The organism is Allobranchiibius huperziae, assembly GCF_013410455.1.
GTDB classification, from domain to species: domain Bacteria; phylum Actinomycetota; class Actinomycetes; order Actinomycetales; family Dermatophilaceae; genus Allobranchiibius; species Allobranchiibius huperziae.
Genome location: NZ_JACCFW010000001.1, coordinates 1,705,953 through 1,936,638 on the forward strand (window position 1 = coordinate 1,705,953; position 230,686 = coordinate 1,936,638).

212 protein-coding genes, 1 tRNA gene and 1 pseudogene (2 of these 214 only partly in view) are annotated in these 230,686 nt (G+C 70.0%); 88 read left to right on the forward strand and 126 right to left on the reverse strand.

The window, feature by feature from the left end:
* The 5 genes from HNR15_RS08105 to HNR15_RS08125 all read left to right on the forward strand — a co-directional run.
* Positions 1-916 carry the 3' portion of an ABC transporter ATP-binding protein gene (locus HNR15_RS08105; protein WP_246305903.1) on the forward strand. Its footprint begins 815 nt before the window's first position, so 916 of the gene's 1,731 nt are visible here — the last part of the coding sequence; the start codon falls outside the window, past its left edge; it ends in the stop codon at positions 914-916.
* Positions 913-2,790: an ABC transporter ATP-binding protein gene (locus HNR15_RS08110; protein WP_179480677.1), complete on the forward strand. Its 1,878-nt coding sequence runs from the start codon at positions 913-915 to the stop codon at positions 2,788-2,790. Before HNR15_RS08105 ends, HNR15_RS08110 begins: the two co-directional genes overlap by 4 nt.
* Before the next feature lie 43 nt (positions 2,791-2,833).
* The gene (gene pafA, locus HNR15_RS08115) at positions 2,834-4,195 is read left to right on the forward strand and encodes a Pup--protein ligase (RefSeq protein ID WP_179480679.1); all 1,362 of its coding nucleotides are present in this window, start codon (positions 2,834-2,836) and stop codon (positions 4,193-4,195) included.
* Positions 4,196-4,268: 73 nt separating this feature from the next.
* Positions 4,269-5,249, forward strand: coding sequence for an FKBP-type peptidyl-prolyl cis-trans isomerase (locus tag HNR15_RS17935; protein WP_218883602.1), 981 nt, complete (start codon positions 4,269-4,271; stop codon positions 5,247-5,249).
* Positions 5,250-5,294: 45 nt separating this feature from the next.
* Complete coding sequence (locus HNR15_RS08125; protein WP_179480681.1) at positions 5,295-5,714, forward strand: FKBP-type peptidyl-prolyl cis-trans isomerase; 420 nt, start codon at positions 5,295-5,297, stop codon at positions 5,712-5,714.
* A 99-nt stretch (positions 5,715-5,813) separates the two neighbouring features.
* Here the strand turns inward: HNR15_RS08125 and HNR15_RS08130 are convergent, their stop codons facing one another.
* A complete protein-coding gene (locus HNR15_RS08130; protein WP_179480683.1) occupies positions 5,814-6,059 on the reverse strand; it encodes a hypothetical protein in 246 nt (81 codons plus the stop codon).
* Between the two features lie 180 nt (positions 6,060-6,239).
* Here HNR15_RS08130 and HNR15_RS08135 point away from each other — a divergent pair, with 180 nt between their 5' ends.
* From HNR15_RS08135 to HNR15_RS08160, 6 genes are all read left to right on the forward strand, one after another.
* Positions 6,240-7,220 (forward strand): helix-turn-helix transcriptional regulator, encoded by a 981-nt coding sequence (locus HNR15_RS08135; protein ID WP_179480685.1) that lies wholly within the window; start codon positions 6,240-6,242, stop codon positions 7,218-7,220.
* The gene (locus HNR15_RS08140; RefSeq protein ID WP_179480687.1) at positions 7,220-8,188 is read left to right on the forward strand and encodes a helix-turn-helix transcriptional regulator; all 969 of its coding nucleotides are present in this window, start codon (positions 7,220-7,222) and stop codon (positions 8,186-8,188) included. Before HNR15_RS08135 ends, HNR15_RS08140 begins: the two co-directional genes overlap by 1 nt.
* A gap of 99 nt (positions 8,189-8,287) precedes the next feature.
* The gene (gene tatA / locus HNR15_RS08145) at positions 8,288-8,617 is read left to right on the forward strand and encodes a Sec-independent protein translocase subunit TatA (protein WP_179480689.1); all 330 of its coding nucleotides are present in this window, start codon (positions 8,288-8,290) and stop codon (positions 8,615-8,617) included.
* A gap of 69 nt (positions 8,618-8,686) precedes the next feature.
* A complete protein-coding gene (tatC, locus tag HNR15_RS08150; protein ID WP_179480691.1) occupies positions 8,687-9,469 on the forward strand; it encodes a twin-arginine translocase subunit TatC in 783 nt (260 codons plus the stop codon).
* 27 nt (positions 9,470-9,496) lie between these two features.
* Entirely contained in the window at positions 9,497-12,289 is a 2,793-nt protein-coding gene (locus tag HNR15_RS08155; RefSeq protein WP_179480693.1) for a DEAD/DEAH box helicase, read from the forward strand.
* Between the two features lie 93 nt (positions 12,290-12,382).
* The gene (locus tag HNR15_RS08160; protein ID WP_179480695.1) at positions 12,383-12,925 is read left to right on the forward strand and encodes a PH domain-containing protein; all 543 of its coding nucleotides are present in this window, start codon (positions 12,383-12,385) and stop codon (positions 12,923-12,925) included.
* Positions 12,926-12,998: 73 nt separating this feature from the next.
* On the opposite strand, the gene HNR15_RS08165 is transcribed toward HNR15_RS08160, so the two are convergent.
* Positions 12,999-13,931: a 5'-3' exonuclease gene (locus HNR15_RS08165; RefSeq protein ID WP_179480697.1), complete on the reverse strand. Its 933-nt coding sequence runs from the start codon at positions 13,929-13,931 to the stop codon at positions 12,999-13,001.
* Positions 13,932-13,959: 28 nt separating this feature from the next.
* Between HNR15_RS08165 and HNR15_RS08170 the strand changes: the two genes are divergently transcribed.
* From HNR15_RS08170 to HNR15_RS08185, 4 genes are all read left to right on the forward strand, one after another.
* Entirely contained in the window at positions 13,960-14,403 is a 444-nt protein-coding gene (locus HNR15_RS08170; protein ID WP_179480699.1) for an Lrp/AsnC family transcriptional regulator, read from the forward strand.
* A 321-nt stretch (positions 14,404-14,724) separates the two neighbouring features.
* Positions 14,725-16,362, forward strand: coding sequence for an apolipoprotein N-acyltransferase (gene lnt, locus HNR15_RS08175; protein WP_179480701.1), 1,638 nt, complete (start codon positions 14,725-14,727; stop codon positions 16,360-16,362).
* Positions 16,355-17,113: a polyprenol monophosphomannose synthase gene (locus tag HNR15_RS08180; RefSeq protein ID WP_218883604.1), complete on the forward strand. Its 759-nt coding sequence runs from the start codon at positions 16,355-16,357 to the stop codon at positions 17,111-17,113. Before lnt ends, HNR15_RS08180 begins: the two co-directional genes overlap by 8 nt.
* Positions 17,110-17,667, forward strand: coding sequence for an FxsA family protein (locus HNR15_RS08185; RefSeq protein WP_179480703.1), 558 nt, complete (start codon positions 17,110-17,112; stop codon positions 17,665-17,667). The genes HNR15_RS08180 and HNR15_RS08185 overlap by 4 nt, the downstream gene beginning before the upstream one ends.
* A 13-nt stretch (positions 17,668-17,680) precedes the next feature.
* On the opposite strand, the gene HNR15_RS08190 is transcribed toward HNR15_RS08185, so the two are convergent.
* The 3 genes from HNR15_RS08190 to HNR15_RS08200 form a co-directional block, all read right to left on the reverse strand.
* On the reverse strand, positions 17,681-18,040 hold the full coding sequence (locus HNR15_RS08190; protein WP_179480705.1) for an RNA polymerase-binding protein RbpA: 360 nt from the start codon (positions 18,038-18,040) through the stop codon (positions 17,681-17,683).
* Positions 18,041-18,291: 251 nt separating this feature from the next.
* The gene (locus tag HNR15_RS08195) at positions 18,292-19,659 is read right to left on the reverse strand and encodes an MFS transporter (protein WP_179480707.1); all 1,368 of its coding nucleotides are present in this window, start codon (positions 19,657-19,659) and stop codon (positions 18,292-18,294) included.
* Positions 19,660-19,661: 2 nt separating this feature from the next.
* Positions 19,662-21,173, reverse strand: a complete 1,512-nt coding sequence (locus HNR15_RS08200; RefSeq protein WP_179480709.1) for an FAD-dependent oxidoreductase — start codon at positions 21,171-21,173, stop codon at positions 19,662-19,664.
* A 154-nt stretch (positions 21,174-21,327) separates the two neighbouring features.
* Between HNR15_RS08200 and HNR15_RS08205 the strand changes: the two genes are divergently transcribed.
* A complete protein-coding gene (locus HNR15_RS08205) occupies positions 21,328-21,753 on the forward strand; it encodes a VOC family protein (protein ID WP_179480711.1) in 426 nt (141 codons plus the stop codon).
* 9 nt (positions 21,754-21,762) lie between these two features.
* Here the strand turns inward: HNR15_RS08205 and HNR15_RS08210 are convergent, their stop codons facing one another.
* The gene (locus HNR15_RS08210; RefSeq protein WP_343048470.1) at positions 21,763-22,656 is read right to left on the reverse strand and encodes a LysR family transcriptional regulator; all 894 of its coding nucleotides are present in this window, start codon (positions 22,654-22,656) and stop codon (positions 21,763-21,765) included.
* 92 nt (positions 22,657-22,748) lie between these two features.
* Here HNR15_RS08210 and HNR15_RS08215 point away from each other — a divergent pair, with 92 nt between their 5' ends.
* Positions 22,749-23,891 (forward strand): TDT family transporter, encoded by a 1,143-nt coding sequence (locus HNR15_RS08215; protein ID WP_179480713.1) that lies wholly within the window; start codon positions 22,749-22,751, stop codon positions 23,889-23,891.
* A gap of 67 nt (positions 23,892-23,958) precedes the next feature.
* On the forward strand, positions 23,959-24,525 hold the full coding sequence (locus tag HNR15_RS08220; protein ID WP_179480715.1) for an isochorismatase family protein: 567 nt from the start codon (positions 23,959-23,961) through the stop codon (positions 24,523-24,525).
* 10 nt (positions 24,526-24,535) lie between these two features.
* Here HNR15_RS08220 and HNR15_RS08225 read toward each other — a convergent pair whose 3' ends face one another.
* Both HNR15_RS08225 and HNR15_RS08230 read right to left on the reverse strand, forming a co-directional pair.
* The gene (locus HNR15_RS08225) at positions 24,536-25,090 is read right to left on the reverse strand and encodes a TIGR03086 family metal-binding protein (RefSeq protein ID WP_179480717.1); all 555 of its coding nucleotides are present in this window, start codon (positions 25,088-25,090) and stop codon (positions 24,536-24,538) included.
* A gap of 138 nt (positions 25,091-25,228) precedes the next feature.
* Positions 25,229-27,586, reverse strand: a complete 2,358-nt coding sequence (locus HNR15_RS08230) for an outer membrane protein assembly factor BamB family protein (RefSeq protein WP_179480719.1) — start codon at positions 27,584-27,586, stop codon at positions 25,229-25,231.
* A 554-nt stretch (positions 27,587-28,140) separates the two neighbouring features.
* On the opposite strand from HNR15_RS08230, the gene HNR15_RS08235 reads away from it, so the two are divergent.
* From HNR15_RS08235 to HNR15_RS08250, 4 genes are all read left to right on the forward strand, one after another.
* On the forward strand, positions 28,141-28,980 hold the full coding sequence (locus HNR15_RS08235) for a hypothetical protein (protein WP_179480721.1): 840 nt from the start codon (positions 28,141-28,143) through the stop codon (positions 28,978-28,980).
* Between the two features lie 761 nt (positions 28,981-29,741).
* Entirely contained in the window at positions 29,742-30,269 is a 528-nt protein-coding gene (locus HNR15_RS08240) for a hypothetical protein (RefSeq protein WP_179480723.1), read from the forward strand.
* Between the two features lie 493 nt (positions 30,270-30,762).
* Entirely contained in the window at positions 30,763-31,827 is a 1,065-nt protein-coding gene (locus HNR15_RS08245) for a phosphotransferase (RefSeq protein WP_179480725.1), read from the forward strand.
* Between the two features lie 203 nt (positions 31,828-32,030).
* Positions 32,031-33,167, forward strand: coding sequence for a serine hydrolase (locus HNR15_RS08250; RefSeq protein ID WP_179480727.1), 1,137 nt, complete (start codon positions 32,031-32,033; stop codon positions 33,165-33,167).
* Between the two features lie 239 nt (positions 33,168-33,406).
* On the opposite strand, the gene HNR15_RS08255 is transcribed toward HNR15_RS08250, so the two are convergent.
* Positions 33,407-34,108, reverse strand: a complete 702-nt coding sequence (locus tag HNR15_RS08255) for a nucleoside/nucleotide kinase family protein (protein WP_179480729.1) — start codon at positions 34,106-34,108, stop codon at positions 33,407-33,409.
* A 113-nt stretch (positions 34,109-34,221) separates the two neighbouring features.
* Here HNR15_RS08255 and HNR15_RS08260 point away from each other — a divergent pair, with 113 nt between their 5' ends.
* A complete protein-coding gene (locus HNR15_RS08260) occupies positions 34,222-35,463 on the forward strand; it encodes a phosphotransferase (RefSeq protein WP_179480731.1) in 1,242 nt (413 codons plus the stop codon).
* Between the two features lie 623 nt (positions 35,464-36,086).
* On the opposite strand, the gene HNR15_RS08265 is transcribed toward HNR15_RS08260, so the two are convergent.
* Positions 36,087-36,593 carry a hypothetical protein gene (locus HNR15_RS08265; protein WP_179480733.1) on the reverse strand — a complete coding sequence of 169 codons (507 nt, stop codon included), beginning with the start codon at positions 36,591-36,593 and terminating at the stop codon, positions 36,087-36,089.
* Positions 36,594-36,949: 356 nt separating this feature from the next.
* A complete protein-coding gene (locus tag HNR15_RS08270; RefSeq protein WP_179480735.1) occupies positions 36,950-37,546 on the reverse strand; it encodes a TMEM165/GDT1 family protein in 597 nt (198 codons plus the stop codon).
* A gap of 407 nt (positions 37,547-37,953) precedes the next feature.
* On the opposite strand from HNR15_RS08270, the gene HNR15_RS08275 reads away from it, so the two are divergent.
* Positions 37,954-39,192 carry an MFS transporter gene (locus HNR15_RS08275; RefSeq protein WP_179480737.1) on the forward strand — a complete coding sequence of 413 codons (1,239 nt, stop codon included), beginning with the start codon at positions 37,954-37,956 and terminating at the stop codon, positions 39,190-39,192.
* Positions 39,193-39,256: 64 nt separating this feature from the next.
* On the opposite strand, the gene HNR15_RS08280 is transcribed toward HNR15_RS08275, so the two are convergent.
* Positions 39,257-39,661 carry a VOC family protein gene (locus HNR15_RS08280; protein WP_179480739.1) on the reverse strand — a complete coding sequence of 135 codons (405 nt, stop codon included), beginning with the start codon at positions 39,659-39,661 and terminating at the stop codon, positions 39,257-39,259.
* A gap of 81 nt (positions 39,662-39,742) precedes the next feature.
* Between HNR15_RS08280 and HNR15_RS08285 the strand changes: the two genes are divergently transcribed.
* On the forward strand, positions 39,743-40,192 hold the full coding sequence (locus tag HNR15_RS08285; protein WP_218883612.1) for a YunG family protein: 450 nt from the start codon (positions 39,743-39,745) through the stop codon (positions 40,190-40,192).
* 64 nt (positions 40,193-40,256) lie between these two features.
* On the opposite strand, the gene HNR15_RS08290 is transcribed toward HNR15_RS08285, so the two are convergent.
* Positions 40,257-40,892, reverse strand: coding sequence for a hypothetical protein (locus tag HNR15_RS08290; protein ID WP_179480741.1), 636 nt, complete (start codon positions 40,890-40,892; stop codon positions 40,257-40,259).
* Between the two features lie 31 nt (positions 40,893-40,923).
* Here HNR15_RS08290 and HNR15_RS08295 point away from each other — a divergent pair, with 31 nt between their 5' ends.
* Positions 40,924-41,724, forward strand: coding sequence for a methyltransferase domain-containing protein (locus HNR15_RS08295; protein ID WP_179480743.1), 801 nt, complete (start codon positions 40,924-40,926; stop codon positions 41,722-41,724).
* Positions 41,725-41,744: 20 nt separating this feature from the next.
* Here HNR15_RS08295 and mraY read toward each other — a convergent pair whose 3' ends face one another.
* From mraY to HNR15_RS08320, 5 genes are all read right to left on the reverse strand, one after another.
* On the reverse strand, positions 41,745-42,848 hold the full coding sequence (mraY, locus tag HNR15_RS08300; protein ID WP_179480745.1) for a phospho-N-acetylmuramoyl-pentapeptide-transferase: 1,104 nt from the start codon (positions 42,846-42,848) through the stop codon (positions 41,745-41,747).
* 302 nt (positions 42,849-43,150) lie between these two features.
* Positions 43,151-43,780 (reverse strand): copper resistance CopC family protein, encoded by a 630-nt coding sequence (locus HNR15_RS08305; RefSeq protein ID WP_343048471.1) that lies wholly within the window; start codon positions 43,778-43,780, stop codon positions 43,151-43,153.
* Positions 43,777-44,541, reverse strand: a complete 765-nt coding sequence (locus HNR15_RS08310; RefSeq protein ID WP_179480749.1) for a YcnI family copper-binding membrane protein — start codon at positions 44,539-44,541, stop codon at positions 43,777-43,779. The genes HNR15_RS08305 and HNR15_RS08310 overlap by 4 nt, the downstream gene beginning before the upstream one ends.
* 232 nt (positions 44,542-44,773) lie before the next feature.
* Complete coding sequence (locus tag HNR15_RS08315; RefSeq protein WP_179480752.1) at positions 44,774-45,364, reverse strand: hypothetical protein; 591 nt, start codon at positions 45,362-45,364, stop codon at positions 44,774-44,776.
* Positions 45,365-45,501: 137 nt separating this feature from the next.
* Entirely contained in the window at positions 45,502-46,323 is an 822-nt protein-coding gene (locus tag HNR15_RS08320; protein ID WP_179480754.1) for a DinB family protein, read from the reverse strand.
* A gap of 112 nt (positions 46,324-46,435) precedes the next feature.
* On the opposite strand from HNR15_RS08320, the gene HNR15_RS08325 reads away from it, so the two are divergent.
* Together HNR15_RS08325 and HNR15_RS08330 are read left to right on the forward strand one after the other, a co-directional pair.
* Complete coding sequence (locus HNR15_RS08325; protein ID WP_179480756.1) at positions 46,436-46,714, forward strand: hypothetical protein; 279 nt, start codon at positions 46,436-46,438, stop codon at positions 46,712-46,714.
* A gap of 32 nt (positions 46,715-46,746) precedes the next feature.
* The gene (locus tag HNR15_RS08330; RefSeq protein ID WP_179480758.1) at positions 46,747-47,313 is read left to right on the forward strand and encodes a GNAT family N-acetyltransferase; all 567 of its coding nucleotides are present in this window, start codon (positions 46,747-46,749) and stop codon (positions 47,311-47,313) included.
* 20 nt (positions 47,314-47,333) lie between these two features.
* Here HNR15_RS08330 and HNR15_RS08335 read toward each other — a convergent pair whose 3' ends face one another.
* From HNR15_RS08335 to HNR15_RS08345, 3 genes are all read right to left on the reverse strand, one after another.
* Positions 47,334-48,533: an MFS transporter gene (locus HNR15_RS08335; protein WP_218883613.1), complete on the reverse strand. Its 1,200-nt coding sequence runs from the start codon at positions 48,531-48,533 to the stop codon at positions 47,334-47,336.
* A 338-nt stretch (positions 48,534-48,871) separates the two neighbouring features.
* On the reverse strand, positions 48,872-49,753 hold the full coding sequence (locus HNR15_RS08340; RefSeq protein ID WP_343048472.1) for a GNAT family N-acetyltransferase: 882 nt from the start codon (positions 49,751-49,753) through the stop codon (positions 48,872-48,874).
* 100 nt (positions 49,754-49,853) lie between these two features.
* Positions 49,854-50,318: a hypothetical protein gene (locus HNR15_RS08345; RefSeq protein WP_179480762.1), complete on the reverse strand. Its 465-nt coding sequence runs from the start codon at positions 50,316-50,318 to the stop codon at positions 49,854-49,856.
* Here HNR15_RS08345 and HNR15_RS08350 point away from each other — a divergent pair.
* The gene (locus tag HNR15_RS08350) at positions 50,293-50,610 is read left to right on the forward strand and encodes a hypothetical protein (RefSeq protein ID WP_179480764.1); all 318 of its coding nucleotides are present in this window, start codon (positions 50,293-50,295) and stop codon (positions 50,608-50,610) included. The genes HNR15_RS08345 and HNR15_RS08350 overlap by 26 nt on opposite strands.
* 129 nt (positions 50,611-50,739) lie before the next feature.
* On the opposite strand, the gene HNR15_RS08355 is transcribed toward HNR15_RS08350, so the two are convergent.
* The 6 genes from HNR15_RS08355 to HNR15_RS08380 all read right to left on the reverse strand — a co-directional run bounded on the left by HNR15_RS08355 (position 50,740) and on the right by HNR15_RS08380 (position 56,217).
* Positions 50,740-51,480, reverse strand: coding sequence for a dienelactone hydrolase family protein (locus HNR15_RS08355; protein WP_179480766.1), 741 nt, complete (start codon positions 51,478-51,480; stop codon positions 50,740-50,742).
* A 257-nt stretch (positions 51,481-51,737) separates the two neighbouring features.
* Complete coding sequence (mshC, locus tag HNR15_RS08360) at positions 51,738-52,988, reverse strand: cysteine--1-D-myo-inosityl 2-amino-2-deoxy-alpha-D-glucopyranoside ligase (protein ID WP_179480768.1); 1,251 nt, start codon at positions 52,986-52,988, stop codon at positions 51,738-51,740.
* A gap of 19 nt (positions 52,989-53,007) precedes the next feature.
* Positions 53,008-53,811, reverse strand: coding sequence for an SCO1664 family protein (locus tag HNR15_RS08365; protein ID WP_218883615.1), 804 nt, complete (start codon positions 53,809-53,811; stop codon positions 53,008-53,010).
* Positions 53,789-54,328 carry a DUF3090 domain-containing protein gene (locus tag HNR15_RS08370; RefSeq protein WP_179480772.1) on the reverse strand — a complete coding sequence of 180 codons (540 nt, stop codon included), beginning with the start codon at positions 54,326-54,328 and terminating at the stop codon, positions 53,789-53,791. The genes HNR15_RS08365 and HNR15_RS08370 overlap by 23 nt, the downstream gene beginning before the upstream one ends.
* A 9-nt stretch (positions 54,329-54,337) precedes the next feature.
* Positions 54,338-55,156 carry a histidine phosphatase family protein gene (locus tag HNR15_RS08375; protein ID WP_179480774.1) on the reverse strand — a complete coding sequence of 273 codons (819 nt, stop codon included), beginning with the start codon at positions 55,154-55,156 and terminating at the stop codon, positions 54,338-54,340.
* Positions 55,156-56,217 (reverse strand): LLM class F420-dependent oxidoreductase, encoded by a 1,062-nt coding sequence (locus HNR15_RS08380; RefSeq protein ID WP_179480776.1) that lies wholly within the window; start codon positions 56,215-56,217, stop codon positions 55,156-55,158. Before HNR15_RS08380 ends, HNR15_RS08375 begins: the two co-directional genes overlap by 1 nt.
* A gap of 51 nt (positions 56,218-56,268) precedes the next feature.
* Between HNR15_RS08380 and HNR15_RS08385 the strand changes: the two genes are divergently transcribed.
* A complete protein-coding gene (locus HNR15_RS08385) occupies positions 56,269-57,204 on the forward strand; it encodes an aldo/keto reductase (protein ID WP_218884149.1) in 936 nt (311 codons plus the stop codon).
* A gap of 42 nt (positions 57,205-57,246) precedes the next feature.
* Here the strand turns inward: HNR15_RS08385 and HNR15_RS08390 are convergent, their stop codons facing one another.
* A complete protein-coding gene (locus tag HNR15_RS08390; protein ID WP_179480780.1) occupies positions 57,247-57,615 on the reverse strand; it encodes a primosomal protein in 369 nt (122 codons plus the stop codon).
* A gap of 39 nt (positions 57,616-57,654) precedes the next feature.
* Between HNR15_RS08390 and HNR15_RS08395 the strand changes: the two genes are divergently transcribed.
* Entirely contained in the window at positions 57,655-57,840 is a 186-nt protein-coding gene (locus HNR15_RS08395; RefSeq protein WP_179480782.1) for a DUF5703 family protein, read from the forward strand.
* A gap of 24 nt (positions 57,841-57,864) precedes the next feature.
* Here HNR15_RS08395 and HNR15_RS08400 read toward each other — a convergent pair whose 3' ends face one another.
* The 3 genes from HNR15_RS08400 to HNR15_RS08410 are packed head-to-tail and all read right to left on the reverse strand — an operon-like array spanning position 57,865 to position 61,165.
* Positions 57,865-59,184 (reverse strand): M20/M25/M40 family metallo-hydrolase, encoded by a 1,320-nt coding sequence (locus HNR15_RS08400; protein WP_179480785.1) that lies wholly within the window; start codon positions 59,182-59,184, stop codon positions 57,865-57,867.
* Entirely contained in the window at positions 59,181-60,731 is a 1,551-nt protein-coding gene (locus HNR15_RS08405; RefSeq protein ID WP_179480787.1) for an ATP-dependent DNA ligase, read from the reverse strand. The genes HNR15_RS08400 and HNR15_RS08405 overlap by 4 nt, the downstream gene beginning before the upstream one ends.
* Positions 60,732-60,766: 35 nt before the next feature.
* A complete protein-coding gene (locus tag HNR15_RS08410; protein WP_179480790.1) occupies positions 60,767-61,165 on the reverse strand; it encodes a hypothetical protein in 399 nt (132 codons plus the stop codon).
* 119 nt (positions 61,166-61,284) lie between these two features.
* Here HNR15_RS08410 and HNR15_RS08415 point away from each other — a divergent pair, with 119 nt between their 5' ends.
* Complete coding sequence (locus tag HNR15_RS08415) at positions 61,285-62,481, forward strand: PQQ-dependent sugar dehydrogenase (RefSeq protein WP_179480792.1); 1,197 nt, start codon at positions 61,285-61,287, stop codon at positions 62,479-62,481.
* A 122-nt stretch (positions 62,482-62,603) separates the two neighbouring features.
* Positions 62,604-62,692: transfer RNA gene (locus HNR15_RS08420), tRNA-Leu, on the forward strand.
* Positions 62,693-63,021: 329 nt separating this feature from the next.
* Here HNR15_RS08420 and HNR15_RS08425 read toward each other — a convergent pair.
* Positions 63,022-64,209 carry a glycoside hydrolase 5 family protein gene (locus tag HNR15_RS08425; RefSeq protein WP_179480795.1) on the reverse strand — a complete coding sequence of 396 codons (1,188 nt, stop codon included), beginning with the start codon at positions 64,207-64,209 and terminating at the stop codon, positions 63,022-63,024.
* 490 nt (positions 64,210-64,699) lie between these two features.
* Between HNR15_RS08425 and gad the strand changes: the two genes are divergently transcribed.
* A complete protein-coding gene (gene gad / locus HNR15_RS08430) occupies positions 64,700-66,103 on the forward strand; it encodes a glutamate decarboxylase (protein ID WP_179480797.1) in 1,404 nt (467 codons plus the stop codon).
* A gap of 140 nt (positions 66,104-66,243) precedes the next feature.
* Here the strand turns inward: gad and HNR15_RS08435 are convergent, their stop codons facing one another.
* The 3 genes from HNR15_RS08435 to HNR15_RS08445 are packed head-to-tail and all read right to left on the reverse strand — an operon-like array spanning position 66,244 to position 73,239.
* Entirely contained in the window at positions 66,244-67,188 is a 945-nt protein-coding gene (locus HNR15_RS08435; protein WP_179480799.1) for a transglutaminase N-terminal domain-containing protein, read from the reverse strand.
* A complete protein-coding gene (locus tag HNR15_RS08440) occupies positions 67,185-69,836 on the reverse strand; it encodes a circularly permuted type 2 ATP-grasp protein (protein WP_179480801.1) in 2,652 nt (883 codons plus the stop codon). Before HNR15_RS08440 ends, HNR15_RS08435 begins: the two co-directional genes overlap by 4 nt.
* A gap of 13 nt (positions 69,837-69,849) precedes the next feature.
* On the reverse strand, positions 69,850-73,239 hold the full coding sequence (locus tag HNR15_RS08445; RefSeq protein WP_179480803.1) for a transglutaminase family protein: 3,390 nt from the start codon (positions 73,237-73,239) through the stop codon (positions 69,850-69,852).
* Between the two features lie 299 nt (positions 73,240-73,538).
* On the opposite strand from HNR15_RS08445, the gene HNR15_RS08450 reads away from it, so the two are divergent.
* The gene (locus HNR15_RS08450; protein WP_179480805.1) at positions 73,539-74,327 is read left to right on the forward strand and encodes a hypothetical protein; all 789 of its coding nucleotides are present in this window, start codon (positions 73,539-73,541) and stop codon (positions 74,325-74,327) included.
* A 16-nt stretch (positions 74,328-74,343) separates the two neighbouring features.
* Here HNR15_RS08450 and HNR15_RS08455 read toward each other — a convergent pair whose 3' ends face one another.
* The 5 genes from HNR15_RS08455 to HNR15_RS08475 form a co-directional block, all read right to left on the reverse strand.
* Complete coding sequence (locus HNR15_RS08455) at positions 74,344-75,669, reverse strand: DNA polymerase IV (protein ID WP_179480807.1); 1,326 nt, start codon at positions 75,667-75,669, stop codon at positions 74,344-74,346.
* Between the two features lie 55 nt (positions 75,670-75,724).
* Positions 75,725-76,264 carry a hypothetical protein gene (locus HNR15_RS08460; protein WP_179480809.1) on the reverse strand — a complete coding sequence of 180 codons (540 nt, stop codon included), beginning with the start codon at positions 76,262-76,264 and terminating at the stop codon, positions 75,725-75,727.
* A gap of 38 nt (positions 76,265-76,302) precedes the next feature.
* Positions 76,303-78,435, reverse strand: a complete 2,133-nt coding sequence (locus tag HNR15_RS08465; RefSeq protein ID WP_179480811.1) for a RecQ family ATP-dependent DNA helicase — start codon at positions 78,433-78,435, stop codon at positions 76,303-76,305.
* Positions 78,436-78,511: 76 nt separating this feature from the next.
* Positions 78,512-79,300, reverse strand: coding sequence for a lysophospholipid acyltransferase family protein (locus HNR15_RS08470; RefSeq protein WP_179480813.1), 789 nt, complete (start codon positions 79,298-79,300; stop codon positions 78,512-78,514).
* 9 nt (positions 79,301-79,309) lie between these two features.
* Positions 79,310-79,624 carry a hypothetical protein gene (locus HNR15_RS08475; protein WP_179480815.1) on the reverse strand — a complete coding sequence of 105 codons (315 nt, stop codon included), beginning with the start codon at positions 79,622-79,624 and terminating at the stop codon, positions 79,310-79,312.
* Positions 79,625-79,688: 64 nt separating this feature from the next.
* On the opposite strand from HNR15_RS08475, the gene HNR15_RS08480 reads away from it, so the two are divergent.
* Positions 79,689-80,702, forward strand: coding sequence for an LLM class flavin-dependent oxidoreductase (locus HNR15_RS08480; protein ID WP_343048474.1), 1,014 nt, complete (start codon positions 79,689-79,691; stop codon positions 80,700-80,702).
* Between the two features lie 66 nt (positions 80,703-80,768).
* On the opposite strand, the gene HNR15_RS08485 is transcribed toward HNR15_RS08480, so the two are convergent.
* The 4 genes from HNR15_RS08485 to HNR15_RS08500 are packed head-to-tail and all read right to left on the reverse strand — an operon-like array spanning position 80,769 to position 83,889.
* Positions 80,769-81,581 (reverse strand): TrmH family RNA methyltransferase, encoded by an 813-nt coding sequence (locus HNR15_RS08485; protein ID WP_179480819.1) that lies wholly within the window; start codon positions 81,579-81,581, stop codon positions 80,769-80,771.
* On the reverse strand, positions 81,578-82,300 hold the full coding sequence (locus HNR15_RS08490) for a TSUP family transporter (protein ID WP_179480821.1): 723 nt from the start codon (positions 82,298-82,300) through the stop codon (positions 81,578-81,580). The genes HNR15_RS08485 and HNR15_RS08490 overlap by 4 nt, the downstream gene beginning before the upstream one ends.
* The gene (locus HNR15_RS08495; protein ID WP_179480822.1) at positions 82,297-83,061 is read right to left on the reverse strand and encodes a TSUP family transporter; all 765 of its coding nucleotides are present in this window, start codon (positions 83,059-83,061) and stop codon (positions 82,297-82,299) included. Before HNR15_RS08495 ends, HNR15_RS08490 begins: the two co-directional genes overlap by 4 nt.
* 42 nt (positions 83,062-83,103) lie before the next feature.
* Positions 83,104-83,889, reverse strand: coding sequence for an ABC transporter ATP-binding protein (locus HNR15_RS08500; protein WP_179480824.1), 786 nt, complete (start codon positions 83,887-83,889; stop codon positions 83,104-83,106).
* A gap of 34 nt (positions 83,890-83,923) precedes the next feature.
* On the opposite strand from HNR15_RS08500, the gene HNR15_RS08505 reads away from it, so the two are divergent.
* Positions 83,924-84,682 (forward strand): hypothetical protein, encoded by a 759-nt coding sequence (locus tag HNR15_RS08505; protein ID WP_179480826.1) that lies wholly within the window; start codon positions 83,924-83,926, stop codon positions 84,680-84,682.
* A 127-nt stretch (positions 84,683-84,809) separates the two neighbouring features.
* On the opposite strand, the gene glgA is transcribed toward HNR15_RS08505, so the two are convergent.
* Positions 84,810-86,021 carry a glycogen synthase gene (gene glgA / locus HNR15_RS08510; RefSeq protein WP_179480828.1) on the reverse strand — a complete coding sequence of 404 codons (1,212 nt, stop codon included), beginning with the start codon at positions 86,019-86,021 and terminating at the stop codon, positions 84,810-84,812.
* Positions 86,022-86,110: 89 nt separating this feature from the next.
* Here glgA and glgC point away from each other — a divergent pair, with 89 nt between their 5' ends.
* From glgC to cphA, 4 genes are read left to right on the forward strand one after another with little or no spacing between them, the layout of a single operon-like run.
* Positions 86,111-87,358: a glucose-1-phosphate adenylyltransferase gene (glgC, locus tag HNR15_RS08515; RefSeq protein ID WP_179480830.1), complete on the forward strand. Its 1,248-nt coding sequence runs from the start codon at positions 86,111-86,113 to the stop codon at positions 87,356-87,358.
* A gap of 21 nt (positions 87,359-87,379) precedes the next feature.
* Complete coding sequence (gene serB / locus HNR15_RS08520; protein WP_179480832.1) at positions 87,380-88,585, forward strand: phosphoserine phosphatase SerB; 1,206 nt, start codon at positions 87,380-87,382, stop codon at positions 88,583-88,585.
* Positions 88,578-89,462, forward strand: coding sequence for a cyanophycinase (locus HNR15_RS08525; RefSeq protein ID WP_179480834.1), 885 nt, complete (start codon positions 88,578-88,580; stop codon positions 89,460-89,462). The genes serB and HNR15_RS08525 overlap by 8 nt, the downstream gene beginning before the upstream one ends.
* A 43-nt stretch (positions 89,463-89,505) precedes the next feature.
* A complete protein-coding gene (gene cphA / locus HNR15_RS08530) occupies positions 89,506-92,367 on the forward strand; it encodes a cyanophycin synthetase (protein ID WP_179480836.1) in 2,862 nt (953 codons plus the stop codon).
* A 61-nt stretch (positions 92,368-92,428) separates the two neighbouring features.
* Here the strand turns inward: cphA and HNR15_RS08535 are convergent, their stop codons facing one another.
* From HNR15_RS08535 to HNR15_RS08545, 3 genes are all read right to left on the reverse strand, one after another.
* Positions 92,429-94,645: a tetratricopeptide repeat protein gene (locus HNR15_RS08535; RefSeq protein ID WP_179480838.1), complete on the reverse strand. Its 2,217-nt coding sequence runs from the start codon at positions 94,643-94,645 to the stop codon at positions 92,429-92,431.
* A 112-nt stretch (positions 94,646-94,757) separates the two neighbouring features.
* Positions 94,758-95,519: an enoyl-ACP reductase FabI gene (fabI, locus tag HNR15_RS08540; protein ID WP_179480840.1), complete on the reverse strand. Its 762-nt coding sequence runs from the start codon at positions 95,517-95,519 to the stop codon at positions 94,758-94,760.
* 106 nt (positions 95,520-95,625) lie between these two features.
* Complete coding sequence (locus tag HNR15_RS08545) at positions 95,626-96,339, reverse strand: beta-ketoacyl-ACP reductase (RefSeq protein WP_179480842.1); 714 nt, start codon at positions 96,337-96,339, stop codon at positions 95,626-95,628.
* 102 nt (positions 96,340-96,441) lie between these two features.
* Between HNR15_RS08545 and HNR15_RS08550 the strand changes: the two genes are divergently transcribed.
* Positions 96,442-96,750: a DUF3099 domain-containing protein gene (locus HNR15_RS08550; RefSeq protein ID WP_179480844.1), complete on the forward strand. Its 309-nt coding sequence runs from the start codon at positions 96,442-96,444 to the stop codon at positions 96,748-96,750.
* Complete coding sequence (locus HNR15_RS08555; RefSeq protein WP_343048475.1) at positions 96,747-96,989, forward strand: hypothetical protein; 243 nt, start codon at positions 96,747-96,749, stop codon at positions 96,987-96,989. The genes HNR15_RS08550 and HNR15_RS08555 overlap by 4 nt, the downstream gene beginning before the upstream one ends.
* A gap of 82 nt (positions 96,990-97,071) precedes the next feature.
* Here the strand turns inward: HNR15_RS08555 and moaA are convergent, their stop codons facing one another.
* Complete coding sequence (gene moaA / locus HNR15_RS08560; RefSeq protein WP_179480846.1) at positions 97,072-98,085, reverse strand: GTP 3',8-cyclase MoaA; 1,014 nt, start codon at positions 98,083-98,085, stop codon at positions 97,072-97,074.
* Positions 98,086-98,118: 33 nt separating this feature from the next.
* On the opposite strand from moaA, the gene HNR15_RS08565 reads away from it, so the two are divergent.
* On the forward strand, positions 98,119-98,937 hold the full coding sequence (locus HNR15_RS08565; protein ID WP_179480848.1) for an SURF1 family cytochrome oxidase biogenesis protein: 819 nt from the start codon (positions 98,119-98,121) through the stop codon (positions 98,935-98,937).
* A gap of 138 nt (positions 98,938-99,075) precedes the next feature.
* Here the strand turns inward: HNR15_RS08565 and HNR15_RS08570 are convergent, their stop codons facing one another.
* Both HNR15_RS08570 and HNR15_RS08575 read right to left on the reverse strand, forming a co-directional pair.
* Complete coding sequence (locus tag HNR15_RS08570) at positions 99,076-100,944, reverse strand: ABC transporter ATP-binding protein (RefSeq protein ID WP_179483668.1); 1,869 nt, start codon at positions 100,942-100,944, stop codon at positions 99,076-99,078.
* A 220-nt stretch (positions 100,945-101,164) separates the two neighbouring features.
* Positions 101,165-102,763 carry an ATP-binding cassette domain-containing protein gene (locus HNR15_RS08575; RefSeq protein ID WP_179480850.1) on the reverse strand — a complete coding sequence of 533 codons (1,599 nt, stop codon included), beginning with the start codon at positions 102,761-102,763 and terminating at the stop codon, positions 101,165-101,167.
* 222 nt (positions 102,764-102,985) lie between these two features.
* On the opposite strand from HNR15_RS08575, the gene ypfJ reads away from it, so the two are divergent.
* Positions 102,986-103,954 (forward strand): KPN_02809 family neutral zinc metallopeptidase, encoded by a 969-nt coding sequence (gene ypfJ, locus HNR15_RS08580; protein WP_179480853.1) that lies wholly within the window; start codon positions 102,986-102,988, stop codon positions 103,952-103,954.
* 75 nt (positions 103,955-104,029) lie between these two features.
* Complete coding sequence (locus HNR15_RS08585) at positions 104,030-105,220, forward strand: MFS transporter (RefSeq protein WP_218883618.1); 1,191 nt, start codon at positions 104,030-104,032, stop codon at positions 105,218-105,220.
* Positions 105,221-105,226: 6 nt separating this feature from the next.
* On the opposite strand, the gene HNR15_RS08590 is transcribed toward HNR15_RS08585, so the two are convergent.
* The 7 genes from HNR15_RS08590 to HNR15_RS17940 form a co-directional block, all read right to left on the reverse strand.
* Positions 105,227-105,901, reverse strand: a complete 675-nt coding sequence (locus HNR15_RS08590) for a class F sortase (RefSeq protein ID WP_179480855.1) — start codon at positions 105,899-105,901, stop codon at positions 105,227-105,229.
* Between the two features lie 35 nt (positions 105,902-105,936).
* Positions 105,937-106,710 carry a hypothetical protein gene (locus tag HNR15_RS08595; RefSeq protein ID WP_179480857.1) on the reverse strand — a complete coding sequence of 258 codons (774 nt, stop codon included), beginning with the start codon at positions 106,708-106,710 and terminating at the stop codon, positions 105,937-105,939.
* Positions 106,711-106,869: 159 nt separating this feature from the next.
* On the reverse strand, positions 106,870-107,307 hold the full coding sequence (locus HNR15_RS08600) for a hypothetical protein (RefSeq protein ID WP_179480859.1): 438 nt from the start codon (positions 107,305-107,307) through the stop codon (positions 106,870-106,872).
* Positions 107,308-107,372: 65 nt separating this feature from the next.
* Complete coding sequence (locus HNR15_RS08605; RefSeq protein WP_179483670.1) at positions 107,373-108,062, reverse strand: zf-HC2 domain-containing protein; 690 nt, start codon at positions 108,060-108,062, stop codon at positions 107,373-107,375.
* Complete coding sequence (locus tag HNR15_RS08610) at positions 108,059-108,598, reverse strand: sigma-70 family RNA polymerase sigma factor (protein WP_343048476.1); 540 nt, start codon at positions 108,596-108,598, stop codon at positions 108,059-108,061. Before HNR15_RS08610 ends, HNR15_RS08605 begins: the two co-directional genes overlap by 4 nt.
* Positions 108,592-109,074, reverse strand: coding sequence for a hypothetical protein (locus HNR15_RS08615; RefSeq protein WP_179480861.1), 483 nt, complete (start codon positions 109,072-109,074; stop codon positions 108,592-108,594). Before HNR15_RS08615 ends, HNR15_RS08610 begins: the two co-directional genes overlap by 7 nt.
* Before the next feature lies 1 nt (position 109,075).
* Positions 109,076-109,300: a plastocyanin/azurin family copper-binding protein gene (locus tag HNR15_RS17940; RefSeq protein WP_208051982.1), complete on the reverse strand. Its 225-nt coding sequence runs from the start codon at positions 109,298-109,300 to the stop codon at positions 109,076-109,078.
* On the opposite strand from HNR15_RS17940, the gene HNR15_RS17945 reads away from it, so the two are divergent.
* On the forward strand, positions 109,290-109,586 hold the full coding sequence (locus HNR15_RS17945) for a hypothetical protein (RefSeq protein WP_218883620.1): 297 nt from the start codon (positions 109,290-109,292) through the stop codon (positions 109,584-109,586). The two genes, HNR15_RS17940 and HNR15_RS17945, sit on opposite strands and share 11 nt — an antisense overlap.
* A gap of 260 nt (positions 109,587-109,846) precedes the next feature.
* A complete protein-coding gene (locus HNR15_RS08625) occupies positions 109,847-110,788 on the forward strand; it encodes a hypothetical protein (protein ID WP_179480863.1) in 942 nt (313 codons plus the stop codon).
* A gap of 60 nt (positions 110,789-110,848) precedes the next feature.
* On the opposite strand, the gene HNR15_RS08630 is transcribed toward HNR15_RS08625, so the two are convergent.
* From HNR15_RS08630 to HNR15_RS08670, 9 genes are read right to left on the reverse strand one after another with little or no spacing between them, the layout of a single operon-like run.
* Positions 110,849-111,187 (reverse strand): metal-sulfur cluster assembly factor, encoded by a 339-nt coding sequence (locus HNR15_RS08630; protein WP_179480865.1) that lies wholly within the window; start codon positions 111,185-111,187, stop codon positions 110,849-110,851.
* Positions 111,184-111,660 (reverse strand): Fe-S cluster assembly sulfur transfer protein SufU, encoded by a 477-nt coding sequence (gene sufU, locus HNR15_RS08635; RefSeq protein ID WP_179480867.1) that lies wholly within the window; start codon positions 111,658-111,660, stop codon positions 111,184-111,186. The genes HNR15_RS08630 and sufU overlap by 4 nt, the downstream gene beginning before the upstream one ends.
* Positions 111,660-112,955, reverse strand: a complete 1,296-nt coding sequence (locus HNR15_RS08640; protein ID WP_179480869.1) for a cysteine desulfurase — start codon at positions 112,953-112,955, stop codon at positions 111,660-111,662. The genes sufU and HNR15_RS08640 overlap by 1 nt, the downstream gene beginning before the upstream one ends.
* Positions 112,956-112,960: 5 nt before the next feature.
* Positions 112,961-113,722, reverse strand: coding sequence for a Fe-S cluster assembly ATPase SufC (gene sufC / locus HNR15_RS08645; RefSeq protein WP_179480871.1), 762 nt, complete (start codon positions 113,720-113,722; stop codon positions 112,961-112,963).
* A gap of 23 nt (positions 113,723-113,745) precedes the next feature.
* A complete protein-coding gene (locus HNR15_RS08650) occupies positions 113,746-114,084 on the reverse strand; it encodes a non-heme iron oxygenase ferredoxin subunit (RefSeq protein WP_179480873.1) in 339 nt (112 codons plus the stop codon).
* The gene (gene sufD / locus HNR15_RS08655) at positions 114,081-115,268 is read right to left on the reverse strand and encodes a Fe-S cluster assembly protein SufD (protein ID WP_179480876.1); all 1,188 of its coding nucleotides are present in this window, start codon (positions 115,266-115,268) and stop codon (positions 114,081-114,083) included. The genes HNR15_RS08650 and sufD overlap by 4 nt, the downstream gene beginning before the upstream one ends.
* Complete coding sequence (gene sufB, locus HNR15_RS08660) at positions 115,268-116,686, reverse strand: Fe-S cluster assembly protein SufB (protein WP_179480878.1); 1,419 nt, start codon at positions 116,684-116,686, stop codon at positions 115,268-115,270. Before sufB ends, sufD begins: the two co-directional genes overlap by 1 nt.
* A gap of 2 nt (positions 116,687-116,688) precedes the next feature.
* Entirely contained in the window at positions 116,689-117,540 is an 852-nt protein-coding gene (locus tag HNR15_RS08665) for a helix-turn-helix transcriptional regulator (RefSeq protein WP_343048477.1), read from the reverse strand.
* A gap of 57 nt (positions 117,541-117,597) precedes the next feature.
* Positions 117,598-118,770: a glycoside hydrolase family 3 N-terminal domain-containing protein gene (locus tag HNR15_RS08670; RefSeq protein WP_179480880.1), complete on the reverse strand. Its 1,173-nt coding sequence runs from the start codon at positions 118,768-118,770 to the stop codon at positions 117,598-117,600.
* A 173-nt stretch (positions 118,771-118,943) separates the two neighbouring features.
* Here HNR15_RS08670 and HNR15_RS08675 point away from each other — a divergent pair, with 173 nt between their 5' ends.
* The 3 genes from HNR15_RS08675 to HNR15_RS08685 are packed head-to-tail and all read left to right on the forward strand — an operon-like array spanning position 118,944 to position 121,329.
* Entirely contained in the window at positions 118,944-119,606 is a 663-nt protein-coding gene (locus HNR15_RS08675) for an ABC transporter ATP-binding protein (protein WP_179483674.1), read from the forward strand.
* A complete protein-coding gene (locus tag HNR15_RS08680; RefSeq protein WP_179480898.1) occupies positions 119,603-120,352 on the forward strand; it encodes an ABC transporter permease in 750 nt (249 codons plus the stop codon). The genes HNR15_RS08675 and HNR15_RS08680 overlap by 4 nt, the downstream gene beginning before the upstream one ends.
* Positions 120,352-121,329 carry a COX15/CtaA family protein gene (locus HNR15_RS08685; RefSeq protein ID WP_179480900.1) on the forward strand — a complete coding sequence of 326 codons (978 nt, stop codon included), beginning with the start codon at positions 120,352-120,354 and terminating at the stop codon, positions 121,327-121,329. The genes HNR15_RS08680 and HNR15_RS08685 overlap by 1 nt, the downstream gene beginning before the upstream one ends.
* A 348-nt stretch (positions 121,330-121,677) precedes the next feature.
* On the opposite strand, the gene HNR15_RS08690 is transcribed toward HNR15_RS08685, so the two are convergent.
* A complete protein-coding gene (locus HNR15_RS08690) occupies positions 121,678-122,679 on the reverse strand; it encodes a heme o synthase (protein ID WP_343048478.1) in 1,002 nt (333 codons plus the stop codon).
* Positions 122,680-123,006: 327 nt separating this feature from the next.
* Between HNR15_RS08690 and tkt the strand changes: the two genes are divergently transcribed.
* From tkt to HNR15_RS08725, 7 genes are all read left to right on the forward strand, one after another.
* On the forward strand, positions 123,007-125,148 hold the full coding sequence (gene tkt / locus HNR15_RS08695) for a transketolase (RefSeq protein ID WP_179480904.1): 2,142 nt from the start codon (positions 123,007-123,009) through the stop codon (positions 125,146-125,148).
* Positions 125,149-125,172: 24 nt separating this feature from the next.
* Positions 125,173-126,306, forward strand: a complete 1,134-nt coding sequence (gene tal, locus HNR15_RS08700) for a transaldolase (protein ID WP_179480906.1) — start codon at positions 125,173-125,175, stop codon at positions 126,304-126,306.
* Positions 126,306-127,952 (forward strand): glucose-6-phosphate isomerase, encoded by a 1,647-nt coding sequence (locus tag HNR15_RS08705; RefSeq protein WP_179480908.1) that lies wholly within the window; start codon positions 126,306-126,308, stop codon positions 127,950-127,952. The genes tal and HNR15_RS08705 overlap by 1 nt, the downstream gene beginning before the upstream one ends.
* Positions 127,949-129,493, forward strand: a complete 1,545-nt coding sequence (gene zwf / locus HNR15_RS08710; protein WP_179480910.1) for a glucose-6-phosphate dehydrogenase — start codon at positions 127,949-127,951, stop codon at positions 129,491-129,493. The genes HNR15_RS08705 and zwf overlap by 4 nt, the downstream gene beginning before the upstream one ends.
* Entirely contained in the window at positions 129,490-130,443 is a 954-nt protein-coding gene (locus tag HNR15_RS08715; protein ID WP_179480912.1) for a glucose-6-phosphate dehydrogenase assembly protein OpcA, read from the forward strand. The genes zwf and HNR15_RS08715 overlap by 4 nt, the downstream gene beginning before the upstream one ends.
* Before the next feature lie 3 nt (positions 130,444-130,446).
* Positions 130,447-131,199 carry a 6-phosphogluconolactonase gene (gene pgl, locus HNR15_RS08720; protein WP_179480914.1) on the forward strand — a complete coding sequence of 251 codons (753 nt, stop codon included), beginning with the start codon at positions 130,447-130,449 and terminating at the stop codon, positions 131,197-131,199.
* Positions 131,200-131,310: 111 nt separating this feature from the next.
* Positions 131,311-132,462 carry a DNA glycosylase AlkZ-like family protein gene (locus tag HNR15_RS08725; protein ID WP_179480916.1) on the forward strand — a complete coding sequence of 384 codons (1,152 nt, stop codon included), beginning with the start codon at positions 131,311-131,313 and terminating at the stop codon, positions 132,460-132,462.
* Between the two features lie 66 nt (positions 132,463-132,528).
* Here the strand turns inward: HNR15_RS08725 and HNR15_RS08730 are convergent, their stop codons facing one another.
* From HNR15_RS08730 to uvrA, 11 genes are all read right to left on the reverse strand, one after another.
* Positions 132,529-132,879, reverse strand: coding sequence for an RNA polymerase-binding protein RbpA (locus HNR15_RS08730; protein ID WP_179480918.1), 351 nt, complete (start codon positions 132,877-132,879; stop codon positions 132,529-132,531).
* Between the two features lie 11 nt (positions 132,880-132,890).
* Entirely contained in the window at positions 132,891-133,133 is a 243-nt protein-coding gene (secG, locus tag HNR15_RS08735) for a preprotein translocase subunit SecG (protein ID WP_179480920.1), read from the reverse strand.
* A 112-nt stretch (positions 133,134-133,245) separates the two neighbouring features.
* The gene (gene tpiA / locus HNR15_RS08740) at positions 133,246-134,049 is read right to left on the reverse strand and encodes a triose-phosphate isomerase (protein ID WP_179480922.1); all 804 of its coding nucleotides are present in this window, start codon (positions 134,047-134,049) and stop codon (positions 133,246-133,248) included.
* Between the two features lie 3 nt (positions 134,050-134,052).
* Positions 134,053-135,252, reverse strand: coding sequence for a phosphoglycerate kinase (locus tag HNR15_RS08745; RefSeq protein WP_179480924.1), 1,200 nt, complete (start codon positions 135,250-135,252; stop codon positions 134,053-134,055).
* 5 nt (positions 135,253-135,257) lie between these two features.
* Positions 135,258-136,253 carry a type I glyceraldehyde-3-phosphate dehydrogenase gene (gene gap / locus HNR15_RS08750; RefSeq protein WP_179480926.1) on the reverse strand — a complete coding sequence of 332 codons (996 nt, stop codon included), beginning with the start codon at positions 136,251-136,253 and terminating at the stop codon, positions 135,258-135,260.
* Between the two features lie 121 nt (positions 136,254-136,374).
* Positions 136,375-137,358 (reverse strand): DNA-binding protein WhiA, encoded by a 984-nt coding sequence (gene whiA / locus HNR15_RS08755; RefSeq protein WP_179480928.1) that lies wholly within the window; start codon positions 137,356-137,358, stop codon positions 136,375-136,377.
* A 112-nt stretch (positions 137,359-137,470) separates the two neighbouring features.
* On the reverse strand, positions 137,471-138,433 hold the full coding sequence (locus HNR15_RS08760) for a gluconeogenesis factor YvcK family protein (protein WP_343048479.1): 963 nt from the start codon (positions 138,431-138,433) through the stop codon (positions 137,471-137,473).
* 11 nt (positions 138,434-138,444) lie between these two features.
* The gene (gene rapZ, locus HNR15_RS08765; protein ID WP_179480933.1) at positions 138,445-139,356 is read right to left on the reverse strand and encodes an RNase adapter RapZ; all 912 of its coding nucleotides are present in this window, start codon (positions 139,354-139,356) and stop codon (positions 138,445-138,447) included.
* A 28-nt stretch (positions 139,357-139,384) separates the two neighbouring features.
* The gene (gene uvrC, locus HNR15_RS08770) at positions 139,385-141,427 is read right to left on the reverse strand and encodes an excinuclease ABC subunit UvrC (protein ID WP_179480935.1); all 2,043 of its coding nucleotides are present in this window, start codon (positions 141,425-141,427) and stop codon (positions 139,385-139,387) included.
* Positions 141,428-141,577: 150 nt separating this feature from the next.
* The gene (locus HNR15_RS08775; protein WP_218883625.1) at positions 141,578-142,048 is read right to left on the reverse strand and encodes a Rieske (2Fe-2S) protein; all 471 of its coding nucleotides are present in this window, start codon (positions 142,046-142,048) and stop codon (positions 141,578-141,580) included.
* Positions 142,049-142,250: 202 nt separating this feature from the next.
* Positions 142,251-145,187 (reverse strand): excinuclease ABC subunit UvrA, encoded by a 2,937-nt coding sequence (gene uvrA, locus HNR15_RS08780; protein ID WP_343048607.1) that lies wholly within the window; start codon positions 145,185-145,187, stop codon positions 142,251-142,253.
* Positions 145,188-145,353: 166 nt separating this feature from the next.
* Between uvrA and HNR15_RS08785 the strand changes: the two genes are divergently transcribed.
* From HNR15_RS08785 to HNR15_RS08795, 3 genes are read left to right on the forward strand one after another with little or no spacing between them, the layout of a single operon-like run.
* On the forward strand, positions 145,354-146,019 hold the full coding sequence (locus HNR15_RS08785; protein WP_179480941.1) for an MBL fold metallo-hydrolase: 666 nt from the start codon (positions 145,354-145,356) through the stop codon (positions 146,017-146,019).
* A 59-nt stretch (positions 146,020-146,078) separates the two neighbouring features.
* Complete coding sequence (locus tag HNR15_RS08790) at positions 146,079-146,801, forward strand: NlpC/P60 family protein (protein WP_179480943.1); 723 nt, start codon at positions 146,079-146,081, stop codon at positions 146,799-146,801.
* Entirely contained in the window at positions 146,798-147,712 is a 915-nt protein-coding gene (locus tag HNR15_RS08795) for an EamA family transporter (RefSeq protein ID WP_179480945.1), read from the forward strand. The genes HNR15_RS08790 and HNR15_RS08795 overlap by 4 nt, the downstream gene beginning before the upstream one ends.
* Before the next feature lie 15 nt (positions 147,713-147,727).
* Here the strand turns inward: HNR15_RS08795 and HNR15_RS08800 are convergent, their stop codons facing one another.
* The gene (locus tag HNR15_RS08800) at positions 147,728-148,072 is read right to left on the reverse strand and encodes a DUF3817 domain-containing protein (protein WP_179480947.1); all 345 of its coding nucleotides are present in this window, start codon (positions 148,070-148,072) and stop codon (positions 147,728-147,730) included.
* Between the two features lie 141 nt (positions 148,073-148,213).
* Between HNR15_RS08800 and HNR15_RS08805 the strand changes: the two genes are divergently transcribed.
* From HNR15_RS08805 to HNR15_RS08815, 3 genes are read left to right on the forward strand one after another with little or no spacing between them, the layout of a single operon-like run.
* On the forward strand, positions 148,214-149,704 hold the full coding sequence (locus tag HNR15_RS08805; protein ID WP_179480948.1) for a CoA-acylating methylmalonate-semialdehyde dehydrogenase: 1,491 nt from the start codon (positions 148,214-148,216) through the stop codon (positions 149,702-149,704).
* On the forward strand, positions 149,701-151,110 hold the full coding sequence (locus HNR15_RS08810; protein ID WP_179480950.1) for an aspartate aminotransferase family protein: 1,410 nt from the start codon (positions 149,701-149,703) through the stop codon (positions 151,108-151,110). Before HNR15_RS08805 ends, HNR15_RS08810 begins: the two co-directional genes overlap by 4 nt.
* 3 nt (positions 151,111-151,113) lie before the next feature.
* The gene (locus HNR15_RS08815; protein WP_179480952.1) at positions 151,114-152,484 is read left to right on the forward strand and encodes an FAD-dependent oxidoreductase; all 1,371 of its coding nucleotides are present in this window, start codon (positions 151,114-151,116) and stop codon (positions 152,482-152,484) included.
* A gap of 63 nt (positions 152,485-152,547) precedes the next feature.
* Here HNR15_RS08815 and uvrB read toward each other — a convergent pair whose 3' ends face one another.
* Positions 152,548-154,662 carry an excinuclease ABC subunit UvrB gene (gene uvrB / locus HNR15_RS08820; protein WP_179480954.1) on the reverse strand — a complete coding sequence of 705 codons (2,115 nt, stop codon included), beginning with the start codon at positions 154,660-154,662 and terminating at the stop codon, positions 152,548-152,550.
* A gap of 64 nt (positions 154,663-154,726) precedes the next feature.
* Between uvrB and HNR15_RS08825 the strand changes: the two genes are divergently transcribed.
* On the forward strand, positions 154,727-156,055 hold the full coding sequence (locus HNR15_RS08825; protein WP_343048480.1) for a cation:proton antiporter: 1,329 nt from the start codon (positions 154,727-154,729) through the stop codon (positions 156,053-156,055).
* Between the two features lie 61 nt (positions 156,056-156,116).
* Positions 156,117-156,704, forward strand: coding sequence for a CHAP domain-containing protein (locus HNR15_RS08830; protein ID WP_179480958.1), 588 nt, complete (start codon positions 156,117-156,119; stop codon positions 156,702-156,704).
* Positions 156,705-156,736: 32 nt separating this feature from the next.
* Here HNR15_RS08830 and HNR15_RS18805 read toward each other — a convergent pair whose 3' ends face one another.
* The 3 genes from HNR15_RS18805 to coaE all read right to left on the reverse strand — a co-directional run bounded on the left by HNR15_RS18805 (position 156,737) and on the right by coaE (position 159,978).
* Complete coding sequence (locus tag HNR15_RS18805) at positions 156,737-157,267, reverse strand: SHOCT domain-containing protein (RefSeq protein WP_179480960.1); 531 nt, start codon at positions 157,265-157,267, stop codon at positions 156,737-156,739.
* Positions 157,268-157,329: 62 nt separating this feature from the next.
* Complete coding sequence (locus HNR15_RS08840; protein WP_179483675.1) at positions 157,330-158,727, reverse strand: MFS transporter; 1,398 nt, start codon at positions 158,725-158,727, stop codon at positions 157,330-157,332.
* Between the two features lie 48 nt (positions 158,728-158,775).
* The gene (gene coaE / locus HNR15_RS08845; protein ID WP_179480962.1) at positions 158,776-159,978 is read right to left on the reverse strand and encodes a dephospho-CoA kinase; all 1,203 of its coding nucleotides are present in this window, start codon (positions 159,976-159,978) and stop codon (positions 158,776-158,778) included.
* Positions 159,979-160,024: 46 nt separating this feature from the next.
* On the opposite strand from coaE, the gene HNR15_RS08850 reads away from it, so the two are divergent.
* Positions 160,025-160,774 carry an SDR family NAD(P)-dependent oxidoreductase gene (locus HNR15_RS08850; RefSeq protein WP_179480964.1) on the forward strand — a complete coding sequence of 250 codons (750 nt, stop codon included), beginning with the start codon at positions 160,025-160,027 and terminating at the stop codon, positions 160,772-160,774.
* A 4-nt stretch (positions 160,775-160,778) separates the two neighbouring features.
* Here the strand turns inward: HNR15_RS08850 and HNR15_RS08855 are convergent, their stop codons facing one another.
* The 5 genes from HNR15_RS08855 to rpsA all read right to left on the reverse strand — a co-directional run bounded on the left by HNR15_RS08855 (position 160,779) and on the right by rpsA (position 166,803).
* Positions 160,779-161,969 carry an ABC transporter ATP-binding protein gene (locus HNR15_RS08855; RefSeq protein ID WP_179480966.1) on the reverse strand — a complete coding sequence of 397 codons (1,191 nt, stop codon included), beginning with the start codon at positions 161,967-161,969 and terminating at the stop codon, positions 160,779-160,781.
* Positions 161,970-161,973: 4 nt separating this feature from the next.
* A complete protein-coding gene (locus HNR15_RS08860) occupies positions 161,974-163,302 on the reverse strand; it encodes an ABC transporter substrate-binding protein (RefSeq protein WP_179480968.1) in 1,329 nt (442 codons plus the stop codon).
* A gap of 31 nt (positions 163,303-163,333) precedes the next feature.
* Positions 163,334-164,224 carry a carbohydrate ABC transporter permease gene (locus tag HNR15_RS08865; RefSeq protein WP_218883628.1) on the reverse strand — a complete coding sequence of 297 codons (891 nt, stop codon included), beginning with the start codon at positions 164,222-164,224 and terminating at the stop codon, positions 163,334-163,336.
* Positions 164,221-165,150: a carbohydrate ABC transporter permease gene (locus HNR15_RS08870; protein ID WP_179480970.1), complete on the reverse strand. Its 930-nt coding sequence runs from the start codon at positions 165,148-165,150 to the stop codon at positions 164,221-164,223. The genes HNR15_RS08865 and HNR15_RS08870 overlap by 4 nt, the downstream gene beginning before the upstream one ends.
* Positions 165,151-165,303: 153 nt before the next feature.
* The gene (gene rpsA / locus HNR15_RS08875) at positions 165,304-166,803 is read right to left on the reverse strand and encodes a 30S ribosomal protein S1 (protein ID WP_179480972.1); all 1,500 of its coding nucleotides are present in this window, start codon (positions 166,801-166,803) and stop codon (positions 165,304-165,306) included.
* Positions 166,804-167,034: 231 nt separating this feature from the next.
* On the opposite strand from rpsA, the gene HNR15_RS08880 reads away from it, so the two are divergent.
* Positions 167,035-167,814 (forward strand): class I SAM-dependent methyltransferase, encoded by a 780-nt coding sequence (locus HNR15_RS08880; RefSeq protein WP_246305905.1) that lies wholly within the window; start codon positions 167,035-167,037, stop codon positions 167,812-167,814.
* A gap of 436 nt (positions 167,815-168,250) precedes the next feature.
* Here the strand turns inward: HNR15_RS08880 and HNR15_RS08885 are convergent, their stop codons facing one another.
* The 4 genes from HNR15_RS08885 to HNR15_RS08900 all read right to left on the reverse strand — a co-directional run bounded on the left by HNR15_RS08885 (position 168,251) and on the right by HNR15_RS08900 (position 172,090).
* Positions 168,251-169,249: a UDP-glucuronic acid decarboxylase family protein gene (locus tag HNR15_RS08885; RefSeq protein WP_179480974.1), complete on the reverse strand. Its 999-nt coding sequence runs from the start codon at positions 169,247-169,249 to the stop codon at positions 168,251-168,253.
* Between the two features lie 8 nt (positions 169,250-169,257).
* Complete coding sequence (pgfA, locus tag HNR15_RS08890) at positions 169,258-170,268, reverse strand: cell envelope lipid trafficking protein PgfA (RefSeq protein ID WP_179480976.1); 1,011 nt, start codon at positions 170,266-170,268, stop codon at positions 169,258-169,260.
* Positions 170,269-170,369: 101 nt separating this feature from the next.
* Positions 170,370-171,026, reverse strand: a complete 657-nt coding sequence (locus tag HNR15_RS08895) for a D-sedoheptulose-7-phosphate isomerase (protein ID WP_179480978.1) — start codon at positions 171,024-171,026, stop codon at positions 170,370-170,372.
* On the reverse strand, positions 171,008-172,090 hold the full coding sequence (locus HNR15_RS08900; RefSeq protein ID WP_179480980.1) for a GHMP family kinase ATP-binding protein: 1,083 nt from the start codon (positions 172,088-172,090) through the stop codon (positions 171,008-171,010). Before HNR15_RS08900 ends, HNR15_RS08895 begins: the two co-directional genes overlap by 19 nt.
* Positions 172,091-172,247: 157 nt before the next feature.
* On the opposite strand from HNR15_RS08900, the pseudogene HNR15_RS18215 reads away from it, so the two are divergent.
* Positions 172,248-173,249 (forward strand): annotated as a pseudogene (locus HNR15_RS18215) (acyltransferase family protein); the annotation flags it as partial.
* Positions 173,250-173,265: 16 nt separating this feature from the next.
* On the opposite strand, the gene HNR15_RS08905 reads toward HNR15_RS18215, so the two are convergent.
* The 3 genes from HNR15_RS08905 to HNR15_RS08915 are packed head-to-tail and all read right to left on the reverse strand — an operon-like array spanning position 173,266 to position 178,540.
* Positions 173,266-176,976, reverse strand: a complete 3,711-nt coding sequence (locus HNR15_RS08905; RefSeq protein WP_179480982.1) for an alpha-(1->3)-arabinofuranosyltransferase domain-containing protein — start codon at positions 176,974-176,976, stop codon at positions 173,266-173,268.
* Positions 176,943-177,659 (reverse strand): class I SAM-dependent methyltransferase, encoded by a 717-nt coding sequence (locus HNR15_RS08910; protein WP_179480984.1) that lies wholly within the window; start codon positions 177,657-177,659, stop codon positions 176,943-176,945. The genes HNR15_RS08905 and HNR15_RS08910 overlap by 34 nt, the downstream gene beginning before the upstream one ends.
* Positions 177,656-178,540 (reverse strand): class I SAM-dependent methyltransferase, encoded by an 885-nt coding sequence (locus tag HNR15_RS08915; RefSeq protein ID WP_179480986.1) that lies wholly within the window; start codon positions 178,538-178,540, stop codon positions 177,656-177,658. Before HNR15_RS08915 ends, HNR15_RS08910 begins: the two co-directional genes overlap by 4 nt.
* 147 nt (positions 178,541-178,687) lie before the next feature.
* Between HNR15_RS08915 and HNR15_RS08920 the strand changes: the two genes are divergently transcribed.
* Entirely contained in the window at positions 178,688-180,046 is a 1,359-nt protein-coding gene (locus HNR15_RS08920; RefSeq protein WP_343048481.1) for a glycosyltransferase family 4 protein, read from the forward strand.
* A gap of 175 nt (positions 180,047-180,221) precedes the next feature.
* On the opposite strand, the gene HNR15_RS08925 is transcribed toward HNR15_RS08920, so the two are convergent.
* The 5 genes from HNR15_RS08925 to HNR15_RS08945 form a co-directional block, all read right to left on the reverse strand.
* Entirely contained in the window at positions 180,222-180,380 is a 159-nt protein-coding gene (locus tag HNR15_RS08925; protein ID WP_179480988.1) for a hypothetical protein, read from the reverse strand.
* An 81-nt stretch (positions 180,381-180,461) separates the two neighbouring features.
* Entirely contained in the window at positions 180,462-182,249 is a 1,788-nt protein-coding gene (locus HNR15_RS08930; protein ID WP_179480990.1) for an MmpA family trehalose lipid delivery protein, read from the reverse strand.
* The gene (locus tag HNR15_RS08935; protein ID WP_343048482.1) at positions 182,246-183,331 is read right to left on the reverse strand and encodes a glycosyltransferase family 4 protein; all 1,086 of its coding nucleotides are present in this window, start codon (positions 183,329-183,331) and stop codon (positions 182,246-182,248) included. Before HNR15_RS08935 ends, HNR15_RS08930 begins: the two co-directional genes overlap by 4 nt.
* Positions 183,328-184,188, reverse strand: a complete 861-nt coding sequence (locus tag HNR15_RS08940) for a glycosyltransferase (protein WP_179480992.1) — start codon at positions 184,186-184,188, stop codon at positions 183,328-183,330. Before HNR15_RS08940 ends, HNR15_RS08935 begins: the two co-directional genes overlap by 4 nt.
* Entirely contained in the window at positions 184,172-188,551 is a 4,380-nt protein-coding gene (locus tag HNR15_RS08945; RefSeq protein ID WP_179480994.1) for an alpha-(1->3)-arabinofuranosyltransferase domain-containing protein, read from the reverse strand. Before HNR15_RS08945 ends, HNR15_RS08940 begins: the two co-directional genes overlap by 17 nt.
* 202 nt (positions 188,552-188,753) lie before the next feature.
* On the opposite strand from HNR15_RS08945, the gene HNR15_RS08950 reads away from it, so the two are divergent.
* On the forward strand, positions 188,754-190,052 hold the full coding sequence (locus HNR15_RS08950; RefSeq protein WP_179480996.1) for an oligosaccharide flippase family protein: 1,299 nt from the start codon (positions 188,754-188,756) through the stop codon (positions 190,050-190,052).
* A gap of 50 nt (positions 190,053-190,102) precedes the next feature.
* Here the strand turns inward: HNR15_RS08950 and HNR15_RS08955 are convergent, their stop codons facing one another.
* The 5 genes from HNR15_RS08955 to HNR15_RS08975 form a co-directional block, all read right to left on the reverse strand.
* The gene (locus HNR15_RS08955) at positions 190,103-190,942 is read right to left on the reverse strand and encodes a class I SAM-dependent methyltransferase (protein WP_179480997.1); all 840 of its coding nucleotides are present in this window, start codon (positions 190,940-190,942) and stop codon (positions 190,103-190,105) included.
* Between the two features lie 145 nt (positions 190,943-191,087).
* Positions 191,088-192,752, reverse strand: a complete 1,665-nt coding sequence (locus HNR15_RS08960) for a hypothetical protein (protein ID WP_179480998.1) — start codon at positions 192,750-192,752, stop codon at positions 191,088-191,090.
* Between the two features lie 203 nt (positions 192,753-192,955).
* Entirely contained in the window at positions 192,956-194,953 is a 1,998-nt protein-coding gene (locus HNR15_RS08965; protein WP_179481000.1) for an acyltransferase family protein, read from the reverse strand.
* A gap of 2 nt (positions 194,954-194,955) precedes the next feature.
* Positions 194,956-196,905, reverse strand: coding sequence for an acyltransferase family protein (locus HNR15_RS08970; RefSeq protein WP_179481002.1), 1,950 nt, complete (start codon positions 196,903-196,905; stop codon positions 194,956-194,958).
* A gap of 57 nt (positions 196,906-196,962) precedes the next feature.
* Positions 196,963-197,664: a hypothetical protein gene (locus HNR15_RS08975; protein ID WP_179481004.1), complete on the reverse strand. Its 702-nt coding sequence runs from the start codon at positions 197,662-197,664 to the stop codon at positions 196,963-196,965.
* Positions 197,665-197,787: 123 nt separating this feature from the next.
* Between HNR15_RS08975 and HNR15_RS08980 the strand changes: the two genes are divergently transcribed.
* Positions 197,788-198,903, forward strand: coding sequence for a sugar phosphate nucleotidyltransferase (locus tag HNR15_RS08980; RefSeq protein WP_179481006.1), 1,116 nt, complete (start codon positions 197,788-197,790; stop codon positions 198,901-198,903).
* 96 nt (positions 198,904-198,999) lie between these two features.
* Here the strand turns inward: HNR15_RS08980 and pdxS are convergent, their stop codons facing one another.
* The 6 genes from pdxS to HNR15_RS09010 form a co-directional block, all read right to left on the reverse strand.
* Positions 199,000-199,920, reverse strand: a complete 921-nt coding sequence (gene pdxS, locus HNR15_RS08985) for a pyridoxal 5'-phosphate synthase lyase subunit PdxS (RefSeq protein WP_179481008.1) — start codon at positions 199,918-199,920, stop codon at positions 199,000-199,002.
* 188 nt (positions 199,921-200,108) lie between these two features.
* Positions 200,109-200,669 (reverse strand): hypothetical protein, encoded by a 561-nt coding sequence (locus tag HNR15_RS08990; RefSeq protein WP_179481010.1) that lies wholly within the window; start codon positions 200,667-200,669, stop codon positions 200,109-200,111.
* Positions 200,669-201,832 (reverse strand): glycosyltransferase, encoded by a 1,164-nt coding sequence (locus HNR15_RS08995; protein ID WP_179481012.1) that lies wholly within the window; start codon positions 201,830-201,832, stop codon positions 200,669-200,671. Before HNR15_RS08995 ends, HNR15_RS08990 begins: the two co-directional genes overlap by 1 nt.
* Positions 201,829-202,761, reverse strand: a complete 933-nt coding sequence (locus HNR15_RS09000; protein ID WP_179481014.1) for a phosphatidylinositol mannoside acyltransferase — start codon at positions 202,759-202,761, stop codon at positions 201,829-201,831. The genes HNR15_RS08995 and HNR15_RS09000 overlap by 4 nt, the downstream gene beginning before the upstream one ends.
* The gene (gene pgsA, locus HNR15_RS09005) at positions 202,758-203,450 is read right to left on the reverse strand and encodes a phosphatidylinositol phosphate synthase (RefSeq protein WP_179481016.1); all 693 of its coding nucleotides are present in this window, start codon (positions 203,448-203,450) and stop codon (positions 202,758-202,760) included. The genes HNR15_RS09000 and pgsA overlap by 4 nt, the downstream gene beginning before the upstream one ends.
* 13 nt (positions 203,451-203,463) lie before the next feature.
* Positions 203,464-204,024, reverse strand: coding sequence for an HIT family protein (locus HNR15_RS09010; RefSeq protein WP_179481018.1), 561 nt, complete (start codon positions 204,022-204,024; stop codon positions 203,464-203,466).
* A gap of 115 nt (positions 204,025-204,139) precedes the next feature.
* On the opposite strand from HNR15_RS09010, the gene HNR15_RS09015 reads away from it, so the two are divergent.
* Genes HNR15_RS09015 through HNR15_RS09030 form a run of 4 tightly spaced genes read left to right on the forward strand, consistent with a single transcriptional unit; the run spans position 204,140 to position 206,319 of the window.
* Entirely contained in the window at positions 204,140-204,907 is a 768-nt protein-coding gene (locus HNR15_RS09015) for a HipA family kinase (RefSeq protein WP_179481020.1), read from the forward strand.
* A complete protein-coding gene (locus HNR15_RS09020; protein ID WP_179481023.1) occupies positions 204,904-205,290 on the forward strand; it encodes a DUF3037 domain-containing protein in 387 nt (128 codons plus the stop codon). The genes HNR15_RS09015 and HNR15_RS09020 overlap by 4 nt, the downstream gene beginning before the upstream one ends.
* Positions 205,287-205,829, forward strand: coding sequence for a YbaK/EbsC family protein (locus tag HNR15_RS09025; RefSeq protein ID WP_179481025.1), 543 nt, complete (start codon positions 205,287-205,289; stop codon positions 205,827-205,829). Before HNR15_RS09020 ends, HNR15_RS09025 begins: the two co-directional genes overlap by 4 nt.
* Before the next feature lie 55 nt (positions 205,830-205,884).
* Positions 205,885-206,319, forward strand: coding sequence for a nitroreductase family deazaflavin-dependent oxidoreductase (locus HNR15_RS09030; RefSeq protein WP_179481027.1), 435 nt, complete (start codon positions 205,885-205,887; stop codon positions 206,317-206,319).
* Between the two features lie 56 nt (positions 206,320-206,375).
* On the opposite strand, the gene HNR15_RS09035 is transcribed toward HNR15_RS09030, so the two are convergent.
* The gene (locus tag HNR15_RS09035) at positions 206,376-207,053 is read right to left on the reverse strand and encodes a hypothetical protein (protein ID WP_179481029.1); all 678 of its coding nucleotides are present in this window, start codon (positions 207,051-207,053) and stop codon (positions 206,376-206,378) included.
* A 436-nt stretch (positions 207,054-207,489) separates the two neighbouring features.
* On the reverse strand, positions 207,490-209,472 hold the full coding sequence (thrS, locus tag HNR15_RS09040) for a threonine--tRNA ligase (protein WP_179481031.1): 1,983 nt from the start codon (positions 209,470-209,472) through the stop codon (positions 207,490-207,492).
* Between the two features lie 151 nt (positions 209,473-209,623).
* Here thrS and pcaDC point away from each other — a divergent pair, with 151 nt between their 5' ends.
* The 5 genes from pcaDC to HNR15_RS09065 all read left to right on the forward strand — a co-directional run bounded on the left by pcaDC (position 209,624) and on the right by HNR15_RS09065 (position 213,928).
* Positions 209,624-210,802, forward strand: coding sequence for a bifunctional 3-oxoadipate enol-lactonase/4-carboxymuconolactone decarboxylase PcaDC (pcaDC, locus tag HNR15_RS18810; protein ID WP_179481033.1), 1,179 nt, complete (start codon positions 209,624-209,626; stop codon positions 210,800-210,802).
* A gap of 89 nt (positions 210,803-210,891) precedes the next feature.
* Positions 210,892-211,260 (forward strand): hypothetical protein, encoded by a 369-nt coding sequence (locus HNR15_RS09050; protein WP_179481035.1) that lies wholly within the window; start codon positions 210,892-210,894, stop codon positions 211,258-211,260.
* A 110-nt stretch (positions 211,261-211,370) separates the two neighbouring features.
* Positions 211,371-212,549 carry a xylose isomerase gene (gene xylA / locus HNR15_RS09055; protein WP_179481037.1) on the forward strand — a complete coding sequence of 393 codons (1,179 nt, stop codon included), beginning with the start codon at positions 211,371-211,373 and terminating at the stop codon, positions 212,547-212,549.
* A 78-nt stretch (positions 212,550-212,627) separates the two neighbouring features.
* On the forward strand, positions 212,628-212,996 hold the full coding sequence (locus HNR15_RS09060) for a hypothetical protein (protein ID WP_179481039.1): 369 nt from the start codon (positions 212,628-212,630) through the stop codon (positions 212,994-212,996).
* A 101-nt stretch (positions 212,997-213,097) separates the two neighbouring features.
* Positions 213,098-213,928: an oxidoreductase gene (locus HNR15_RS09065; protein WP_179481041.1), complete on the forward strand. Its 831-nt coding sequence runs from the start codon at positions 213,098-213,100 to the stop codon at positions 213,926-213,928.
* Between the two features lie 69 nt (positions 213,929-213,997).
* On the opposite strand, the gene HNR15_RS09070 is transcribed toward HNR15_RS09065, so the two are convergent.
* The gene (locus tag HNR15_RS09070) at positions 213,998-214,363 is read right to left on the reverse strand and encodes an antitoxin (RefSeq protein ID WP_179481043.1); all 366 of its coding nucleotides are present in this window, start codon (positions 214,361-214,363) and stop codon (positions 213,998-214,000) included.
* 161 nt (positions 214,364-214,524) lie between these two features.
* On the opposite strand from HNR15_RS09070, the gene HNR15_RS09075 reads away from it, so the two are divergent.
* The 4 genes from HNR15_RS09075 (at position 214,525) to HNR15_RS09090 (ending at position 217,273) form a co-directional block, all read left to right on the forward strand.
* Positions 214,525-214,797, forward strand: coding sequence for a DUF7218 family protein (locus HNR15_RS09075; protein ID WP_179481046.1), 273 nt, complete (start codon positions 214,525-214,527; stop codon positions 214,795-214,797).
* 3 nt (positions 214,798-214,800) lie between these two features.
* Positions 214,801-215,415 (forward strand): endonuclease, encoded by a 615-nt coding sequence (locus HNR15_RS09080; protein ID WP_179481048.1) that lies wholly within the window; start codon positions 214,801-214,803, stop codon positions 215,413-215,415.
* A 41-nt stretch (positions 215,416-215,456) separates the two neighbouring features.
* Positions 215,457-216,254 (forward strand): polysaccharide deacetylase family protein, encoded by a 798-nt coding sequence (locus HNR15_RS09085; RefSeq protein WP_179481050.1) that lies wholly within the window; start codon positions 215,457-215,459, stop codon positions 216,252-216,254.
* A gap of 71 nt (positions 216,255-216,325) precedes the next feature.
* Positions 216,326-217,273: an NYN domain-containing protein gene (locus HNR15_RS09090; RefSeq protein ID WP_179481052.1), complete on the forward strand. Its 948-nt coding sequence runs from the start codon at positions 216,326-216,328 to the stop codon at positions 217,271-217,273.
* A gap of 15 nt (positions 217,274-217,288) precedes the next feature.
* Here the strand turns inward: HNR15_RS09090 and HNR15_RS09095 are convergent, their stop codons facing one another.
* From HNR15_RS09095 to HNR15_RS09110, 4 genes are all read right to left on the reverse strand, one after another.
* Entirely contained in the window at positions 217,289-217,771 is a 483-nt protein-coding gene (locus HNR15_RS09095) for an SRPBCC domain-containing protein (protein WP_179481054.1), read from the reverse strand.
* Positions 217,768-218,094 (reverse strand): ArsR/SmtB family transcription factor, encoded by a 327-nt coding sequence (locus HNR15_RS09100; protein ID WP_179481056.1) that lies wholly within the window; start codon positions 218,092-218,094, stop codon positions 217,768-217,770. The genes HNR15_RS09095 and HNR15_RS09100 overlap by 4 nt, the downstream gene beginning before the upstream one ends.
* Before the next feature lie 109 nt (positions 218,095-218,203).
* The gene (locus HNR15_RS09105) at positions 218,204-219,061 is read right to left on the reverse strand and encodes an endo alpha-1,4 polygalactosaminidase (protein ID WP_179481058.1); all 858 of its coding nucleotides are present in this window, start codon (positions 219,059-219,061) and stop codon (positions 218,204-218,206) included.
* 10 nt (positions 219,062-219,071) lie between these two features.
* Complete coding sequence (locus HNR15_RS09110) at positions 219,072-219,857, reverse strand: YqjF family protein (RefSeq protein WP_179481060.1); 786 nt, start codon at positions 219,855-219,857, stop codon at positions 219,072-219,074.
* A 69-nt stretch (positions 219,858-219,926) separates the two neighbouring features.
* Between HNR15_RS09110 and HNR15_RS09115 the strand changes: the two genes are divergently transcribed.
* Entirely contained in the window at positions 219,927-220,379 is a 453-nt protein-coding gene (locus tag HNR15_RS09115) for a TspO/MBR family protein (RefSeq protein WP_179481062.1), read from the forward strand.
* 48 nt (positions 220,380-220,427) lie between these two features.
* Here the strand turns inward: HNR15_RS09115 and ygiD are convergent, their stop codons facing one another.
* The 3 genes from ygiD to HNR15_RS09130 form a co-directional block, all read right to left on the reverse strand.
* Positions 220,428-221,306, reverse strand: coding sequence for a 4,5-DOPA-extradiol-dioxygenase (ygiD, locus tag HNR15_RS09120; protein WP_179481064.1), 879 nt, complete (start codon positions 221,304-221,306; stop codon positions 220,428-220,430).
* A gap of 99 nt (positions 221,307-221,405) precedes the next feature.
* Positions 221,406-222,866: an aldehyde dehydrogenase family protein gene (locus HNR15_RS09125; RefSeq protein WP_179481067.1), complete on the reverse strand. Its 1,461-nt coding sequence runs from the start codon at positions 222,864-222,866 to the stop codon at positions 221,406-221,408.
* A gap of 65 nt (positions 222,867-222,931) precedes the next feature.
* Positions 222,932-223,666, reverse strand: a complete 735-nt coding sequence (locus tag HNR15_RS09130; RefSeq protein WP_179481069.1) for an SDR family oxidoreductase — start codon at positions 223,664-223,666, stop codon at positions 222,932-222,934.
* Between the two features lie 346 nt (positions 223,667-224,012).
* On the opposite strand from HNR15_RS09130, the gene HNR15_RS09135 reads away from it, so the two are divergent.
* Complete coding sequence (locus HNR15_RS09135) at positions 224,013-225,773, forward strand: hypothetical protein (RefSeq protein WP_179481071.1); 1,761 nt, start codon at positions 224,013-224,015, stop codon at positions 225,771-225,773.
* A gap of 64 nt (positions 225,774-225,837) precedes the next feature.
* On the opposite strand, the gene HNR15_RS09140 is transcribed toward HNR15_RS09135, so the two are convergent.
* The 4 genes from HNR15_RS09140 to HNR15_RS09155 all read right to left on the reverse strand — a co-directional run bounded on the left by HNR15_RS09140 (position 225,838) and on the right by HNR15_RS09155 (position 229,230).
* Complete coding sequence (locus HNR15_RS09140) at positions 225,838-226,251, reverse strand: VOC family protein (RefSeq protein WP_179481073.1); 414 nt, start codon at positions 226,249-226,251, stop codon at positions 225,838-225,840.
* A 26-nt stretch (positions 226,252-226,277) separates the two neighbouring features.
* A complete protein-coding gene (locus tag HNR15_RS09145; protein ID WP_179481075.1) occupies positions 226,278-227,183 on the reverse strand; it encodes an NAD-dependent epimerase/dehydratase family protein in 906 nt (301 codons plus the stop codon).
* Between the two features lie 89 nt (positions 227,184-227,272).
* A complete protein-coding gene (locus HNR15_RS09150; RefSeq protein WP_179481077.1) occupies positions 227,273-227,947 on the reverse strand; it encodes a response regulator in 675 nt (224 codons plus the stop codon).
* Complete coding sequence (locus HNR15_RS09155) at positions 227,935-229,230, reverse strand: sensor histidine kinase (protein WP_218883631.1); 1,296 nt, start codon at positions 229,228-229,230, stop codon at positions 227,935-227,937. The genes HNR15_RS09150 and HNR15_RS09155 overlap by 13 nt, the downstream gene beginning before the upstream one ends.
* Before the next feature lie 177 nt (positions 229,231-229,407).
* Here HNR15_RS09155 and HNR15_RS09160 point away from each other — a divergent pair, with 177 nt between their 5' ends.
* Positions 229,408-230,686, forward strand: the 5' portion of a protein-coding gene (locus HNR15_RS09160) for a serine hydrolase domain-containing protein (protein ID WP_218883632.1). It continues 47 nt past the right edge of the window; the window shows 1,279 of its 1,326 coding nt (coding positions 1-1,279); it begins with the start codon at positions 229,408-229,410; the stop codon falls past the right edge of the window.

The following is a 230,686-nucleotide window of genomic DNA, read 5'->3' on the forward strand; positions in this document are numbered from 1 at the left end:
GGTCGCCTTCATCACGATGATGCTGTCCATCGTCTGGCCGATCGCGTCGATGGGATTCTTCCTGTCGATGACGCAGGAGTCCATGACGGCTGCCGACCGGATCGTCGAGGTCTTCGACGCTCCGCGGGAGATCCTCGACGGTGCCGGACTCGTGCCGGTCCGCGGCGGTGAGTTGGAGCTGCGCGACGTCGGCTACCGCTTCCCGGACGGTGAGAAGTGGGCGCTGCGCCACCTCGACCTGACGGTCCCCGCGGGTCAGACGCTGGCGGTGGTCGGCACGACCGGCTCCGGCAAGACCGTGCTGACCGGCCTGATCTCGCGGCTGTACGACGTGAGCGAGGGGCAGGTGTGCATCGACGGGGAGGACGTGCGCGACCTGCGCCTGGACGAGCTGCGCTCGGTCGTCGCCACGGCGTTCGAGGACCCGACGCTCTTCTCGATGTCGGTGCGCGAGAACCTCACCCTCGGCCGTTCCGACGCCACCGAGGAGGAGATCCGCGAGGCGCTGCAGGTGGTGCGCGCTGACTTCGTCGACGACCTGCCCTACGGTCTCGACACTCGCATCGGAGAGCAGGGGATGAGCCTGTCCGGTGGCCAGCGCCAACGACTGGCCCTGGCCCGTGCGGTGCTGGCCCGGCCTCGGATCATCGTGCTGGACGACACCCTGTCCGCGCTCGACGTGCACACCGAGGCACTCGTGGAGGATGCGCTGCGGGAGGTGCTGGTGGGAGTGACCGCGATCGTCGTGGCCCACCGTGCGTCCACGGTGATGCTCGCCGACCGGGTGGCCTTGCTGCAGGACGGGCGGATCACTCACGTCGGCACGCACCGCGAGCTCCTGCGGACGGTGCCGGAGTACCGCTACCTGCTCGCCGCGGAGGACGAGACCGCCGTACCCGCGGGGGGTGCGCGATGAGCACGGAGGTGACGGCGCGCACCGACGCACCCGAGGGCGACCCCACGGGGGAGGAGGCTCTCGCCCCCGAGCAGTGGCGCGGCCGGATCGCGGACCCCGAGCAGGAGGCCGTCGACGACGGCACGACGTACCGCGTCGAGGCACGCGCCCTGCTACGCGACCTGCTGCATCCCTACCGTCGGGCCATCGCGCTGCTCACGCTCGTGGTGGTGCTGGAGAACCTCTCCCGACTGGCCGTGCCCTTCCTGGTGCAGCGCGGCATCGACCACGGCATCCCGCCGATCGTGGCCCATCAGGGTTCGCGCACCCTGATGGTGGTCGTGGGGATCCTGTGCGTGGCCGTGATCGTGCAGGCGATCACTCGCACGTTCTTCCTGCGCCGGTCGGGGATCATCGGCCAACAGGTGCTGCTGGAGCTGCGTCGCCGCGTGTTCCGGCACTTCCAGCGCCTCGACGTCTCCTTCCACGACCGCTACACCTCCGGTCGCGTGGTGAGCCGCTCGACCAACGACGTCGAGGCCATCCAGGAGATGCTGGAGAACGGCTTCGACAGCCTCATCACCGCGGGACTCACCCTCGTCGGCACGGCGATCGCCCTGCTGCTGCTCGACATCAAGCTGGGGCTCGTCTGCCTGGTCAGCTTCCCCTTCCTGGTCCTGCTGTCCGCGTGGTTCCGCCGGGAGTCCTCCAAGACCTACCGCGAGGTGCGCGAGAGCGCAGCCTTGGTGATCGTGCAGTTCGTCGAGACCATGACGGGCATCAAGGCCGTGCAGGCCTACCGCCGCGAACCGCGCAACCAGCAGATCTTCGAGACGCTCGCCGACCGCTACCGCAGGATCAACGAGCGCACCTTCAAGCTCGTCGCGATCTTCATGCCCGGCGTGAAGCTGATCGGCAACATCACCACCGGTGTCGTCCTGATCTACGGCGGCTGGCGGGTGCTCGAGGGGTCGATGACGATCGGCGTCCTCGCGGCGTTCCTGCTCTACCTGCGGATGTTCTTCGAGCCGATGCAGGACATCACCCAGTTCTTCAACACCTTCCAGTCCGCCTCCTCCGCCCTGGAGAAGCTGGCCGGAGTGCTGGCCGAAGAGCCCAAGATCGCCGACCCGGCCGTCCCGAAGCCGTTGGACTCGGCGCTCGGCACGGTCGACTTCGACCACGTCGACTTCGCCTACGTGCCGGGGCACCCGGTGATCGCCGACCTGGACCTGCACATCCCGGCCGGGCAGACCGTGGCGGTGGTGGGCACCACCGGCGCGGGCAAGACCACCGTCGCCAAGCTGATGGCCCGCTTCTACGACGCGAGCTCGGGCAGCGTGCGCCTCGACGGCGTCGACCTGCGCGACGTGACGCAGGAGCAGCTGCGCCGGCAGGTGGTGATGGTCACCCAGGAGAACTTCATGTTCGAGGGGAGCGTCGCGGACAACATCCGGTTCGGCGCGCCCGACGCGAGCGACGGGCAAGTGCTCGCGGCGGCCCGTGCGGTCAGCCTGGATCGGTTCATCGACACCCTGCCGGACGGGTACGACACCGACGTCGGCAAGCGCGGCGGGCGACTGTCGGCGGGCCAGCGGCAGCTCGTGGCATTCGCGCGCGCGTTCCTCGCCGACCCCGCCGTCCTCATCCTCGACGAGGCCACATCCTCTCTCGACATCCCCAGCGAGCGGCTGGTCCAGCGCGCGCTGGAGACCGTGCTCGCCGACCGGACGGCGGTGATCATCGCCCACCGGCTGTCCACGGTCGCGGTCGCCGACCGGGTGCTGGTGATGGAGCACGGCAGGATCGTGGAGGACGGCAGCCCGGCGGAGCTCATCGCCGATGCGGGGCGCTACGCCGCGTTGCACGACGCCTGGACACGCTCGCTGGCCTGACGCCGCCCGGGCAACTCCCGGGTCGCGAGACTAAAGTCAGGTCATGGAGCGTCGCATCTTCGGTATCGAGAACGAGTACGGCGTCACCTGCACCTCCGCAGGGCAGCGTCGACTCTCCCCGGACGAGGTCGCGCGCTACCTCTTCCGCAAGGTCGTCTCGTGGGGCCGCTCCTCGAATGTGTTCCTGGGCAACGGTTCCCGGCTCTATCTCGACGTCGGCAGCCACCCGGAGTACGCCACCCCCGAGTGCGATGACATCCGCGAGGCCGTCATCCACGACAAGGCCGGCGAGCGGATCCTGGAGGGCCTGGTCGAGGAGGCGCAGCTGCGCCTCGCCGAGGAGGGCGTCGAGGGTCAGATCTACGTCTTCAAGAACAACACCGACTCCGCCGGCAACTCCTACGGCTGCCACGAGAACTTCCTGATCGGCCGGCAGGGGGAGTTCCAGGCCGTCTCCGACGTGCTCATCCCGTTCCTCGTGAGCCGTCAGATCATCTGCGGGGCCGGCAAGATCTCGATGCTCGGGCACAAGCCGACGTACTGCGTCAGCCAGCGAGCGGACCACATCTGGGAGGGCGTGAGCAGCGCGACGACCCGCTCGCGGCCCATCATCAACACCCGCGATGAGCCGCACGCGGACGCCGAGCGCTACCGCCGACTGCACGTCATCGTCGGCGACAGCAACATGAGCGAGACCACCACGCTGCTCAAGCTCGGCTCGGCACACCTCGTGCTGCAGATGATCGAGGCCGGTGCGCCGATGCGCGACCTGAGCCTGGAGAACCCGATCCGCGCGATCCGGGAGATCAGCCACGACATCACCGGTCGTACGCCGGTGCGCCTTTCCAACGGCAAGGAGATGTCGGCGCTGCAGATCCAGAGCGAGTACTTCGAGCGCGCGCGGGCGTTCGCCGAGAAGGAGGGCATCAGCGACCCGGTCACCAAACAGGTGCTCGACCTGTGGCAGCGCACCCTGACCGCCATCGACACCGACGACCTGGGCATGGTCGACACCGAGATCGACTGGGTCATCAAGCACCGCCTGCTCGACCAGGTCGCGGCCAAGCACGGGCTGGGGCTGGACGACCCGCGGCTGCAGCAGATCGACCTCACCTATCACGACATCAACCGCCGCCGCGGGCTCTTCTACCTGCTGCAACGCCGCGGGAAGGCCGCCCGAGTGTGCACCGACCCGGAGGTCTTCGCGGCCAAGACCTTCCCCCCGCAGACCACCCGCGCCAAGCTGCGCGGCGACTTCATCCGGTCCGCCCAGGCGCACCGTCGTGACTTCACGGTCGACTGGGTGCACCTCAAGCTCAACGACCAGGCGCAGCGCACGGTGCTGGTCAAAGACCCGTTCTCCGCACAGGACCCCCGCGTGGAGCGGCTGATCGACGGCATGTGACCGCTGGCGAGCGGGCACAGAACACCGGGTTAGGGTGACGTGTCTCCCACACCCGACCCATGAGGTTTGCTCCGTGCGCCGCACTGCCGTCCGCCTGCTCAGCATCACCGCCGTTCCGCTCGTCCTGCTCACAGGATGCGGCAGCGACTCAAAACCCAAGACGGCGACGTCGCTCAGCGACCTCACGGTCAACACGTCGAACGCCGACAAGCCGACGGTCACCATCCCCAAGGGGGGATTCAAGGCGGGCAGCCAGACCGCGACCCAGGTGCTGACGCAGGGGACCGGCCCGACCATCGGCGCCAAGCAGATCGCGTACGTCGACTACGTGGCCTACAACGCCACGAAGAACAAGCAGCTGGTCAGCACCTTCGGGCAGCGCTTCGTGCCGATCCCGTTGGCGGACACCACCCAGCTCCCGGGCCTGGTGAAGTCGCTCGTCGGCAAGAAGGTCGGCACGACGCAGAAGGTCGCGATCCCGGCGTCGCAGGGCTTCGGGTCGGCCGGAAACAGCACGCTCGGCGTCTCGGCCACCGACACGTTGGTCTTCTACATCAAGATCGACGGCGCGGCGGACGCGCTCACCCAGCCGACAGGTACCCAGGCCACCCCGCAGGACGGCTTCAAGGTGTCGGTGCCGGCGGGCACGAACAAGCAGGCCACGATCACCGTCCCGGCCACCGCGCCGAAGACGCTTCTCATCCAGCCCCTCATCAAGGGCTCCGGCATCAAGACCGCCACCGGCGACTTCGTGACGGTCAGCTACACCGGCGTCAACCTGCGCACCAAGAAGGTCTTCGACGCCAGCGCCAAGACCGGCCAGCCCGCGACCTTCCAGCTCTCGACGGGTGCGATCGCCGGTTTCGTCAAGGGCCTCACCGGTCAGACGGTCGGCAGCCGCGTCCTCATCTCGATCCCGCCGGCCGACGGCTACGGCAGCGCCGGACAGGCCCAGGCGGGCATCAAGGGCACCGACACGATCGCGTTCGTCGTCGACATCCTGGCGATCGTCCCGCAGCCCCCGCAGCAGCAACAGCAGTCCGGCGGCAACTGACGCCCGTCGCGACCCCGCCGTCACCGAAACGCCAGAGAGGCCACCATGCCGTTCGACTCCACCACCACCAAGCCCGAGGTCGACTTCCCGGGTGACACCCCGCCGACCGACCTGGTCATCGAGGACATCACCGAGGGTGACGGCAACGAGGCCAACTCCGGCGACACCATCGAGGCGCACTACGTCGGCGTCGCGTGGTCGACCGGCGAGGAGTTCGACTCCTCCTGGGACCGCGGCGAACCCCTGCGGTTCCAGGTGGGCGTGGGTCAGGTCATCAGCGGCTGGGACGAGGGCATCGTCGGCATGCGCGCGGGCGGTCGCCGCAAGCTGACCATCCCGCCGCAGATGGGTTACGGCGAGCGTGGCGCCGGCGACGCCATCAAGCCGGGGGAGACCCTGATCTTCGTGGTCGACCTGGTCAGCACCAACCGACCCGGTGCGGGTGCGGCGTTCGGTATCGGCTGACCGACCTGCACGCCTGAGCGGCGTACGACACCGTCGAGCGGCATCCCTCCACGGATGCCGCTCGACGGTTCTTCGTTGGGCTCAGGCAGGAAGCGGTGGTCACAGGAGGATCGCGACGAGCGGCGCGAGCACCACGGCCACCGAGACCACCAGCCCGATCCAGGCGAGGACGCGGTGGAACCTGTTGTCCGCGCGCAGATTGCTCGCCAGCTGCAGCTCGGGTGCCACCCAGGGCGACAGGCCCATCCGGCGGGCGTCCGGCGGCAGCTCGTTCGCACGCCACACCGGAGTGCCGGGCGACCACGGCGGGGTCGGCTCGTCGGGCGCGGGGAAGACTCCGGGCATGACCTCAGCGTGACAGACGCGACACGCGAACCGGTCACCTTGGCGCAGATACGTCCGAAGGACACAGGTCGGCCTGTGCCTCTGGGACCCAGCTGTGTCACCGTCGAGCGGAGTTGCGGCCGCGCCGCGGGGCGAACATACGTGCGCACCTGCGGTGCGGGTGGGATAGCGTTGCCGCACATGAGCACCACCTCCCCGGCCGCCAAGACCGAGCGGCTGCTCAACCTGGTGATCTGCCTCCTCTACACGCGTCAGCCGCTGTCGAAGGCGCGGATCCGCGACGCCGTCCCGCAGTACGGGGAGACCGCGTCGACCGAGGCCTTCGACCGGATGTTCGAGCGCGACAAGGACGAGCTGCGCGACCTGGGCATCCCGTTGCGCACCGAGCCGCTGGACGCCTACTTCGACGACGAACCCGGCTACCGGATCGACCGTCGGGAGTACGCGCTGCCCGACATCGTCTTCGAGGCGGACGAGCTGGCCGTGCTCGGTCTGGCGAGCCGTACGTGGCAGCAGGCGAGCCTCGCCGGGGCCGCCTCGACCGCGATGCGCAAGCTGCAGGCGGCCGACGTCGAGCGTGACGCCGCCTCGATACTCGGCCTGGAGCCCCGCGTGCGCACGACGGAGGCATCCTTCACCCCGGTCAAGGATGCCGTCCTCGCCTGCCGACCGATCAGCTTCGACTACCGCAAATCCGATGGGGCCGTCAGCACTCGTCACCTGCAGCCCTGGGCGGTCACCAACTGGCACGGCCGTTGGTATGTCACCGGATTCGACACCGACCGCGGGGCTCCACGGGTCTTCCGGCTCGGTCGCATCGACGGCGCCGTGAAGGCCACGGGACGCCCCGGCGCCTACCAGGTGCCGGACGACCACGACCCGCTGCGGATGATCGAGGGCGTCGAGGTCGAGCGCGAGCCGCAGCCTGCGGTGCTGCGGGTGCTGGTCGGTGCGGGCAACACGCTGCGCCGTCGGGCACGCACCGTGGGCGACATCGACGACCACTGGTCGCAGCTCGACGTCGACTTCACCGACACCGAGGTCTTCGCCGAGCAGATCTCCGGGTTCGGCCCGGCCGTGCGGGTCATCCATCCACCCGAGCTGACGCAGGCCGTCGTACGCCGTCTGCGGGCTGCCCGCGACGCCCAGGAGGCACGCTGATGGCCACTCCCGAGAGCGCGACCGCTCGCCTGTCGCGGTTGCTCACGATGGTTCCGTGGCTGGTGCACCGTCAGGGGATCGACATCGACGAGGCCGCCGCCGAGCTCGGCGTGCCCCGCGCGCAGATCGAGTCCGACCTCAGCCTGCTCTTCGTCTGCGGGACGCCGGGCCACCTGCCCGACGACCTGATCGAGGCCGAGTGGGAGGAGGGCCGGGTCTATCTGCGCAACGCCGACACCATCGCCCGACCCCTGCGGCTCGGCATCGACGAGGCGACCGCCCTGATCGTCGGCCTGCGGGCCCTGGCAGCCGTGCCGGGCCTGGGGGAGCGGGAGGCCGTCGACCGGGCTCTCGCCAAGCTCACCGAGGCGACCGGCGAGAGTGCCCAGGCGACCAGCCGGGTGCAGGTGACGCTGGCGGGGTCGGTTGCCGACGAAACGCTCGCCCTGGCGCGAGAGGCGCTGCGCGGGCATCGTCGGGTGCACCTGCGCTACCTGGTGGCCGCTCGCGACGAGGCCACCGAGCGGGACGTCGATCCGATGCGGGTGTTCAACATCGACAGCCACTGGTACCTCGAGGGGTGGTGCCACCGCGCGCAGGATGTGCGGCTCTTCCGACTCGACCGGATCGAGACGATCACCCCGCTGGACGTGGACGGCACACCGCCCGCGCAGGCCCGGGCCCGCGACCTGGACACCGACATCTTCACCCCGGCACCGGACGACCTGTCGGTGACCCTGGGACTCGCGCCGCAAGCTGCGTGGGTGGCGGAGTACTACCCGGTGCAGGACCGCACCCAGGCCGCCGACGGCACCCTGACGGTCACGCTGCGCACCGCCGACAGCACATGGGTGCGCAACCTGGTCTGGCGACTCGCCGGCGGGGCCTGGGTCATCGAGCCGCACTCGCTGCGCGAGGAGGTCCGCGCGGGGGCGGACGAGGCGCTCGCGGCGTACGAGGAGAGCTGATTCCCGCCGAGACAGACCACCGGCATCTCCGAGGAGTGACCAGGCGGGTCGCGTACAGTGGAGACCGCTGCACCACCCTCGACCTGAAGGATCCTCCTGATGCGTAACTTGTTCGACGGCTGGCACATCGTGGTCCTCGCTGTCGTCATCCTCCTGCTCTTCGGGTGGAAGAAGATGCCCGACATGGCCCGCAGCTTCGGCCGCTCCGCACGCATCCTGCGCTCGGAGATGGACGAGATGAAGAACGACAAGAAGTCCGAGGCCGCCGGCCAAACGGTCAAGGGCCAGGCCACCACGCCGCCCGCCACACCTGCTGCCGCCCCGCCCCCCGCGCCTGCTGCCACTCCGCAGGCTCCGGCCGCCGGCACGACGCCGACGGTGCCGGAGACCCCCGCGCAGCACCCGGCAGACCACAACACCTCCGCCTGACACGTCGCGCAGCGGGGCATCTGAGACTTCATGGCCGTACTGGGCCGTAAGGACAATCCGGAAGGTCGGATGTCCCTGGGGGAGCACTTCCGGGAGTTCCGTCGGCGTGCGCTCATCGCGGCCGTCGCGGTCGCCATCGGTGCGGTGGTCGGTTGGCTGAAGTTCCACACCGTCTACCAGTGGATGATCGATCCGCTGCTGGACGCGGCCCGCGATCGCCACGTGCCCGCCTCCCGAGTGAGCACCAACTTCGGCCGCGGCGTCGGCGACGCCTTCAGCATCAAGTTGAAGGTGTCGCTCTGGCTCGGTTTCATCCTCGCCAGCCCCGTGTGGCTGTGGGAGATCTGGGCCTTCCTGGCACCCGGCCTCACCCGCAAGGAGAAGCGGGTCGGCGCGGCGTTCATTCTCTCGGCCGTGCCGCTCTTCCTGATCGGCTGCTGGGTCGCGACCCGCACCATTCCCAACGCCGTGGTCTTCCTCGTCGGCCAGACGCCCAAGCAGGGCACGAACTTCATCGACGCGCAGACCTACATCGCGTTCATCACCAAGTTCGTCCTGGCGTTCGGGCTGGCCTTCCTGCTCCCGGTCTTCCTGGTGGGCCTCAACGGGATTCGGGTGCTACCGGCCCGGGTGATGCTCAAGGGCTGGCGGATCGCGACGATGCTGATCTTCGTCTTCGCCGCCGTGATGAGCCCCAGTCCGGACGCCTGGTCGATGCTCGCCCTGGCCTTCCCGATGGTCGGTCTGTACTTCGCGGCCGTCGCCGTCTCGGCGTTCTTCGACCGGCGCCGCAAACAGGCCGAGCCGCGGGAATGGCTCGACGTGCCCGACGACGAGGCCTCCACGCTCTGATCCACCGGCAGGGCTAGCCTTCGAGACATGTCCAGCTCGGCAACTTCGCAGCCCTCGCGCGCCCCGCGCCGGATCGACGGTTCACACCTGCGACGGTTCGCCGACGGGTACGACTTCCCGTTCGACGACTTCCAGCGCCAGGCCCTGGTCGCCGTCCAGGAGGGCCGCCGCAGCGTGCTCGTCGCCGCGCCGACCGGGTCGGGCAAGACGCTGGTCGGCGAGTTCGCGGCGTACCTGGCGCTGCAGACCGGCACCAAGACCTTCTACACGACGCCGATCAAGGCGCTGTCGAACCAGAAGTACGCCGACCTGGTCGCCCGGCACGGCGCCGACAAGGTCGGACTGCTGACCGGCGACTCCTCCATCAACGGCGAGGCGCCGGTGGTCGTGATGACCACCGAGGTGCTGCGCAACATGATCTACGCCGGGTCGGACACCCTGCGCGGGCTCGGCTACGTCGTGATGGACGAGGTGCACTACCTCGCCGACCGCTTCCGCGGTGCCGTGTGGGAGGAGGTCATCATCCAGCTGCCGGACGACGTGCAGCTCGTGTCGCTGTCGGCGACGGTCAGCAACGCCGAGGAGTTCGGGGAGTGGCTCGGCACGGTCCGCGGCGACACCGAGCTGATCGTCGAGGAGACCCGCCCGGTGCCGCTATGGCAGCACATGATGGTCGGGCCGAGCATCCTGGACCTCTTCGTCGACGACGAGAACAGTGACCGTCTGCGACTCAATCCTGAGCTGCTGCAACGTATCTCGCAGTTCGACGCGAAGACCGACCGGCACGGACGCCGAGAGGACGCCGGGGGACCGAAGGGTCGGCGGGGCAACCAGCGTCGCGGCCGCGCCCACGACGGGCCCGTGCGCTCGGGCCGGCCCAGCCGCGGACCCAGCAGGGCCGAGGTCATCGACGCACTCGACCGCGCCGGACTGCTTCCCGCCATCACCTTCATCTTCAGCCGCGCCGGCTGCGACGCGGCGGTCACGCAACTGCTCTCCTGGGGCACCCGGCTCATCCCGGCCGCCGAGGGCGAGCGGATCCGGCAACTGGTGCAGGAGCGCGTCTCCTACCTGCCCGAGGAGGATCTGGGCGTCCTCGGCTACTGGGACTTCGTGGAGGGGCTGGGTCGCGGGTTCGCCGCGCACCACGCCGGGATGCTGCCGACGTTCCGCGAGATCGTCGAGGAGCTGTTCACCGAGGGCCGCATCAAGGCGGTCTTCGCGACCGAGACGCTCGCGCTCGGCATCAACATGCCCGCGCGCACCGTCGTCCTGGAGCGACTGGTGAAGTACAACGGCGAGACGCACGCGGACATCACGCCAGGGGAGTACACCCAGCTCACCGGCCGAGCGGGCCGCCGGGGCATCGACTACGAGGGCCACGCCGTCGTGCTCTACAACCGCGGCCTGGACCCCCACGAGGTGGGCGGCCTGGCCTCGACCCGCACCTACCCCCTGCGGTCCAGCTTCGTGCCCACCTCCAACATGGCGGTCAACCTGGTGGACCAGGTCGGCCGTCCCGCGGCGCGAGAGCTGCTGCTGCAGTCGTTCGCCCAGTTCCAGGCCGACACGTCCGTGGTCGGCGTCGGGACGGCCGTACGCCGCAACGAGGAGGCCCTGGAGGGCTACACCGAGGCGATGCGCTGCCACCTGGGCGACTTCGCGCAGTACGCCGCGTTGCGCCGCGAACTGTCGGACCTGCAGAAGGCCGCCGTACGCCGCCGCGCCGCCAGCCGCCGAGCGGAGACCGCCGTGTCGCTGGAGGCGCTCAAGCCCGGCGACGTGGTGCAGGTGCCGTCGGGCCGCCGCCAGGGCCTGGCCATCGTGATCCAGGCCAACGTCGGCGGCCGCCGCGGCAGCGCCGAGCCGATGATCCTGACCCAGGACGCTCAGGTGCGCCGTCTGGAGGACAGCGACCTCGACGGACCGATCGCGGCGTTCACCACGCTCCCGATCCCCAAGGGCTTCCACTCCCGCAACCCCAAGGCCCGTCGTGACCTGGCGGCCACGCTGCGCGCCAAGGTGCCCGAGGGGATGGCCGAGCGCGCAGCGAAGGCGAACGCCCCGGAGCCCGACGAGCAGACCCAGGCCGACGTGGAGCGCCTGCGCCGCCGGTTGCACGATCACCCCTGCGACCGGTGCGAGCACCGTGAGGAGCACGCCCGCTGGGCCGAGCGGTGGTGGCGACTGCGCCGGGAGACCGACGGCCTGCAGCGCAAGGTGTCCGGGCGCACCCAGACCGTCGCCGCCACCTTCGACCGCATCTGCGACCTGCTCGCCGAGTTGGGCTACCTGACCCCGGACGGCGAGAAGGTGACCGACGAGGGCCGGGTGCTGCAGCGCATCTACGCCGAGAAGGATCTGCTGGTCGCGGAGTGCCTGCGTCAGGACGTCTGGCGCAGGCTCGACCCGCCGTCGCTCGTCGCGGTGGTGAGCTCGCTGATCCACCAGGCCCGCCGGGAGGGGGAGGGCGGCTCGGTGAAGGTGCCCAACGACCAGGTCGCCGAGGCCCTCGAGCACATGAACCGGCTCTGGGGCGAGTTGCACGACCGGCAGCTCGGCAAGCGGCTGACACCGACCGGCGAGCCGGACTCCGGGATCGCCTGGATGATGCACCGGTGGGCCAGCGGCGGGCGCCTGGAGCTGGTGCTGCGCGACTCCGAGCTGTCGGCCGGCGACTTCGTGCGGCGCTGCAAGCAACTCGTGGACCTGATGGACCAGATCCACGACGCGAGCTCGGACCCGCAGATGCGGCGTACGACGCGTGCCGGCATCGACGCGGTGCTGCGCGGAGTGGTGGCGGCCGACCGGCTGGACTGACGCGCCGCCCCTACGTCAGCACCGTCCTGGCGTCGGCGCCGCAAATGCGCTGACAATCGGGGGAGTGGGATCGGGTCGTGGCAGGATGCGGCCATGTCCTTCTCGCCGAAGCACCTGACCCAGGGTGAGCGCGTCGAACTCGAGCTGCACACCCACATCAAGGCCATCGTCCTTCCGCTGATCATCCTGGTCGTCGCGACCGTGGCGGCTCTCGCGGGCGCGGTGTACTGGGACAACCAGTGGGGTCGCCTCGCCATCGGGGTCGTCTGGCTGCTGGTCGTGATCGTCTTCGTGCTGGCGCCGGTGTGGCGGTGGCGGGCGACGTTCTACGTCATCACCAACCGCCGGCTGATCACGCGGACCGGGATCGTGAGCAAGTCGGGCCGCGACATCCCGCTCTACCGCATCTCGGACGTTGCCTACGACAAGGGCCCGCTGGACCGCATCCTCGGCTGCGGCACCCTCATCGTCTCGGACGCCTCGGACCAGGCCGGTCTTCAACTGCACGACGTGCCCCATGTGGAGGACGTCCAGGTGCGGCTCAACGAGCTGCTCTTCCAGCACGACAACGGCACCGACGACGAGGGCACCTTCCCGCCGGGCGACCCGCGCGGAGACCGCCGCCGCGCCTACTGACGCTTCGCACCCGAGTGTGCGAAGCCCTGCGGCGCCCGACGTGGGAGGAGTCCGGACGCCCGCGCGGGACGCCTCAGCCCTGCAGGTTCAGCGCAGCGAGGGCCCGCCGCAGCGGAGTGGCGATGTCGATCTCGTCGGCGATGCGCTGCAGCGCCTCCGGGTCCGCGACCTTCCGCGGCAACGCCGTCACCAGATCGGTCGGCACCGGCACGTCCAGTGCCACGTCGACCACGGCCGGGGCCACGTCGAGGTAGTCCGAGGCCGCTTCCAGCTTGGCCCGCTGCGCGCCCTTGAGGGTCGGGTCACCGCCGTCGATCGCGGCGCGCAGGCCCGCGAGGTCGCCGTACCGCGCGAGCAGCGTCGCGGCCGTCTTCTCACCAATTCCGGCCACCCCGGGCAGCCCATCGCTGGTGTCGCCGCGCAGCGTGGCCATCTCGGCGTACGCCCGCCCGGTCGCCACCGCGTACTTGGCCTGCAGCGCCGACTGGTCGATCACGTCCGGCTCGCGCACCCCGCCGCGTGCGGTGTAGAGCACCCGCACCGACGCCTCGTCGTCGACGAGCTGGAAGAGGTCCCGGTCACCGGTCACCACGTCGACGGGACAGACCCCGAGGTGGGTGTGCACCAGAGTGCCGATCACGTCGTCGGCCTCGTAGCCGTCGGCGCCCAGGCGCGTGATCCCGAGCGCGGCCAGCAGCGACACGATGTAGGGCACCTGAGGGGTGAGGTCCTCCGGGGACTCCTCGAGCACCTCCGACCCCTCGGTCACCCGATGGGCCTTGTAGGAGGGGATGGCGTCGACCCGGAACGCCGGTCGCCAGTCGTTGTCCCAGCACGCGACCAGATCGGAGGGCTCGTGATCGTTGACCAGCGTCGCGATCATGTCCAGAAATCCCCGGATCGCATTGGTAGGCAACATATCCGGACTCTCTCGCCGGTCCGGCACTCCGTAGAACGCACGGAAGTAGAGACTGGCGGAGTCCAGCAGCATGAGGCGTCGGGTCATGCACGGCATCGTCCCTTACAGTGCCCCCATGGAGGAACTCGATCGTCGGATCGTCGGCATGCTGGCGGCGGACGGTCGGATGAGCTTCACCGACCTGGGCCGGGCCCTCGGGCTGTCGACCTCGGCGGCACACCAGCGGGTACGCCGGCTGGAGGAGCGCGGGGTGATCCGCGGCTACCGCGCATTGATCGACCACGACGCGGCGGGCAATCCGCTCACGGCGTTGATCTCGGTGACACCGGTCGATCCGGCGGCGCCCGACGACGTGCCGGACCGCCTGCGGGACCTGACCGAGCTGGACTCGTGCTACTCGGTCGCGGGCGAGGAGAGCTACGTGCTGCAGGCGCGGGTCGCGGGTCCGCTGCAGCTGGAGGAGTTGCTGGCCCGGATCCGTGCGGCGGCGTCGGTCACCACCCACACCACGGTCGTGCTCAGCACACCGTGGGAGGACAGGCTTCCCCCAGCCGACTGACGACGAGTTCTCATACGACGTCGCTACGGCGTGTCGGCCGCGACACGCCGTAAATCTCGATATTGGTGAATTCTTGACGTCCGTCCAGGCGGCGCGTTGACCTGCGACGACGCGCGTCTTCGCAGGTCAGACCGCTGTTGACATCTACTTGGCGACCGGTAAATTTCTCTTCGCGCCGCGGGGCCGTTACGGCGGCCGCAGGCTGGATGGACCCGCACTCTCAGTAGAAAACATGCGCCCCGGCGCGTACTGGTCCCAACGGAGTGCGGGTCCTTCCCTCTGCCCGGGGTTATCACGGGCTCCTCGCATACTCTTGCTCGCGTGTGGCGACGGCTCCTGCTCTCGGCCGCGGGCGGACTGTGCCTGTGGCTCTCCTTCCCGACGCTCGGCATCTGGCCGCTGGCCGTGGTCGGGGTCGCGTTGATCTCCCTCGCCACCTGTGGCGCACGCGCCCGGGTGGGATTCCTGTGCGGTCTGGTGGGCGGCGCGGCGTGCTTCCTGCCGGTCCTGCACTGGACCGGCATCTACGTCGGCCCGCTGCCCTGGATCGCCCTCGGTGTAACCGAGTCGATCTACGTGGCGTTCCTCGGGCTCGGCATCGCGATCCTGCAGTCGGCGGCGCCGCTGCCGTGGCTGCCCCGCTGGGTGTGGCCCGCCTCCGGACCGCGGGTGCGCCCGTTCTGGGTCGCGCTGCTCTGGGTCGTGCAGGAGGGCGTGCGCTCCAGCGTCCCCTTCGGCGGGTTCCCCTGGGCCCGCCTGGCGTGGTCGCAGTCCAACTCGCCCCTGTCGCATCTGGCGTCGATCGCCGGCGCGCCGGGCCTCACCTTCGTCGTCGCGCTGCTGGGCGGGGTGCTCGCAGCGCTCGTGCAGCGGTGGGCGCCGGGGATCGTGGGCGGCCGGCGATCCGACGCGGCGGCGTACGCGCCTCGACGCAGCCTGCGCGCCCTCTGGCCGGCGCTCGCCGTCGTGGCTGTGGTGGCCGGGTCGATCTGGTACCCGACACCCACCTCCGGCAAGAAGCTGCAGGTCATCGGCATCCAGGGCAACGTGCCGACCATCGGCCTGGAGTTCAATGCCCAGCGTCGCGCCGTGCTCGACGACCATGCGCGGACCACGGCGAAGGCTGCCGAGATGGTGCGGCGTGGCCAGATCCCGGCGCCCGACCTGGTGGTGTGGCCGGAGAACTCCTCCGACATCGACCCGACCCGCAACCCCGACGCGATGACCGAGATCCTGCACGCCGTGGCCGAGGTCAAGGCACCGCTCATCGTGGGCGCCGTGCTGGACGAGCCGGCACCGGACGTCTCGAACACCTCGCTGCTCTACCTGCCGGGCCAGGGGATCGTGGCGCGTTACGTCAAGCAGCACCCGGTGCCGTTCGCGGAGTACATGCCCTACCGCTCGTTCTTCCGGCACTTCAGCAGCAAGGTCGACCTCCTCACGGTCAACTTCACCCATGGCAAGAAGACCGGGCTCTTCACGATCCCGACCCGCAGCCAGGGCAACGTGAAGGTCGGGCCCGTCATCTGTTTCGAGGTGGCGTACGACGGCCTGGTGCGCGCGCCGGTCGAGAAGGGCGCCCAGCTGCTCATCGTGCAGACGAACAACGCGACGTTCGGGCGCACCGCCGAGTCCGAGCAGCAACTGGCGATCTCCCGGATCCGCGCCATCGAGCACGGCCGGTCGGTGGTGCACGTGTCCACGGTCGGGGTGAGCGGACTGATCACCCCCGACGGGGTCGTGCACGACCGCTCCAGCCTCTTCACGAGCAAGGTGCTCTCGGGGGCGATGCCGCTGCGCAGCTCGCTGACGCTCGCCGACCGACTCGGGAATGTGCCCGAACACCTCGCCTACGCGTTGGCTGTGGCATCCTTCCTGCTGGCCGCGATCGGTTCGCGGCGACGACGCACCGCCGTCCGTGCCGACACGACGTCCCCGAGAGGCCGCCAGCTTGTCTGACTCCGCCCCACGACGCGTGCTGGTGCTGGTGCCGACGTACAACGAGCTGGAGAGCCTTCCAACGATCCTGGCGCGCCTGCGCGAGGCCGTGCCCGACGCCGACATCCTGATCCTGGACGACGCCTCTCCCGACGGCACCGGCGAGCTCGCCGACGAGCTGGCCGCCCACGACTCACACGTGCAGGTGATGCACCGCGTCGCCAAGGAGGGCCTGGGCGCGGCGTACCTGGCCGGGTTCGCCTGGGGCCTGGAACGTGGCTACGACGCGCTGGTCGAGATCGACGCCGACGGCTCGCACCCGCCGAGCGTGCTGCCGAAGATGCTGCAGGCGGCAGCGCGCGCCGACGTGGTGATCGGCTCGCGGTGGGTGCCCGGCGGCAGTGTGCGCAACTGGCCGCGCCAGCGCGAGGCCCTCAGCCGCGGCGCGAACCTCTACACCCGCCTGCTGCTCGGGATGCAGGTGCGCGACGCCACCGCCGGCTACCGGGTCTACCGCGCGGACGCACTGCGCCGACTGCGCCTGGAGGACGTCGCCTCGGCCGGTTACTGTTTTCAGATCGACCTCACATGGCGCGCCGCGCAGGCCGGCATGCGGATCGTGGAGATACCGATCACCTTCGTCGAGCGTGAGGTAGGGGTGTCGAAGATGAGCAGCGACATCATGCGCGAGTCCCTGGTCAACATCACGTCCTGGGGCCTGCACTACCGCGCCGGGCAACTGGCGCGGCTGCTGCCGGGCCGCTCGCGATGACGACGGCACCCCGTCGACGGACCCGCTGGCTGCAGTGGGTGCCGCTGATCCTGTTCGTGACGGTGGTCTGCGAGATCGCCGTGATCATCGCCATCGCCCGCGCCATCGGAGGATGGCAGACGCTCGGACTGCTCGTCCTGTGCTCGCTGATCGGCGCCTGGCTTGTGCGCCGTGAATGGTCCGGGGCCTGGCGCGGCCTGCAGGAGGCGCTGCGCACCGGCAACATGCCCGCCGACGAACTGGCCGACGCCGCCCTCGTGCTGGCCGGCGGCCTGCTGATCCTGGTGCCCGGCTTCATCACCGACGTGCTCGGACTGCTGCTGGTCCTGCCCTTCACCCGACCGGTCGGACGCCGTCTGCTGCAGGTGCTCGTGGCGCGCCGGGTGCTCGGCGTCGCCGGGAGCGCGCGCGTCGTACGCGGTGAACGGGTGCCCCCGACATACCGGGCAGAGCCCTACGACCAGTCGAAGGATCAGCGGGCCGACCAGGGTCCGGATACGCCGATGGCACCGGGCAAGCCCGGTGCCATCGAGGGAAAGATCGTGCGGGACTGAAGCCCGCGGGGGATCAGGCGGTGCGCTTGCGGCGCGGCTTCTCACCGCGGGAGGCGCGCAGCCAGGTGAGGCGCTCCTCCAGGAGCTCCTCCAGCTCGGGCACCGAGCGGCGCTCGAGCAGCATGTCCCAGTGGGTACGCGCGGGCTTGACCGGCTTGCGGCTCGGCTCGGGACCGTCGACCAGGGTGGCTTCCTTGCCGCAACGGCACTCCCAGATGGAGGGCACGTCGGCCTCCACGGAGAAGGGCAGCTCGGTGATGCGGCCGCACTGGCACTCGTAGCGGACGGTCTGTCGCTCGCTGTAGGCGATGTTCTCGTCCGTCTCCAGCGACAGCGTGGAGAGGTTGGTCCCTCGAAGTGAACGGTCTGCCATGGTCTTCTCCCTGCTCGGCGGCCGCGGTTCGTCGGCAACACCGCGGCGATCTCATACGCATAACGAACCGATGTGGTGTCGTGTTCCATTGCGCACGAGGATTGATGAGTCTGATTCGTAGACGTCGGCGGGCTCGGATTGGTTGCCCCTGGATGCCACCATCGCGCTGCAACGTCGGCGGCGACAGTATCGAGGGCGCTCGGGGGAGGGCAAATCGGCGGACGCCGGCGGCGCACTGCGCGGACCTGCGGTCAGACGACCGCCGGCACCTCGTTGCCGGCGGCCACCACCCCGCGTCGTACGTCGACGGTGCGCAGCAGCGCGCCCCCGACCACGAAGAAGATGATCAGCGCCACGATGGAGAGCCGGTAGTCGCGGAAGAGCTGGTAGACGAGCCCGAACGTCAGGGTCCCGAGCCAGCTGGTGCCGCGGTCCATGGCCTGGTAGAGGCTGAAGAACTCCGCCTCGCGGCCGTGCGGCACCAGATGGGAGTAGAGCGACCGGGAGAGCGCCTGGGTGCCGCCGAGCACCAGGCCGATCCCGACCGCGAGCAGCAACCAGAGCCCGAACGCGTGCTGCGGCACGAAGAACGCCAGGACCACCACGACGGTCCACAGGTAGAGGCTGCGCCGTACCAACTCGCGCGCGGGCACCCGGCGGGCGAGCCGGCCGAAGCCCAGCGCGCCGCCGAACGCCACGAACTGCACCAGCAGGATCGTGAGAAGCAACTGGGTGCTGGAGAACTTCAGCTGTTGCGCCCCGTAGAGGCTCGCCGAGGCGATGACGGTCTGCACGCCGTCGTTGTAGAAGAGATAGGCCAGCAGGAAGCGCAGAGTCTGCGGGTATCCGCGCAGCTCGGCGAAGGTCGCACGCAGCTGACGGACTCCCGCCGTCAGCGGACTGCCGCCGATCGCGGCCGCCGGATCGTGCGGCACCGCGCGCAGGCCGCGGATCGAGTACGTCGCGAAGACCGCCCACCACACGCCGTTCACCGCGAAGCTGATGCGCACCACCGCCGAGGTGCTGAGGCCGAGGGTGTCGTGCAGCCCGAGGAAGACCAGGTTGACCACGAGCAGCAGGCCGCCGCCGAGGTAGCCGTAGGACCAGCCGCGGGCCGAGACCCGGTCGCGGTCGTCCGGCGGGGTGATCCGCACCATGATCGCGGAGTAGACGATGAGCGACCCCGCCACGCACACGTTGGACACGATCGCCAGCCCCATGCCGAGCGCCCAGCGGTCGCCGGCCACCAGGCACAGGGCGGCTGCGGCCACCGAGCCGACCGCCGAGAAACCGGTCAGGAAACGCAGCGGCCGCTTGGAGCGGTCCGCCATGGCGCCCACCACGACGAGCACGAACGCCGACACGATCGTGGCTGCGGTGATCGTGTAGGGCACCAGCGAGCCCGGAGCCGCCGGGACGCCGAGCACGTGCAGGTCGGCGTGACAGGTGCGGTCGCTGGGCTGGGTCGGGCAGGCGGCTTTGTTCGCGATGCTGGTGAGGTAGGGGGAGAAGAGCACCGCGAGGGTGACGGTGATGTACGCCGTGACCGACCAGTCGTACCAGTACCAACGCGACTGCAGACGAAGCTGTTCGGGAGTCGAGGAGCGTCCGTCTGCCACCGTCAGAGGGTAAAGGGAAGATGCATCAGCCCGTGCGGATCGTACTTCTGGTGCACCGAATTCAGCTTCGAGGTGTTTTCTGCGAAGTAACGGGATCCGGCGACACCGCTCTCCAGGTAGTTGACGTAGCCCCCGACCGACACGGACCTGACCGCCGCGTGCGCGGCAGAGATCCACGAGCGCGCCCCGGCGTAGTTGCTGCCTCCGGCGTACCACTGGATCGAGGCCTGGTGGGAGCGCCACGGGAAGGCGCCGGCGCTCGCTGCGACGTCGTGCACGGCGCCGTCGAGCGGGTCGACGATGGCCGCCACCGAACGATGACCGGCCGCGAGCGTGCCCTGCACGATGGCCGCCGCGGCGGAGCTGGTCATCGTCCTCACCAGGTCGGTGCCCGCCGTGAACGGGGCGCGCGCCGACGTCGTACCGCCCCCGAAGTACTGCACGGTCGACAGGTAGCTGCGCTGGAAGTGCGAGGTGGAGGTGGCGCGGGCGCCGATGTGCCGCTGTAGCGAGCTCAATGCGAGCAGCTCGCGACCGGCGGTGCAGACCCCGAGGATGCTGGGGCGCAACGACCCCCCGCTGAGGTCGAGGTGCACGTTGGCCCACCAGTCCCGGCTGGCGCTGCCCAGCCAGGATGCCCAGCCTTCCAGCACCTGGGTCGCCGACCCGACAGGGAAGGTGGCCCGGAAGATGCCCCGGTCGGTCGTGGAGTACGTCCCGTACCCGAGGCTGGTGACCACACCCGGGATCGCGCTGCTGCCGCCCCTGGCCGCCCAGTAGAGGTCGCTGTTGGTGGAGGCCGTCGCTGTGACGAGGCTGCTGTCGGGCAGGACCATCTGCACCGACTCCACCCGGTCGCAGGTCAGTCCGTGGGCCCGTGACTCGGTGCCGAGTCCGCCGCCGAGCGTGAGCCCGGAGGTGCCGACGGTGGGGCAGGTGCCGGTGGGGATGGTGCGGTTCCGGCCCGCCAGGGTGGCGTGCACGAAGTAGAGGTTGGCGCCGGCCTGCACGCTGACGCTGGATCCCGACGCGTCCACGGCCGCCATCTCGCGCAGGTCGATCACGACCGTGCCGTCGGCTGCAGAGGCGCCGATGTAGGAGTGTCCGCCCGAGCGGGGCGAGACGTGCAGCCCGTACTTGCTGGAGAAGGCGACGGAGCGTTGCACGTCCGTGGTGGTCTTGGGGCGGATGACCGCCTGCGGCTTCGCGCCGTCGTACTCGGGGTTGAAGAGCAGCTTGTCCTGCGCGTATGGCGTGCTGCCCGGCAGCAGCACGACCCCCTGGATCTGACCGGCCAGCTGCTTCCAGTCCGCCAGGGTGGGTCCGCCCGTTGCACCGGCCGCAGCAGACTGCCCGGGCGATGACGTGGCCGCCAGACCAGCGCTCGAGGACCCCCCGCCCGCGGCTGCGCTACCGGCCGCGCGGCTGCTCGTGGGGCTGCACCCGGCGAGGGCGGCTGCCGCAGCACCCGCGGCGGTGACGGCCAGGAAGGCACGACGATCGATGTGGTCCATGTCTCGTAGACGCGCGAGGATAGGTGCCTGGTTGGGTCCGTCGTACGCCATGACCGTGCCTCCCTGGTGCGTGCGCGTCGATCGACGATTCTCAGATTAGGACGCAGCGCAAGACCGCCGCCGCACGCGAGAACAAGGACGGGAGTGACCGACGATGGACTCACCTGAGGACGTGCCGAGACTGCGGCAGACCGTGCTCGACACGACCGACGTACGCGCGCTGGCCGAGTTCTACCGGCTGCTCCTCGGCTACACGTACCGCCACGGTGACGAGGCGCCGGGCTCGGGGGAGCCGGACACTGCCGAGTGGCTGGTGCTGCGGGCTCCCGAGGGTTCACCGCCGCTGGCGTTCCAGAAGGTGGACACCCTGCCGCGCTCCAGTTGGCCGGACAACGAGCCGGTGCCGCAACAGTTGCATCTCGACATGACGGTGCTGTCGAAGAAAGCACTGGACGAGCAGCACCGTCGGGTGCTGCGGCTCGGCGGCCGGATGCTGCTCGACCGATCCGACGACGACGAGGAGCCGCTGCGGGTCTACGCCGACCCGGCCGGTCACCCGTTCTGCATCTTCGTGGGCTGAGGGTCCCGGTCAGCCGGCGCGGGCGATCGCGAGCAGGTCGCGCACCGGCCCGGCCGGCGGCCGCGCCGAACCCTGCCAGACAGCCGTGAGGTCGCGGCGCAGGTCGAGGTCGTCGACGGGCACCGCGCGCAACCGGCCCGCGCTGAGGTCGGCCTCGACCGCCAGGTGACTGAGCACGGCCGGCGGACTTCCCGCGAGGACGGAGCTGCGGACGGCCGCGGTCGTGGTGAGTTCGACCGCGGGCACCGAAGGGGCCAGGCCCGCTGCCCGCAGCGCCGCCTCCAGCACGCGGCGGGTGCCCGAGCCGGGCTCTCGCGCAGTCAGCCCCCGACGCGCCAGGATGCTCGCGTCGACCGCCCGGCGCCGGCGGCACCACACATCGTCGGGGTGAGCCACGACGACCAGCTCGTCGTGGGCGACGACCAGGCTCGCGAGACCACTGTGCGACACCGAGTCCTCCACGAACCCGAGGTCGGCTTCACCGGCGCGCACCGCCTGAACAACGTTCTCACTGTTGGTCGCTCGCAGAGTCACCGTCGTGTCCTGTCGCTGACGCAGGCGGACCAGCCAGGCGGGCAGCAGGTATTCGGCGACGGTCATGCTGGCGACCACGGACAGTTCCCGGTCGCGGTCCGCGCGCAGGGTGCTGATGCCCTGGTCGATCTCGTCGGCGACGTCGAGCAGCCGGGTCGCCCATTCCACGAGGAGGGCACCCGCATCGGTCAGCGTCGAACCGCCGGGGGAGCGGCGCAGGAGGGTCACCCCGACGTTCGCCTCGACCGTCCGCAGGCGTTCCGAGGCGGCCTGCTGCGACATCCCGGCGGCCCGCCCGGCGGCTCCGATGCTGCCCAACCGCGCCACGTCGACGAGCAGTCTCAGCGAGGGCATGTCGGGCAGCGTCACACCGCCTACCGTAGCCACTCACAAGTGCAGCTTGTGCCCGGACAGGGACGCGACCGCTACCGCCGTGCCGGCTCTGGCGGGAAGCTGGTCCCATGACACAGACCTTGCGGCCGCCGAGGGCGCGTCCTACCGGGGGAGTATTCGGTGAGCTGAGCGGTGCCTCGCCGCTGGCGTACGTCGGACCGAACTGGTTCGCGGCCGTGATGGGCACCGGCATCGTCGCAGTCGCTGCTGTGGGACTGCCCGTGCAGCCGGCCGGCACCGCCTACGCTGCTCTCATCGTATGGGTCTGGGCCGCAACGCTTCTCGTCGTCCTCTGTGCCGCGACGGTCGCGCACTGGGTCCGCCATCCGGCCGCTGCGCGGAGCCATCTGGACCACCCGGTGATGGGCCATTTCTACGGTGCGCCGGCGATGGCGTTCATGACAGTCGGGGCGGGCGCACTGGCGGTCGGGCGGCCGTTGCTCGGTCCTCATCTCGCGGTGCTCATCGACGCCTGGATGTGGACGGCGGGCACGGCGATGGGTCTGGCAACGACCGTGGTGGTGCCGTATCGCGCGTTCGTGCGGGGGAGTGCGACTGCCGACGCAGCGTTCGGCGGATGGCTGATGCCGGTGGTGCCGCCGATGGTCAGCGCGGCGACGGGGGCCGCCCTGATCCCGCATCTGCCGTCCGGGTGGGCGCGGGAGGCGATGCTGCTCGTCTGTTACGGCTGCTTCGCCGTGACGGTGCTCTGCAGCCTGGTGATCGTGCCGCTGATCTGCCGGCGGCTGTGGTGTCACGGGGCCGGCGCGGCGGCCCTGGTGCCGACCTTCTGGATCGTGCTCGGCCCGCTCGGGCAGTCGGTGACCGCGGTGCATCACCTGGGCGTCGTTGCGCCGAGCGTGCTGGGGCCGACCTACGGTGCGCCGTTCCGGCGGATGATCCTCCTCTACGGGCTCCCCGTGTGGGGGTTGGCGATGCTCTGGCTCGGCCTGGTGGTCGTGCTCACCGCACGGACCGTGCGGGACGGTATGCCCTTCGGGCTCCCGTGGTGGTCCTTCACCTTCCCGGTCGGCACGATGGTGACCGGCACATCCGCGCTCGCGAAGTTCACCGGGAGCGAGCCGCTGACGGTGGTGGCCTGCCTGCTCTTCGCCGGGCTGGTGATCGCCTGGGTGACTGTGACGGTACGGACGGCACGAGGCGTCTGGTCGGGGCGCTTGCTGGCTGCCCCAGCCCAGGTCACGTCTTGACCGGGCGGGTTGTCGGTGGTCGGTCCTAGCATCGAGGTCACGACCCGATCCGGACCTGGAGGCCTCCATGACCACGCTCGCGAACCGCCCGAAGACCGCACTGCTCGTGATCGATGTGCAGAACGGAGTGATGGGGGAGTCCTACGACCGCGACCGGGTCGTCGCGAACGTCTCCACACTGGTCGACAAGGCCCGCGCGGCACAGGTGCCGGTGGTGTGGGTGCAGCACAACAGCGACGAATTGCAGACCGGCAGCGAGAGCTGGCAGTACGTGCCGGAGCTCACGCGTCTCGACGCAGAACCGTTGGTGCAGAAGGCATTCGGCGATTCGTTCGAAGACACTGAACTCGAGTCCGTACTGGCCGACCTCGGCGTCGGATCGCTGGTGCTGTCCGGGGCCCAGACCGACGCGTGCATCCGGTCCACCCTGCACGGCGCGCTGGTGCGCGGCTACGACGCACGACTGGTCTCCGACGCGCACACGACCGAGGACCTGTCGCCGTACGGCGCGCCACCGCCGGAGAAGGTCATCGACCACACGAATCTCTACTGGGAGTACCAGACCGCGCCGGGTCGGACGGCAGGTGTCGTGGCGACCGCGGACGTCGACTTCGCGAAGATCTCCGCGGGCTGACAGGACGCGGTCAGGGTCGGCGGCCGAACTCGTCCAGAAGCCGATGTTGGGCTGAAGCGTCGCCCGGCAGCGTGCCGCTCGGCCCATCGCCGTACGCGCCGTAAGAGATCATCTCCTCGAGATGCGGCCCGACCACCGCCAGGAGCGCCTCGACGAGTTCGGGATTCAGCGCCTCGTCGAGGCCTGCGCCGCGGCGCAGATCCCAGGCATGAACGACCAGGTCGACCAGCCGGAACCTCAGGAAGGTGTCCACGGTGACGTCGCCGGTCCGATACGGCACGAGCTGACCGGGCACCGCTGCGGCGAACGCGGCGGCCTGATCCCGCGACGAGTCGACGACTGCGGACACCGGGTCAGTCCCGAGCTGGTCGGCATCGAGTCGTGCGCGTGCCACGTCGCGGCTGACACCCTGCAGAAGCAAGGTGGTGAACCGGTTGCCGACGACGACGTGTTCGACGAGTGCTCGCACCGTCATGTCACACGGTGTCTGCAACGCCCACGAATCCTCGGGTAACTCGCGCACCGCGCGCTCGAACTCTGTCGATGCGGCATCGATCAGCTTCACCGCCACCACGCTAGACCGCAGGACCACCGAGTCCGTCAGGCCTGTTCGTTATCGCCGATAATCTACATTATGACAAATCGACCCTTTCCTGCCGCTACCCGTCCGCTCGCCGCGCCGGACCAGCGACCTCGGATGGGATCAAGGCGTCTCAGCTCGCAACCCGACGACCGTGCCGCCAGTACTGACGACTATCGATCCGTCTGCAATAGCGACGTATTGCGGATAACCCCATGCTCCCGGGACGGTAGCAGTGGAGATATGGGCACCGGTCGATGCGTTATATGACTGAATCTCGTTGTTATTTACCAGTAGCCAGACCAGGCCCCCGGCGCGCGCCGGCCGCGCGCCGTCCACAGGGGCTGCGACGGTCCAGGTGGATTTTCCGGTGGCGGAGGAGAGGCTGCTGAGGTAGGAGGGCCACGGCGATTGCCCCTCTTGGTCTCGCCAACTGACTATCAACTGCCCGCCAGCTGCTGCTCCGACGGTGACGTGGTCTGCGTAGCCACCCGCCGGACGGTTAGACCACACAGGTTGACATACGGATGCTCCGCATCCTGATGCGTCATACGCATCAACCTCGTTGTCGGTTTCGACAATGTACACACGCCCGTCAGCAACGATGGGGCCCGAAGAATCGAGTGGATTGACCAGTGCTGACCACAGGAAGTTTCCGGTGGTTGCGTCGTACACCCGGAGCTGACCCCCTCCCCACCTGAACAGGGTGCCTCCCGCTACTGCGTAGTCGATGAACGGGGTTCCGTCGGAGTCAGTTGTCGCCCAGCGCAGATGCCCGTCCGATACGTCGAAGGCGTTGAGATTGGCTCCGTCGTTGAAATAGGCAGTCTCACCTGAGACCACAAGACGTTCTGCGTAGTCGCCGTTGCGGATCGGGCTTGTGCGCCACAGGATCTTGTGGCTCTTGAGGTCTACGGCGAGCACGCCGGCGCCATCAGGGGCTTGTGCGTAGGGCAGCAACAACTTGCCGCCGGTGATCGCGCCAGATCCGAAGGTGCCCAGGGGAAGCTGCAGGCTCCACAGTGCTGCTCCCGAGACCGCGTTCGTAGCTATCAATGATGTCGGGTCGACGGTCCTTCCTACATTCGGGACGACATAGGCCACCCCATCGGAAATAACCGCCGCAGCTGGACCATGAGCGTTTATCGTCCAGGCCGTGTGCAGCCGAGTGGCCGTAGCTGCCGTCAGTTGCGATTCGCCGAGGTTCACGTTGGTGTTCGCCGCGTCGGCCTCACCCTGAGACCACGCGTCAACTGGTGTCAGGCTCGGCTGCGGCGTGAAGTACCCCACCACGTCGACCCAGAGGTAGGCCGCCCGTGACACGTACACGTTGATCTTGCCGTCGGCGCTGACTTTGACAGTGGCCGAGTTCGCGGTGGTGCCACCGCTGGGGTAATCCAAAGTCGACGCCACGGGTCGGGTGGTCCCGGTTGGGTAGGTCGTCAGGTAACCCGGCCCGGTGCCACCGGTTGCGGTGACATTGACCTCGACTGCGTTGGTCCCGGTGGTTGGGATCCCGTGTGCTCCGCTGATCGTCAGTGAGAGCACCCCACCAGTCGGCACCCGTCCCTTAATGACGCCACCTGTGCCGTAACGGGTGTCAGCGATCCGGGTGGGTGTGAGCGGGGCGTAGTCACCACTGGTCGGAATCCAACCAATGACGTCCGCTAGCAGATCGACCGCCTGGGATGAGTACAGATCAACCTGGCCGCCTGCCCCGACCTTCGCGATGGACATCTCCGCGGCAGCATGCCCCGGCATGTAATTCGCAATAGAAGCATTGGGCCGCGCCGCCCCAGCAGGGAACACGGTCAAATATCCAGCAGCAGAGCGGGATACGGCCGTCACGTTCAGCACGACGGCCCCTACCCCGCTGGTCGGGACACCGCCTCGACCGGTCACCGTCACCGCAGTCGTCGAACCGGCACCTGGGTGAGCGTGGGCACGGCGGGTATCCGACAATCGGACGGGGACCAGAGGACGGTACGCCGCACCGGTTGCAAAGTACCCGGCAACGTCCACGAACAACTGCGTACTCGACGAGGTGTAGACATCCGCAACCCCACCGGAACCAACTTTGACGATCACCTGGTTCGCGACAGTCTGGCCCGCAACATAATTGAGTGTGGATGTCGTTGGACGCGACGAACCCGCCGACCACGTCGTCAAATACCCGCCACCCGAAGGCGCTGTCGCGGTCACATTCAACACAACAGCAGAAACACCCGCGGAAGGAATCCCGCCGTGGCCAGCTAGACGCACAATCGTGGTGGAACCACTAGCCACAGGACCTTGCGCCGCCCCCAGCCCACTACGGGTGTCCACCAACCGCGCCGGCGTCAACGAGATGAAGCCACCTGCACCCGACTCCCCAGCAGATACAACCTGGGTCCTCGCCACATAAGCATTAGCCGGCACCGCCCCCAGCACCGAGGCGACCATCGCCACCGCCGCCAGCAGCACAACAAAAACTCGCGTCATCGCGAAACCCGTTCTCCCCACGGCCCGCAGCGGCGTCCTACAACGCGACTCCGCTGACGGCCAACAATCCGCGTGCTGCGGTCACCGGAAAATACCACCGCCCCGCCGCAGCGGGTCCCGCAAATGCCCTACTCCCCCACCCCACACGGCTCAGTGTGATCGACGGGGCGCACCCCTGCGGGCAATCCCGTTGTTTGAGCCCGCACAGCGCGGGCCAATGCCGCGCAAGACTCCAACATCTGGGCCTCGCCGGATACATTCGGTCGACCCCGGCGCCGAGCAACGCAGATGATCCAGGACTTAGGTCTCGCTGCTCAGTCGAGACCTCGGACTTCCCCAAACACGGTCCCGCCACTCCCTACCAACGGTTCAGAAGCCGTACTTGAAACAACCTCCGGATCAACGCGTTTACGGACCAGCGTTCCGGGCTGGTCCTGCCCGGTGCGTTGGGGGTGCTGCCAAGGTGGTCCGGAAGCGATCGTCAGTGGACCACCAGATCCGCGCCACATCGGGCGCTCAGACTGGACCGCGAACCCGAACTGGAATTGGCCCATGTGGCACAGCTGACCCATAGGCTGCGCGTGGGTGTGGCCGACTTGGGGGACCACACCAACCACCGGAAGCAGGTTGGATTCATGATTCGTCGTCTCGCCGTCCTGGGCGCGTTACCCGCCATCGTCGGGCTGGGCATCGCAACAGGAGCGTCGCCCGCGCAGGCAGCACCTACCCCATCGCCAGCTGCGTACCGCGCCACCGTCCTGCGGGCGGCCGCAAAAATGCAACCTCACGCCGCGGGCACTTCTTACGAGACGTGTTCGCTGGTCCCACCAGCGCGTGTGCGGGTGGTGCAGCAATTCGATCTGTTCAACAACCGGTTGACCGGCGGGTGCGTTTTACACAAGGGGCCTTCAGCGATCTGGTACATCGGCGACAGCCTTGGCCAGTCCATCAGCTCAGTGCTCTTCGACCATGAAACCTCAGGGGTCGCGCCCCTATTTGCTGAGACGCCGCTCGGGCAGCAAACCTGGAAGGGGTGGATAGCGTTCGACGCCGAAGGTCACAACTACAGCCAGAACACCCCCACCACCACCTTCAAAGTCGGTTCCTGGGCGGGTCTGCAGACGTCCCGATCCGGCAGCAAAGTCACCATCGACACCCGCGCGGTGCGCTACGCCACCAGCCTCGACTACAACATCCCCTGGGCGAACGAGACCGGCGTCATCCAATACCGGGCCAAGGGCGGCACCGCCTGGACCAGCCTGAAATCGTTCACCACCAACTCCGCCGGCGCCACGTCCTACAGCTACACCAGCACCGCCACCTGGGACTACCGAGCCGTCTACACCGAACAGTCCACCATCTGGGGAGCCACTAGCCCCACCTCACAACGCTGATCCACCCAGCACCACAACAGGAGGGCCGCTTCGATTCGGGGCGGCCCTCCTGTTGTGGTGCACCACTCCCCCGCTCGCGTCCTGACTCGTGCTCGAAGTTGCCACGATCGGACATTTCGAGCAGGTGCAGCACTGAGCACCGCTTTCGAGCAACAGTCTTCGCGGATCTTGGCGTGCGGCAGGAGGCAAGTGCGGCTGCTCGAAAGGGATCGTTAGTGAGCAGCATGGTGAGGGCCACCGCGATGAGCCACGCTGAGCCATGGAGCAACTACCGGTGCCTTCTCCGGGCTCATCGATCCCACCCTCCGACGTGCTTCCTGCCTGGAATTGGGTTCCGCCTGGAGGGCTGGCGGAAAGACTTGATCGCGTACCTCGTTGGGTTCGCATCTGGTCTCGCACCCCCTGGGTAGACCGCTACGCGTATAAGTGGATGTGGCACCGCGGCGGATGGGATGTTCAGGTCTGGGGTCCCGACGGCCCACCTCCTATCGCAGGGGTCCGCGAACCGCGCCGGCCCTTGCCACCAGCACCCGCCTCGAGCACCGAAGCGCCTCCAACGCGTACACCTGGGGTCTAGACCCTGGGACAGATGTGTCCGGGAACCCACATTTGGACCTCAAGCCGACGCTTCTGAGCCGCTTCTGCACTGTCGTTCTGGGGTTTACCCCACAACGACAGTTGCGTAGCGCAAGTGGTGCTTAGTCGTCTGCCGCGCGGCGGGGGCAAGAGTGAGAACATCCCTGCGTGAACAGGGGTGAGCAATGGCTGAGCTGATCGTGCATCGGGCCAGCAAACTGGGGATCTTGCGTTCCTACGCGGTCTTGATCGATGGGCAGCGGCGCGGTCGTATCCGGTGGCGCGCCACTGAGCGGTTCGTGGTGCCCGATGGCCCAGTGACCGTGCAGGCTCGGATCGACTGGGCGGGATCGCCGGTGTGGCACGGTCACGCCGGCTCGGAGCCAACGCAGGTGACAATCAGCACCGGCGACCCGGTCCTGGGGACCGTGTTCCAAGACCGCATGCTCGTTCTGCACCAAGACGGGCATCCGCTCACTGCCGAGCAGCAACACCTCGTGGAGCAGGGCAACTCTGCGGTGAGATGGTTCGGCGTTCTTTTGCTGGCGTCGGTTCTCTTCTTCGTGGCCCTCTTCATCTCGCTGACCACCCACCACCCGGCATTGGTAGGACTGGCTGCGCTGCTGTACGCCGTGGCCGTTGGTGTTGGTCTCGGGGTGTTCATTCGCTCCAGGTTGGCCGCCTCGCGCGATCGGCCTTCAGTACAGGCATGAACCAGCACGCAGAGGCAGCTGGCGAAATTCGGTATGACCTGCGCGCACGCCGCCCCCGGTTCGCGAAATGGATCGCTGGATTAGTGGTCCTAGTACTGGCCTGGACCGTCGTGCGGGACGCCGCTCAGGGGGCATCGCCTGTGCACTACGTCATCCCAGCCTCTTCGTCGTGCTGTTCTGCATCTGCTCGACCCGGACCCTCAACACCGTCGTGGTCAACAGGCAGGGCATCCGCCGCCCGACCCGGCGATTTATCCCTTGGTCACAAGTGGAAGCCGTCCACCAAAGCAAGTACTCCGACCTGGTCTCACTGCAGCTGGTTGGAGGCCGCGATTGCAGCACCGGGCTACCCGCCGAATACGCACAGCGACTGGCGGAAATCGGTAACGTCCGTCGAGCGTGAGGAAGGCTTCTGCAACTCCCCCGCCAACCCGTCCTGGCGGTAGACGACGACCGGATCTAGCTCGCAGTCTCGCGGTGATCACGTGTCTCTGTGCCGCTCGAATCGACTGTTCGCCAAGAGGCGCGAGTGCCCGGTTGGACCACCTCGTCGCCGACCCGCGTCCGGCATAGCATTCTGGCCGTGCCCAGTTCGCCGGTGCCCGAGTTCGATGCTGTCCTGCGTCGCATGTTTCATCGCGACGGCGTCGACACGTTGCCCGCGCATCTCGAGCGGGCGCACGGTATCGCGGTCGCGAAGATTACCAAGCTCGACGTCGGAGTATTCAAGATCGACCAGGACGACGGCGCCGTCCTGGTCGTGCGCATGTTCTCCGCTGCCCGGCCCTTCGCCGCCGCGCAGGGTGACCTCGCTGTCCTTCGTCACCTGGCCGAGCTCGACTTCCCTGCCGAACGACCGCTGCAGGGCTCGCCATTGACCCAGCACGAGGGCCAGGCCGTGCTCGTCACCGAGTTCGTGAAGTCGGCCCCGAAAGCCGAGCAGCCCCCGCATCCCATCGTCCGTCTGGGCGCCGGCATCGGCCGCCTGCACGGATTACCGGTGCCGCATGACGCCGATCGCCCGGCCGGGGCATTGCACCACTTCGCAGAAGGCACGATGTCCGACGAACTGCGCGCTGCCGCATCTTGGCTCGACGCGCTCGCGAAGCACACACCAGGAGTGGCCGCCGACGGGGTCACGGACCTGCGCGCCGCCCTAGACGACTCCGACGGCGGCGACGGCTTGCCCGAAGCATTCGTCCACCCTGACCCCGTGCCCAAGAACGCGATCTTCACCGCCGAAGGCCCAGTCCTGATCGACTGGACGTCGGCGGGACGGGGCCCCCGCCTGGCCTCGATGACCCTGGTGCTGAGATCGAAGTGGGCGGCCCGGCCGTTACTGAAGGGCTATACGAAGTCCGTCACCCTCACCGCCGACGAACGCGAGCGACTGGCCGGCCTGCTGTTCAGCCGCGCACTCATCGACCGGGTATTCCGGGTGTGCTGTAAGCCCGAATCCGCCCCTGCAGCGGCGAAGAGACTGTCCACGCTGCGACGTGACAGCGACAAGCAGGCCGAACTTCTGCTCGCCATGCTGGCGTCACCACCATTCCCATGAATGATCCACGATCTGAGCGAACGCGGATGGTGATCTCGGGGACGGCCGCTGCGAGGTCGAAATCGAGGTGAGGCGACTCGATGGAGGCACCGGTGACGATTCCTCGGGCGTGCGTCGAGTCTGAGCCGTCGGTCTGCTGTTGACGAATCTCGGTCGCCGATTCCTTGTCGGGACGAGTCCTGGAGACTGTGAGACTCGCTGGCGTGTCTCAGGGGGTGATGATGATCGGCACTGTGCTGACGGTGCTCGGGTGCTTGATCTGGGGGGCGATCGCATTCGGTGTGGGGCGGTGGTTGTTGCATCGTGCCGAGCCTGCGCGGGGCCATTCAGCGCTGGCGGCCGAGTTGGGCCGCCTAGCGGGCCGGCGGGCTCGGAGGGTCGCCGCGGTGGTGGTTGATCTGGACGCGGTTCCCGTTGCCCGGTCGGCGTTCATCGATGCTGATGAGGACAGTCGCTTCGAGATCGGGTCGGTCACCAAGGGCCTGGTCGGGATGCTGCTCGCCGAGGCCATCAGCCGACGCGAAGCCAGCCTGGATACGACCCTGGGCGATCTGCTGACCGAGACCACGGGCAGCCAGGTGGGCGCGGTGACGCTACGGGAGCTTGCCACCCATACCTCTGGGTTGCCTCGGCTACCCCACTCGCCGGCGATGGTGATCCGCGTGCTCCTCGGCGGGTGCTTCGGGGTGGATCCGTATCAAGGTACGAGTCCAGCCTCGGTGATCATCACCGCCTGCCGGCAGCGTCTGTCCGGCCGTGGCCATTACCGGTATTCCAATCTCGGTGCGGCGCTGCTCGGACACGGTCTAGCCCGCGCCGCCGGCTGTGACTTCGCAACGCTCCTGGCCGGTCGGGTGTTCGCCCCGTTGGGCATGTCTGGCGCGGGCACCAACGCAGCCGGAGCGGTGCCACGCGGTTGGACCTCGACGGGGCGGCGCTCCTCTCCCTGGTCGGCCGGCGGGTACGGCCCGGCCGGCGGCGGAGTGATCTGCACCGCTACGGACATGGTCCGGATGGCCACCGCCCTGCTGGACAGGACCGCGCCCGGGCGGGCCGCGATCGAGCCGATCGCCGTGGTCGAGCCGGGTAGGGCGAACCGCTCGTCGGGCATGTTCTGGATCGTCGATCAGCACGACAGTGGCCGCACTATGGTCTGGCACAACGGCCAAACTGGCGGCTACTCTGCCTTCTTCGCCCTGTACCCGCAGGCCCGCCGTGCCGTCGTCGTCCTAGCTGACACCGCGAACGCCGCCGCTCAGGAGCGCGTCCCACTCGGCTTGACCCGCTGGCTCACCAACACCACCGTCGAGGACGACACGACGCCGGACCGCACCGACTGAGGAACCACAACCGTCGAGGACGAGCGCCACGCCTACCTCACGACCCTCGGCGCGCGTATGCACGACCTCATGGGCTGCTGGAGAGCGAGGCGCAGGAGTGGCTTGACGATGAGGACGACGACCGGTGATGACCGCCGCCGGCGAGGCGCGAAGCCCCGAGCATCACGCCAGTCCCCCACCTTTTGTTCACCAGTCGCGCTCCGTTCGCGGTGGATCGTGATGAGCAGGCCGCGGCAGCGTCAATGCCGCGGGTCGCACCGTGGATCCCGAATCATGGGCCCACGCACTATGCGAGGTGCGGCGAAGTCGTCCTGATTGACGACGATGCTCGCCTTCTCGGCCGGACGCTCCTCGCGGACGTAGAGGTCGTACGCCGCCATGTACCGATCGGCGTAGGCCCGGCGCGCGTTGTCGACTCCCCCGAGCGCCTCCGCATCGCGTGCCACGCCGCGGGCGAGAGCGATCTCGCGACGCACCTCCAGATAGATCACGTCGTCCCAACAGGCCGAGAGTGATCCGCGCTGCAGGAACGTGCAGCCAAACACCACGACCGCGTCTCGAGGTGCAGTGGCCATCTCGTCCGTCACGACCCGGTCGGTGCCCATGTCGTGGACCTTGGTGGCGTACACACGCGAGCCGTCAGGGCCCAGGGGAAGAAGCACCCGCTCGACCAGCGCGTCGAAGTTGTAGGCGTCGTCGTAGTAGCCACGCGCTGAATCGCGACCCTGCCGGTAGCGGATCCCCTGCGCGTTGTGGAAGCCGTCGGAGTCCACGTGAACCGCAGGGCGGCCACGCGCGCTCACCGCCTGAGTCAGCTGGACCGCCAGCGTCGTCTTACCCGACCCGCACGGACCGTCGATACCGACGCGTAGTGGATGACCGATGTCGGCTGCGGTCAACCGATCGGCAAGGGCCGACACGACCTGCTCTCGGACAGTCATGTCCGCGCATCCCTCCGCCGACTCGACGACGAGACAATCGGACACCGCACGAACGGGAGTTCTCGCACGGAGCGAAAGCCGACGGGTGCCCGCGGTGTGGGACGGTGCTGGGCGTGGACACCCAGCATCTGCTCGTCGTGGATCCAGCCGGATCCATCGAGTTGGTGCCCCTTCCGCACCCTCCGCAGGACGTCACCTCTTTCGCAGAGCTGGTCGCGGTCCTGGGCCCCGAACGAGAAGTCACGCCTGCCGGCCCGCCGCTGCGAGGGCCCGGCCAGGTCGTACACCGGGTGCGGGGCAAGGTGACCACTCCCAGCTCGAGCATTTCGGACGAGCTGAGGCCGCTGGTATCGACAGCGCTCGACGAGGAACGAGGTGGACCGGTCCCCCTCGAGCGTGCCGCCTGGTGCCGCGCGGGCTGGGCGGAGCAGACCGCAGCGTGGGTGGATGAGGTGCTGGCGCAGCGTGGCGAGCACCGGACGGGCAGGTCCACCATCCTGAAATCGTGGGGGCTCTCGCAGGTGGAGCGGATCCCCACGAGCAACGGCATCCGCTACCTCAAGGCCTGCTCCCCGCTGTTCGCCCACGAACCGGTCACCACCGCGTGGCTGGCAGACGCTGCCCCAGCGGTGGTGCCCGGTGTGCTCGCCATCGACGAAGCGCGGGCTTGCCTGCTGATGCACGCTCTTCCGCCTGCCATGACGGCGATGACCGTCGAACAGGAAAGGCTGGCGACGTGCACCGCGATGGCCCAGATGCAGGAGGCCGTCGCGGGACGCATGAATGAGCTCCGTGCGAGCGGCGCGCCCGATCGCAGATTGTCGAGCACCAGTCGAGAACTCGTCTCCATGCTTCAGAACGGTCTCACCGCGGGACATCTGGACGGTCGGCGTCATCGAGAACTGGAAACGGGTGTGCAGCGCGCCCTCGCTCTGCTCGATGAGTTGGCCGACTGCGGGCTGCCGGACGACGCCCTGGTGCACGGCGACCTGTATCCCGCCAACGTCGTCGTCGCTTCGAGCGGCGCGGTGATCTTCGATTGGTCCGATGCGTGCCTCGGCCACCCGGTGCTCGACCTGGCGCACCTGTGTGCCGATCGCCCCCGCACCGCACGTGCCGAACTCGACTGGGGTGCCCCCTGGGTCCAGGCATACCTCGAGCCGTGGCGCGAGAGATGCACGGAGTCGCAGCTGAAGCGAGCCCTTGCGCTCGCGGGCGTGGCCGACCTCGCCTTCCAAGCCGTCACCTATGAGCGGATCCAGGCCTCGATGGAACCCGATGAGCGACAAGATCCCGACGGCGGCGCCACGGCGAGGGCTCTTGGTGCCTTGGTGGACAACCTCCCGGCGCGATGAACTGCCGGTAGCCACGTGTGGCGGTCACAGCTAGCGCAGCTCAGTGCACACAGCACTGTCGACCGGGTCCTGAACCTGTGAAACTCGAACGATGGTGTCGGGTAGACGACGAGACGCCGCACGGGTCGTTGCCGGAATCTTGGCTGTGGCCGCAGCTCTGGAACGGGCTCGGCCTCGTGCTCACGGTTGCGTTGTTGGTCTGGATCGGTCGAGGGCGGATGGCACTGTCGAGCCGCCCGGACATGGCGCTGTCCGTATTCGCGCTGGTGACTACCGGCCGCGTCGGTCTATGGCGCCGCACTGATCCAGAACATCACCGCGGTCGAGGACATCACCAACGGCGTCTCGCACTACCCGATGCAGGCTTCGCAGGCGCTCGCAGTTGAGGGTCGGTCGCTCTGGCCGCGATCACGTGGAGCCGGCTGCCGACCTGGACGGCCGCGTCCTCGGCGTTGCGGCTGGGCACCGGAACTCTTCCCGGTGACGTGGTGGACGGCCGCGACCACCCTGGTCGTCGGTTCCCGCACGCTCAGACTCTGCCAGCGGCGTCACCGAAGCGACGCAGATGGATCTGGTCCTGCCGTGACGCGCGGACCTGTCGCTGCGTCAGTCGTGGCGACTCGTCAACAGTCGTGTGAGGGCACCTCGGCCGGCGATGCGTTGATGTCGAGGTCCCAGACACCGTCGCCATAGGTATCGGGTGGAGTCAGCTGGGCGATCTCCCCGTACGTGTCCGCACCGCTGGGCTCGTACGAACGGAAACCGGGCCCGGAGGGTCCCTCCGCGGGTGCTGTGTCGGACGACGGTTCGTCGGACGTGTTCTTCTTCCACCCCAGACGCTGCATGAGCGCATCGACGTCGAAAGGTGTGGTGCTGGGCGCGTGAAAGGTCAGGTCCACGTCGGCATTGGACCAGCCCGGCGCAGCGCCGTCACAGGTTTGCGGGTCCCAGCGGAACCCGTGCACCGTGGCGTGGACACCCTGTGCTGTCGCGGGCACCGTGCGCCGCGCGACGGCCTGCAACGCCGCCAGACGCTGCCCGCCGGGGTCGGGGTTCCCATGTATACGCGCAGACGCTCCGCTGCCCGGGATGACTCCACAACCCGCGACCGCGACCATTCCCACTGCCATGAGAAGTCCTCTGCGGAACGGGCGAGCAGACGTCCCGGTCGGTCGCGTGTCACGGCACGCCACGCTGTTCCTCATCTGGTCGTCGCTCTCCCCCGTTGAATCGCGCCATCGAATCACGCTCCGAACCATCGATGGACGCGCATCGGCGCTATTCCATTGCCGATACTGGCGCACGTTATCGACGGCGGGGACGACGACGCGCGGTAATCACGCACGGTCGGACCAGCTCGAACGCGTTGAATGAACCGTCGTCACCGCCGAGAGCAGTAGCCCCTTGCGCACGAATGGAACGCTCGGAACGAGAGTCGACCGAGCGCCCGGAGTCGACGTCGACCACCACAGACGCTCGATCGCGCCTAGCCGTTGATGGCGGTGATGAGGCTGTAACCGGCAAGCGCGACCATCACGATCGCGGCGACCCGGGTGATCCACTTCAGCGGCAGGACGGCCAGCAGGCTCTTGCCGCCGAGGATCGCCAACAGTCCGACCGCCCACAGGCCGAGGGTGGCGCCGATGGCGACCGAGATCGGGTCGTGGTACTTGGCGGCGAGGTTCGCGGTCAGGATCTGCGTCAGATCGCCCCACTCGGCCACGAAGATGACTCCGTAACCGAGCGCGGCCACGCGCCAGAACCCCGCCGCGTCGGGCGCCTCGGCGACCTGCTCCTCTTCCTCCTCCTCGGTGTCCTGGCCCTCGCGCCAGACCAGGACCGCGCCCAGCAGGAAGAGGGCGGCCACCACGAATTCGACGGGACGGCGTGGCAGGAGGGTCAGCAGCGAGCCGGCAGCGACGGCGATGACGACGTGCGTGAGGAACGCCGCGGCCATGCCGGCGAAGACCCATAGCCAGGGGAAGCGCGTACCGAGGACCAGACCTGCGACGGCAGTCTTGTCGGGTAGCTCGGCCACGAAGACGAGGCCGAAGACGATGGCAATGATGGATGCGCTGAGCACTGAGGGTTCCTTGTGGGTCAAGGCCGCGACCCGACCCTCCGGCGCGTGACAGGAGACGTCGGACCGACAGCCGAAGGGCTGATGGTGGTCCGAACGTCTCGTCCAGCCGGCATCGCCGACCCTGGACACCGGGCCGCGCGAGGCGGCCAGTATGTCGACATCCAGTCGAGGGACTACTCCCGTTCGCCGGTCAACCTACCGGCCACGTCAGACGCCGACAAATTCGACCACACGCAGCACCGCCATATGCCAGGTCGCGCGGCATTCATGCGCGCACGGTGGGGTCGGACGTGGATCGATCGTGGGTCGGGGGGCGTTGTGTTCTCCGGACGGCTCACCTTCGAGTCCGAGGCTTGTGTGGCTACCTCAAGGGGCGTTGCCGAAGAGTTACGACGAGAGGAAATCGAATGCTGGTGACGGTGGATGCCCACCGCGATCGGGACTTCTGGTTGCTCTGGGCGGGTCAGGGGCTGAGCATGGTCGGCTCCGAAGTCGTCATCGTGGCTGCCCCGTTCGTGGCGGTGATCGTGCTGCACGCGTCGGCGCTACAGATCGGAATCCTCAGTGCCGTGCAGACTCTGGCGTTTCTGCTCATCACTCTGCCCGCCGGGATCGTCGTCGACCGTGTCGGTGCGCGCAGAACGATGTGGTGGGCCAACCTGGCACGGACGGGGTTGGCGGGAACGACTGCACTGCTCCTCGCGAGCAGGCACCTCACGTTCAGCACCTTCGTGATCCTGACGGCGGTTGCCGGCTGCAGCGCGGTCTTGTTCGAGGTGGCCTACCCGACCTTCGTGCCACAGATCGTCGACGCGAAGCGGTTGACGGGCGCCAACAGTCGATTGACGGGCACCCAATCGATGGCGCAGGTGCTCGGCCCGCCGTCCGGCGGCGTACTCGTCGGTGCCGTCGGCCCCGCCGGAGCGTTCCTGGTGGACTCCTTGTCCTTCGTGGTCTCCCTCATCACGCTGGGCCTGATTCGAAAAGATCACGGCGACAACCGAATCGAGCAGTCGACTGCGGGCGTGAGGGGTCGCAGCGTGGTGGCTGGCATGACGTTCGTGTGGCGTGACCGAATCCTGCGCGCGGGCATGTTGTGGTCCGGGTGCGCAAACATCTTCGTCGTCATGGTAGAGACCATGGGAGTGCTCTTCCTGCTGCGCGAGCTGCGGTTCTCCGCCGGGGTGGTCGGCGCATTACTCGCGGCCGGTGCTGCCGGTGGTGTCGTCGGCGCGGTGCTGGTGAGGCGGGTGAATCGGCTGCTCGGTTCCGGTCGAGCCACCTGGTTGATGATGACCGCGTTCAGCCTCCCTGGCCTGCTGATCCCGCTCACCGGTCACGGGCCCCGAGCCGTCTTGTTCGGCATCGGGTCGGCCTCGTGGGCGATGTCGGCGACCATCACCTCGGTCAATCTGCTCACCTACCGCCAGGGGGTGGCGCCGGGCGGGATGCTCGGTCAGGTCAACGCCGCCGTCCGCTGGGTCACCTGGGGCACCCTCCCGGCCGGCGGCGTGCTCGGCGGTCTGCTGGCATCGAGTGTCGGAGTCCGCAAGACCCTCTGGATCGCGGTGGTCGGCGGATGTTGCTCCGGACTCTGGCTGCTGTTCTCACCGCTGCGGACGATGCGCGAGCTTCCGGCATCGTGATCCGCCGCCTGGCGAAGAACGGCGCGAACCAACTCGGGCACAGAGAGACTGCGAAGCCAGCGACTCAGCCAGAGACTGGCTGTGCTGCCTCGTCAGATGTCAGCAGGATGACGTTGCCGTCAGGGTCGTCGACCATCGCCGCGAAGGGACCGGAGGTCTTGGTGGGCGACATCCGGCCGTGATACCCGGCCCCGGTCAGCGTCGACCACATCCTCTCCACCTCCGAATCCTCCCCCACGTAGAACTCCAGCAGCTGCTGGTAGCCGCCGCCGGGGCGCACGAACGACGGGTCGTACTGTCCCGCGAAACCCGTCGTGAGCAGCAGACTGACCCCGCTCCCCATCCGGTGCACCGTCACCGGTCGGCCTTCGAGCGGGTCCGGCACGTCGAGCCCCAGTGCTCGGTAGAACGCGATCGAGTTGTCGAGGTCCCGCACCTCGAGCACGACCATGGCGAGTTGGATCTCCATCGGTCGATTGTGCAGCGGTTCGGACCGGAGCATGGGGACAGACCGGCAGCTGATGTCAGAGGTTCGCCCTACTTTCAGCGCATGGCAACCGCGGCGCATGACAACAGTCCCGAGCCCTCGCCCACACTTGCCGACCTGCGGACGGCGTTCCTGTCGTCGTGGGGCTCCGATACCTGCTACCCGGAGTCTGAGCACGAGTGGAGCGACTCCAATCCGGCTCGCGACCAGTGTGGGATGACCGCGCTCGTCGCGCACGACGTTCTGGGTGGCGAGATCACTTTGGCCGAGGTCCACGTGGCGGGCACCAAGGTGGGTCATCACTATTGGAACGTGCTTCCGGACGGCACCACTGTCGACTTCACCGGCGGTCAGTTCCGCCCGGACGAGGTCATCACCAACGCGCACCCCGTGATCCGCCCGCCAGACGCACCGCATCGGCATCGTGACCGGTATGAGCTGCTGCGCTGCAGGGTCCTCGATCACCTTGAGCGCGCGAGAGACGAGACCCTGGAAGCCAGGCAAGCACGTTAGCCGGTGCGACGACATGGCCTGCCGCCATATGGCTCGGTGCTCACACCCTCCTTCCGCTCGCACCTCACGGGCGCGGGGGCGATCGAAAGTCCCAGCCGGGGTGAGCCGTTTCGAGTACCTCGAGATGTTCTTCCCACTTCGCCGTTTCGAAGCGGGTAGGGGCGTCGATCGCGACGTGGCCTCGATGTACGCGAAATCCCCAGCTGAACGCGACAATCGGAGCGGCGGCTCGCGTCACAACTCCGTCCGGGCTGACAGCGAGGTACGAGCGAGCCTGCCAGGTCAGGTCCGCATCAAGACCACGGTGTGGCGCGTCGAAAAGTGTCGGTGCCATCCCGAAGAACGCGTACGGAGTATTGACCCCGTCGAACAGCGCCAAGGGGTCCAGCTCGAAGGTCTCGGGCCGCTGCGAGTCGCTCGACCGGACGAATTGCACCCACCCCATCGCGGCGGCGTACCCGACTCCCGCGTAGTCGATGGATGCCGTGCACATGGGCAGTCCCGCGCCGTCCTCAGGTGACAGATGGGGGTCGAGTGCACCTCGACCCGAGCTGGCTGCGTCCGCGGCGGCCTCCAGTTCGACGCGGACACGGCCCATCGCTCCACGCAGCATGAAGTCGATATCGAGTCTCACCGCAGCAGAGTCACACACGTGGTCACGGGTTGGTGTGAAGCAGCACCCGACAGCTTCCTGCCGCACGTAACATTCTGGATCGATGCAGAATCGGCGTGTGGCCGACGACGCGATGATCCGGCGGGCGAAGTCCTTCGAGTCCGGCGCTGGCGCCTACGAGCGATTTCGGCCTGAATACCCCGAGGCGCTCTTCGATGACCTGCTTGCATCGGCGGGTCCGCTTATAGGACGCGGTGTTCTGGAGGTCGGAGCAGGCACCGGACGGGCCACCCTGCCGCTGGCACGACGCGGAGTTCGCCTGGAGGTGATCGAGCCGTCGCAGGACATGTTGCGAGTCCTGCGGGATCGACTGACCGCGGAGCATCTGCTGGACGCGGTCACGATCCGGCGCGGCACGTTCGAGGACATCGACGTCGCTGAGGCCCCCTTCGGAGTCGTCGTCGCGGGGCAGTCGTTCCACTGGACCGATCCGCGCACCCGATGGTCCAAGCTGGCCACCCTGCTCGGTGAGGACGGCATCGCCTTCCTGTTCTGGAATGCGTGGCATCTCGACCCGACACATCATGATCTGGACGCCGTACGCCGGGTGTATTCAGAGGATGACTCCGGCCTCGTCCCCGATATCGAGGGCGCCAACCCGGTCCACGGCAGCTCCGATGAGGAGCAGATCGCCGCGGACCCGGCCCTCACCACCGCCGTCGCTGCGACGTATCGATGGGACCGCGCACTCCCCGTCCACGACTATCTGAGCCTCCTTTCCACTACTTCCTCGTACGCCGTGGCCGGCCCGGACGACCGCCGACGGCTCTTCACCGCTCTCCGACCTGTGCTGGGCGCGACCGTCCGACTTCGCGGATCGACGCTGTCCCTCTCCACCCGCGCCGCGGGGCGCGGCTGAACGCACCTGGGACGGCGTTCTCACTTGCCGCCGACCACGACCCACTCGGCGTAGAACAGTCCCAGACCTGCCGCGACGCACAGCCCGCAGATGATCCAGAACCGGATGGTGACGGTGACCTGCTCCCACCCGAGCATCTCGAAGTGGTGGTGGATCGGAGTGATTCTGAACAGTCTTTTGCCGACTCCGCCGTTGCTGCCCTTGGTGTACTTGAAGTAGCCCACCTGCAGCATCACTGAAAGCGTCTCGAGGACGAAGAGGCCGCCCAGGATGGGCACGAGCAGCTCGGTGCGGGTCATGATCGCCAGGCCCGCCAGTGCCGCACCCAGGCCGAGGGAGCCGGTGTCGCCCATGAAGATCTGCGCCGGCGACGCGTTCCACCACAGGAAGCCGAAGCAGGCGCCCATCACGCTGGCGGCGACCACAGCCAGGTCGAGCGGGTCGCGCACGTCGTAGCACTGGGACGAGCTCACGAACTGGCAGTTCTGGTTGAACTGCCACACGCTGATCAGCACGTACGCGCCGAACACCATCGCGCACGCCCCAGACGCCTGGCCGTCCAGACCGTCGGTGAGGTTCACGCCGTTGCTGGTGCCGGCGATCATCAGATTGGCCCAGAGCACGAACAGGATGATCCCGATGACGGTGCCGTGGAACGCGAAGTCGAACCAGGTGTCCCGCACGAACGAGATGCGATAGCTGGCCGGGGTGATGCCGCCGCGGGGGAACTTGGTGGCCAGGATCGCGAAGATGACGGCTACGACGGTCTGCCCGATGAGCTTCTGGCTCGACCGTAGGCCGAGCGATCGTTCGCGGGTGATCTTGGTCCAGTCGTCCAGGAAGCCGACGAACCCGATGCCGACCATCAGGAAGAGCACGAGCATCCCGGACACCGTGGGCGCTGACCACGTGAACAGATGGGCCAGCGCGTAGCCGACCACCGAGCCGGTGATGATCACGATGCCGCCCATCTGGGGCGTGCCGCGCTTGGTGTGGTGACTGGTCGGGCCGTCGTCACGGACGAACTGTCCCCAGCCGTTGCGCTTGGCCAGTGAGATGAAGTACCGGGTGCCGACCAGCCCGATGGTGAGCGCGACGAGGGCGCCGATCAGGATCAGCTTCATTGCGGCAGCACTGCCGCAATGACGTGCGCTGCAACGAGTCGGGGCCTACGCGTGCGCCGGTCCATCGTCTTGACAACCCCACCCTGTTCGACGGTGACCGGCCTCGAGAATCGCAGCCTGACCCATGACTGGCTTGGAGGTTACGGCGTCGACAGCGTCTGAAGCGGCATTGGCACCGGCGTGCCTCGGCGCCCGCCTGCAGGCCGGCTCGACCGACCGCGGATTCGTCGGGTCCCCAGCTCAGCGGAACTGGGGACCCGACGAGTCCGCGGGTCCCGCTCGCCGAAACGGCGCAGATCGAGTCAGTCCGAAGAGTCACCCTCCTCCTCCACTGCTTCGGCGGCCCTCGGCCGACGGCGAACGAACAGGAGCACCAGGGCCAGCACGGTCACGACCACGATGCCGCCGCCGACGAGGAGCGGAGCGCGGCTCGACCCGTTCGCAGTGGTGGCTTTCGTCGCCGAGGCGGCCTGCGTCGTCGACGTCGCACACGTCGTGCCGGTCGTCCCTGAGGCCGCGCGAGTGCCGGCTCGGGGTTGATAGGTGAAGCTGATGCTGCTGGTGACCGGATGCCCGTCCGCGGACACGATGCGCCACTCCACGTCGTACCGGCCGCCCTCGCCGAGCTGGGCCGGGACAGTCACCACTCGTCCGAGGACGGCGGGGCAACCGGTCTCGTAGAACCGGCCACCGGGGCCGGTCACCCGCACCCGGTTGCGGATGACCGGCGAGTTGAGCACGACATCGTCGAACGTCAGGGCGATCGAGCCGGGCTGGGAGCGCACCGTGCTGTTGGCGCCGGGCGTGCTGGAGACCAGGTAGTCGTGAGCGGACGCCACGGGCACCACTCCCCCGAGCAGCAACACGGTGAGCACGACCGCCGCGCACCGCGCGACGGCCGTCCGGCGGCCCTTGCCACCGCGGTGACTCACGCCTTGGCCGATCGGATCCTGGTGAGCGCGTACGCCGCGACGACCAACGCGACAGCGCCGACTCCGATACCGGCAACCCCCAACCACTGGCCGGACGAATCCCCTGAAGCGGTCGTTGCTTGCCGGGGTGCGGCTGCGACCGTTGCAGCCGGATCCGCCGCGCCGGTCGCCGACGCCGCGGAGCCGCCGGGCGGCGCGCTCTTGATGTAGAGCATCGGTGCGGGATGCTCGGGCTCGGCGCCCGAGGACGGCGTCGACTCATCCCAGTTCACGACCGATCCGTCGGTGTAGGTCTGCTGGGCGGAGAGCTTGAGACTGCCCACATCGGGCACCGGCCCCACCGAGATCGCGAACGTCTGGAACTGCCCCGGCGCGATCCGGGCTGCGGATGTCGAGGCCGTCCAGGTGATGCGGGTCGGCGCCTCGGTGATCGTCGCGTCGTCGGTCTTGATCGGCGTTGCGAGCTTGCTGGTGGTGACCTGCACCGACCACCCCGGCACCGGCTGGTAGGACACCGAACCAAACGGGTGGTCCGTCGGAAGGGTGAGCACCAGTCGATCCGTGGAGGCGGTCGCCGATTCGGTGGGCACCTTGAAGGTCAAGGTGGCGTACGACCCGGGCGCTGCGGTGGTGGGCGTGACGCGTACGTGCGCCTGCGCCGCGGCGGCCGGTGCCAGCACCGCCAGAAGCGTCGCAGCGCCGGCGGCGGCAGTGCGCGCGGTCGTACGACGGACGGTGGAGGGGATGTGCTGCTGATGCATGGTGTTCCTTCGTATGAGGGGTGGCGGCAGGCGGCAGGACGCCGCACGGCAGCGAGAGGTCTGTGCAGACACGCGGGATCGCACCTCGTGCCACGTAGGGCAGCACGGACGGCACGTCGCACGAGCGAGATGGCACTCGGGTTCGACGCCGGACGGCGCCCCGACCTACCCGCGACGTCGCCGTCGCCGGGTCGGCAAGGATCCGCAGCTCACGGCGTGACGCGGCAGCGGACTAGACGACCGCCAGCGGAGGGCCTCGGCGGCCGATGCCGCCGAGCACGTGACCGGCATGGGTGGCAGCGAGGACCCTGCTCGCTCGCACGTGACTCATGCGTACGGCGGGTGCCATCCTGACGGCCGCGACGGGAAGGAACGCTCGCACCAGGCGGGCAACGAACCACACGGCCTGTTCACCGCGAGCGAGAACGACTGCCGTCAGGGCGGTTGCGACCACGTGCGCCAGCAACATCCACCCGCCGATGTGGAGCAGATCGGGGCCCGGACCGGCTGCGGCGTGGCCGTTCATCGACATCGACATCGGCGCCGACGCGGGTCCTGCCATGGGCGGCCCCACAATCATCAGCCCCACGTGCAGTGCCAGTTGCAGCCCGCCGAGCAGACCGGCGATCGCGGCCCGGCCGAGTCGGCGGGACGTGCACGCCCAGCAGACAGCGAACGTGATCAGGGCGAGCCACCCACATCGGGCAGCGCCGGGAAGGGTGCCCCCTCCGACTCTGTGGGCCCCGACGGCCAGACCCAAAGCCGTCACGGCCACCACGGCGGCGCGAGCCGACCGTAGCCAACCGCGCGTCGGAGAGCTCACCTTCCGCAGTGTAGGCAGCGAGGGTGCACCCGATCGCCGCGGTGCCGGTCGTCAGGCCGGCATCGCGACCACCTCGCCGGATTCCCGCAATTCGCGGGAACCCGGTGAGGTAGTCGCAGCCACGTCTTCGGTCGGCTCTAGATGCGTCCGTCGAGCCACAGGTGCCACTGCCGGACCCACTCGATGCGCAGCAGACCATTCTGCTGCCAGGGGTCGCCGCTGAAGTGGCGGCGTACGGACGCCTCGTCATCCGCCTCGACGAAGTGCAGGATGTGTTCGCCCTCCCCGAGCGGCCCACCGAGCACGATCACCCCGTCCGCGACCAGACCGTCCATGTACTTCGCATGGGTCTCCCAGACCGATTGCTGCCTGATGTCGAGAGCGTCGTCCCACGCCGGTCCCGGGCCGATCAGCACAGCGAACTCGGTGGTCGTCGCGGCGGTCGGATCGGCTTGCCGGGCGGTGGCGACACCGCTCGACGTTCGGCTGTGCCGGGTGTCGGGCGAGCTGGCCTCGTGACATTCATACAGGTCTCGTAATAATGCAGACTCGGCGCAGTGATGGGTCAACTCCTCGATCACGTGCAGCACGTAGGAGCGACGAGTCGCTGTCCCGTACTCCCCCGCCGGGGCTCCGATGGCTGTGGACAGATCGATGTCGTCACGTACGACGAGGGCGCGCCAGCGGGTGTACGCCTCCTCGGCTGCGGCCATCGCGTCGGAGGCGCCGACCGGGTCGGGGCGTGGACCTTCGACGGGTGCCCTCACTCCGAGCCATGTCCAATTGCGTTCCTGGGCCAACATGTCGGTGACGTGGCCTAACCTCCACCGGATGCTGATCCGCGTCTCCGGCGCCGGACACCACGCCCACTCCTCGTCGCTGAGACCCGACATGCGCGCCCCGAAACGGGCCCACACGTGGTCAGCCAACTCCACGATGTCGTCCTGCGAAGAGGTCATCCGCCGAGTATCCGCGCGATCGCGTGGGGCTGCCACGGTGACGCCTCGATGAGAGCCAGTGGCCGCGTCGACCCGTTCCGGGCGCGAGACGTGGTCGGCGAGCTGTGTGCCCATGATCGGGGCGGGCGAGGACTGGGTCAGCGGGTACGAACCCCGGTGCGGATGCTGCCCGTTGCTGGACAGCCCGGCGAGCCGATTGGTCGAGTACGGACCAGAGCACCCGAGCACCAGCGCGGACCACCTCTCCACGACGTACCGGGTGGAGCTGGACGTGCAGACCGGAGTCGTCGTGCGGATCGATGCCCTGGACGGCGCCGCGGGCTTGGTGCTGAGCAACGAGATCCACGGTGTCGACACGTATCTCGCACCACCAGGACCGTCATCTTCATAAGCCGATGAGCGCCGAGGTGTGACACTGCTCGAATGCAGTCCTTCGAGAGCAGCCGGCTCCTGTTGCGGTCCTGGTCAGCCGACGATGTCGACTTCGTCTTCGACATGTACTCGCGGTGGGAGGTGCAGCGATTCATCGGCCGCGCCCCGAAGGTCATGACCGATCGCCGCGACGCCGAGGCCGCGATCGAGCGATGGACCGGCGGGGACCACCCGACGTACGGGATCTGGGCCGTGCAGCACCGCGAGGAGGGCCACTTGCTCGGCACCCTGATGCTCAAGCCGATCCCTGCGTCCGGTGACGACGACCCACTGCCCGACTCCGGCGATGTCGAGATCGGCTGGCATCTGCACCCGGACGCATGGGGTCACGGGTACGCCTCCGAAGGGGGCGCTCGCGCGCTGCAGCATGCCTTCGACTCCGGGCTCGCCCGGGTCGTCGCGGTGACGTTCGAGGCCAACACCGCGTCCCAGGCCGTCGCCAGGCGCATCGGCATGACTCACGAAGGCGCGACCGACCGCTACTACAACATGACCTGCGAGCTGTTCACCGCCACGCATCCCGGATCGGGCTCGGATCGGATCGCCTCGTCGATCTGAGTCCCCTCACCCTGGTGTTCTCAGATGCGCGCGGCGCGAAACGGTGACACATACAGCCCGACTGCTACAGCGCCGAAGATGACGGCCGCGACGAGAAGCGACACTCGTGTCCCCGCACCGGTCACGAGTACGCCTGCCACCGGGGCGGCCACGACGATGACGGCCCGGTTCATCGCGCGCATCGTGGTGTTGGTGCGAGCCTGCAGATGGTCGGCCGTCAGGGCCTGTCGGTAGCTCGTCTCGTGGGAGTTGCTCAACCCCATCGCGAGGCCGTGGCACGCCTGGCCGGCTCCGAGCACGAACGTCGCGGCCCACGCCTCGTTCCCGACACCCGCAATCGCCATTACGACGACGCCGAACGTCGTCAGCGTGTGGGCGGCGATGACCGCGCCCCCGGTGCCGAGCCGATGACCCACGGCGGTGCTGATCGTCGCACCGAGCACCGCGCCCGCACCTGCGAGAGCGGCGGCGATCCCGAACTGCAGGACCGACAGGTGCAGGGTCCGCAGCGCGAACGTCGGCACGGCAACCCCGAGGATCGCGTTCGCCGCGAACCAGCCGTGGGTCCCGATCGCCAGCCAGCGCAACGGTGCACCCCGGTAGATCCATCGCACACCCTCGCGGATCTCGGTGTGCAGCCTCGCCCGGGACACGACCTCGGGCGCCGGCTCCGCACTGCGCAGGGAGGCCATCATCGCGGCCGAGTACAGGTAGCTGGCCGCATCGACGAGGATGGCGAGCGGGGCACCGAACACATTGATCAGGACACCCGCGATCGCCGGGCCTGCGGTCTGCGCCACCGCATCGGAGCCGTCGAGACGCGCGTGCGCGCGCTGCAGGTCCTGGCGTGCGATCAGTCGCGGCAGGAACGCCATCGAGGCGGCGTCGTTGAAGAGGGCCGCCGAGCTGTAGAGGGCGACGATCACCAGCAGAACGGGCAGCGACAGCATCCCGAGCGCCCAGGTCAAGGGGATGAAGCCGATCAGCACCCCGCAAGCGAGGTCGGTGCCCACCATGAGCGGCTGCCGGCGTCGACGATCGACCAGCGCACCGGCGTACAACCCGAGGATGAGGTACGGCGCCCAGCGGATCGAGTTGAGCCATCCGACGTCCTGAGCGCCGCCGTGCAGCGTCCGCAGGACCAGCACCTGCAGACCCAGCAGCGTGACGTAGGTGCCGAACGACGAGACGGACTCCCCCAGCCACAAGCGCCAGAACATTCGCGGGAGCGTGCCTTGACGCGGTGCGGGCGCCGCCGACATACCGGCACCCTATGTGCCCTCGGGCACAGCGACGCTCAGTCGCCGATGTGCAGCGACAGCTACACGTCCGCCGCGTTCGGATCACCCGATGCACCAGCATCGATCCGCGTTACCGTGAAACCTTCGCGCTCGTAGAACCGGTCGCGACGCTGCTCGCAACGTCGTCGGTGGTCGCCGCGCGCAGGAGCTCCATGCGGCCGGGATGCGCGCGACCTGGTCGTCGCCTCCGGGAACGTGCGGTGGGAAGGCGGCCCGCTGACGGCCCCCGTCCGACGTGGGGCCGGGCTGGCTCCGGGTCAGGCCGAACGGACGAGGTCGGGCACGTCGGGCAGGCGCCGATAACCTGCCGACTCGTACGTCGCCACCCCGCCGCCGTTGGCGGCCCGGGTGCAGACCGTCGCGCTCGACGAGCCCATGTCCCGAAGGGCGGCTGCCGCGGCGACGCAGATCGCCCTCCCGTAACCGTGGCCGCGATGGTCCGGGTGGACCCCCATCGGCTCCAGCAGACCCGGCCTGCCGCGACCTGCGGACCACACCGTCACCGCGGCCACCGCATCGCCATGCTCGTCGTACGCCAGGAGCGACCGGGCGTCGGCGTACGGCAGACCCTCCGCCATCGCGTGCCAACGCTCGTCGGTGAATCGGGCGCTGTCGAACGCCGAGCGGTGCACGGCCGTGTGCGCAGCGACGCGATCCGGTCCGACGAGCTCGATCCGCACCCCCGGGTCACCCACCGGTTCGGCGAGATCACGGGCGAGCGGGGTCCACTGTTCGCCGGGCGCCCACCCCGCATCGCTGAGGAGCCCGCCCAGCACCGCTGCGTCTCGCGCTTCGACGGCCACCTCGCCTTCAGGCAGGACACCGCGATCCACTCGTGTGATGTCGGCGGTCATCTGCTGGGCCAACTCATCGTCGTCCTGAGCCGCGGGCGCGATCGTGAGTCGTAGGACACCAGGTCCGTCCAGCAGGCCGACGGCGAGGATGCGGCCGTCACGGCTCCAGGTCCGCACGGCTGCGGCCGTCGCTTCGGCGCCGGTGGTCCAGCGCCAGCCGAGGTCGCCCGGATGCAGCGGCACGGTCTTCGCGTCGTACTGCCATTCCCTCAGGGCGCGAACGGCGTCGCCGAGATCGTCGACATCCGGGGTGTGCATCGTGACCATCATGCTCTGATCACACACGAGGCCACCCCGCGAACGCACCTTGTTTTCGAGGGCGGCCCACATGGGGGGCGGCCGGCCGCGACCTCCAGTCAGCCGACCGCCGGGACTACACGGCGGGTCAGTGCTCGCGCCAGCAGGCCAGCACGAACGAGGCCACCGTGTAGGCGAAGTCCTTGCGGGTCGTCTTCTCGACCCCGACCACCGGCTTCATGGCGGTCGCGTCGACCTCGAGCGTGAGGTTGTCCCGCACGAACGACGCAGTCCCGCCGGCCGTCTCGTACGCGGGGAGACCTAGCGACGCGAGACCGCTCAGAGTGGACGCCTTCGCCGCGGCGGCCTTGCGGGAGTCGAAATAGGCGCTGGCCGTCGTGTCGTTCGTGGACTGCTTGACCCGCAGGACCAGATTGCCGTCGGCCAGGGCATAGGTGCAGGTGAAGAGGTTGTCCGCCCACTTGCTGGTGCCCTTGGGGGTCGCACTCAGCTTGAGCGAATCCCTGATGTTGGTCGGGACGTCGCCACCGCACACCATCAGCGCCTTCTTCGGCGGCGTCGCCCCCATGGTCTGGCCCGGCGCCATCGACATGCCCGCCATCGAACCTGCCGAACTGGACGACGACGAACTCGTCGAGGGCGTGGACGGGGTCGTCGATTTCGAGGTCGACGAAGCGGAGGTAGTGGTGGGCGACGTGCCGCTCGTGGAGGAGCTTCCGCACCCGGTGAGCACGAGGGGTGCGGCGGCCAGGACGACGATCGCCGTGCTGCGGAGCTTCATGATCATCCTTCGACGGGCGAGACGCGATGACGTGCACGTGGGCGGACCGCCGCGCTGCCGCCTGGGCCGGGCAGCAGTCGCGGTGGTCGCCGGTGGTTCGTAGAGGCCAGCCTGCCGGATTGGCCCCGACAACGTACGCACGGCCTCCTGCGGCTCTTCCGCGGACGCCATCCGCCGCGAGCAGCCGGTGTCGAGGACACCTCGGCGTGTCGCACCGAAGGCTCGGAGCGCCTCAGCGCAGGGTGCGGTCCAGCACGGCGCGCAGTTCGCTGAACGACCGCTCCGTGGCCTCGTGGTCGTAGGCCGCCGTGTCGGACATCGAGTAGCCGTGCGGCGCGCCGGTGTAGACCTCGTTGCTCGCGGTGAGGTGTGCATCGTCCAGCGCCTCGCCGAGAGTGCGCACGTTCTCCGGCGTCATCGAACGGTCGTTGTCGGCGTGCCCGAAGACGAACTCCGCGCGCGCCGTCGACAGGCTGGCGTGCGGGCTGTCCGCGTCCTCGGTCACCAGTCCCCCGCCGTGGAATCCCGCGCACGCGGCGACCAGGTCGGGGTGGTCGCCGGCGGCGCGGACGGCGAGACGTGCGCCCATGCAGTAACCGACGACGCCCACCGGGGTGCTCACGTCGTCCCGGGATGTCAGTGCTTCGAGCCACGCGTCGGTGTCCGGGCGCGACTGGTCGGGAGTGAGCCCGTGCACGCGAGGCATCGCCTTCTCGAAGAACGCGGTGCGGGCCTCATCGGAGTCGAGCTCCCCGGCGGGTGACGTCTGCGCGGCCGTACCGTCGCGGTAGAAGACGTTCGGCACCAGGACGACGTATCCCCATGAGGCGATCCGGTCGGCCATCTCGTGCAACCGCGGCCTCAGGCCGATGGCGTCCATGTAGAAGAGCACGCCGGGGTGGGTGCCGCCCCCGTCCGGCGTGGACACCCATGCCTCGGCCGGACCGGACGCTGCCTGCACTTCGATCATCATGGGGTCGGACGTTACATAGGCAGCCTGACCATCTCGATGGCGGGTGTCACCATGGCTCGATTGACCAGATCCGCTGGGCCGTAGGGTGCACGTTCTCGGGTCATGCCCCAGCGACCCGGCACCGGACACGCGGCATGACGCTGACGGCGTTCACGTTCGTTGACGGCGTTCAAAGGCCGTCAACGGACGCGAACGCCGTCAGGGTGAAAGCAAGCGGGGAGCGCAGAGCACGGAGGCCCGGGCGGGATACGAGCAGGTCAGAGGGCGATGCCGAGCAGCGCGTCGACGGCCCGCGCCACCGCCGGCGAACCGCCGTCTGCAGTGGCCGCCGTGCACCATTCGTCGATCAGCTGCAGTGCACGCGGCGCGTCCAGGTCGTCGCAGAGCGCGCGACGGATGCCGTCGACGAGCACTTCGGCGCCTTCATCCGCACCGCGGGTCACCGCGGCCCGCCAACGCTCGAGCCGCTGCTCGGCCGCAGCGAGCAGCTCGGGGGTGTACTCCCATTCGGTGCGGTAGTGCTGGTCGAGCAGCACGAGGCGCACCGCCATCGGGTCGTGCCCGGCGCGGGTCAGCTCCGACACCCGCACCAGGTTGCCCTTGGACTTGCTCATCTTCTCGCCGTCGTAGCCGACCATGGCCTGACGGGCGTAGTGCTCGGCGAACGGCTTGTCACCGGTGAGTGCCACGGCCTGCACCGCACTCATCTCGTGGTGCGGGAAGCGCAGGTCGGTCCCGCCGCCCTGCAGCTCGAAACCCATGCCGAGGTGGTCGAGCGCGATGGTGGTGCACTCCACGTGCCAGCCCGGGCGACCCGGGCCGACCGCGCCGCCGTCCCACGACGGCTCGCCCTCACGGGCACCACGCCACAAGAGGGGATCGAGCTGGTCACGCTTGCCGGCACGGTCGGGGTCTCCCCCACGGTCGGCGAAGACGGACATCATCTGGGCGCGGTCCCATCCGCTGACGTCGCCGAACGACGACTGCTGGGACACGTCGAGGTAGACGTCGGCCGCGCCGTCCAACGCGTCGTCGCCCTCGGGGATCGCAACGGTGTACGCCGCGCCGGAGGCGAGCAGTCGGCTGACAACGTCGACGTGCCGCGGCATCGTCTCGACCACGCTGACGAAGTGGTCCGGCGCGAGCACCCGCAACGCCGTCATGTCGTCCTGGAAGAGCGACACCTCACGGTGAGCGAGGTCGCGCCAGTCGATGCCGTCGCGGGCGGCGCGCTCCAGGAGCGGGTCGTCGATGTCGGTGACGTTCTGCACGTAGAGCACCTGGCGCCCGGCGTCGAGCCAGACGCGAGCCGCCAGGTCGAAGGTCACGTACGTCGCGGCGTGACCGAGGTGCGTGGCGTCGTACGGCGTGATCCCGCAGACGTACATCCGGGCGGTGTCGTCGCGCAGCTCGACGGTGTCGAGCGCACCGGTGACCGGGTTGTGCAACCTCAGGTCCTGGCCGCTGCCCTCGATGGTGGGAATCTTCGGAGAGGGCCACGACTTCACGCCGGTCAGCCTATCCGGGTCACCAGAGCGGCCACGGAAGAGGTGTACGCCCCTCAGGCACCTTCGGGTAGGTCTCCTCCCGCAGCAGCCGGGCACACCGTGACCGCAGGGCCTCGAGCTCGACCTCCGTCAGCAGTCCTTCGAGGGGTTTGTCCTCCCGCAGGAACGTCGCGAGCCGCTCCAGGCGCAGCAGGTTCTCCTGGTCGATCGGGTCGCCGGCGAAACCCCAGAGGCAGGTCCGCAGCTTCGGTGCGGAGTTGAAGCAGAGTCCCTGGTCGATCGCCCACACCCGGCCCTCGTCCACGATGATCGCGCTGGCCTTGCGGTCCGCGTTGTTCATGACCGCGTCGAGCACGGCGAGGTCGCGTAGCGCCTGAGTGGTCGAGTGCGACACGATCTGGGACCGGTCGTAGTCGTCGAGCACCGACCAGATGGGCACGTAGCCCTCGGGCACGTCCGAGCCCCGGTCGACCCGCAACAGCTCGTGATCGGGCCGTTCGTCCAGCGGACCGACCCACTGCTGCACCGAGCCCGCACCGAGGGGGCCTTCGCGCAGGACCGTCGGAGGCACGAGGTCCCAGCCGCCGACGTCGGACACCGTGAACGCCGCCACCTCGCGGGCGGCCAGGGAGTCATCCGGGAAGTCCCACAAGGGACGCTCCCCGCGAATCGGCTTGTAGACAGCGGCGATCGGGTCGTCGATGCCGGCCCAGACCCGCAGTGCGACGTTGGAGGCGTCGACCAACCGGCCCTCGATCTCCAACTCGCCCTCGCCCAGAATCGCGAGGATGTCGTCGGAGCTAGCGTCGGTAGCCGTTGGCACGGGGGCAGACATGGCCGGTGGGTTCGAGGGGTTCTCCACAGAACGGGCACGGCGGACGGCCGCTCGCGACGGCGGCCAGGCTGCGGCGGGCGAACTCGCGTGCCAACTCGGGTCGAAGGACGACCCGCATCAGGCTCGCGTCCGGCTCGGTCACCTCGACGAGGTCGGCGCCGGTCTCGTCGGGTTCGAGTGACACCTCGCGGTCGTGGCACTCGATGATGACCACCTTGCGGTCGGCCTCCCACGCCAGGCTCATGGTGCTGACCCGGAACTCGTCGTCGATGGGCGTGCTCAGCGGGTCGTTGTCCTGCGGAGCCTGCGGGACGTCGGCGGTCGCGTCGACCTCGTCGAGCAGGTCGTTGACGCGCTCGGCGAGCACCGCCACCTGCTCCTTCTCCAGCGACACGGACACCACAGCGCGGCCCTGGACGGCCTGCAGGAAGAAGGTGCGTCCTCCGGGTGGGCCCACGGTGCCGGCCACGAACCGGTCCGGGTGCTCGAACTCCAACAAACGCATGCTCAGACTCTAATCGGCGACATCGACGGCAGATGACCCGGTGGACCCGGTCGCGACCGTGTCGTGACCTGCGGCCCCGCCCGCGCTGTCGGAGCCGGTCGTCGCCGTGTCCTGATCGGACTCCACCGGGACTCCGGTGGAGCCACCGGGGGTGGCGTCACCGCTGGACTCCTGCTTGGTCGGCATGAGATCCGCGACGTCGCGCGCCTGGTCGTTGACGCGTACGACGAACGGCCGGTTCGGGGTGTAGCGCACCACCGACAGCGACGCCGGGCCCGTCATGATCCGCTGGAACTGGTCGAGGTGCAGTCCGAGCGCGTCCGCCAGGATCGCCTTGATCACGTCACCGTGCGAGACCGCGCACCAGACCGCCTGGTTGCCGTGCTGGGCCTCGATCTCCGCGTCCAACCGTCGTACCGCGGCGACCGCGCGGGCGTGCATCCCCGCCAGCGATTCGGACTCGAAGTCCTCAGAAGGAGGGAAGACGGCACCCGCCGGGTGGTCCTGCACGGTGCGCCACAGCGGTTCCTTGGCGAGCTCGGAGATCTTGCGGCCGGTCCACGCGCCGTACTTGCACTCCCCCAGGTCCTCGTCGGTCTCGACCTGGAGACCGGCGTGGGGAGCGGCCACGGCGGCGGCCGTCTCCTGGCAGCGTTCGAGCGGACTGGAGACGATGCGCGCCAGCGGGAGGTCCGCGAGCTGCTCGGACAGCCGCTTGACCTGCTCCCGGCCGGTGTCGTCGAGGTGGACGTCGGGTGTCCAACCGGCAAGGACACCGGCAGTATTGGCCGAACTGCGGCCGTGGCGAAGGAGCAGAAGGGTCGCCATCAGTCGGCGAGACCCTCGCCGTCGAGCACCTCGCGCATGAGCACCAGGGTGGCCAGCCGATCCTCGAGCGTGTCGCCGACCGGCGCGACGTTGATGGTCGTGACGCCCGCCTCGGCGTACCGGTGCAGCCGCTGCGCGATGCGGTCGCGCGGCCCGATCAGCGAGGTCTGGTCGATGAAGTCCCGTGGGACGGCTGCGGCGGCCTCGCGGTGCTGGCGCTGCAGGTAGAGGTCCTGCACCGTGCCGGCCTCCTGCTCGAAGCCCATCCGCACGGCGAGCTTGTTGTAGAAGTTCTTGTCCCGCGAGCCCATCCCGCCGATGTAGAGGGCGGCGTTCGCGCGCAGCCGGTCAGCCGCGACGTCCAGGTCGTCGTCGACGCTCACGCTCACGGAGGCGGCGACGTCGAAACCGGCCAGGTCGTCGTGACCGGCCTTCTGACGGCCGGCCAGGATCGCGGCGAGCTGCTCGCCGACGTACTCGGGGCTGACGAAGATGCCGAGCCAGCCGTCGGCGATCTCGCCGGTCAGCTGCAGGTTCTTGGGGCCGATCGATGCGAGGTAGATCGGCACGTTGGGGCGCTCAGGCAGCAGGAGCAGGCGCAGTGCCTTGCCCGGGCCGTCGGGCAGGGGCAGCTGGAAGTGCTTGCCCTCGTGCTCGACGTTCTTGCGGGCGAACGCCGCCCGGATGATCTCGACGTACTCCCTCGTGCGGCCCAGCGGATCGTTGAAGCGCACGCCGTGCCAGCCCTCGCTGACCTGCGGACCGGACACGCCGAGCCCCAGGTGGAACTTCCCACCGGTGATCCGGTCGAGCGTGGCGGCGGTCATCGCGGTCATCGCGGGTGTCCGCGCCGGGATCTGCATGATGGCGCTGCCCCACCCCATCTGCGGGGTGTGCGCTGCGAGGTACCCCGCGAGGGAGGGGATGTCGGAGCCGTACGCCTCGGCGAGCCACGCCACGGCGTACCCCTGGCGATCCGCCTCGCGCGAGAGGGTCACCATGCTCTCCAGGTCGTCCGTGCCGGTCGTGCCCCAGTAGCCGAGGTTGAGCCCAAGTCGCATGGACCAGACGCTAACGCACCGGCTTCGGGGCCTACGGTGTGCACCGTGCGCATGCGAACGGTGGGACGGTCCGGTCTGCGGGTGGGTGCCCTGGCGCTCGGCACGATGGGGTGGGGCAGTGAGGTCGACCAGGACACGGCGACCGAGCTGTTGGACGCTTTCCGCGACGCAGGCGGCACCCTGCTCGACACCGCGTACGGGTACGGCGACGGCGCCAGCGAGGAGATCCTGGGATCGCTGACCGCGTCCTGCCGCGAGGAGTTCGTGCTGGCCACGAAGGCCGGGATATCCCGCACCACCGGCACGCGCGTCGTCGACACCTCGCGCGGCACCCTGCTGGACCAGCTCGATGCCTCCCTGCGCCGGCTGCGCACCGACCACGTGGATCTGTGGATTGTGCACGCCTGGGGCGACAACGCTCCCATCGAGGAGACGGTCTCGGCGATGGCGTACGCCGTCTCGTCCGGGCGCGCCCGGTACGTCGGGATCTCCAACCACAACGGCTGGCAGCTGGCGCGGATGGCGACGCTGCTGCAGGCCGAGGGGGTGCCGGTCGTGGCCGATCAGATCGAGTACAGCCTGGTCGCCCGGACCGCCGACGCCGACGTGCTGCCGGCGGCCGAGCACCTGGGCACCGGGATCCTCGCCTGGGCGCCGCTGGGCGGCGGGGTGCTGACCGGCAAGTACCGACACGGGGTCCCGGCCGACTCACGCGCCGCGGGTGGGCGTCACGACAACTGGGCGCGTCGACGCGTGGACACCGGCTCGGGCACGATCGTGGACGCCGTCGCGACCGCCGCCGAGGGGCTGCGGATCAGTCCGGTGCAGGTGGCGCTGACGTGGCTGCGGGAGCGGCCGGGCATCGCCACGGCGATCGTGGGCGCGCGGACTCCGGGACAGCTGCGGATGGCCCTGGGCAGTGACGTGATCGACCTGCCCGATCAGGTCCGGGACGCACTCGACGAGGTGTCGCTGCACGCCGAATGACGGCGTGAGCGACTCGGCGGCGCACGCGCGGGCCGATATGCCTCAGCGACCTGGCGTGGCCGGGCCCGACTCGAACTCGACGTCCTCGTCGTCCAGGTCCTCGGCGGCGTCCTCGTCCGGATCGTCGAGCTCGGAATCCTCGAGATCGTCCGAGGCCTCGTCGTCATCGTCGTCCAGGTCGTCGTCGTCGAGGTCGTCCTCGTCCTCGTCGCCTTCGTAGACCTCCAGGGGCGTGACCTCGCCGAACGCATCCATCAACGACTCGTCGTACGCGTCGAAGGCGTCGGCGACCCGGCGGTACGCCTCGACGACCGCGGGATCGTTCTCGCCCCGCCGCGCGCGTGATGCGGCCAGGTGCTCCTCGAGCGCGTCGGTGAAGCGCTGCAGTGCAACTCGCGGATCGATGGGCATGCCCCCGACCGTATCGGGTGTGTCGCACAATAGGCAGTCATGATCGAGTACGAGTACCGCATGCTGCGCTTCCCGCGGCACGCGAGCCGGGGTGACATCCGCCAGATCCTGGCGGATGAGGCCGAGTACGGCCACTGGGAGCTCGCGCGCGTCCGCCTCTACATCGGCGGTCATCGCCGAGTGTGGCTGCGTCGCAAGATCATCCGCGTGCAGCGCACGGCCTGACGACGTCCCGCGCGGCGCAGACCGTCAGCAGTCGGCGAGGAAGCCGCCCAGCACCCGCGTGCCGAACTTCAGCGCGTCTACCGGCACCCGCTCGTCGACCCCGTGGAACATCGACGAGAAGTCCAGGTCCGCGGGCAGCCGCAGCGGAGCGAATCCGTAGCCGGTGATGCCGAGGGTGGCCAACGCCTTGTTGTCGGTGCCACCGGAGAGGCAGTACGGCAGGATCGCGGCGCCAGGGTCCTCGGCGAGGAGCGCCTGCTTCATCTTCTCCACGAGCGGCGCGTCGTACGGCGCCTCCAGCGCGATGTCCTTGTGCACGACCTCGACCTCGACGTGCTCACCGGCCAGCTCGGAGATGATCGACATCATCTCCTCCTCGTGACCGGGCAGGAAGCGGCAGTCCAGCGACGCGCTCGCGCTCTGCGGGATGACGTTGTGCTTGTAGCCGGCGTTCAGCATCGTGAAGTTCGCGGTGTTGCGCAGCGTGGCGTTGACGAACGCCGACGCGCCGGCCAGGTCGGGCAGCAGATCGTCGATCGAGTCGTCGTCGTAGGGCTTGCCGGTCAGGTCCGACAAGCCGTCGAACAGGTCGCGGACCGAGGCGATGAACTCTCGCGGCCACGGGTGCGCGTCGATGCGCGCGATCGCGGCGGCGAGGTGCACCACGGCGTTGTCGTCGGCGACCAGGGATCCGTGCCCGGCGCGGCCGTGGGCGCGCAGCGTGAGCCAGGCGATGCCCTTCTCCGCCGTCTGCAGCAGATAGGCGCGCTGGTCGGCACCCTCCTTGTTGCGGACAGTGACGGAGTAGCCGCCCACCTCGCTGATCGCCTCGGTCACGCCCTCGAAGAGGTCGGCGCGGTTCTGTACGAGCCATTGCGAGCCCTTGACGCCGCCGGCCTCCTCGTCGGCCAGGAACCCGATGACGAGGTCGCGTGCGGGCTTCTTGCCGGTGCGGGCCAGCTCGCGCACGCAGGCCAGGATCATTGCGTCCATGTCCTTCATGTCGACCGCGCCACGGCCCCATACGCAGTCGTCGCGGATCTCGGCGCCGAACGGATCGGCCGACCAGTCCTCGGCGTTCGCGGGGACGACATCGAGGTGGCCGTGCACGGCCAGGGCGCCCCTCTCGGAGTCCTCGCCCTCGATCCGGACCAGCACGCTCGCCCGGCCGGGCTCGCTCTCGACGAGCTCGGGCTCGAGGCCGACCTCCTCGAGGCGGCCCATGACGTACTCGGCGGCCTTGCGCTCCCCCGGGCCGCTGCCGTCGCCGTAGTTGCTGGTGTCGATGCCGATCAGGTCCTGGCAGAGCTGGACGACCTCGTCTTCGGGCTGCACGTCAGTCATGACTCCCACTGTGCCACCTCGCGCACCAGCGCCACGGTGTCGGCCTCCTCGGCCCGCTTGTCGTCGCGATACCGCAGCACGCGGGCGAAACGCAGCGCCATCCCGCCTGGGTAGCGGGTCGAGCGCTGGACACCGTCGAAGGCGATCTCGACGACCTGTTCGGGTCGCACCGTCACGGTCAACCCGTCGTCCTCGGTGGCCAGCTCGGTGAAGCGCTCGGTCTGCCACGCCAGCATCTCGTCGGTCATCCCCTTGAACGTCTTGCCCAGCATCACGAACTCGCCCGACTCCGGATCGCGAGCGCCGAGGTGGATGTTGGACAGCAGGCCGGTGCGCCGTCCGCTGCCGCGCTCGACGGCCAGCACCACGAGATCGAGGGTGTGCCGGGGTTTGACCTTCACCCACCCCGCACCGCGACGCCCGGCGGCGTACGGCGCATCGAGCGACTTGACGACCACGCCTTCGTGGCCGGCCGACACCTTCTCCTGGAAGAACCGCTGCGCGACCTCCGGATCCGCGGTCTGCACCCGTGGGATCAGGTAGTCCTGCGGCACCAGCGTGGTCAGCCGCTCCCAACGCTCGCGCGCGGGTGCGTCGATCAGGTCGTCGCCGTCGATGTGCAGCACATCGAAGAACCACGGCGTCACGGGTGTCTCCACCCGCAGCTGCGCCGGGTCCTTGCGGCTCGCGGTGCGAGCGCCGGTCACCTGGAAGGGTTGCGGGACCCCGTCCTCGCGCAGTGCGATCACCTCACCGTCGAGCACCAGTTGCTCGCCGGGGAGGGCGAGCACCGCCTCGACGATCTCCGGGAGCCGGTCGGTGACCTCCTCCAGGCTGCGAGTGAAGAGGCGGACCTCCTCGTCCAGCTTGTGGGCCTGGATGCGGATGCCGTCGAGCTTGCACTCCACCCCCACGGCGTCGCCCGGAGTCGTGACCGCCTGCATCGCGTCGCCCACGGTGGTCGCCGACGCCGCCAGCATGGACCGCAGTGGACGCCCTGGCACCAGACCGATCTCCGCGAGCGCCGGCGCACCCCCGCGGAGCGCTGCCGAGGCGACCGGCGCCGTGAAGCCGGCCAGCATGACCGCGCGTCGTACTGCCGGCGCCGGCACCTGCGCGGCCGACGCGATCGCCGCCAGCATGACGCCGTCCTGGGCGCCCTGGCGCAGCTCTCCGGTGATGAGGCCTTTGAGGAAGGTCTGCTCGGCGGCGGTGGCCGACGCGAGCAGGGTGCGTAGGATCTGCTCGCGAGCACCCGCCGAACCGGGTCCGCCGGCGTCCGCGAGCTGCTCCATGGCCTCGTCGGTCTGCGCGACGGTGAGGCCAGGCGTCGCGGACGGCGCCGGGGTCGCCGCGAGCGTGCGGTATCCCACGCCGACTCGGCGTTGCGGCAGCACACCCGAGAGGTACGCCGCGACGACCTCCACCTCGTCCGGCTCCACCTCAGCGGCGGCGGCCAGCACTTCGGCGACCAGCTGGGTCTTGGCGTTGCGCGAGCGCGTGGCCCCTACCTGTGCGGAGACGGCGACCAGATCTGCGAGCAGCATCCGCCCAGTGTGCTGCTGCCCTCCGACACCCGGCGTCAGGGGTTCGCGGCGTATCTCACCGGGTGGCCGGTGAGCCGGTCGACGACCACGCGCCCCCCGAGGGGAGCGCGGAGGTGGACGGTCGCGGAGGCGAGGAACCCTACCGCCGTTCTGGCGCAGCCGTTGCAGTTGAACTGCTCGTAGCTCATGGCGACGACGACCCGGCTCGACGATTCACTGACCACCGTGGCGGCGACGTCCCGGTCCCCCGAGGACAGAATCGCGGATCTCAGGCTGAGGGCGGCCGTATCCCCGGGCACTGGGCCGTAGGAGCGAACGGCGACATCGCGGCGGTCGTAGGTGACCCTCCCGTCGTCATGGAAGTACCAGATGCCGCCGCCGACCGCAGCTGCCACGGCCAAAAGGCCCGCGACCCACACCGATACCCGCTTCATCAGTCCTCCCCTTCCCTCTGTATCCAGGACGCTGCGGGCGTCCGAGTGGTTGGAGGAGCATCCGGACGCGGCGGAGCACGCCTCCCCACAGGTGGGGGCTCGCGGTCTAGCGTCGATTCATGAGTCCTCACACCGGTCACCGCCGTATCCCCCGTTCGCTACGCGCCGGCCTCACCGTCGCCGCGGTCGCGGGCACCGCCGCCGTCACGATGGCATGTTCGGCGGTGTCCGGCAGCGCGAGCGGATCCGCCGAGGCGGCTGCGGCACCCGCCGTACAGACGGTCATGTCCGGCCTGGACCACCCGTGGGACGTCTCGTTCTTCCGCAACGGCGACATGCTCACCACCCAGCGTCCGGGGGTGCTCACCATGCGCACCGCGTCCGGCAGCGTGCGCACGATCAAGGCTCCGCTGGGCGACCTCTTCGTGCAGAGCGAGGGCGGTCTGGAGGGCCTGGTCGTCGATCCGACGACCGTGCACCGGTACTTCTACACGTGCCAGACCTACGAGCGCGGCGGCAAGGCGGTCGACGCACGGGTCATCCGGTGGGCGATGTCCGACGACGGGAAGTCGGCCACGAGGGAGAAGACGATCCTGTCCGGGCTGCCGGTGACGAGCGGCCGGCACAGCGGGTGCCGACTGCGGTTCGTGCCCGGCTACTGGCTCGCGGTCGGCACGGGCGATGCCGCCACCGGCACGAACCCGCAGAACCTCTACTCCCTCGGCGGCAAGACCCTGCGGGTCGGCGCCAACGGGCAGATCCCCACCAACACGCCGTTCCACTCCAAGGGCGGCAACGCGCGGTACGTGACCAGCTACGGGCACCGCAACGTGCAGGGCCTCGCGATGCGCCCGGGCACCTCGCAGCTGTGGACCCAGGAGCAGGGCACCACCCGTGACGACGAGACGAACATCGCGTACAACGGCGGCAACTACGGGTACGACCCCGTGCCGGGCTACAACGAGTCAGTGCCGATGACCGACCTGAAGAAGTTCCCGCACGCCATCCGGGCCCAGTGGTCGTCGGGCTCGAGCACGGTCGCGACGTGCGGGATCACCTTCCTCCAGGGCTCCGCCTGGGGTCGCTGGAACGGCGCGCTGGCCGTCGCCGAGCTGAAGGGCGAGGGCGTGCGCATCCTCACCCTCGACAAGGCCGGCAAGGTTATCCGGCAAGAGCTGATGCCCGAGCTGAACAAGACCTTCGGGCGGCTGCGCACGGTCCAGACCGGGCCCGGCGGGGCGCTCTACGTCACCACCGACAACGGTGGGAAGGCCGACAAGGTGCTCCGGGTGACACCGCACGCGCCGAGCTCCTGACCGGACTCCCGTCAGACGTACGACGGTCGCCCGGCGGCTGCTGCCGATGCGGGTCACGGGCCTACAGCGTGCTAGCCTTTCGCGTCGTCGGCCCGCCTCCCAGGGTGGCCGTCGTACACCTCGTCCGGGTGGCGGAATAGGCAGACGCGCTAGCTTGAGGTGCTAGTCCTCGTATTAGAGGGTGGGGGTTCAAGTCCCCCCTCGGACACCACAGTTCGCTCGCGGTCCTATCAGGTCAGGGACCTCCGAGCGTGCCGAATGGGTTCCACAGCAAAGTCGGCACGACAAGGGCGCGCCCTCTCGGCGAAACTGGACCAGACCCACCTTTTTCAGGACCCGGCATCCCTTCCACCGACGTGGGAAGGGATGCCGGTCCTTGTTGGTTCGGACTGGTTCGGTCTTGCACTCCGGCGATCCCGCCGGTGAGCCCTGGCGCGAAGCACCGTGCGCCAAACGTGCCGCGGTAGGCGGAATCGGAATCAACCGCGGCTCCACGTCAGCTCTTCCTGAAGTTGAAGTCGACGAGCGAATGGGCGGACGCTACGCCCGTCCGGACATGTGCTTGGCATGGGTGCTGAGCACATGAGCAGCTTCGTTGGTCTTGTTGGACGCGCGGTTGTCCCAAAACATGGTGAAACCGTCGTAGTCGGGGTAGTACGACCCGCTGCCTACACGCGAGGCGAGCAACCAGAATTGGTCGCCAGCGCCTCCATGAGCTTGGACAGCATCGGTCCACGCCGCGTACCCGGCGGTACGCGCTCGCTCGGTTGCGATCCCATCATGAGCGTTGACCTGCAGGCCAAACTCTTCGATGACCACCGGTTTGCCGATTCGTTTGCCGTCACGTAAGTGGTCGGTGATCCAGGTGGTTCCCCAGGCGACCGGATCAACCCTGCGTCTACCGCTCGGTGTTTCGCCCCAGGCGGCGGGGTAGAGGTGCACGGTGCCGTAATCGACATGCGGGACGGCGAGAAGCGGTTCCCAGTGATTACCCTCGTAATTAGAATACGGATAATCGCGGCTCGTTTCCCGCCCATAGAAACCTTCGTCGCCGATAGCTACGAGCTGACGCGGAGCCAAAGACTTGAACCACGCGCTCATCTCTTCGACCCATGCCAAGATCGTGGCCCCCGAGGGATCACTGCGGTTACGAGGTTCGTTGGCCAACTCGAACGTCATGATCGTCGGATCCTGGTTGTAAGCGAGCCCCGTGTATCGGTTGCGCCGTTGGATGACATGCTGGGCGTACGCCTTGTAGCATTCGACTATCTCGCGGTTGGTATAGAACTTATCGTGATCAATCGCAGCATTGCTGTGCAGGAACCACGAGACGTACTGTTGCATCCCCCCGTAGTCCTTCCAGTTGTTGGTGAGGACAAGCACGAGGCGGATCCCTAGCTGGCCGGCTTTCCACACAGCGTAATCCAGGGAATCGAACGCAGCTTCGTTGTAAACGTAGGGGCGTGGCTGCAACGCTGCATACATGGGACTGATGCCGTCAGCGAATGCCCACGCACGGATCACCGACAAACCCATCGCTGCGGCGTCGCTCAGCAACGCATCGATCGCATAATGCGATTTCTGATGCAGGTAGTAGTTGTTCGCCCCGCCGAAACGTATGTTTCGACCGTTCAGTACGAACTGACCTTTGCTAACACCTACATACCGATCGGCGTACGGTGTAGTCGAAGGGATCGGCTCGCGCGTGAGAGCCGATGCGCTAGTCATGGCGCCGGCGGCTCCTATCGCAGCCAACACACCCGCACCGGTCAAGATATTCCGTCGCGAAGGAAGCCGACCTGCGGGGATGTCCGAATGGTGTGTCATTGATGCCTCTCTGACAGTCATCCCGATGGCAGCTAGATAGTCATTTTAAGACCTTGCAAGCTGAAAGTCCATAGGGCCCATATTTACTTGGTCGGTTTGTACATCCGACTGGCGGATCATGGCCAGCTCCGACAGCCGGCAGCGGCGCTGGTCGAGGGCATGCTTCGGGGGCCTCGACGTGCCTGTCCCCACAGGTGGACGGCCCAGCACGCGGCGCGGCCGGTGACGCGCGGGACGCCCACCTCGTCTCCATCACGAGGTGGGCGTTCTGCGTCTGTGGCCAGTGCTGCAGCCCTGGCCACGGACGCAGAACCCCCGCGGCGACGGACGGCGGGGACGTGCTGGCCCATCCGGCAGCAAATGCGCAGGTCCCGCTGGGATAGTGACCTTCATGGCCCTCCACGGTGACAACGTCCCTGCCCGGCACTCTCCAGGACGGCGCGAGGGGAACCCGTTCCTGGGACTCGCCAACCCGGCGCTCGAGAACGAGATCATCCCGCCCCTCAACACTCTGTCGCAGCATCCGGTGCCGCCGGAGGTCGCGTACCAACTGGTCCACGACGAGCTGCTCCTCGACGGCAGCGCCCGCCTCAACCTGGCCACGTTCGTCACGACCTGGATGGAGCCGCAGGCGCACCAGTTGATGGCCGAATCCGTCGACAAGAACATGATCGACAAGGACGAATACCCCCAGACGGCCGCCATCGAGAACCGGTGCGTGGCGATCCTCGCCGACCTGTGGCACGCACCCGAGGCCGACGTCGCGACCGGATGCTCGACGACCGGATCCAGCGAGGCGTGCATGCTCGCTGGGATGGCCCTCAAGCGCCGCTGGGCGGCCCGCACCGGTGCCGACCCCTCGCGGAAGCCGAACCTGGTGATGGGCGCGAACGTGCAGGTCTGCTGGGAGAAGTTCTGCCGCTACTGGGACGTCGAGCCGCGCCTCGTCCCGGTCGAGGGCGACCGGCTGCACCTGGGCGCGGAGCAGGCCGTCGCCCACTGCGACGAGAACACCATCGGCGTGGTCGCGATCCTCGGATCCACCTTCGACGGCAGCTACGAACCGGTCGCGGACATCGCCGCCGCGCTGGACGAGCTGGCGGCAAGCGGCGGGCCCGACGTCCCCATCCACGTCGACGGCGCGTCCGGCGGGATGATCGCTCCGTTCCTCGACCCCGACCTCGTCTGGGACTTCCGCCTCCCCCGGGTCGCCTCGATCAACACCTCAGGTCACAAGTACGGGCTGGTGTATCCCGGTGTCGGCTGGGCGATCTGGCGCGACGCGGACGCTCTGCCGAAGGAGCTGGTCTTCAACGTCAACTACCTCGGCGGCGACATGCCGACGTTCGCGTTGAACTTCTCCCGCCCGGGGTCGGAGGTCATCGCGCAGTACTACACGTTCTTCCGCCTCGGATTCGAGGGGTACGTCGCGGTGCAGCAGGCGTCCCGCGACGTCGCCACCTGGCTGGCCGGCGAGGTCGAGAAGCTCGGCCCCTACCGGCTCATCACCCGAGGGGACCAGCTGCCGGTCTTCGCCTTCACCACCAGCGACGACGTCACCGAGTGGGACGTCTTCGCGGTCTCCCGCGGCCTGCGCGAACACGGCTGGCAGGTGCCCGCGTACACCTTCCCGCAGGATCGCACCGATCTCGCCGTCCTGCGCATCGTCTGCCGGCACGGTTTCTCCCGTGACCTCGCCGATCTCTTCCTGCACGACCTCACGTCGGTCACCACGACGCTGCAGAAGGACGTGGCGAAGGTCGGCAGCAGCGGCCCGACGTCCTTCCACCACTGAGGGGTCGGACCGGCGCCTTCGCCCACCTCGTCCCCGACGAGGTGGGCGTTCTGCGTCCGCGGACAGTGCTGCAGCCCTGGCCACAGACGCAAAACCCCCTCCACGACGTACGACGGCAGCTACCGGGGGCGCAGCGCGGCTCAGGTCACCGACAGCAGCCGAGGCGGCAGGTCGGCGGGGTCCAGTGGAATGACGTCGACCAGCACTTCGAGGCGACTGGTCTTGCTCTCGGTGTAGATGACCCCGCGCAACGGCGACACGTCACGGAAGTCGCGGCCCCACGCGGTCGTGAGGTAGCGGGAGTCGGCGAAGTGGTCGTTGGTGGGGTCCAGGTCGACCCAGCCGCCGCCGGGGACCATCGCCGCGACCCAGGCGTGCGTCGCGTCCGACCCCTCGAGTTTGGGCCTTCCCTTCGGGGGCGCCGTCTCGATGTACCCGCTGACGTACCGGCCGGGCAGCCCGACGGCCCGCAGGCACCCTGCCCCCAGGTGTGCGAAGTCCTGGCAGACGCCACGCCGGTTCGCGAGCACCTCGTCCAGCGTGGTCGACACCCCCGTCGCGCCCTTCGCGTACTGGAAGTCCTCGAACACCCGGTGGTAGAGGTCGGCCAGCGCCTCACCGAGGGGACGGTCGGGCGGCAGGATCGACGCGGCGTACTCCCGCACTGCGGGGGTGAGCTCCACGAGGCTGGAGGGCAGTGTGTACGCCGCGTACGTCGCCCGCGGCACGTCCGCGGACTCGCGCAGGTCGCGCGCCGCCGAGGCGACGGTCCAGCGATTCAACGCATCGACGTCCACCTCGGGCACGGTGACCGACAGGACGCTGGTCTTGGACACCCGCAGCTCGGTGTGCCGGGTGCGGACCTCGAGGTAGTGGCTGAAGTTGCCGAAGAGGTCGGTGTGCTCGGTGAGCACATCCGCCCCCGGTCTGACCTCGACCACGTTGGACGTGACCTGCTGGTGCGGGGTCGCCCTCGGGCGCAGGCAGGCCCGCCCGTACGACGCGGTGACGTAGTCCTCGTAGTAGTAGTTGGTGCGGTGCCGCACCTCGTACCACCGGGTCGCGTGCAGCTGCGTGGTGATCACGAGTCCCCCGCCATCGTCTGGGTCATGCCGCCGAGCTGCTGGGTGAGCCCGCCATCCATCCCCTGAGCGAACCCCTCGGGCTCGATCAGCTCGCTGACCCGCATCGCCTGCTGAGTGCTCGGACGACCGAAGTGCGCGTTCTCGATCGCCGCGCCGAGCGCGGTGAGTTGCTCGTGCAGGTCGTGACCGAGCTGCTGCAGTCCGGTACGCCGGGCCGCGCAGATCTCGTCGAGGTCGACACCCGTGAGCAGCCCACGGATCTGCGCGATCTGGAGCGTGACCTCGGCGTTCGGCACCTCGCGCAGCGCGATCTCCAGCTGGTCGAGCTGGAAACGGACCGAGCGCGGGTTGGCCGGGTCGAGCAGCAGCAGGTCCAGTGCTGCCTGCACCGGGGATGCCGGCCCCTGACCCGCCGTCAGCCGGCGACGGTGGGTGATCAGGCTGTCGCACGCGCGCAGCACCGATTCGGTCAGCTGGCCGTCCACGACCGGCGGGCGCTCCTGCGCGAGGGTCTGGCGCAGCAGGTCGACGGTACGTAGCGCCCGTTCGGTACGCCGCCCGGCGTCCAGGAACGCCCACGCCAGATCGCGCACCATGCTCTCGGCGTTGAGCCCGGCCAGCGCGATCAGCAGCTCCAGTGCCTGGCCGAGCACGTCCTGCACAGGGTCGTCGGCGCCGTCGCCGTCCTCCGGCAGCCCGTCCAGCGCCTCCTGCAGCCGGCCGAGCACGCGCCAGGTGTCGACGGACAGCAGTTCGCGGGCGGCGTGCGCGGTGCGCACGACGGCCTCGATGTCGTAGGCGATGGTGCCGATGCGGGCGGAGTCGCCCAGCAGGATCCGCAACTCGCGCACCGGCGCCGCGAGAGCCGTCTCCGCGTGCGCTCCGGTGAATCCCGGCCGCACAGTGGTCAGTTCGGTGAGCGCTGCGAGCAGCACCGCCATCGCGGCGTACCCCGGTGAGGCCGACCGCCGCAGGTGGTCCGCGACGAGGTCGTCGCAGATCAGCGCGAGCCGGGTGGAGGACTCTGCGCGCTCGGTGTAACGACCGAGCCAGAAGAGGTCGCCGGCGGCGCGCGGCGCGAGGGCGACCGAGCGGTACATGCCCGGCAGCGGCCGCGCGAGCCACAGGTGGGCGTTGTCGCGGTCGGTGCGTTCGATGTCGGCGGACGCGAGGACCCAGACGTCCTTGGCCTGCCCGCCCGCCGCGTTGGACACCAGACGGCTGGTCTCGTCCCGCGACAGCCGGCCCAAACCACCTGGCATCCAACGGTATCCGTCGTCGCTGGCGACGCCGAACGCGCGCAGCACCAGACGTCGCGGAGCGAGCCCGTCGTCCGCGACGACCGGAGTGGTCGACATCGCGACCGGCTCCTGCAGGGTCCAGCGCCACGGCTCGCTCTCGATCTGCGCCTTCAGGTCGGCGAGCTGGGCGTGCGTGCGCTCCCACCCGAAGACGGTCGGCTCCCCCGTCTCCCGGTCGATCGGGGTGATGACGAGTTCGCCGAGCCGTGCGAGCCCTTCGCGGCGGGCCTCGTCGTCGCCGCACCAGAGCGTGCGCACCGACGGCAACCGCAGCTCCTCACCGAGCAGTGCGCGGCTGGCCCGGTCGAGGTAGGGAGCCAGCGCTGGGTTCTCCAGGACGCCCGCACCGAGCGGGTTGACCACGCTCACGTGGCCGCTGCGGGTCGCCTCGACGAGCCCGGGGATGCCGAGCCGGGAGCCGGCGCGCAGATCGAGCGGGTCCGACCAGGACGCGTCGACGCGCCGCAGGATCACGTCGACCTGCTCCTCGCGGCCCGTCGTGCGCAACCAGACCTTGCCGTCACGCATGCCGAGGTCCTCCGACTGCACCAGGGGCAGCCCGAGCAGGGTGGCGACGAAGGCCTGGTCGAACGCGGTCTCGCTCGCCGGGCCGGGTGACAGCAGCACGACCCGCGGCTGGCGGTCGCGCTCGTGGGCGACCGCCAGCAGGGCGTCGCGCACGTCGTCGAAGAAGCCGCGCAGCCGGCTCAGCTCGGTGGTGCGGTAGAGGCCGGGCAGGGCGCGCGCGACGATCCGTCGGTCGGCCATCGCGTATCCGGCGCCGGACGGGGCCTGCGCCCGGTCGGCCAGCGCCGTCCACCGACCGTCGGCGTCACGGGCGAGGTCGGTGCTGGGCAGGATCAGCTGCCGCGGGCCGGGCAGCGAGGTGCCGTACGCCGCGGGCAGGAACCCTGCGTGCCCGAAGACCGCAGCGGCCGGGATGGTGCCGTCGGCCAGCAGTCGCTGCGCGCCGTAGAGGTCGGTCAGCAGCGCATCGAGCAGCTCGGCCCGCTGGGACAGGCCCGATTCGATGACCTGCCACTGGGCGCGGTCGAGGATGACCGGGAGCGCGTCCAGGCGCCACCGGCCGGCTCGACGGCCCTCGGGCGCCACGCCGTAGGTGATGCCGTCGTCGTTGACCAGGCGGCGCACCCCGGCCTGCAGCGACCGCAGGCCGCCCGCGCCGAGCGCGCCCATGTCGCGCACGAGGTCTGCGCTGGGGGCGAGGGGGCCGTCAGCGCCGAACGTCTCGTCGTACGGGATGCCGAGATCCTGTCCGGCGAGCGGTGATCGGGCGTCGGAGAGGCTGTCGCGGTAGCGCTCGATCACGTCGGCGGAGGTCGTCATGGTTCCGTCCACGCTACGAGGTCGCCTTGTGGCCGGCCGAGAAGCGTCGCAGGTCGAGCGTGGCGGGATAGTCGACACTGGCGTACGCCGTGCTCGCGGTGGCCGGCCACGCGCTCGTGTCGACCGGACCGGCGGTGTGGCCGGCGGCCTCGAAACGGCTTCCCCGGCGGGTCTCCGCCTCCGCGGCGTTCACCGGGTAGTGCTCGTACGAGCGGCCGCCGGGGTGGGTCACGTGGTAGGTGAAACCGCCGAGCGAGCGGTCGTTCCAGCGGTCGACGAGGTCGAAGACGAGCGGCGAGTGGACGCCGATCGTCGGGTGCAACGCCGACGGCGGGGCCCACGCGCGGTAGCGCACGCCGCCCGCGACCTGGCCACTGGTGCCGGGCACCGGAAGCAGGGGCATGGGGACGCCGTTGCAGGTCACCACGTGCCGCTCGGGCAGCAGACCGGTCGCGCTCACCTGGACGCGTTCGACCGAGGAGTCCACGTAGCGCGACGTACCGCCCAGGCCCACCTCCTCACCCAGCACGTTCCACGGCTCCAGCGCCTGCCGCAGCTCCAGGTGCACGCCCGCGACGTCGACCTCGCCCAACCGCGGGAAGCGGAACTCGTGGAACGGCCCGACCCAGGCGGGGTCGAAGAGCGGTGTGTCGCTGCCACTCTCACGCAGGAATGCGTTGAGGTCGTCGATGACGTCGCGCAGATCGGCCGCCGCGAAAGCCGGCAGCAGGAAGCGGTCGTGCAGCCGCGTGCCCCACGGGATGAGCGGCGCGGCGTACGGCTTGGCCCAGAAGCGCGCCACGAGGGTGCGCACGAGCAGTGCCTGCACCAGCGCCATCCGGGGATGCGGCGGCATCTCGAAGCCGCGCATCTCCAGCAGCCCGAGACGGCCGCGGTCGGAATCGGGGCTGTAGAGCTTGTCGATGCAGAACTCGCTGCGGTGGGTGTTTCCGGTGATGTCGGTGAGCAGGTGGCGCAGCAGCCGGTCGGTCAGCCAGGGCAAGGAGTCCTTCCCCTGTTGCATGGGCTCGCTCGTGACGCGCTCGAGCTCGGCGAAGGCGATCTCCAGCTCGTAGAGGGTCTCCGCACGGCCTTCGTCGACCCGCGGGCTCTGGCTGGTCGGCCCGATGAACCGGCCCGAGAAGACGTAGGACAGCGCCGGGTGGTGCTGCCAGAACGTGATCATGCTGCGCAGCAGGTCCGGGCGCCGCAACATCGGACTCTCGGCCGGGGTCGCCCCGCCAAGAGTGATGTGGTTGCCGCCACCGGTGCCGGTGTGCGTGCCGTCGAGGTCGAACTTCCCGGTCGCGAGCCGGGAGTGGCGGGCGTCGTCGTCCAGGCTCTCGGTGAGGTGCACCAACTCCGGCCAACTGCTCGTCGGCTGCAGGTTGACCTCGATGACCCCGGGGTCGGGCGTGACGCTGAGGGTCTCGACGCGGCCGTCCCCGGGCGGCGGATACCCCTCCAGCACCACGGCGACGCCTGTCGCCGCAGCCGCACCCTCGATGGCGGCGAGCAGGCTGACGCCGTGCTCGAAGTCGTCGCAGGGCGGCAGGAAGACGAAGACGTGACCGTCGCGCTCCTCCACGGCCAGGGCGGTGCGTGGCGAGTCCTCGATGTCGCGGACGGGTGCAGGCGGCACGTCGTCGGACGCCGTGACCGGGTCGATCGACTGCAGCGGACCACGAGCGGCGAACGGCGACTGGTCGGGCACGTACGGCGCTTCGGTCCAGGCCACCGACGCCAACGGGAGGCGCAGGCCGAGCGGGGAGGTGCCGGGCATCAGGAAGAGGCGCTCGCGGCGGGTGCGCCAGTGCGCGGTCGCCCAGCCGTCGCCGTCCGGGTCGGAGAAGATGGGCACGACCCAACCGGCCGGCATACCTGCGGAGGCGTCGACAGCGGCCAACTCGCGCTCGCGCTGCTCGGTGCGCGCCTCGGGAGTGACGCGCTCGTCCGGTCGCTCGCCACGGGGCGCGCGGGCTTGGGTGAGCAGCTCGTTCAGCGGGTCCTCGTACGCCGCACGCGTCACCTCAGCGGGCACGCCGAGCCGTGCGGCGATCGCGAGAGCCAGAGCGCGTACCGACTCCCCCGCGGCCGTCGAGCCGGTCTCGACCCGCGGCGTCGACCACGGGTCGTCGAGCAGGGACTGGTCGCGCCAGAGCGGCTCTCCGTCGCGCCGCCAGAGCAGGCCGATCTGCCAGCGCGGGAGCGGCTCCCCGGGGTACCACTTGCCCTGACCGTGGTGCGTCAGACCTTCAGGCGCCCAGCGCGCGCGCAGCTTGTCCGCCAATTGCGTTGCCAGTTCGCGTTTCTCGGCACCGTCGGCGGCAGTCTCCCACTGCGGGTCCGAGGTGTCCCCCACGCTCACGAAGGTCGGCTCACCGCCCATCGTGAGGCGGACGTCGCCCTCGGTCAGCAGGTCGTCGACATGCGTCCCGAGCGCCTGGACGCCCTGCCACTGCGCCTCCGAATACGGCTTGGTGACCCGCGGGTCCTCGAAGACCCGGGTCACGGAGTTGGAGAAGGAGAACTCCACCCCGGTGAAGTCGGTGGCGCCGGAGATCGGGGCGGCGCTGGACGGGTGCGGGGTCGCGCAGAGCGGGATGTGCCCCTCGCCCGCGAAGAGACCGGAGGTCGCGTCCAGACCCACCCATCCGGCGCCGGGGATGTAGACCTCGGCCCACGCGTGCAGGTCGGTGAAGTCCTGGGTGGGCCCGCTCGGTCCGCCGATCGCCGCTTGATCAGCCGTCAGCTGTACGAGGTATCCGGACACGAAACGCGCTGCCAGACCCAGCTGGCGCAGCACCGAGACGAGCAGCCACGCGCTGTCCCGGCAGGAGCCCAGGTGCTTCTGCAGCGTCTCGTCGGGCTGCTGCACCCCGGTCTCGAGGCGCACGCTGTAGGCCACGTCGTCGCGGACCCGCTGGTTGATGCCGACCAGGAAGTCCACGATGCGGGTGCCGCCGGCGGGTTGCTCGACCTTGTCCTGCACCCACTGCCGCACGAGCGGACCGGGACCGGCTCCCGTCGCGCCGTCGTCGACCGGCCGCAGGTACGGCTCGAGGTCGGCCTGCAGCTCCGGCGGGTAGGCGAACGGGTAGGTCTCCGCGTAATCCTCGACGAAGAAGTCGAACGGGTTGATGACCGTCATATCGGCGACGAGGTCGACGATGATGTCGAGCTCACCGACCTTCTCGGGGAAGACCAGGCGGCCCAGGTAGTTGCCGAACGCGTCCTGCTGCCAGTTGAGGAAGTGGTCGCGCGGGGACACGGTGAGCGAGTACGCCGTGATCGGCGTACGGCTGTGCGGAGCCGGCCGCAGCCGCACGGTGTGAGGATGCACGGTGACCGGGCGATCGAAGGTGTAGGTCGTGCGGTGCTGGAGGGCCACGCGGATCGTCACCAGGCACACCCTATGCAGTCGCCAGGCGTGCCCGGGTTGCACCGGTGTTACGTCTGGACTCGATCCGGTCACTACTCGGGTGACGCACGACAGCAGCGTGGGTTCTCGGTCCTGCGGTCGCTTTCCCGCGCGACGTACGTCAATCGGCGTGGGTTGTCGGCGCTGCGGCCACGTCCCGACGCCGCGAACGCCGGCGCGCGCGGGTCGTCGGCCGTGCGGTCACTTTCCGACCCGGCGCACGCAGGTGACGGGATAATCCAGGTGCGGTGGGCCACAGATTTGCTGCAGGGTCGGTGCCCATGTACGCGTTCGAGGGGATGACTGCCGCCCGCGACGTCGCCGATGCCGACGCCGACTGGGCGCTCTCTCGGATGCGCGGACGCCACGGCGACGTCTCGTTAATGGTGCCGGACTGCTTTCCAGCCGTGGTGCGGGTGATGCACGAGTTGCGCACGAACGACGACCGTGACTCGCCCCGCTGGGCGGACGCCCTCCCGGAGTTTCTCGAGACCGGACCGAGCGCGTTCCTGCATCGGGACGTCGAGCCGTACCACGTGACCGACGGCACGCTGACCCGCGAGTACCTGCCTTCGCTGCTCCCCCTGCTGACCGACGCGACGACCACACCGCAGCTGAGCTGGTACACGGTGTGGAAGGGCTACGGCGACTTCCACCGCTCCGGCAGTGTGCTCGTCCTGTTCTCATCCCCCGACGAGATGACCGAGGCTCAGATGGCGGTCGAGCGGAGCCGTATCCAGCGGTCCTACGCCGAGGCATCTCAGATCGGTGAGCGGTTCGTCGCGTCGTGCGCCGAGATTCCGTGGTGGGGCAGCCGCGAGATGGCGCTGATGAGCGGTCCGCTCTCCGCCGTCTACGCCCTCGGAGGATCGTTGCCGGGACCCGACGGGGTCTCAGATCTCGGTCCGCAGATGTGGTGGCCTGTCGACCGGGCCTGGTTCCTGGCGACAGACATCGACGACGCGTGGACTTACCTCGCCGGCGCGCGATCGCTGATCGACGCGGTCCTCGACCTGGACCGGCAACAGCTGCTCGAGGCGTACGAGGTCTCCTTCGACCAGCGCTGGTGACGCAGGCCCGCCCGAGTCAGGTCCAGTTGGGCGGGTCGGCGGGGTGGAGGGCCGGGTCGTCGGCGGCGAAGGTGCGGACGGGCCCCGGCGGCGTACCCGGACCCTCGAAGCGCACCGTGACCCGCCCCAGGCCGCGGCCCCACACCCAGCCCGCGCCGTGCTCGTCGTGCCGCACGTCCGCTCCGGGCGCCCATCCCTGGCTGGATCGCAGCAGTGGTGCGGGCATCGAGGGAGCGACCGCCGCTTCCGCTACGTGCTCGGGCTCGTCGTCGCCGAAGAGGAACTGCTCCTGCGCGTGGGTGGTGAACCCGGACACGCCGACCCCGAGCAGGCGCAGTCCGTCCGACACGTCGACCCCGTCGAGCAGCCGCTGCGCGGTGGCGCGGATGACCTCGGGCTCGCCCGTGGGGTGCGGCAGGGTCGCCGAGCGGGTCGAGGTGGTGAAGTCGTGCTGGCGCACCTTGATGGTCACGGTCCGGGCGAACGCCGACCCCTCGGCCAACCGACCCGTCACCCGGGTGCTCATCGTGGCGAGTTCGGCGGCCAGCACCCGCGGATCGGTCACATCCACCTCGAACGTCTCCTCCGCCGACACGCTCTTGGCCTCCCGCTCCGTCTCCACCGCGCGGTCGTCCTGGGCCCGCGCGAGCCGGTAGATACCGCGGCCGTGCGAATCGCCGAAGATGCTGACCAGATCCGGCTCACCCATGCGCTGCAGGTCCGCGACGCTCTCGACCCCGAACGTGCGCAGCCGGGTCGCCGTGGCCGGCCCGATCCCGCCGATGGCGCGCACCGGCAACGGGCCGAGCACATCGAGTTCCTGGCCAGGGGGGACGACGACCAACCCCGCCGGCTTGTCCAGGTCGGAGGCGATCTTGGCCAGCATCTTCGACGACGCGACCCCCGCCGAAGCCGTCAGCCCGCCGGTCGCGCCGGGGATGTCGTCGAGCAAGCGACGCACCCTCGCCGTGACGGCGTCGAGCGTGAGGTCGATTCCCGCAGCCGCGAGATCGACGTACGCCTCGTCGACCGACACCTGCTGTACGACCGGCGACAGCTCGTGCAGCAGCCCCATCACCGCTTCACTGGAGCGGCTGTACGCGCCGAAGCGAGGTGACAGGAACGCCGTGCCGGCCGGGCACAACCGGCGCGCCTGGGCCGTGGGCATCGCCGACCGTGCGCCGTAGACCCGCGCCTCGTACGACGCCGTCGACACGACGCCGCGGTGCCCCGTGCCCCCGACACAGACCGGCTTGCCCTTCAGCGAGGGCTTGTCGCGCTGCTCGACCGCGGCGAAGAACGCGTCCAGATCCAGGTGCAGGATGCTGGCCGTCGTACGCATGCGGTCATTCTCGCCCGACCTGCCGACCGGTCGGTCGACGCCACCCGCGCCGGGCTCAGTGGGTCAACGCCAGCTTGATCGCGACGACCACCGCGGCCACGAGGGCGACGGCGATCCCGAACCGCACGCCGCGATGCACGCTCATGCCGCTGTGCAACCGGCGGTAGACCAACCCGGTCAGCCCCAGCCGCGCGATCAGGACCGCACAGGCCAGCGACTGGGCCCACAGCGTCGCCGGCCATCCGAGCGCTGCTGCACCCAACAGGGCCAGCGACGGCATGCCCGCGCTCGCGACCGGGATCGAGTCGCGCAGCTCATCGCCCACGATCCCCGACAGCGAGTGCCCTGTCAGCGCCGCACCCACGATGTCGGCGAGCGCGTGGGCGATGTACGTCGACAGGACGGTGCCGAGCACGACGAGGAGCGCCCTGCCGGAGTGGATGTCGCCGCGGGAGACACCGGCGGTGGCCGCCAGGACCAGGATGTCGCCGTAGATGTACGCCGACATCCTGCTCTCAGCGCGGGCGGGCTCGATCTCACCCGCTGCCTGCACGTAGGTGTGCACCGGGTGCTGGAGTACGTCGCTGATCGGCACAGTCGGATTCTGCCCGGCCTGCGATCTTCAGGACCTGCTCAGACGGTGCGGTGGATGAGCAGCGGCAGGACCGCGCTCGCCCCCGCCTCGCGCAGCGTGGCCGCAGCGACCGTGACCGACCATCCCGACCGTGAGGCGTCGAGCACCAGCAGGACGTTCTGTCCGTCGACCGACGGCAGGTCGCTGCCTGCGAATGCGGTCCGCCATGCGGCGGCCTCGTCCGCGGACGCCAGATCGACCACGTCGGGAGTGCCCACCGACCACGCGGTGTACCTCATCCGGCCGACGGTGGCCAGCTGCTCGGCCAGGGACGAGGTGAGCTCGGGATGCCCCTCCACCGCGCAGGAGACGACCAGATCCGGGCGGGCGGGCCAGTCGTCCTTCCAGCCCGCGAGCACGCGTACGGCGGCCTCCTGAAGCTCCGGTGGTGCGGCCGCGTCGTGGCGCAAGGGACCGGCCCGCAGCTCACTCCACTCGGCGGCGTCGGCGTGCACGAGCACGCGACCGGGCGCGGCCGCCAGCTGCGGCGGGATGCGGCCCTTGGCGCCGAACGCACCGCCCGGCCACATCTTGCGCGGCTCCAGCACCTGCTGGTCTGCGCGCAGCACGGCCGCGAGGTCGCGCACGGTCTGGGGATCGGCGTGGTCGGACCAGCCGTCCGGGAGGTGGCCGGTGCACACCGAGCAGCGTCCGCACGGCTGCGCGGCCGGGTCGTCGAGCGACTCCTGCAGCAGCGCCATCAGGCAGCGTTCGCCCGCGATGTAGGCGCGCATGATGTCGGCCTCGCGGCGGCGGCCGGCGAGGACGCCCTCGTAGTGGGCGGCGTCGTAGGTCCACGGTGTGCCGGTGACGCTCCAACCGTCCGTCGCGCGGGTGACGACCTCGTCGACGGCGAGCTGCTTGAGCAACAGCTCGATCTTGCCGCGTCGCAGCCCGGTCTCGGCCTCCAGCGCGGGCACCGACTGCGGTGCGTTCGCATCGCCCAGCGAGGCGAGCAGCCGGCGTACGTCGTCCTCGCGCGGGATCGTCGCCGTCGCGAAGTAGTCCCACACGCCCTCGTCGCCGGCGGACGGCAGCAGCGCGACCGGCGCGTGGTCGATCGCGCGGCCGGCACGGCCGACCTGTTGGTAGTAGGACACCGGCGACGGCGGCGCACCCACGTGCACCACGAACCCCAGGTCGGGCTTGTCGTACCCCATCCCCAGCGCCGAGGTGGCGACCAGCGCCTTGACCTCGCCCGCGCGCAGCGCGTCCTCCAGCCGCTCGCGCTCCCCCGCCTCCAGACCACCGGTGTACGCGGCGACGCGCAGCGCGGGGTCGTGGGCGTACCGGGTGCGCAGGGCCTGGGTGAGCCGCTCTGCGTCGGCGACGGTCAGGGCGTAGATGATGCCCGAGCCGGGCAGGGTCGGCAGGTGGTCGACGACCCAGGCGTAACGCTCCAGCGGACCCATCGTCGGCAGCACCGCCAGCTCGAGGCTGGAACGCGCCAGGGGCCCGCGCAGCACGGTGGTGTCGGTGCCGAACTGACGGGCAAGATCCTCGACGACCCGGGAGTTCGCGGTGGCGGTGGTCGCGAGGACCGGCAGATCGGGGTGGACCTTCTGCAGCACGTCCGACACCCGTCGGTAGTCCGGGCGGAAGTCGTGGCCCCAGTCCGAGACCGAGTGCGCCTCGTCGATGACGACCAGGCCGAGCCGCCCGGCGAGGGTCTGCATGACGCGGGCGCCGAATCCGGGGTTGGCCAACCGCTCGGGCGACACCAGGATCACGTCGAGGTCGCCGGAGGCCAGATCGGCCTCGATCGCGCTCCAGCTGTCGATGTTGGAGCTGTTGATGGTCGCGGCGCGCAGCCCGGCTCTCCCGGCAGCGGCCACCTGGTCGCGCATCAGCGACAACAGCGGCGAGACGACCAGCGTCGGACCCCGACCCGCCTGCCGGCTCCACGCGGTGGCGATCCAGTAGACCGCCGACTTGCCCCACCCGGTCGCCTGCACGACCAGCACCCGGGCGCCGGGTCGGGTCAGCGCGTGCAGGGCCTCGCCCTGGCCGTCGCGCAGCTGCGCGCCCGGTCCCGCCAGGTCGGCGAGCACCCGCGCGGCGACCTGGTCGATGTCGGAGGTTTCGGCAGGTGTGGCGGTCGTGGCGGCGGGTGTCTGGGTCACCCGGTGCATTGTGCCCGGGTCGACCGACAGAGTCGGCGGCCCGTCCACAGGGGCACAGATAAGCTGCGCCAGGGTGGGCGCGCGGTCAGGACTTGGACTTGGCGGCCTTCGCCGCCGCCTTGGCGCGCCGCTTGGCGATCTTGTCGGCGGCCTCCTGCGAGTCCAGTTCGCGGGCGCGCTCAGGAGTTGGCGCGGTGCCGCCGAGCCGGGCCGGCAGGTAGACCAGGTCGTCGCCGGTGAGTCTGGGGTAGGAGTCCTGCACCTCGTGCAGCATCTCGCCCATCGCGGCCTTGACCTGCGCGGTCACGGACGCGGTGTCGGCGTCGGAGGGCACGGGGATCGCGGGGCCCACCCGGACCGTGATCGGCACGTGACGGCGCTTGCCCACCGACTTCGGGTGGTCCTTGGTCCAGACGCGCTGACTGCCCCACACGACCATCGGCAGGATCGGCACACCCGCCTCCTGCGCCATCCGGACCGCGCCGAGCTTGAAGTCCTTCAACTCGAACGACCGCGAGATGGTCGCCTCGGGGAACACCCCGATCAGCTCGCCGCCACGCAACGCCCGGACCGCCTCGCGGTACGCCGACGCGCCCGCCGCGCGGTCGACCGGGATGTGCTTCATGCCGCGCATCAGCGGTCCGGTGATCTTGTGGTCGAAGACCTCCTTCTTCGCCATGAAGCGCACGAGGCGGCCCACGTCGACGGCGGGGAAGCCGCCGTACGCGAAGTCGAGGTAGCCGATGTGGTTGAGCGCGATGACCGCCCCGCCGGTGGCCGGGATGTTGTCCGCGCCGATCCGGGTGATGTCGTTGCCCTGCAGTGCGAACAGGCCACGGGCAGCGGCGATGACGGGACGGTAGACGGGTTCCATCCGGTCAGACTATCGGCGGTCGCAGGCCGCCCAGGCAGCTCCCGCACTGACCGCGGCGACGGTCATCACGGACGGCCAGGCGCCGATCTTCTTCGCCAGCGGGTGGGACAGTCCGAACGACAGCAGGTACGTCGCGCTCAGCGCCGCCGCGCCCGCCGGACCGGCCTTCGCCACCCAGGTCCGGGCGGCGTACCCGCCCGCGGCGGCGAGCACGACACCTCCGATCGGGCGTACGCCGGTCTCCCGGGCGGACAGGTAACCGCCCACCAGTCCGACGGCGACGATGGGCGCAGTGGTCACGGATTGGGCGGGTCGCAGCTGCATCTGCGCAGGGTATCGAGCGGTCCTGACGCGGAATGCGGGCCGGCGGCCCGGCGTTGTCGCCCTCGTGAGCCACGCGATCCCCCTGTCAGTGCTCGACCTCTCCCCCGTCAGTTCCGGTCGCACCGGATCCGACGCGCTGCGCGAGACCGTGCAGCTCGCCCAGACGGCGGAAACCCTGGGCTACGAACGGTTCTGGGTCGCCGAACACCACAACCTGCCGAGCGTCACCAGCAGCGCCCCGGTCGTGATGATGGCCACCGTCGCGGCGTCGACCAGCCGCATCCGGGTGGGTGCGGGCGGCATCATGCTGCCCAACCACTCGCCGTTGCAGGTCGCCGAGCAGTTCCGAGCCCTGGAGGCCCTGCACCCCGGGCGCATCGACCTCGGACTCGGACGCGCGCCGGGCACCGACCAGCTCACCGCGTTCGCGCTGCGCCGCAGCCGCGAGGCGCTCACCGCCGACGACTTCCCGCAGCAGTACGCCGAGCTGCTGGCCTACGTCGACGGTTTCCCCGAAGACCACCCGTTCGCACCCATTTCGGCCCAGCCGTCCGACGTACCGCTGCCCCCGATCTGGATCCTCGGGTCGAGCCTGTACGGCGCGCAGGCGGCGGCCGCGTTCGGCACGGCGTTCGCCTACGCCGGGCACTTCGGCGAGGCCGACCCCACCGAAGCGATGGACATCTACCGCAAGGGTTTCCGGCCCAGCGGTCGTCCCGGTGCCCTGGAGGCCCCGCGATCGATGCTCGCGGTCAGCGCCATCGCGGCGGACGACGAGCAGACCGCGGCCGAGCACGCCCGGGCCGCGGCACTGGCGATGGTGCGGCTGCGCCAGAACCGCCCCGGTCCCTTCCCCTCGCCCCAGGAGGCGGCCGAGCACGAATGGAGCGAGCTGGACGAGTCGATGGCGCAGCGGATGTCGCGCTTCACCACCATCGGCACCGGAGACCAGGTGGCGAAGGGCGTACGTGCCCGGGCGGAGGCGTGCGGCGCCGACGAGCTCATGGTGACCACGAATGTGCACGACCCTGCGCAGCGTCGACGCTCTTACGAGCTGCTGATGAAGGCCTGGGCCTGACCCTCACCGTTTTGGACATGCACGGCGGGGCACAGGTGCCCCGCGGTGCATGTCCGAAAGCGGGGATCAGCGGGCGCGGGTCGCCCACATAGCGACCGCCGACGCCGCGGCGACGTTGAGCGAGTCCACTCCCCCGGCCATCGGGATGCTCACCACGGCATCGCTGTGCGCGAGCGTGCGCGGCGACAGTCCGTCACCCTCGGTGCCGAGCACGAGCACCAGCTTCTCCGGGAGGTCGGCGGCCAGCTCGTCGAGTTTGATCGACCCCTCGCCAAGCGCCAACGACGCGACGTACCAACCGTCTTCGCGCAACGTGTCCAGCGCTGACGGCCACGGCTCGATGCGCGTCCACGGCACCTGGAAGACGGTGCCCATCGACACCCGCACGCTGCGCCGATAGAGCGGGTCCGCGCACCGCGGCGTGACCAGCACGGCCTCCACCCCGAGCCCGGCGGCCGAGCGGAAGATCGCCCCGACGTTCGTGTGGTCAACGACGTCCTCGATCACCAGAGCACGGCGGGCTCCCGCGAGCACCTCGGCGTACGGCGCGGGCTCCGGCCGGTGCATCGCGGCCAGCGCGCCCCGGTGCAGGTGGAAACCGGTCATGGCCTCGATCACCCCCGCGTCGGCGGTGTAGACGGGCACGCTGTCGCGCTCGGCCTGCTCGACCAGGTCGGCGAGATCGGTCAGCCACCGCTCGCCCATCAGGAACGACCTCGGCCGGTGCCCGGCGGCCAGTGCCCGACGGATGACCTTCTCGCTCTCGGCGAGGTAGAGACCCTGCTCGGTCTCCAGCAGCCGGCGCAGCGCCACATCGGTCAGCGAGAAGTAGTCGCGGACGCGCTCGTCCGCGGGGTCCTCGATGCGTACGACGCTCACGCCAGCGCCGCCCGGGCCAGCACCAGCACACCCGCCAGCGCTGCGACGACCAGCACCGCGCGACGCATCCGCTCACGGTCGACCGTGGCGCGCACCGGCCGGGCCAGGACGGCGCCGACGGCGACGAACGGGATCCAGCCGAGTCCTGCGAGCATCTCCCCACCGTGCACCTGACCGGCGACCGCCAGGCCGAGCAGTGACGTCGTGGCCCCTGCGACGAAGAACACCGCGAGCGTCGAGCGCACCCGCGCGGGACGCTCGTGCTGCAGCACGAGCCCCAGGAACGGACCGCCGATCGAGGCCGCCGTACCGGAGATGCCGGTGAGGATGCCCGCACCCAGGGCGGGCATCGGACGGGCCTGAACGGTCAGCCGTGAGACCGACGCGGCCACCGCCACCAGCACCATGACCCCGACGACCACGGCGATCGCGTCGCCGGACGCCTCCGCGACCAGCCACACGCCGACCGGCATCAGTGCGACCCGTCCGGCGATCGCGTATCCGAAGAGCCGCCAGTCGATGTCGCGCTCGCCGAAGGCCAGCTCCCACAGCGGGAGGACCAGCGAGGTGAGCAGCAGCGCGGCGGGCATGAGATCCGGACGCAGGATGATGATGAACGGCGCGGCCACGACCGCCAGTCCGAACCCGACGACGGACTGCACGAGCGCACCCACGGCGATCACGCCACCCAGCAGCAGGTAGACGACGAGATCGCTCACCGCAGCACGAGGTTGCCGATGGCGGCCAGACCGATCACCACGATGAACGCGCGCAGCAGCCACGGCGGCAGCGCACGGCCCACCCGTGCACCGATGACGCCGCCGATGAGAGACCCCACGGCGATGAGTCCCGCTGCGGCCCAGTTCATCCGGTCCCACGCGATGATCAGGAAGGTGATGGCGGCGACGGCGTTGACGATGGTGCCCAGGACGTTCTTGACGCCGTTGATCTGCTGCAGCGAGTCGGTCATCAGCACGCTCATCAGCCCGAGGAGCAGCACCCCCTGGGCGGCGCCGAAGTAGCCGCCGTACACCCCCGCGCCGTAGATGCCGACCAGCAGCGCGATGCGCCGCGCCCGGGTGTCGGAGTCGGAGTGCGCGGCCTGCGCCCGCTTGCTCAGCCACGGCCCGAAGACGACGAGCAGGATGCCGATCAGGATCAGCACCGGCACGACGGTCTTGAAGACACCCGGTGGCAGCACGATCAGCAGCACCGCCCCGGTGACTCCGCCGAGGAACGACATCGGCGCGAGACGCTTCAGCACCGCCGTCATCCCGCGCAGTTCCTTGCGGTAGCCGAACGTGCCGGACAGCCCGCCCGCGACCAGACCCAGCGTGTTGGAGACGTTCGCCGTCACCGACGGATAGCCGAAGGCCAGCAGCGTCGGGAAGGTCACGAGGGTGCCCGAACCGACCACCGTGTTGATGATCCCGGCGACCATTCCGGCGAGCAGGATCAGGACTGCATGGCTGAGCGGCACCGAATCAACCTAACGAGAACGTCGTACGCGCCCGCGCGCGTCTCAACTGTCGGCGCGCGCGGACCAGCGGTCCCCGTGCCGGTCCAGGACCAGGGGCATCCCGAAGGTGGCGGACAGGTTCTCCGCCGTCAGGGTGAGCTCAATCGGACCTGCCGCGACGACCGCACCGTCGCGCAGCATCAGCACGTCGGTGAAGCCCGGCGGGATCTCCTCGACGTGGTGGGTGACCAGCACCAGGGCCGGGGCGTCGGTGTCCTGCGCCAGCGCCGACAGCCGGCCGAGCAGGTCCTCCCGGCCGCCGAGGTCGAGTCCGGCGGCGGGTTCGTCCAGCAGCAGCAGCTCCGGATCGGTCATCAGGGCGCGGGCGATCTGCACCCGCTTGCGCTCGCCCTCCGACAGCGTCCCGTAGCGGCGGTCGACCAGGTGGGCCACGCCCAGCGCGCCGAGCAGTTCGGTGGCGCGCGCGTGGTCCAGCTCGTCGTACGCCTCACGCCAGCGCCCGACGATGCCGTACGACGCGGTGACCACCACGTCGCGGACCACCTCGCCGCCGGGGATCCGCTCGGCGATCGACGCGGACGCCAGCCCGATCCGGGGACGCAGCTCGAAGACGTCGACCGCGCCGAGCACCTCCGACAGCACGCCGGCCACGCCCGTCGTGGGATGCATCCTGCCGGCAGCGATCTGCAGCAACGTGGTCTTGCCTGCTCCATTGGGTCCGAGGACGACCCAGCGCTCGCCCTCCTCGATCTCCCAGCTGACCCGGTCGAGCAACGACTTGCCCGAGCGGACCACGCTCACCTCGGCCAGCGCCAGCACATCGCTCATGGAGCCCGACCCTAGGCGACCTACGATGTTCGCCGTGTCGACCCTCCCGGCGTGTGCGCGCCTCAGCCTCTGGGTGACCGCCGCCTGGGCCGGTCACCTCGACCTCGACGACGCCGTACGCCGGGCCATGCCCGACGTCGACGAGGTGCACGGAGCACTCGACCGGCTCGCCCTGTGGCAGGACTTCGGCGAGCGCGTGCTCGGGTGCGCGCTGCCGCGGCCGGGCGATCTGACGGGTATGCCGCGCGGCAGCCTCGACTTCACGGGCGCGGCCGCCGACTCCGGCGAGTGCGTCTACGTGCCGGCGCTCGGCGGTGCGCTGGTGCCCACCATCGAGACCTACGGGCCCGAGGGCGACACGGGCACCCAGATCACCTGGACGGCGTACGACTGCGAACCGACGCCGGTCCACCAGCTGGAGAGCCTGCAGGAGAGCCAGATCGAGCGCGACCTGGCCGAGCTGGTGCGGGAGGCGACGGCCGCGTTCGAGACCCTCGACGTGCAGCCGTGGGCCGGCTCGACCGCGCGCGCCGAGGTCGACTCCCGGGTGCGCGACCACGACTGGGGTCTGCCGCCCGGACTGCCGGGGCGTGCGCACCGCATCCTGGTGCTCGCCGGGTCGATCGCCTCGGCTGTCGACGTCGCCCTGGCCGAGTCACCTGCCGTTCACGGACATGACGACGGCGCGCGGCATGCGCTGCTGCTGCGCCTTCAAGCGGGCGCGGACCGGGCGCTCGCCCAGGCGACGACGTCCTGCGCTCTGTCGCTCGGCGGGTTGCGCCCCGCCCGCTGACGCGCCCTCGTCGTGGTGGGTTTGCGTCCGTGCGTGCGGTTTACGTCTGCGGCCCGGGCTGCAGTCCTGGCCGCAGACGCAAAACGCGCACGCCGTGCTGTTCGCGGGGTCGTCATGCCTCCTGCGCTCAGCGGGCGGCCCACTCCCGGGCGACCTGGTCGTAGACCTCCTGCGTACGCGTAGCGATCGCCTCCCAGCCGAACTCGCGCACCGCGCGCTCGCGACCGGCCCGACCGCGCTCCCGCGCCCGCGCCGGGTCCGACACCGCGTCGGTCAGCACCCGCGCCAGGTCCGCGACGAACGCGTCCGGGTCCTTCGGCGTGCCGGTGCCGTCGGCGACCTGGTCGATCGGCACCAGCCACCCGGTCTCGCCGTCCGCGACCACCTCGGGGATGCCACCGGTCGCCGTGCCGACCACCGCCACCTCGCACGCCATCGCCTCGAGGTTGACGATGCCCAGCGGCTCATAGACCGAGGGGCAGATGAAGACCGTTGCAGCAGAGAGGAGTGCGACCACTTCCTGCCGCGGGAGCATCTCGTCGATCCAGACCACACCCCCGCGCGACTCACGCAGCCCGGCGACCAGGCCCTGCACCTCGGCGAGGATCTCGGGGGTGTCCGGTGCGCCCGCGCACAGCACGAGCTGCACCTCGGGCGGCAGCTGCGCGGCGGCCCGCAGCAGGTAGGGCAACCCTTTCTGCCGGGTGATCCGACCGACGAAGACGACGGACGGCCGGTCCGGGTCCATGCCGTGCCGACGGACGATCTCCAACGCCTCGGGCGACTCGTCCCGTGCCCAGAGGGCGGCGTCGATCCCGTTGTGCACCACGTGCACTCGCGCCGGGTCGAGCGCGGGATAGCTGCGCAGCACGTCCTGTCGCATCCCGTCCGACACCGCGATGACGGCGGCAGCGTGCTCGTACCCCGTGCGCTCGACATACGACGACACGCGGTAACCGCCGCCGAGCTGCTCGGCCTTCCACGGCCGCATCGGCTCCAAGGAGTGCGCGGTGATGACGTGCGGCACGCCGTGCAGCAGCGACGCGAGGTGGCCGGCCATGTTGGCGTACCAGGTGTGCGAGTGCACCACGTCGGCGCCGGCGCAGTCCGCGGCCATCGTCAGGTCGACGCCGAGGGTCTGCAGGGTGGCGTTCGCGTCCTGCAGCTGGGGAAGGTCGGGGTACCCGGTGGTGTCCGGCTCCTGGACGGGCACGCCGAACGCGCGCACCCGCGTCTCGACACCGGCGGCACGCAGGGCCTTCACGAGCTCTGCGACATGCACCCCCGCGCCGCCGTAGATGTTCGGCGGATATTCCTTGGTCAGCAGATCGACGCGCACCTGCGCGACGCTAGTCCTACGGGACGAGCGGCACCACCGCGTCGTGGAACGGCCCGCACAGCACCCGGGGGTGGGCCTAGGTTGGGTGGATGGTTGCCAAAGGTGGTCCCAGCGTCCTCGCCATCGTGCTCGCCGGTGGAGAGGGAAAACGGTTGATGCCGTTGACGGCCGACCGTGCCAAACCCGCCGTGCCGTTCGGCGGGATCTACCGCTTGATCGACTTCGCGCTGTCCAACCTGGCCAACAGCGGCTATCTGAAGATGGTCGTGCTGACCCAGTACAAGTCGCACAGCCTGGACCGGCACATCACCAAGGCATGGCGGATGTCGACGCTGCTCGGCAACTACGTGGCGCCCGTCCCGGCCCAACAGCGCCTGGGCAAGCAGTGGTTCGCGGGATCGGCCGACGCGATCTACCAGAGCCTGAACCTGATCCATGACGAGAAGCCGGACATCGTGGTCGTGGTCGGAGCCGACCACGTCTACCGGATGGACTTCTCCCAGATGGTCTCCCAGCACATCCAATCCGGCGCCGCCTGCTCGGTGGCCGCGATCCGCCAGCCGATCGCGTCTTCGGACCAGTTCGGTGTCATCGAGCTGGAGAAGGGCTCGCAGCGCATCTCCGCCTTCCGGGAGAAGCCCACCGATCCCCAGCCCCTGGAGGACAGCCCTGGGGAGATCCTCGCCTCGATGGGCAACTACGTCTTCACGGCGGATGCCCTCGTCGACGCCGTACGCCGCGACGCGCAGCGCGACGACAGCAAGAACGACATGGGCGGCGACATCGTGCCGGACTTCGTCAGCCGGGGTGAGGCGTACGCGTACGACTTCGGCGACAACGAGATCCCCGGCGCGACCGAGCGCGACCGCGGCTACTGGCGTGACGTGGGCACGATGGATTCGTACTTCGACGCGCACATGGATCTGGTCTCCATCCTGCCGATCTTCAATGTCTACAACTACGACTGGCCGATCCTCACCAACGCGGGCTCGTTCCCGCCCGCGAAGTTCGTGCACGGTTCGGCGAAGCGGCGTGGCGTCGCGATCGACTCGATGATCTCCGCGGGGACGATCGTGAGTGGATCCGTGGTGCAGCGGTCGGTGCTGTCCCCCAACGTGCACGTGCACAGCTTCGGGCGCATCGAGGACTCGGTGCTGCTCGACAACGTCGACATCGGGCGCTCGTGCACGATCCGGCGCGCCATCCTCGACAAGGACGTCGTCGTCCCCGAGGGCGTCAGCATCGGCGTCGACCACGACGTCGACCGCAAGCGCGGCCTGACCGTCACCGACAGCGGCATCGTGGTCGTCGGCAAGGGCACCGTCCTGCAACCGTGACCGAGCCGGGAGACTGTGCGCATGTCGTCCGGCACCGCCCTGCTCACCCTCACCGGTGACGACTCCCCCGGAGCCGTCACCGACCTCCTCGCGGCCGTCGCGGCGTTCGACGAGGACGTGCTCGACCTGGGTCAGGTGGTGGTCCGCGGGCGCCTCACCGTCTCCCTGCTGCTCACCTGCCGCTCGGGATCCGACGCCCTGCACGACGCGGCCGCCGGGGTCGCACGCGCCCACGGGCTGCACCTCGCGCTGACCACCGACGTCGACGACGTGCCGACGCCGCAGAGCGGGCGAGCCTCCGTCGTGGTCATCGGGGCACCGCTGGGTACGGCGGCACTGGCCGCCATCACCTCCGCGATCGATGCGCAGGGGGCGCGCGTGGAGCGGGTGCGCCGGCTGGTGCGCACTCCCCTGACCGGCCTCGAGCTCCAGGTGTCCGGCGCCGAGGTGACGAGCCTGCGGCGCGCACTCGCGCTCCAAGCCTCCGATCATGCCGTCGACGTCGCGGTCGCACCCGGCGGGTTGGACCGCCGCGGCCGGCGCCTGCTGGTCATGGACGTGGACTCCACGCTCATCCAGGACGAGGTGATCGAGCTGCTCGCGCGGCACGCCGGGGTCGAGGCGCAGGTCGCGGCCGTCACCGAGCGCGCGATGCGTGGCGAGCTGGACTTCGCCGAGAGCCTGCACGAGCGGGTCGCGACGCTGGCCGGGCTGCCCGAGTCGGTGCTCGCCGACGTACGCCGTGACGTTCGGCTCACCCCTGGAGCCGCCACCCTGGTGCGGACGGTCAAGCGCTTGGGGTTCACGGTCGCCGTGGTGTCCGGCGGGTTCATCGAGATCGTCGGGCCGCTGGCCGCCGAGCTCGGCATCGACCACGCGCACGCCAACACCCTGGAGATCCGCGACGGGCATCTCACGGGTCGGGTCACCGGGCAGGTCGTGGATCGGGCCGAGAAGGCGCGTGCGCTGCGGCGATTCGCGCACGCGGCGGGGCTGCCGCTCTCCCGGACGGTCGCCGTCGGGGACGGCGCCAACGACCTGGACATGCTGGCCATCGCCGGTCTCGGCATCGCCTTCAACGCCAAACCGGTCGTGCGGGCCGAGGCGCACGCGTCCGTGAGCGTGCCCTACCTCGACGCCGTGCTCTATCTGCTCGGCATCTCCCGTGACGAGATCGACGCGGCGGAGAAGACACCAGCCGACTCCCTAGACTCCCCTCATGCCTGACGCACCGAAACGTTCGCTGCTCATCATCGGAGGCGCGGAGGACAAGGTCGGCCGGGTCACCATCCTGCGGCGGTTCGTGCGGCTCGCCGGCGGCCGCAAGGCTCGCCTCGTCGTCATTCCCACGGCGTCCTCGGTCCCGGACGAGGTGGTCGAGGTCTACTCCACCGTCTTCGAGCGGCTGGGCTGCGCATCCGTCACCTCCGTCGATCCGGCGAACCGGCAGGCTGCCGGTGACAGCGAGCTCGTGGACCGCGTCGACGACGCCACCGGTGTCTTCCTCTCCGGCGGCAACCAGCTGAAACTGAGCCAGTTGATCGTCGGTACGCCGCTCGGCGCGGCCCTGCTGCGCGCCTACCAGCGCGGCGCCGTCGTGGCCGGCACCTCCGCGGGCGCATCGATCATGAGCCAGTTCATGATCTCGATGGGCGACGAGGGCGTGACACCGCGGCAACGCTCCAGTCAGCTGACCGCCGGACTCGGGCTGCTGCCCGGCGTCATCGTCGACCAGCACTTCGACCAGCGCGCCCGCTACGGCCGGCTGCTGTCGCTGGTCGCCGGTTCGCCCAGTCTGCTCGGGATGGGCATCGACGAGGACACCGCCGCGGAGATCACCGACGACTCGGAGCTGACCGTCGTCGGCTCGGGTGCGGTCTTCGTGGTCGACGCCCGCAACGCGGTCACCGACGCCCACGAGGCCCGCCGCGACGCTCCACTGCTCGTCACCGGCGCCGTCGTGCACACGCTGCCCTTCGGCTCCACCTTCGACCTGCAGACCGCCACCCTCACCGAATTCGTGGAGAAGCACACCGACCTGTCGGTCTCCTCCAGCCGCGACCGGCACGACACCGCAACGGCGGCCGCAGCGTTGCGTCACTGACCGACGCGCACCGTCATCCCCGAACCCGTACGGAGGTTCCGCCTTGCCGATCGACCGCCCTGTCCCCACCGGACCCGCAGCGCCCGACCTGCAGATCGTCTCCACCCGCGTCTACCGCGGGCCCAACGTGTGGTCCTACGACAAGGCCGTCCACCTCGTGGTGGATCTCGGTGTGCTGGAGGGCTACCCGTCCGACACGCTGCCCGGCTTCACCGACGCCCTGCTGCAGCTGCTGCCGGGACTGGACGGACACACCTGCTCGCGCGGGCACCGCGGCGGCTTCATCGAACGGCTGCGTGAGGGCACCTGGCTCGGGCACGTCGCCGAACACGTGGCCCTGCAGCTGCAGCAGCAGGCCGGCCACGACCTGCGGCGTGGCAAGACCCGTGCGGACCGCAGCGTGCCCGGCCGCTACAACGTGATCTACGGCTACCTGGACGAGCGGGTCGCGCTGGCCGCCGGGCGGCTCGCCGTTCGTCTGGTCAACCACCTCGTACGCGCCGAGCCGGGTTTCGACTTCGCGCTCGAGTTCGACGCGTTCCTCGCGTCGTCCGCGCGGATGGCCTTCGGTCCGTCGACGGCCGCGATCATCGAGGAAGCGACCAGCCGCGACATCCCCTGGACCCGGCTCAACCAGGCCTCGCTGGTGCAGCTCGGCCAGGGCGTGCACGCCCAGCGCATCCGCGCCACGATGACCTCGCGCACCTCGGCCCTGGCCGTCGACATCGCCGGCGACAAGAGCCTCACCACCACCCTCCTCGGCTCGGCGGGTCTGCCGGTGCCCAAGGCCGAGAGCGTCCGCTCCGCCGAGGCCGCGGCGGAGGCGGCCACCTCGATCGGCTTCCCGGTGGTCGTCAAACCGCTCGACGGCAACCACGGCCGCGGGGTGTGCCTCGACCTGCGCAGCGAGGCGGACGTGCTCGCAGCGTTCCCGATCGCACAGGGCCAGTCCAAACGCGGCGTCGTCCAGGTCGAGTCGCACATCACCGGCAAGGACTACCGCTGCCTCATCATCGGCGGCCGGATGGCGGCCATCGCCGAGCGGGTGCCGGCGCACGTGATCGGCGACGGCGAGCACACCGTCGGCGAGCTGGTGGAGATCACCAACGCCGACCCGCGCCGCGGCGTCGGCCACGAGAAGGTGCTGACCCGGATCGCCGTCGACGACGCCGCACGCGAACTGGTGAAGTCTCAGGGCTACGAATGGGATTCGATCCCACCCGCCGAGCAGATGGTCAAACTGGCGCTTACCGGCAACATGTCCACCGGCGGCATCTCGGTGGACCGCACCTTCGACGCGCACCCGGACAACATCGAGATCGCCGAGGAGGCCGCGCAGCTGATCGGCCTCGACGTCGCGGGTATCGACTTCATCTGTCCCGACATCACGGCACCGGTCCGTGAGACCGGCGGGGCCATCTGCGAGGTCAACGCCGCGCCCGGTTTCCGGATGCACACCCACCCGACCGTCGGCGAGCCTCAGTTCATCGGCAAACCGGTCGTCGACCTGCTCTTCCCGCCGGGCGCGCCGTCGCGGGTACCGATCGTGGCGGTCACCGGCACCAACGGCAAGACGACGACCTCGCGGATGCTGGCGCACATCATGAAGGGCCTCGGCCACAAGGTCGGCATGACCTCGACCGACGGCATCGTGATCGACGAGCGGCTCGTCATCCGGGCCGACGCGTCCGGTCCCCGGTCCGCGCGGATGGTGCTGTCGAACCCCCGGGTCGACTTCGCTGTCTTCGAGGTCGCCCGCGGCGGCATCCTGCGCGAGGGTCTCGGCTACGACCGCAACGACATCGCCGTGGTCACCAACATCGCGGCCGACCACCTCGGGATGCGCGGCATCGACACCCTCGAACAGCTCGCGACGGTGAAATCGGTTGTCGTGGAGGCTGTTCCGCGCGACGGCTTCGCCGTGCTCAACGCCGACGATCCGCACGTACGCGCGATGCGACGCAAGTGTTCGGGCACCATCGTGTGGTTCTCGATGGAGCCGCCCGGCAGTGAGATCCGCGAGTTCGTCGAGGAGCGCTGCCGTCGTGGCGCCCGCGCCGTCGTCCTGGAGCCGAGCGACCGCGGCGAGATGATCGTGCTGCGTCAGGGTCGCCGCCGGATGCCGCTGGCGTGGACGCACCTGCTGCCGTCGACGTTCGGCGGCACCGCCCGGATGAACGTCGCGAACGCGCTGGCCGCCGCCGGTGCCGCGTTCGCCGCCGGAGCCCCGTTGCACGACATCCGGCAGGGTCTACGCACCTACACCACGTCGTACTACCTGTCCCCCGGCCGCCTGAACCGCCTGGAGGTCAACAGCGCCGAGGTGTTCGTCGACTACTGCCACAACCCGCCCGGCATGGAGCGGCTCGGCGAGTTCGTCGAGGGGTACGTCGAGCAGCGGCAGAAGTCGCTGGACCACCGCATCTCGCGGATCGGCATGATCGGCGCGGCCGGCGACCGACGCGACGAGGACATCGAAGCGCTGGGGCACATCGCGGCCGAGCACTTCGACGTCATGGTCGTCCGGGAGGACGCCAACCTGCGTCGTCGGGCGCCGGGTGAGGCCGCGGCACTGGTCGTACGCGGCGCGCAGCGCGCCATGGACGCCGGTGCACGCTGCCGGCAGATCGCCACGGTCGTCGATGAGATCGCGGCCGTGCGGCACTCGGTGCACCTGGCCAACCCCGGCGACCTGGTGATGCTCTGCGTCGACCAGCACGCGGCCGTGCTGGCCGAGCTGGAGGACTTCACCCACGAGGCCGCCGCCGGATCGCGCACCGACGGGGATCAGCCCGGCGACCCCGATCTCGATCCGCAGCAGCTCGTGGACGAGGCACAGACGTCGTACGCACAGGAGGCGGCCGCCCGCCGGGAGGCGATCGAGCCGCCGCTGCCCACCCTCTGACGCCCGTCGAGGGGTAGCGAACTGCTCGAGGGGTGGGATATCCCCACCCTCGACGATGTGCCTACCCCTCGACGGGAAGGTCGGGGCGGTCGTCGGCGATGGCGGCGGTGAAGCGCGCGAGCGAGCCGGGGTAGCGCTGCACGTCGGGGTCGGCCGACGCGGCGATAAGGTGTTCCAGCGCCGTCCGCAGGGCCTCGGGATCGCGGCCCAGATCGTGCAAGGTGAACGCGCGGAACGCCACGACGGCAGGGTTGTCCGGCCAGTCCGCCGCCAGCTGGTCGAAGATCGCGAGTGACTCCTCGAGCCGCCCCAGGTGCCGCAGCGTCGACCCCTTCTGGATCAGAGCCCGACGGTGGAAGGGCTCGCGCAACGGACGGGCGAGTGCCTCGTCGTAGCGCGCGACCGCCTCCTCCTCGCGACCGGCGGAGTCGTAGGTGCCGGCCAACTCGTAGAGCACCCGGCCGTCGTCCGGGAAGTCGCGCGCGAGGGCGTGTGCAGCCGCGATGCGGCGTACGTCGTCGTCCATGGCCCACAGCGCCGCGATGCGATCATCGGCCTCGTGCCGACCATTGGCGGCACCGACCTTGCGAGCGATCGCCGCCGGGTCATCGACGCGTCCGCCGTGTTCGAGCAGCCAGGTGTGCACGAGCGCCTGGTGCGAGTGCACCATCTCCGCCAGTACGTCGCCGTCCCGCGCGTCGCCGAGCAACGCGACGAGCCCCTCCAACTCCGTTTCCGAGGACGCCACCGGCGTCACTCCTACACGCGAAAGCCCTTCTCGCAGCTTGGTTTCGAGCCCGGCCATGGTGCGACCGCGCAGATAGTGCTCCTTGTGCTCGATGTAGACGCGATCGGCGCCCAACCCGGCGAGCTCTCCGAGGTTGACGAGGATCTCGTCCGTGCGGTCGCCGCCCGTTCCCAGTCCGAGCAGGACCTGCGATCCCGGCGGCTTCAGGCCACGCGCTACGCGCAGGAGTGCTTCGAGGCCAGCTTCGTTGTGTGCCATATCGACGATGAACGTCACTTCGCCACCATCGATGGGAAGGGAGTAGACATTCATCCGGCCGGCGTTGTGCTCGGCGTCGGGCAGGAAGGTGCGCAGCCCCTCGACGACCGCGTCGTGCGGTAGACCCGCCGCGAGACCGGCCGCCGCCGCGGCCAGCGCGTTCGCGACGTTGTGCTCGGACAGACCGGCGAGCGTGACCGGGACGTCGGTGACGGGCAGCAGCCGGACCGGCGAATGACCCGGCGCGAGCACCGTGAGCTGCCCGTCCAGCACCGTGATGCCACGACCGCCCGCGTCGATGGCCTCGCGCAGGGCGGGAGCATCCGGGGACAGGGTGAAACACCACGGCCGGCCGCCGGCCGCGCCGCGCATCGCCCACACCCGCGGGTCGTCCCCGTTGAGCACGACCCACCCGTCCGGGCGTGTCACGCGGGTGATGATGGCTTTGACCTCGGCGAGCTGATCGAGCGTGTCGATCCCGTTCACGCCGAGGTGGTCGGCGCTGACGTTCGTCACCACGCTCACGTGGTTGTACGCCGTTCCGAGGCCCTTCAGGAGCATGCCGCCGCGTGCGGTCTCCAGCACGGCGAACTCCATGCCCTTGTCGGCCAGTACGGTGCGCGCCCCCGCCGGGCCGGAGAAGTCGCCGTACTCCACCAGCTCGCCCTGGATCAGGACGCCGTCCGTGGAGCTCCATCCGGTGCGTCGGCCGGCGGTCATCGCCAGGTGCGCGATCAACCGGGTGGTCGTGGTCTTGCCGTTGGTGCCGGTCACGCAGACCGTGGGGATCCGGGGTCGCAACGGCCGGAGCACGTCCCCGACCGGCGTCGCCCGCACCCGCCCGGCAGCGGACGCCACGGCGTCATGTGTGTCCTCTCCGGCGAGCAGGGTGGCGAGCAGCGGACCCAGCTCCTCGCCCAGGGCGACAGCCCGGCCGCGGTTGCGCACCGCGACCGCGACGAGCAGCTCCTCCGGTGCGGCGCCCGCGCGGGCACGCACGCCGAGGCGGGCGGATCCGGCGCCTGCGGCCACCGATCGCACGGCCCGCTCGACCACCCGGAGCACGAAACGCTGCCGCGCCTCGGTGCCGGGCCGACCAGGCTCCGAACGTCGTACGCCGAGCCCCCGCGCGACGTCGACGAGCACGTCGCGCTCTGCTGCGAGATAACCGGGCACCGACAGCGTCAGCAGCACCGCGGGGCGGGTGAAGTAGAGATTCGGACCCTCGAGGACCCGCACATGGGTCACGGTCGCGCCTGCGTGGGTGGACACCCGCGAAGCCTAGTGCGGTGCATGCAAAGTTCCTGGACAGTCGCTCCGCGCCTGACCATCAACTCTGACTACGTCCGCACCTGGTCTAGTTCTGACTCCCTGCGCTTGGTCGCTACTGCCCCATGGCGTGCACGCCACCGTCGACGTGCACGATCTCCCCCGTCGTCGCGGGGAACCAGTCGGACATCAGGGCCACGCACGCGCGAGCAGCAGGCTCGGCGTCGCGCACGTCCCAGCCCAGCGGTGCCCGCTCGCCCCAGGTGTTCTCGAAGGTCTCGAAGCCGGGGATCGATTTGGCGGCGGTCGTGCGCACCGGACCGGCGGCGACCAGATTGCACCGCACGCCGCGCGGTCCGAGGTCGCGCGCGAGGTATCGGTTGGTCGACTCGAACGCCGCCTTCGCCACGCCCATCCAGTCGTAGACCGGCCACGCGAACTGCGCGTCGAAGGTCAGCCCCACCAGCGAGGACTTCTCGTGCATGAGCGGAAGTGCGGCTACCGCAAGGGCTTTCAGCGAGTACGCGGACGCCTGCAGCGCCGTGCTCGCGTCCTCCCAGGTGCCTTCGAGGAAGTTGAACGCACCGGGCGGCGCGAAACCGATGGAGTGCAACACCCCGTCGAGCCCGTCGACGTGCTCGCGCAGCCGGTCGGCCAGCGAGTCCAGGTCGTCGGTGCTGGTGACGTCGAGCTCCACGACCTCGGGCGTCGTCGGCAGCCGCCGGGAGATGGTGCGGGTGATCTTCATGGTGCGCCCGAACGACGTCAGCACGACCTCCGCGCCCTCCTGCTGCGCCAGCCGCGCTACGTGGAAGGCGATGGAGGAGTCCATCAGCACCCCGGTGACCAGAAGCTTCTTACCCTCGAGCAGTCCCATGTCGTCCTCTCTAGCGCGATGCGTGAAATGTCTGGGGCCGGGCGATCCGCGCACGACCTGCGGGATCGCTCACGTCCGCGCCCGCTCGCCATTGCGATCCACTGCCTTAGTGACCCATCCCGAGGCCGCCGTCCACCGGGACGACCGCTCCGCTGATGTACGCCGCGTCGTCGCTCGCGAGGAAGCGCACGACCCGGGCGACCTCCTCCGGCTCGGCGAACCGGCCGGCGGGGATGGCGGCCAGATACTCCGCCTGCTGCTTGTCCGGCAGCGCACGGGTCATGTCGGTGTCGATGAAGCCCGGGGCGACGACGTTCGCGGTGATGCCGCGCTTGCCGAGCTCGCGGGTGATGGAGCGCGCCAGACCCACGAGACCAGCCTTGGACGCCGCGTAGTTGGCCTGGCCTGGCGCGCCGTAGAGCCCGACCACACTGGAGATGAAGATGATCCGGCCGCGCTTGAGCTTCAGCATTCCCTTGCTGGCACGTCGCGCACAGCGGAACGCACCGGTCAGGTTGGTGTCGAGCACGGAGGAGAAGTCGTCGTCGCTCATCCGCATGAGCAGGGTGTCGTGCGTGATGCCGGCGTTGGCCACCACGACCTCGATGGGCCCGCCCAGGAGTTCCTCGGCCTGCGTGAACGCCGCATCCACCTGCTCGGCCGAGGTCACGTCGCACGGCACGGCCTGTACGCCGTCCGGTCCGTCGCCGGTTCGCGAGGTGATGACCACGTGGTCACCGGCCTGCGCGAACGCGGTGGCGATCGCGGCTCCGATACCGCGGTTGCCACCGGTGACCAGGACCCTGCGGGGCTCGCTCATGTGTCTCCTCATCGACGTCGGCCCCGACGCTATCGGACTACCGCGCGGTAGCCGGACGACGCTGCCGCTGGGGCGAAGGGTGCTGACGCCTACACTCGTGATATGCCCCGAGGCAAGGAAATCCCATCCGTTGCATCGGCGACCAATCTGCCCCCGTCCGCCAAAGGCGACCAGACCTCGCGGATGCGCAAATACCTATTCTCCATGGGCATTCGCACCACCTGCTTCATATTGGCCGTGATCCTGACCGGTCCCGCGCGCTGGGTGTGCGTCGGGCTGGCGGTGGTGCTCCCCTACATCGCGGTCGTCATCGCGAACGCCACGAACCGCCGTCGTGTCGACGCGCTCGGGTCGGTGGCCCCCGGGAAGCAGATCCCCCGGCTGGAAGAGAAGCACCAGACACCGCTGTGAGCGTGCTCTTCCCTGCCGGACCGCCCGACGGCGCTCCGCGGGAGGTGTGCAGCGCCAGGGGCTGTCGAACGCCGGCGGCGTACGCCCTGCTGTGGAACAACCCGAAACTGCACACGCCCGAACGCCGCAAGACCTGGCTGGCGTGCGAGGAGCACCGCGAGCAGCTGAGCTCCTTCCTCGGCATCCGCGGCTTCCTCAAGGACGTCGTGCCGGTCGAGGACCTGCGGCAACAGACCTAGCCGGGCCGTTCGCGACTGTCCCGCATCCTCGTGCGGACGGTGTCGTGATGCTGCGGACACCCGGTGGGACCTGGCGAGCGGGTCAGCCGCCGATGGCGGACATCGGGCGCTGCGGCTGCACGAAGCCCGGCAGGTCGATCCCATGACCGGCCGCCTTGGCCCACATGGTCGAGCGGATCACCTCGGTCAGTTGCTCGTCGCTCGCACCGGACCGCAGCTGAGCGCGCAGATCGCCCTCGTCGCGGGCGAAGAGGCAGTTGCGCACCTGCCCGTCGGCCGTGAGGCGCACCCGGTCGCACGCCGCGCAGAAGGGTGCGCTGACGCTCGCGATCAGACCGACCGTCTCGGGGCCGCCGTCCACCAGGAACTCCTCGGCCGGCGCACTCCCCCGCGCCTCCGCGGGGAGATCCGTCAGCGTGAACCGCTCCTCGATCGCCGTACGCAGCTGGGCGCCGGTCATCATCGTCGAGCGGTCCCAGGAGTGCTGGGCGTCCAGCGGCATCTGCTCGATGAAGCGCAGCTGGTAGCCACGGTCGAGGCACCACGCGAGCAGGTCGGCGGGGCTCTCGACATCGCTGTGCATGGCGACCGCGTTGACCTTGACCGGGGCGAGTCCGGCGTCCGCGGCGGCTTTGAGACCCCGTTCGACGTCATGGAAGCGATCGCGGCGGGTCAGCACCTTGAACCGCTCGGGCGAGACGGTGTCGAGCGAGACGTTGACGCGGTGCAGTCCGGCGTCCGCCAGCGGCTGCGCAAGCCTGTCGAGTCCGATGCCGTTGGTGGTCATCGCCATTCGCGGCGCGTTCGGCAACTGCCCGACGCGGCGTACGACGTCCACCAGGGAGCGGCGCAGCAGGGGTTCGCCGCCGGTGAACCTGACCTGACGCACCCCGAGATCGACGAACAGCCCGATGACGCGGACCATCTCGTCGTCGGTCAGCATCTCCGGGCGCGGCATCCAGTCCAGGCCCTCGGCGGGCATGCAGTAGGTGCAGCGCAGGTTGCAGCGGTCGGTGACCGAGACGCGTAGATCAGCGGCGACCCGCCCGAAGCGGTCGCCCAGCACCGCCGACTCGCGAGCGGGTGTGTGCGTCATACCGTCCAGAGTACGGCGGGTACCGTTGCGTCAGTGATTCGCTTGCTGCTCACCAGGCGCTGGTTGGCCTGGATCCTGGTGGCGGTGGTGTGGGGCATCGGGTGTTTCTTCCTCGGTCGCTGGCAATGGCACCGCTGGGAGTCCAAACACGGCGCCCAGCAGCAGGTTTCGCAGAACTACAACGCGCCGCCCCGCTCCCTGACCTCGATCGTACCGACGCGGACCTCGCAGCTCCCGGCGAACCGCCAGTGGGCGCAGGTGCGGCTCACCGGCCACTACCTGCCGGCTGCCCGGATCCTGGTGCGCAACCGCCCGGACAACGGCAACTTCGGCTACGAGGTGCTGGTGCCGTTCGTGCAGGACGGCGGGGCGGGCACCGTGCTGGTCGACCGCGGCTGGGTCGACAACGGCGCCAACGCCTCCACTCCGGCCTACGTACCCCCCGCGCCGTCCGGCACCAGCACGGTGCTCGGCTGGCTGCGGCCCACCGAGGACAGTCTGGGGCGGGCGCCGGTCAAGGGCTCGGTCGCCTCGATCAATCCCGGGGACGTCACCGCACAGACTCGAGTGGCGACGTACACCCACGTCTTCGTACGGATGCGCAGCGAACGGACCGCGACCGGCGCCGTCCCCGCCCGGCCCGCGCCCTTGGACAAACCCGACCCGGGTTCGTACGCCGGGATCAACCTCAGCTATGCGCTGCAGTGGTGGCTCGGGATGGTCGCCGGGCTGGCGTTCGTGCTGTTCCGCGCCCGCCAGGAGCACCGGGACGCCGAACTGGAGTCGGGTGCGACGCCGGCGAAGCCGCCGCGCGTCAAGAAGGTGCGCATCTGGGACGAAGAGGACGCCTGAAAAGCAGCGACCCCCCATCGGTTGTCCGCAGGAAAGTGGCGCCTACGCCACAGAACCGCTGACAACCACCCCTGTGCCCCGTCGGTTGTCCGCAGGAAAGTGACGTCGGCGCCAGCGATCCGCTGACGATCGGGACGGTCAGGCCGGGGTCGGTGCCTCGGCGAACTGCGTGCGGTAGAGCTCGGCGTACAGCCCCTCGGCGGCCAGCAGCTCCGCGTGCCGCCCGTGCTCCACGATCCGCCCGGCCTCGACCACGAGGATCTGGTCGGCGGCACGGACCGTCGACAGGCGGTGCGCGATGACCAGGGAGGTGCGCCCCTCCAGCGCCGTGTCGAGTGCCCGCTGCACGGCCGCCTCGGACTCGCTGTCCAGGTGCGCCGTGGCCTCGTCCAGCACCACCACGGACGGCGCCTTGAGCAGCAGGCGTGCGATGGCGAGCCGCTGCTTCTCGCCGCCGGACAGGCGGTGACCGCGGTCGCCGACCAGGGTGTCCAGACCGTGCGGCAGCCGGTCCACCAGGTCGGAGATGTTCGCGGCCTGCAGGGCGGCGTGCAGTTCGGCGTCGGTGGCGTCCGGGCGCGCGTAGCGCAGGTTGGCGCCGATGGTGTCGTGGAACATGTGCGCGTCCTGGGTGACCATGCCGACCCGGTCGCGCAGCGAGACGTCGCTGACCCCGGTGAGCGGCACCCCTCCGATCCGTACGGCGCCGGACGTCGGGTCGTACAACCGGCCCACCAGCGCGCTGATCGTGGTCTTGCCGGCACCGGACGGGCCGACGATGGCGACCATCTCCCCCGGGCGCGCGACGAACGAGAGCCCCTTCAGCACCTGCGAGCTCGCGCCGTCGTCACCGGACTGCACGGTCTGCAGCGATGCCAGCGACACCTGGTCGGCGTCCGGATAGCTGAACTCGACGTCCTCGAACCGTACGTCGAGCGGCCCGTCCGGCAGCGCCACCGCGTCCGCCGACTCGCGCACCATCGGCCGCAGGTCGAGGATCTCGAAGACCCGCTCGAACGACACGAGCGCCGACATCACGTCGACCCGGACGTTCGAGAGCTGGGTGAGTGGCAGATAGAGGCGCGCGAGCAACGCGGCCAGCGCGAGCAGCGTGCCGACGGTGAGGGTGCCGCGGGCGGCCATCACACCGCCGATGCCGTAGACCATGGCCGTGGCGAGCGACGCCAGCAGCGTCAGTCCGACGAGGAAGACGCTGCGCTGCAGCGCCAGGGCGATGCCGTAGTCGCGCACCTTGCCGGCGCGCTCGGCGTACTCGCGGTGCTCGGTCTCGGGGCGGCCGAACAGCTTGACCAGCAGGGCGCCGGCGACGTTGAAGCGCTCGGTCATCCGCGCGCCCAGGTCGGCGTTCTCGATCATCTGGTTGCGGGTGAGCCCGGCGACGCGGCGTCCGATGATGCGGGTCGGGATGAGGAAGAGCGGCACCAGCACCAGCGCCGCCAGGGTGAGCTGCCAGGACAGCACGGCCATCGCGGTCACGATCACCGCGAGGCTGACGGCGTTGGAGACCACGTTGGACATCACGGAGGTGAACGCCGTCTGCGCGCCGATGACATCGGAGTTGAGGCGGGTGACGAGCGCACCGGTCTGAGCACGGGTGAAGAACGCGATGGGCTGGCGCAGCACGTGCGCGAAGACCTCCCGACGCAGGTCGTAGATCAGCCCCTCCCCGATCAGCGCGGACAGCCAGCGTTCACCGACACCCAGCCCGGCATCCAGGATCGCGACGACGGCCGCGGCCACGGCGAGCCACACCACGAGTGAGGTGTCCCTGTGCAGGACGCCCTTGTCGACGATCTCGCGCAGGATCAAGGGGGTCGCGATCACCATCAGCGCGTCGATGATCACCATCACCAGGAATGCGATGAGGGGACGCCGGAACGGGCCGGCGTACCCGAGCACCCGCTTGGTCGTCCCCGGCTTGAGCGGGGCGTTCTTGACCGAGGAGTCGCGGGTGAGCGAGCGCATCGTCATCCAACCGCCGGGCATCGACACGTCGGCTCTCCTCGCTGTGCAGGTCTGAAAGGTCTGGCAGGGTCAACACCCGGCGGGGTGCTGGTATGCCGAGCGCGTCTCGGGCAGGTCGCCGACGTGGGGGTTTTGCGTCTGTGGCCAGTGCTGCAGCCCTGGCCACGGACGCAAACCAGCCACATCAGCGTGGCGGACCCGGGTGCCGAAGCGGCCGGCCACGCGGCGTACGCCGGCCGGGTCAGGCCAGTGTGACCAGGTCCAGATAGTCCGGGTTCCAGTGGTCCTCGACCCCGTCAGGGAGCATCAGCACCCGCTCGGGCTCCAGGGCCGACACGGCGCCCTCGTCGTGGGTCACCAGCACCACGGCACCCTCGTAGCCGCGCAGCGCGCCGAGGATCTCCTCACGCGAGGCCGGGTCGAGGTTGTTGGTCGGCTCGTCGAGCAGCAGCACGTTGGCCGACGACACGACCAGCAGTGCGAGCGACAGCCGGGTCTTCTCGCCACCGGACAGCACCCGAGTGGGCTTCAGCACGTCCTCACCGCTGAAGAGGAACGAGCCGAGCACCTTGCGGGTCTCGGTCTCGCCGAGGTCCGGGGCCGCGGACTTCATGTTGTCCAGGACCGACCGGTCCATATCGAGGTTCTCGTGTTCCTGGGCGTAGTAGCCGAGCTTCAGCCCGTGCCCCGGCTGCACCTCACCGGTGTCCGGGTCGTCGACGCCCGCGAGGATCCGCAGCAGGGTGGTCTTGCCCGCACCGTTCAGGCCGAGAACGACGACCCGCGAGCCGCGGTCGATCGCCAGGTCGACGTCGGTGAAGATCTCCAGCGAGCCGTAGGACCGCGAAAGCCCTTCTGCCATCAGCGGAGTGCGGCCGCACGGCGAAGGCTTCGGGAAGCGCAGCTTGGCGACGCGGTCCTGCTGGCGTTCGGTCTCCAGGCCGGCGAGCAGCCGTTCGGCACGCTTGGCCATGTTCTGCGCGGCCGTCGCCTTGGTGGCCTTGGCGCGCATCTTGTCGGCCTGGCCGAAGAGCGCCGACGCCTTCTTCTCGGCGTTCTGCCGCTCACGCTTACGGCGGCGCTCATCGGTCTCGCGCTGCTGCAGGTAGGTCTTCCACCCCATGTTGTACTGATCGAGCTCGGCGCGATTGGCGTCGAGATGGAAGACCCGGGTCACCACGGTGTCCAGCATCTCCACGTCGTGGCTGATGATGATCAGCCCGCCCTTGTACGCGCGCAGGTAGTCGCGCAGCCAGCCGATCGAGTCGGCGTCCAGGTGGTTGGTCGGCTCGTCGAGCAGCAGCGTCTGCGCGCCGGAGAAGAGGATCCGGGACAGCTCCACGCGGCGTCGCTGACCACCGGACAGGGTCTGCAGCGGCTGGTCCAGCAGTCGCTCGGTGAGGGCCAGCGCGGAGGCGATGGACGCGGCCTCGGACTCCGCGGCGTACCCGCCCTGCGCCTGGAACTCGTGGTCCAGCCGGGTGTAGCGACGCATCGCCTTCTCGCGACGTTCCTCGTCCTCGTCGCCCATCTGCGCCTCGGCCTTGCGCAGGTCGCGCACGATCGTGTCCAGTCCTCGCGCGGACAGGATGCGGTCGCGCGCCAGCACCGTGAGGTCGCCGGTGCGGGGGTCCTGGGGCAGGTAGCCGACCTCGCCGGAGCGGGTCACCTGACCGGCCTCGGGGTTCGCCTGGCCCGCCAGCACCTTCGTGAGGGTCGTCTTGCCGGCGCCGTTGCGGCCGACGAGACCGACGCGGTCGCCGGGCGCGACGCGGAAGCTGGTGTGTTCCAACAGGGTCCGGGCGCCGGCGCGTAGTTCGAGGTCATGCGCGGTGAGCACGGTCGGACTCCTTCGGGTGGGATGAGGGGCGTTCGCCTGCGCAGGACGCGGCAACGCGAACGCCCGACCCCGGGCCGGTGGGTCAGGCGTATACACCATTTTACGCCCACCGCAGCGGCCGGACGACCACATGGGCGCGCACGTGACCAATGTCGCTGACTACGCTGAAGTAGATCAGCCGGGCCCTGTCCGGCCCACCGATTTTCGGAAGGTCGACCCGCCGTGACGTTCAACGACAACGCCAACATCGGCACCTCCGACGTCTCCAGCGGCGGTTCGAGCGGCGGTGGCGGGAGTTTCGCGCCGGGCGGGATGGTCGCCGGCGGGGGTGTCGGCGGGCTGGTCTTGACCGTCATCATCATCCTCATCACCCACTTCGCGGGCGGTGGCACCGGCGGCACGACGTCGAACGCCGACGGCGCGGGCAACGCCGGCAATGTCGCCGGCAATCAGTACGACGGAGGGCAGGTCGGCGGAAGCGACCAGGTGCAGCAGCAGCTCGCCGCCTGCAAGACCGGTGCCGACGCCAACCGCAACGACATCTGCCTCATCAAGGCCACCGTGGCGACGGTGGAGAACTTCTGGACCACCTATCTGCCCAAGGCCACCGGCAAGCAGTACACCGGGGCCGTCGCGGTGGTCTACAGCGGCAGCACCCAGTCCGCCTGCGGCACCGCCAGCAACCAGACCGGACCCTTCTACTGCCCGCTCGACAAGAAGGTCTACATCGACGCCGGCTTCTTCTCCGAGCTGAGCAGCAAGTACGGCGCGGACACCGGTCAGCTGGCCAAGGAGTACGTCGTGGCGCACGAGTACGGCCACCACATCCAGGACCTGCTCGGCGCACTCGGACGCGCGCAGCAGGATCCCCAGGGCGCCACGAGCGGCTCCGTCCGCACGGAACTGCAGGCCGACTGCTACGCGGGTCTCTGGGCGCACTACGCCACGACCACCAAGGACGCCAACGGGACGGCGTACCTGAAGGCCATCACCGCCTCGGACATCAGGTCGGCACTGTCGGCGGCCTCCGCCGTCGGCGACGACCGCATCCAGAAGCAGTCGTCCGGACGTGTCAACCAGGACACCTGGACGCACGGGTCGTCCGCCGAGCGGCAGCACTGGTTCCAGACGGGCTATCAGACCGGCCGGCTCAACGCCTGCGACACCTTCAACGCCACCTCGCTCGGCTGACCAGTTCTTCCGGATCGCGAGACACCGGTCTCATCGAGCGGACACCCGCCTACCGTCGGATGAGTGGACGCACCGGTGACTGCACGCCCCTGGGTGATGCTGACGCTCGGCACCCTGGCGCTCACCGTCGCCTGCAGCCTCCTCTACGGCATGCCGTTCCTCGTGCCGACCTTCCGGGCGCAGGGAGTGAGCCTCAGCGGCGCTGGTGCCCTCGCGGCCGCACCGTCGCTCGGCCTGGTCGCCACCCTCATCCTGTGGGGCGGCTTCGCCGACCGGTACGGCGAACGGCTGGCGATGTGGCTGGGCCTCGGCCTCACGGGTCTCGCCGGCCTGGTGGCCGCCGCGAGCCACACGCTGCCCGCCCGTGCGGCGGCGCTGGCCCTGGTGGGAGCCGCGGGCGCGTCGGTCAACTCCGCGAGCGGGCGGCTGATCATGGGCTGGTTCCCGCAGGAACGACGCGGGGTGGCGATGGGCGTGCGGCAAATGGGACAGCCGCTCGGGGTCGCCGTGGCCGCCTTAGTGCTGCCACCGCTGGCCCACCGGTACGGCGTGTCGGTGGCGCTGATCGCGCCCTCGGTGCTGTGTCTCCTGGTCACGCTGGCTCTGCTGCTGTTCGCCGTCGACCCACCGCGCCACGCGCCCGTGCAGACCGGAGTGCGCCCTGCATCGCCCTACCGGGACTCGGCTGCGCTGTGGCGGGTGCACGCCGCCAGCGCCCTGCTGGTCGTCCCGCAGTTCGCGACCGCGACCTTCGCCGCCGAATACCTGGTGGCACAGCGTCACTGGGATCCTGCGGGTGCGGGTCGCATCCTCGCGGTGATCGCCGTCCTGGGTGCCACCGGCCGTCTGGTGACAGGTCGCTGGTCCGATCGGGTCGGCAACCGGCTGGGGCCGATGCGGCAGATCGCGGTGGTCTCGATGTGCTGCATGCTCGCAGTGGCCGCCACCGCGTGGGCGGGCTCGGTGCTGGTGATCCTGGCGCTCGCGGCGGCCTCGATCGTGTCGGTGACGGACAACGGGCTGGGCTTCACGGCGACAGCGGAGTTCGCCGGGCCGTTCTGGGCCGGTCGGGCGCTCGGCACCCAGAACACCGCGCAGAACCTCGCGGCGTTCGGCACCGGACCTCTGGTCGGGGCACTGGCCGCCGCGCACGGATACGGGCTCGCGTTCGCGATCTGCGCGGTCTTCCCGCTGGTCGGCGCAGCCATCACCCCCGTCACGGCCGAACGACGGCGGCTGGGGCTCCTCCGCGCCCGGACGGGCTGAGGAGGTCTAGGCGGCCAGGCGGGCGTAGACGACGGTGTTGTTGCGGAAGTGGCCGGTCGCCGAGTCGAAACTGCCGCCGCAGGTGATCAGGCGCAGTTCAGGGTCGGTGGTGTTGCCGTAGACCGCCTGGGTCGGGAAGTTGTCCTTGGGGACGCTGACGACGCGATAGACGTCGTAGGTCAGGACCTTCCCGCTCTTCAGGGTCACCGTCACGGTGGCGCCGTTCTTGATCTGAGCCAGGTGATAGAAGACCGCTCCCCCGCGCGAGCTGGTGACGTGGCCGACGATGGTGGCCGGACCGACGGCTCCGGGGGTGGGTGATCCGGTGAACCAGCCCGCCTGGTCGGCGTGCTTGTCGTCCGGTACGACGATCTCCCGGTTGGCGGTCGCGCCGAGCGTCAGCAGCGTCGACCCCTCGTTCAGACTCGGGATGCTGATCTTGCTGGGTGGTGAGAGGGGCGCCGCCGCGGGGCTGTTCGCCGAGGAGGACGTCGACGGGGACGTCACGGACGGGCTGGCGGGCGAGGTGCTCGAGCTGCTCGTCTGCGACGCCGGAAGCGGGATGGCGTCGGTGTGGGCGGGGCGGTGCGTGCCCCACACGATAGCGACGATGCCACCGAGGACCAGACACGCGCACAGCACGCCGATAGCGATGGTCTGTGCGCGTGTCCGGTTCTTCATGTGATCCTCAATTACTCCGTGTCAGACCGGGTGGGTCAGACGTTGGTGCGCTGACGGCGACGCATCACCAGGACGCCCGCAGCACCGATCGCCACGGCAGCAGCGCCGCCCGCGATCGCGGTGCTGTTGTTGGAGTCCTTGGTCGAGGCGAAGCCGGTGTTCACGCCGCCACCGGGCATCATGCTCATCTGACTAGCCTGGACGACGCCACAGTCGGCGGGGTCGGTGGCCTCTTCGGGCAGGCTCGGGTCGAGCTCGGACTTGGACGAGCCGCTGTACTTGCCGTCCTTGTTGTAGTCCACACCGTGCTGCACGATGACGGCCTTACCGTCCTTCAGAGCAGTCGCGGTGGCCGCGGGCACAGTGAAGGTGCGGCTGTAGGTGGCCGTCCCGACCGGGAACCGGGTGACCGCGAGGCCACTGGCCGGCGAGGTGTCACCGGAGGTGGTCAGCGACTGCGCGATGGCACCGTAGCTGTCCTGTGCGTCGGCGACGCGCAGGTGGCCGTCGACGCCCGTGCCCTTCTCGGTGGGCGACGGGCAGGAGTTCGTCCCGCCGACGTGGATGTGCTGGGCGTGCGGGGCGCCGGCGAGCAGACCGGAGTCCACGATCTTGATCGACAACTGGTCGCCCTTGAGCGTGCCGGTCACGGTCGCGCTCGCGCCGCTCTCGTTGAGCTGCGTGAGGTGCGCCGACAGGTAGGTGGTGCCGCTCGAGTCAGCCATCGCGGACGAGGCGGTCGAGAGGGGAATCGCAACACAGGCTGCTCCAGCGGCAGCGAGAGCGAGGGACTTCTTGACAGTCGACATGCGTAAACCCTTCCGTGATGCTCGATCGAAGTCGGGATGACGTCGCCAGTTCGAGGCATTCACTGTGGAACCGTTCGGTCTATCTGAGAAGCGTCGAAACCTCGCGAGGAGCTTTCAACCACGGTGCGGTACGAAGACCGCTTGCTTCGATCCTCGTGGTCAGCCGCCGCGAACGGTGGATGGCCATGAGGTCGAAATCCTGGAGGCCGGTTGCGCCCGGTGGCGCAGTCCGACGATGGCGGCGACCACCACGATGGTCTCGGTGATCACCGAGACGACGCCGAGGGGTTCCAGCCAGTTGCCGACGTCGTCGGAGAGCATGGGGAACGCCGTCAGACGGGTGGCCGCGTAACCTGCGACCGCGAGCCCACAGGTGAGCACGGCGAGCGCGTACACGGCAGAACTGTCGCGGACCAGAGCTGCGCCGGCGATCGACAGGCACCCGACGGTCAGCACGATGAAGAGCCACCCCATGTACGGCGCCTCGCGCAGGTGCTCACCGGTGACCGGGATGTGGGCCACGGCTGCGACGACCGCGAACACGGCGACGACCCAGCGTGCCCGTGAGGCATGCGGTGTGGTGAGGAACTGCTCCATGATGCGTCCTTCCGGGTCGCTGTGCGGGGTATTCGGAGCCCCTCCCCGGACGGATGGGAAGCAGATCACATTCGCAGACTGACCAGGCTCTCGCCGTCCGCGCCGTACAGCGTGAGGACCGCAAGGTGCCGACGGGGAACGTCCGTGGAGGAGGTGTAGACGGCGTGGCCGGAGTACCCGGAGGACCACCAGCCCGCCGAGTGAAGTGAGCCGTCGTCCTTGGTGACCACGAGGTGGCACTGCACGTTCTGCGGTATGCCGTCGACACTGATGCGCAAGGTGGTGCCCGAGGCGACGCCGGTGGCTCTCACGTGCATCGTGACGGCACCGGACGTGGCGACGGCGTTCACCGTGTCCGGCTGGTTCAGTCGCTGCGCCGTCAGCGCGGCTCCGCCCGCGAGCAGGAGAGCCAGCACCGCTGCGACGGCGATGAGCCGACGTCTCCCGCCGCGCAGCGCGCGCTTCCGCCAGGTCGGACCCGACGCCGGCGGCTCCTGCGTCCCGTCCTGCTCGGTGGCGTCGACGGCCGCCGCGACACGATCGAAGAGCGCGGCGGGCGGGCGGGGAAGGGTCAGGTCACTGTCGGCGACGGCAGCCAGCCGAGGCACGATCGCCGAGAACTCGGCCAGCTCGGCGCGGCACTCCTCGCAGGTCGGCAGGTGGTCCCGCACCGCCATCTCGTCGGCCGGTTCCAGGGCGCCCAGCGCGTAGGCGGCCAGGTCGGCCCGCACCGGGTCGTAGGACCATCCGGTCATGGCGTCATCCCCCGCTCCATCAGTGCCAGCCGCAACGCCTTGAGGGCGTAGAACGCGCGGGACTTCACCGTGCCCACGGGGATCTGCAGGACGCGGGCCGCCTCGGCGACGGTGTGGCCGACGTAGTAGGTCTGCATCAGGACCTCCCGGTGTTCGACCGACAGCGCCGCGAGCGCGTCGAGGATCACGATCCGGTCGAGGCCGGCCTCCAGGTCGGTGTCGTCCGGCGTGCCCATCAGGACCCGGTCGGCCCCGGCACCCGACACCTCGGTCGGTCGGGCCTCGGCCCTGCGGTGCTGGTCGATCGCGATCCGGCGGGCGACGGTGAACAGCCACGGACGGATGTCCTGCCGTACGGCCGGTTGCCCGGGCAGGTGCTGCCATGCCCGGACGAGGGTCTCCTGCACGATGTCCTCGGCACGGCCGCGGTCACCGCCGCTGAGGTGCAGGGCGAAACCGAACAGCGCCGTCGCATGTCGGTCGTAGAGCGCACGCAGATCCGTGCGCTCCTTCGCCTGCACCTCAGGTCTTACCACCGTCGCGAGACCGTCCTCGCCCGCATCCGGGACACGCAGTATCCGACGAGCACCAGGAGCACCAGGGCCCCGATGCTCTCCACCCAGACCGACTCCCAGTAGTCGGGGGCCTTGGTCGACTCGGTGAAACCGAAGAGTCCGCGCTTCGTGGTGACGACGAGGGCCGCGATCGTGCCGACCTGCATCAGGAAGCCGGCCAGGGCACCCAGCGGCAGGATCCGACGGGGCGCCGCGAGGACGACCATGGCGAGGACGACGGCAGCGATGGCGTCGAGCAGGAAGAGCGGGCCGATGGTCTTGATCGACCGGTAGCCCTGGTCCCACAGGTGATAGTGCACCCAGCCGTTGCCGAGCAGACCCGCCGCGCCGAGGACCCGCAGCACGACGACGGTCAGGAAGGAGCCGGACCTCTCGATCGTGTGGTCGCGCCCGGTCGTGTCACCGGCGCCTGCATGCAGACCCGGGGTGGCACCCATCTCAGGCGACCTTGATCTTGACGTCCATGCCGAGCATCTTGTGGTTGGCCACGGGACAGTTCACGTCGTACGTGCCGGCTTTGAGGGTCACCGTGAGCGTGGCGGATTTGCCGGCGGCGATGTCCGAGGTGCTCTTGTCGACGCCCGGTCCGACGATCTTCAGAGCATGCGTGGCCGAGCCGCCGTTCTTCACGTCGAACGTGTAGGTGCCCGGTGTGAAGGTCATGGTGCTGAGGGTGATGTGGAACTCGACCTCGTTGGCGGTGACCGTCTTTGTCGGCCCCGCCGCGGCCGGGGCACTGGATGACGACGAACCGGACGACGAGGTGGCCGGCGAAGAGGAGCTGGACGACGAACTCGGCGCCGAACTCGACGATGAACTGGTCGAGGAAGCGCTGGCGGCAGAGCTGGAAGAAGTGCCTGAGCTGCCGCCGCAGGCGGCGAGCGCGACGGCCAGGCCGACACCTGCGATCGCGACGGCGGGGAAACGGACGAGGGACTGGGACATGTGAACTCCTGCGATCGATGCGGTCTTGCCGGACATCGGGCGCATCGGTGCCCGCACCGTCAGGTGCCGCTGCATCGCACGTCCGGTTGGTAGTACGGAGCGGACGGCCAACCGGTTCACCTCACAGCCTCATTGTTTTTCAGCGACTTCTCCGGCTCGACCTCAATGCAGCCTTCACACGCCCCGGCACGTCGTGCGCACTTGCGCTCGGCGACGTGGTCTCATCGAGGGGTGACAGTTCGCGGAGTATCCCGGAGGGGGCTGGTGGGGGGTGCTCTGGGAGCGCTCGGCGCCGCCACGGTGGCGGCGTGTGGAGCCCCGGCCGCGATCATCCCGGCCGCACGGACGAGCGGCCCTCCCCGGACGCCGACCAGCACGCCGACCAGCAGGCCGAGCACCGTTCCGGCTGCCGCCGAGCTGCCGGGAGGCGGCCGCACGATCTTCCCGTCGCGCTTCCTCTTCGGGTGGTGCGGCTCCCCTGGGGCGCCCGCCCTCGGCCAGCTCGGCATCGGTGATCTGGACGTCCAACTGGACCGGATGATGAGTGCGTGCCCGGCGTGGTCCACCGGTCGGAAGATCCTGCCGGTCGTGGAGTTGATCGCGACCGTCGTCCAGGGCGCGCCCGGCGGCGACGGACTCTTCCGCGCGAGGGTGAGCGACGAGGTCATCTCGACCTGGCTGACCGCCGCACGGGCCCACGGCGCCCTCCTGCTGCTGAACATCCAGCCCGGCCGCGCGAGTTTCCTGGACGAGGCCCGCGCGTACGAGCACTGGCTGACCGAGCCGGACGTCGGGCTGGCACTGGACCCGGAGTGGTCGATCCGGGCGGGCCAGCGACCCGGCGCGGTCTTCGGCTCGACGACCGGCGAGATCGTGAACGACGTCGCCGCCTACCTCTCGGGGTTGGTCAGCGCCCACAGGCTGCCGGAGAAGGCCCTGGTGGTGCACGTGCTGCGCCCCTCGATCCTGCGCGACCAGTCCGCGCTGCGGCCGCACACCGGCGTGGCGCTGGTGAAGTCCGTCGACGGGATCGGCGCCGCGGAGGACAAGACCGACACCTACCACCTGGTCATGAAGGACACCCCGGCGTTCGTCGCACCGGGCTTCAAGCTGTTCTTCCAGGAGGACGCGCAGGCCGGGCCGTTGATGACCCCCGCGCAGGTGCTGGCGCTGGTGCCGCGCCCTGAGTACGTGCTCTACGAGTGAGACAGCGACGAGCGCGGGCCCCGAAGGACCCGCGCTCGTCATCTGCTCGTGTGGATCGGCTCAGACGTTGAAGCCGAGCGCCCGCAGCTGCTCGCGGCCGTCGTCGGTGATCTTGTCCGGGCCCCATGGCGGCATCCAGACCCAGTTGATCCGGAAGCTGTTGGTCAGGCCCTCCAGGGCGGCCCCGGTCTGATCCTCGATCACATCGGTGAGCGGGCAGGCGGCGCTGGTCAGCGTCATGTCGATGACCGCGTTGGCCTCGCCGTCGACGGTGATGCCGTAGACGAGACCGAGGTCGACGACGTTGATGCCGAGCTCGGGGTCGACCACGTCGCGCATGGCCTCCTCGAGGTCGGCGACGTTGGTGGGGCTGGTGGTCGCTGGCGTGGTGTCCGTCATGGGGTACCTCCGGAGGCGGGGACGGTCTGTGGGTCGATGGTGGTGCCGAGGACCTCGGCCTCGGTCAGGGCGGCGGTGTAGGCGCTCCACGGGAGCAGTGCGCACTTCACCCGGGCGGGGTACTTCGCGACCCCGGCCAGTGCCACGCCGTCGCCGATGACGTCCTCGTCGCCGGCGTCGGTCCCCCGGCTGGTGAGCATGGCCTTCATGGCCTCGTAGGTGCGCAGCGACTCCGGGACGGTCTCGCCGGTCACCTCCTCGGCGAGGATCGAGGCGGCGGCGACCGAGATCGAGCAGCCGATGGCGTCGTAGGACACGTCGGCGACCCGGCCGTCCTGCACGCTGACCCGGAGGGTCACCTCGTCGCCGCAGGTGGTGTTGACGTGGTGCACCTGCGCGTCGTACGGCTCGCGCAGGCCGGCGTTCACCGGTCGCTTGGAGTGCTCGAGGATCAGCTCCTGGTAGAGGTCCATCAGGCTGCTCCCGTCTCGAGACCGAAGATCTGCGGCACCCGGTCGAGCGCGGTCGCGAACGCGGCCACGTCCTCCAGCGTGGTGTAGACGGAGAAGCTGACCCGGGTGGACGCCGTGATCCGGTGAGCCCGGTGCAGCGGCCACGCGCAGTGATGGCCCGTGCGTACGGCGACGCCCGCGTCGTCCAGGATCTGGCCGACGTCATGCGGGTGCACTTCGTCGACGCTGAAAGCCACTGCGCCACAACGCTTCTGCGGATCCGTCGGACCCAGCACGGTGACCCAGGGTCGCTTCGCAAGCTCCTGCAGCACAGCGGCGGTGATGACCCGGTCGTGCGCGAGCACGCCATCCATCCCGAGGGCGCTCAGGTAGTCGCACGCGGCACCCAGGCCGACGGCCTGGGCTGCGACGGGCACCCCGGCCTCGAAACGCTGCGGCGGCGCGGCGTAGGTCGAGCCCTCCATCGTCACCAGCTCGATCATCGAGCCGCCGGTCAGGAAGGGCGGCATCGCCGCCAGCAGTTCGGAGCGGCCCCAGAGCACACCGATGCCCAGCGGGCCCAGCATCTTGTGGCCGCTGAAGGCCAGGAAGTCGACACCGAGCGCCGCGACGTCGACGGGCAGGTGCGGCACCGACTGGCAGGCGTCCAGCACCACCAGAGCGCCGACCCGGTGGGCCGCCGCGACGAGGGTCTCGACGGGGTTGATTACGCCGGTGACGTTGGAGACGTGCGCGAACGCGAGCACCTTCGTGCGCTCGGTCACGATCGATCCCAGGTCGCTCAGGTCGAGCTCGCCGGTGCCGGTGACGGGGATCCACCGCAGCGTGGCGCCGGTGCGGCGGCACAGCTCCTGCCACGGCACGAGGTTGGCGTGGTGCTCCATCTCGGTGACGACGATCTCGTCGCCCGGTCCGATCCGCAGCCGACCGGCGACCTGCGGGTCGGCGCCGTCGAGGGCACCGGCCGCGCCGGCGTTGCTGAATGCATACGCCACCAGGTTGAGCGCCTCGGTGGCGTTCTTGGTGAAGACGACCTCGTCCGGCTGGGCGCCGATGAAGGACGCGATCGTGGCGCGGGCGCCTTCGTACGCGTCGGTGGCCTCCTCCGCGAGCTGGTGGGCTCCGCGGTGGACGGCGGCGTTGTGGTGCTCGTAGAAGTCCCGCTCGGCGTCGAGCACCGCCACGGGCTTCTGCGAGGTGGCACCGGAGTCGAGGTAGACCAGCGGCTTGCCGTCGCGCACCGTGCGGGACAGCAACGGGAAGTTCTCCCGCACCTCGGTCGCGTCGAACGGCATGTCGATCAGGCCTTCGCCGCCGCGACGTAGCGGTCGTAGCCCTCGTTCTCGAGGCGCTCGGCGAGCTCCGGGCCGCCCTCTTCGGCGACCCTGCCGTCGACGAACACGTGCACGTGATCGGGCTTGATGTAGCGCAGGATCCGCGTGTAGTGGGTGATCAGCAGGACGCCGATGTCGGAGCCGGCCTTGGCACGGTTGACACCCTCGGAGACGATCCGCAGCGCGTCCACGTCGAGGCCGGAGTCGGTCTCGTCGAGGATCGCGATCTTCGGCTGGAGCAGCTCCATCTGCAGGATCTCGTGGCGCTTCTTCTCACCACCGGAGAAGCCCTCGTTGACGTTGCGCTCGGCGAACGAGGAGTCCATCCGCAGGTTGTCCATCGCCCCCTTGACGTCCTTGACCCAGGTACGCAGCTTCGGCGCCTCACCGGACACCGCGGTCTTCGCCGTACGCAGGAAGTTCGACACGGTCACGCCGGGGACTTCGACGGGGTACTGCATCGCGAGGAACAGTCCGGCGCGGGCCCGCTCGTCGACGGTCATCGACAGCACGTCCTCGCCGTCCAGGGTCACGGTGCCCTGGGTGACGGTGTACTTCGGGTGACCGGCGATGCTGTAGGCCAGCGTGGACTTGCCGGAGCCGTTCGGGCCCATGATCGCGTGCGTCGCACCCGAACTGATCGACAGATCGACGCCCTTGAGGATCTCCTTGGCGCCCTGCTCGGTGTCGACCGTCACGTGCAGGTCGCGAATTTCAAGCGTTGACATATGATTCGGTGTCCTTCGGTTGCTCAGCTGGTGGGGACGGCCACGAACACGTCGTCGCCGTCGATCTTCACGGGATAGGTGGCGATCGGTTCGATCGCCGGGAGGCTGTCGGGGTTTCCGGTGCGCAGGTCGAAGCGGGAGCCGTGCAGCCAGCACTCGATGGTGCAGCCCTCGACCTCGCCCTCCGACAGCGACACGTTGGCGTGCGAGCAGGTGTCGTCCACCGCGAAGACCTCACCGGTCTCGGTGCGCACCAACGCCACCTCGTAGCCGCCGATGTCGGCACGGGCAGGCTCGCCCTCGGTCAACTCCCCCAGGGAGCAGACCCGGACGAAGTCCGCGGTCACGGCGTCACCGGTCATTCGCCGGCCTGCCTCAGCTCGTCCTCGATCGCGGTCATCACGGTGTCGACCACCTCGGGCACGCCGATCTTGGCGACGACGTCGGCGAAGAAACCACGGACGACCAGACGACGTGCCTGCTCCTCGGGGATACCGCGGGCCTGCAGGTAGAACAGCTGCTCGTCGTCGAACCGGCCGGTCGAGGAGGCGTGACCCGCACCCTCGATGTCGCCGGTCTCGATCTCCAGGTTGGGCACCGAGTCGGCGCGGGCGCCGTCGGTGAGCACCAGGTTGCGGTTCAGCTCGTAGGTCTGGGTGCCCTGCGCCTCGGCACGGATGAGCACATCGCCCACCCACACCGTGTGAGCCGAGTCGCCCTGCAGCGCACCCTTGTACGTCACCAGGGACGTGCACCGGGGAGCCGTGTGGTCGATGAAGGAGCGGTGCTCCAGGTGCTGGCCCTTGTCGGCGAAGTAGACGCCGAGCAGGGTCGCCTCGGCGCCCGGGCCGGCATAGCGGACACCGGCGTTCATCCGCACGATGCCACCGCCCAGGCTGACCGCGATGTGCCGGTACGACGCGTCGCGTCCGACCAGTGCGTCGTGCTGCGACAGGTGGTTGGCCCCGTCGTCCCAGCGCTGCAGCGTCACCACGGTGAGGTTGGCGCCGTCACCGACGATCACCTCGACGTTGGCGTTGACATCGGCGGCGCCGGTGTGGTCGAGGATGACCATGCCCTTGCTCTGCGCGCCGGCCTCGATGACCACGTGCCCGTTGGAACGGGCGCCCGCGCCGGTGCCGTGGATCCCGAGCCGCAGCGGCTCGTCGTACTCCTGCTCGGCGGCCAGCTTCAGGTAGAGCGCCTTCGGGCTGTGCGCGTGCGCCACGACCGCGGAGCGGTCGCCGGGCACGAGCGCGGTGCCGCGCGGTGCCTCACCCGGCGCCAGCGGCTCGGCGAGCACGGAGCGGACCCCGTCCAGGTCGAGCTGCAGGGCGCCGCGGTCACTGTCCTTGTCGGCGAACAGGGCGGAGAGGCGATCCACCGGGGTGAAACGCCACTCCTCCTCGCGGCCGTTGGGCACGGGGAAGTCCGCGACGTCGAAGGACGTCGTGCGCTCGGCGCGCGAGGTGTCCGGGATGACCGCACCGCTCGCGACCGCTGCGGGGTCGGCGTGCGTCGTTGCGTCGGGTGTCAGCAGCGACATCAGCCGACTGCTCCTTCCATCTGGAGTTCGATGAGGCGGTTCAGTTCGAGCGCGTACTCCATGGGCAGTTCACGCGCGATCGGCTCGACGAAGCCGCGCACGATCATGGCCATGGCCTCCTGCTCGGTCATGCCGCGGGACTGCAGGTAGAAGAGCTGCTCCTCGCTGACCTTGGAGACGGTCGCCTCGTGGCCCATCTGCACGTCGTCCTCGCGGACGTCGACGTACGGGTAGGTGTCCGAGCGGCTGATCTGGTCGACCAGCAGCGCGTCGCAGACCACGTTGGACTTGGAGTGCTCGGCGCCCTCGAGGATCTGCACGAGACCGCGGTACGACGTGCGCCCGCCACCGCGCGCGACAGACTTGCTGACGATCGAGCTGGAGGTGTGCGGCGCGGCGTGCACCATCTTGGAGCCGGCGTCCTGGTGCTGGCCCTCGCCGGCGAACGCGATCGACAGCGTCTCGCCGCGGGCGTACTCCCCCATGAGGAAGACGGCCGGGTACTTCATGGTGACCTTCGAGCCGATGTTGCCGTCGATCCACTCCATGGTGGCGCCGGCCTCGCAGGTCGCGCGCTTGGTCACCAGGTTGTAGACGTTGTTCGACCAGTTCTGGATGGTCGTGTAGCGCACCCGGGCGTTCTTCTTGACCACGATCTCGACCACGGCGGAGTGCAGCGAGTCCGACTTGTAGATCGGCGCGGTGCAGCCCTCGACGTAGTGCACGGACGAACCCTCGTCGGCGATGATCAGCGTCCGCTCGAACTGGCCCATGTTCTCGGTGTTGATCCGGAAGTAGGCCTGCAGCGGGATGTCGACGTGCACGCCCTTGGGGACGTAGATGAACGAACCGCCCGACCACACAGCGGTGTTGAGCGAGGCGAATTTGTTGTCGCCGGCCGGGATCACGGTCGTGAAGTACTCCCGGAAGAGCTCCTCGTGCTCGCGCAGCGCGGTGTCGGTGTCGACGAAGATGACGCCCTTCTCCTCCAGGTCCTCGCGGATCTGGTGGTAGACGACCTCCGACTCGTACTGCGCGGCGACGCCGGCGACGAGGCGCTGCTTCTCCGCCTCGGGGATGCCGAGCTTGTCGTAGGTCGCCTTGATGTCCTCCGGCAGGTCCTCCCAGCTGGTGGCCTGCTTCTCGGTGGACTTCACGAAGTACTTGATGTTCTGGAAGTCGATGCCGGTGAGATCGCTGCCCCAGGTCGGCATGGGCTTCTTGTCGAACAGCCGCAGCGACTTCATCCGCAGCTTGAGCATCCACTCCGGCTCGGACTTGCGGTTGGAGATGTCGGCGACGACCTCAGGGGACAGACCGCGCTTCGCGGTCGCACCGGCCGTGTCGCTGTCGGACCAACCGAACTGGTAGCGCCCGATGTCTGCGAGACCCGGGTTCAGCTCCTCGATGGTGCTCATCGTCAATTCCTCTCGCCGGTCGTGCGCGTGGTGGTGCCGTGTGTGGAGTCGGTGGCGCCGCCCGGATCGGGCACAGTGGGCGGCTGTGTACTGGTCGTGCTCGTCGGTACGAAGGTGGTGCAGACGTGCTCGCCGTGCGCCAGGGAGGCGAGGCGCTGTACGTGCACCCCGAGCAGATCCGAGAACATCCGGGCCTCCGTCTCGCAGAACTGCGGGTACCTGGTGGCGACGTGCTGCACAGGGCAGTGCCCTTGGCACAACTGCATGCCGGCGCGCGATGTTCCATCGCCCACGGGTCGGGTGCTCGCGGCGTACCCCTGCGTGGTGAGCGCCGCGGCCAGCGCCTCGACCCGGGCATCCGGATCGGCGCCGGCGGCCTCGATCGCCGGACGGGCCACTGCGGCGAGCCGGTCGGCGCGTTCGGCCGCGAACATCCGGACCGCCTCCGGCCCCGCCGAGCGGGCGAGGAAGTCCAGTGCGGAGACGGCAAGCTCGTCGTACGCGCCGCGCAGGTGTGCGTGCCCGCCCTCGGACAGCACGTACGCGCGCGCCGGCCGTCCCCGACCGCGGGTGCCCCGCTGTGTCGCGACGGCCTCGTCGACCAGGCCCTGCTCGTCGAGCACGTCCAGGTGGCGGCGTACGGCGGCCGGTGTCAGCCCGAGGCGCGCGCCGAGGTCGGCAGCGGTCAGCGGGCCGTGCTCGGAGATCTCCCCCAGCACCCGGTCACGGGTACGCGCGTGATCCTGCGGCGGTTCGGCGCAGTCCGCGGACCCGACAGCCGAGCCCACGGCACCGGCGCCGCCGGTCCCGCGCGCGTTCCCGAGCTCGGTGTCGAGCTCGCCGGAGATAATCACCACACAAGTGTGACCTAAATGCCCCCGCTCTTCCTAGCCAGGGGGACCTAACCGGCGTCAGGAGGAGCAGCTGTTGGTGAGCAGACCGCGCCGTTCCTTGCCGAGCAGCACCAGGTAGGCCGCGTTGTTGACCCGCTGCAGCCAGTAGGACTGCGTCTGCGCGCGGCTCAGGACGGCGTCGTACATGGTGGGCAGCACCGAGGAGTTCACGGTCAGGATCATGTCGACGCCGGCGTAGAGCGAGTCCAGCGCTCGGTTGGCCGCCGGCCACCGACCGGGCTGCACCGCGTTGCCCAGGTCGTCGGTCATGATCGGCCCGGTGAAGCCGGCCGAGCGCACCAGCCCGACGACCTTGGGCGAGAACACGCCGAGGGTGCTCGGGTCGATCTTGTCGTAGATGGCCGAGGACATCATCACGGCCGTGGCGCCCTGCTGGATGTCGGCCTTGAACGGGTTGAGGTAGGCGCTGCTGGAGCTCGTCGAACGGTCGTGCACGCCGTACGACGTGTCGGTGTTGGCAGTGACCACGCCCAGGCCCGGGAAGTGCTTCGTGGTCGAGCCCACACCCCCGGCCGTCATACCCCGCAGGAACGCCGTCGACCCGGCCGTCGTCGCGTACGACGTGTAGCCGTACTCGCGCTGGTAGACCCCGATCGGCGGGTTGTTGCGGGCCGCTGCGGCGCTGGGCACGGTGTCGGCCACCGGTGCCAGGTTGAGGTTGACCCCGACACCGGCCAGCTGGCGCGCCCAGGTGGTCGCGGAACTCTGCAGCGTCGAGGACGCCCACGAGCCCTGGGTCAGCGCCGCCGGGATCGTGCTGAAACCGCTGCCCTGCAGCACCTGCACCGCACCGCCCTCCTGGTCGGTGGCGATGAAGAGCGGGACGTTGTCCGTGCTCGACTTGCTGACCCGGGCGCGCAGCGCCGCCGTCGTGTGTGCGGGCGTCGCGGTGCCGGACGTGCTGCGACCGCTGAGGAAGGCATTGCCGACGTGGTAGCTGCTGATCTCGCTCAGCAGCTGGCTGCTCGCGCCAGTGGCCGGGGTGCCGACCATGAAGATCTGTCCGACGCGCTGCTCCAGCGTCTCGGTCCGCAGCACGGTGAGAGCCGTGCAGGCGGTGGCCGCAGGCGTCGCGGCGGGCCGCGCGGCCTGCGCTGCCGGGGCCACGAGGCCGCTCCCGGCGGCCAGCGAAGCCACCCCCGCCAGGATCATCGTGGTCGACCTACGCATCACTGCTCCTTCGTCACAGGAGACCCAGGTGCCCCCTCCGGCGGTCTACCACATGGCGCCGGGCGAAACCAGTGCGGACGACCCACCTAAACTCGTTTGCTGTGACCGTCGACGCCCCCGTGCAGATCAGGGACGTCTCGCACCGGTACGCCGGCCGAGCGGCCCTGAACGCAATGACCTGGGACGCCGCGGCCGGGCAGGTCACCTGCGTCCTCGGTCCCAACGGCGCGGGCAAGACCACGGTGATCGAGATGGCCGAAGGACTGCGCCGCCCGCACCAGGGTGCCATCAGCGTCCTCGGCGTCGACCCCTGGCGAGCGCCCGCGGCACACCGTGCCCGCGTCGGCGTCATGCTCCAGGACGGCGGCCTGCCCGGAAGCGTGCGGCCGATGCGGCTCCTCGCTCACCTCGCCTCCCTCTATTCCGAGGACGACCGCGCCGACCTGGTCGAGGCGCTCGGCATCGGCGAGTTCGCCCACACGGCCACCCGCCGGCTCTCCGGCGGACAGCGCCAACGGCTGGCGCTGGCCGCCGCACTGATCGGCCGCCCCGAGGTGGCGTTCCTCGACGAACCGAGCGCCGGACTGGACCCGCACAGTCGCCTCGACGTGTGGGACCTGATCCGCGCCGCGCGCGACCGGGGATGCGCCGTCGTCGTCACCACGCACTCCTTCGAGGAGGCCGAGCGGCTCGCCGACCGGGTCGTCGTCGTCGCCGCGGGCAGGGTCGTGGCCGACGGCACCGTCTCCGCCGTACGCGCCGGGAACAGCCCCGACGGCGACGGCACCCTCGAGTCGGCGTACTTCGCCCTCACCCGGACGGCGCGCACCGCATGACCGACGCCGCCGCCCCCGCCGCCCGGATCCGCGCACAGGCCGGTTTCGAGAGTCGCACCCTGCTCACCAACGGCGAGCAGCTGCTCGTCTCCCTCGTCCTGCCGGCCCTGGCACTGATCGGCCTCGCCGTCTCCACCGCGCCGCACCTCGGAAGCGGCCGACGGATCGACCTGGCGGTGCCCGGAGTGCTCGCCCTGGCCGTGGTCTCGACGGCGTTCACCGGTCAGGCCATCGCCACCGGCTTCGACCGCAGGTACGGCGTGCTGCGCCTGCTCGGCACCACTCCCCTGGGCCGGGCCGGGCTGCTGTGGGCCAAGGCGATCGCGGTGCTCAGCATCGTCGCCGCGCAGACCGTCGTGCTCGCAGTCCTCGGCGCCTGCTTCGGGTGGCATCCACACGCGGGCGGTGTCGTGATCGGGATCGTGCTTCTCGTCGTCGGCAGCTGGGTATGGGTATCGCTCGCGCTCGCCCTGGCCGGGGTGCTGCGGGCGGAGGCGACCCTGGCGGTCGCCAACCTCATCTGGGTGCTGCTCGCCGCGTTCGGGGGCCTGCTCGTGCCCACCGACCGGCTCCCGGGAGGCTTCGGTGACATCGCCCGGCTGCTGCCCTCCGGGGCGCTCGGCGACGGCATGCGGGCGGCACTCACCGGGCACGACACCCACTTGCTGATGCCGGTGCTCGTCCTGCTCGTCTGGGGTGCGATCGGCTCGGCGCTGGTCGCCCGATTCTTCCGCTGGAGCGACTGATGACCGCCACCGCACGCACGAACCACGCACGCACCGGGTGGGTGGCCCTCACCGACCGGCTGGCCCGGGTGCTGAAGCCGCTGGCCTGGATCAACCTCGCCGTCGAGATCCTGATCGTCGGCACCGGCGGACTGGTGCGCCTGTCGGGCAGCGGCCTCGGCTGTCCGCGATGGCCGGAGTGCGTCAGCGGCTCCATCACGCCGGTGAAGCACCAGGCGCAGGAGTGGCACAAGTACGTCGAGTTCGGCAACCGGATGCTCACCTCGCTGGTCAGCATCGTGGCGGTGCTGCTGATCCTGGCGATCGTCGGGCACCGACGCTCCTCCGACCGGCGGGCCCTGCTGCCACCGGCGCTCGGCGTGCTCGGCGGGATCGCGCTGCAGGCCGTCGTCGGCGGCATCTCGGTGCTCACCCACCTCAATCCGGCGATCGTGGCGCTGCACTTCCTGATCTCGATGGCGCTCGTCGCGACCTCCGCCTGGCTCGTGTGGCAGGTGCGCGAGCACCGGCTGGTGCCCGTCCGCCGTGAGGTGCGGCTGCTCGGTGCCGGCACGGCGTTCGTCGCCGGGCTCGTGCTGATGCTCGGCACCGCGGTGACCGGCGCCGGCCCGCACTCCGGCGATGCGACCCACCCGGCCCGGTTCGCGTTCAGCCCGCGCTCGGCGGCCTGGCTGCACGCCGACATGGTGATGCTCTTCTGCGGGCTGGTCGTCGCGATGCTGGTGGCGACGGCGCTCGTGGAAGCCCGATCGGCGTTCCGCAGCTGGCGCCTGGTCGCCCTGGTGACGGTCCTGCAGGCGATCGTCGGCTACACCCAGTACTTCCTCGGCGTTCCGGGCGCGCTCGTCCTGGTGCACATGCTGATGGCCTGCCTGCTGGTCGTCGCCGTGACCTGGGGGGTGCTGGCCACGCGCGCGCCGGCCTCGACGGTGCGTCCGACCACCGCCCCTCGTACGACGCACGTGCCGACTCCGTAGCGCGCTCGCCACGGCGGCGGCTTTCCTACCCCCGCCGCATGCGGGACCAGTGGGTAATCGGCACTGCGGTCACTTCCCCGCGCCCGCTGTCCACGCCCCGGTGGGAAATCGGCAGTGCGGTCACGTGCCGACGCGGAAGGTGGGTGGCAGCCGCGAGCGTGCTGAGCGGCCCTCTTCCAGGCGCCCGGGAACAGGACCGACAGCGCAACCCCTCGGTGGGAGCAGCCGCCCGGGCGGGACGTCGGCGTAGCAGCCGCTCCCCCGCGTACGACGCACGTGCCGACTCCGTAGCGCGGCCGACCGGCCTCGCCCGGACGAGGGGAAGCTACGGCGTGGTGATGTCCGTGGTCACCAGGGCAGGTGCAGCAGGGGATCGATCGCGACCCCCAGGAAGACCAGCGTCAGGTAGCTGATCGAGTAGTGGAAGACCCGCATCGGGCGCAGCACGTCGTACGACGCCTCGGCGCGCGCGGCCCGGCGCAACCGGTGCGCCTCGAACAGGAAGAGCGCGCCGGATGCGGCGGCGACGAGCGTGTAGAGCACGCCCATCCCGGCGACCGGGACGAGCACCAGGGAGGTGACGACGGTCGCCCAGGCGTAGCGCACGACCTGCACGGCGACGGCGCTGTCGCGCGCCACCACGGGGAGCATGGGCACGCCGGCGCTGGCGTAGTCCTCCTTGTAGCGCATCGACAGCGGCCAGTAGTGCGGCGGCGTCCAGAAGAAGACGACGAGGAAGAGCACGAGCGCGGGCCAGGCCAGACCGTCGGTGACCGCGGACCAGCCAATGAGCACCGGCATGCATCCGGCGACGCCGCCCCAGACGATGTTCTGGGAGGTGCGCCGCTTGAGGAGCAGTGTGTAGAAGCCCACGTAGAGCACGATCGCCCCGAGGGACAGGGCCGCGGACAGCCAGTTGACCAGCAGGCCGAGCCAGAGGACGGACGCGACCCCGAGCACGGAGGCGAAGACGAAGCCCGCGCGGGGACTGATCGCTCCGGTGGCCATCGGGCGGCCTTCGGTGCGGTGCATCAACCGGTCGATGTCACGGTCGAGATAGCAGTTGTACGCGTTCGCGGAGCCGGCCGACAAGGTGCCGCCGACCAGGGTGGCGAGGATCAGCCAGACGCCGGGCACTCCGCGATCGGCCAGGAACATCACCGGGAAGGTCGTCACCAGCAGCAGTTCGATGATCCGCGGCTTGGTGAGCGACACGTAGTCGGCGATCACCTTGCGCGTGGAGCGCTCTCCCCCGCCGACGGGCGGCGGGCCGGACGGTGCGTCGGATCCACCGGCGGGACGGGCGTCCCGTGTGCGCTGCGTCGCGGCGTGCGGCGAGGTGGCGGTCACGGTGTCCTTCACGAAGTGCGGCTGAGAGTCGGGCGGACAGCCTGCCGACCACCCGACACGGCCGGTCAGGGCCTGTTCCAGATGGCGCGTGTGTCCGGGTTCGATGGTAGACCCCGGCGCCGGACGCTCGTCGGGCACCGTGGCGCCGGGAGGGCGGACCACGACGAGTTTGCGCGATGTCGACATAAATCAACATGATTCATCGTTATCGCACATATCGGGACGGTTCGGCGAGGTGCGCAGGCAGCACCGCCCGGGTCTAGGCTCGCTGGCAGGAACGCCTCCGCACCCGTGGTACGCACATCGAATCGAAGGAGCTGTTTTTTCGTGAGTCTGGACACCGACACCCGCCGCGACCCCAGCCTGCCCCTGCCGAAGGCGGACACCGCCGGCTGGAGCGACATCGACGTACGCGCGGTGGACACGGTCCGTGTCCTCGCGGCCGACGCCGTGCAGAAGACCGGCAACGGCCACCCCGGCACCGCCATGAGCCTCGCTCCCCTGGCCTACCTGCTCTACCAGCACGTGATGCGCGTGGACCCGAACGACCCGGAGTGGATCGGCCGCGACCGGTTCGTCCTCTCCTGCGGACACTCCAGCCTGACGCAGTACATCCAGCTCTACTACTCCGGCTACGGCCTGGAGCTCGACGACCTGAAGAAGCTGCGCACCTGGGGATCGAAGGTGCCCGGTCACCCGGAGTACCACCACACGGACGGCGTCGACATCACCACCGGACCGCTGGGCTCGGGCATCGCCTCCGCCGTCGGCATGGCCATGGCGCAGCGCCGCCAGCGCGGCATGCTCGACCCGGACGCCGCCCCCGGCACCAGCCCGTTCGACCACCACATCTGGACCGTCGCTTCCGACGGCGACATGATGGAAGGCGTCTCCGGTGAGTCCGCGTCGCTCGCGGGCACCCAGGAGCTGGGCAACCTCATCGCCTTCTACGACCAGAACCAGATCTCCATCGAGGACGACACCGACGTGTCGTTCGCCGAGGACGTCGCCGCTCGCTACGAGGCGTACGGCTGGCACGTGCAGACCGTCGACTGGCGGCTCGGCGGATCCAGCAAGGGCGACGGTGACTACGTCGAGGACGTCGACGCGCTGCTCGCCGCGATCGAGGCGGCGAAGGCCGTCACCGACCGACCCTCGTTCATCGCACTCAAGACGATCCTGGCCTGGCCCGCCCCAAACAAGATGGGCACCGGCAAGGCCCACGGGTCCGCGCTCGGCGACGAGGAGGTCGCGGCGACCAAGAAGCTGCTCGGCTTCGACCCCGAGCAGACCTTCGAGGTCTCCGACGAGGTCATCTCCCACGTCCGCAAGGCCAAGGAACGGGGCGCCCAGGCACACGCGGAGTGGCAGAAGGGCTTCGACTCCTGGCGCTCGGCCAACCCCGACGGCGCGAAGCTGCTCGACCGCCTGGTGGCGCACGAGCTCCCCGCGGGCTTCGACGCGGCGTTCCCCACGTTCGACACGGACGCGAAGGGCATCGCCAGCCGCGCGGCCTCCGGCAAGGTGCTCACCGCCCTCGCCGACGTGATGCCGGAGCTGTGGGGCGGCTCCGCCGACCTCGCCGAGTCCAACAACACCACGATGGACGGCCAGCCGAGCTTCATCCCGGCGAATCGGCAGACCGAGGCGTGGAAGGGCAACCCCTACGGGCGCACCCTGCACTTCGGCATCCGCGAGAACGCGATGGGCATGGCGCTCAACGGCATCGCGCTGGAGGGACTGACCCGCCCGTACGGCGGCACCTTCCTCACCTTCTCCGACTACATGCGTCCGGCCGTCCGGTTGGCCGCGCTGCAGCGGATCCCGGTCACCTTCGTGTGGACGCACGATTCCATCGGCCTCGGCGAGGACGGACCCACCCACCAGCCGATCGAGCACCTGGCCGCGCTGCGCGCGATCCCCGACCTGGCCGTCGTACGCCCCGGGGACGCCAACGAGACCGCAGCCGCGTGGAAGGCGATCCTGACCCGGCGCGGCCCCGCAGCACTGGCGCTCTCCCGCCAGGCGCTGCCGACGCTCGACCGGTCCGAGTACGCCTCGGCCGACGGCGTCGACCGCGGCGGTTACACCCTCGCCGACTCCGAGAAGGACACCCCCGACGTCATCCTCATCGCCACGGGCTCCGAGGTGAGCGTCGCGGTCGCGGCACGGAAGACGCTGAAGGAGAAGGGCGTCGACGCCCGCGTCGTCTCCCTGCCCTGCCGCGAGTGGTTCTTCGACCAGGACCAGTCCTACCGCGACCAGGTGCTGCCGCCGAACGTCAAGGCCCGGGTCTCGATCGAGGCCGCGACCACCTTCGGGTGGCACGACATCGTCGGCGACAACGGCGTCGCGATCGGCATCGACCACTACGGCGAGAGCGCCGACGGCGCGCTGCTCATGGAGAAGTTCGGCTTCACCAGCGAGCACGTGGTCCAGGCTGCGCAGGACGTTCTCAACTCACTCTGATCCGATTTCCAGGAGGCATTTGCGATGGCTGACACGAACGCACGAACCCAGGCCCTGTCCGATGTGGGGGTGTCGATCTGGCTGGACGACCTGTCCCGCGGCCTCATCCAGTCCGGCGACCTGCAGAAGCTGATCGACGAGAAGAACGTCGTCGGCGTGACCACCAACCCGACGATCTTCGCCGGCGCGCTCTCGAACGGGGAGGACTACAACGAGCAGGTGCGCGAGCTGGCCGCGAAGGGCGCGACCCTGGAGGACGCGACCTTCGACATCACCACCAGCGATGTCCGGCACGCCTGCGACATCATGAAGCCGGTCTACGACGCGACCGACGGCCAGGACGGCCGGGTCTCGATCGAGGTCGACCCGCGGATGGCGCACGACACCGACGCGACCACCGCGATGGCCGACAAGCTCTGGAAGAGCGTCGACCGCGAGAACGTGATGATCAAGATCCCGGCGACCGTCGAGGGCCTGCCGGCGATCACCACCGCCATCGCGGCGGGCATCAGCGTCAACGTGACCCTGATCTTCTCCCTCGAGCGCTACCGCGGCGTGATGAACGCCTACCTGAGCGGTCTGGAGCAGGCCAAGGAGAACGGTCACGACCTGTCCAAGATCCGCTCGGTCGCCTCGTTCTTCGTGTCCCGCGTGGACACCGAGATCGACAAGCGGCTCGACGCGGCCGGTTCCGCCGAGGCCAAGGGCCTGAAGGGCAAGGCCGGCATCGCGAACGCGCGCCTGGCCTACCAGGCCTTCGAGGAGGTCTTCTCGACCTCGCGCTGGGAGACCCTCAAGGGTGCCGGCGCCCGCGTGCAGCGGCCGCTGTGGGCCTCCACGGGCGTCAAGGACCCGGCGTACAAGGACACGATGTACGTCGTGGACCTCGCCGTGAACGACGTCGTCAACACCATGCCGCCCAAGACCCTCGACGCGGTCGCGGACCACGCCGAGGTCGACGGCGACCAGGTCACCACCCACTACGCCGACGCCAAGGCCATGCTGGACGCGCTCGAGGGCGTCGGCGTCAGCTACAGCGACGTGGTGAAGGTGCTCGAGGACGAGGGCGTGGACAAGTTCGAGAAGTCCTGGGCCGAGTTGCTGGACTCGGTGCAGGGTGAGCTGGACGCTGCGAGCAAGGCCGGGGCCGCCTCGTGATGCAGAGCAGTTCCGCGGTCACTGTCGCCGCCGCCGGTGCCGCCGCCGACGCGGTGAGCGCCCACGTGCCGCAGCTGGTGACCGACAAGGTCGCGAGCAGGCTCTTCGCGCAGGACAAGACCCTGTGGGGCAGCGCCGCCGAGGACGAGGCGGGGAAGCGGCTCTCTTGGGTCGGCCTGCCGCACTCGTCGCGCCCGCTGGTCGGTCAGATCGAGGGTCTGCGCAGCGAGTTCCAGGCCAAGGGCCTCACCCACGTGGTGCTCTGCGGCATGGGCGGCTCGTCGCTCGCGCCCGAGGTCATCTGCGAGACGGCCGGGGTGCCGCTGACGGTGCTGGACTCCTCCCAGCCCGACATGGTCCGCGCCGCGCTGCAGGACCGCCTCGAGCAGACCGTCGTCGTGGTGTCCTCCAAGTCGGGCTCGACCGTGGAGACCGACTCGCAGCGACGCGCGTACGAGAAGGCGTTCAACGACGCCGGCATCGACCCGACCGAGCGCATCGTCGTCGTCACCGACCCGGGCAGCCCGCTCGACAAGGACGCGCGGGGTGCCGGTTACACGGTGGTCAACGCCGACCCCGATGTGGGCGGCCGGTATTCGGCGCTCACCGCGTTCGGCCTGGTGCCCAGCGGGCTCGCCGGAGCCGACGTGGGCGCCCTGCTGGACGACGCGGAGGCGGTGGCCGACCTCTTCGCCACCGACGACGAGGACAACCCGGCGCTGCGGCTCGGCGCCGTCCTCGGTGGCACGTCGCCGTTGCGCGACAAGGTGATCCTCATCGACGCCGGGACCAAGAACGTCGGCTTCGGCGACTGGGCCGAACAGCTGATTGCGGAGAGCACCGGCAAGGACGGCAAGGGCCTGCTGCCGGTCGTGGTCGGCACCTCGTCCGTGGGCGGTCTGCTGGACGACGAACTGGGCGTTCACCTGGTCGCGGGCGACGACGACTCCACGCCCCAGGGCGCGGCGGACGTCGCGGTGGGCGGCTCGCTCGGTGCGTCCATGCTGCTGTGGGAGGCCGCCGTCGCGGTGGCCGGGCGACTGCTCGGCATCAACCCGTTCGACCAGCCTGACGTCGAGAGCGCGAAGGCCGCGTCGCGGGAGCTCCTGAGCGCAGGCACCGGGGGCGGCGACGCCCCGGCGTTCACCGACGGCGCGATCGAGGTGCGCGCGCTCGGCGGCGACTGGCTCGGCGGCGCGACGGACGTGTCAGCCGCGATCGACGCCCTGCTGGCGCAAATGCCGCACCACGGCTACCTCGCTGTGATGGCCTATCTGGACCGGATCGCCGACCAGTCGCTGGCCGACGTACGGGTGGCCTTCGCCGCGAAGCTCGACCGGCCGGTCACCTTCGGGTGGGCGCCGCGCTTCCTGCACTCGACCGGTCAGTACCACAAGGGCGGCCCTGCGATCGGTATCTACCTGCAGATCACCACGACCCCGCGGCAGGACATGGAGGTGCCGGGTCGTGACTTCACCTTCGGCGACTTCATCACCTCCCAGTCCGGTGGCGACGCCAAGGTGCTCGCCGACCACGGCCGGCCGGTGCTGCAGCTGCACCTCACCGAGCACGACCAGGGTCTGACCCAGCTGACGCAGGCGATCTCACAGGCCACCCAGAGCTCGCAGGGAGGGTCTGCTTCGTGAGTCCCGCCCGCGTCGCACGCGGGATCAACCCACTGCGCGGCCCCGACGATCGGCGTCTCCCGCGGATCGCCGGGCCGTGCAGCATGGTGATGTTCGGCATCACCGGAGACCTCGCGCAGAAGAAGCTGCTGCCCGCCATCTACGACCTCACCAACCGGGGTCTGCTGCCGCCGAACTTCACGCTGATCGGGTTCGCCCGGCGCGACTGGAGCCTCGCGGAGTTCACCGACGTCGTACGCCGCGCGGTCCAGGCCGGCGCCCGCACGCCCTTCCGCGAGGAGTCGTGGCGGGCACTAGCGGACGGACTGCGTTTCGTGTCAGGCAGTTTCGACGACGAAGCCGGCTTCGACCGGCTCGCCGACGAGGTGGCCAGGGCCGATGTCGAGCGCGGCACCGACGGCAACCACGCGTTCTACCTGTCGATCCCGCCGGCGGCGTTCGGCGACGTCTGCAAGCAGCTGGAGCGCAGCGGTCTCACTCGCCAGGACCCGAGCAGTTGGCGGCGGGTCATCATCGAGAAGCCGTTCGGCCACGACCTGGCCAGCGCCCGCGCGCTGAACGAGATCGTCGAGAGCGTCTTCCCACCCGAGTCGGTCTTCCGCATCGACCACTACCTGGGCAAGGAGACGGTGCAGAACATCCTGGCGCTGCGTTTCGCCAACGGGATGTTCGAGCCGGTCTGGAACTCCAACTACGTCGACCACGTGCAGATCACGATGGCCGAGGACATCGGGATCTCCGGTCGGGCCGGCTACTACGACGGCATCGGCGCGGCGCGCGACGTCATCCAGAACCATCTGCTGCAGCTGCTCGCGCTCACCACGATGGAGGAGCCCAACTCCTTCGACGCGGACGCGCTGCGTGCGGAGAAGGAGAAGGTGCTCGCCGCCGTACACAGCCCGAGCGACCTGGCGCTCGCGACGGCCCGCGGGCAGTACGCCGCAGGGTGGCAGGGCAGCCAGAAGGTGACCGGCTTCCTGCAGGAGGACGGCATCGACCCGGAGTCGACCACCGAGACGTACGCCGCGGTGAAGCTGCTGGTCGACTCGCGGCGCTGGGCGGGCGTTCCGTTCTACCTGCGCACCGGCAAGCGGCTCGGCAAGCGCGTCACCGAGGTGGCCGTCGTCTTCAAGCGGGCACCGCACCTGCCGTTCGCCGACACCGCCACCTCCGAGCTGGGCGAGAACGCCATCGTGATCCGGGTGCAGCCCGACGAGGGCATCACGATCCGGTTCGGCTCCAAGGTGCCCGGCGCGGGCTCGATGGAGGTGCGCGACGTGACGATGGACTTCGGATACGGCAGCGCGTTCACCCAGGCGAGTCCTGAGGCCTATGAACGCCTCATCCTCGACGTGCTGCTCGGCGAGCCGCCGCTCTTCCCGCGGCATGCCGAGGTCGAGACGTCGTGGCGGATCCTGGACCCGATCGAGCGGTTCTGGGCCCGCAAGGGCAGGCCCCAGCCGTACGACGCGGGCACCTGGGGCCCGGCCGACGCGGACGCGCTGCTGCGCCGCGACGGCCGCGAATGGAGGATGCCGTGATCGTCACGCTCGAGGACACCGACACCCGCGCAGTGAGCAAGCGCCTGGTCGCCCTGCGCAACTCCGTCGGTGCGGTCGCGCTGGGTCGGGTGATGACGCTCCTGATCGTCACCGACGAGGACGGCGCCGAGAAGGCCCTGGAGGCCGCGGCCGAGGCCAGCCGTCAGCACCCGAGCCGGATCATCACGCTGATCCGCGCCGGCGGTCGCGGCGCAGCGCGGATGGACGCCCAGATCCGCGTCGGCGGCGACGCCGGCGCGAGCGAGATCGTCGTCTGCCGCCTGTACGGCGAGCTGGCGTCGCACAGCGAGAGTGTGGCGGTGCCGTTGATGCTGGCCGACTCCCCCGTGGTCGCCTGGTGGCCCGGCGACTGCGACGCGGACGTCGCAGGTTCGCCGATCGGCCGGATGGCGATCCGCCGGATCACCGACGTATCGCAGTCGGGCAATCCCCCGAGGGCGCTGCTGGCGCGCCAGGAGCACTACGCCCCCGGGGACACCGACATGGCCTGGTCGCGCACCACCCGCTGGCGGGGTCTGCTCGCCACGGCGCTGGACCAGCCGCCGTACGAGTCGGTGGAGTCGGTGACCGTCTGCGGCGCCCACGACTCGGCCAGCACCGACCTGCTGGCCGGATGGCTCGCGGCGCGACTGCGCTGTCCCGTGCGGCGCACGAAGAGCGACGGCGGGTCGGGGATCCACAGCGTGCAGCTGGAGCGCGCGAGCGGTCCGTTGCTGCTCACCCGCGCGTCGTCGCGCACCGCGCGCCTCACGCTGCGCGATCAGCCGGATCAGGTCGTCAGCCTGCACCGCTACGACACCGCCGAATGCCTGGCCGAGGAACTGCGCCGGCTGGACGCCGACGCCGTCTACCGCGAAGCCCTGGTCGTCGGCATGCCCGAGGTCGCCGGCGCCGCGGGCGGCCGCCGACCCTCCCGATCGAAAGGGTGAACGATGAGTGGACCGCAGTTCGTCGTGCACGAGAACAAGCAGGACCTGAGCGCTGCCGTCGCCCGCAGCCTCGGTGAGGAGATCGTCGCCGCGCAGCGGGCGCGCGGCATCGCCCACCTCGTGCTCACCGGGGGCTCGATGGGCGGGGGCACCCTCGCCGGCCTGCGCGACCAGCACGGACCCGAGATCGACTGGTCGAGCGTGCACTTCTGGTGGGGTGACGAGCGCTTCGTCCCGCTCGGCGACGAGGACCGCAACGACGCCGAGGCCCGCGATGCGCTGCTGGACCACATCGACGTACCGGACGGGAACGTGCACGTGATGGCTCCGTCCGGAGGCGACTTCGGTGACGATCTGGACGCGGGCGCCGCGGCGTACGCCCAGGAACTCGCCCGATACGCCGCGCCCGGCGCCGACGTGCCTGCCTTCGACGTGCTGATGCTCGGGGTCGGACCGGATGCGCACATCGCCTCGCTCTTCCCGCAGCACCCGGCACAGCGCGATGTCGACGCCTCCGCGATCCCCGTGCGTGAGTCGCCCAAGCCCCCGCCGCTGAGGATCAGTCTCAGCTACCCGGCGATCAACGCCGCACGGCAGGTCTGGTTCCTGGTGTCCGGCGAGGAGAAGGCGCAGGCGGTCGCGCACGCCACGTCAGCCGACGCCGACCCGTGGGACTACCCGGCGAGCGGGGCGCACGGCACCGAGGCCACCATCTGGTGGCTCGACAAGGCCGCCGCGTCCCAGCTCCCCTCCTGAGACGCATCTGGGGTCGTAGCGCGCTCTATGGAGCGCGCTACGACCCCATACTCTGAGCTGCCGGAGGTTCGCTTGCGACGGATCTCCGCAGGATCGCGCCGTCGTGCTCTCGTGCGGCGCCACCGGCTCGCCGGCGACGCCGACGGACCGGAGGAGGTGACGCGGGCGCTCGTCGCGCTTCACGCGACGGACCCGGCGTCGGTGTACCTGTCCGTCCTCGCGCGCAGTGCCGCGACCACGCTCGGCGAGGTGTCCGAGGCGATGTACGACCGGCGCAGCCTGGTGCGCTGGATGGGGATGCGTCGCACGCTGTTCGTCGTCGCTCGCGATGACGTGCCGATGATCCAAGCCGCGGTGAGCGCATCGGTGGGAGCGACGCTCCGCCGCCGGCTCATCTCCCGCATGATCCGCAATGGCACCGAACCACCTCTCTCCGACGAAGTGGACGAGTGGCTGCGAAGCCTCGAAGGCGACGTCGAGAGCGCGTTGGTCCGGCTCGGCGCGGCCACCGGGACTCAGTTGGCGTCCGAGGTGCCGGCTCTGAGGACGCTGATACCGGCGCGGACGGCGTCCGAGAGCGTGCAGCGTCTCACCACGTCCGTCCTCACCCTGATGAGCGCCGACGGGCGGCTCGTCCGCAGCACCCCGACCGGACCATGGACCAGCCGCCGGCATCTGTGGGAGACGACCACTGCCTGGTGGCCGCACAGCGTCCCGCTCGTGGACGAATCAGACGCGCAACGCGACCTCGCACGCCGGTGGCTGGAACGATTCGGACCCGCCACGGTCGAGGACCTGCAGTGGTGGACCGGCTGGACCAAGACCACCACCGCCCGCGTGCTCCAGGCACTTCCGATCGAGGAGGTCGACCTGCACGGGCGACCTGGAATCGCCCTCTCCGACGGCTCCGATCAAGAAGCCGCGGATGCGGAGGACTGGGGACGCCGACCGCCGGTCGCTGCGCTGCTGCCCGCCCTCGACCCCACGCCCATGGGATGGAAGCACCGCGACTGGTTCCTCGGTATCGAGCAGGAAGCGATCTTCGACCGCGCCGGGAACATTGGTCCCACCCTCTGGTGGGACGGGGAGATCATCGGATCCTGGGCCGTCGCGCCGTCCGGCGAGATCCGCACCGTGATCGCGGCCGAGCGCGGCGAGGATGCGCGTACGGCCGTGGACGATGCGGCGGCCCGACTGCAGGCCAGGCTCGACGGCGCCGTCGTGATCCCCGCCGTCCGCACAGCCCTCGAACAGTCGCTCTGAGACGCGTCTGGGGTCGTGGCGCGCTCTCTAGAGCGCGCTACGACCCCATCGACAGAGTCTGTCCGGTCAGCGGATCAGGCCACGGCCCCTCAGGGTGCCGAGCGCCTCATCGAGGATGACGGCGCCCTCGGCGTCGCTGCGGCGTTCCTTCACGTAGGCCAGGTGGGTCTTGTACGGCTCGGCGCGTGGCGCGGTCGGCGGGTTGTCCTTGTCCTGCCCGGCAGGCAGGCCGCAGCGGGGGCAGTCCCAGGTCTGCGGGATCGCCATACCGGGCTCCTCCGCGAAGCTCGGCCGGGTCTCGTGCCCGTTGGCGCAGTAGAACGCCACCGTCACCCGCGGCGCGGAATCACCCCGCTCCGCCTCCCCCATGGGACCGGCACCGACTCGACTTCCACGAATTGCATTACCACCGGCCACGAACGGGCTCCCTAGCTGAATCGAGCGACGAGACCCAGGCCGACGACGGCCAGGATCCAGAGCGAGCCGCCGACGACGGTGAGGCGGTTGAGGTTGCGCTCCGCGACCGAGGACCCGCCGAGGCTGGAGGAGACCCCGCCACCGAACATGTCCGACAGTCCACTGCCCTGCCCCTTGTGCAGCAGGATGAGGAGCACCAGTAGGACACTGGTCAGCAGGACGATCACCTGCAGGGCGATACGGATGACATCCACGTGCCTGGAACTCACCTTCGATGGAGCGGAGACCCACCCGGTACGGGCGGCCGTTGCGAATTTTACACAGTCGGCGGCGGTCCACCCGCATACCGGCTGCTACTGGTGAGGATCAGGTCGCGCCGACGTGCGCCTGGTAGCGGCAGATCGTCGCGAACTCCTCCACGTCGATCGACGCCCCGCCGACCAGCGCGCCGTCGACATCGTCCTTGGCCATGATGGCCGCGACGTTCCCCGATTTGACCGATCCGCCGTAGAGGACCCGGACCGCTGCGGCGACCTGGTCGGAGTAGAGCTGACCCAGGCGGCCACGGATGGCCGCACACACCTCCTGCGCGTCGTCCGGGGTGGCGACCTCGCCCGTGCCGATGGCCCACACCGGCTCGTACGCGATGACGATGCTGTTCACCTGCTCGGCGGACAGACCGTGCAGCGCGACGTCCAGCTGACCCAGGACGAAGGCCACCTGGTCGCCGGCGCGGCGCACCTCCAGGGACTCCCCCACGCACAGCAACGGCGTGACGCCGTTCTGGTACGCGGCGGCGACCTTCTGGGCGACCAGCGCGTCGTCCTCGTGGTGGTACTCGCGGCGTTCGCTGTGCCCGACGACGACGTAGCTGCAGCCGAGCTTGGCCAGGAACCGGCCGGAGATCTCACCGGTGTAGGCACCCGACTCGTGCGCGGACAGATCCTGCGCGCCGAACTTCAGCTTGAGCCGGTCACCGTCGATCAGGGTCTGCACCGAGCGGATGTCGGTGAACGGCGGGATCACCGCCACCTCGACCTGCGCGAAGTCGTGCCGCTTGTCGCGCAGCATCCAGTCCAGCTTCTGGACCAGCACGGTGGCCTGCTGGTGGTCCAGGTTCATCTTCCAGTTGCCCGCGATCAGCGGGACGCGGGCGCTGGTGTCGGCCATGGGTCAGTCCTCCAGGACGGCAAGACCGGGCAGGGTCTTGCCCTCCAGATACTCCAGGCTCGCTCCCCCACCGGTCGAGATGTGCGAGAAGTCGTCGTCGGCGAATCCGCCCTGGCGTACGGCGGCGGCGGAGTCGCCACCGCCCACGACGGTGAACGCGCCAGCCGACGTCGCGTCGACCAGCGCCTGCGCGACGGTCTGGGTGCCGGCGGCGTACGGCGCCATCTCGAACGCGCCCATCGGGCCGTTCCAGAAGACCGTCTTCGCACCGGCGATCCTGCGCGCGAACAGCTGCGCCGACTCCGGTCCGATGTCCAGGCCCATTCGGTCGGCCGGGATCGCGTCCGCGGCGACCAGGTCGTGCGCGGCGTCCGCAGAGAAGGCATCGGCGGCGACGACGTCGACGGGCAGGACGATATCCACTCCCCTGTTCTCGGCGTCCGCCAGATAGCCCTTCACGCGGTCGATCTGGTCCTTCTCCAACAGCGAGGTGCCCACCTCGTGGCCCTGCGCGGCCAGGAAGGTGAAGACCATGCCGCCGCCGATGAGCAGCATGTCTGCGTGCTGCAGCAGGTTCTCGATCACGCCGAGCTTGTCGGAGACCTTGGCGCCACCGAGCACCACGGCGTACGGGCGCGCGGGCCGGGTGAGGCGTTGCAGCACCGCGACCTCCTGCTCGACCAGTCCGCCGGCCGCCTGCGGAAGCCGCTCGGCGACGTCGTAGACGCTCGCCTGCTCGCGGTGCACGACGCCGAAGCCGTCGCTGACGAAGACGTCCGCGAGAGAGGCCAACTGGTCGGCGAACTCCGCGCGGGCGGCAGCGTCCTTCGCGGTCTCACCGGGGTTGAAGCGCAGGTTCTCCAGCATGGCGACCTCGCCGTCGCCCAGGGCGTCGACGGTGGCGTGCGCGGACGGTCCCACGGTGTCCTGCGCGAGCGGCACCGGGACGCCGAGCAGCTCGGACAGCCGCTGCGCCGCGGGTGCGAGGGAGTACCTCGCCTCCGGTGCGCCCTTCGGTCGGCCGAGGTGCGCGCAGACGATCACCCGTGCACCGGCCTGCGTGAGCCGCTGGATGGTCGGCACCGACGCGCGGACCCGGCCGTCGTCGGTGATGGCGCCGTCCTTGTCGAGCGGGACATTCAGGTCGCTGCGCAGCAGCACCTTCTTGCCGCGCAGGTCACCCAGATCCTTGATCGTGCGCATCGGGCTCAGAGGCCCTTGCCGACCAGCGCCGTCAGGTCCACGAGTCGGTTGGAGTAACCCCACTCGTTGTCGTACCAGCCGACGACCTTGACCTGGTTGCCGATGACCTTGGTCAGGCCGGAGTCGAAGATGCACGAGCTGGGGTCGGTGACGATGTCGCTGGAGACGATGGGGGCGTCGGTGTACTTCAGGTAGCGCCCGTCGGCCACCTTCTTGACGGCCTCGTTGACCTCCTGGACCGACGTCTCGCGGCCCGCCTCGAAGGTGAGGTCGGTGGCCGAGCCGGTCGGGGTCGGCACCCGCAGCGCGTAGCCGTCGAGCTTGCCCTTCAGCTCCGGCAGCACCAGGCCGATGGCCTTCGCGGCACCGGTGGAGGTCGGCACGATGTTGATGGCCGCGGCGCGGGCACGGCGCAGGTCCTTGTGCGGGCCGTCCTGCAGGTTCTGGTCGGCGGTGTAGGCGTGGATCGTCGTCATCAGGCCCTTGACGATGGTGAACTCGTCGTTGAGGGCCTTCGCCATCGGTGCCAGGCAGTTGGTGGTGCACGAGGCGTTGGAGATGACGTGGTGCTTCGCCGGGTCGTAGTCGCCGTCGTTGACGCCCATCACGATGGTGATGTCCTCGTTGGACGCGGGCGCGGACACGATGACCTTCTTGGCGCCACCGTCGATGTGCACCCGGGCCTTGGTCGCGTCGGTGAAGAGGCCGGTGGACTCGATGACGACATCGGCGCCGAGGTCACCCCACGGCAGCGCGGAGGGGTCACGTTCGGCGAAGGCCTTGAACGACTTGCCGTTCGCGGTGATCTCGTCCTCGGACGAGGTGACGTCGCCGTCGAAGATCCCGAGGATCGAGTCGTACTTCAGCAGGTGTGCGAGGGTCGCGTTGCTGGTCAGGTCGTTGACGCCGACGATCTCGATGTCGGCGCCGGAGGCGACGGCGGCGCGGAAGAAGTTGCGGCCGATGCGGCCAAAACCATTGATACCTACCCGGACAGTCACGATCGGCTCATTCCTTCTGGTTGGAGGACTTCGGCAGGCCTCGACCCTATGGGACAACTCGCCGGTACGCCGAACGGCCGTGTGCGGTCGTCTGACCCCGGCGCGCGTGGTCGCGGACGGGTCAGCCGTCCAGCATGTCCGGCGTGAGGTTGGCGTCGGTGCCGGGAATGTCCCGGTCGCCGGCCAGCTTGTCGGCCATCGCGAGCAGCCGACGAATCCGCCCCGCCACCGCATCCTTGGTCATCGGCGGCTGAGCCAACTGACCCAGCTCCTCGAGACTCGCCTGCTTGTGCTCGACCCGCAGCCGCCCCGCCTGCGCCAGGTGGTCGGGCACGTCCGGGCCGAGGATCTCCAGGGCCCGCTCGACGCGGGAGCCGGCCGCGACGGCGGCCCGTGCGGAGCGGCGCAGGTTGGCGTCGTCGAAGTTCGCCAGCCGGTTCGCGGTCGCCCGCACCTCGCGGCGCATCCGCCGTTCCTCCCAGGCCAGCACCGCGTCGTGGGCGCCGAGCCGGGTCAGCATCGCCCCGATCGCGTCGCCGTCACGGATGACCACGCGGTCGATCCCGCGGACCTCGCGGGCCTTCGCCGAGATCCCCATGCGGCGGGCTGCACCGACGAGTGCCAGAGCGGCCTCCGGCCCGGGGCAGGTGACCTCCATGGAGGAGGAACGGCCGGGCTCGGTCAGCGAACCGTGCGCGAGGAAGGCACCACGCCACGCGGCTTCGGCGTCGCAGACGGCGCCGTTGACGACCCGCGGGGGCAGGCCGCGCACCGGACGCCCCTTGGTGTCGATGAGGCCGGTCTGGCGCGCAAGGGCCTCGCCGTCGCCGACGACGCGTACGACGTAGCGGCTGCCGCGCTTGAGACCGCTGCCGCTCATCACGACCAACTCGGACTTCTGCCCGTAGACCGCGGCGATGTCCTGTCGCAGGCGGCGAGCGGTCGCCGCGGTGTCGAGCTCGGCCTCGATCACCACCTTGCCGCCGATGATGTGCAGCCCGCCGGCGAAGCGCAGCACGGCGGAGATCTCCGCTTTCCGGCAACACGTCTTGGTGACGGCGAACCTGCTCAACTCGTCTTTGACGGTGGCAGTCATCGCAGGCATGGGCGTCATTCTCGCACCGGCGACGCGCTGCTCGGGTCGTCACGGGCCCGACTTTTCCGTCAGGGCCACCGACCGCCGTACGGCGTGTCGCGTTTGCGCAGGTGAGGGGGCTTCAGTCGTCCAGGACGTCGCGGTACGCCGCTGCGAGACGCAGCGGATCGTGCGTGCCGGGGGTGTCGGTGTCGGCGACCGGGGCCCGGACGACGCGGGCGCCGAGGCGGCCGGCGGCCTCGGTGAGCAGGTCCGCCTCCTCCCCGTCGACCGACACGTCGGCCAGCACGACGTCCAGGTGCAGGTCGGGTGCGTGCGCGGTCAACACCTCGAGATAGTCCGCGGCGGCGAAGCCCTCGGTCTCGCCGTCGTGCCGCATCATGTTGAGCGTCAACATCTTTCGCGCCTTCGTCTGCACGAGCGCGTGGCACAGGTCCGGCACCAGCAGATGCGGCATCACCGAGCTGTACCAGGAGCCGGGACCGAGGATCACCCAGTCCGCGTGCTCCACCGCCTCGACGGCCGGCACGCAGGGCGCGGGCGGGTCGGGGTGCAGTCGCACGCTCAACACCCGGCCACGGGCCGTCGCCACCTCGACCTGCCCGACGACGTCGACGACCTCGTCCGGGCGGTCCGGATCGGCGCCGAGCACACTGGCCTCGATGCGCAGCGGCTCCGCGGCCATCGGAAGCACCCGACCCCGAGCGCCGAGCAGCCGCCCGACCAGGTCCAGGCCCGCGACCGGGTCGCCGAGGAGATCCCACAGCGACGCGATGATCAGGTTGCCGAGCGCGTGACCGCCGAGCGGGCCGTCGCCGGCGAACCGGTGCTGCAGTGCGTCGCGCCACTGCAGTCCCCACTCGGAGGTGTCACAGAGCGCAGCGAGCGCCATCCGCAGGTCGCCGGGCGGCAGGATGTCGAACTCGTCGCGCAACCGCCCGCTCGACCCCCCGTCGTCGGCGACGGTGACGATCGCGGTGATCTTGTCGGTCACCAGCTGCAGGGCCTGCAGCGACGCGGCCAGTCCGTGACCGCCGCCGAGAGCGGCGACGGCCGGCCGGGCGAACGCGGCGGGCGTGGTCACCCGCGGAGCACTCACTCTCGTCCCAGGTCGCGGTGGACGGTCACGGCGTGGGTGCGACCGGTGCCCAGACGTTCGGCGAGCGCCTCGGTGATCGCGACGGACCGGTGCTTGCCGCCGGTGCACCCGACGGCCAGGGTGGCGTAGCTGCGCCCCTCCCGGCGGTAGCCGGCGAAGACCGGCTCCAGCATGGCCAGTGCGCGTTCGAGGAACTCCTCGGCCCCGGACTGCGCGAGCACGAAGTCCGACACCACCTTGTCCTGGCCGGTGAACGGGCGCAGGTCGGGATTCCAGAAGGGGTTGGGCAGGAAGCGCATGTCGAAGACGATGTCGGCATCCAGCGGGATGCCGTACTTGAAGCCGAACGACATCACCGCCACCCGCAGGTCGGGAGAGTTGTCGTCGCCGAGCATCTCGCGCACCTTGGTGCTGAGCTGGTGCACGTTCAGGCCGCTGGTGTCGATCAGGACGTCGGCCGCGGCGCGCAGGTCGCGCAGGGCGACCCGCTCCGCCACGATGCCGTCGAGCAGCCGGCCCTCCCCCTGTAACGGGTGCGGGCGGCGTACGGACTCGAACCGGCGCACCAGGGCCTCGTCGGTCGCATCCATGAAGACCACGATCGGCCGGTAGTTGCCGGCCCGCAGCCGCTCGAGCCCCTCGGTGAACTCGGCGAAGAAGGTGCGGGACCGGATGTCGACCACGGCGCAGAGCCGTCGCCCGTTCGAGTCCTCGTCGCCGTTGTCGTCGCCGCCGTGGTCCAGCAGGCTCGCCATCGAGACGAGCAGCTGCGGCGGCAGGTTGTCGATGACGTACCAGCCGCGGTCCTCGAGCACGTTGGCCGCGGTGCTGCGACCGGCACCGGACATGCCGGTGATGATCACCAGTTGGGACGCTGCGGAACTGAGCGGGTCGGCCTGGTCACTCATCGGGGCTCCTTGCTGGTCGCGGGCCCCATCAGTCGAGGACCTCACCGGTGGAGAGGTTGACGGCCGGGGTGGTGTCGACATCCTCGCGCAGTCGGTCATGGATCGTCGCCGCCAGGGCCGGGCCGATGCCGGGGACGGTGGCGAGCTCCTCCGGCGGGGCGGCACGCATCTTCTTGACCGAACCGAACTGCTTCAGCAGCGCCTTGCGCCGGGCATCGCCGAGACCCGGGATGCCGTCCAACGCGGAGGTGGTCATCGCCTTGGACCGACGCTGACGGTGGAAGGTGATCGCGAAGCGGTGCGCCTCGTCCCGGACCCGCTGCAGCAGGTAGAGACCCTCGCTCGTACGCGGCAGGATCACCGGGAAGTCGTCATCGGCGACCCACACCTCCTCCAGACGCTTGGCCAGGCCGACGACCTCCACGTCGTCGATACCGAGAGCCTCCAAGGCGTGCGCCGCGGCGTTGACCTGGGGCTTGCCTCCGTCGACGACGACCAGCTGCGGCGGGTAGGCGAACCGCTTGGGCTTGCCGGTGGTCTCGTCGATCGGCCCGGACACCGGCGGTGTCCGCGCACCCGGCCCGGTCCCCGCGATCTCCTCGACGTCGGGACTGTCACCGAGATCCAGCTCCACGTCGTTCGCGCCGTCGCGGTCGGCCAGGTAGCGCCGGAACCGGCGGGTCAGCACCTCGTCCATCGCGGCCGTGTCGTCCAGTCGCACGGTGCCGTCCGGTGCCGGCGTGCCGCGCACGATGAAGCGGCGGTACTCCGCCTTGCGTGGCAGACCGTCCTCGAAGACGACCATCGACGCCACCACGTTGGTGCCCTGGATGTGGCTGACGTCGAAGCACTCGATCCGCAGTGGCGCCTGACCCAAGTCGAGGGCCTCCTGCAGGTCCTGCAACGCCTGGCTGCGCGCGGTCAGGTCGCCGGCACGGGCGACCTTGTGCCGGGCCAGGGACTGGGTCGCGTTGCGCTGCACCGTCTCCATCAGGGTGCGCTTGTCGCCGCGCTGCGGCACCCGCAGGTCGACGTTCGAGCCGCGCAGACCCTGCAACCACTGCGCCATCGGCTCGGGGTCGGGCGGCAGCACGGGCACCAGCACCTCGCGGGGCACCCCGTCGCCGGACTCCCCGCCGTACACCTGCCCGAGCAGCCGCTCGATGACCTCGGCCAGTCCCAGGTCGCCCTCGGACTGCTTGTCGACCACCCAGCCGCGCTGGCCGCGGATCCGGCCGCCGCGGACGTGGAAGACCTGCACGGCCGCCTCGAGCTCGTCGTCGCTGACACCGAAGACGTCGGCGTCGGTGGCGTCGCCCAGCACGACGGCCGAGCGCTCGAGCGCCTTCTCCAGTGCGCCGAGGTCGTCGCGACGGCGGGCCGCGGTCTCGAAGTCGAGGTCGGCGCTGGCGTCGCGCATCTCCTGGGCCAGGCGCTTCTGGAAGCGCGCGGTGTTACCGGCCATGAAGTCGCAGAAGTCCGCGGCGATCTCGCGGTGCTCGTCCTCGGTGACCCGGCCGACGCACGGTGCCGAGCACTTGTCGATGTAGCCGAGCAGGCAGGGACGGCCGACCTGGCCGGCCCGCTTGAAGACACCGCTGCTGCAGGTGCGCACCGGGAAGACGCGCAGCAGCTGGTCGAGGGTCTCGCGGATCGCCCAGGCGTGCGCGTACGGACCGAAGTAGCGGGTGCCCTTGCGCTTGGCGCCGCGCATCACCTGCGCGCGGGGGTAGGTCTCCCCCATCGTCACGGCGAGGTAGGGATAGGACTTGTCGTCGCGGTACTTGACGTTGAAGCGGGGGTCGTACTCCTTGATCCAGGAGTACTCCAGCTGCAGCGCCTCGACCTCGTTGCGGACGACGGTCCACTCGACGCTCGCGCCGGTGGTGACCATGGTGCGGGTCCGCGGGTGCAGCGCCGCGATGTCCTGGAAGTACGACGACAGTCGGCTGCGCAGCGACTTGGCCTTACCGACGTAGATGACCCGCCCGTCCTTGTCACGGAAGCGGTAGACGCCCGGATCGACCGGAATCTCCCCGGGCTTCGGACGGTAGGACGACGGGTCTGCCACCGGGTCAGCCTACGAACCACCGCCGACAGGGCAGGCATGCGCCTCGGCCGAGCGGTCGTCGTCGCAGGTCACAGGTCGACGGTCAGGCGCCCACCGCGGTCCGGGCCCCGAGGCGGGCAGCGGCGACCTTCTCGACGAGCGGTCCCGCGCTCAGCTGACCTTGAGCGAGGACCCCTCGGCGGTCACGGTCTTGGCGGGCAGGGGCTTGGGAGCCGGGCCACTCGTGACCGATCCGTCCTTGATGCTGAAGTGGCTGCCGTGACACGGGCAGATGATCTCGCCGTCCGCAACGGACCCGACGGTGCACCCCGCGTGGGTGCAGATCGCCGAGAACGCCTTGAACGAGCCGGACGTGGGCTGAGTGACGACCACCTTCGCGTCCCCCAGGATCTTGCCCCCGCCCACCGGGACGTCCGCCTTGGCCACCGTCGTGCCGCCACCGCCGCCCCCTGAGGCCGAGCCGGACCCACCGGAGCCCGAGGAACCACCGCAGGCGGCGAGCCCGAGCCCGGCGATTCCCACGCCGGTGACAGCCGTCGCCCGCACGACGGTGCGCCGGCTCGGGCTGACGGGTGCGTCGTCGATGTCGTTCGTCGATGCGCGGTCGTTGTCGTTCACCATTGAACGATCATCCATCGCGGATCCGGCGAGGTCGACACCCGGGTGCTGTGGTTCGCCTGTGTATCTCCTGCGGTTGTCAGCAGGTAAGTGACGCCGACACCACGGATCCGCTGACAACCGCGGGATCCAGCCACCGGTTGTCAGCGAAAAGGTGACGCCGGCGCCACGGATTTGCTCACAACCGCGGGATCCAGCTACGGCGTCAGCTGGCGGCCTTCGTGCTGGCCTTGCGCGGCGAGCGGGTGCCTGCGCGACGGGTGGAGGGGCGCGCTGCCGCACTCTGCTTCGCCAGCAACGGCTTGAGGAATCGGCCGGTGTGACTGGCCCGCACCTCCGCGATCTCCTCCGGTGTGCCGACGGCGACCACATCTCCGCCACGGTTGCCGCCCTCGGGGCCCATGTCGACGATCCAGTCCGCCGACTTGATCACGTCGAGGTTGTGCTCGATGACGATGACCGTGTTGCCCTTGTCGACCAGGCCCTGCAGCACGTCGAGCAGCTTGCGGATGTCCTCGAAGTGCAGGCCGGTGGTCGGCTCGTCGAGCACGTAGATGGTGCGGCCCGTCGAGCGCTTCTGCAGCTCTGAGGCCAGCTTCACCCGCTGCGCCTCGCCACCGGACAGTGTCGGCGCCGGCTGGCCCAGCCGGACGTAGCCGAGACCGACGTCGACCAGCGTGGTCATGTGCCGGGCGATGGCGGGCACCGACGCGAAGAAGTCCTTGGCCTCCTCGATCGACATGTCGAGCACCTCGGCGATCGACTTGCCCTTGAAGTGCACCTCGAGCGTCTCGCGGTTGTAGCGCGCCCCGTGGCACACCTCGCACGGCACGTAGACGTCGGGCAGGAAGTTCATCTCGATCTTCAGGGTGCCGTCGCCGGTGCACGCCTCGCAGCGACCACCCTTGACGTTGAAGGAGAACCGGCCGGGCAGGTAGCCGCGGACCTTCGCCTGCTGGGTCTGGGCGAAGAGGCGCCGCACGTGATCGAAGACCCCGGTGTAGGTCGCCGCGTTGCTGCGCGGCGTACGCCCGATCGGGCTCTGGTCGACGTGCACGACCTTGTCGAGCTGGTCCAGCCCCTCCACCGTGCGGTGCCGCCCGGGCACGTGGCGCGCGCCGTTCAGCTGGTTGGCCAGCACGTTGTAGAGGATGCCGTTGACCAGCGAGGACTTGCCCGACCCGGACACCCCGGTCACCGCGACCAGGTTGCCCAGCGGGATCGCGACGTCGACGTTCTTCAGGTTGTGCTCGCGCGCACCGCGTACGACGATCTCGCGACCGTCGTGCGGTCGACGTTCGGTGGGCAGCGGGATCTCCCGCCGACCCGACAGGTAGTCGCCGGTGATCGAGTCCTTGTTTGCGAGCAGACCGGCCACCGACCCGGCATGTACGACGTGCCCGCCGTGCTCCCCCGCGCCGGGCCCGATGTCCACGACGTAGTCAGCCGTGGAGATGGTGTCCTCGTCGTGCTCGACGACGATCAGGGTGTTGCCGAGGTCGCGCAGCCGCGTGAGCGTCTCGATCAGGCGGTGGTTGTCGCGCTGGTGCAGCCCGATCGACGGCTCGTCGAGCACGTAGAGCACGCCGACCAGGCCCGACCCGATCTGGGTGGCCAACCGGATGCGCTGTGCCTCGCCGCCGGACAGCGTGGCGGCGGGCCGGTCCAGGGACAGGTAGTCGAGGCCGACGTCGAGCAGGAAGCCCAGCCGCGCGTCGACCTCCTTGATGATGCCCTCGGCGATCTGCCGCTCGCGCGGAGAGAAGTCGACACCGGGCAGGAAGTTCGCGGCATCGGAGATGGGCAACGCGCACACATCGGCGATCGACTGGCCGCCGACGGTGACCGCGAGGGACTCGGGCTTGAGCCGGGCGCCCTTGCAGACCGGGCAGGGCACCTCGCGCATGTAGCCCTCGTAGCGCTCGCGGCTCCAGTCCGAATCGGTCTCGGAGTGGCGACGCTTCACGAACGGGATGACGCCCTCGAAGCCGGTGGAGTAGCTGCGTTCACGGCCGTACCGGTTGCGGTACTTCACGTGCACCTGGTGGTTCTGCCCCTCCAGCAGCGCCGTCCGCGCCCGCTCGGGCAGCGCGTGCCACGGCGTGTCGAGGGAGAACTTCAAGTCCTCCGAGAGCGCGCCGATGACCCGCAGGAAGTAGTCGGCCGAGGTCGAGCCCTGCGCCCAGGGCAGGATCGCGCCCTCGCGGATCGACTTGTCCTCGTCCGGCACGAGCAGCTCGGGATCGACCTCCAGTTCGGTGCCGATGCCGGTGCATGCCGGGCAGGCGCCGAACGGGCTGTTGAAGGAGAACGAGCGCGGCTCGATCTCGTCCATCGACAGGGGGTGCTCGTTGGGGCAGGCCATCCGCTCGGAGAACCGGCGCTCGCGCTGCGGGTCGTCCTCGTCGAGGTCGACCATCTCCACGATGAGGACACCGTCGGCCAGGATCAGCGCGGTCTCGACGGAGTCGGTGAGCCGCTGCTTCGCGGAGGGGTCGCCGCCGCGGGAGACCAGCCGGTCGACGACCACGTCGATGCTGTGCTTCTTCTGCTTGGCCAGCTTGGGCGGCTCGGACAACGAGACCACGACCCCGTCGACCCGGGCGCGCGAGTAGCCCTTGCCCTGCAGGTCGCTGAACAGGTCGACGTACTCGCCCTTGCGGGACCGTACGACGGGCGCCAGCACCTGGAACCGCGTGCGGTCGGGCAGCTCCAAGAGCTGGTCGACGATGGCCTGCGGCGTCTGGCGGCCGACCGGCTCGCCGCAGACCGGGCAGTGCGGGCGACCGGCTCGCGCGAAGAGGAGGCGCAGGTAGTCGTAGACCTCGGTGATCGTGCCGACCGTGGACCGGGGGTTGCGGTTGGTCGACTTCTGGTCGATCGAGACCGCCGGCGACAGGCCCTCGATGAAGTCGACGTCGGGCTTGTCCATCTGGCCGAGGAACTGGCGCGCGTACGCCGAGAGCGACTCGACGTAGCGGCGCTGACCCTCGGCGAAGATGGTGTCGAACGCGAGCGAGGACTTACCCGAGCCGGACAGACCGGTGAAGACCACCAGCGAGTCCCGCGGGATGTCGACCGAGATGTTGCGCAGGTTGTGCTCCCGGGCGCCCTTGACCCGCAGGTGGTCGTGACCGCGCACCGGTGGGGCGGGCGCGGCGCTTTGGGAGCTGGGAGAACTGGGTGACGTGACGGAACGGCTCGGTCGGGGGGTCGCACTGGGCACGTCCCAATGCTAGGGGCCGGGTCCGACAGGCCCGACCTGGATACGCTGTGCGCCGGTCCCGTCCCGAAGGAGAACACGCCCGATGGCTTACGACGGCAGGACGACACCCGGCAGGCCCGCCCTGGTGCGTGAGCTCGAGGGCGTCACGATCCGCAAGCTCGCGGTCTCCTCGATGGACAACAACGTCTACCTGGTGACCGCCACCGGATCCGGCGCGTCCGTGCTCGTGGACGCGGCGAACGACTGGCCGGCGATCGAGGCGATGATCCGGGAGAGCGGCGCCCGGGTGGAGGCGATCGTCACCACCCACCGGCACGGCGACCACACCGGCGCGCTCGCCGATGCGGCGCGCGCCCTCGGTGCCCGCACGTACGCCGGGGCACCGGACGCCGACCACCTGCCGATCGCGGCCGACGTACGCCTCGAGGACGGCGACACGGTGCAGGTCGACGGGCTCTCCCTCGACGTCGCCCTCGTGCGCGGGCACACCCCCGGCTCGGTCGTGCTGACCTACGCCGACCCGCACGGTCATGACCACGTCTTCAGCGGCGACACCCTCTTTCCCGGGGGTGTCGGTGCGACGAAGAACCACGACGACCAGTCCTTCCCGCAGCTCATCGACGACGTCGAGCAGCGCATCTTCGCTCGGCACGACGACGACGCGTGGGTCTACCCCGGTCACGGCGACGACACCACCCTCGGCACCGAGCGCCCCCACCTGCCCGCGTGGCGGGAGCGCGGATGGTGAGTGGGCTGGGCGACTCGCTCCGGCCCGTCACCGCGCCAGGTCGTCCTGCCCTCGTGCGCGTGTCGATCAGCGGGCTCTGGCTCACGGCGACCTCGCCGCGGCCCATCGACGCCCCGCTGCTCGACGCCTCCCCCGACCACGACCGCTGGCTCGCCGCCATGGACGCCGAGCCGGAGCCGATGGCCGGTCGGCTCGGGCTCGAGGGCCGGCTGGAGACCGAGGTGCTGGCGGGTGAGTCGGTCGAGGTGCACGACCTGCACGACGACTGGGCGTTCGTGACATGCCCCGAGCAGCCGTCGCACAAGAACCCGCGCGGCTACCCGGGGTATCTGCGAGCGGCCCACCTGGACCTCGGGGTCTCCGAGTCCGACGGTGCCGGCGATCCTGCGCCCACCGCCGGCGCGACCTCGGTCGACCCGGCCGCGTTCCTCGATGCGGTGCGGGCCCACGCGGGCGTGTCCTATCTGTGGGCCGGCCTCTCGCCGCACGGGCTGGACTCCTCGGGACTGGTGCACCTCCCGCTGCGCACCCTCGGGGTGCGTTTTCCGCGCGACTGCTCCGACCAGGCCCGGCACTGCGCCCCTGTCGCACCCGCCGATGCGGCCCCCGGCGACCTCCTCTTCTTCGCGCGTCCCGGATCCGAACCGGACCACGTCGGCATCCTCACCGCCACCGGCCGGATGCTGCACGTGCCGCAGACCGGACGCGTCGTCGAGGAGGACGTGCCGACGGACCGGGCCGAGACCCTGGTGTGCGCCGGCCGGATCAGCGCGCTGGGGTGAGGTTCCCCGTCGGCTACCGGCCGCCCCCGCCCGCCCTCGTCCTCACCGCCGTGGTGTCGGTCCAGTTCGGCGGCGCCCTGGCCTCCACCCTCGTCCCTACGATCGGTGCCTTCGGGTCGGTCGGCCTGCGTCTGGGATTCGCCGCCGTGCTGCTGTGCGCACTCGGACGTCCAGCGCTGCGGGGCCGCAGCCGCGCCGACTGGCGGGTGGTGACGGCGTACGCCGCGACGCTGGCCACGATGAACGTCTGCTTCTACGCGGCGATCGCCCATCTGCCGCTCGGTGTGGCTGTGACCTGCGAGTTCGTCGGCCCGCTCAGCCTGTCCGCCGTCCTGTCGCGGCGCTGGCAGGACGCGGCGGCGGTGGTCTGCGCCGTCGGCGGTGTGCTCCTCGTGTCCGGCGCGCTGACGACGCCGTGGTCGAAGATGCCGGTGACCGGCGTACTGTTGGCGCTCGCCGCGGGCGCCTGCTGGGCGGCGTACATCATGGCCTCCGGAGCGACCGGTGCGCGGTTCGCCTCCCTCGACGGGCTGGCGATCGCCCTGGCCATGGGCACCGTGGTCGTGCTCCCGATCGGCGTATGGCGGGCCGGTGACGCGCTGTTCTCGGGCGAGTCACTGGCCAAGGGCTTCGGGATCGCGCTGCTGTCCTCGGTGCTGCCGTACTCCCTGGAGCTGCTCGCGCTACGTCGGCTCGCGGCCCACGTCTTCGGGATCCTGATGAGCCTCGAACCCGCTGCAGGTGCACTCGCCGGACTACTCGTGCTGGGCCAGCGATTGAGCGCGCCCGAACTGGTCGGGATGGCGCTCGTGGTGCTCGCCAGCGTGATCGTGCTCGGTGCCGCCCGTCGCCCGCGGTCGGGTGAGTCCGACGGTGGCTCAGGGGTGCCCGAGGGGCTCACCCCGGCCTGAGGCACGGTCCGCGCCTCAGCCGCGCGGGCGCAGGTCGTGGCGCCGCAGCGCGTACCGCTCGAACCACAGGGTCATGAAGGGCGGCACGCTGCTCACCAGTCCGAGCAGCGCGGTCCGCGCGTCCCAGCGGCGCGACCTGGCCACCCACGCCAGCGCCACCAGGTAGCAGATGAAGACGATGCCGTGCACCATCCCGAAGATCTGCACACCGCGGTCGGTGCTCTTCGCGATCCACTTGAAGTACATCCCGATCAGCAGCGCGAGCCACGACACCGCTTCCAAGGTGGCGATGGCGATGAAGACCTGGGAGGAGAGCTGCGAAGAGGTACGGCGGGCGGGGACGTCGGCTTCAAGTGACACACCGGGACGATAGGTGGTCACTCCTCACCACCGGCACGGCGGCCCGGTCGCCGTGCGCGGGCTCGACCGTGGCACAGGTACCCCGACCAAAACCACCTGTCGGCTGTCTGCGCGGCGGCCGGACGTCCTATCGTCGCCGGTATGACGACGCGCATCTCGCACTGGATCGACGGCGCCGTGGCGCAGGGCTCCTCCGGCAGGGTCGGCCCGGTCTACAACCCCGCGAGCGGCGAGCAGACCGGCGAGGTGGAGCTGGCGAGTGCGGACGACGTACGCACCGCCGTCGCGTCGGCTGCGAAGGCCGCCGCCGAGTGGCGTAACGCGTCGCTCTCGACGCGCGCCGCCGTGCTCTTCGCGTTCCGGGAGCTGTTGCACGACAGCCTGGACGAGCTGGCCGACATCGTGACCTCGGAGCACGGCAAGGTGCACAGCGACGCGGTGGGCGAGATCTCCCGCGGTCTGGAGAACGTCGAGTACGCCACCGGGGTGCCCAACCTGCTGAAGGGGGGCTTCTCCGAGCAGGCCTCATCCGGCGTCGACGTCTACTCGATCCGCCAGCCGCTCGGCGTGGTCGCGGGCATCACGCCGTTCAACTTCCCGGTGATGGTGCCGCTGTGGATGTGCGCGGGGGCCATCGCGGCGGGCAACGCGTTCGTCCTCAAGCCCAGCGAGAAGGACCCGTCGGCGTCGCTCTTCCTGGCCCGGCTGTGGCAGCGTGCGGGACTGCCCGACGGTGTCTTCACCGTCGTACAGGGCGACAAGGAGGCCGTCGACACGCTGCTCATCCACCCGGATGTGAGCGCGCTCAGCTTCGTCGGGTCCACGCCCATCGCGCGCTACATCTACGAGACCGGCACCGCCGCCGGCAAGCGGGTGCAGGCCCTCGGCGGCGCGAAGAACCACATGGTGGTGCTGCCGGACGCCGACCTGGAGATGGCCGCGGACGCGGCGGTCTCGGCGGCGTACGGCGCGGCCGGCGAGCGCTGCATGTCGATCTCCGTCGTGGTCGCCGTGGGCGATTCCGCCGACCCGCTGGTCGAGGCCATCGCCCGGCGGCTGCCCGACGTGACCGTGGGCGACGGCGCGAAACCCGACACCCAGATGGGTCCGCTCATCACTGCGGCCCACCGGGACAAGGTCGCGTCGTACATCGCGGCCGGCGCCGACGAGGGCGCCACCCTGGTCGTCGACGGCCGCGAGGCGGACCTGCCCGCCGACGGGTTCTTCCTCGGTACGACGCTGCTCGACCACGTGCGACCGACGATGTCGGTCTACACCGACGAGATCTTCGGCCCGGTGCTGTCGGTGGTGCGCGTCGACACCTACGACGATGCGCTCGAGCTCGTCAACAGTCACGAATTCGGCAACGGCACAGCGATCTTCACCCGGGACGGCGGCGCGGCGCGCAGCTTCCAGTACGACGTGCAGGTCGGCATGGTCGGCATCAACGTGCCGATCCCGGTGCCCGTGGCGTCGTACTCCTTCGGCGGCTGGAAGGCGTCGCTCTTCGGCGACAACCACATGTACGGACCCGAGGGGATGGCTTTCTACACCCGCGGCAAGGTGGTCACCTCGCGGTGGCCCGACCCGGCCACCTCCACCGTCGATCTGGGATTCCCGAGGACACGATGACCGACAGCATCCTGCGCGAGACCGCCACAGACGCCGAGCCCACCGACCCCGCGAGCCTGCTCGGCCGAGGCGACGAGGCGCAGGTCCGCGCCGACGACCGCCACGTCTTCCACTCCTGGTCGGCCCAGGCCGCGATCGACCCGCTGCCCATCGAGCACGCGCAGGGGTCCTACTTCTGGGACTACGCCGGCAAGCGCTACCTCGACTTCTCCAGCCAGCTGGTCAACATGAACATCGGCTACCAGCACCCCCGGCTGGTCGCGGCCATCGTGGAGCAGGCGCAGCGGCTGTGCTCGATCCAGCCGGCGTTTGCCAACGACGTACGCGGCGAGGCGGCCCGGTTGATCACCGAGCGGGCACCCGAGGGCCTGAACACCGTCTTCTTCACGAACGGCGGCGCCGACGCCAACGAGAACGCCGTGCGGATGGCGCGGCTGCACACCGGGCGGCAGAAGGTGCTCGCGGCCTACCGCAGCTACCACGGCTCGACGGCCGGTGCGATCTCGCTGACCGGTGACCCGCGGCGCTGGCCCTCCGAGCCGGCCGTTCCCGGCACGGTCCGCTACTTCGGCCCTTACCTGTACCGATCGGCGTTCCACGCCGAGACCAAACAGGAGGAGTGTGACCGCGCGCTGGCCCATCTGCGCGAGCTGGTCATGCTCGAGGGACCGCACACCATCGCGGCGCTCGTGCTGGAGACGGTCGTCGGCACGAACGGCATCCTCGTGCCACCCCCGGGCTACCTCGACGGCGTGCGGGCCCTCTGCGACGAGCACGGCATCCTGCTGATCGCCGATGAGGTGATGTCCGGATTCGGGCGGTGTGGCGAGTGGTTCGCCCTCGACCACTGGGGCATGACCCCCGACCTCATCACCTTCGCCAAGGGCGTCAACTCCGGCTACGTCCCGATCGGCGGGGTGCTCATCAGCGACACGGTGGCCGCCACGTTCGCCGACCGTCCCTTCCCCGGCGGCCTCACCTACTCCGGGCACCCGCTGGCGTGCGCATCCGCCGTCGCGTCGATCCGGATCTTCGAGGACGAGGGCATCCTGGCCAACGCGCGGATGCTCGGCGAGGAGGTCATCGCACCCGGGCTGGCCGAGCTGGCGACGAAGCACCCGTGCATCGGCGAGGTCCGCGGTCTCGGGGTCTTCTGGGCGGTCGAGCTGGTCCGCGACCGGGCGACCCGCGAACCGCTGGTGCCGTTCAACGCGGCCGGGGCGGACGCGGCCCCGATGACGCAGTTCGCGGCGGCCTGCAAGAGCGAAGGGCTCTGGCCGTTCACGCACTTCAACCGCACCCACGTCGTACCCCCGTGCACGAGCACGCCGGACGAGGTGCGCGAGGGCCTGGCGATGCTGGACGTCGCGCTCGAGGCGGCCGACCGGCATACGACGGGCGCCTGACCGGTGGACGTCTCGGCGACCTGGCGCGACGCGTCGACGACGCCGTACTGGCTGGACACCCCCGACCGCCCGTCCGCGCGACCCGCTCTGACCACCGACGCTCGCGCGGACCTCGTCGTCGTCGGCGGCGGGTTCAGCGGGCTGTGGACCGCACTGCTGGCCAAGGAACGCGACCCCGACCGCGAGGTGCTGCTGGTCGAGGGCGACCGGATCGGATGGGCGGCGTCCGGCCGTAACGGCGGGTTCTGCTCGGCGAGCCTCACGCATGGGCGGGACAACGGAGAGCAGCGCTTCCCCGACGAGATCGAGACGCTGGAGCGGCTCGGTCGGGAGAATCTGGCGGCGATCGGCGACACGGTGCAGCGCCACGGCATCGACTGCGACTACCACTTGCGCGACTCCCTCACCGTGGCCACCGAGCCCTATCAGGTGCGCGAGATGCGTTCTTCCGCAACGGGGTTCCTCGACCAGGAGGCCGTACGCGCCCGCCTGCACTCCCCCACGTTCCTCGGCGGGTGCATCGAGGAGGGTGAGCTCGCGCTCGTCGACCCGGCTCGTCTCGCATGGGGTCTCGCCGCTGCCGCCGAGAGCCTCGGGGTGCGGATCGCGGAGCACACCAAGGTCACCGGTCTGGCCGAGGACGGCGACCGGATGACGCTGGGGACCGACGGCGGCCGCACGATCACCGCGGAGCACGTCGCCCTCGGCACGAACGCCTTCCCGTCACTGGTGAAACGCGTGCGGCTGCACACCGTGCCGGTCTACGACTACGTGCTCATGACCGAGCCGCTCTCCGACGGGCAGCTGGCCTCGATCGGCTGGGACGGGCGCGAGGGCGTCGACGACGCCGGCAACCAGTTCCACTACTACCGGATGACCGCCGACCGGCGGATCCTCTGGGGCGGGTACGACGCGATCTACCACTTCGGTCGGGCGGTGCGCCCGGCGTACGACCAGCGGCCCGCGACCTTCGAGGTGCTTGCCCAGCAGTTCTTCGCGACCTTCCCGCAGCTGGAGGGGTTGCGCTTCAGCCACCGTTGGGGCGGCGCGATCGACACCTGCACGCGATTCTTCGCGTTCTTCGGCACGGCGTACGGCGCCCGGGTGTCCTACGCGCTCGGCTACACCGGCCTCGGGGTCGGTGCCACGCGCTTCGGCGCACGAGTGATGCTCGACCTGCTGAGCGGCGCCCACACCGAGCTGACCGAGCTGGCGATGGTGCGCACCAAGCCGCTGCCCTTCCCGCCGGAACCGTTAGCATACGCCGGTATCCAGGCCACCCGCGCGGCACTCGCGTTGGCGGACCGCCACGGCGGCCGCCGCAACCTGTGGCTGCGCGGCCTGGACAGGGTGGGTCTCGGCTTCGACTCCTGACCCCACCGTCGAGGGGTGGAGATAAGCCCACCTCTCGGTGAGATCCCCACCTCCGATGGAAGGTCAGCGGGTCGCGGCCGTCATCTGCCGCAGCTCCTTCTTCAGGTCCCCGAGCTCGTCGCGCAGCCGAGCTGCCAGCTCGAAGTGCAGGTCGGTCGCCGCCTGGTGCATCTGGTCGGTGAGGTCCTGGATGAGAGTGGCCAGCTCGCCGGCGGGGACACCCGTCACCGTGGCCACCCCACCGCTCTCGGGCTTCGCGCCGATCCGCTTGCTGGACTTGCCCTGCTTGGCCGTCTTGCCGCGCGACTGCACCCGGCCACTGCCCATCAGGGCCTCGGTGTCGGCGTCCTCGCGCTGCAGCAGGTCGGTGATGTCGGCGATCTTCTTGCGCAGCGGCTGCGGGTCCACCCCGGCCGCGAGGTTGTAGGCCACCTGCTTCTCCCGGCGCCGGCTGGTCTCGTCGATGGCGTCGCGCATCGAGGGGGTCACCTTGTCGGCGTACATGTGCACCTGACCGGACACGTTGCGGGCCGCGCGTCCGATGGTCTGGATGAGCGAACGGGCGGACCGCAGGAAGCCCTCCTTGTCGGCGTCCAGGATGCTCACCAACGAGACCTCGGGCAGGTCGAGACCCTCACGCAGCAGGTTGATGCCGACCAGCACGTCGTACTCGCCCATCCGCAGCTCGCGCAGCAGCTCCACCCGGCGCAGGGTGTCCACCTCGGAGTGCAGGTAGCGCACCCGCACGTCCTTCTCCAGCAGGTAGTCGGTCAGGTCCTCGGCCATCTTCTTGGTCAAGGTGGTGACCAGGATCCGCTCGTTGCGGGCGGAGCGCTCACGGATCTCGTGCAGCAGGTCGTCGATCTGACCCTTGGTCGGCTTCAGCACGATCTCCGGGTCGATGAGCCCGGTGGGACGGATCACCTGCTCGACCACGCCGTTGGCCTTCGCGACCTCGTAGTCCCCCGGCGTCGCGGACAGGTAGACCGTCTGGCCGACGCGCTCGAGGAACTCCTCCCACTTCAGCGGCCGGTTGTCCATCGCGCTCGGCAGTCGGAACCCGTGGTCGACCAGCTGCCGTTTGCGGGACATGTCGCCCTCGTACATCGCGCCGATCTGCGGCACGGTCTGGTGGGACTCGTCGATGACCAGCAGGAAGTCCTCGGGGAAGTAGTCGAGCAGGCAGTTGGGCGCCGATCCCGGCCCGCGTCCGTCGATGTGCCGCGAGTAGTTCTCGATGCCCGAGCACGACCCGACCTGGCGCATCATCTCGATGTCGTACGTCGTGCGCATCCGCAGCCGCTGCGCCTCCAGCAGCTTGCCCTGCTTCTCGAACGACTCCAGCTGGGTCTCCAACTCGGCCTCGATGCTGGAGATCGCCCGCTCCATCCGCTGCGGCCCGGCGACGTAGTGCGAAGCCGGGAAGACGTACATCTCCTCCTCCTCGCGCACGACCTCGCCGGTGAGCGGGTGCAGGGTGTAGATGCGCTCGATCTCGTCACCGAAGAACTCGATCCGGATCGCCAGCTCCTCGTAGACCGGGATGATCTCCACCGTGTCGCCGCGCACCCGGAACGTGCCGCGGGTGAAGGCCAGGTCGTTGCGGGTGTACTGCATCTGCACGAACCGGCGCAGCAGGTCGTCACGGTCGATGACCTGACCGACCTTCAGGCGGGCCATCCGGTCGACGTACTCCTGCGGCGTGCCCAGGCCGTAGATGCACGACACCGACGCCACCACGATCGCGTCGCGCCGGGTCAGCAGCGAGTTGGTCGCGCTGTGCCGCAGCCGCTCGACCTCCTCGTTGACCGAGGAGTCCTTCTCGATGTAGGTGTCCGTCTGCGCGATGTACGCCTCGGGCTGGTAGTAGTCGTAGTACGACACGAAGTACTCGACCGCGTTGTTGGGCAACAGTTCCCGGAACTCGTTGGCCAGCTGCGCCGCCAGCGTCTTGTTGGGCGCCATCACCAGGGTCGGCCGCTGCACCTGCTCGATCATCCAGGCCGTGGTCGCCGACTTGCCGGTGCCGGTGGCACCCAGCAGCACCACGTCCTGCTCGCCGGCCTTGACCCGTTTGGTCAGGTCGGCGATGGCCGTCGGCTGGTCGCCGCTCGGGCTGAACTCGGAGACCACCTCGAAGGGCGCGACGCGGCGCTTGAGGTCGGTGATGGGGCGCATGCGTCAACCGTACGACGCCCCACCGACACGACCCCCGCGCGCGGTGTTTGGGAGACTGGATCCCGTGGTCATCCCAGTCGTCTACCTGATCGTCGGGGTGGCTCTGCTGCTCGGCGTGCTGCTGCCCGCCTTCACGACGGGCCGGGCGATCTCGGCTCCCGTGATCCTGGTGGCCGTGGGTGCGCTCGTCGGGCTGCTCCCCTTCCCCGCGGGTCTGTCACTCGACCCCGACGAGCATGCGGCGCTCACCGAGCACCTGACCGAGATCACCATCCTGATGGCCCTCACCGGTGTCGGTCTGGCACTCGACCGACCGCTCACCCGGGTCAGGCTGACCTGGCGCCGCTGGGGTACGACGTGGCGGCTGCTGTTCATCGCGATGCCGTTGGCGATCGTCGTCACGGCCCTGCTCGGCTGGTGGCTCCTCGGGCTCATTCCCGCCGCCGCCGTCCTGCTCGCCTCGGTACTGTCGCCCACCGACCCCGTCCTGGCCGCCGAGGTCCAGGTAGAGGGACCGACCACCCTGTCGGAGACGGACGCGGACGACGGCGAGGGCTTCGCCGAGGCCGACATCGACGAGAAGGACGAGGTACGCTTCGCCCTCACCTCCGAAGCCGGCCTCAACGACGGGGCCGCGTTCCCGTTCGTCTACGCGTCGATCTTCCTGCTGACGATGGGGTCGGTCGGCCACTGGTGGGTGCGCTGGATCGGCTGGGAGGTCGTCGGCAAGACCGTCGTCGGGATCGCGGCCGGGTGGGCGGTCGGACGGTTGCTGTCGCTGGTGGCCTTCCGGATCCGCGAGTCCGTGCAGATCTCCCGGATCGGCGACCCGCTCCTGATCGTCGCCGCACCGCTGATCGCGTACGGCGTGGGCGAGCTCGTGCACGGCTGGGGCTTCCTGTCGGTCTTCGTCTCAGCGATCACCCTGCGCAGCTGCGACCGCTCGAACGAGTACCACCACGCCATGCACGGCGTGATCGAGCGCCTCGAGCGGCTCTTCACCCTCGTCGTCCTGCTGCTGCTGGGTGCCGCCCTCACGAACGGACTCCTCACCTCCCTCACGTGGCAGGGCGCGGTCCTCGCCATCCTGCTGATCTTCGTGATCCGTCCAGCCACGGCGTGGATCGCGCTGTGGCACCCGCGCGGACAGGACTTCGACGACGATTCGGTGCTCGGTCCGCGTGAGCGACTGGTGACGGCCTTCTTCGGCGTACGCGGGGTCGGCAGCATCTACTACCTCGCCTACGCGACCGGTCACCACGGCTTCCCGGACGCCGAAGGACTGTGGTCGATCGTTGCGTTCACCATCGTGCTGTCGGTCGTCGTCCACGGGGTCTCGGCCAGTCCGGTCATCGGCCGGCTGGAACGCCATCGCGAGGCCGTCCTCGCCTGAGGCCCACCGGTTTCGACGCGCCACACCCGCGATGGACGTCGGCCGTCGTACGCTCACCGGCATGTCGCCCACGCCGCCCCGCTCCCGGGGCCGCTCCGTGCTGGTGGCAGCGACGCTGATCGTCGCGCTCCTGGTCGGCGCCGGCGGTTATGTCGGATGGCGGGCCCTGAACCCCGGGCGCGGCTCCTTCCCCACCGTCGCCTCCGACCTGACGCCCCGGCAGCGGTCGATCCTCACGGTGGCACGCACCGAGTGGGAGCACCCCGGCCCGTCCACCAAGTACTCCAACGGGATCGACGAGAACTGGTGTTCCGACTTCGTCAGCTGGGTGCTGCGGCATGCCGGCTACCCGATGAGCAACCCCAACTCCGGATCGTGGCGGATCCCCGGCGTCCTCACGCTGCAGTCCTACCTGACGAAGGCGGGCCGGTTCCGTGCCGTCGGTGACGGGTACGCGCCGCAACCCGGCGACATCGTGATCTACGACGGCGGTGGGTTCGGTCAGCACACCAATCTGGTGGTGGAAGTCCGTGGCCACACGATCGAGACGGTCGGCGGCAACCAGGGCGCCGGGCTCGGCCGGCACGGCATCACCGTGCGCCAATCACTGTTGAACGGCACCGGCGTCGTCGGGTACGGCGTGGCCTGACCGCTGCCGCCCCGTCGTCGCCGCGACAGGACTCAGATCGAGTCGAGGATGGCCGTGCGGCGGTCCTGGTACTCCTGCTGCGAGATCGCACCCTTGTCGAGGAGTTCCTGCAAGGTGTCGAGCCGGGCGGACGCCGTCGGCGCAGCGGCCGGCTCGGCGCGCCGCACCTTCGCCACGCTGTTCGCGATGTACGCCGTCGTGAGGGCGTTGTTGTCGATCAGTGCCACGGCGGTGGCCGCGTCGGGGTCCAGACCTGCCTCGCGGGCAGAGCGCCGCACCCAGATCACTGTGAACACCGTGGCTATCAGGCCGAACATGAGCACGGCCACCATCAACCCGATGAACGTCCCCGGGATCCCGCTACCGGTGTCCGCGTCCGGATAGCTGACGGTCCAGTGCGTTCCGTCCGCGCTGTCGCAGACCGGCAGGTCACCGTTCGCGTCCTGTACGAAGCAGGACGCCGGCGGGTCGGACGGAGCCGCGAGGGCAGGTGACCCGATTCCGGCCAGCACGAGGAGCAGGAGGACCAATCCCCCCAGAAGAGCCGCACCCCGTCCCCGCACAGGCGTGAGCATAGGGCTCCGGCGTCGTTCCGTGGCCCATTACACCGCATTCGCAATGAGCCTCAGGCCGCGGCAGGTTCGTACGCGCTCCGGCGGGCCCGCTCGCTCGTCGTCACGAACGCCATCGCGAACAGTGCGACGCCGCATCCGGCCATCACCCACCACCCCGCGTGGCTCGCGGTGGCCAGCGAGATCCGCAGCGGGCCGGTCAGCCGCGCCGACGCCAGCGCGCCGAACACCGCCACCCCCAGAGCCGATCCCACCTGCCGGCTGGTCGAGGCGATCGCGGCCGCGACCCCGGACTGCTCCCGCGGCATGCCGGAGACCGCGGCGTTCGTGATCGGCGCGTTGAGGAAGCCGAACCCGATGCCGAAGCCCACGTAGGCGACCCCGAGCTCGACGAGCGAGGTGTCCGTGCGCAGGGTGGTGAGGATGAGCGCGCTGGTGGTGAAGCCGACGCCCGCCACGATCATCGACACCCGTGGTCCGATGCGGCCGACGAGACGCCCCGACACGGGAGCGCAGAGCGCGATCATCCCGGCCATGGGCAACGTCATCAGACCGGCGTGCACCGGCGACATGCCCCGCGCCTGTTGCAGATAGAGGGTATTGACAAAGAGGAATCCGCCGAGCGATGCGAACCCCACGACCGCGCAGACCACCGCGCCGGTGAACGGCACACTGCGGAAGAAGCCCAGCTCGATCAACGGCTGCGCCCGACGCGGCTCCACGACGCCGATCGCCACCGCGCAGCCGACGGCCACCGCCGCGCACAGCAGCACTCGCCCGGACGTCCAGCCGAGACCGCGGCCTTCGATGATCCCGTAGGTCAGGCTCGCGAGCAGACCGATGACCAACAGCTGCCCCACCGGGTCCAGACGACGTGCGGTGGCGGCCCGCGACTCCGGCACGTAGCGCGCGGCGAGGACCGCGGCGGCCGCCACTATCGGCACGTTTATCCAGAAGATCGCCTTCCATCCGACCGCGTCGACCAGTCCCCCGCCCACGACGGGGCCGAGCGCCATGCTGAGGCCGACTGTGCCGCCCCAGACCCCGATGGCCTGGGCGCGTTCGCGGGCCTCGGTGAAGGTGTTGGTGATGATCGACATCGCGACCGGGTTGAGCATCGAGCCGCCGACCGCCTGCAGGCCGCGAGCACCGATCAGCATGGGGGCGCTCACGGACAACGAGCAGAGCAGCGACCCGCCACCGAAGAGCACGAGGCCGACCTGGAAGACCTTGCGCCGGCCGATCCGGTCCGCGACCGACCCGGACAGCATCAGCAGACTCGCCAGGACCAGCGTGTAGGCGTCCAGCACCCACTGCAGCTGCGAGAACGACGCGTGCAGGTCGGTGCTGATCGACGGGAGCGCCAGGTTGACGGCGGTGACGTCAATACCCACGACGAACAGGCTCATGCAGCAGATACCGAGCACCAACATCCGTCGGCGCCGAGTCATCTCCACACCGGCCACGGTAAGCCCGCGCCCTGACAGCCGCGTCGCGCGTCAGCCCGGTGACCACCCGGTGGACTGCGCCCACTCCCGCGCACGGGGCAGGGCTCGCGCGTACCACCGCTCGATCGCGGCGGGGTAGTCGTGCGAGGAGAACTGGTGCGCCACCGTCGACTTCAGCTCCGAGTACGCCGTCCGCTCCCTCGTGTCGGCGCGCAGCCAGTCGCGGAACGACAGGGCGGCCAGCGCACCGGCCGACCCGTCCTCGCGCACGTGCACCCGCAGCACGTCGCGCGGGTCGGCGCCGCCGGCCAGCAGGGTGCGCCAGTCGGCAGGCCGCGGTGCCCAGTCGTGCGGGCGGACCTCCTGCTCCCGCAACCCGACGATCGCGGCTGCCCGCAGAGCACCCGCCAGTGCGTCCCCGCCGTCCTCGAAGCGGTGCATCCGCAGCTGTACGTCGACCACGTCGCGGGCGATCAGCCCCGGCACCGCCGTGGAGCCGACGTGCTCGACACCCGCGTACGGGATGCGGGCGGCATCCAACTGGTGCCGGATGCGCGCGACGACCCGCGCCGCCCGGGCTTCCCACTCGGGGCGGTGCTCGTGCAGCACCACGGTCGCGCAGACCTCCCGGAGCACCGGGCGGTCGGCGCGCAGGTTGTCCTCGAACGGCGCCAGCCGCTCGTCCCACAGGGCCGCGACCCGGTCGGCCAGCTCGTCGGGAGTGCCGTCGTTGTCGATCCAGGCGTCGGCCACCACGTGCCGTGCGACGTCGCCCGCCTGCGCCTCGATCCGGGCGCGGGCGTCCTGCTCGGTCATCCCGCGGTCGCGTACGACCCGCTGCACCCTGGTCCGCTCGCTCGCGCCGACCACGACGGTCAGGTGGTTCATCGGCGCGAGACCCATCTCCACTAGGAGCGGCTGGTCGTGCACGACGAGCGCATCCGGCCCGGCCTGCTCGATCAGCCCGCGGGTGCGGATCCCGATCAGCGGGTGGGTGATGGCCTCCAGGTCGCGCCGCGCGGCGGGGTCGGCGAAGACGATCGCCCCCAGGGCCGGGCGGTCGAGCGTTCCGTCGGGCGCGAGCACCGTTGCACCGAAACGCTGTTCGATCTGAGCCAGGCCCGGGGTGCCGGGCTCGACCACCTCGCGGGCGATCCGGTCGGCGTCCACCACGACCGCACCGCGCTCTGCCAGCAGACCGGACACCGAGGACTTCCCGGATCCGATCCCGCCCGTCAGGCCCACGCGCAGCACCTGCAAAGCCTATAGGCGCCTGTCAGGGCCCTGATTGAATGCAGGAATGACCCGACGCATCATCGTGACCGGCGGTGGCACCGGCATCGGCCTGGCCATCGCACGACGTTTCCTGGTCGAACACCCCGAGCTCATCCTGATCGGGCGCCGCGAACAACCGCTGGCAGAGGCAGCGGCCGCCCTGCGGGAGGCCGATCAGGCGAGCACCGTGACGACGCATCCCTGCGACCTCACCGACCCGGACGCGGTCGCCGACCTCGCCGCCCGCATCTCGGACGGCGGCGCGGTCGACGTGCTCGTCGCGAACGCCGGCGGCAACCTCGGGCTCGGCTCCGGAGATCTGCATCAGCTCGCCGACAGCTGGCGTGCGGACTTCGACGGCAACGTGCTGCCGACGGTGCTGCTCACCGAGGCTCTCCTCGACGCGTTCTCCCGGCCCGGCGGACGGATCGTGGCGATGAGCTCGGTCGCCGCACTGCGCGGCAGCAGCTCGTACGGCGCGGCCAAGGCGGCCGTGAACGCCTGGGTGCTCTGGATGGCCGTCCGCCTCGCCGAGGACGGGGTCACGGTGAACGCGGTGGCCCCGGGGTTCGTGCCGGACACCGACTTCTGGCGTCCGCGCATCGAGGCCGACCCAGGCATCGTGGCCAACCGGGTCGCCCCGATCCCGATGGGACGGCCCGGCACCCCCGAGGAGGTCGCCGAGGCCGTCGCCTACCTGAGCGCGCCGGACGCCGGCTGGACGACCGGGCAGATCCTGCAGGTCAACGGCGGCACCCTTCTCGGTCGGGGCTGACCCGCTACTTCTTCAGGAAGTCCGCCCGGGACGCGCCCTGGGTGCCCTGGGCGCTCAGGCGCTCCCCGGACGTGTTGTCGAAGAGCAGCACCTCCTGCGCCAGCGGGACCACGTGCAGCACCTCGCCGACAGCGGGTCGGTGCTCGCGCCCGAGCCGGACCGTCAGCCCGGTGCGTTCGGCGCCGTCGGCACCGGGTGTCTGGTCACTGCCGTCGACCGGGTCCGCGGCGAGCACCGCCGTGCCCGTCGGGTGGTCCGGGTGGCCGTGGACGAACGACTCGGAACCCAGCGATTCCACGATGTCGACGGTCAGACGCAGCGCGCCCGGCTCGTCCCCGGACACGACGGTCCACGACTCCGGTCGGACGCCGACCTGCACGCTGCCGGCGTCACCCACAGCGCCGCGCTCCAGCGGCACCGACGCGCCGTACAGGTCCGCGGCCCCGTCGCGTACGTCGCAGCGCACGAGGTTGATGGCCGGCGACCCGATGAAACCGGCCACGAACGTGTTGACCGGGTGGCGGTAGAGCTCATCCGGCGTCGCCACCTGCTGCAGGACGCCGTCGCGCAGCACCGCGACCCGGTGGCCCATGGTCATCGCCTCGACCTGGTCGTGCGTCACGTAGACCGTCGTGACCTCCAGGCGTCGTTGCAGCGCGGCGATCTGCGCGCGGGTGGACACCCGCAGCTTGGCGTCGAGGTTGGAGAGCGGTTCGTCCATGCAGAACACCTTCGGGTCGCGCACGATCGCACGGCCCATCGCGACCCGCTGACGCTGGCCGCCGGACATCTGCCCCGGGCGCCGGTTCAGCATGTCCTGCAGCTCCAGGATCTTCGCCGCCTCCATCACACGGGAGGCGGTCTGCTCCTTGCTGACCCCGGAGTTGCGCAGCGCGAAACCCATGTTGTCGGCGGCCGACATGTTCGGATAGAGGGCGTAACTCTGGAACACCATGGCGATGTCCCTGTCCCTCGGCCGTACGCCGGCCTGGTCGTGCCCGTTGATCAGGATCCGGCCGCGATCGACCGGTTCCAGGCCCGCCAGCATCCGCAGGGTCGTGGACTTGCCACACCCCGAGGGGCCCACCAGGACGAGGAACTCCCCGTCCTGGATGTCCAGGGTCAGCCCATCGACCGAGGGATGGTCGTTCCCCTTGTGCAGGCGGCTCGCTGCGTCGAAGTACACACTCGCCATCTGATCAGGCCTTCAACAGGGGCTTGACCTGGGTGTTGTACGCAGCGGTGGTCGACGCGTCCAGTGCCTTGAAGGTCGAGGTGACGTCCGCACCCGCGACGATCTTGTCCAGTGCCTGACCGATCCGTGCGCCGCCACCGGGGACGAAGACGCGCGCATACGCCTGCGGCCGGGTCTTGGGCAGCTGGGTCACCGCGAGGGCGTACTCCGGGTTCTTGGCGAGGTAGGCCTTCTCCGCCGAATCGTTCAGCGCCGACTTGCGCACCGGCATGTAACCGGTCGCCTGGCTGAAGGTGATGGTGCTCTGGGCGTTGGTCATGAACTCGATGAACTTGATGGCGTTCTTCTTGCGCGCATCGGAGATGCCCTGCGGGATCGCGAGGCCGGCGCCACCGGTCGGACACGTCTTGATGCCGTTCGGGGCCGGCACGAACGCCACGCCGAGCTCGAACTTGCCGTCCTTCTGGATGCCGGAGATGTCACCGGTGGATTCCAGCAGCACCGCACCAAGACCCGCCGAGAAGTCGCTCTGGGAGTCGGCCGAGGTCTTGAGGTACTTCTTCTTGGCCCAGCCCTGCAGCACCTGACCGGCCTTGACGGTGCCGGCCTCGGAGAAGGTGGGGGTCCACTTGTCGGAGTAGCCGCCGCCGTAGGACCAGGCGATGCACTGGAAGGTCCAGTCCAGGTAGTCCGACCCGTCGTCCAGGATGATCGGCGACTTGCCGGAGCCCAGCGCCGTCTGCAGCGCCGGACACCACGAGGTGAACTCGTCCCAGTCCTTCGGGCCGCGGTCGGGCAGGCCGGCCTTCTTCCAGACGTCCTTGTTGTAGTAGAAGAGCGGCGTGGAGCGGGCGTAGGGCAGCGCGTAGTGCTCACTGCCCTGGAAGTTGTAGTCGGCGTACAGCGAGTCCACGTAGTCGGAGGAACTGAGCCCGTTGGCCGACAGCAGGGCCGCGATGTCCGCGAGCCTCTTGTTCAGCGCGAAGTTGAACCACGTGACGTCGGAGACCACGACGACGTCGGGTTGGTTGCCTCCACCCAGGGCCGCGTTGAACTTCTGGCCGACCTCCTCGTAGTTCTTGCCGGCGTCGACGAGCTTGACCTTCAGGCTGGGGTACTTCTTCTCGAACTGGGCGATCAGCTTCTGCTCGGTGGGCTTGGACATGGCGGGGTGGTTGCTCCAGAACTCGATCTGGTTGCTGCTCCCGCCTCCTCCGCCGCTGCCGCTGTTGGTGCTCGTGCTGCTGCCCGTCCCGGCGCACGCGGCGAGGCCGCCGGCCACCGCGATTCCGCCGGCCGCGGTCAACAGTCCGCGGCGAGTCATGTCAGTCATGTGGTGTCTCTCTTTCTGAGGGATCTTCGGGTCAGCCTTTGACCGCACCGGCGGTCAGGCCCTTGATCATGTGGCGCTGCAGGACGAGGAAGACGACCAGGACCGGCAGCATCGCGAGGACGGTGGCAGCCATGACCGGGCCCCAGTTCGTGATCCCGTCGTTGGTCTGCAGGAACGTGAGGCCGATCGGCAGAGTGCCGGTGCGTGAGTCGTCGGACATCAGGAAGGGCCAGAGGTACTCGTTCCATTCGTTCACGACGGTGATGATCGAGAACGCCACCAGGGTGGGCCAGGACATCGGGAGCGCGACCCGCCAGAGCAGTTTCAGCGGACCAGCGCCGTCCAGTCGCGCGGCCTCGATGATCTCGGTGGGGATCGACAGGAACTGGTTGCGCATCAGGAACGTGCCGAACGCGACGCCGGCGAGCGGGATGATGATCCCCTGGTAGGTGTTGCGCCAACCCAGTTGACTGACCAGCGCGTAGTTGGAGATGACCGTGATCTGGTTGGGCACCATCAGGGCGGCGATGACCACGATGAAGACCAGGTTGCGGCCCGGGAAGCGCAACAGGGACAGCGCGTACGCGGAGATCACGCCGAGGATGATCTTGGTGGTCGACAGGATCCCCGTGATGATCAGCGAGTTGCGCAGGTAGTCGCCGAACGGGATGCCGAACAAGGCGTTGTGGTAGCCGTCCGTGGTGGCATGTCTCGGCCACCACTGGGCCGGCTGGGTGAAGATGTCGGGACGTTCCTTGAAGGACGTCACCACGATCCAGAACAGCGGGACCGCGACGATCAGGACCGTCACGATCATGGCGAGGTAGCCGAACGTCTTGAGGGCCGGGCCGCTGTGGCTCATCGCCTCGGCGTTGTGGACCTCGCTGCGCCTGCTGCGGATGCGCCTGGTCATCGTGCTCATGACTGCCGCCCCTTGTCCATCAACCGCACCTGCACCAGCGTGATCACCAGCAGGAAGACGAACATGATCGTCGCGATGGTCGCGCCGTACCCGGCCTGGTTGTTGACGAACGTCTCCTTGTAGACCTGGTAGACCATGGTCGCCGTGCCGTAACCCTGCGGCCCGCCGCGCGTCATGACGTTGACGATGTCGAAGACCTGCACCGAGTTGAGCAGCACGGTGATCGACAGGAAGTAGGTCGTCGGACGCAACTGCGGCAGCAGCACCTTGGTGAAACGGCGCCAGGGCGACGCGCCGTCGATCTCGGCAGCCTCGTCCAGGTCGGCCCGGCGCCCCTGCAGGGCGGCCAGGTAGATGACGAAGGTATAGCCGAGGTTCTTCCAGATGTAGGTGACCGTCACCATGAACAGCGCCCAGTGCGGCTGCTGGTAGAAGTCCGGCACGGTGATCCCGACCCGGTGGCCGAGGTCGCGGACCAGCCCGAAGTTGGGGTCGAAGACGAACTGGAACGCGAGGCCGACGGCGGCGCCGGAGATCACGAAGGGCGCGAAGAGCACCGAGCGGACGATATTGCGGCCACGCAGTTTCTGGTCGAGCAGCATTGCCAGCGCCAGGCCGAGCACCATCGACACGCCGACGGTCGCCACCGTGAAGATGACGGTGTTGCGCAACACCTCGTGAGAGTTCGGGTCGTGCCACCAGTGCACGTAGTTGGCTGTCCCGATGTAGTGCGCGACCGGTGCGGAGATGTTCCAGCTGGTGAAGGACAGCCGCACATTGTCGAGGAGCGGCCGGTAGGTGAAGATCACCAGCAGGGCCAGGTTCGGCAGCAGGAGCAACCCCGCCAGGCCCCATTCGCCGATCGGTCGGCCACGACGGCGCGGCGGGTCGCCGACCGGGGCGGGGGGTGCCGCAGCGCTCGTCATGATGAGCCAGTCTTCGTCGACCTGGTGACCACGAAGCGAACACTAGTCGACCAGGGCACGGCACCCTGGGAAATCGTGAGCGGCGCGCAAAGGGCCCCGTCGGATGATCCGACGGGGCCCTTCATCTCAGGCCGCAGGGCCCGAGAACTGCGATCAGTTGCCGGTCAGCTTCTCGCGCAGAGCGGCCAGCGCCTCATCCGAGGCCAGCGTGCCCTCGGCCGGGGCCGGAGTGCTGCTGCTCGACAGGGTGGCCGAGCCGCCCTCGTCGTCGGAGGAGTCGTCGGCGCTGTCCGAGGAGTACGACGTGCCGGTCGCGGCACCCGCGGCGGCGTCGGCGTCGTCCTTGCGTGCCTGCTCGATCTGCGCCTGGTGCGCCTCGTAGCGGGCGTGCGCCTCGGCGTACTGCTTCTCCCACTTCTCACGCTGCGCGTCGAAGCCCTCGAGCCACTCGTTGGTCTCGGAGTCGAAGCCCTCGGGGTACTTGTAGTTCCCCTGGTCGTCGTACTCCGCGGCCATGCCGTAGAGGGTCGGGTCGAACTCGGCGGCACCGGCGGCGTCGTCGTTCGCCTGCTTCAGCGACAGCGAGATGCGGCGACGCTCCAGGTCGATGTCGATGACCTTGACGAAGACGTCGCGGCCCACGGTGACGACCTGCTCGGGGAACTCCACGTGACGCTCGGCGAGCTCGGAGATGTGCACCAGGCCCTCGATGCCGTCCTCGACGCGCACGAACGCACCGAACGGCACCAGCTTGGTGACCTTGCCCGGCACGATCTGACCGATCGAGTGGGTGCGGGCGAAGTGCTGCCACGGGTCTTCCTGGGTCGCCTTCAGCGACAGGGACACGCGCTCGCGCTCCATGTCGACGTCGAGCACCTCGACGGTGACCTCCTGGCCCACCTCGACGACCTCGCTCGGGTGGTCGATGTGCTTCCAGGACAGCTCGGAGACGTGCACCAGACCGTCGACGCCGCCGAGGTCCACGAACGCACCGAAGTTGACGATGCTGGAGACCACACCGGAGCGGACCTGGCCCTTCTGCAGCTCCTTGAGGAAGGAGGTGCGGACCTCGGACTGGGTCTGCTCGAGCCACGCACGGCGGGACAGGACCACGTTGTTGCGGTTCTTGTCCAGCTCGATGATCTTGGCCTCGATCTCCTTGCCGACGTACGGCTGCAGATCGCGCACACGACGCATCTCGACCAGCGACGCGGGAAGGAAGCCGCGCAGGCCGATGTCCATGATGAGACCGCCCTTGACGACCTCGATGACGGTGCCGGTGACGACGCCGTCCTCTTCCTTGATCTTCTCGATCGTGCCCCAGGCGCGCTCGTACTGCGCACGCTTCTTGGACAGGATCAGACGGCCCTCCTTGTCCTCCTTCTGCAGGACAAGGGCCTCGATCTCGTCGCCCACGGAAACGACCTCGCCGGGGTCGACATCGTGCTTGATGGAGAGCTCGCGGGAGGGGATGACGCCCTCGGTCTTGTAACCGATGTCGAGCAGGACCTCGTCTCGGTCGACCTTGACGATGACACCCTCGACGATGTCTCCGTCATTGAAGTGCTTGATCGTCGCGTCGATCGCGGCGAGCAGCTCCTCTTCCGATCCGATGTCGTTGATCGCGATCGGTGAGGTGGTGGTGGCAGTCATGTAGTAGGAAACCTTCGGGTGGGTGATAGTCGGAGTGTGCGGACGAACAGTGAAGACACGAACATGAGCGGACGCGAGACGCCTGGGTCAGAAGGAGATCCGGTGACTTCCGGGATCGCTCCCGGCGATGCGATGGATCGGTCTGGCGAAGGTACGGCGCGCGGCACAGTCATGCGCTCGAACACTCTATCGAGCAGCGCACAGGACGGTCAAAACGGGGGGTCCGCCGCCATGGGCCAGGAACACAACCGCGCCAACCGCGGATGGTGGGACGGCGAGGCAGACGCCTACTACGCCGAGCATGGCGCCTTCCTCGGCGACACCGACCTGGTGTGGGGCCCGGAGGGCTGGAGCGAGAGCGATCTGCGGGTCTTCGGCGATCCGGCGGCGCTCGCGGACGCCGACCTGCTGGAGATCGGCTCCGGCGCCGCGCAGGGGTCGCGCTGGGCTGCCCGGCATGCCGGTCGGGTCGTCGCGACGGATCTGTCCGCCGGGATGCTGTCCCGCGCCGCAGCCCTGAACGATCAGCACGATGTGGCGCTGCCCCTGGTGCTGTGCGACGGCACGGCACTGCCGTTCGCTGACGCGTCGTTCGACCTGGTCTTCACGGCGTACGGCGTCGTGCCGTTCGTGGCCGATTCGCAGGCGGTGATGCGCGAGGCGGCGCGGGTGCTGCGACCCGGCGGACGGTTCGTCTTCTCCACCACGCATCCGGTGCGTTGGGCGTTTCCTGACGTGCCGGGACCGGAGGGTCTGAGCGCCTACCACTCCTACTTCGACCGCACGCCGTACGTCGAGACCGACGAGGACGGGACCCCGACGTATGCCGAGCATCACCGGACGCTGGGCGACCGGGTCCGGGAACTGCGCGCTGCCGGACTGGTGCTGGAGGACCTGATCGAGCCGGAGTGGCCAGAGGACAATCACCAGGTGTGGGGCGGGTGGAGTCCGACTCGCGGCGAGATCCTGCCCGGTACGGCGATCTTCGTGTCGCGACTTCCTCTGGGGTGAGCATGTGCGAGCCCGACCCGGCGGCGTGTGGCACCTTGCGCGTGGCCCACGGGCAAGGTGCCGCTGTTCGCTCGCGATCGCAGGCGCCTGGACGGACCCGCTCGCCCGGCCTGCCGCTCCCCCGCCACATCGCGTGTTGGAAAGTGACCGTGCCGTCGGCTTGCGCTCCCAGGAACCGTTCTCAGGCGCCTGGAAGGACCCGCTCGCCCGGCCTGCCGCTCCCCCGCCACCTCAGGTGTGCGGTGCCCGACGCCCGCGGTAGCGGGGGGGCACCGAGTGGGCCCTTGTACGAGCCGCGCGGCCACCCGGACCAACGCAAGGGCACCGAATGGGCCCTTGTACGGGTGCGGTGACGGCTGCGCCGACAACCCACGCGGCCGACGTACGCGACACACAGGAAAGTGACCGCAGCGCCTGTTACCCGCGCCGTGGGAGGTCAGGCGGTCGGGTGATCCGGCCCGGCCAGGATCTCCTGGGTGGCCTCGGCCGACAGCGGTGGCGTGGTGGTGGCGTGTGCGCGGAACCACGCGATCGTCAGTTGCAGCGCGTCCTCGATGGGCACCTTCGGCGACCAGTGCAGGATCTCCTGCGCCAGGCTCGTGTCCGGGCGGCGCACCGTGGGGTCGTCGACCGGACGCGCGATGTGCACGACCGGGGAGTCGGATTCGGCCAGCTTCACGACCCAGTTGGCCAGATCGACCATCGAGATCTCGTGCGGGTTGCCGATGTTGATCGGCCCCGGGTGATCGCTGCGGGCCATCGCCAGGATGCCCGCGACGAGGTCGTCGACGTAGCAGATCGACCGGGTCTGCAACCCGTCGCCTGAGACGGTCACCGGCTCGCCGGCCAGCGACTGGCGCACGAAGTTGGGGATGGCGCGCCCGTCGTCGGGCCGCATCCGCGGACCGAAGGTGTTGAAGATGCGCACGATGCCGGTGTCGACGCCATGGGTCTGCCGGTAGGCCAGGGTGAGCGCCTCGCCGAAACGCTTGGCCTCGTCGTAGACGCCGCGCGGACCGACCGGGTTGACGTGCCCCCAGTAGTCCTCGCGCTGGGGGTGGACCAGCGGGTCGCCGTACACCTCGGAGGTCGACGCGAGCACGAAGCGGGCCGACTTGTCCCGGGCCAGTTCGAGGGCGTGCTGGGTGCCGTGCGATCCGACGAGAAGTGTCTCGATCGGCAGCCGGAGGTAGTCGATCGGCGATGCCGGGCTGGCGAAATGCAGCACCAGGTCGACCGGCCCGTCGACCTCGAACCCATGGCTGACGTCACGCTCCAGCAGGGTGAACCGCCCCGTCGCGTGCAGGTGCTCGACGTTCGCCGCGCGTCCGGTGCAGAGGTTGTCGACCGCGACGACCTCCGCGCCGTCCGCCAACAGCGCCTCACACAGGTGAGATCCGAGGAAACCGGCCCCACCGGTGACGACAGCCCGCATCAGTGCGATCAGGCCCTCGCGTAGTCGTCGCCGTCGCCCTCGGCGTGCCGAGCGCCGCGACGGTTGTCGTTGTCGACCTCCGTGTCGTCCGCGCGTTCCGCCCGGTCACCGCGGCCGCCGATCAGCAGCAGCACGATGCCGACGACCAGCAGGATGAGACCGAGGACGCCGAGGACCCACGGCATGAGCTTCAGCAGCTTCAGCTGGCTGGCCTTGCCCTTGTACTCATCGACGTTCGCCTTGACCGTGGCGTCGTTCATGACCTGGTCGGTGTCGATGCCCTTGACCGACTTGCCGTTGGCGGGGTCGGTGAGCGTCACGACCTCCTTCTCCTCCACCTTGATGAAGGCGCCGGTCTGCGGCTCGACCCAGATGGTGCGGTCGTTGGCGTAGGCACGGTCCGCGTTCACGCCGGGGCTGTCCTTGGCACCGCCGAAGACGAAACCGGGGATGGCCTGCTTGGTGTACGTCGTCTGGGGCACCACGCCGTGGTAGCGGTAGACCGTGAGGCCGCGGATCTTGTCGGTGCCGGCGTACGTCATCGTCATCGGCTTCTGCAGGGTGTTGTCCCAGTAGGGGTAGCTGCCCTTGCCGGCGCCGAACGGGAACTTCACCGTGTAGCCCTGGTGCTGGACCGGCTTGCCGTTCATGTTGTCGTTGCAGCAGTCGATGACCTTGCCGGTGTGCCGGTTCAGCGCGAAGTGCGAGGTGAACGCGTCGATCGGGGGCGCCTGGTTGTTGTTGTCCGTCGACTGGTTGATGTCCAGCACGATGGAGTTCTTGCCCTCCGCGTCGGAGGCCTTCTTGTCGGCCACGACCGTCTGCCGGGTGGTCACCTCGCCCTGCTGGAAGGACAGGGTGTCCGCGTCGAAGAACTTGGCGTTGTTGTCGGAGAGGACCTGCTGCGTGTTGGTGTCGGCCGGGATCACGGTCAACTTGTCGAACGCATAGAACTGCAAGAGCAGCGCCAAGGTCAGGAAAAACGCTCCGAAACCGATGACGATGGCGGACTTCCGCACGAGGACCTCCGTGGCAGGGGCTGACAAAACTTACCGGAGAGTAGCAGGAAAAATGCGAGGTGTGTCACACGTCCCACAGCCGCGCGGCGCACACCTGTGACTCAGTGTGCCGACTCGGGATTCGCGAGCACGTCGACCGCCTCGCACCAAGCGTGGGTCCACAGCATGTGCACCTCCTGGATGCGCGGGGTGTCCGCGGACGGTACGACGAGCACGTGGTCCGCCGCGCCGCGCAGGCCCTCCCCCTTGGCGCCGGTCAGGGCTACCGTGAGCAGGCCGCGCTCGCGCGCCAGGAGCAGCGCCTGCAGCACGTTCGGGCTGGTGCCACTGGTGCTCATCGCGAGCAGCACGTCACCGCGCCGACCCAGGGCCGCGACGCCGCGGCGGAAGATCTGGTCGAAGCCGTAGTCGTTGCCGACGGCGGTGACCGACGACAACGATTCGGCGAGGTTCACCGCCGGCAGGGGTTCACGGTCGTGGATGCACTTGCCGATGAACTCTGCGGCGACGTGGCTGGCGATCGCGGCGCTGCCGCCGTTGCCGGCCACGAGCAGCGTGCCTCCGGCGACGAGGGCCTGCACGAGCGCCGTGCCCGCCGCCTGCACCTCGCCCTCCAGCGTCGGCTCCCGCAGAGCGACGGCCAGCGCCGCCCAGGCGTCGGCACCCTCGCCGAGACGGCGGTGCACCGCCGCGCGCACGTCGCCCTCGCTCGCCTCGTGCAGGGGATGAGACACGTCCATCAGTGCTGGCCTCTCCATGTGGTCACGCCGTCCTTGCTGAAGGTGATCTCCGAGAGTGTCAGGCCCATCTCGAGGAGGGTGTCCGCGACGACGTGCTTGCGCTCGAACTCGCAGACGAAGATGAGGTGGCCGCCGCCGCCGGCGCCGGTGACCTTGCCGCCGAGCGCCCCGCACCCCAGTGCGGCCGTGACCGCGTCGTCGATGAGCGGGGTGCTGATCCGCGACGACATCTTGCGCTTCTCGGCCCAGGCCTGGCCGAGCAGCCGCCCGAAATGGTCGACCTCGCCGCGCACGAGCGCGACCTTCATCAGCTCCGCCAGCTCCTTCTGTGCCCGCAGGCCCTCGAGCGCGTCCGCGTTGCCCGTCTCGTAGCGGCTGCGCTGGTCGGCGATGATGTGGTCGCTGACCCGGGTGCGCCCGGTGAACGCCAGCAGCATGTTGTGCTCCAGCTCGTGCACCGTGGCGTCCCGCACCCGCAACGGGTTGACGATCACCTGGTCGGGCCGGAACTCGATGTAGTTGAACCCGCCGAACGACGCGGCGTACTGGTCCTGCGATCCGCCCGGGATGGCGAGGTCCTCGCGCTCGAGGCGGTAGGCCAGCTCGGCGATCTCGTACGGCGTGAGGTCGACACCGCAGTGCTGGGCGACCAGGTCGATGACGGCGACCATGACGGCGCTGGAGGATCCGAGGCCGGACCCGGGGGGCGCCTGGGTGTGCAGGAAGAGGTCGAAACCGCCGGTGGGCATCGCGCCGCCCATGTCGCGGATGCGGGCGATCGCGGCCTTGGGCAGGTCCAGCTCGCCGTCGAACTCCACAGGGTCGTCGACGTCGAAGCCGATCGAGGTGCCGAAGTCCAGCGACTGCACGGTGATCCGGCCGTCCCGGCGCGGTCGCAGCGTTGCGTACGCGAAGCTGGAGATCGTCGCGGACAGGACGGCGCCGCCCTCGCGCTCGGGGAACGGCGAGACGTCCGTGCCGCCGCCGGCGAACGAGATCCGCAGGGGCGCGCGGGCCCTCAGCACCGGCCGGGTCGCGTCGAGCACCGACGGATCGGTGGGGACGATCCCCTCGACTGTCATCGGCGGTTAGCCTCCTCGGGCGTGGTGTCTGCCCGCACCGGGTGCGGGCGGGTGCGCGACGGGGTGGCGATACCCCGCACGACGAGGCCGCCCACCGTGGACGCCCGAGCAGACTACTGGAGAGTAATGGGGGTCACACCAGGTGCAGCGCTTCCGGATGCTCGACCTGCTGCGCGCGCTGGCGGCCGCCCTGGTCGTGCTGACGCACGTCGCCTTCTGGACAGGCGCCGACCACCTGGACGTCTCCGGGCCACTGCTGGCACGCGGTGACGCGGGCGTCGCGGTGTTCTTCGCGATCTCGGCGTTCCTGCTGCTGCGCCCGTTCCTGCGTGCCGGGCTCACGGGCGGATCGACCCCGGATCTGCGCCGGTACGCCGTACGCCGGGCCGCCCGCATCCTGCCCGCCTACTGGGTCGCGCTGGCCGCCGTCCTCCTCGTCGCGGCCCTTGCCCCGGTGCGCACCGGGGGCGTCGGATCGCCGCTGGACGTCGTGTTGCACGTGCTCGTGCTGCAGGGGTACTCCGGCCACACCTACCAGTCGTTCTCGCAGACCTGGAGCCTCACCACGGAGGTGACCTTCTACGTGCTGGTGCCCGTGATCGGCACCGTGCTCGGACGGCTGGCCCGCCGCCCCCGGCGGGTATGGCCGGTGCTCGGCGCGACCCTGCTCGCGGGGTTGTGCGCCCAGGGCGCCTCGGCCGCATGGACCGGCGTCGATCCGCACTCGGGCGCGGGAGTGCTCGCCACCTCGGTGCTGGGCCACGGGGGGTGGTTCGCCGCGGGCGCCGCACTCGCCGTGCTCACCGAGACGGGGCCGTCCGCGCTGGCGAGCCCGGTACGCCGCTGGCTGGACTTCGCGCGGACCAACCCGGGCGTCGTCGTCCTCGGGGCCGCACTGCTCTTCCTGCTCGCCGCCACTCCCCTCGCCGGACCGGTCGACCTCCACGCGCCGACTCCGGCGCAGGCCGTCGTCAAGGAGCTGCTCTACACGGGCATCGCCGCGCTGCTGGTGCTGGCGGCGACCAGCCCGGTGCGCGGCACCGTGGCGCGCGCGGCGGCGGGATCGCCCGCCGCACGCTGGCTGGGCGACGCGTCCTACCCCGTCTTCCTGTGGCACGTACTCGCTCTGCAGGTGGTCTACCTCGTGACGTCCAGGGCCCTGTTCACCGGCGCGTTCACGACGACGCTGGTCGCGGTGACGGCGCTGACGATCGTGGTGGCGCGGGTGTCGGTGGGCCTGGTGGAGCGGCCGGTGCTGGCGCAGGCCCACCGCCGGACCCGGTCCGCACCCCGGCAAGACACCGCGCCAGCAGGCACGCCGTGACCGTGCCGGCCAGCTGACCGAGGATCGCCCCGACAGACCGCTGGTCGACCACACCGAGCGAGGCGAGCAGGACCCCGGCGACCGCCATCGACCCGCCGATCCCCCACCCGACCAGCCGCCGCGGCACCAACAGACACAGCGCCCCGACGACGACGCCGGCGAGCCCGCTCATCAGCACCCCGACCCCGACCGACAGCACCGCGGCCATCACGGTGACGCGCGTCGGGCCCGGTGCCGCACCGTCGTACGACGGGTCCGTCACGTCGGGTCCGTCGGCCACGGCCCGCCGCCCGCGTCGGCGGCTGCCCACCGCAAGCACGGCCAGCGCCAGAACCGCCAGCGCGCCGACGATCAGTCCGGCCCGCTGCCAGCGCGTGGGCCCGAACGTCACGTGCAGGGTCGCCGCCGCGCCGGCCGGCACCACGAATCCCTGCCGCCAGCCGTCCACCCGCACCGCGGGCAGCGAGCGGCCGGCGAGCGAGGCGTGCCATCCACGGTTGTAGCCCTCGGTCAGCGCCACCACCCGCGCACCTCCCCCACCGATCCGGACGGTGCCGTCCCCGGATCGCAGCGCACCGTAGGCCCGGGCAGGGATGGACGCGCCGGCGTCGACCCCTGCGGATGAGTCCCGCCGCAGGTAGACCAGCTCCGCGCGCACCCCGTCCCCGGGCGCCACGGACACCGTCTGCGGCCCGACGGCCACGGCCGCCGACGTGGCGCACGGCTGCGCACGAAGGAGTCCGCCCTGCGCGACCTGCGCCGCGGAGGCCGTGAGGCGCAGCGGCACCGATGACGTGCCGATGCGCAGCACGCCCGCCTGGCCGCACGCGAGCTGCAGTGCACCGGCGCCGCTCGCGGCGGAGCGGACCCAGACGCTCGGCACGACCTGACCGGACCGGGAGAACGTGACCCTGCGACGCAGCGTCGCCGGGTCCTCCCCCTGGGTCGCGGCGGTGCTGTGCTCCCGCGGGTCGCGCCGCAGCAGGACCGACGTCCGCGTCGGGTCGACCCGACCCGGCAGCGAGATGATGCTGCCGAGCTGCTGCCCGGGCACGGACACCCGCGTCAGACCGATGACCGGGTCGGTGGCGGCGCCGGCGACCTTCAGGTCGATGCGCACGGCGCCGGTCGCGGCGCGTGGCAGTCGCAGGCGCAGCGCGGTCTGACCGCGTGCCACCCGCACCGTCGCGCCGTGCACCGCTCCGACCGACACGCGCACGGAGCCGACCCGGTCCAGCCCCGGCCCGGAGGCGAGGTCGACGTCGACCTCACGCAGCGGCGTCCGCGAGGTCGGGGTGAAGGACAGACTCGCGTCCGACTCGTGGTCGCCGGTGCGCCAGGCGGTGTCCGGGTCGTCGTCGAAGGCCGCGGCGATGCCGGCGCCCGGTCCGGCGTACGTCCGGGCGGTCGGGTCCGCGCCCGAGGACGAGGCCGACCACGAGGACATCCCGATCAGCTCACGGACCGGCTGGTTCGCGGGGTCGCCGCCGGGCGGCAGGTCCCGGGCGCCGATGTGGTCCGGTGTCCGGTCGGCGCCGGTCAGCGTCGGGCTGTAACCGTCGGCGGCGGACACCCCGTTGTTGTACGAGCGCCACCGCAGCGAGTCGGTCACGACGTTCGGCACGGTCGCACCCACGGCCGTCGTGCCCCCCACGATCTGCGCCCCCTGGTCCGGTGCGAGCGCGCCGACGGTCGCCAGGTCGAAGATCGATTCCGGGCCGCCGACCACCCGGAGGTCGTCGTCCCGTGCGTACGCCGCGACGGTGCGCGACTCGCTCACCGTCCAGAGCGTCAGGCGGTCGGTGCCGGTGCCGGCGGACCCGGCGTACGCGAATCCCGGCGACCGGCGCAGCGTCGCTTCCACCAGCGACCACGGCTGCGCGCCGACGGTGGAGGCGATCGAGTGCCGCACCACGATGCGCGCGATGCCCATCCGGGCCAGGCCCGCCGCGAGACCTGGCTGCACCTCCCCGGACGACGCGAGCTGGTCGGCGGTGTCGAGCATCCGGGTGGCGCCCGGCTCCCCCAGCGGTGCCGCGGCCCGGAACACCAGCGGGGAGGCCGCGAGCGCGCTCATCGGGTCATCACTGGTGGTGCCCCAGTCGTACGTCGCGGTGCGCGCGTTGGGGAAGAGCAGCGTGCTGCCGCCGGCCCGTTCGGCCGCGGCATCGATGCGGTGCGCCATCACCGACCAGGACACCGGGACGGCGCGGTAGCCGCCGGAGTCGGCGAGCCGGCCCTGCCAGATCGGGGTCATGGCCGCCGCGACGAGGACGACGAGGGCAGCGGCGGTGAGACGTGCGGCCACCTCGCGGGAACGGCGCAGCCGGTCCAGCACCACGGCGAGGCCCAGCACCACCGGCAGCCGGATCAGCGCGTCGGCCTTGTGCACGTTGCGCAACGGCGCCAGCGATCCGTCCAGCAGGGCACGCGCCTGTCCCGCCACCGGGCTGCCGACGACGCCGTGGTGCCCGATCGTCATGAACACCGTGCCGACGAGGACGCTCAGCAGCGCGAACCGGCCGAGGTGGGAGCGCAGCCGGGCCACCCCGACGAGCCCAATGCCCGCCACGGCGCTGGTCGCCACGATCGACACCAGCGACTGTGCGCTCGTCCACCCCGACTGCCAGGTCGGGTGTCCGGCCGAGTCCAGGATGTAGGCGATCCAGTCGGAGTTCCCGCGCAGCACGTTCGGCGTGGAGGTGACCGCCGTGGTCATCGAGGCCGTCTCGATGAAGTCCAGGAACGGGTAGCCGTATCCGCCGAGGACGAGCAGCGGCAGCAGCCACCACAACGCGCCGGCCAGGACGCCGAGCACCCACCACCCGATGCGGCGACGACCCTGCGGGTGGGTCAGCAGGAACAGGAACGGGATGACCAGCATCAGCCCGGACGCGGCGGCGTTGACCCCGCCGAGGGCGGCGGCCAGCAACCCGCTGGCCGCGACCGACCGCAGCACGCCCCGCCGGTCGAGCTCGGCGCGCAGGAGCGGCCGGGCGGCCAGCACCAGCCACGGTGCCACCGCCATCGGCCACGCCTCGCTGGAGTTCTCGGCCAGGAGGGTCAGGACGCGGGGGCAGAGCGCGTACGCCGCTGCCGCGAGCAGCGCGACGGACGGTCCGGCCAGCCGCAGCTCGCGAACGAGTCGCTGCACGCCGAGGAACGCGACCAGCAGCAGGATCGTCCACCAGACCCGCTGGCACGCCCACGCCGGCAGACCCAGGGAGTGGCCGATGCCGAAGACGGGGCCCATCGGGAAGAGGTAGCCGTAGGCCTGGTTCTGCAGCTCTCCGAGGCCCGCGTGCCCGTTCCACGCGTCGACCGAACGCGCCAGGTAGGTCCACGGGGAGAGCGTGAGGTCGATCTTGGTGTCCGGCTGCACCTCGCCCGGCGCGACGAGCCACGGCAGCAGCGCCATCGCCAGGACCGCCAGGACGCGGATGACGCGCGCCCGATCCGGCGGGCTGCCGGCCGGCCGGTGGTGACTGACCCGGTCCACGACGCGGAGGGTCTGCGCCTCGCCGGACATCACCGTCGGCGCAGCACGAGCAGCAGGTTCCACGTCAGCAGCTCGCGCAGCCCCGGCACCCTCAGCAGGTGCCGCGCCACGTCGGGCAGGTACCGCGGGCGGGCGACCAGCACCTCGACCTCGGGTTGCGCCTGCGCCCAGCGCAGGCCCTGCGCCACGCTGATCCGGTAGAGCGTCTGGTCGACCGTGTTCTTCGGCGGGTGACCGTGCTTGCGGGTGTAACGGCGCGCCGCGCGCTCGCCGCCCAGCCAGTGCCATGGCGACGTCTCGTGCCCGCCCCAGGGCGAGAGCCAGTTGGTGTAGGAGAGGAAGACCAGTCCGCCCGGGCGCACGACGCGGACCAGTTCGTCGGCGACCTGCTCGGGGTGCTCCACGTGCTCCCACAGGTTGCTGCTGAAGACCAGGTCGACGCTGCGGTCGGCCACCGGAAGCGCCGCGGCGGTCGCGACGAGACCGCCGTCACGGACCGACGGGACCGCCGGGTCGTGGTCGACCGGCACGTAGCGCGCGCCCGCGGCGCGGAACGCGCTGGCGAACTCGGCCGGCCCGGCGCCGACGTCCAGCACCGAGGCACCCCGCAGGTCGGTCAGCTCCTGCAGCATCTCGATCGAGTCGGCCGCCAGCGCGCCGTAGAACACCTCGGGCCGACTTTGCTCGAGGGTGAACGCGTGGAAGAGCCGGGCGGACCGCGCGAGGCCGCGACGCTGCGCGCTCATCGGGGCCGCCGGGCGATCAGGTGCAGGGTGGGGCGCATGGTGGGCCGCACCGCTCGGGCCGCCAGCACCAGCGGTGCGGAGGCGAGCCCGGCGGCGATCACGCTGCGGGAGGCCAGCACGCCGCGTGGACGGGGAGCAGGACGCCAGCGGCGTACGGCGCTGGCGGCGTCCGTCGTGAGGCTGTCGAGCACCGGCCGGCGGACCACGACATCGACGAAGCCCGCGTCGGTCGCGGCGCGCGCGAGGCTGTCCGCCGTGAAGAACCGCACGTGGGTGGGGTCCTCGAGCATCCACCACGCCGATCCGTAGAGGCGTACTCCGTCGCTGTCCCCCGCCGGGGTGAGGAACTGCACGACTCCCCTAGGCCGCACGAGGTCGAACGCCACGGCCAGCGTCGCGACCGGGTCCAGGACGTGTTCGAGCACGTGGATGCCGTAGACCAGATCGACCGGGTCCGCGCCGTCGCGCAGCACGTCCTCCACACTCCCCCCGGACAACCTGCCCTGCGTCACGACGAGCGGGTCGACGCCGATCCGCAGCTGGTCGGGGTCGGCGCCCGCGATCGTGGCGCCGCCGTCGAGGAACCGCCGCAGCATCGACCCGCTGCCGTAGCCGACCTCGAACACCGACCGCGGCGCGTCGCCCGGCACGGCGCGCAGCATCGCCCGGTAGGTCAGGTCCAGCCGGATCCGGTCGAGGGTGGGCTCACCGCCGTAGGCCAGGTCCCGATGCGCGGCGGGTGAATCGCGAAGATCGCGCAGCAGATGACCACATCGCTCGCACCGGGCGAGCGCGCCGCCGCCACGCAGTGCGCGCGGGCGCAACCGGGCGCGGCAGATCTCGCAGTCCTCGCGGATCGCGGCGACACCCGTGGCGGCCATCTCGACTGGTATCCCTTTCGTTCTACCTAGGAGTAACTTCGGCGTTACCCTATCCGTCGGTGCGTGCAGGACCCGGCGTACGGCATGGCGCACGAGGACCGGGATCGAACGGACGGTCCGCGGCGACGGACACCAGGAGGAGTGCAGGTGAGCGGCGACGCTGACACGACATCGGCCAGCAACGTGCCGATGCGCATTCTCTACCTCTCGTGGCGTGACCGGGAGAACCCGGAGGCGGGCGGCGCGGAGACCTTCACCGAACGCACCGCACAGATCCTCACGGAACGCGGCCACCGCGTCACCATCTTCACCAGCCGCTTCCCAGGTGCCCGCGCCGTCGATCGGCACGGCGACGTGGACGTCGTACGCCGCGGGGGCCGCTTCACCTGCTACCTGCGGGGCATGCTGTACGCCGCCCGCCACCGCGGCGACTACGACGTGGTCCTCGACGTGCAGAACGGGGTGCCGTTCTGGGCGCCGCTGCTCGCCCGGAACCCGGTCGTGAACATCACCCATCACGTCCATCGGGACCAGTGGCGCTCGCTCTTCCCCCGGCCGATCGCAGCGGTCGGATGGTTCCTGGAGAGCAAGGTCGCGCCCCGCGTCTACCGCCGCTCGCGGTACGTCACCGTCTCCCAGGCCACCCGCGCCGACCTCGCGTCGCTCGGCATCGATCCCCAGCGGGTCGACCTCGTCTACTCCGGCAACGACCACCCGGCCGATCTGGAGTCCTACCGCTCGGTGGCACGCTCGAGCGAGCCGTCCATGACGGTGCTCGGCCGTCTGGTGCCGCACAAGCAGGTGGAGCTGGCGATCGACGTCGTCGCCGACCTGAGCGACGTGCTGCCCACCCTGACCCTGGACGTCGTCGGCTCGGGCTACTGGGAGCCGCAGCTGCGTGAGCACGCGGCGCAACGGGGCGTGGCCGACCGGGTCCACTTCCACGGCTTCGTGGAGGAATCGACCAAGCACACCCTGCTCGCGCAGTCCTGGCTCATGCTGGTGCCCTCCCACAAGGAGGGGTGGGGGCTGATCATCGTCGAGGCCGGCCTGCACGCCACCCCCAGCGTCGCCTTCGCCGAGGCGGGCGGTCCCAGCGAGTCGATCCTGCACGGACTGACCGGTCTGCTGTCCAAGGACTACGCCGACATGCGCGCTCAGGCCCGCCTGATCCTGCAGGACGAGGGCCTGCGCGGCCAGCTCGGCGCCGCGGCTCGCGACCACGCGCACAGCTTCAGCTGGTGGTCGGCCGCCGAACGTCTCGAGCACACCCTGCACTCGGTGCTCGGCCACCGCGCCCGCCCCGACCAGCCGGCCACCCTGGGGCCGGGATCGGTCGATCTGCAGCAGGTGCACGGGCCGGTGCCCGTCCCGGTGATCGCGCCGGGCGTGCCGGCCGCCCTGGACGTGCAGGACGTGAACGACATCGTCGAGGAGCACGGCACGGTCGACGATGCCGGCACGCAGACGGCGGACGCCGACGAGCCGGCCGCGCTGCACCGCTAGACGACCTACCCCCTCCCGCGCCCACCGTGGCGCAGGTAAGACCTGGAGCCACAGATCGTCCTGTGTCCCACGGCGCTACCTGTGCCACGGTCGAGCGGTGCGCGATACCCGGCATACGGAAAGCGGCCGACCCCCGAGGGAATCGGCCGCTTTCGCGAAGTGAAGGTGGCGCGCGTCAGTTGGAGCTGTCGTAGCTGATCTGCGGGCTGTACTTCTGCGGCTGGGTGACCGAGTTCTGCTGCGCGACGAGCCCGAAGATGGCGAGCAACGCCAGGATCACGCCGAGCAGACCGCCGCCGATGTTGTAGGCGAGCTTCTTGTTCGTAGCGTCCATGTCGTGAGTCATTCCTTCTGACGTCTCGGTCCTGCACCAGTGCCCTGCAGGAAGTCTGGGCACATCATAACCACAGAGGGCTCAGTCAGGTAACTCTTCGGTAACCATGCTTCGGCGCGTCGCGACCGCCTCACCCGCCAGGAGCAACGGCGTGAGCGCCAGGCCCACGAGACCGAGGTATCGCCACGCACCGTGCCGAGCCGACCCGGCCTGATGGTCAGGGTCGGCTCCGAGGTCGTAGAGGATCAGCCCGGACGTACGGACGACCACGGCGCCGCGCGTCCCGGTGGGCAGCGCGGTGTCCGCGCTGGTCGGCTGGTCGGTCTCGAGCAGCACATACCGCACCCCCGCGGCCTGCAGGGCGGCGCGTACGTCGGTACGCCTTTCGAGGGCCCGGGTGATCCGGGCGGCGTCCGCACTCTCGCCGCGCACGATCCGAGAGGACAGCGGCAGGTCGTCGTTGACCACCACCTGCCGGTCCAGCAGGCGCTGCCACGGGTCGAGCACGACCTGGTCGTGGTCGAACGCGTACCGCCGGTAGAGGGTCCAGGGGAAGACCGCGACGGCACCGGGCGGCAGCGCGGCCACCCGGTCCTGTACGACGGCGTACGACGCGGGGTAGCGCACCGCCGACCACCGGTCCCCCTGGCCCCACGCCAATCCGGTGAGCACCACCAGGGGCCACAACGCGAGCAGCGTCGCGACACCGACGGCCGCGCCGCGGTCTGCGCCGACCCCCCGCCCGAGGTCGCGCACCTTCTCGGCCAGCAGCCCCGCGCACACCGCGACGAGCAGCACCCACACCGCCACGAACTTCTGCGAGTCGCGCAGCAGGCCGCCTCCCGGAAGATCGGTGACCGCGGCGGTCACCAGGTCCCGACCGCCGGGCAGCGATCCGGCGCCGGCGATGAGAAGACAGACCACCCCGGCGACGGCGAGCCCGGCGTACGCCGGCGAAGCCCGCCAGGCGCGGGACCACGCGGCGTACCCCACGCAGACCAGCACCACCAGCAGCGCGAACCCGCTGACCAGCGCCGACGAGCGCCCGGGCGTCCAGGTGCCGGCGTTCCAGATCCCTCCGCCGGTCAGCAGGGAGCCGAACACGCCCCACGAGGTGTCCGCCCGCGCCATGAACGCCGTCACTCCCGCCGAGTCCGCGGCGCCCGCGGAGGCCGACGGGGCGAGGAAGAGGAAGGGGAACCACCATGGCGCGTTGGCCAGCACGAACACGCCGACCGCCCAGGCGGTCTCGCGGCCGCGACGAACGCGGCGTACGTCGGGCGTTCCCGGCCGGCCAGGCACCAGCAGCACGGCCAGCGTCACGAGCAACCCGAGGATCGCGCCGGTCGACCCGGTGAGGGCGGTGACCACGGTCCAGACCCCGAGCCGCAGCCGACCGCGAGGGCGGCCGAGGCGCACGTCGGAGGCCGCCGACAGCAGGAACGGGAGCGCGGCGTACCCGAGCAGGAACCCCCAGTGGCCGATGGCGAGCCGCTCCGCCAGGTAGGCGTTCCAGCTCGCGAACAGTGCCGCGGCGCCCGCACCGAGCCGCGAGGACATCAGCCCGCCGACGCCGGCACCCACCCCGACGAAGACCAGGAGCAGCAACGCCTTCTGGACGACCCAGCCGGGCACCACGTGGGAGGCGAGTGCGACGACCAGGTCGTTGGGCACGGCGCGCGGGACGCTGCCGTCGACGCCCAGGGTGCGGTCGGACAGATCCAGCCGCGGCACGAAGACCATGTCGTAGAAGAGCAGGTAGCCCGGTCGCAGCGCGGGGCCGAGGGCGAGCAGCCCGCTCAACAGGCCGACGAGCGCGCCGACGCTGCGGACGCCGAAGCGGGGACGCGCCGCCGCGGGAGGGGTCACCGGTGCTGCGCCTCGACCGAGGCGAACGCCTCCCCCATCCGGGCACACTGCGTCGGCAGGTCGTGCTCGGCGAGCATCCGGGCCCGGTTCGCGGCCCCGACCTCCCGGGCGCGCGGCAGGTCGGTGAGGAAGTGCAGCAGGCCCTGCGCCAGCTCGTCCACGTCGTCGTCGACCAGCAGGTTCGGCGGCTGCACGGCCTCGTCGTTGGTGCCGCACCGGGTGGTCACCACGGGCAGGCCGCACGACTGCGCCTCGAGGTAGGCCAGGCCCAGCTGCTCGGTCCATTTCCAGGTAGCGCGGGGCGCGGTGCAGAACACCGCGGCCGAGCGCAACAGCTCCGCGACACCGCCGGCGTCCAGGCTGCCGCGCAACTCCACCTGCCCGGGGTGATCGCGTGCCTCCTGTCCGACACGTTCGCGCAGCGGACCGTTGCCGGCGACGACCAGACGCGCCTCGGGGACGGTGCGGCGTACGAGCGCCATCGCGTCGAGGACCCGGTCGATGCCCTTGTTCTCCGCGAGCGGGGAGGTGAACACCACGACCGGTTCGACGGCCGGCTGCGGCGCGGGTGCGAAGAGCGTGGTGTCGACGCCGGGCTTGACGACCTGGATCCGGTCTTCGTGGAAACCGTTCTCCAGCAGGTGATCCCGAGCGGCGTCCACCATGCACAGCAGCAGGTCGGCGCCGCGGCTGGCGTGCACGGCCTGCCGGTAGGGCGGGATCTTGTAGAGCGGCTGATCCGGCAGGTTCTCCCAGGTGATGACGGCCTGCAGCGGGCGACGCGTGCCGCGCGAGCGCCAGCGAGCCGCCTGACCGGTGACCAGCGAGCACAACTCGAGACTCGTGACCCAGTCGTACGCCGCCGGGTCCTGATCCCCCAGCCCGCGCACCCACGCCAGCGCACCCGCCTCGACGAAGCGCTTCACCGGGCGCCGGTAGGTGCTCGGCACCCACTCGATGTCGCCGACCGGCTGCTGGGCAGCCAGAGCCGTGACCTGCGTCCGCGGCATGCGGGACATCCAGTAGAGCTCGCGCCTCGCCCGCTGGTCGGGCAGCGACACCCAGAGCAGGCGACGGCTCACGCGGTCGCCCCGGCGCGGCCCGCCGTACGACGGTCGCGACGCCCGCGGCGCGCACCGAGGGTGTAGCCGACGACCTCCAGCCCCCGCAGCAGCACCATCCCGGCGGCGTGCGCCGGATCGCGGGCCAGCAGGCCGCGCGCGTCGACGTACGACTTGACCAGCGCACGTCCCTGCTCGCCGACGGCTCCCCCGTGCTGACCCTGGAGCGCGGGGATGCTGCGACCGTAGTAGTAGCGCTTGCGCAGCACGTCGGGCACGGTGAGGTGGCCCTCGTCGTGGTCGACGAGGACGTCCGCCAGCTCGATGCGGGCACCGGCGGCGTGCATCCGCAACCGCAGGTCGGCGTCCTCCGGCCCGGACATGTCGAGCCGGAATCCGCCGTCGTCGATCAGGAAGTCGCGCCGCACCAGCCGCGGGTTGTGCAGCCACGGCTGGGTCAGGTAGCACTCACGTTCCAGTGCCCGGCACGCGGTCCAGAAACCGTCGCCGATGGTTCGTTCGGGCAGAGCGACACCGACTGCATCTGTGTCACGCGCGGTCCGCACCGCCGCCGTGATGCTGTCCGGGGGCAGGATCATGTCGCTGTCGAGCCACAGCACCCACTCCCCTCGCGCCGCGGCGATGCCGGTGTTGCGCTGCGCGGACCGCTCGGGGCCGGCGGTGATGACGCGGTCGGCGTACCGCTCGGCGATCCGGGGGGTCGCATCCGTGCTGTGGTTGTCGACGACGATCAGCTCGACATCGACATGGGTCTGCGCCCGCACCGACGCCAGGCAGGCGTCGATGGTGCGCTCGTTGTCGCGGGTGGGGACGACGACGGAGACGAGTCCGTCGACGTGCTCAGTGCTGGTGTCCACCGGTGAACTCCGGTTCCTTGTCCTGGGCTGGGTCGTGGGGTGTGCGGGTAGGTGTCGGCGGCGGCAGGTAGTCCCGCAACGCACCGGTGAGCGCGACGAGCAGCCCGGCCGCACCGAGGTAGTGCGGCCAGAGACTGACCGCGACGGCGTCGGCGCTCACCTGACCGATGAGCCCCTTGGCCCACAGCACGATCAGATACAGCACCACGGACGCTCCGACCAGCGCCACTCCGGCGGTGATGAGCCACTCGGAGGGCAACGGGGCCCAGCGCAGCACCGCGACCAGCACCAGGGCGGTGACCAGACCGGCGTACCCCAGGAAGAAGGTGGCCGCAAGCACCAGCGCGATCTCGACACCGACCCGGCTCATCGGGCCGGGCCACGGCCCGGCATCGCCGTGCGGCACGCCGTCCGCGCTCGCGGGAGCGCTCGAGCGGACATCGTCGTGCGCTGCCTGGACGGGTTCCCGACCTCGCCCCCAGGGCGCATGCCACCGACGTACCAGCGTGGGATCCCGGTCTGCCGCAACAAGGGTCCCTGCGGTGTCGGTGGCGGGCTCGTCGTCGTCCGACTCGCCCGCGCGCGCCGCCTGGAGGCGGCGCCGTACGGGGCGCCAGAGGCCCGTCGCGAGCAGGATCGCTGCCAACAGCACCAGCCCCGACACCGCGAGGGCCACGTTCGAGGCGCGCTGCGGGCCGTAGCGGATCCGGATGTCGTAGGTGCCGCCGGACGGCAGCTTCCAGCCGACCGAGTACCCGTCCAGGACCACGGGCTTCCCGAGGTCGCGGCCGTTGGCCGTGGCGTGCCACCGCGGGTCGTAGCTCTGGCTGATGACCACCGCGAACGCCCCGCTGGAGCGCACCTTCAGTGACTTGGCGGAGGCGGAGTTGTGCACGTGGGTGACCGTGGGCGCTGCGGGGACCGCAGCGGTGGGCGTGCGGGTGTCGGTCAGCGCGACCGAGTCGAGCGTGAATCCGGGCGCCTGCTCGATCCGCCGGGAGCCGGCCTGCAGCGAGGTCCGCGCGCAGCCGGTCCACCGGGTCCCCTCGTCGGAGGGACCGGCGAGGACGGACGTCGTGGGCCGCATCCGGATCGGCTGGCCGTCGATGGTGGCCACCGTGAGGCAGCGCGCCCCGCTGCCGTCGACCTGGTCGAGCGGGCCGGCGCTGCTCATGCGCATCGAGATGCCCGTGTCGATGCTGGGGAAGCGTGCCGGCAGGCCCTGCGGCGGGGACGTCGCGCCGGTGAAGGTGATGCGAACCGTCCGGCCGGTCACCCGCGGGAAGGTGACGTCCGTGGTGCCGTCCTCGGTGAGCGCGGTGGTGGCGACACGCTTGCCGTCCACGGTGACGACCGCGGAGGTGGCCCACTGGGTGCGTGTCGCACCCGTGGTGCGGTCGCCGGTCGCCGGGCTCTGCCGGATCGAGACGGAGTCCACCGAGCGGGTGGGTCCGGCGATCTGCCACCACGAGTTACGCACGCCGTTGCCCGGCACCCACGCCGTACTCGCCGCGTTCGTGCCGGTGTCGGCGGCTTGAGATGCCCGCTGGGCAGGATTGTCGAAGTAGAACCGGGAGGAGGTCGCCTGCACGTCGGCGGAGTAGCCGGCGACCCGGTCGTACACCGGCTCCAGCGGCCCGTCGACCCGTACGTCGGCCGCGGTGGTGAAGGTGCGCGCGTCCGGGAGGGCGACGATCCGGCGCAGGCCGGTCTCCTCGTCGTCGGCCGTCGACGCGGTGCCCTGCAGGCGGGTCAGCAGCACCGAGAGGGGCGTCCGGTCGAACTCTGCCCGCCCGGCCGCGTCGAGCTGCGCGTACTGGTTGGAGAAGGTCGTCGGGGTGCGCGCGGTGCGGACGGCGAGCGGCCCGGGCATCTTGATGTCGGAGATACCGACGAGGTTGTAGCCTCCGCCGCGCTCGGAGTCGACCGTGACCTTGACGCTGCCGGCCGGCGTGTTGCCCATGGCGAACGACGCGTAGCCGGTGTCCGGCATCCGCTGGGTCACCGAGCGACCGCCCGCGGTCACCGTGAGTCGGTCGATCTTCGAGCGGCCCACATCGGCCTGCTTGATGCGGATGGTGCCGAGCGGGATCGGGGTGGGTTCGGTGACGGTGAGGCTCTGGCCCTTCGCGCGTCCGAAGTCACCGAAAAGCCACGCGGTGGACGGGTCGCCGTCGAGTGCGTTCTGTGGGGCGGCGTACGGCAGGTCGAAGAACGTCCCACCCTCGGACGTCGCGCTGACCTGCGCGCCCGAGGGCACCATCACGGTCTGGTCGTCGGTGTCCGTGCCCAGGGCACGGGTGCTCGCCGGCGTCTGCGCGGCCGTGAGGAGCGGACCCTCCCCGTTGCTCAGCCGGTTGGTGATGGCGGCGCGTCGCGCGTTGGTGTCGGTGATGATCAGCCGGTGCTCACCGCCGAGCACGGAGGTCATGTTGCGCGCAGAGATGTCCTGGGCGTACTGGAACGACGGTGCGGCGCTCAGCAGCCCGGCCGCGGAGAGCTGCGCGATCCCGGATCCGTCGCCGGCGACGACCAGCGAGTTGTCGGTGCGTTCGGCCCGCACCGAGTCCAGCGGATCGACGACGGCGTACTGCTGCAGCGGCGGCAGCTGGTCCTCGCCGTACGCCTCGGGGTTGGTGCCGGGGCCTTCGGTGTACTCGCCGTCGAAGCCGTAGTTGTGCACGCCGAAGAGCCCGGGGTCGGACGCCAGCACCTTGGCCGTCGTCGAGGGGCGGGCACCGCCGGCGTCCTCCCAGTCGATGTCGTGGCGCAGCAGGATCGTGTCCGCGCCGAGGTAGCGCGCATACGCGGACATGGCTGCGGGAGGCACCACGCCGTTCTGCAGGGTGTCGTTGAGCGCGGTGAGGTAGTTGGCGCCGGGCGCGGACGCGTTGGGTGTGGTCTCCGGGATGATCACGTCACGGCGGAAGAGGGAGTTGGCCACGTCGTCGGGACGTTGCACGGTCCATCGGTACGACGGCCGGGTCTGCCCCGGCAGGAACAGCACCGAGGCGTTCGAGTCGCCCTTGTCGATAGCGGACGCGGCCTGGTGCCAGTAGTCCGGGATGTCCATCGGAGACAGGTAGAGCCGGTTGGTGAGCGCCGGTGAGACCCAGCCGGTGACCAGGATGACGGCCAGCACAGCGGCCAGTGGCGCCCAGAAGTCCAGGTGCGCGATCTTGCGCCAGACCCTCCGCGCCGCGAAGCCGAGCGCCAGCGCGAATCCCAGCGCGAGCAGGGCACCGATCTTGTTGGTCGTGCGGAACGCCGCCATGCCGGGCAGTTGCAGGAAGCCGACGACGACATGCCCGAACGGCGAGGCGGGAGCAGCCTGCGCGGGGAACGCCCCGACCTCGATGATCGCTGCGACGGCCGCGAGACCGATCACCAGCCCGCGCAGCAGACCGCGGCACCAGCGCAGCGCCAACAGGCCGAGCACGGGCCACAGTGCGGTCAACACGATGATGTACGGGCTGGTCAGGTACGACGCGTACTGGCCCTCCCACGGTCCGTTGGCGTCGTGCCCGTAGAGCGGCCACAGCCCGAGGCCGCGCAGCACCTCCGGGAACGACCCGACCTTGGCGATGCCGGTGATGGTCTCGGAGCTGTCGACGATCTGGGACCCGGTGGACAGGGCGGCGGCGGCCGGCACCAGCCAGTAGATCGACACCCCGATGACGAAGAGCGCGCACTTGAGCAGCACCCGCAGGATGTCGCCCCAGCCGATCTGCCAGCTGCGCCGGGCGAACACCATCAGCGGGAGCAGCGCGAACAACTGCAGGATCGGCACGACGGCGACGTTCATCCCGCTCATCGCGAAGAAGACCAGCCCGAAGACGGCCGGCCAGCGCCATGCCCGCGGTTCGCGCAGCGCGCGGACGAAGACCAGCATCATCCAGGGCAGCAGGGCCATCGGCAGCGCGATCGCCAGCGTCGAACCGGCCTGGATCGTGTACGGGTTCGCGACGTAGAGGACACCCGCGGCGAGCCCCGCCCACCGGTCCGCGCGTGGTGAGATCGACCGCAGCAGCCGGCTGGCGCCCCACGCCGTGAGCGCCCACAACGCGAAGTGGAAGATCCGGTAGGTCGTGCCCGCGCTCAGACCGATCGCCCGCAACGGCGCCAGCACCCCGAGCACCGGGACGAGGCCGACGTTGAAGTTGGGTGCCCCCAGGTACGGCGTGCCGGTCCAGGAGGAGAGGTACTGCCGCACCATCGACCACGGCGCGAGGTACACCTCGGGTTTGATGTCGGTGTAAAAGTGGCCGTATCCGTTGAGGAAGACCACGAGCGCCAGCACCAGCAGCAGCGCCGCGACGGAAACGGCGTACCTCAGGTCCGACCGTTTGACGGTGCGCAACATGACAGGCACTGCGGGTCGGCGCACAGGGTGAGAACTTTCGCGGACGAGGGAGGTGCTTCGGGTCTGGCCGGGCGCAGCGGACCTCAGGGGGGGTGCGGCGGCCGGGAGCTGTTCGGACTGCGAGCAAATATAACCCGTGGGTAACCTGGGTCACGTTCGCTGCGGCGCACCGTACTCAACTCCCAGCTCGAAGGCCCCACTTGTGACGATCGATGCCAGCACGCCCGACGACGGGCGGGATGCGCAGCGGTCGGTGCGGCCGGCCACCGGGGCGGGCGCCGTGCTGGGCGCTCTGCTCGGCATCGCGATGGGCGTCTCGAACGCTCTCGGCTATCTGCTGGTCCTGATGCTCTCGCGCACCCTGGGTCCGGAGGATTTCGGCGGATACTCGGCGCTCAGCACCTTCGGCGTACTGCTGGCGATCCCGGCCGGTGCGTTCCAGGTCGTCATCGCCCGCCGGATCGCCGGTAGCGCGCGGCACGAGGTCACGACAGGACTGCGTCTCGCGTCCGGCGTGTCGGTCGCGCTGTTCGCCGCGACATCGCTGCTCTCCCCCGCGCTGCGCGATGTCTTCCACCTCAGCTCGGCGTGGTCCGCGGTGCTGATGGGATCGATGCTCGTGCCCATGACGCTGACGGGGTGCTTCCAGGGCATCCTGCTCGGCAGCCATCGGCTGCGTGCACTGTCTGCGCTCTACGTCGTGACCGCCGTGACGCGGCTGATCGCCGCCCTGGTCGCGACGATCGAGGGCTTCTCGGTCGTGGAGGTCTTCGCCGCCATGTTGCTGGCCGCGGTCGCCACCGCCCTCGTCGGCGCGGCGCTCTGTCGCGCCGAGCTGCGCGGCATCGCGGGCGGCGGGCACGGCCTGGCCGCGGAGATGCTGCGCTCCAACTCGACCCTGGCGGCACTCACGGCCCTCACCAGCATCGATGTGCTCCTGGCCCGGCACTACCTGTCGCAGCACAACTCCGGCGGGTACGCGCTGGCATCGACCTTCGGTCGGGCGATCTGCTGGGGCACTCAGTTCATCGCGCTCATCGTGGTGCCCCGGATGCGCGGCGCCGGCGCCACGCGCACGCTTCTGAAAGCCAGTGGGCTCGTGCTCGGGATCGGCCTGGTGGGCCTCGCGGTCGTCAGCATCAGCCCGTCGTTCTGGGTGCGCGTCGCAGGCGGCGGCCAGTACGCCGATTACGGGCACGTCGCGCAGGCCTGCGTCGTGCTCGGGATCGCCTGGGCGCTGGCGCAGATCTGGCTCTTCTCCGAGATGGGCGCCGGGGAGCACCTACTCGGCGCGCTCACCTGGGGCGCCGTGGTGGTCGAGGCGCTGGCCGTCACCCTGCGCTGGCACGACAGCGCCGTGCAGATCGTCACGGTCTGCACGGTGTGCGCCATGGCAATCGCCGTCGCGGGACTGGTGCGGGTGCTGCTGCGCCATCAGAGGCGACTGCCGCCCCTGGACGAGGAGTCCGTGGTCCTGACCGCCGATCGCGCGGGAGCCTGACGGCCGAACCTCCGCAGACGTCCGCGCATCGGACAGCGGGGGTCGAGGGGTCAGCTGTCCTTGCCGCCGATGGCGCGGGATCGTCCGAGCACGACCTTCGCCACTGCCTTGAGCGGTCCGGGGAAGACGCCGGCCGCCTTCCACAGCCCCGTGTTGAGCTTGTCCTGCACCTGCGTCTGATAGACGCGCAGGGCCTCGTCGGACCGGGACAGGCCGTGCGCTGCGGCGGCGGTGCGCTTGAACACCAGGGCATGGAGACCGTTGGACCAGCGGGGATCGTCCGCGTGCGCGGCATCCCAGGTCGCAGCGATCGTCCAGCCCGGGTGACGGCGCAGGAACAGACGATGCGCCCGCTGGACCACCGGCCAGCTCGCGTCGTCGACCAGCACGAGGGCCTCGTCAGCCAGCAGCGGCTCGGCCACCGCGAGGGCGAGATAGTGCGCCAGGAGCGTGTGCTCGCCGTCGTAGAAGTAGACCCCGACCGGCTTGGTGACCGTGCCGAGCTGCGCCATCAGTCGGAAGCAGTCGCCCTCCAACAGATGCACCGCCGCGTCCCCGGCGTAACGCTCGAGGTTGTCCTCCAGCTCGGCGCGAGCCTCCTGCCCCTCCATCCCGAACTCCAGGAAGTTCTCCATCACGAAGAAGTCCTTGGAGGCGTTGCCCTGCACCGCCGCGCACAACGACCGGCCCTTGAAGGTGCCGACCTCGAGGTAGGACTCGTCCTCCGGGAGGACGGATGCCGCGACGTTGAGCACCGCCAGCTCGTTCGGCCCCGTGAACCCGGTCACGTCCTGAGCGATCTGCGCCCACCGGGGGTCGACCGGGTCGGTGTCCTGGGGTTCGCCGGGGAAGGCGTGCTTGAGCTGGGTGAAGAACGCGGTGGTGTCCATCGACTGCTTTCGGCTGAGAGCGACGTACGCCGCCGGATGCTGCTGGGCCTGCTCGGTTTACTGGTGGGTAGGAAGATAACCCGGAGCAGCGGGATTTTGCGCTTGTTCACCCGGACCCGTTGCGTGTCCGCTGGGCCGAGCGGGCTCACGCGAGCAGCAGGAGCTCCACCGTGATCTGCGGGTCGCCCGTGCGAGGGACGACGACGGTCGTCGCCACCGTCCTCCCCGGCACCGTGGTCAGCGACCACGGCCCGGTGCCGGTGCGCTCACGGATGATCAGCCGATGCGAGTACGTCGGCGCCTCGTGAGAGCGACGGAACTCGTCGTCCTGCCGCAGCGGCCATACCGAGTCGAAGTACACCGTCCGGCCGTCGGCGATCAGCGCCGAGGACACGGCGGGAGCCAGGCTGCCGTACGAGGTCGTGCCATAGCCCCGGACGACGACCGGGCGGTGCAGCCCGCCGTGAGTGCCGAGCAGGTCGGCGGCGGCTGCCACCACCCGTCCCGCGAGTCGTTGGTCCCCCTGCGACTGCTGCGTCACGTTGTGAACGGCCGGGAGCACGGGGATCGCGGCGAGCGCCAGCGCGGCCAGGGAGGCGGTGATCGCGCCGCTCGCGCCGCGCCACGGTCGTAGCCGTCCGCTGCTGACCAGCTGCCGCACCACCCGTCGGCACACCGCCCACACAGCGACCAACGACGCGAACAGGGCCGCAGGCTGCACGAGGTTCAGGTAGAGCAACTGCAACGGATAGACAGCATGCGACCCGGTCCACACCAGGGCGCCGGCCGCGACGAGCGCGACTGCCGCCGCCGAGGCCACCGCCCCGTCGCGACCACGCCCCTGCCGGAAGACACCTCGGCCGGTCCAGACGGTATGGATCAGTACCGCGATGACCAGGAGTGCCCCCAGGGCGCCGGCGACGTCCGGGGTTGCTGCGCCGAGGGGGCCGAGACGTGCCCCGAAGGGCACCAGGAGGGCGGCCACGTCCTTCGCCGAGGTCCAGAGACCCACCATCGGGCCACTGTGCGAACCGCTGAAGGTGGCGACGAGCTCGGACAGGTTGCTCGGATGGTCGACGAGCACGTCGACCATCGGCGGAAGCCACAGCACGATGAGCAGTCCGACGCTCACGACACCCGGTCGGCGCCACTGCGACATGCCGGACGTCACCGCCCCCGGGATGGGCCACACGGTGCCTCTGCGATCCCACCACCGCAGAAGCCCCAGCGCCGCGAGGAACGCCGACAGGACCGCGACGACCGCGAAGTCGATGACCTGCGCCTGCGCGGCATAGGTAGCGCACCCGACGTACCAGGGCAGAGCCTTGTACTGCCCCAGCACAAGGCGCCATGCCAGCACGAGCGCCGCCAGCAGAGCGAGGACGGCGGGCCAGGTGTTGAGCGGTTGGACCAGGACGTGACCGAACGACCGTTCGGTCAGGAGCACCAGCGCAGCGGCGATCCAGGCGCCGTTGAGCCCGATGGCGCGGTAGGCGTGCCAGACGGCGAGTGCCGCGAAGAAGGACGCGACGATCGCGTCGCCGACGATGATCGACCACGGCGCGAATCCGGTCAGGGTGTAAGGGATCGCGAGGAGGTAGAACTCGAGCGGACCCGGGTGGTGGGCGTAGACGCCTGGACTACTCACGCTGCTCGTCGACCGCATCCCGACCAGCGGCGGGTGGACCGACCACACGTCGTGGATGCGCACGGCGACGAGCGCCTCATCGCCCTGGGGCACCCATCCGTGTGCCAGCACGGTGACCACGAAGTACAGGAGCGGCAGGCACACCAGGGCGGCCCCGAGCACGACCCGGCGACTTTCGTTCTCGCGAGAGAGTAGGCCCGGGCGTCGCCCCTCAGGCGAGCCCGAACGCCCGATCGGCGCCCCTGTCCCCACCGCGCCGGCGTCGGCGCGAAAGCCCCCCATGCTCGCCACCCGTGCAGCGTACGACGCCTGCACATGCGTCGGTCCTGCGCGCGGTCAGGTTCGTCGGCGCGCCGCTGGGTCGATCATGATGCCTGAGGTCTGCGCAGATCGTCGACGATCGCCGGAGCCAGCCAGCTCCAGATCAGTTGTGCTCCACCCTGGGTGAAGTGGACACCGTCCTGGTAGAGCGTGGTCCCGTTCATCACCGGGTGGTAGCCGGTGGCGCACAGTCGGGAGCTGAGGTCCAGCAGGTGCACGCCCCGGGCCTGGTGGTGGGCGACCCATCCGGCGATCACGGCGTTGATCCACGTCGTGTCCAGCACGATCGGCGCGCTGCCGAGATTCTGTTGCGCCGACACCGGCAGTGTCTCCGGGTGCAGCACGCGGCACGGCACGTTCATCACGTCCAACTCCCGCGCGCCCGTCCGCCCGTAGGACACGAGCAGCGCGTCGAGACTGCCCAGCACGGCGCTGCGTACCTGAGGCGATCGGGGCGGCGCCTTCCGGCCGTCGATCTGCAGCGGCAGCGTGAAGGCGAGTCCTGCCGGCGCCAGCACGACATCGGCTCCCGCGGACCGGACCTGGCCGGGCCACTGCTGACGCCACGACGGGCAGTGCGGATCCTCGGCGATGACCTTGCTGCCGAGCACCACGGTCATCGGGGTGAAGTCGCACCCGCCGTACGCGGCGTAGCGCAGCAGGTCGAAGCGTGGATATCGCGCACCGACGAAACCGTCGGCGATGGAGGCGGGGATGGAGTCGCCGACGATGGCCACCTTGACCGGCTGTGCAGGGGCCGCGTAGGTCACCCCCGGGTCCAGCGGGGTGCCGTCCCAGGTCGAGGCGTCGGCGGTCGGCAGGACGAACTGGGCGACCAGTGCCAGGACGGCGACGGAGGCAGCGACCGCAGGACCCGCCCAGGTACGACCGCGGCGGATCAACGCGCCGAATCCGTACTGCATCACCGGGATCTCCAGCAGCCGGTAGGAGGCGACCGAGACGCACCAGGTGACCAGGAACTGCACGGCGCCCTGCACGGCGACGGGGGCGTGCGGGACGTGCAGCCACAGGCTGATCGGCCAGTGGTAGAGGTACATGCCGTAGGAGATCTGGCCGAAGTGCACGAGCACCCGGTTGCCCACGATGCGGTTGATCAGCAGGTCCCTGGTGTCCAGTGCGCTCACGCCCATGAGTGCCGCGAGGATCGCGAAGACGAGGAGGCCGCCGTCGCGGAACACCCACACGCTGGCGTCGCCGAGCACGAAGAAGGCCGACACCGAGGCGATCGTCCCGATGATGCCGAAGGTGTTGGCGATGCCGCGCGGGATCTCGCGACGGCGTACGCCGCGCACCTTGGTGTGCAGGAACGCGACGGCGACGCCGACCAAGAGCGCCTGCGATCGCACGTCCGTGCCGTAGTAGAGGCGGCTGAAAGTCGCCGTCGACGTGCCGACCAGATACGCCGTCCATAGGGCGCCGAGGACGGCGAGGGCGGCGACGACGACGGCCCGCACCATCTTGCGGCGCGAGACCAGATAGAGGAGCCCGATCAGAGCCGGGACGAAGAGGTAGAACTGCTCCTCCACGGCGAGCGTCCAGACGTGCCGCAGCGGCGAGGGTGCGTCGAAGAGGTCGAAGTACTGGTCGTTGCGGGCGATGAGACGCCAGTTCAGCCAGAAGGTGGCCGTGGCGAACGCGTCTCCGGCCGTCCGCGCCCGGTGGGATTCGCTCCCGTCGAGCGCGGTGTGCGCGAGCACGGCCAGGACCAGGACGGTCATGGCCGGCACGATGCGCCGCGCGCGGCGGACATAGAACGCCCACGCATCGAGACAGCCCGTGCGCTCCCGCTCCTTGATCAGCATCGTGGCGATCAGGAAGCCGGAGAAGACGAAGAAGTGGTTGATGCCGATCCAGCCGCCGACCAGCTCGGTGACGCCGAAGTGGTAGGCGACGACGAGCAGGATGAACAGGCCGCGGTATCCGTCGATCGCCCGCCGGTAGCCACGGCCGCGCCGATCCAGGTCTGTGCTCACGGCAGCGCGGACGGTGCGCGCCACGCGGGAGTCGGCCAGGGCAGCCATCCCTACGCACCGGTCCCGGACGCGCCGGCTGCCGCGCGGATCCGCGGTGCGAGCCAGGTCCAGATCATCGGCGCCGCGGCCGACGTGAAGTGCACCTGATCCCGGTAGAGCGTCGTGCCGTTGAGCTCCGGCTGGAAGCCGTGGCCGCACAACGCGCCGTACAGGTCGATGACGTGGGCACCGTTGCGGGCGGCCCACTCGGTGATCAGCGCGTTGAGCGCGACGGGGTCGGTCACCTGCCGCGCGGTCTGCTGGGAGTGCTCGAACCAGGGCTTGAAGTCGGTGGGCCACCGGCTGACGTCCGGCTCCCGGCACGGGACCGTCACCACGCTGACGGAGCGCACGCCCGCGGCGAGCGCCGCGGTCCGGTAGGCGGTCAGCGCGGCATCGATCGAGGTGCGGTAGGACGCGTCGTCCAGGCCGACGGCGCCTCCGCCCGGCCCGGCGTGCGGAAGGGCCAGCGTCAGGCCACCGAAGACGACGAGCTCGGAGGCGCCCGATCGCCGCAGCAACGTCTGCAGGTCACGCTTCGTGGTGGTGCATTGCGCGGGCTGGACCGAGACGGCCCGGTCGGCGTAGCGCGCGTCCACCAGGTCGCATCCCGGCGAGGCCAGGTTCGTGAGTCGCAGATCCGGGTAGGTGCCCGGACGCTTCTGCTGCACCAGCAGATCGGGCACCGAGTCGCCGAAGATCGCGACCCTGGTCGGTGTGGCGGCCGGTCGGTACGTCGGGGTGCCGGGCACCAGCATCGGCACCGGTCCGTCGCCGGAGGCAGGTGCGGCGCCCGCGGTGAACGCCAGCACCACGACCGCGGCCAGGGCACCGGCGACCACCGCGCGTGCGGTGCGCAGGGACGGGATCAGCGCTCGCACCCCGCCGCGGAGCACCGGGCGCTCGATGAACCGGTACGACGCTGCGGCCAGCGCGAGCGTCAGGGACATCCCGAACAGCAGAGTCGGTGCGGTGCCGATCCCGGGATGAGCCCGCTGCAACCACAGCAGCACCGGCCAGTGCCACAGGTAGAGCCCGTAGGAGATGCGCCCCAGGTAGGCGAACGGCCGCCAACCGAGCACGGTGCGCAGCAGGGAGCGCCTTCCGTCCGCGCAGGCCAGGACCAGGGCGGCGGATGCCAGCGCGAAGAGCAGGATGCCGCCGTCGTCGTACATGAAGGGCTGGAAGGAGGAGACGCCGGGGTAGGCGTAGATCATCGCCGCGAGACCGCCCCACCCGAGCACCGCGACCAGGGGCGCGGACAGCCGCACCTGTTCGGACCGGTGACGGCGTAGCCCCGTCGCGAACGCGAGAGCTGCTCCGACGCAGAGCGCCTGGGCGCGGGTGTCGGTGCCGTAGTAGGCGTGGGTCTGGGCCGCCTCGGTGGCCACGCCGATGTGGGCCGTCCACACCGCGCTCACCAGTGCGAGCACGAGCAGCACCGCGGCCTGCACCTCGCGACGGCGTGCCCATCGCACCAGCGCGAGCACCACCAGCGGCACGAAGAGGTAGAACTGCTCCTCGACCGACAGGGTCCACGCGTGTCGCAGGAAGGAGGGGTTGAACACCCCGAAGTACTGGTCGTGTCGCAGGATCAGGTGCCAGTTCTGGACGTAGAACAGGGTGGCCAGGATGTCGCCGCGTAACGGCGTGCGTACCTCGTCGGGCGCGATGAACGTGCCGTAGACCCCGAGGGCGACCAGCAGCAGGACGAGGCCGGGCAACAGCCGCCGTGCCCTGCGCCGATAGAAGCCCAGCACATCCAACCGCCCGAACCGCGCCCGCTCCTCGATGAGCAACCGGGTGATCAGGTAGGCCGACAGCACGAAGAAGAGATTGATCCCGACCCACGCGCCCTGCAGGAACGTCGCCCCGAAGTGGAACGCCATGAAGAGCACCATCGCCGTGCCGCGGACCCCGTCGAGGGCGGGCGAGTAGCGATAGAGGGTGCGGCGGGGCATCAGGAGGCGAGGGTCATCGGGATGGGCGCGTCAGGTGCCTGACCCGCCATCAGCGCGTCAGCGACGGCCGCGCGGACCGTCCAGCTCGTCGTACTCGTCGTCGACGTCGACGCGCGCCCGGCTGCGCTCGGCGAACCGATCGCTGAAGGGGCGCCGGAGGGAGTTGTGCGGTGCTTCGTCGCCGGCCGACTCGTCGTACTCCGGGTCAGCGGGCACGCTGTCCGCTGCCGGCCGACGGTCACGGGCGAGCGCCGAGCGGCGCGGGGCCGGTGATGCCCCACCGGTGCGGGCGGCCGCCGAGCCCCTGGGGGCCGGTGAGCCTTGGGCCTCGTCATCGGCCGCGACGGCGTCGCTGGTCCTGCGGGCGTTGTCACGCCGGCCACGCGGCGGCAGGTCGTCCGCGTCGTCGTCGTACCCGTCGTCGAAACCGGGGCGCGGCTTGCGGGTGCGGGTGGTGGTGTCGAAGCCGAAGAGTGCCGCACCGACGCCGGCGAGCACGATGCCTCCCGCGCCGAGGGCGATGGCCCGGTAACGAGCACTGTCGTCCACGGCCGAGCAGTAGGTCTTGCCGAACGAGTCGTTGTTGGGGCTGAGGGCAGTGCCGCAACCGAAGTTGGGCCCGGACCTGGACGTCACGCTGAGCGGCACCACGGCCACGTAGATCGCGGCGATGATGAGGGCGAGGCCCACCAACAGCGACACCTTCGTGCCGGTGCGGGGAACGTAGAGGGTGCGGGTTTCGCCGGACTCGGGAGGCATGTCGGGAATAGTAGCTGTGCCGTACGTCACCTGGTTACCAATGGGTATCTATAGTCGCGGTACGTCCCACATCACGCCCGAGACCCGAAGGAAGTGTCCCGTGCCGCAGCAGTTGGACGGCCGGTGCCCACCGTCGCGGACGACGCCGTGGCCCCCGCCCGCACCCCGCGCTCGACGGACCCCGGGCATCGGATGAACCCACGTCCCGATGTGTACGCCGTCGTCCTGGCGGGCGGTCTCGGCAGCCGGCTCGCGCCGCTCACCGACAACACCCCCAAACCGCTGCTGCCGGTGGCGGGCGAGCCGGTGGTCGTCCATCAGCTGCGCTGGCTGGCCGCAGCCGGGGTCACACGGGTCGTGCTCACCACGTCGTACCGGGCGGAGCAGTTCGAGCCCGCGCTCGGTGACGGATCGGCGTACGGCGTGCAGCTCGACTACTGCCACGAGGACCAGCCGCTCGGCACCGGAGGGGCGCTCGCGGCGGCGGCCGACCGGCTGGCGCCCGCGCCGGGCGACGCGCTGCTGGTGCTCAACGGCGACCAGCTCACCGGTCACGACGTGCGACGGCAGCTGTTCCTCTTCGACGAGGCGCGATCGGAGCGGGGCTGCGTCGTGAGCATCCATGCCCGGCCGGTCGACGACGCGCGCGCGTACGGTCTGCTCTCCGTGGACGGGCACGACCAGGTGGTCGGGTTCGAGGAGAAACCCACCGAGCTCGTCGCGGGGATCGTGAACGCCGGCACCTATGTGCTCGACCCCGCCTGTCTGCAGGAGGTGCCGCGCGGCGAGCCGGTCAGCTTCGAGCGCGACGTGATGCCGGGGCTGCTGCGCGACGGTGCGGTGGTGACGGCGTACGTACAGGACGCCTACAGCATCGATGTCGGCACGCCGGCGACCCTGGTCGCGGCGTCCCGGGACGCGGTGCTGCGCCACGGACCTGCGCTGATCGATCCGGGCGCGACGGTCGACCCGACGGCAGCCGTGGTGGGCGGCTCCTGGGTCGGTCCCGGCGCTCAGGTCGGCGCGGCGGCCGTGGTGGACGGAAGCATCGTGATGACCGGAGCCGAGGTCGGCGCGGGCGTCGTGGTGCAGCAGTCGGTGATCGGCCAGCGCGCCCGCGTCGAAGGGCCGATCATCCTGCAGGACAACGCGATCGGCGACGAAGCCGTCGTGGAGGCCGGCCACGGACCGGAACCGGGCGACAGTGTCCCGACCGGCGTCACCCTCCCCCGGCCCTGACCCTCACCTCATCGAGCGGAGATGTCCGCCGTCGAGCGGAGGGGTCGTGTACCCCTCCGCTCGGGGTGAAGCCCTCCGCTCGATGCGGCGGCAGCCTTACCAGCCGCGCTCGGCCAGCCGGTGCGGCTCGGGGATCTCGTCGACGTTGATGCCGACCATGGCCTCGCCGAGACCGCGGGACACCTTGGCGATCATGTCGGGGTCGTCGTAGAACGTGGTGGCCTTGACGATGGCCTCCGCGCGCTGCACCGGGTTGCCCGACTTGAAGATGCCGGAGCCGACGAAGACGCCCTCGGCGCCCAGCTGCATCATCATCGCGGCGTCCGCCGGGGTGGCGATGCCGCCCGCGGTGAAGAGCACGACGGGCAGCTTGCCGAGGCCCGCGACCTCCTTGACCAGCTCGTACGGCGCCTGCAGCTCCTTCGCGGCGACGTACAGCTCGTCGTCGGCCAGCGTGGTCAATCGGCGGATCTCGGCGCGGATGGTGCGCATGTGCGTGGTGGCGTTGGAGACGTCGCCGGTGCCGGCCTCACCCTTGGAGCGGATCATCGCCGCGCCCTCGGTGATACGACGCAGCGCCTCGCCCAGGTTGGTGGCACCGCAGACGAACGGTGCGGTGAACTCCCACTTGTCGATGTGGTTGGCGTAGTCGGCCGGGGTCAGCACCTCCGACTCGTCGATGTAGTCGACGCCGAGGCTCTGCAGCACCTGCGCCTCGACGAAGTGCCCGATGCGCGCCTTGGCCATCACGGGGATCGAGACGGTCTCGATGATGCTGTCGATCATGTCCGGGTCCGAGGCGCGGGACACGCCACCCTGCGCACGGATGTCGGCGGGGACCCGCTCCAGGGCCATCACCGCGACGGCGCCGGCGTCCTCGGCGATCTTCGCCTGTTCGGCGGTGACCACGTCCATGATCACGCCGCCCTTGAGCATCTCGGCCATCCCCCGCTTGACGTGGGCGGTGCCGGTGCGGCCGCCACCCTGAGGCTGGGTGTCGGTGGTCTGCGAGGTCATGACGACTCCTTGTGCGGGGGTACGACGGATGGTCTGCGACCAGCGTACAAGCGGCGCGAGGCCGCAAAGTGCCACGTCCGCGTCGATGACCGCTATCGGTCACGACAGGTTGTGGTCAGCGCGGCGGACGCGACAACGGGAGTACGTGCGCGCCCGATCGGGCGCGCGTACTCCCGATGCGCGCGGGCTCAGTCGGTCTGCGGGATCCGGTCGTCGAACTGCACCATCTGCGGCAGATGCGTACGACCGGCGAGCCGGAAGAGGCGCACGACGGGCTTTGCACGCACCCGACGTACGTCGCGCACGGCGTCGTCGTGGAAGCGGCGCGCCAGCTGCACCCGCGCGCCCGCCTGCTGCACCAGGTGGGCGTACTCCGAGACACCCTCCTGCACCACGGTTTCCCGCGTCAGGACGGCCAATAGCGTGATGGTGAGATCCGTCTCGATCGTGGCCCGCTGCTGGTCGACGCCATGCTCCTGCACCTCCGAACTCACCTCGGTGGCGTCCGACGCGTCGAGCGACGAGCCGGCGGCGTCCGCCAGCAGCATCGAACTCGCGGGGTCGAGCAGACCGGAGTTGGCCAGCTCCATGCTGGTCTCGGCGCGGCGTACGAGCTGGGCGTCCAGGGCCGACAGGGATCCCTCCACCCGGCCGTGCAGACGGTCCAGCCGAGCGGCGCTGTACGAGAGGTACCACGCGATCAGCGCGAGCACGGCGACCGCGATCGCGATCCAGCCCCACGGGTACATCAGCGCGCTCCTCGACGGCGGGCGACCAACCGCCGCGGCGACGCGACCGGGACACCCGCGGAGACGACGGTCTCGTAGACGTTCATGACCTGCGACGCGACCCGCGACCAGTCGAACTCCTGCGCCCGAGCCGTCCCCGCCGCGCGATAGGACCGGCGCGCGTCGGGATCGGCGAGCAGCGAGAGCGCCTGTCGGGCGAGGTCTTCGGGATCGCCGGTGGCGAAGAGCCGCCCGTCGGCCCCGTCGCGCAGCACCGCACGGAACGCGTCCAGGTCGCTGGCGAGCACCGGCGCGCCCGCGCTCATGGCCTCGATCAGGATGATCCCGAAGCTCTCGCCACCGGTGTTCGGTGCGACGTACGCGTCGGCCGAGGCGAGCAGGCTCGCCTTCTCCTGGTCGGTGACGGAGCCGAGCATCTCGGCGGCCGCCGCCACCCGGTCCGGTACGCCGTGCAGCGCCTCGCGGGCGTCGCCCGGCCCGGCGATCAGCAGCCGCAGACCCGGCCGCGCGTCCAGGAGCCGCGGCATCGCGTCGAGCAGCACGGGCAGACCTTTTCGCGGCTCGTTGATCCGGCCGAGAAAGGCCAGGGTCGGGCGTTCGGGAGTGCCCTGCCACCAGGGCGCGTGCGGCGCGGCGGCGAACGGCTCGACGTACACGCCGTTCGGGATGACCACGGCGTCGCCGCCGAGGTGCCGGCGCACGGTGTCGCGCGCCTCCGCCGACACGGCGATCCGGCCGACCACCTTCTCCAGGCCGGGCTGCAGGATCGGCTGGGCGGCGTGCATGACGCGCGAGCGCATGGTGGCGGTGTGGAAGGTCGCCACGAGCGGTTGCTCGGCGGCCCACATCGTCAACATCGAGAGGCTGGGACTGACCGGTTCATGCACGTGGATGACGTCGAAGTCTCCGCGCTCGACCCACTTCGCGACCCGGGAGGCGGTCACCGGGCCGAAGAGCAGTCGCGCGACCGACCCGTTGTAGGGCACCGGTACGGCACGGCCGGCTCCCGTGACGTACGCCGGCAGCGGCGTGTCCTCGTCGGCCGGCGCCAGCACGCTCACCGCATGCCCCTGCGCCAGGTAGAACTCGGCCAGGTCGCGGATGTGCAGCTGCACTCCCCCGGGCACGTCGAAGGAATACGGGCTGACCATGCCGATCCTCACGGCGCCGCCCCATCGGCACGGCTCAGGTCCTCCACGAAGACCCGCTGCATCATGTGCCAGTCCTGCGTGTGCTCGCGGATCGTGTCGCCCAGGGCGTCCGCGCACTGCTGGGTCATGGCGGTGATCTTCTCGCGATCGGTGCCTTCGGCAGGCACGGTCACCCGCGGCCCGAAGTCCGCGACCACCCGCTGGATGGCCCGGCCCGGCAGCTTCTCGTACGTGACGCTCAACGGGTAGAGCGCGGCGCCGGTCTCCAGCGCGAGGCGCGCGGGTCCGGCCGCCATCCGCGCGGGATGCCCGCACAACTGCACCTGCACGCCGCGGGAGGTGAGGTCGCGATCGGACAGCAGCGGCACGAACCCGCCGGCCATTACCGCAGCGACCAACTCCGGGTACGGCTCGGCCCCGCCGGTGAGCGGCAGGATCCGGATGCCCAGGCTGGCGCGGTAGTCGACGAACTGCTGGAAGAGCGCTTCGGGTTTCAGTCGCTCGGCGACCGTGGTGACGCGGGCGAAGTTGCGGGTGGCCCACGCCCCGCACATGTCCCAGTTGCCCAAGTGAGCGAGGAAGAGGATCACCGCGTCCCCGCCGTCCAGGATCCGCTTCGCCTCCGGCCCGTTGCCCGCGAGCCGCAGCATCTGGTCGATGTCGTCGCTGCCGGCGACCTGCTCCAGACGGAACGCGTCGCACCAGTAGCGGAAGTAGGACCGCATGCCCAGCCGCACGAGCGCGTCGAGCTCGTCGTCGTCCAGCTCCGGGCGCACCTTCGCGTAGTTGGCGCGCAGCCGCTGCACGTCCTTGCCGCCGCGCGCGGTGATGCGGTCGGCGATGCGCTCGAACATGGCGTACGCCGCCCGCTCGGGCATCCGTCGTACGAGCGCCCACCCGGCGCGGAACCCCGCCAGCGTGAGCCGGTCGGTGAGGTTCACTCCACCCTCGGGGTGCTGCTCTCCCCGGTCGGGCGGGCGGCGGCAGCGGGAGGCGTCTGCGCGGACAGTGCCTGGGTGCGCACCGTCAGCATCCGCTGCAGCACCGTGACGAAGCTGAGCACGGCGAGCACCGCGAGCGTGATGCCCTCGACCCAGTTGCCGATCGCGTTGCCGTCCTTGATCAGGTTGCCGATACCGACCAGGCCGGTGATGACCAGGATCGACACGAGACGGTCGGCACGTTCGGCGATGCCGACGTTCGCGGTCATCCCGAGGCCCTCGGCGCGGGCCTTGGCGTAGGACACGACGCTGCCGAGGATGAGGCAGGCCAGGGCCAGCGTGGCGATGAGGACGTTGTCGCCGCGGTCGGCGTAGTAGAGGACCAGGCCGCCGAAGATCGCGGCGTCGCCGAATCGGTCGAGGGTGGAGTCGAGGTAGGCGCCCCAGTTGCTCGACCGGCCGAGCTGGCGGGCCATGTTGCCGTCGATCAGGTCCGAGAAGACGAACGCCGTGATGAAGAGCGTGCCCCAGAAGAACTGTCCGATGGGGTAGAAGACCAGCGCACCGACCACGACGCCGAGCGTGCCGACGATGGTGATGGCGTCCGGGCTGATGCCGCACTTGATGAAGAAGCGGGCGGTTGGAGTGAGGAGGGTGGTGAAGAAGGCGCGCGCGAATCGGTTGAGCATGGTGGCGCAGAGACTACCGGGGCGGCGCGTCCTCGCCCTGCCCCCACGCGGCGGCGAGGCGGCTGCGGGTGTCCTCCAGCAGCTCCGGCAGGGCCTTGGTCTGGCCGATGATCGGCAGGAAGTTGGCATCGCCGCCCCACCGCGGTACGACGTGCTGGTGCAGGTGTGCGGCCACCCCGGCACCGGCCACGGCGCCCTGGTTCATCCCGATGTTGAAGCCGTGCGGCTGCGACACCTGCGTGATGGTCGTGATCGCGGCCTTGGTCAGCTCCCCGAACTCCAGGGTCTCCTCGTCGGTGAGGTCGACGTAGAGCGGCACATGCCGGTAGGGGCAGACGAGCAGGTGCCCGGGGTTGTACGGGAAGAGGTTCATCACGGCGTAACAGGTGCGCCCGCGGTGCACGATCAGCCCGTCCGCGTCGCTCTTACTGGGGGCCGTACAGAACGGGCAGCCGAGGTCATCGTCGTCCGCCGGCTTGTCCTCCCGGATGTACGCCATTCGGTGCGGTGTCCAGAGCCGCTCGAAACCGTCCGGCACGCGGGCGAATTCGCGCTCGTCCTCCACCTCAGGCATGCGCTCGATCCTAGGCGGCACATCTGGGCGCCGGTCGCGAGGTCGATCGTCAGCGGCGTACTGGCGTCGGCGCCGGAAATCCGCTGACCATCGCGGCAGTCGGTAGCCTCGGCTCGTGCTCCCCACCGCCCGTGCCGTCCGGTACGTCGTCCCATTGCGGGAGGGCGGGTCGCTGCCCGGTGTCGTCGAGGCCGACGACGAGGGCACCTGGGTGTTGAAGTTCCGCGGTGCCGGGCAGGGTGTGAAGGCGCTCGTCGCCGAGGTCGTCGTCGGGGAGCTCGGCCGCGCCCTCGGGATCCGGGTGCCCGAGCTGAAGGCGGTCGAACTGCCGATCCAGATCGCGCGATACGAGGCCGACGAGGAGGTGCAGGACCTGCTCAGCGCGAGCGTGGGCTTCAACCTCGGGGTCGACCTGCTGCCCGCCGCGTTCAACTACGACCCCGCGTACCCGCCGCCCGCCGACGAGGCGGCGGCGATCCTGTGGCTGGACGCGTTCACCGCGAACATCGACCGCACGCCGCACAACCCCAATCTGCTGCGCTGGCACCGCAATACGTGGTGCATCGACCACGGTGCGGCGCTCTACTTCCACCATTCCTGGCCCTCCAGGGGCGCCGACGCCGCCCGGTTCGCCGCGCAGCCCTTCGACGCCTCGACGCACGTGCTGCGTCCGGTCGCACGCGGACTGGCGCAGACGCACGAGCGGCTCGGCGCCCAGGTCAACGAGCCCGCGTTGCGCGCGGTGCTCGACCTCGTGCCCGACGAGTGGCTCGAGCCCGCACCGGGGCTGCTCGATCCCGCGGCGGTGCGCTCGGCGTACGTCGAACACCTGCTCGCGCGGCTCGCCTCCCCCGGGCCCTGGCTGCCGCAGGACCCGTCATGAACGCGCTGCTGGGCTACCAGTACGTCGTACTGCGCTGCGTGCCCTCAGCCGTGCGCGAGGAGTTCCTCAACGTCGGGGTCGTCCTCTACTGCCAGCAGGCCGGCTTCCTGCAGGTCGCCTGGTCGGTCGACGACGCGCGCTTGCTGGCGTTCGCGCCGACGCTGGACCCTGCCGAGGTGCGTGCGGCCCTGCAGACCGCCGAGGCCGCCTGCCGGGACGGCGCCGTCGAGGGCCGTCCCGACCTCGTCGGACTGGGGCCCAGGTTCGGCTGGCTCGCGGCGCCGCGCTCGACCGTGCTGCGCCCCGGTCCGGGCCACGGCGGTCTCACGACCGACCCCGCGGCCGAGCTGGCTCGCCTGCTTGCGGTATTGGTGGAGGTATGACGCGCGCATTCCTGGTCTGGGGACCGGCCACCGACCACCCCGAGCTGATGGCCGACCCCACGCGACGGGCGCTGGACGACCTCGCCGACCGGGACGTCGTACACGCGTGCTCGATCGACCCCGAGATCGCCGACACCGCAACGCTCGTCGCGAAGTCCGGGTACCCGCTGCAGCAGTGCGCCAACTGCGTGGTCGTGGCCGGCAAGCGGGACGGGGTGGAGCGTGTCGCCGCCCTCGTCGTCCTGGCGCACACCCGCGCCGACGTCAACGGCGTCGTCCGCCGCACCCTCGACGTGCGCAAGCTGTCGTTCATGTCGCAGGAGGCCGCCGTCGAGCGCACCGGCATGGAGTACGGCGGCATCACCCCCCTTGGCCTGCCGCCGGAGTGGCCCATCTACGTCGATGCCGCCGTCGCGCACACCGACCCCGTGATGATCGGATCGGGGCTGCGCCGCGGCAAGCTCGAACTGCCCGGGGCGGTCCTCGCGGCGCTTCCCGGTGCCCAGATCATCGACGGGCTGGCGCGCGTCGCGGAATGACGCCGCGCCCTCCCGCTGTTGTCAGTCACACACGTCCACGAACGAGGAGAGACACATGCCGCTCACGGGTGAGTACGCCGAAGAGAAGACCGAGTGGGTCAGGGACCAGCTCGCCAAGATCGACGAGGCCGGCACCACCGAGGTCGTCGGGGTGCAGGGCATGGCGGTCGTCGTCTACACGGTGCGTAGCGCCAAGACCGGCAAGCTGCGCCGCGTGCCTTTGATGCGCGTCGAGCACGACGGGGTCTACGCGGCCGTCGCGTCGTACGGCGGCGCCCCGAAGCACCCCGCCTGGTACTACAACTTCGTCGCCAACCCGCAGGTCGAGGTGATGGACGGGACATCCCACCACGACGGCGTCGCCCGCCGGATCGAAGGCGACGAGCGGGCGCAGTGGTGGGAGCGCGCGGTGGCCGCCTACCCGCCGTACGCGGAGTACCAGACCAAGACCGACCGGGAGATCCCGGTCTTCGTGGTCGAGCCCGCCTGACCCCCTCTCCAGTTTTGGACATGCACAGCGGGGCAGATATGCCCCGCTGTGCATGGTCAAGTCTCCGCAGCCTGGCGATAGGCACGGACCACCTGGCGCATGAACCGCGCCGGCTCGGTCCGCAGCCCCATCAGCGGGATGCGCAGCACCCTTTCGCGGCCCAGCACCAGGTCGTTCTGACGCAGGGCGTCATCGTTCACCGAGTCGACATCGAGATGGTGCACGCCATCGATCTCGACCAACAGTCCGACCGACTCCCACCCGGCGTCGACGTACGCCACCCCGCTCGGTCGCAGTCGCCGGATCTGCCGGTCCGGCGAGGGCAGACCGTACGCCGTGCACAGCGCGCCGAAGTCGAGCTCGCCGAGGGACTCCGCACCGTCGCAGACGTCCCGGATCACCTGGTCGAGCAGCGTTCTCCTCGCCGTGTAGGTGGTTGCCTCCCACGCTGTCCTCAGTCGATCACGATCGACGATCCGCTGTTGCACGCTCATCGACACCAGCAGGGCTGCCGTCCGATCGGTGCGCGCCCACGCGGCGGCGTGCAGGCATGCGACCTCCGGCAGGACCCTCGGCACCGGCGAATCGACCGCTGGTCCCACAGCGTTCGGTCGATGCACGGTGATCCCGGACGACCGGCGTACCCGGTTGGCCGACGGGACGCTGACGTGCACCGTGTCGTCCTCGAACTTCCGCAGTCCGGCCGCGGTGAGCGCTGTGACGCCGTCGAGCACGGCACCTGGACCCGACTCCCACACCGCGCTCCACCAACGGCTCTCGCCGACCAGCTCGGCTCCGGGAGAAGCACGGTGTGCAACCCGACGAGCCGCCACCGGCCGGCGCGGATCTCCGTACGCAGATCCGCTCGGGTCACCCCTTCACGCAGCAGGTCCGCTCGATGCGCAACACCTGCGTGATGAGATGCGACGCGTGCGAACGCCCTGGCCCGCAGGTCACGTCGACTCGGCGTACCCGCGGTGAGGAGGCCTGCACCCACCCCTTGGTCGATAGTCACGCACGCATCGCACCTCGGTGGGGAGGGCAGCCGCAGCCACGGTCGACCCCGCTGTGGACGACGCCGCGTCAATCCGAAGGGTGTGGACGGCGGCCACAAGAATTTGGACATGCATACCGGGGCAGATGTGCCCCGGTATGCATGTCCAATTTCGGTCAGACCTGAGCGCGGTCCGTGATCGCCTGCTGCACCAGCTCGATCGCCTCGTCGACCGGCACGCCGTTCTTCTGCGAGCCGTCGCGGTAGCGGAACGAGACCGCACCCGCGGCCCGGTCCTCGTCGCCGGCGATCAGCGTGAAGGGCACCTTGGACTTCGAGGCGTTGCGGATCTTCTTCGGGAAACGGTCGTCCGACGCGTCGAGCTCCGTGCGGATCCCCTTCTCCTTCAGGCGATCCAGTACGCCGCGCAGGTAGTCGTCGTACTCCGCCGCGACGGGCACGCCGAGCACCTGCACCGGTGAGAGCCACACGGGGAACGCGCCGGCGTAGTGCTCGACGAGCACGCCGAGGAAGCGCTCAATGGACCCGAACTTGGCCGAGTGGATCATCACCGGTTGCTGACGGGTGCCGTCGGCAGCCTGGTACTCCAGCCCGAAACGCTCCGGCTGGTTGAAGTCGTACTGGATCGTCGACATCTGCCAGGTGCGCCCGATGGCATCGCGCGCCTGCACCGAGATCTTCGGCCCGTAGAACGCCGCGCCGCCCGGGTCGGGCACCAGCTCCAGTCCCGACTCGGTGGCCACCTGCTCCAGGATCGCGGTGGCCTCGTCCCACTGCTCGTCGGAGCCGATGAACTTGTCCTTCTTCTCCCCTTCGGTGTCGCGAGTGGACAGCTCCAGGTAGAAGTCGTCCAGCCCGAAGTCGCGGAAGAGTCCGAGACAGAAGTTCAGCAGGTGCTTGATCTCGGCGGGCGCCTGCTCACGGGTCACGTACGAGTGCGAGTCGTCCTGCGTCATACCCCGCACCCGGGTCAGACCGTGAACGACGCCGGACTTCTCATAGCGGTAGACCCCGCCGAATTCGAAGAGCCGCAGCGGCAGCTCGCGGTAGGACCGCCCGCGCGAGCGGTAGATCAGGTTGTGCATCGGGCAGGACATCGCCTTCAGCTGGTAGTTCGCGCCCTCCAACTCCATCGGCGGGAACATCGTGTCCGCGTAGTACGGCAGGTGGCCGGAGGTGTGGAAGAGCCCGTCCTTGGAAATGTGCGGCGTCCCGACGTACTCGAAGCCCTCCTCGATGTGGCGACGGCGTACGTAGTCCTCCATCTCCCGCTTGATGACCCCGCCCTTGGGGTGGAAGACGGGCAGACCCGAACCCAGCTCCTCGGGGAAGGAGAAGAGGTCGAGCTCGGCGCCGAGCTTGCGGTGGTCGCGCTTCTCCGCCTCGGCGAGCCGGTCGGTGTACGCGCGCAGCTCCTCCTTACTCGGCCACGCGGTGCCGTAGATGCGCTGCAGCTGCGGGTTCTTCTCACTCCCCCGCCAGTACGCCGCCGCCGATCGCATGATCTTGTACGCGTTGCCGATCAGCTTGGTCGACGGCAGGTGCGGCCCACGGCACAGGTCGCCCCAGGCGACCGATCCGTCTCGGCGCACGTTGTCGTAGATGGTCAGCTCGCCCGCGCCGACCTCCGCCTCGGCGCCGTCGGCGGCCTCCGCCGCGCCGCCCTTGAGCCCGATCAGCTCCAGCTTGAACGGCTCGTCGGCGAGCTCCGCCCGGGCCTCGTCATCGGTGACCACGCGACGGGAGAAGGTCTGGCCCTCGTTGACGATGCGCTGCATCGCCTTCTCCAGAGCCTTCAGGTCCTCCGGGGTGAACGGGGTCTCGACGTCGAAGTCGTAGTAGAAGCCGTCGGTGATGGGCGGCCCGATGCCGAGCTTCGCGGCGGGGTTCACCTGCTGGACGGCCTGGGCCAGCACGTGCGCGGTGGAGTGCCGCAGCACGTTGAGCCCGTCGGGCGAGCCGATGTCGACCGGCTCCACCACGGCACCGTCCGGCACCTCGCGGAAGAGGTCGAGCAACTGCCCGTCGACCCGCATCGCCACGATCCGCCGGTCCTCGCCGAACAGATCGGTGCCCGTCGTGCCCTGCTGCACCGATCGCTCGTCTCCGGCGACATGGATGCTGAGCTGGGCAGACACGGGGTGCTCCTCGGACTATGCGCGCCGGCCGGCTGCCGACGACTGCGTCAGCAAGGCTAGTGGGCCGCCGCCGCGCACTTCACCCGCGTTTCCCCCGGCGTCGCGCGACCGGCATGCTGCAGTGATCCCGACCGACCGTGAGGACCCACCTGTGACCGCTCCTGACATCTCCGCCGTACGTCTCGGCGGGTCACCCTCCCTGCCCCTGCTGGTGCTCGGACCGTCGCTCGGCACGAGCGCGCGGGCCCTGTGGTCGCGGTGCGCCGCCCAGCTGGGTGACCGCTTCGAGGTGCTGGCGTGGGACCTGCCCGGCCACGGTTCGAACACCGAAGTGTCCGAACCCTTCTCGATCGCCGACCTGGCGGCCGGTGTGCGCACCCTGGTGGACGACGTACTGACCGACCGCGGCGAGCCGGGCGGTTCCTTCAGTTACGCCGGCGACTCGGTGGGCGGCGCGGTCGGGCTGCAGCTGCTGCTCGACCTGCCGGGGCGGGTGGAGCGCGCGGTGCTGGTGTGCACCGGCGCCGTCATCGGCACGCCCGAGTCATGGCACGAACGGGCCTCGCTGGTGCGCGCCTCAGGCACGGCGACCATGGTCGAACGCGCCACCCGCACCTGGTTCGCACCCGGCTTCCCCCACCTCGAGCCGTCCGTGGCCACCGAATTGCTGCAGTCGTTGCGCGATGCCGACGACGAGGGATACGCCCAGGTCTGCGAGGCGCTGGCCGGTTTCGACGTCCGCCACCGCGTGGCGGACATACGGACACCGGTGGTGGCGGTGGCCGGCTCGGTCGACCCGGCGACCCCGGTCGCGGGTCTGCAGGAGATCGCGTCCGGCGTACGGCGCGGTCGCCTGGTGGTGCTCGACGACGTGGCCCATCTGGCGCCCGCCGAGGTGCCCGACCGGATCGCGCGCATCATCCGCGACGACCCCGAGCCCGCGAGCAGCGTTGCCACGCAAACACGTTCGCCCGGCATGACGGTGCGACGTGAGGTGCTCGGCGACGAGTACGTCGACAGCGCCATCGCCGGAGCGACCGACCTCACGCGCGACTTCCAGGACTTCGTCACCGAGCACGCGTGGGGTGCCGTCTGGACGCGACCGGGCCTGGATCGACGCAGCAGGTCGATCGTGGCGCTCACCGCGTCCGTCGCGGGCGGCCACGAGCGGGAGCTGGCCGTGCACGTGCGCGGCGCCCTCACCAACGGTCTCACTCGCGACGAGTTGAGCGAGGTGCTGCTGCAGACGGCCGTCTACTGCGGCGTGCCGGCTGCCCAGTCGGCGTTCCGGGTCGCTCAGCAGGTGCTGGACGACATCGATCAGGAGTGACGGCGCTCGGAATCCGTTGCACTCGAGGCTGATCGGCCTTCCTGGTCCGAACCGGCCCGCGCGCTCCGGTGCCGCCGTACGATCCGACCGTGGACGACCGGCTCCGACATTTCCCCCGCGAGGACCGGTCGTGGTCGGCGACAGCGGTGCTGTGCGTCGGGGTGGTGTTCTGCGGGTGGCTGGTCGCCACCGCGATCTTCCATTCCTCCGTTGACAGCGTCCTGCGGGGTCTTGCCGGGCTCGTCGTCATCACCGAAGTGGTGCTGGACGAGGCGCAGGGCATCGTGGTCGACCGGGCCGGCGTACACCCGCCTCTGAGACGTGTCCTGCGATGGCAGACGGTGGAGGGTGTGTTTCCCCGGCGACGTGTGGCTCTCGCTGCGGTGCACCGACCGCAACTACCGGCACGCGCGACTGCCCACCCGTTACGCCGCGGACGTGGCACGTGTCGGCCGTAAGCCCCTTCAGACGGGCCCGCCACCCGCTGGAGAACCCCACCTGCACGATCTCCGATCGGGCGAGTAGACATAGCCGGCAACTGTTTCGACCATCGACCTGAAGGACACCCATGGACCTGACCCCCCGCCCCGAGCACAAGTTCTCCTTCGGCCTCTGGACCGTGGGCTGGCCCGGAATCGACCCGTTCGGCATCGCCACCCGCCCGATGCTGGATCCCTGGGAGTACGCCGAGCGGCTGGCCGAGCTGGGCGCCTGGGGCATCACCTTCCACGACAACGACGTCTACGCCTTCGAGGCGACTGACGCGCAGCGTGAGCAAGCGACCACGCGGCTCAAGAAGGCCGCCGACGACGCCGGCCTGGTGATCGAGATGGTCACCACCAACACCTTCACCCACCCGGCGTTCAAGGACGGTGGCCTGACCAGCAACGACCGCTCGGTGCGTCGTTTCGGGCTGCGCAAGATCATCCGGGCCGTGGACATGGCCGCCGAGATGGGCGCGAGCACCTTCGTCATGTGGGGCGGCCGCGAGGGCGCGGAATACGACGGGTCGAAGGACCTCTACGGCGCGTTCGAGCGCTACAAGGAGGGCCTGGACACCGTCGCCGGCTACATCAAGTCGAAGGGCTACGACCTTCGAATCGGGTTGGAGCCCAAGCCGAACGAGCCCCGCGGCGACATCTTCCTGCCGACCGTCGGTCACGCGCTGGCCTTCATCGCCCAGCTCGAGCACGGCGACATCGTCGGCGTGAACCCCGAGACCGGGCACGAGCAGATGGCCAACCTGAACTACACCCACCAGCTCGCCCAGGCGCTCTGGAGCGGCAAGCTCTTCCACATCGACCTCAACGGTCAGCGCGGCCTGAAGTACGACCAGGACCTGGTCTTCGGTCACGGCGACCTGACCTCGGCGTTCTTCACGGTCGACCTACTGGAGAACGGCTTCCCCGGACAGCCGGACGCGCCTCGCTACGACGGTCCGCGCCACTTCGACTACAAGCCGTCGCGCACCGAGCACCTGCTCGGTGTCTGGGAGTCGGCCAAGGCCTGCATGCAGACCTACCTGCTGCTCGCGGAGAAGGCGAAGGCGTTCCGCGCCGACCCGCAGGTGCAGGAGGCCATGGAGTACGCCGGCGTGTCGAACCTGCGCGTGCCGACCATCGCGGCCGACGAGACCCTGGAGCAGTTCCTGGCCGGCGACGACGGCTTCGACCCCGACGAAGCGGGCCGGCGCGACTACGGATTCGTGAAGTTGCAGCAGCTCGCCATTCAGCACCTGGTCGGCTGATCCGACGTGCGGTCGGCGCGGGATCGGCCTGCCCCGCAGGACAGGCTGACGGTGGTCCCGCGCCGACCTCGTCCGTGGGTGCTGATCGCGGTCGGCACGGTGTTCGTCGTCTTCGTGGTGGGTTCGGTCGTGGACGTCATCTCGGACTTCAGGTGGGATTCCCCTCTCAGATTCTTCACCCCCGTCTACCTGGGCGTCTTTGCGTGGATCCACTTCCGGCCGCTGCATGCAGACCGCGACGGCATCACCAGACGCGACACATTCCGCGCGACGCCGTGGTCCCAGGTCGAAGCGCTGATCGAATCCGGCAGGTGGGACCCGACCATCCATGTGCGGATGTCGGGCAAGGATCGCCAGACCGGCTTCCCGGCCGAACACCTCGAGCGCTTGGTCGAGCTCAGCGGCAAGCCGGTGGAACGTCGAGAGTCGTCACAGGCTCCGGCTTAGATCCGTCCCACAACGTAGGTCGATCGCCGCGCCGGGAATGAATCGCGCAGTCCCTAGTTGAACGATGTAACCGACGTCTCACAACAGTCCGAGGAGGACATGTGGCTCCCAAGGTTTGGTTCATCACCGGCGCGTCCAAGGGCTTCGGCCGCGAGTGGGCGATCGCCGCGCTCGAGCGGGGGGACAAGGTCGCCGCCACGGCGCGCAAGACCGACACCCTCGACGACCTCGTGCAGAAGTACGGCGACGCGATCCTGCCGCTGCAACTGGACGTCAACGACCGCGACGCCGACTTCGCCGCGGTGAAGGCTGCGCACGACAACTTCGGCCGTCTCGACGTCGTGGTCAACAACGCCGGTTACGGGCACTTCGGGATGGTCGAAGAGCTCAGCGAGCAGGACCTGCGCGACCAGCTCGAGACCAACCTGTTCGGCGCGGTCTGGGTGACCCAGGCGGCGTTGCCCTACCTGCGCGAGCAGAAGTCCGGGCACATCCTGCAGGTCTCCTCGATCGGCGGCATCAGCGCGTTCCCGATCGTCGGCGCCTACCACGCGTCCAAGTGGGCCCTCGAGGGCATCAGCCAGGCCCTGGCCCAGGAGGTCGCCGAATTCGGCATCCACGTGACACTCATCGAGCCGGGCGGATTCTCCACCGACTGGGCCGGTCCATCGTCGAAGCACTCTGCCGAGCTGAGCGCGTACGACGAGACCCGCACGAAGGTCGTGGAGCAGCGTCAGACGCGCAACGCCGAGCCCGGCGACCCCGCGGCCAGCGCGGCCGCCGTGCTGAAGCTGGTCGACGCCGACGAGCCGCCCCTGCGGGTGTTCTTCGGCAGCGGCCCGATCCGGATCGCCAAGGCGGACTACGAGTCGCGCCTTGCCAACTGGGAGAAGTGGCAGCCGCTCGCCGAGGAGGCGCAGGGCTCCAAGTAACCCTGATCGCACGCGAACAGGCCCTCCCAACGATGCGGTGGGAGGGCCTGTCGCGTCTGTCGATCCGGCTCAGATGCCGCCGGACCCGGGCGTCTGCGGGTTCCCGGTGGACGGCGGGTCGTCCAGCGGGCTCGCCGCTGGATTGAACGGCGCCTCGGGATCCTTCTGCGGTGCGGAGTCGAACGTCGACTTGGTCCCGGCCGTCGTGCCGCCCGCCTGCTTCTGGATGGTCTCCTCGGCCTTATCGCTGGCGGTCTTGATCTTGTCGGCGTACTTGCCCTTGGTCGCGTTGTTGACCGCCCCGCCGACCTTGTCGATGCCACCGCGGATCTTGTCCGGATTCTCGGCGGCGGCCTTCTTGGCCTTCTCGATGTTCTCCTCGGCGGCCTTGGTGGCCTTGTCCAGGGCTTCCTTCGCCTTGTCCATGAAGCTCATGACGTGCTCCTTCGTTCGAGGTCGTCCTTCATCCTGCACCAACGACCGGGTGTCCGGGAACCTCCCCACGGGGGGTCTGCGGATGCGGAGAACGAGCCGTGCGCAGGCGAATAACCGCGCTAGCGTGGAAACGGACCGACCGCCGGATGGGAGCGCCTGTCATGTCACCACGCAAGGGCCCGGGGCCGTCCGTCAAGGACGACGACCTCTACGAGAAGCTGCGCGACGAGGGCAACAGCAAGGAGAAGTCGGCGCGCATCGCGAACGCCGCTGCCAACACCTCGCGATCGAGCGTGGGCCGCAAGGGCGGCTCGCACCCGTCGTACGACGAGTGGACCAAGCACGACCTGTTGCAGCGCGCCCGGGAGATCGGCGTCGAGGGCAGATCGAGGATGTCCAAGGACGAGCTCATCGAGGCTCTGCGCGACCACTGACCTATGAGCCCGACGCAGCGCGAGCGGGTCCGCGACCTGCTGGACCACCACGGCCGCACGTACGCCGACGAGGCCGGGATCACGTTGCGGGACAAGCCTGCCCCGCTCTACCAGCTGCTCACTCTCGTGACGTTGTTCTCCGTGCCCATCTCCGCCGGGGTCGCTGTCGCCGCGGCGCGTGAACTCTTCGCGGCCGGCTGGCGCACCCCGGAACACCTGCTGGGCTCGACGTGGCAGCAGCGTGTCGACGCGCTCGGCCGCGGCCACTACCGCCGCTACGACGAGAGCACCGCCACCGCTCTGCAGGAGTCCGCAGAACACCTGCGCGCCGCGTGGGGCGGGGACCTGCGCAGGGTGCGCGACGACGCCGAGGGCGACGCGGACGGCATCCAGGAACGCATCGCACGCTTCCCCCGCATCGGCCCGACCGGTGCCGCCATCTTCTGCCGCGAGGTGCAGCAGGTCTGGCCGTCGGTGCGGCCGTTCTTCGATCAGCGAGCCGTCGACGGCGCACGCGATGCGGGGCTCCCGACCGACGTCGGTCGGCTGGCCGCCCTGGTCCACGACGACGACCTCGCGCGGTTCGCGGCGGCTCTCGTACGCCGTGAACTCACCTGACCTGCGGCGTCCTCCCAGACGCCTCTGGCATAAAGGAGCACATGGAACGTCGATCCCTCCTCACCGCGCTGGCCGCGGGAGTCGCCGCCGCCCTGGCCGGATGCAGCAGCGCCAAGCGGTCCGCCACGACCACCGCGCCGCACTCGTCCCCGAACAGCACGGCCACCAAGGCCCCTGCCAGCACCCGGGTGTTCCACGCCCCGCACGGCATCGTGAAGGCACCCGTCCCCCGCGGCACGCTCTACATGCTGCCCGGCACCGGTAACAACGTCGCCCTGACCGTCGACGACGGCACCGACCCGCGCGTCGTGGCCGGATACGCGAAGTTGGCGAAGGACACCGGCCTGCGCCTGACGTTCTTCTGCAACGGGGTCAATCCCAGCTGGACCGAATCGGCGTCGGCGCTGCGGCCGCTGCTCGAGGAGGGCCAGATCTTCATGGCCAACCACACCTGGTCCCATCCGAGTCTGCTCAGCCTGAGCAGCGCGGAACTCACCGATCAGGTACGGCGCAACGAGACCTTCCTGAAGAACACGTACGGCGTGCTCGGTCGCCCCTTCCTGCGACCGCCGTTCGGCTATCGCAACGCACGCGTCGACGCGCAGCTCGCCGATCTCGGCTACCCCGCGGTCACCATGTGGTATGGCAGCCTTGCCGACTCCACCGTATTGAACCCGAAGCGGATCGTGGTGCACGCCGAGGAGTCGCTCAAGGCCGGTCACCTGGTCATCGGGCACGCCAACCACGACCCCGTGCTCAAGGTCTACGACCAGATCGTGCACATCATCACCTCGCGGCATCTGCAACCGGTCCATCTGGGCGACGTCTACCAGGTGTGAGCGTCTGGGAGTGACCATGGCCGATGGGGCAGACTGGCCGGAGTCCACGACCGCACGCCCGAGGGAGCCCCATGCCGGAACAAGGTGACACCCGTGTCGCTGTCTATCTCGACTTCGACAACATCGTCATCTCCCGGTACGACCAGGTGCACGGACGGCAGCGCTTCTCCAAGGACAAGGTGCGCACCGCCGACCGAGCGACCGACACCGAGATCATGGACAAGCTGGCCCAGGCCACGGTCGACGTCGGCGCGATCATCGACTTCGCGTCGTCGTTCGGCACGCTGGTGCTGACCCGGGCGTACGCCGACTGGTCGGCCGACGTGAACGCCGACTACCGCGGCCAGCTCGTCGGGCGCGCCGTCGACCTCGTGCAGCTCTTCCCCGCCGCGGCGTACGGCAAGAACGGCGCGGACATCCGCCTCGCGGTCGACGCGGTCGAGGACATGTTCCGGCTGCCCGACCTCACGCACGTCGTTCTCGTGGCTGGCGATTCGGACTACATCGCGCTCGCCCAGCGGTGCAAGCGGCTCGGCCGGTACGTCGTGGGCGTCGGCGTCGCCGGATCGACGAGCCGGTCGCTCGCGGCGGCCTGCGACGAACTCGTCACGTACGACGCGCTGCCCGGCGTCGAGCCGATCCCCGCGCCGGAGCCCGAGCCGGAGGCACCCGCGACGACCGACGTGGTCGCCGACGAGAGTGCCGAAGCGGGGACCGAGCCGGCCCCGACCAAACGCAAGCGGGCGACGCGTAAGCAGACCAAGAAGGACGAGGACGACCCGCAGATCGCCGCGACGCGCCTGCTGGAGCGTGCGCTGCGCCTCGGCCACGAGAAGAACGACGACGAGTGGCTGCACAGCTCGGCGGTCAAGAGCCAGATGAAGCGGATGGACCCCTCGTTCAGCGAGAAGGCCCTGGGCTACAAGTCGTTCTCCGGCTTCGTGATGTCACGCGACGACGTCGCGGAACTGGACGACAGCTCCCCCGCGCGCCAGATCCGCGCCCGCAACCGCGACTGAGATCCTGCCGGGTCGCTACAGCCGGGCCCGCTGCAGCCGCGCCTCCCAGCGCGGTTTCCACGGCTCGCACTCCTCGCCGCGCAGGTGCGCCGCGAGGTCGTCGAGATGCACGCCCCAGCCCGCTTCGTGGAAGGGCGCCCGGTCCAGATCGAAACCGCCCTCCTCGACGACGAGGCGGGTGCCGCCGGCCTCGGGCGTCAGCGTCGCCTCGATGGTGGTGGCCTCGTCGTCGCCCTCCGCGAACTCGACGACCAGCCGGCGCGGTGGCTCACAGGCAGTGATCCGCGCCGGATCCTGGGCCCCGCTGGTGAAGGCGGTGGTGATCTCACCGCCCACCCGCAGGTCGCCCGTCACGGTGACGAGCCACTGCGCCAGACGCGCCGGGTCGGTGACGGCCTCCCAGAGGTCCTGCGGGTCCGTCGCGTAGAGGTCGTCGACGTGGACGACTCCGCGCCCGTCGACCTGCTTCACGTAGGTGTGCTGCTCGGTACGGATCATGTCCTGTCCTCTCGGTGCGATCGCCCGCGGGCGACCTCGGTGTGCAGGGCATCCAGTCGCCGGCTCCACAGGTCGCGGTACGGCGTAAGCCAGCCGTCCAGCTCGGTGAGGCCCTGCGGGCGCAGCGAGTAGATCCGGCGTTGCCCCTCGGCGTGGACGTCGACCAGGCCCGCCTCCCGCAGCACACGTAGGTGCCGTGACACTCCCGGTCGGGCCACCGGCAGCAGGTCGGCGATCTCACCGGCCGTCAGATCCTGATCGCGCAGCGAATCCAGGATCACCCGACGTCCGGGGTCCCCGATCGCTGCCAGCATCGCGTCCATGACATCGAATGTACCCGATCAGTTACATAACGCAAGTGTTACGAATTGCTCGATCGTCACCGCGCGGACCGCACGGGGTCCTGCACCGGCGCCCCGTTGATGTGCCATGTCAGCAGATCCGGCTGACGTAACCGGACTGTCCCTTCGCCACCACGTCGCGGTCCCGCAGGAGCAGCGACACCCGCCCGCGACGCGCCGCGCAGGCCTGCGCGAATTGATCTGCCGAGTATTCGATCTCGATGACCTTCGTGCCGTACGCGCTCGTATAGGCGTCGCACTCGTCGTACTCCTGACACTCCTCGGCGACCGCGAAGTCATATCCCGATCCGCGCAGCCGGGTCGCCAGCTCGGCGGCGTTCTTCTGTCCGATGAGCAGCGTGTCCCGGTGGGCGATGCCCGCGAGCAGTGCAGCGAACGCGACGGCGTCGGCCTGCGTGAGGTGCCCCTGCGAGCGGGTGTAGGAATCGAGGTTGTCCGGTTCGACGGCGTCGTACCCGCTGTGCGCGCACCCGGCGAACCAGCCACCGACAACGGCCGCGATCGCCAGGCGCTTGGCGGGCGTGGCGATGTCCAGCAGCGCTTCGTTCCAGTCGCGGTCGATGATCAGCCGGCCGCTGGCATCGCGCAGCAGCAGGTTCGGGTGTGTGTGCTGCCACCACGCCAGATCACCCGGCTGCGCCTGGTAGGCGTTGACGTAGCAGACGTTGTAGCGACCCGGCGCCGGCGCTGAGGTGCGGTCCCGGTCGACGATGCGCACACCGGAAGCAGGCGGGTAGGAGCCGCCGATCTGGTAGTCGAAGACACCTGCCGCCGGAAAAGCCTTGGCAGCTGCGGAATTCCGTGTCGGCGTGCCGCTGGTCGGGGCGGCAGTGCCCTTCGTGCCGAGTGCGTCCGACGCTGCGCTACCGCACCCGGTCAGTGCAAGAGCGGCCGCGACCAGCAGCGCACCCGTCCGTCGTCGTGCCACCGCACCATCATCACGTAGTTGGCCCCGGCGACGGGCGGGTCGACGGGAGCGGAAGAGCGCGGCGGGCGTCGTACGGGAGCGCGAACTGCGTGCGTACCCCTCGGGAGAAGAGCACCGAGTCCGGCGTTCGGGTGCTGACTCCGGGCAGACCGCCGTGGGCCACCAGCGAGTCCTGCAGGTGCAGCAGCTCGGCGTTGCGCAGCGGCCACGTCCGGTGCTCGTTCGGGACATAGAGGGTCCGGCCGAACGCTCTGGTGTGCAATCCCCAGCGAGCAGTGAGGAACTCGGCCAACGGGTCGGGCTCGGTCAACGCGTCTCCAGGGCGTACTACGACGGTCGTGACCGCGCTGCGCGGCGCCGGCCACCGCCGTTGCGAGGTGTAGGTGATCACTCCCCCGGTCTCGGCGACGCGCATCCGCGCCCACGTGTAGGGCAGCGCGAACGCAGCCCGGGCCCCGAGGACGACAGCCAGTCGGGACGCCTCCAGGGTGCGGAAGACGATGCCCCGTCGCCCCTGCGCATCGACCGAGTAGAGGCGCACGTTCGTCTCCGCGAACGTCCCGAGCCACGGCACCGCGCCACCTCGCCCGACGCCCGCATCGACCATCCGGAACGGAATGAGTCCCACCCAGCTGGTGCCGTCGTGCACGTCCGGACGCGTTCCAGGCGGCAGCAGTGGCTGGACGACCGAGGGTTCGACGCGCCAGTGCAGGAACGTCAGGTCGCACCAGTCCTGACTCATCATCTGCAGCCCGGTCAGGGCCGGGGCCGTCGCGCTCACCGCCTGCACCGTCATGCGGCCACTGTGCCCCCTTCCTCATCGCCGCGACACCGCCGCCCCGGACGCGCGCGCAACAATCGAGGCATGGACCTTCGACGAGTGCTCTTCGCCGCCGCACCTCCCGTCGCCGCCGCCGTGATCGGCGGACTCGGATCCCGTGAGGCGCCCACGACCTACGCACGGCTGGACAAACCGTCCTGGGCTCCGCCGGCGCAGGCCTTCGGCCCGGCCTGGTCGGTGCTCTACGCCACGATCGGTGCGGCCGGATGGCGGATGTACCCGCGCGTCTCTCGCACGACCCGCCTGCTGCACCTGGCCCAGCTCACGGCGAACGGCGCGTGGCCGGTGGTCTTCTTCGGTGTCCAGGACAAGCGGGCCTCCCTGGCGGTGATCGCCACCCTGGACGCGCTCGTGGCCGCCGAGCTGTGGTCGTTGCGCCGGACCGATCCGGAGTCCGCTGCGATCCTGGTGCCGTACGCCGCGTGGATCTCCTTCGCGACCGCCCTCAACGCCGCCGTCAGCGACCCGGGAGCCTGACGCCAGGATCACCGCGCGGCACGGACACCCGCCCCGGAGTCGAACGACTCAGAGGTTGGTCTCGTCGGTAGGGATGCTGGTGGGCAGGGCGGCGGCTGGTTGATCGTCGCTGTCGCCGACCGACGGGCAGTCGATCCCGATCGTGTAACTGGCCATGCTGATCGACCCGGCGGTGTGCCCCTCGACCAGAGAGCTCACCTGCTCGCCGCTGTCGGCGGCCAGGCCGGCGAAGTAGAGCAGGGGAAGGAAGTGGTCGGGGGTCGGGACGGCCAGTCGGTAGTCCCGATCGGCGTCCAGCCCGGTGACGTCGATCGGGCGGTCCAGCAGGATCTCGCGGGCGCGTACGTCGAAGCGGGTGGCCCAGTCGTACGCGCTGTCGGGGCGGGAGAAGTCGACCGCGCCGAGGTTGTGCACGATGTTGCCGCTGCCGACCACGAGGACGCCCTCACGCCGTAGAGACGCGAGCTTCTGTCCGAGCTCCAGGTGGTAGTCGATCCCCTTGTCGGCGTTGATCGACAACTGCACCACCGGGATGCTGGCGTCGGGGAACGCATGCACCAGCACCGACCAGGTGCCGTGGTCGATGCCCCAGCTGTCGACGTCGCAGCCGACCCACATCGGCTTCGCGACCTCCGCGACCTGGTCGGAGAGCTCCGGCAGCCCTGGCGCCGGGTACTCCACGTCGAAGAGCTCCTGCGGGAAGCCGTAGAAGTCGTGGATGGTGCGCGGGCGCAGCATCGCGGTGACAGCGGTGGCATTGATGTACCAGTGCGCGGAGACGACCAGGATCGCCCGCGGCCGGGGCACGGCCGCGCCGAAGGCACGCCACGCCTGGGTGTAGCGGTTGAGCTCGAGCGCGTTCATCGGGTTGCCGTGACCGATGAACGCCGCAGGCATCATCGGTCGGGTATCGCTGGTCGCCGTCATCGTGTCCCCTCACCGCGCGCGTGGTGCGCTGACGCTACCGCTTTCGCACGGATCGGCGCCGCGCCGGCGGAGTCGACGCGCCCGGCGGGGCACTCGCCGTCAGAACGGGTACTGCGGGATCCGGCTCTGCATCGTCACCCACTGCGTTTCGGTGAATGCCTCGATGTTGGCCTCCACCCCGCCGAAGCGCGCACCCGTGCCCGACGCCGCCGTCCCGCCGAACGGCGCCACGGCCTCGTCGTCGACCGTCTGGTCGTTGATGTGCACGATCCCGGTCGGCACCCGGTCGGCGAGGGCAAGGCCGCGCATGACGTCCTGGGTGAGGATGCCGAGCGACAGGCCGTACTCCGTGCGGCTCGCCAGCTCCACCGCCTCCTCGACGCTGGAGAACTTCGCCACCGGCGCGACCGGGCCGAAGACCTCCTCGTTGAACGCCGGATGGTCCACCGAGCAGTCGGCGATCACCGTCGGACGGTAGAAGAGGTCCTCATAGGTACCGCCTTCCACCAGTCGCGCGCCGGCCTGCGTGGATCGGGTGACCAGGTCGTGCACGTGGTCGCGCTGACGCACGTCGATGATCGGGCCGAGCGGGGCATCCGTGGCGGCCGGGTCGGCCACCTGAATTCCGGCTGCGCTGTGGGCGAGCCGTTCCACGTACTCGTCGTAGATCGCCTCGTGCACGATGTGGCGACCGGTGGTCATGCAGATCTGTCCCTGGTGCAGGAACGACCCCCACGCGCCGGCCGCGACGGCGGCGGGCACGTCCACGTCGTCCATCACGATCAGGGCGTTGTTGCCGCCCAGCTCCAGGTGCGCCCGCTTGAGCAGCCGGCCGGCCGCCTCGCCGACCTTGCGTCCCGCAGCGGTCGAACCGGTGAACGAGATGATCCGCACGCCGGGGTGCTCCACCAGGGCGCTGCCGACGTCCGCGGCACCCGGCAGGACATGCACGAGGCCGTCGGGCAGACCGGCTTCGGCGAGGATGGCGGCCAGGAAGAGACCGCCGGAGACGGCGGTGCGCGGGTCGGGTTTGAGGATCACCGCGTTGCCGGTCGCCAGCGCGGGCGCCACGGACCTGCTGGACAGGATCTGCGGGAAGTTGAACGGCGAGATGACGCCGACGACGCCGGCCGGCACCCGCCGCGCCATCGACAGGCGTGGGGCCCTGGTGCGCAGCAGCTGCCCGTACGGCGCCTCGACGGTCGCCGCACCGGTCCAGTACTCCGCGGCGACCAGCGAGGCCTCGAAGCCGGCCTTGCCCTTGCCCGAACCAGCCTCTCGCACAAGCCAGTCGGACAACTCACCGGCGTGCTCCTCGATGAGTGTGGCCGCCCGCCGCAGCGCGGCAGCACGCTGGTCGTACGGCAGCGCGGCCCACTCCTTCTGCGCCTTCGTCGCTGCCGTCACGGCGTCGTCGACGTCCCGAGCGGTGGCGACGCCCACACTGCCGATGACCTGCCCGGTCGCCGGCTCGCGGACGTCGGCGGTCCCGCCCGCCCCGGCGCGCCATCCGCCGCTGTGGATCTTCCCAGCCCAATCGCCTGCGTCGAAGAACGGCATGGAGCACCTTCCGTAGGGCGGATATCCGGTCGCCGAAGGGCATGTGCCGGCGGCACCTTCGGATACTAGGGCTGCACGGTGGGTCGCACGAGGATCTCGTTCAAGCTGACGGACTTCGGGCGGGTGACGGCGAAAGCGATGATCTCCGCGATGTCCTCCGGCGTGATCGCCATCTGCTCGTACATCTTCTCGGCGCCGCGCTTGGTCTCCTCATGCGTGATGTGGTCGGTCAGTTCGGTCGCGACGGCGCCCGGCTCGATGACGATGACCCGCACGTCCGGCTGCAGCTCCTGGCGCAGCGCCTCGGACCAGCCGTTCAGACCCCACTTGGTCGCGGCGTACACACCGTTGCCCGGTCGGGCCGTACGTCCGGCGACCGACGAGAGGTTCACCAGGTCGCCTCCGCCGCCGGCTCGCAGCAGGGGCAGGAACACCTCGGTGGCGGTGATCGCGCCGAGCAGATTGACATCGAGCATCTGCTTGTAATCGTCCTTGCGCTCGGCGTCGAACGGCCCGAGCAGCATCACGCCGGCGTTGTTGAGCAGGACGTCGACGCGACCGAGCTCCTTCTCGACGCGCCCGGCGGCCGCCACCAGCGTGTCCCGGTCGGTGACATCGGCCGCGATCGCGATACTGCCGTTGTCCAGCTCCCCCGCGAGCGCCTCGATGCGTTCGGCCCGGCGCGCGATCAGAGCCACCGTGTAGCCCGCGGCGGCCAGCGCTCGGGCCGTCGAGGCGCCGATGCCCGAGGATGCCCCGGTGATGACGGCGACCTTGTCCGTGTCCTTCGATGTGGGCATCTGTTGCTCCTTGGGTCGTGTGATCGCGGCCGACGCCTGCCGGACCGTCGATCGACCGTAGCCCTGATCGAACGGACGGGAAGTCTTCGCCGGGTCGGTCCGGGCCGCGGGAAGGACAGCTCCGTCGGCCTGGTCCTCGCCCGTCGCACGGTCCCGCAACCTGCGTCACGGATTCCTCGGATCGCCATTGACGGGCTGCGAGAAGCGGGAGTAGAAGAGGGACGTTCGTCTGTTCGTGCCGGCCCGAACAGACGACCTCGAGGCGCTGTCTCGCCAACCGGCAGTCTCGCCAGGGGTGCTGACCCCGGGCTCACGTCACATATTCGTCCTGCCCAGGGAAGAGCCCATGAAAAATCTCAGCGAGGCGTCGCCACGCCGTGCCTGGCGACTGACCGTATTCATCTCATGCGTCCTGCTGCTGTTCGCCTCCGGTGGGGTCTGGGGCGGCGCGAGTGCCGCACCGGCGGCCCGACCGTCCGCCACACCGCAGGCCGCCGTACGAAGTGCGGTGCGGCTGGTCGCGACGACCACGCCCGGCCGACTCCGTGCCGCGGCGAAGGGCCAGGCCGCGAAGGTCCGCGTCGCGCCCCTGCTGCGGCCGCATCGTCCGTCCCTGTCGACTGAACAGCGGGCCACCGCGCCGCGGACCACGCCGCGTACCGTCGGACACGCCCGGCAACAGCTCCAGGGCGCCCTCTCGCCGACCGTCGAGTTCGACGGAGTCGACGCGATCCAGAGCAAGGCGGTCGCCGGGTACGACGTCGAGCCGCCGGACGAGGGCCTGGGCGCCGGCAACGGGTATGTAGCCAATTTCGTCAACGTGGCCGGTGCGATCTACCGCACCGACGGCAGCACCGTGACCGCTCCGTTCTTCCTGAACACCTTCTTCGACGAACCCGCCACGGCCAACCTCACCGACACACGGGTCTACTACGACGCGCCCAGCCGCACCTGGTTCGCCACGATGCTGGAGTACGGGCTGACCAGCGACGGCTCTGCCGTCACCGAGTCGCATGTCGACCTCGCCGTGAGCAGCACCGCCAACCCGGCGGGTGCGTGGCACATCTACCGGGTCTCCACGACCGACCTCGACCACGCGGGATGCCCGTGTCTCGCGGACTACCCGATCATGGGCGTCAGCCGGTCGAACGTGTACCTGTCCACCAACGAATTCACCTCCAACGAACAGGCATTCAACGGCGCGCAGCTGTATGTGCTGTCCAAGTCGCAGCTGGTCGCCGGCCGCGCCACCGTCAACACCGTCAACTTCCAGAACCTGGCCGCCGGCGGTGCCCCCGGGTACCACGTCCAGCCGGCCAACACGGTCGCGAACGCACCCGCCGAGTTCATGCTCAGCTCGCTCGACCCCAACAGCACCTTCGACAACCGGTTGGCCGTCTGGGCCGTCACCAACGAATCCTCGGTGACCACTGGACACGGGATGCCGTCCCTCAGCGTGCGGGTCATCGGGTCGGAGGCGTACGGCTTCCCGCCGAACGCGCAGACACCCCCAGGGTTCTGTAACGGAAAAGCCTGCGACGCAGGCCTTCCCACCACCGGCGTCCTGCAGACCGACTTCGATGCCATGCAGGAGACCCAGTACATCAACGGTCGACTCGTCGGAGCCCTGAACACCGGTGTCACCGTCGCCGGCGACACGGCGGCACGATCGGGCGTCGCCTGGTTCGTCATCAAGCCGACCGTGAACGGCGCGAGCGTCGGAACCGGCACCCGCGTGACCCGCCAGGGGTACGTGTCCACCAGCGGCGAGTACCTGCTCTACCCCCACCTGAACCGGACCTCGAGCGGCGCCATGGCGCTGGTCTTCGGGCTGGGTGGACCGGGTACGTACCCGTCCGCGGCGTATGCGACGGCGCGCGCCGGCCGTGACTTCGGGCCGATCCAGGTCGCCGCCGCCGGCACCGGACCCGACAACGGGTTCTCCGGCACCGCGAAGTTCGGCGGTGCGGGCCGATGGGGCGACTACTCCAACGGGGAGATCATCCCGGGGACCAACCGCGTCTGGTTGGCCACCCAGTACATCCCCAACACCGGTGACGGGAACGCCAACTGGGGCAACGCCATCTTCGAGCTACGCCTGCCCTGACCCTGGTTTGATCTGACGGGACACCACTGAGCTGGCGGCCCACACCAGCTCAGTGGTCGCCGTCTCAGGAGTGCATCATCGGCGCGTAGGAGATGCCGACGATCAGGCCCTCGCTCGACTGTAGACGGGCGACCGTCTGTCCCCACGGCTCGGTGCGAGCGTCGTGCAGCAGCGTGAAGCCCTTCGTCGTCAACTCCTGCGCCGCGACCTGTACACCGTCGGTGTCCGCGACCTCGAACTCCACGCTCGCCTGCGGCACCGGCCGGTCCGCGGGCCAGTCCGGCACCCCGAAGCAGGCCCGCGCGGCCTGCTCCAGCGGCCACACACCGAAGGACTTGGATCCATCGATCGCCTCACTGTGCAGGTAACCGTCACCCTCGGCGGCCAGCGGCAGGCCGAGCGCGTCGACGTACAACTCCCGGCTGCGTTGCGAGTCCGGGGTGATCACCGCGAACGAGGTGATGAACTGCAGTTCCACGACGCGTCCTCTCGTCGATCTTCCCGTCAGTCGTGCCCGGCGCCCGGGTCGGGCAGTACGTCGCGCCAGGAGTGCTTCGGGTCGTAGCCCAGTAGGTCTCGCGCCTTGTCGATCGCATAGAACGTCTCGTCGCGGCCCATCTCCCGATGCACCCGTACCCCGTCGTAGAAGCGCTCCCGGATCTCTCGCGTCGTCGCGGCCACCGACATGTCGGCGTTGGCGACGTTGAAGACCTCGTAGCCCAGCCCGTCGGTCTCCAGGCAGCGTTGCACCATCTGCCCCAGATCGCGAGTGTCGATGTAGGCGAACACGTTCCGGCGCCGCAGCGAGGGGTCGGTGAGGAACGGCGGGAACAGCTCGGCGTATTCGTGCGGCTCGATGACGTTGTTGATCCGCAGCCCGTAGATGTCCGTGCCGGTGCGTGCCTGGAAGGAGCGGGCCGTCACCTCTCCGGCGACCTTCGACATGGCGTAGGCGTCCTCGGGCACCGTGGGGTGCTCCTCGTCGACGGGCACGTAGAGCGGGCGCCGCTCGCCCTGTGCGAAGCAGATCCCGTATGTCGTCTCGGAGGACGCGAAGATGATCTTGCGCACGCCGAGTCGGGTCGCGGCCTCGAGCAAGTTGTAGGTGCTCAGCACGTTCGTCGCGTACGTCGCGGCGTCCGGCCGTAGCAGGATCCGAGGGACGGCCGCGAAGTGCACGACCGCGTCGTACTCGGGCTTCTCGGCTAGGTCCAGGTCGTCCATGGTCGGTATCCCGGCGAGGGCGGAGTAGGTCTCCCCCGCGTCCGTGAGATCCACCCGCAGATCGGTGACCCCCGCGTGTCCGAGGGGCACGAGGTCGGCGTTGGTGACCTGGTGACCCTGTGCGGCCAGATACGGCGCGACATGCTTGCCGGCCTTGCCGCTGCCACCGGTGAAGAAGATTCGCATGACTGTTTCTTACCCTGCTCGCTCGCGTCTGATGCCGTCGAGGTCGTCAGACCCTCCTGCGGCGCCTGGCGGCGGGCCCAGAGAGCGCGTCAGGATCCGAGCCCCGCACCGGAGCGGCGTTCGTGGTCCAGGTGCCGCAGGACGGCCGCGACCCGACGATCGGTCTGCTCCGCGGGTGCCAGGTCCAGCTTGGCGAAGATGCTGCGGATGTGTTTGTGGACCGCCCCTTCGGTCACCACGAGCCGGTCGGCGATCGCGGCGTTGCCCAATCCCTCGGCCATCAGGGCCAACACCTCCGTCTCCCGCGGCGTGAGCCGGTCCAGTCCGGCGTCCGGCCGCGTCGTGGTGAGCAGTTGCGCCACCACCTCGGGGTCGATGGCCGTGCCTCCCTCCGCGACCCGGTGAAGGGCGTCGAGGAAGCTCTCCACTCGCCCGACGCGTTCCTTCAGCAGATAGCCCAGTCCTGCCGCACCCGCGACCATCAGATCGGTGGCGAAGGCCTGCTCCACATAGGCCGACAGCACCAGGACACCGAGACCGGGCTGGCGCCGTCGGGCCTCGACCGCGGCGACGATGCCCTCGTCGGTGTGGGTGGGCGGCATCCGCACGTCGACCAGCGCGACGTCCGGGCGGTGGATCTCGACGGCGTCGAGGAACGACGGTGCGTCCTGCGCCGTGGCGACGACGTCCAGCGACTCCGCGCGCAAGAGGGCCGCCAGTCCTTCGCGCAGCAACGAGTCGTCCTCGGCGATCACGATCCGCACGGCAGATCCACCTCCAGTCGGGTCGGCCCGCCGCGCGGGCTCCGGATACTCATGGTGCCGTCCAATGCTTCGGCGCGGCGCCGGATACCCAGCAGACCGGACCCGTTCCGATCGCTGGCGCCACCGGAACCGTCATCCTGGATAGCAACATGTAGATGCTCACTGTCACTTCGCACTGTGACGACGATCGTTTTCGCTCCGCTGTGCCGTGCGGCGTTCGTGAGGGCCTCGGCCACCGCGAAGTACGCCGTCGCCTCGGTCGCCGCAGCGCACCGGGCGCGAAGGTCGACCTCCAGACGACACGGGATCGGGCTGGCTGCGGCGAGACCGTCGAGCGCTCCGCCCAGACCGCGGTCGGTCAGCACCGGCGGGAGGATGGCGCGCGCGACCGATCTCAGCTCGGCCAACGCGGCCTCGGTCGCGGTCTGCGCCCGGTCGACGGCCTCGAGTGCCGTCGCCGGGTCGCGCAGGACGGCCTGCCGGACACCGCCGAGCAGCACGTTGACGGCGACCAGCCGGTTCTGGGCGCCGTCGTGCAGCGCGCGCTCGATGCGGCGCAGCTCGATGGCGTGCGCATCGAGCGCTGCCGCGCGGGTCGCGGTGAGCTCGGCGATGCGCAGGGACATGTCGCCCTCGTCCGGTGGCGGAAGCAGCAGCCGACCGGCGACGGCCTGCAGCCACGTGAGGGCCGGAGTGACCAGCAGCACGGCCGCGACGAGCGCGACACCCAGTGCGGTCACCGCCCACGCGTGGGACGGATCGTCCAGCGCCCAGTGCACCGCGGCGTCCTGTCGCGGGATCGACTGTCCTGCCATCAGATTGCGCCAGAGTGGGAAGCCGAGTGCGCCGACGGCCGCGAGAGGCAGCATCAGTCCGATGATGCCGAGCGCCACGTCTACCGTGCCGTGCACGACGAGCCAGGCCAGCTCGCGCCGGGCGGTGGGATCGACCAGGTGGTCTCGCGGAGCCGGCACAGGCGCGGCGGGCGACTCGATCGCGTCGCCCCACCGGGTGAGACGGACGCGCTCGCGATCCGCCAGCGGCCGCACGGCGCGCAGGCAGGTCGGCAGCACCAGGAATCCGATCCCCACCACGCAGAGGATCCAACTGGCGGCCAGTAACGCAAGCAGCACCATCCCCAGCAGGGCGCTGCCCAGTCCGCCCGTCAGCTGCCGGAACGAGGTCGGCGCGAGCCGGAGCGGATTCGTCGAGCTCCGGCGGAGCGCTTGCCCGCCGGGTGCTTCTGCACCCGGTGTGCTGCCGAGGCCGTCCGCTGCGTCCAACGTCCTCACCCTCCGTGACGTGCGGGGCGGCGCCTCGCAGAGCCTCATCGTTCCAGGAGTGCGCGCCGGAAGCAGTACAGCCTGCTGCACCATCCAGACACCCGTACGCGGGATCGCGCCCGGTGCGCGGTCTGCGGAAACGTCGTGGCCATCGACCGATTCGACCAAGGAGCGATCATGACCGACGACCACGACCCGACCACGCCCCACGACCCTGCCACGGAGGACACCCGTCGCACGCCCCGTTGGATGCGCAGCCGGAAGACCGCTGTCGCTGGAATCACCGCCGTCGTACTGGCGGGAGGTTGGGCGGTGTCGAGCACACCCGGAGCTCAGGCCGCATACGAACAGGCCGATGCCGTCAACCATCAGCTGGACCGGACGAGCGCGAACCTGGACCGGTTGACCGCCGACCACCACGCAGGAGGTGCTCCCAGGAACACCGCACCGAAGGACGCGGCGTTCCAGCGCTCGCTGAACGCACTGGTCACGAAGGACGGGATTCCGGGTGTCGAGGCGTTCGTGCGGCAGTCCGACGGGAAGGTGCGCAGCTACACGGCCGGTGTGGGCAACCTGAACACCCGGACGCCCGTCCCCGCGGACGGCGAGGTGCGGATCGCGTCCAACACCAAGACCTTCACGGCGACGGCCGTCCTGCAGTTGGTCGGAGAGGGTCGGATCGGCCTGGACAAGCCGATCGAGACCTACCTGCCGGGCCTCGTACGCGGGAAGGGAATCGACGGGCGCCACATCACCGTGCGCAACCTGCTGCAGCAGACCTCGGGCCTGCCCGACTACGACACCCTCGTGGCGTCCAAGGGCCTGCTCGCGGTGCAGCACACCTATTTCGAACCGCGCCAGGCGCTGGACGCGGCACTCACCGCTCCAGCGGAGTTCAAGCCGGGGACCAGCTGGGCCTACAGCAACACGAACTACGTGCTGGCCGGACTGATCGTGCAACGGGTGACCGGTCGTCCGATCGGGGAGGTCATCACCCAGCGGGTCATCGACCGCCTCGGGCTGCGCCACACGTACTGGCCGAACACGGGGGTGCAGACCATCCGTGGACGGCACGCGCAGGCGTACTTCAGGGCCAAGCCGGGTGCGAACCCGGTCAACGTGACCGAGTTGGATCCGTCCCTCGGGTGGGCCGCGGGGCAGCTGATCTCCACGCCGAGTGACCTGTCCACGTTCAATCGCGCGCTGCTCGACGGCAAGCTGCTCGCGCCCGCACAGCAGCAGCAATTGCTGACCACCGTCGCCGCGCCCGGCTTCGAACCGGAGAAGGGCTGGTCCTACGGGCTCGGCTTCGCCAAGCGCACGCTGTCGTGCGGGGTGCAGGCATGGGGCCACGGTGGCGACATCACCGGGTTCGAGACCCGCAACCTGACCACTCGGGACGGGCGCAGCGTCGTGATCGCGACGACCGCGCTGCCGACCAAGATCGAGGGACTGG

Coding starts and splice junctions, on each gene's coding strand:
- pgsA (WP_179481016.1), bottom strand. CDS start 203,450: ATGCTCAACCGATTCGCGCGCGCCTTCTTCACCACCCTCCTCACTCCA.
- HNR15_RS08390 (WP_179480780.1), bottom strand. CDS start 57,615: ATGCCCATCGATCCGCGAGTTGCACTGCAGCGCTTCACCGACGCGCTC.
- HNR15_RS08810 (WP_179480950.1), top strand. CDS start 149,701: ATGACCGACAGCATCCTGCGCGAGACCGCCACAGACGCCGAGCCCACC.
- HNR15_RS08525 (WP_179480834.1), top strand. CDS start 88,578: ATGCCTGACGCACCGAAACGTTCGCTGCTCATCATCGGAGGCGCGGAG.
- HNR15_RS08785 (WP_179480941.1), top strand. CDS start 145,354: ATGGCTTACGACGGCAGGACGACACCCGGCAGGCCCGCCCTGGTGCGT.
- HNR15_RS08355 (WP_179480766.1), bottom strand. CDS start 51,480: ATGATGATCGAAGTGCAGGCAGCGTCCGGTCCGGCCGAGGCATGGGTG.
- glgC (WP_179480830.1), top strand. CDS start 86,111: ATGGTTGCCAAAGGTGGTCCCAGCGTCCTCGCCATCGTGCTCGCCGGT.
- rpsA (WP_179480972.1), bottom strand. CDS start 166,803: ATGACTGCCACCACCACCTCACCGATCGCGATCAACGACATCGGATCG.
- HNR15_RS08415 (WP_179480792.1), top strand. CDS start 61,285: ATGAGTCCTCACACCGGTCACCGCCGTATCCCCCGTTCGCTACGCGCC.
- HNR15_RS08680 (WP_179480898.1), top strand. CDS start 119,603: ATGACCGACGCCGCCGCCCCCGCCGCCCGGATCCGCGCACAGGCCGGT.
- xylA (WP_179481037.1), top strand. CDS start 211,371: ATGGACCTGACCCCCCGCCCCGAGCACAAGTTCTCCTTCGGCCTCTGG.
- ygiD (WP_179481064.1), bottom strand. CDS start 221,306: ATGACGGCGACCAGCGATACCCGACCGATGATGCCTGCGGCGTTCATC.
- HNR15_RS08285 (WP_218883612.1), top strand. CDS start 39,743: ATGGCAACCGCGGCGCATGACAACAGTCCCGAGCCCTCGCCCACACTT.
- HNR15_RS08910 (WP_179480984.1), bottom strand. CDS start 177,659: ATGAGCGCGCAGCGTCGCGGCCTCGCGCGGTCCGCCCGGCTCTTCCAC.
- HNR15_RS08670 (WP_179480880.1), bottom strand. CDS start 118,770: ATGCGTAGGTCGACCACGATGATCCTGGCGGGGGTGGCTTCGCTGGCC.
- HNR15_RS08745 (WP_179480924.1), bottom strand. CDS start 135,252: ATGCGCACGATCAAGGATCTGGGTGACCTGCGCGGCAAGAAGGTGCTG.
- moaA (WP_179480846.1), bottom strand. CDS start 98,085: ATGACGCACACACCCGCTCGCGAGTCGGCGGTGCTGGGCGACCGCTTC.
- HNR15_RS08855 (WP_179480966.1), bottom strand. CDS start 161,969: ATGGCGAGTGTGTACTTCGACGCAGCGAGCCGCCTGCACAAGGGGAAC.
- HNR15_RS08455 (WP_179480807.1), bottom strand. CDS start 75,669: ATGCGTACGACGGCCAGCATCCTGCACCTGGATCTGGACGCGTTCTTC.
- HNR15_RS08915 (WP_179480986.1), bottom strand. CDS start 178,540: ATGGCCGCCACGGGTGTCGCCGCGATCCGCGAGGACTGCGAGATCTGC.
- HNR15_RS08155 (WP_179480693.1), top strand. CDS start 9,497: ATGTCCAGCTCGGCAACTTCGCAGCCCTCGCGCGCCCCGCGCCGGATC.
- HNR15_RS08595 (WP_179480857.1), bottom strand. CDS start 106,710: ATGTCGACTGTCAAGAAGTCCCTCGCTCTCGCTGCCGCTGGAGCAGCC.
- HNR15_RS08500 (WP_179480824.1), bottom strand. CDS start 83,889: ATGAGCGATGTGCTGGCGCTGGCCGAGGTGAGCGTGGTCCGCTCGGGC.
- HNR15_RS08990 (WP_179481010.1), bottom strand. CDS start 200,669: ATGTACCCGTGGGGCTGGATCGCGATCGCGGTCGCCGTGCTCGCGCTG.
- sufU (WP_179480867.1), bottom strand. CDS start 111,660: ATGGACCTCTACCAGGAGCTGATCCTCGAGCACTCCAAGCGACCGGTG.
- HNR15_RS08475 (WP_179480815.1), bottom strand. CDS start 79,624: ATGCAGCTGCGACCCGCCCAATCCGTGACCACTGCGCCCATCGTCGCC.
- HNR15_RS08465 (WP_179480811.1), bottom strand. CDS start 78,435: ATGCACCGGGTGACCCAGACACCCGCCGCCACGACCGCCACACCTGCC.
- HNR15_RS08605 (WP_179483670.1), bottom strand. CDS start 108,062: ATGACCGGATGGTCCTACGACCCGGTGCGGGCCGACCTGGCCGCCTAC.
- HNR15_RS08590 (WP_179480855.1), bottom strand. CDS start 105,901: ATGAAGAACCGGACACGCGCACAGACCATCGCTATCGGCGTGCTGTGC.
- HNR15_RS08310 (WP_179480749.1), bottom strand. CDS start 44,541: ATGCATCAGCAGCACATCCCCTCCACCGTCCGTCGTACGACCGCGCGC.
- pafA (WP_179480679.1), top strand. CDS start 2,834: ATGGAGCGTCGCATCTTCGGTATCGAGAACGAGTACGGCGTCACCTGC.
- HNR15_RS09070 (WP_179481043.1), bottom strand. CDS start 214,363: ATGAGCTTCATGGACAAGGCGAAGGAAGCCCTGGACAAGGCCACCAAG.
- HNR15_RS09090 (WP_179481052.1), top strand. CDS start 216,326: ATGCCGGAACAAGGTGACACCCGTGTCGCTGTCTATCTCGACTTCGAC.
- HNR15_RS09010 (WP_179481018.1), bottom strand. CDS start 204,024: ATGCCTGAGGTGGAGGACGAGCGCGAATTCGCCCGCGTGCCGGACGGT.
- HNR15_RS08425 (WP_179480795.1), bottom strand. CDS start 64,209: ATGACTAGCGCATCGGCTCTCACGCGCGAGCCGATCCCTTCGACTACA.
- HNR15_RS09125 (WP_179481067.1), bottom strand. CDS start 222,866: ATGCCGTTCTTCGACGCAGGCGATTGGGCTGGGAAGATCCACAGCGGC.
- HNR15_RS08705 (WP_179480908.1), top strand. CDS start 126,306: ATGCAGAGCAGTTCCGCGGTCACTGTCGCCGCCGCCGGTGCCGCCGCC.
- HNR15_RS08385 (WP_218884149.1), top strand. CDS start 56,269: ATGCGAACGGTGGGACGGTCCGGTCTGCGGGTGGGTGCCCTGGCGCTC.
- tal (WP_179480906.1), top strand. CDS start 125,173: ATGGCTGACACGAACGCACGAACCCAGGCCCTGTCCGATGTGGGGGTG.
- uvrB (WP_179480954.1), bottom strand. CDS start 154,662: ATGCGCCCCATCACCGACCTCAAGCGCCGCGTCGCGCCCTTCGAGGTG.
- HNR15_RS08330 (WP_179480758.1), top strand. CDS start 46,747: ATGCAGTCCTTCGAGAGCAGCCGGCTCCTGTTGCGGTCCTGGTCAGCC.
- HNR15_RS08215 (WP_179480713.1), top strand. CDS start 22,749: ATGACACAGACCTTGCGGCCGCCGAGGGCGCGTCCTACCGGGGGAGTA.
- fabI (WP_179480840.1), bottom strand. CDS start 95,519: ATGGGACTGCTCGAGGGTAAGAAGCTTCTGGTCACCGGGGTGCTGATG.
- HNR15_RS08265 (WP_179480733.1), bottom strand. CDS start 36,593: ATGGCAGTGGGAATGGTCGCGGTCGCGGGTTGTGGAGTCATCCCGGGC.
- HNR15_RS08125 (WP_179480681.1), top strand. CDS start 5,295: ATGCCGTTCGACTCCACCACCACCAAGCCCGAGGTCGACTTCCCGGGT.
- HNR15_RS08850 (WP_179480964.1), top strand. CDS start 160,025: ATGACCCGACGCATCATCGTGACCGGCGGTGGCACCGGCATCGGCCTG.
- HNR15_RS08160 (WP_179480695.1), top strand. CDS start 12,383: ATGTCCTTCTCGCCGAAGCACCTGACCCAGGGTGAGCGCGTCGAACTC.
- HNR15_RS08965 (WP_179481000.1), bottom strand. CDS start 194,953: ATGGCTGCCCTGGCCGACTCCCGCGTGGCGCGCACCGTCCGCGCTGCC.
- HNR15_RS09130 (WP_179481069.1), bottom strand. CDS start 223,666: ATGCCCACATCGAAGGACACGGACAAGGTCGCCGTCATCACCGGGGCA.
- HNR15_RS08675 (WP_179483674.1), top strand. CDS start 118,944: ATGACCTGGGACGCCGCGGCCGGGCAGGTCACCTGCGTCCTCGGTCCC.
- HNR15_RS09075 (WP_179481046.1), top strand. CDS start 214,525: ATGTCACCACGCAAGGGCCCGGGGCCGTCCGTCAAGGACGACGACCTC.
- HNR15_RS08640 (WP_179480869.1), bottom strand. CDS start 112,955: ATGCCGTTCGACGCGACCGAGGTGCGGGAGAACTTCCCGTTGCTGTCC.
- HNR15_RS08275 (WP_179480737.1), top strand. CDS start 37,954: ATGCTGGTGACGGTGGATGCCCACCGCGATCGGGACTTCTGGTTGCTC.
- HNR15_RS08840 (WP_179483675.1), bottom strand. CDS start 158,727: ATGACTCGGCGCCGACGGATGTTGGTGCTCGGTATCTGCTGCATGAGC.
- HNR15_RS08830 (WP_179480958.1), top strand. CDS start 156,117: ATGTCGCCCACGCCGCCCCGCTCCCGGGGCCGCTCCGTGCTGGTGGCA.
- HNR15_RS08685 (WP_179480900.1), top strand. CDS start 120,352: ATGACCGCCACCGCACGCACGAACCACGCACGCACCGGGTGGGTGGCC.
- HNR15_RS08370 (WP_179480772.1), bottom strand. CDS start 54,328: ATGCGTTTGTTGGAGTTCGAGCACCCGGACCGGTTCGTGGCCGGCACC.
- HNR15_RS08895 (WP_179480978.1), bottom strand. CDS start 171,026: ATGGAGAGGCCAGCACTGATGGACGTGTCTCATCCCCTGCACGAGGCG.
- HNR15_RS08410 (WP_179480790.1), bottom strand. CDS start 61,165: ATGAAGCGGGTATCGGTGTGGGTCGCGGGCCTTTTGGCCGTGGCAGCT.
- HNR15_RS08375 (WP_179480774.1), bottom strand. CDS start 55,156: ATGGCGACCCTTCTGCTCCTTCGCCACGGCCGCAGTTCGGCCAATACT.
- HNR15_RS08880 (WP_246305905.1), top strand. CDS start 167,035: ATGGGCCAGGAACACAACCGCGCCAACCGCGGATGGTGGGACGGCGAG.
- HNR15_RS08335 (WP_218883613.1), bottom strand. CDS start 48,533: ATGTTCTGGCGCTTGTGGCTGGGGGAGTCCGTCTCGTCGTTCGGCACC.
- HNR15_RS09115 (WP_179481062.1), top strand. CDS start 219,927: ATGGACCTTCGACGAGTGCTCTTCGCCGCCGCACCTCCCGTCGCCGCC.
- HNR15_RS08545 (WP_179480842.1), bottom strand. CDS start 96,339: ATGAGCGAGCCCCGCAGGGTCCTGGTCACCGGTGGCAACCGCGGTATC.
- rapZ (WP_179480933.1), bottom strand. CDS start 139,356: ATGAGTGACCAGGCCGACCCGCTCAGTTCCGCAGCGTCCCAACTGGTG.
- HNR15_RS08380 (WP_179480776.1), bottom strand. CDS start 56,217: ATGCGACTTGGGCTCAACCTCGGCTACTGGGGCACGACCGGCACGGAC.
- HNR15_RS08885 (WP_179480974.1), bottom strand. CDS start 169,249: ATGCGGGCTGTCGTCACCGGTGGGGCCGGTTTCCTCGGATCTCACCTG.
- HNR15_RS08925 (WP_179480988.1), bottom strand. CDS start 180,380: ATGGACGCTACGAACAAGAAGCTCGCCTACAACATCGGCGGCGGTCTG.
- HNR15_RS08865 (WP_218883628.1), bottom strand. CDS start 164,224: ATGAGCACGATGACCAGGCGCATCCGCAGCAGGCGCAGCGAGGTCCAC.
- HNR15_RS08615 (WP_179480861.1), bottom strand. CDS start 109,074: ATGGGTGCCACCCCGGGTCTGCATGCAGGCGCCGGTGACACGACCGGG.
- HNR15_RS08350 (WP_179480764.1), top strand. CDS start 50,293: ATGGTCTGGCCCGGCGCCATCGACATGCCCGCCATCGAACCTGCCGAA.
- HNR15_RS08220 (WP_179480715.1), top strand. CDS start 23,959: ATGACCACGCTCGCGAACCGCCCGAAGACCGCACTGCTCGTGATCGAT.
- HNR15_RS17940 (WP_208051982.1), bottom strand. CDS start 109,300: ATGACCTTCACACCGGGCACCTACACGTTCGACGTGAAGAACGGCGGC.
- HNR15_RS08860 (WP_179480968.1), bottom strand. CDS start 163,302: ATGACTGACATGACTCGCCGCGGACTGTTGACCGCGGCCGGCGGAATC.
- HNR15_RS08650 (WP_179480873.1), bottom strand. CDS start 114,084: ATGACCGGTGACGCCGTGACCGCGGACTTCGTCCGGGTCTGCTCCCTG.
- HNR15_RS09020 (WP_179481023.1), top strand. CDS start 204,904: ATGAACGCGCTGCTGGGCTACCAGTACGTCGTACTGCGCTGCGTGCCC.
- HNR15_RS08205 (WP_179480711.1), top strand. CDS start 21,328: ATGGACTCACCTGAGGACGTGCCGAGACTGCGGCAGACCGTGCTCGAC.
- HNR15_RS08230 (WP_179480719.1), bottom strand. CDS start 27,586: ATGACGCGAGTTTTTGTTGTGCTGCTGGCGGCGGTGGCGATGGTCGCC.
- HNR15_RS08325 (WP_179480756.1), top strand. CDS start 46,436: ATGATCGGGGCGGGCGAGGACTGGGTCAGCGGGTACGAACCCCGGTGC.
- HNR15_RS09025 (WP_179481025.1), top strand. CDS start 205,287: ATGACGCGCGCATTCCTGGTCTGGGGACCGGCCACCGACCACCCCGAG.
- HNR15_RS08900 (WP_179480980.1), bottom strand. CDS start 172,090: ATGACAGTCGAGGGGATCGTCCCCACCGATCCGTCGGTGCTCGACGCG.
- HNR15_RS09085 (WP_179481050.1), top strand. CDS start 215,457: ATGGAACGTCGATCCCTCCTCACCGCGCTGGCCGCGGGAGTCGCCGCC.
- HNR15_RS08400 (WP_179480785.1), bottom strand. CDS start 59,184: ATGACTGACGTGCAGCCCGAAGACGAGGTCGTCCAGCTCTGCCAGGAC.
- gad (WP_179480797.1), top strand. CDS start 64,700: ATGGCCCTCCACGGTGACAACGTCCCTGCCCGGCACTCTCCAGGACGG.
- HNR15_RS08870 (WP_179480970.1), bottom strand. CDS start 165,150: ATGACGAGCGCTGCGGCACCCCCCGCCCCGGTCGGCGACCCGCCGCGC.
- serB (WP_179480832.1), top strand. CDS start 87,380: ATGTCGTCCGGCACCGCCCTGCTCACCCTCACCGGTGACGACTCCCCC.
- HNR15_RS09145 (WP_179481075.1), bottom strand. CDS start 227,183: ATGCGAATCTTCTTCACCGGTGGCAGCGGCAAGGCCGGCAAGCATGTC.
- tatA (WP_179480689.1), top strand. CDS start 8,288: ATGCGTAACTTGTTCGACGGCTGGCACATCGTGGTCCTCGCTGTCGTC.
- HNR15_RS08320 (WP_179480754.1), bottom strand. CDS start 46,323: ATGACCTCTTCGCAGGACGACATCGTGGAGTTGGCTGACCACGTGTGG.
- HNR15_RS09080 (WP_179481048.1), top strand. CDS start 214,801: ATGAGCCCGACGCAGCGCGAGCGGGTCCGCGACCTGCTGGACCACCAC.
- HNR15_RS09095 (WP_179481054.1), bottom strand. CDS start 217,771: ATGATCCGTACCGAGCAGCACACCTACGTGAAGCAGGTCGACGGGCGC.
- whiA (WP_179480928.1), bottom strand. CDS start 137,358: ATGCCTGCGATGACTGCCACCGTCAAAGACGAGTTGAGCAGGTTCGCC.
- HNR15_RS08550 (WP_179480844.1), top strand. CDS start 96,442: ATGCCCCGAGGCAAGGAAATCCCATCCGTTGCATCGGCGACCAATCTG.
- HNR15_RS08240 (WP_179480723.1), top strand. CDS start 29,742: ATGGCTGAGCTGATCGTGCATCGGGCCAGCAAACTGGGGATCTTGCGT.
- HNR15_RS08255 (WP_179480729.1), bottom strand. CDS start 34,108: ATGACTGTCCGAGAGCAGGTCGTGTCGGCCCTTGCCGATCGGTTGACC.
- HNR15_RS09135 (WP_179481071.1), top strand. CDS start 224,013: ATGAAAAATCTCAGCGAGGCGTCGCCACGCCGTGCCTGGCGACTGACC.
- HNR15_RS08280 (WP_179480739.1), bottom strand. CDS start 39,661: ATGGAGATCCAACTCGCCATGGTCGTGCTCGAGGTGCGGGACCTCGAC.
- HNR15_RS08440 (WP_179480801.1), bottom strand. CDS start 69,836: ATGACGACCTCCGCCGACGTGATCGAGCGCTACCGCGACAGCCTCTCC.
- HNR15_RS09030 (WP_179481027.1), top strand. CDS start 205,885: ATGCCGCTCACGGGTGAGTACGCCGAAGAGAAGACCGAGTGGGTCAGG.
- HNR15_RS08945 (WP_179480994.1), bottom strand. CDS start 188,551: ATGTTGCGCACCGTCAAACGGTCGGACCTGAGGTACGCCGTTTCCGTC.
- HNR15_RS08170 (WP_179480699.1), top strand. CDS start 13,960: ATGGAGGAACTCGATCGTCGGATCGTCGGCATGCTGGCGGCGGACGGT.
- HNR15_RS08600 (WP_179480859.1), bottom strand. CDS start 107,307: ATGGAGCAGTTCCTCACCACACCGCATGCCTCACGGGCACGCTGGGTC.
- pdxS (WP_179481008.1), bottom strand. CDS start 199,920: ATGACCTCGCAGACCACCGACACCCAGCCTCAGGGTGGCGGCCGCACC.
- HNR15_RS08405 (WP_179480787.1), bottom strand. CDS start 60,731: ATGCTGCTCGCAGATCTGGTCGCCGTCTCCGCACAGGTAGGGGCCACG.
- HNR15_RS08450 (WP_179480805.1), top strand. CDS start 73,539: ATGTACGCGTTCGAGGGGATGACTGCCGCCCGCGACGTCGCCGATGCC.
- HNR15_RS08110 (WP_179480677.1), top strand. CDS start 913: ATGAGCACGGAGGTGACGGCGCGCACCGACGCACCCGAGGGCGACCCC.
- HNR15_RS08165 (WP_179480697.1), bottom strand. CDS start 13,931: ATGACCCGACGCCTCATGCTGCTGGACTCCGCCAGTCTCTACTTCCGT.
- HNR15_RS08200 (WP_179480709.1), bottom strand. CDS start 21,173: ATGGACCACATCGATCGTCGTGCCTTCCTGGCCGTCACCGCCGCGGGT.
- pgl (WP_179480914.1), top strand. CDS start 130,447: ATGAGTGGACCGCAGTTCGTCGTGCACGAGAACAAGCAGGACCTGAGC.
- tpiA (WP_179480922.1), bottom strand. CDS start 134,049: ATGGCCGACACCAGCGCCCGCGTCCCGCTGATCGCGGGCAACTGGAAG.
- HNR15_RS08775 (WP_218883625.1), bottom strand. CDS start 142,048: ATGGTGAACGACAACGACCGCGCATCGACGAACGACATCGACGACGCA.
- HNR15_RS08190 (WP_179480705.1), bottom strand. CDS start 18,040: ATGGCAGACCGTTCACTTCGAGGGACCAACCTCTCCACGCTGTCGCTG.
- HNR15_RS08570 (WP_179483668.1), bottom strand. CDS start 100,944: ATGCCCGGCGGTTGGATGACGATGCGCTCGCTCACCCGCGACTCCTCG.
- HNR15_RS08345 (WP_179480762.1), bottom strand. CDS start 50,318: ATGTCGATGGCGCCGGGCCAGACCATGGGGGCGACGCCGCCGAAGAAG.
- mraY (WP_179480745.1), bottom strand. CDS start 42,848: ATGAAGCTGATCCTGATCGGCGCCCTCGTCGCGCTCACCATCGGGCTG.
- HNR15_RS08955 (WP_179480997.1), bottom strand. CDS start 190,942: ATGGACACCACCGCGTTCTTCACCCAGCTCAAGCACGCCTTCCCCGGC.
- HNR15_RS08130 (WP_179480683.1), bottom strand. CDS start 6,059: ATGCCCGGAGTCTTCCCCGCGCCCGACGAGCCGACCCCGCCGTGGTCG.
- HNR15_RS08140 (WP_179480687.1), top strand. CDS start 7,220: ATGGCCACTCCCGAGAGCGCGACCGCTCGCCTGTCGCGGTTGCTCACG.
- HNR15_RS09100 (WP_179481056.1), bottom strand. CDS start 218,094: ATGGACGCGATGCTGGCAGCGATCGGGGACCCCGGACGTCGGGTGATC.
- HNR15_RS08805 (WP_179480948.1), top strand. CDS start 148,214: ATGACGACGCGCATCTCGCACTGGATCGACGGCGCCGTGGCGCAGGGC.
- sufB (WP_179480878.1), bottom strand. CDS start 116,686: ATGAGCACCATCGAGGAGCTGAACCCGGGTCTCGCAGACATCGGGCGC.
- HNR15_RS08395 (WP_179480782.1), top strand. CDS start 57,655: ATGATCGAGTACGAGTACCGCATGCTGCGCTTCCCGCGGCACGCGAGC.
- HNR15_RS09110 (WP_179481060.1), bottom strand. CDS start 219,857: ATGACGGTGCAGGCGGTGAGCGCGACGGCCCCGGCCCTGACCGGGCTG.
- tatC (WP_179480691.1), top strand. CDS start 8,687: ATGTCCCTGGGGGAGCACTTCCGGGAGTTCCGTCGGCGTGCGCTCATC.
- HNR15_RS08630 (WP_179480865.1), bottom strand. CDS start 111,187: ATGACGGACACCACGCCAGCGACCACCAGCCCCACCAACGTCGCCGAC.
- HNR15_RS08970 (WP_179481002.1), bottom strand. CDS start 196,905: ATGCCCCGCCGCACCCTCTATCGCTACTCGCCCGCCCTCGACGGGGTC.
- HNR15_RS08470 (WP_179480813.1), bottom strand. CDS start 79,300: ATGGAACCCGTCTACCGTCCCGTCATCGCCGCTGCCCGTGGCCTGTTC.
- HNR15_RS08975 (WP_179481004.1), bottom strand. CDS start 197,664: ATGCCTCCCGAGTCCGGCGAAACCCGCACCCTCTACGTTCCCCGCACC.
- HNR15_RS08135 (WP_179480685.1), top strand. CDS start 6,240: ATGAGCACCACCTCCCCGGCCGCCAAGACCGAGCGGCTGCTCAACCTG.
- HNR15_RS08185 (WP_179480703.1), top strand. CDS start 17,110: ATGACGACGGCACCCCGTCGACGGACCCGCTGGCTGCAGTGGGTGCCG.
- sufC (WP_179480871.1), bottom strand. CDS start 113,722: ATGTCAACGCTTGAAATTCGCGACCTGCACGTGACGGTCGACACCGAG.
- sufD (WP_179480876.1), bottom strand. CDS start 115,268: ATGTCGCTGCTGACACCCGACGCAACGACGCACGCCGACCCCGCAGCG.